This window comes from Paenibacillus sp. EZ-K15 (assembly GCF_002573715.1).
Taxonomy (GTDB): domain Bacteria; phylum Bacillota; class Bacilli; order Paenibacillales; family Paenibacillaceae; genus Paenibacillus_AQ.
In genome coordinates this window covers 1-230686 of sequence record NZ_PDHM01000020.1, presented here as the reverse complement: position 1 = coordinate 230686, position 230686 = coordinate 1, and the positions used below count along the sequence as shown (strand labels likewise).

Sequence of the window (230686 nt, the reverse complement as noted above, 5' to 3'; positions counted from 1 at the left end):
GGACAACGGCGCATTTTATATCCCAGATTCCTTGAAGCTGACGCTCGGCACCGATATGCAGGAGGTGCTGGGACAATCAGAGCCTCTGGAGGCCGTTTTAGACGTGGATCCCGACAAGGACGTGTTTCCCGGCATGTTTATTAAATACTCCACCATGGACAATAACGCCATGAGCCTGAACAACACCAACGTGATGAATCTGGCGGAATCCAGCTTTGCCAAATGGGTGACCAAGGGCGGCGTGGAATCCGAATGGGACACGTACATCAAGGAAAGCGAGAAAGCAGGCCTGAAGCAGAACTTGGAGATTATGCAAAAATATTATGACGACTACATGAATCAAAACTAGGAGGGAGGATATGGAATCCGGCAAAAGACAGAACACCTTCAGACGAGATTATCAGCTGTGGATTATGATTTTTCCGGCTATTATCGTCATCCTGTTGTTTAACTATATCCCGATGTACGGCATCCAGCTTGCTTTTCGGGATTACGATTTCAGCAAAGGTTTGACTGGTGGCGAGTGGCGCGGGCTCGCCTACTTTCAGCAATTCATCGACAGTTATCTGTTCACGGATTTGATGCGTAACACGTTTCTGATCAGTTTGGCCACAATCGTGCTCGGCTTTCCCGCTCCGATCATATTGGCTCTCATCCTTAATCAGATCCGCAGAAAAAGAATGAAGCAGCTGATGCAGACCACCGTATACCTGCCCCATTTCATATCCATTATCGTGCTGGTCGGCATGCTGAATGTGCTGCTATCCTCCGAAACCGGAGTTGTCGGTCACTTCATGAAGGCGGTGGGGCTGGGACATATCAATCTGTTAGCCTCCACCTCGACCTTTATCCCGGTGTATGTGCTTTCCGACATATGGCAGCACTGCGGCTGGAACAGCATTATCTATCTTGCAGCCTTGTCCACCGTGGATCCCCAGCTGTATGATGCCGCGAAAATTGATGGAGCCAGCCGATGGCAGACGATCCGGTATGTCGATATTCCAGCCCTTATTCCAACGATCATCATCCTGTTTATTCTCAGTATGGGGAATATCCTCGGGACCGGCTTCGAGAAAATATTCCTGATGCAGAATTCGCTGAACCTTCCCGTCTCGGAGGTCATTGCCACCTACGTCTATAAAATCGGGATCATCTCCAATCAATTCAGCTTGGCTTCGGCCATCGGTTTGTTTAACACGCTCATCAATTTCGTATTCTTGTATGCGATGAACACGATATCGAAGAGAATGTCGGAAACGAGCCTATTCTAATGATCGGGGAAGGAGAAACGGTTGTGGAACATGAACATACGAGAACGCGTTTCAACGGCAAGGAGATAGCGTTTAAAATCACATTGGGTTTTCTGTGCGGTTTGATTTTTCTGCTGATCGCCTATCCGCTATACTTTATCATCATTGCTTCGTTCAGCGACTCAACGCTCGTATCGACGGGGAAGGTTATGTTTATCCCCAAAAATATCAGCTTTTTCGGTTACCAGGAGATTTTCAAGGATATGCGGATTTGGACCGGGTACCGAAATACGCTGTTTTACACGGTGTTCGGAACCTTGGTTAACATGCTGTTCACGCTTCCGGCGGCTTACGTGCTGTCCAGAAAGGAATTTCGCGCCAGAAGGATCATCATGTTCATTTTCGTGATCACGATGTTTTTCAACGGGGGGCTGATTCCCACCTATTTGTTGATGAAGGGGCTTGGCCTGACCAACACGATCTGGGTGTTCATTCTCCCGTTCTCCGTGAATGTGTTCTATTTGATCATTGCGCGGACGTTTTTTGAAAACTCGCTGCCGCAGGAGCTGCATGAGGCGGCCGTCATGGACGGCTGCTCCCACTTCACCTTTTTCTTCAAAGTGGCCTTGCCGCTGTCCAAAGCCTTGGTATCCGTCATCGGACTTTATTATTTGGTGGGGCATTGGAATGATTTCTTCACCGCGCTGATCTATATCCGGGACACGAAGCTCCAGCCGCTGCAAATCGTTCTGCGGGATATTCTGCTGTCGAACCAGGTGTTCTCAAGCGGTGCCGGAACAGGTGGGGATGCAGGGGGATATGCCCAGCGGTATGCCGATCAGATCAAGTACGGGGTCATTATCGTATCAACGCTTCCGATTCTGCTCATTTATCCGTTTATGCAAAAATATTTCGAGAAAGGCGTCATGATCGGCTCTATTAAAGGTTAACGCGTTCGGCGAATTTAATAATCAAGCTTCAGAAGAGTAGACAAAAAAAGGGGCTCCCCCAAAAGATCCTGGATCTGGCGGGACGCCCCATTGCTGTCGGAGCCCGATCCCCGTAAAGGAGAGAATCCCGTTGCTCGTTATCTCGGTGAGCTGGCCATAGCATCAGGAGAAGAGGCTGGCGAAGAATTGGGCGTCATTTTAGCGGAGGCATTACGTGCCGCATTTGCCCAGGTTGTGGAACAGAATGGCGGCGAGGCTACCATGAGAGCGGTGTTGAATCGATTATTAACCTCATGAATGGAATGTTTTGATTCTCCTTCACATTAATATGGTAATGATGCATATCATGATCAATTTGAAGGAGGATGGCATGTTTAATGAGGAATACGGGAATGAACCGCGGCCTGATCAAACCGATATTAGTCATTTTGACGCTGCTGTTATTGACGTCTACATGGGTTAGATTGGACTACGCTAATGCCGTGTCGCGAGTGGTATCTGGTGGAAAGGATACATTAAGCAGAAAGGGTACGGCTCTTGCCGAATGCACGACTATGCCCTGGAATATTGGTAGCGCTTACAATAGCGGAGCTGAAGTATCGCATCTCGGGAAACGGTGGAAGGCGAAATGGTGGACGACTGGCGAAGAGCCGGGAACCACTGGCCTTTGGGGCGTGTGGCAGGATAAAGGACCATGCAATTCCGAAAACGGCGGCGGGGGCACGCCGAACCCTGATCCGTCGGATCTTATCGCTTGTTCCACAACGTCATGCTTGCAGAGCGCATTGAAGAACGTGGTACCCGGGAAGCGAATTGTCCTGGCACCCGGGACATACACGGGAAGTTTCTCCACGGATGTCGAGGGAACTGCCCTGCAGCCTATCGTCATCGAGAGTCAGAACCCGGCTGAACCAGCCATTATTTCCGGGTATTCCGCAGGTTCTGGTTACAGTTTACGCGTTCGGGGCGACTACTGGATCATACGCAATTTAAAGTTTACCAATGCGCAAAAGGGAATCATCCTGGACAATTCCAACTTTACCCGCATCACGGATGTGGAGGTTTACCATATCGGTTACGAAGCCGTGCATTTCCGGGACGGGACTTCCTACAGCTCCATTGAGAACTCCCGTATTCATAATACCGGCAAAACGGGAGCTGGCTTTGGGGAAGGGGTCTACGTAGGTTCTGCAGAAGGAGTGAGCTACAACCAGAATACCCACTACAATACGATACGTAACGTTGTTTTTGGCCCGAATATAACGGCAGAGCACATTGATATCAAGGAACGGTCGATGGGAACGCTCGTTGAGAACTGTATCTTTTATGGCGAGGGAATTAGCGGTGCGAATTATGCTGACAGCTTTATCGATGTGAAAGGCAATGGGGCTATCATACGGAATAATACGGCTTATCAGAACGGGAACAGCATCATTGTGGATGCGTTTCAGCTCCACGAGATCGTGCCGGGGTGGGGAATCGATAACGAGATCTCCAACAATACGCTTTACCTGACAGACCCTTCCGCGTATGTGATCGGGGCTTATAACAATGCATCAGGAGCGGCACATCAGAATACGAGAAGCCCGGCAGGCAATATGTATAGGGGAAATGTAACGGTAACTTACTGATTCCGGATCATATCCACGAAGTTCATGGCGGCAGCGGATAACGGTTCATGCTTGCGGGTGCAGACTGCTATGATATTTTGCAGCTCGATTCCATCAACATAGACCCGGCTCAGCTCGCCGCGTTCCACATACTCCCGCACGACGAGTGAAGACACAAAGTTTGCGCCGTATCCGGCAATGACGGCTGTGATCGCTTCGTGCAGACCATTGAATTGCAGCGCGATCCGCGGGGAAGGCGCGCTATGGGTACGACATAAGGCCAATAACCGTTCCCGAGTTGAGCTGCCTTCCTCCCGCATAACAAAAGGCTCTCTCATCATCTCTTCCAGGGTGATACGCTGATTGGCATAACGGTGATCGGGGGATACGACAAACCATAACTCATCCCGGAACAGCTCCTCGGTCTGTATCGTATTCGGAGATTCCTCTGGCAGGCCGCCATATATCGCAAGGTCGACATCCATATTTAACAGCTGCTTAAGCGCATCGCTTGAATTCGTGGTAGTTATGCTCATTTCTACTTCTTCGTACCGCTGCTTGTATTTCGCAAGCCAGGCTGGCAGGAGAAAATGGGAAGGTAGATAGGTTGCCGCCAAGCGGATCTGTCCCCTCGAACCGCTGCGGTAATCCAGACAGAATTGTTCAATCTGCTGTTCAACCGAGAAGAGTCTTTTGGCAAGCGGGACGAGCTCGGCTCCGGCCTCCGTCAATCCGATGCCCCTGCCTTGTGGCTTGAACAGAGTAAGGGAGAGCTCCTTCTCGAATTTTTTAATCTGGGCTGTTATGGCGGGTTGGCTTATATTTAACAATTCAGCAGCACGGGTAACACTGCCCGTTGTGGCGATGACGTGAAAGAGACGTAATGCGTGTAAATTCATGAGAGCCGCACTCCTATCCAATCATATATTTAAGTTATATAAGTCTTTTAAATATATATTATATCTATAACAATAAATCACATACAATGATTTTGTAAGATCCAGATGGAGAATAAGGGAGGAAACGGACATGGAAAAGAAGGATGCTATAGCTGAAACTTGGGAAAAGGTGGATGATTACATCACAGAACATTTGATTCCTTATGATGAAGTGCTGGAGAAGGCGTTAGCTGCAAATCGGGAGGCCGGATTGCCGGAAATTGATGTATCCAAGGCTCAAGGTAAGCTGCTGAACATTATCGTTCAGATCAAGGGCGCGAAACGAATTTTGGAGATCGGTACGCTGGGAGGTTACAGTACGATCTGGATGGCTAGGGCGATTGGGGCTGAGGGGCAGCTAATTTCACTGGAGCTCGATCCGCATCATGCCGAGGTTGCCAAATCCAATGTGGCATTGGCCGGACTACAGGATAGGGTGGAAATCCGGGTAGGCGATGCTCTGCTGCAGTTGGAGCAGCTGGCCAAGGAGAAGATGAAGCCGTTTGACCTGATCTTTATCGATGCCGATAAACCCAACAATCCGAATTATTTGAAGTGGGCGTTACAGTTCTCACGGCCAGGCACCGTCATTATTAGCGATAATGTGATCCGGGACGGAGAAGTTATCGATCATCACAGCACAGACCCTCGGGTGCACGGTATCCGCAAATTCATGGATATGCTGTCCGCCCACTCCGCCATTTCCGGCACAGCCATTCAAACGGTGGGAAGTAAGGGGTATGACGGGTTTTATATCGGAGTTGTATCGTGAGCTGCTAGACTGGAGCATCTTTTTCGTTTGCGGCGATCCTGATCAAGTTAATGGAAGAAGGAACAAGAACCCGAAGCAATCGGTTCCGTCTATATTTGAAAAAAAGGAGGGTGTCCCAAAGATCTTAGATCGATCTTAGATCTGACGGGACCCCCTCCTTTTTCTGTTAAGAGATGCTATTCCTCCGGATCAGGGATGACAAAAGATACGCTTGTCCCCTCACGGACCTCGCTTTGAATGGAAAGACCGCTCCCATACGTCTGAATCAACCTGCGATTCGTGTTGTACAGGCCGATTCCTCTTTTGTCCTTGCTCGGAGCATCCAGCAACTCCTGTACTTTTTCTCTATTCATTCCCATGCCGTTATCCTTGACCTGAATTAGCGTGGACTGCTCCTGACGGATTATATGGATTTCGACGGTGCCGCCTTTAGCTATTGGGATGATACCGTGCTGTACCGCATTCTCGACCAGAGGCTGAATCGTTAAGGGAGGAAGCAGGAGGTTTGCGTCCTGATCCTGGTTCCATATGACATGGAGCCGGTTACCATGTCGCTCCTTCTCAACATACAAGTAAGCGCGTACGAGTTCGAGTTCTTCCGATAGTGAGACAAATTTGCCGGAGTTTTGATATTGAAAACTGATTTGCAGGTATGAACTAAAAGCCTCATTAAGTTTTCGCATTCTTTCCACATCAATTTCACTCAAAGCGTGGATGGAATTCAAGGTGTTAAACAAAAAATGCGGATGGATTTGCGCTTGCAGATAAGCGGCCTCCATACGAAGACGCTCGTTTACGGACTGCTTTAACGTAATTAATGACTGGATACGGTATTTAAGCTCCATTGGGTCCACCGGTTTCGTGACATAATCGTTGGCACCTGCCCGAAATCCCGCATACATGTCGGAGGGCTCGCTGCGCGCCGTCAGCAGAAGCACAGGGAGTTCGGAAGGGGAATAACGCTCTCTTATCAACCGTGTCAGCTCGTAGCCTGAAATCTGCGGCATCATCACGTCTGCGATTACCAAATCCCATGGTTTCGTTCCGAGCAATTCCAGCGCTTCTCCGGCCGAAGTTGCTAATTGCAGGTGGTAAGGTTCAGTCATCAGTATGCTGGCAAGCACTCTTAAATTTACAAGATTATCGTCAACGGCCAGGATATTCATCTGATCTTCCATGGACGGCGCTTCTACGGTTAGGAGCGGCTGGCCGTTGAGGTCGTTCCGGCTTGCTGCCATTTCTTCATAGGCTCCGAGCCGCTCGGTCAATATGCTCGGAGAAATCTCTATACCCGTCGAATCAGCCAAAGGAAGGGTGAAGGTAAACGTTGAACCCTTTCCGACTTCGGAGTGAACCGTCATGCTGCCGCCATGAAGCTCTACCAGCTCTCTGCTGATGCTAAGGCCCAAACCGATGCCGTTGGTGTCGCCGTATCCGGGATCGCCTTGTTCGTATGGTAGAAATACACGCTGCTGTGTTTCCTGATCCATTCCTGTTCCCGTGTCCGTTACCTCGATGATCATTTGCCCGTTCCTGGCGATGGCCGATACGGCAATGATTCCTTCCTCGGTATGTTTGATGGCATTATGCAGTACATTCATGAGGATTTGCACAAGCCTCTTTTCATCGGCCATAACGAGAGGGAGGGCTTCGGATATGTCTAAATTCATTTTCAACTCTACGGCTTTTCCTTCGACCAAATACTTCAAGATATCGATAACGCCATTTACGACAGAGGGCAGGGACAGCGGCTCGGCATGCAGTATGATTCGCTTTTCCCTCAGCCTTACGGCGTCCAGGAGATCATTCAGCAAATGCGACATCTGACGTCCAACCATAATAAGGAGATTCATATCCTCTGCACTTCGACTGTCCATATGATGCTGCTCCCTGTCCGTCACACTCTGGGCGATATTCATGATCCCATGCAGCGGCGTTCTCAGCTCATGTGACGTCTGGGCTAGAAACCGGTCTTTCATTTTGTCCGCTTTCTGCAATTGGCGGTTGAGCTTGCTGATTTTATCGGCATTGCGGAAATAACGCTTAAACCAATAGGCCGAGAAACCGATGATGGCCGCGATGACATCAACGGGGTAGTATACGGTTGGAAGCTCCTGATATTTGTTGAGCGCTCCCCAGATCACGCTGGAGAAAATGCCGCTGGCTGCCAGGAGCAGAAAGATCGCGTCATCCCGGCTTGCAGCCACCATTCTCCCGAACATATAGATAGAGATGACAACCGGCAATATATAATAAATGCTAAAAACTTTATATTCCACCGTCCAGAAAACAAGGGAAGCAGGTGCGATTGCAATAAATCCGGAATATAGAAGCAGGGAAATGCCATAACCGATAAACCATCGGCTGCGAGTCTTTATGGTGAAACTTCTGGTCATTTTCAATATGAAAAAAGATAGCCAAGAATAAGACAAAATGGAGATTTTAAGATCCCAAGTGTAATTGATGGACAGCCATTTCAGCAGTAAATCATCATCTGACACTACAATCGTCACGGATGCGGTGAGAAGCAGCAGGAAAAAATCAAGCAGCGTCCATTCCTTCGGATTGAATAAGAACAGGATGCAGGAATACAGACCGTGAAGGATGAGCACGACGAATGTAATGAGTTGAAGATCGATGGAAAGTCCGCGTTCATCGTGGATGGCTTCGCTGGATCCCAGCTTGATGGAATTTACAATTCCGCCTTTGAGCGGATGCTCATTGTTGGCCACCCGTATAATCAAATCGATTTCTTGCGTGTGGTTAGCGGGAGCGTAATCGACAACGAAGGGACTTCGAGCCGGTGAATAGGTGTCTTTTCCGTCCTCTCCGGTTTTGCCCATCTCCCCTACCTTAAGCCCGTTTATCTCGACGCTCGCCGAAGCCTGAATTTGTTGGATCCAGAAGGAAAGGGGAGCGGTTAAGGGTTGATCGACCAGAATACGAAGTCGATAGGTTCCAGTACCATAGGCGGATTCGGATTCCTTTGTTTGGCTCCCCTGCCAATCTCCCGGAACCTGCACATAGCGATGCTGCGGATGGGTTAGCTCCAGCTCCTGTTTTGTGGCGAGTTTGTCAGGATAGAATGCCCATTCCCCGTCCAATGTTATGGATTTGGAATGAATGAGGTCCCAGCTGCGTAAGTCGAGCACCCCTTGGGAGGCTTTCGGGTGGTGGGGAGGAACGAAGGCCTCGATCCAATACCAGCGAATGCTGAGGAGCACGGACAGAAAAACAGTAATTGCCAATATATACTGAACAATCTTTTTACTTCCAATGTGATATGTATTTTTTGCAGATCGAGTCGGCACGGTTCACGTTCCTTCTAGGTTTTGTATGGGGTGTTGTGAAATTCGAGATTCTTCTTCTTAATATACGAGAAAATGTGACGGTCGTATAGTTATTCCCCTGCAAAAAGCATTTGTTCAGTTCTTTGGAGGCAGTTCCAAGTACGAACAAGGTTTCCGTTCATTTTTAATGATATGGCGTATAAAAAACCGCCTTTTTACCTGTCATCAATCAGGAAAAAGGCGGTTATTGTGAATATTGTTAGGTTTGGGTCATCTTTATAATGGTTACATTCCTACGTCATGTCCGGACGGGCTGCTCTTTGTGTCCTGCTCCTTGGGGGTGAACGGCCACCAGTTAGCCCGGCCAAAGATACGGACCATTACCGGTACGAAGAATGGCAGGAACAGGAGTGCATAGAGCACAAGTCCAACCAGGACAACCGTTGCGATCTGCATCATGGACAGTACGCCGGATGGATACATCGCCGCAAAGGTACCGCCAAGAATGACCACCGCGGACAGGATCACGGTTCCCATGTTGCGCATGGCATGCAGAATGGCATCCTGAACATTCCAGGACTTGTTCTCGTTGAAGCGCGCCATGAGGAAAATGCTGTAATCCACCCCAAGCGCGATCAGCATGACAAAGCTGAAGAACGGCGTAGCCCAGGTAATGCCGGAATACCCGAAGCCGTGAACGAAGATCATCTCGGTTACGCCGACAGCCGTAAAGTATGTGATGACCAGTGAGACAATCAGATAGATCGGCATCACGATGGAGCGCAGCAGCACGACCAGGATAATGAAGATTCCGCTCAGCATAAGAATGACGGTACGCGCGTAGTCTTCATTCGATATGTTTTGCAAATCGTTATTCGTGCTGGTAATGCCGCTGATGGCAGCTTCGGCGTTCTCCAATTTCGTGTCTTTTACTGCACGGTCTACCGCAGCTTGAATTTGTTCAACGCTGCCCAGAGCTTCTTCGCTGTACGGATTGGTTGCCAGAACCACATCCAGCGTCATCACTTTGCGGTCCTTGCTGAGATAGGTATCGAATACCGTCTGGAATTCTTTATTCTCCAGGGCTTCCTGTGGAATGAAGAACCCGCTGAGCTCTTCATCCTGAACGTCCTGGATCTGCTGCAGATAATCCTGAGCGGAATGCAGTCCGTCCGAAATTTGCTTCAATCCGTCCGCGCTGGAGTTCAGTCCTGCCGTCAGCTCTCCGATCTGGCCGGTTAGATCGCCAAAGCCGTCGGCAAGCTGCTTCTGCCCGCCCTGCAGCTGGTCCAGACCGCCCGTAATGGAAGGAATTCGGTTCACGATCTGTCCTTGCCCGTTAGCTGCCTGCGAAAGGCCGGATTGCAGCTCGGCGATACCGGTCACGAGCTGCTGAAGACCGTCGGCAAGCGCCGTTTGCCCGGCGGCTGCCTTAGCGTAGCCGGCGTTTGCTTCCGATAAGCCGGCAGACGCACCTTTAAGCTGCTCGGAGATTTGTCCTAACCCTGCTGCCAGTTCGGCTGTGCCTGCAGCTGTTTGCGTAACGGTACCCTTAATGGTTTGGTAGTCGGTATCTTGAATGAGTTCCGGGTAATTGCTCTCCAATCCCGTGAAGGAGCCTTCAAGTCCACTCAGTGCGGTCGCCACGCCGCCCAGTTGCTCTTTAAGTTCGGCAACGCCGCCGTCAAGAGCTGCTAATCCGGTATCAAGCTGTTTATAACCTTGAAGAAGCTGGGCATGGGCTGCAGCTAACTCTTTCGCGCTTTTCGCAGCTTGGGCAAGCCCGGTTTTGAGTTCGCCTGCGCCTGCGCTTCCGCTTTGGATTCCTTTTTGAATGGCGCTGAGGCCTTGGCCAAGCTCCGTAATGCCGTCCTTGAGGTCGGCGGTTCCCTTGGTCAGCTCTTTGGCTCCCGCTGCGGCTTCATTCAGCTTCGGCGTATTCTCGCTAAGCTGCTTGCCTGCTTCGGATAGTCCATTCTGGATTTGGGTCAGTCCGTCTTTGGACTCTCCCAATCCTTCATTTAACGTTTTCACTTGCGTTGGAATGAGGAAATCGTTGATCTGCTCACCGGTTGGACGGGAGAGCCCGCGTACGCTGGATACGCCATCAACCTTTTCCACTTCCCGGCTGATTTTTTCCGCGAGTCCCATGTATTCTGCCGTATCCATCCGGTCATCGTTCTTGATCACGATGGTGGAAGGCAGCGATTGTCCGGGACCGAAGCTGTCCGAAATAATGTTAAAGCCCTTGACTGAAGCGTAACTTGGCCCGATTTCCTCCAGGCTGTTAAATGACAGTTTGCCGCTGTATGTAGCCAAGAAAGGGGCCACGATCACAGCGACGACAAGCAATGCCGCCCAAGGGCGCTTAAGAGAGAAGGATCCTGCCGCTCCCCAAAGCTTATTCTCGCTATGCTCCAGCTTGCCGCGTGACGGCCAGAAGAGCTTCTTGCCCAGCACCGCCATGAAGAATGGAACGACTGTAACCAATGCTAGAAGCATAACGGCGATGCCAATTGCAACCGCAACCGCGGATTTGTACAGAATAAATTTGGATAACCCGATGGCTGCAAAGCCGACAAATACGGCAAGCCCGGAATAAAGCACGGTGCCGCCGGCTTTTCGGTAAGTCTCGATGATGGCCGATTTGGTATCCTCGGACGTGGTAAGTTCTTCCTTAAACCGACTGATCAACAGGATGCAGTAGTCGGTCCCGATCCCGAACATAACGGCCACCATAAAGATCTGGGTGAAGGACGATATCGGGAAGTTGAACTGGTCCACGAGAAAAGAAACGACTGACTGTGACACGATATAACTGAGACCTACGGTCAACAGCGGTACGAATGGTGCTACGAAGGAACGGAATACAACGAATAGAATGAGGAGAATAAAGACAACCGTAATATATTCCGTTTTCTTCAGGCCTTCCTCCGAGCTGACGATGGTGTCTTCATTGATGAGACCCTCGCTTGTCAGGTAATGATCGGCTTGAACGCCTTCCAGCACCTGATCAACCTTCTGGGGCAGAGCTTTCACGGCTTCCTGGCCACCGCTGACCTGAAGCGCGACCATGATGGTCTTGCCGTCTTTGGCAATCAGCGTGTCTTCCAGCTCCGTTTGCGTGAACGGTTCATTGATGGAATCGATATGGAGGCTTTCTTTATTGTTGTTTAAAGCTTGAACGCCCTCCCGGATACTCTCCTTATCCGATTCGCTTAATCCATCAGGTTTATTGAAGACCAGTGCAACCTGGTGCAGGGTTTCCCCGCCCTCGCCGCCGGAGGCTTCCTTCAGAATTTCAGCGGCGCGCGAAGAGGTATAACCGTCCGGTACGGATAATTGCCCTTTCTCCCGCACCAGGTCCGACATGGATGGCGCGAACCAAAACAGCACAACTGCGGCAGCCAGCCACAGCACGATAATGGCCCATCTTGCTTTCAGTATGGCTTTCAATTCTTTCTCCCCCCTGATTCAAGCATCAATTGCCCCAGCTTCTCGAACATCGAGATAAACATTTCGATATCTTTTTCTTCAAAATGCTCCAGGTAAGGGGAAACGATTTCCCTCATCTGTTCCTGGGCAGATTCAAAAATCGTACGTCCGTATTCCGTTAAAGTCAGATAAACTAGTCTGCGATCTGCTTTGTCCCGGGTTCTGTCGATAAAACCGGCATCCACGAGGCGATTGACGATAGCCGTAACCGAGCTTTTGCCAACCGCGAGAGCTTCTGCGAGATAGGATGAAGTACAGTGATCCGTGCCGTTGATCAAGCGCACCACTTGAAACTGGTCACTTGTCAGATCCTCGCCGAGCTGCTCTCGAATCTGGGCATTGATCCGCCGGGATACCAGCAGATAGACATCGACATACCGGTCGATCCACTGCTTTGCCTTGTCGTTCAATGGTAGTTCTCCTCTCAAATAGTTCACGTGTGAAATAGTTTTATTACTGAACTATATGGCAGAAGGAAAGAAAAGTCAAATGTCACAAAGCGCGTATGTATGGAGGTAATATTTATGAAACTACAAATTGAAAAATAGGTAGAGGAAACGAAGCCTTTTAAGGAATCAGACTCAGCCAATGAATTTTTTGAGGAATCTGTGCGTTGCTACAAAATTGGAGCATATAAACGGAGAGATTGAGGCATACAGTTTAGCTGACAAGCAAGACACTTCGTTCGTACTGGATACATTTCAGGTCTATCAAGAAGCTGTAAACGGAAAAGGCATTACCATGAGTATGTCCCGCAAGGGTAACAAAACTAAACAACCAGTCGCCGGTTCATTTCCGGCAACTGGTTGTTTAAACTTGAAGGGTGTTTTGATCCCTGTCTCACAAACGGCGATCAGTTTCTCTTTTCCCAGAAAACTTTTTTGTTACAAGTAAAACCCCATAACCACCCTTATAGGATGATGATCACCATCCGCCTTCACCATGTTGAGGGCTTGCAGCAGTATAAGGCTTCTTTATTATCAAACTTGCTTCATTCGCTGAACTTATACCGCTTGGTAATACAAAAATCACTAGACTAGCAATTAAAGATAGCAACACCATTGTTTTCTTCATCTTGATCGTAAACCTCCTTCATAATTGCAGCGTATTTTTGGAGATCTGAATGATCTATTTTAGATCGAATTTTCTCGATCGTGCTGCAGCACCTCACGATATTCGCGGCATTATTGATTTTATATGAAACTGCCAAACTATCCAATATATATCGAACGCCATTATGGATATTATTTCTGCTTAAATAATATAAACCTACATCGGTCAAAAAATTTGCAAAACGATCATCAAAGAAATGAGCCGTATAGCTACCAACGGTTTCACTTCGTTCCAGTTGATCTGATATAAAATCCTTAAAGCGCTCGAGATAATTATCGATATCATACCTATAGAAATTTGCGGCTTGAACGATCTTAAATAGCGCCATCAACACCTCATTTTTACGAACAGAAACATAATCTACGTACTCTTCCAATACATCAGTATTCCCGGACATTAACCGGTAGAGATACTTGTTTCCTATTGCCCACTCCTGGAATTGTTTTTTGGTTTGCTCCGATACCTCATCTGTTTCTATAACCCAGCTAAGATCTTCATAACAGGAAACGTAATATAGGGCTTGATCATAATCAGCGTTTTCAGCAGCGATTGCGCCCAACATTAAGTTGGAATATAAAATATAACCAAACAGTGGTTTTGCCGGCACTACAGATTTTTTTCCCTGTTTATTTCGATTTATTTTTCGATCGTAAAGATTTTTAGAGATGCGACCCATCAATTGTGCATAGTATTTTGCTTTAGTCCATTTTCGTAAGGATAAAAAAATATTCGAGAGATCCTTTAATGCGTCTAATTGCTCAGATTCACCAAGACGTGATACATACGATTCAAGTTGTAAAGCACACTCCAAATTGTGCTCTTGATTCTTATTTAGAGAGCAAGTAAATATTCTGTATTGGCATAAGGCTAACCTCTCTGCATGCTGATATCTTTCACTTTCAGCCACTTTTTTGTATATAATCACTGCGGCATCTTTATAACCTGCTATATATAAATTTTCCGCACATTCAAAAAGCACAGCTGCATAGCTGAGACTATCCATCATCAAACTAACTACTTGATCAATAATTTGTAATTTCTTGAGTTCAGCACACCGTTTGATGAAAGGTCCAAGCCGTCTCCAATCGAGAGAAGATAACATACAAGTTTCATTAGCGTATAAAGAATATAAAGATCCTTCCTCAAGATTCATCGCCTTGGTTACTAAATCAAGACTAGATACGGAAATAGATTGTTGCCCATTTATGATTCTGCTAAGAGTCCCCGAGTTGATCCCCGATTTATCTGCAAAGAATGAGATCGTAACATTCTCTTGCCTTAAATATCGTAACAATTCTGAACTAATTGTTCTGTCTGTAGGTTCCAATGAGACCCCCCCAGATCCAAATCCAGTATTTTCTAAATGATTTATTTATACTAAGTAATTTAATGTATAAATATACCAGTGGTCAATATTTTTTGAATATTTATCTATAAAATCAGAAAACGATGCCCTATATGTCCATGTCGTGGCGGAAGGGGGCAATCCGTTTTCCTAGCGTCAGACCGGTCCATACCAGCAGCAGGGTGATCGGCAGGGCGATGATGGTTCCGAGGGCGAATGAAGCTATATTTATGATGTCTGCGTGAAAGAGGCGATAGAGCGCATAAATCCCGTAAGGAATTTCAAGGATGGCGGCTGTAATGACACCCGGGGTGTATGCCCACAGAGCGATCGAGACTCCCACATGTTTCACGCCATCCAGCAGGAACACCGTGACAAAGCCCGCGAACAGCGCGTTGAATGGGCTGCCGATCTCGAAGTTAAGAGCCGTAAGGGCCGTTACGCTGGTGAGAATGAAGCCGATCAGCAGGACGGCAAATGTAAATTGCAGGGTGATATTTTTATCCCACGGAGTGGAGACAGGCGAGATTTTGGATAGCACAGGGTTATTCTTGTACTTCCTGAGCCACCATTCCATCGTGGCAATCTCTTCTCCATCGTGAATGAAAAATACAACCGGCAGCAGCCACAACATCATGACGAAGCTCCAATCTGACATGAATGACAGCATGATCCTCATTTCTCCCTTCAATATGATATATTGAGTGACACTTCAAAATTGAGTAAACACTCAAATTTAGCGGATAAAAGAAGCTGATGCAGTGTAGGGTGCTTCTGTTCTGCTATCAGCTTTTCTTTTCTATCCTTACTGGGATGGACATCGTCGACTTAGGATTCTTCATTAAAACCACGCATCAGCAGCCGGACGAGCTCGCGAATATAGGATTCGTCTCCGAGTGGGAGCGCTTCCTGTTCGAAACGGGAATGGAGCATGCAATAGACCAGAATGGAGGAGGTCATCATCATCATCGCAACCTGAACCGTATGTTCTGATGGATGCTTTGGTCTCGCCGCCTGTTTGAGTATGCTGCTGCCTGCTGTCCCAAAACCTTCGATCAGCCGCGACACCTCACTCGATACCTCGGCATCCCTTATGAGTTCTGGTGACCAAATGAGCATTAGATAATCCATGTTCGTCCTGAGGAACCCAAGATACGCCAACCCGTATTGAAACAGGGCCTCCTCGGCAGGAAGCTTCGACAGTTCACCGGCTTCCTCTTGAAGCTGCGTAACAAAGGAAAAATTGTTCACAAGGTAGAGCAGCAGCTTCCGCTTATCTCCGAAGTGGTAGAAGATCAGCCCTTCGGCAACGCCGCTTTCGGCGGCAATCTCTTTGGTTGTCGTCGCATGAAATCCCTGCTGCGAGAACAGCTTCAGAGCGGCGTTCAATATCCGTTCCTTTTTGGCATTTCGATTGTTTGTTGAAGGCATAGGCAGATGGCTTCCTTTTTTGATTGAATGACGAACCTCATATACTGAGTGTTTACTCAAGAGTATAGTCATTTCCAGGTATTGTCAAGCCTCGAAATATCAAGACATGGAATGTTCTAAATTTTCAATGTTATTGATAATTATGAAGGGAGGATTGTTTAGAGCATGCTGCATATGTGATGGAGAAGAGGAGAATCACATAAATTGCTTGTCTGTTTTTCGGCATGCAGTTTATGTGTTTTTTTGTTCTCTTTTTTTACCGATCCTTGCGTCTTTTCGAATGGCAGAGAGAAATTTTCGAAGAAAGGGGAATGTCGGTTGTCTAGTAATGAAAGCGTTTTACACGGCAAGAAACCTAAAAGTGCAGCGATAAGAAAAAGGCTCTGGGGTGAGCATGCTTTAGCCTATGGATTTCTGGCACCCTCCATCATCTTGTTTATGATGTTCTTGTTCTACCCGATGCTGAAATCGGTTTATCTCAGCATGACGATAACGGATCCGCGGGGTCAGGTTGTTGAATTTGTATGGTTGGAGAATTTTATTCGGCTTTTATCATCAGGATCATTCTATAAGAATCTTGGCGTAACGCTGATGTTTATTTCGTTTACCGTGCCCACCTCCTTGATATGGTCGCTGTTTCTTGCCGCCATTACCCACAACAAGCTGCGAGGGATGAAGGTGTTTCAGTTTGTTTTCTCATTGCCGATTGTCATTTCCGTCGGGACCGGTTCGATTATATGGTTTTTGTTGTTTCATCCTACGGCGGGCATGCTGAACTATTTTCTAAGCTTCGTTCATCTCGGGCCGATCCCTTGGTTAACCGATCCTTCCTGGGCTCTGATCTCGATCTCGATCATGACGATCTGGATGAACATGGGGTTTCTGTTTATTGTGCTGTCCAGCGGTTTGCAGGGAGTTCCGGAAGAAATATACGAGAGCGCCAAAATGGACGGTTCCGGGCCGATCCGGACCTTTATCCAAATCGTACTGCCACTGCTGTCACCTACGATTTTCTTTGCTTTGATTGTATCGGTTATCGGTGCATTTCAAGCATTCGGGCAAATCCACATTCTGACCAAGGGAGGTCCGATCAACTCCACCAATGTCATGGTTTACTCCATTTATCAGGATGCCTTCGTCAATTTCCGGTTTGGCATCGGCAGTGCACAGGCTCTGATCCTGTTTGCGATTATTCTGCTCCTTACGCTGCTGCAGTTTAAAGTTCTGGAAAAGAAGGTGCATTACCAATGACCTTGCGCGGATTCACGTCCTTGTTTACCTATCTGCTGCTCATCCTCCTGTCTTTGATTGTGTTATATCCGCTCATCTTTACGGTGTTCTCAGCCTTTATGACCGAGAAGGAGGTAGCTAATTTCCCACCACCGCTGTTCCCGTCGAGCTTCTATCTGGGCAATTTTACGGAGGCCATCTCCGGCTTCCCGATTATTCGCTTTATTCTGAACAGCATTATTGTCTCGTCGGCCATCATGATCAGTCAGGTCATTACATCAAGTCTCGCCGCATACGCGTTTGCATTTCTGAATTTTAAGGGCAAGGCACTGCTGTTCGGACTCTTCTTGTCAACGATGATGATTCCTTGGGAAGTCACGATTATTCCGAATTATCTGACCATTAAGGATTGGGGCTGGATGGACAGCTACCAGGGATTGATCGTGCCGTTTATGGCAGGGGCCTTTGGCGTGTTTCTGCTGCGCCAGTTTTTTCTGCAGCTTCCGCGTGAACTGTTTGATGCGGCCAAAATCGACGGGTGCGGTCATATCCGGAGTTTTCTGTCCATGGTGCTGCCGTTGTCCCGGTCTTCCATTGCTACCTTGGCGGTGTATACCTTCCTCACGCACTGGAATCACTTCTTGTGGCCGCTTTTGATCACGAACCAGGCCTCGATGCGAACCGTACAGATCGGGGTGGCAATGCTGCAGCATGCTGAGGTGATGTCATGGAACCTGATTCTGGCCGGCGTGACCATCGTGCTGATCCCTTCCTTTGTGCTGCTGGCTTTTGGCGTCAAACAATTGGTGCGCGGAATTACCGCTGGTGCGTTGAAAGGTTAGTGCGGTGGTTGGCCTGTCATATGCAGGTTTATCATAGGAAGCATTTTACGAACGAAGGGGGAGAATTGCGGATGAAAAGAAGAACGAGGTTGGTAAGTATCGTGTTAGCTGCGATCATGCTGCTGCTTAGCGCGTGTAACATTAACATGGGTGAGGAGCCTGATAAGGGGACGGATTCCGTACCAAAGACCGATGTTGGTGTTCAAAAAGTGGTGTTCTGGCATGCGATGGGAGGAGCTAATACCAAGGTGGTTGATCAATTAGTCGCCAACTTTAACGCTTCACAGGACAAGGTGCAGGTAGAGGCGGTGTATCAGGGAACCTATGATGACCTGTTAAGTAAACTGAAGGCGTCGATGGGCACAAACGAGGGACCATCCGTGGTCCAGATGTACGAGATCGGCAGCCGGTTTATGATCGATTCCAAACTAATTACACCCATGCAGGAGTTCATTGATGCGGATCAGTGGGATGTATCGCAGCTAGAGCCTAATATCAGCGGGTATTATACATTTGGGGATAAGCTGTATTCCATGCCTTTCAACTCCTCTAATCCGATACTGTATTACAATAAAGACCTGTTCAAGGATGCAGGGCTCGATCCGGAAAGTCCGCCTAAGACGTTTGAAGAACTGAAAATCGCGGCAGACACGATATCGAAAAAAGGGAAGGCGGTTGGAGCGAATTTTGCTATATACGGCTGGTTTATGGAGCAGTTGTTTGCCAATCAGGGTGCGGAGTATGTGAACAACGGCAATGGCCGAGACGATCTGGCGACCGAGTCACTGGTCAATACCGAGCCTGGCGTAAAGGTGCTGACTTGGTGGAAGGATCTGATCGATTCCAAGGCAGCCAATAACCTGGGACGTAAAACCGATGATTCCAAGAAGGCATTCTCGGCCGGTCAGGTCGCTATGATTCTGGACTCAACCGCAGCTTTAAAGGGACTTGTGGATAGCTCAGAAGGCAAGTTTGAAGTAGGCACGGGCTTCCTTCCGAAGCCGGAAGGAGCGGGAGAAGGCGGTGTTACCGTGGGCGGAGCAAGCCTGTGGATGATGAACAGTCGTCCTGAAGCAGAGCAAAAAGCCGCATGGGAGTTTATTAAATTCCTGACCTCTCCATCGGAGCAGGCATACTGGCATATCAATACCGGGTACTTCCCGATTACGACAAAGGCGTATGAGGAAGAAAGCGTGAAGGAGAACCTGAAGAAATTCCCGCAATTCCAGACGGCCATTGATCAGCTGCACCAGACGAAGCTGGTTAAAGCGACCCAGGGCGCTGTGATGGGCGTATTCCCCGAGGCAAGACAGATTGTGGAAGGGGCGATTGAAGAGGTGCTGAACAATAAAAAGTCACCGCAGCAGGCACTGGACGACGCAGCGAAAGAAATTACGACCAAGATTCAGGATTACAACCGTACCGTGAAGTAACATAGATGGGGAGCTTCAAACTAAAGGAGAGACAGGGAGTAACAAGCCGATCCATCAGGATCGGCTTGTTGGTTCGTGGCATGAATGCTCAGCCAATAAACGATTCACCGGCAGTTTCGCTTAAGCGATACATTCTTAGAAAGAAATCCACCTCAACCGCAAGCGACGGAATCATGAGTACCTGCGTTCTCTTGAGGCTATACTGGTGGTGTTTGAGTTTACAAAAGAAACGCGAAAGCGTATACTCAGACAAAATAATCGTTAATTATAGTACCTCACCGAATAACAGCCACTTCGTGAGAAAATTCCCTTCCTCGTGTTAACATTCACATTTAGGGCGTATATAACGTTATTCGAAGCTGAATGCCCCTATCCCGGCAAGAACGCGATTAATCGCGCTTATCGGATGGAGGGCGTTTTTTCATATCGTGGCGGACATAGACAGGGGATAGACAAGATGAGCAGATTGACGAAGGAATTGGCGCAAGAAATTGTAACGCGGACGATGCAAGTGATTCATTATAATGTGAACGTCATGGATGAACGGGGACGGATTATCGGTTCTGGCGACCGCTCGCGCTTATATCAGAAGCACGAAGGGGCGCTCATTGCGGTTGAGAGGAATGGTCGCTTCGAGATTGACGAGGAAAGCGCGCGCAAGCTGCAAGGGGTGCTGCCCGGAACCAATCTGGCCATTCACTTCCAGGGCGAAGTTGTTGGGGTCATCGGTATTACCGGCGATCCGAACGAGGTGACCAAGTACGGCGAGCTGGTGAAAATGACGGCGGAAATGTACTTGGAGCAAGCAGATCTGCTGGAAAAAGCCCAATGGGATAAGCGGATGAAGGAGGATTTCCTTCAGTCCGTCATTCATGCGGACGGCAAGGATAACGCCATGCTGCGCCTCCAGGCGGAACGGATTGGCTTCCATCCGGATAAGGCGCGGGTTGCATGCATTATGGAGCTGACCGGTGCGCAGGACGCGAATTCATTGTCTACGCTCAAGCAGGTGGTCGAAATATTGGAGGGTCGGCCGGCCATCGACCTGATCGCCATTCACAATACGCGCCAAATCGTGTTGTATAAGCCCCATCTCCATCCGCGGGAGCCGAACGCCGATATATGCGAAGGCATCCGCCACATTCGCAGGCTGCTGGAGGAGAAGCGGATTGCGCCGCTCCGCATTGCGGTTGGCAAGGCGTATTCCGGCATCGACGGCTTAATCGCGTCTTATCGTTCCGCGCAAGATACGATGCGGGCGGGCCAGGCGATATTCCCGGAGCAGACGGTATACTACGGCGAAGATATGCCGAATGAAACCGTGGCAGCGAACGTTACGCCCTCGTGGGTGGCGGAAGAGCTGCAGCGGCTATGGCGGCGGTTCGTGCAGGAGGATAAGAGCGGGGAACTGCAGCAGACGCTGGAGGCCTATTATGATGAGAACGGCGAGCAGCAGCGCATCGCCGAGCGGCTGTCGATTCACCGGAATACGCTTCGCTACCGGCTGCAGCGCATTCATGAGGCGACCGGCAAAGACCCGAGGCATTTTCGCGATTTATATACGCTGATGACGGCCCGCTGGCTAAGCGCGCTTGGAAGAGAGGAAGCCGGAGAGTGACGGCGTCTGGAAGGAACATGCATGATTGTGCATTTGAACAAAAAACATGTTCTATAAAGCGCTTTATTTTATTTTTATGCATGATGAAGCGCTTTCACATTACAGGTACAGTAATAGTATAACGAATTGAGACAACACATTAGGGGGTCTTGACTATGGACGTATCTGTAACTGTACTTGGTGCTTTGACGGCATTGGTTGTGGCGATTGTGCTTATATTGCGTAAAGTCCCTCCCGCCTATGGCATGATGATTGGGGCACTTGCCGGAGGGGTCGTCGGCGGAATCGGGCTGGTTGATTCGGTGAATTTGATGATGGATGGCGCGAAGGGCATGATTCCGGCCGTGCTGCGCATCCTGGCAGCCGGCGTGCTTGCCGGCGTCCTGATTGAATCGGGCGGTGCGAAGACGATTGCCGAAACGTTGGTCCGCAAGGTCGGCGAGACGCGTGCGCTGTTTGCGCTGGCGTTCGCGACGATGGTACTGACGGCGGTCGGCGTATTTATCGACGTCGCGGTCATTACGGTGGCGCCGATTGCGATCGCGATTGCGCAGCGCGCCGACTTGTCCCGCATGGCGATATTGCTTGCCATGATCGGCGGCGGGAAGGCCGGCAACATTATGTCGCCGAATCCGAACGCCATCTCGGCGGCAGAGGCATTCAATATTCCGCTGACATCAATGATGATGGCAGGAATCATACCGGCTGTCCTTGGGCTATTTGCCACTTATCTGATCGCGAAGCGCCTGTCCAAAAAGGGGACGAAGATCACGGGCCAGGAAAGCGTAGACGACGGGGCTCAGCAGCTTCCGAGCTTCCTGGCGGCGATGGCGGCTCCGATCACGGCGATTGTGCTGTTGGCACTGCGCCCGCTGGCCGGCATCGTCATCGATCCGGTTATCGCGCTGCCGGTCGGAGGCCTCGTTGGCGCCTTGTGCATGGGCCGCATCAAGCAGATCAATCAATTTGCGGTATCGGGCTTGGGCAAAATGTCGGGCGTGGCTGTCATGCTGCTCGGCACGGGGACGTTGGCAGGCATTATATCGAATTCGCAATTGAAGGATGTCATCATCGACAGTCTGGCCTCCTCCGGCTTGCCGGCTTACTTGCTTGCGCCGATAAGCGGCGCGTTCATGTCCTTGGCCACCGCTTCGACAACAGCAGGTACCGCGGTCGCCAGCTCGGTGTTCGGCTCGACGATTATGGGGCTTGGCGTTGCTTCCCTGGGCGCTGCGGCGATGATTCACGCCGGGGCGACCGTCTTCGACCATATGCCGCACGGCAGCTTCTTCCACGCAACGGGCGGAAGCGTCAATATGGCGATGAAGGAGCGTCTGCGTCTTATTCCGTATGAGACCGCAATCGGTCTCGTCCTGGCCGTCGTATCGACATTGGTGTTCGGCGTGTTCGGCTGGTTCTTGTAATTTGCGGCAAAATGATGGTTCAGGCAGTTGGTTAAGACTGATGGAGAGGGAGTGGAGAGAATGAAGGTTGTAATTGCTCCAGACTCATTTAAAGAGAGTTTATCCGCATTAGAGGCATGTCATGCCATAGAGAAGGGAATGCGCGCCGTGTATCCCGAAGCGGATATCGTCAATGTGCCGATGGCTGACGGCGGGGAGGGCACGGTGCAGTCTTTGGTGGATGCGACAGGTGGACGATTGGTTCACCGCGAAGTGACGGGACCGCTTGGCACCCCCGTGACCGCGTTCTACGGCATACTTGGTGACGGGAAGACCGCGATTATTGAAATGGCGGCCGCCTCGGGACTAGCGCTTGTGCCGCCGGAGCAGCGCAATCCGCTCGCGACGACGACGCGCGGCACCGGCGAGCTTATTACGTCGGCGCTGAACGAAGGCGTCAGCACGATTATTCTCGGCTTGGGCGGCAGCGCCACGAACGACGGCGGCGCTGGCATGGCGCAGGCGATCGGGGTGCGGCTGCTTGACGCCGATGGCTCGGAAATTGGCCATGGCGGCGGAGAGTTGCATCGCATTGCCCGCATCGATACGGGCGGAGCCGATCCACGGCTGAAGCAGGTTGCCTTCGTGGCCGCGTGCGATGTGGACAACCCGCTGACCGGAGAGCGCGGCGCCTCGGCCGTATTTGGCCCCCAAAAAGGCGCCGATCCGGCCATGGTACAGCAGCTTGACGGCAATCTCGCCCATTATGCGGCGATGATTAAGGCATGCTTGGGCCGCGACGTGGCCCAGATTCCCGGCGCTGGCGCAGCCGGAGGGCTTGGCGCCGGTATGCTCGCTTTTTTGGCCGCTGAGTTGAAGCGGGGCGTGGATATCGTTATCGAAGCGACGGGGCTGGCTTCGCAAGTGAAGGATGCGGATCTCGTCATTACGGGAGAAGGCCGAATCGACGGCCAGACGATTTACGGCAAAACGCCGATGGGCGTGGCCAAGACGGCCAAGCGGTACGGAGTGCCGGTTATCGGCATCGCGGGCTCGCTTGCGGACGGGCATGAAGCGGTGCTTGAGCATGGCATCGATATCGTGTTCACGATCGTGCCCGGCGTATGCAGCCTGGACGATGCGATAAGACAAGCCGCCGCCAATATGGAGCGTACAGCGCGCAATATGGCGATGACGTTAAAATGCGGTAGCAAGTTGGCTTGAATAAGATGACGATTAGAGGCGGGCATGATGGAATTCGAGTATAGGATTTGATTGGCAATCCTGTTGCTTTGGCACTAGAGTATAACGTAACATCTAAGAATTTACGTAGTTTCCGGTACTTAAGGGGCCATCCCATAAGTAAGTCTGCTTACTCGATGAGACGGCTCAATTGATGAAAAAACAGCAAAAAATAAAGGAATGGCGGTTCCAGGGAGGTCAGCCCTGTACCGCCATTTCTGTTTTTGACGTAATTCTAGATCCGTTGTGTGTAAGCGTAGACGATGACTTTGGTGAGCATCTTGGGATGGTAGCTGTCTTTGACCGCCGCCGGGATAGGCACTCGCGATCTTTGCGTCTAAAAAAGTAAGAAATCTGCACGGCGTAGCGGAGAGGACGAAACGATTCCGGACAAGCGTCAGCGCTCGCCTCCCTCCTTATGATTCAATTTTCTTGCGCTAGCTCGCTAATTCGCAGGATTTCATTCGTTATGAAAACAAATGTGACAACGAAGGCGACAAAAGGGGGACCGTATGGCGAATGTGGGCATAACGAAATAAGGGGAAGTGCGAAATTCCCATAATTTTCCTTTATTCGCATGCTCCATCTTCGTCCTTGAGGTTTGCCCTCCCATGTCTCAACGGGTCTATGCCCTTTCATTCCTTCGTTACACCTATCAAGGAGATGGAGTCCGTTACTGCTTTGTCCACGGGTCTGAGCCCTTTAGGCGAGCGTATCGGTTCTTCATGCTTCTTGTGAATCCTGCGAATGAGCCAGTAGGCAAGTGGTCGGTTATTAAGCGGCGACCGTTACTTTGTTGATGTCGTAAACGGAATGCTTCTTCGCCATAGCTACAAGCATACGAGCAAGCTTCCCGCACAGCTTCATGATCGACTTCATACCTTTCATGTTCTTCACTTGTTTGTTGTACTGATGCAGCGCCCGAAATTCTGGATTAATGGAAACCATATGAAAGACCGTCATGAAAAGAAGTTTTCGCAGTCCAGGTCGCCCTCGCTTCGTGATTTTCACTTCGCCCTTGTAGGTACCTGAGCTGTTTTCGGACAGATGTAAGCCAGCTAACCGAAGGACTTGGTTACCATGAGTAAAGCCGCCCAAATCACCCGCTTCACTGTATAACGTAGCCAGCGTAATATCATTCATGCCTTTAATGGTACGAAGGAGCTTTGCTGTGGGAATGCTTCGAAGGAGTTGACTCATCTTTTCTTCCAGTTGATTCAATTGGTCGTTATACATCTGCAGTTGTTGCAGCAGTAACGATATACTAAGTTTTGCTTCCTCTACACAATTCGGAATGGCAGCTGTCCGTTGCGCCGCATGGATGAGGGCAGCGGATACCTTACGGCTGCCTGCGCGCTTCAGTCGTTTTCTCCACCCGGCGATAACGTCTTCAACCGTTAAGTGGCGAAGATCGGATGGATGCGCAAATTCGGCCAACGTTGCGAGTGCCGTCTTCGAGGTGATGTCCTTAAATACCTGCTGAAACTCAGGGAAGTACATGTCAGTCCACCGATACATCTGGTTGACGACACTGGAGACTTGCTTGGTCACAAAGTCTCTGGTGCCCACAAGCTGCCTAAGCGCCCGATACGGCTCGGCGTGAATATGAGTTTCAGAATAGTATCCATTCTTCACCATGTCGGCAATGACCAAGGCATCTTTGACATCGTTTTTAGTTGGAGAGTTGTCCCGGTTTTCTTTGTTACGCTTCACTTGAAACGGGTTAACGAGAACGAGCTCGAGCAGCCTCTCTTTAAGCCAGAACGCTAGGTTGAACCAGTAGTGACCGGTTGGCTCAACGCCGAAGATGACATCGGTCTTGTTAAACTGAAGCATTAGAGCTTGCATCCACTGATATAACTTTTCATATCCTTCGAGATCGTTAGAGAACACAAGGTAGGAACCTCGTTCAATGCCACGATAGTCTGTCGCACGTGCGACATGTTTAAATTTTGCAATGTCGATGCCAATGATGAGATGATGGTTGGTTATACGTTCAATTCGTTGATTTTGTTTAACTGATTGTTTAAACTTCATAATAAGAGCACCTTCCTTATGATGTTGTGGTTGTCGTAGTGGACACCTTTCATCATAAGGAGGTGCTCGTTCAATTTCAAAGCCGAAATTTAAGAGCATACAGGAATGCTTTGCCCACACATTTCGTCCTTGCCCAGAACCATTCCAAGAAATGTGGGGGCAACAGCGATGGTAGGAACGATTCGTACACGGAGCGTCTTCTAACAGCAAGAAGGGGGTCTCCCGCAAGATCTAAGATCCTTTGGGACAGCCCCCTTGTGGTCGTCTTACCGTGACTCCGTGTAATATTCCACGAGGAAATCACGGAAAGAAATCGCAGCCTTGGACAAGTACCTGGATTCCAGCCATGCCATTTGGAATATGCGGCGGGCGAGGGGTTCTTGAATGCTTAGCTTCGTCAGCTTTAATTCCTCGCTGCTTCTGCATTCACCGATTAAAGCTACGCCAAACCCGGAACGGACCAGATCGGATATGGTTCCGGGGTCCTCCACCTCGCAGACGACCTTCGGGTGAAAACCAGCTTGTTTGCAAAATTCATTATTCATCTTCTGATATGGGTGACCTTCTTTATAACCGACAAACGATTCTCCTGCAGCCTCGCTTAAGTGAATTTGATTTTTTTCGGCTAAGCGATGGGTGGGGGGAACGGCCAAGAACACCTCTTCTACGAGCAAAGGCAAGCTGCGAATATCCGGGTGCCGGATAGGCATAGAGGTGAGAAAGAAATCAACCTCATTATGTTCAATGGTCTGAACCATATCCTCCATCGAAGACTGAATGATATGAAAGTTAACTTTCGGATGTTTGTTTAGAAACAATCTTAAAGGCTCGCGGAGCTGCTCCATGTTGGATAAGGCCAAATGAATACGCCCATGCTCCAGCCCCGCCAAATCCTCGACTTCACGCCGTCCCTCCTCCAGCAGCTGCAGAGCTGCTTTGGCTTTTACCAAAAATGCTTTACCATACGGATTGAGACGAATCTGCCGGCCTTGGCGTTCAAATAACGGAGCGCCGAGATCCTCCTCGAGTCTGGAAATGGTCTTGCTGAGCGCCGGCTGAGCAATATGGAGCTCCTCTGCGGCTTTGGTCATATGTTCAAGTCTTGCTACGGTTACAAAATACTTCAGCTGTAACATTTCCACTAACGGTTCACCCCCCTTGCTTATATACTCCAGTATATATACACATAGACATTTTTGTATTTTTTATTATCTATCGATGATTATAGAATGATCTCAGAAACAAGATCAAGGGATTCATGAAAGGATGATCGATATGAAAGCCGTAGCGTTTAGTACGATTGGACCGCCGGATGTCCTGCGTGTTTTGGAATTTGAAGATCCTCAGGCCGGTAACGGTCAGATAAGAGTTAAAGTCAAGGCAGCCGGGGTACAGCCTGCCGACTGCGGGATAAGGGGAAGCGGCTGGGCTCCGCCTAATGTGACATTGCGGATGCCGCAAATTCTTGGCAATGAGTTCGCTGGGACGATAGATCAGGTAGGTGAGGGGGTCACCGACTTTGAGGTTGGAGAGAACGTCATTGGCTGGTCTTTACTCGCCTGCTACGCGGAGTATGTGGTAGTCAGGACAGATCAAGTTGTACGCAAGCCGGATTCCATGCCGTGGGAAGAAGCGGGCGTGCTGACTGCATCTGGGCAAACTGCCCATACGGCTCTTCAGGCGTTAGGAATAGGTGAAGGCGATACCGTTCTGATTCATGCAGCAGCAGGTGGCGTCGGTTCTTTCGCCGTCCAAATCGCTCGTGCCTGGGGAGCCCGGGTCATCGGAACGGCAAGCGAGCGAAATCATGATTATCTTCGTTCACTGGGTGCAGTTCCTGTTGTTTATGGCCCGGGTCTTGTAGACCGGGTTAAGCCGGCAGCCCCCGAGGGAGTGAGTGCTGCGCTGGATGCAGCTGGCGAAGAAGCGCTGCTGGCCTCGTTGGAGCTTGTCGGCGACCGGAGTCGCATCGGCACGATTGTAGCTTTTGATCGGGTAGAAGAACTGGGCGTTCGCGCGATCCGCAGTCAGCGATCCAAGGATCGATTGGCCGAACTGGTTCAATTATATGAACAAGGGAATCTGCAGATCCATGTGTCCCGGACGTTTTCGCTGAGCGAAGCGGCAGAAGCGCATCGCACCGTGGAGTCCGGCCATGTTCGGGGGAAGGTCGTGCTGCGGATAGACCAGCCATGAGATGGAAGCGGTCGCCTTTGTCCCCGAATTTCTACCGTTACCAAACAATGATTGAAATTTGGGGGCGACAGCGATTGGAGGCATGATTCGTACACGCGGCGTCATACAAAAGACGGAGGAGGGGTCCCAGACTAAGGTCCAGGAAGAAACTGGTCCGTGGCAGCGTGTTAACTTTTTCCTTCACGATATAATGGAAATATACATAAAGAGAAATGACGTGGAGGATTTTATGAGAAAACAGAGTATGATGGCAGTAAAGATCTCATCGTTGTTGATATTTGCTGTCCTGGTAGGATGCGATGCCGCTAATAATGCGGAGGAAGCAGTAAAGCGGGAGCTTGATCAATTGGCACAAGTCGGGAATATGGCCGGCGATTCAGCGCTTGCTATTAGTGATCATGTAAAGCGGGAAGGGAAAGAGTTCGAGTTGACGACGGCTCAGGAAGTCGGCACAGCCGAGGGACTGGCCATCGACCATGCTGTAGGCAATGTTGAGCTCATCGCTGTACCCGGTGATGAGATCAAAGTGAAAACGACGGTGTGGTTTAACGAAGGCTTCTTCAAGAATGACAACATTCGTACCCAGGTTACGGAGCAGGCCGCTACTTCCTTTACGCTCAAGGACGACATCCTGGAATTAAGAACGCACCCTATGGAGGACTCCAGCAAGAGTTTATGGGATTGGTCGCAGAAGCAATTTGGCGACTCCGGATTCATGATAGATTATGTAATCGAAGTACCGGAAGACCTGCAGCATATCCGCATAAAGAATGATGTTGGGAAGATTCGGGTGAACGAATTGAAGGGGGATTTTGAACTTCAGTTGGGAGCCGGGGAAATTCAGCTCGCCAAAACGGAAATCACGGGCAATTCCAAGATCGTATCCGAAGCGGGCAGCGTGAAGCTGGACCTTGAGCAGATCGATAAGGACAGCACGCTGACAGCCAACACATCGGCAGGCAGTATCACAGCCATGTTTGCGCCGTCCATGAAATACACGCTGGATACCGAAACCGAGCTTGGACAGATTACTGGAGCAAGCCGGGGTCAGAGTGACATAAACGGCGGCGGAGCGAAAATATCCCTGACGACCGCCCTTGGTTCCATCAAAGTTAATCCATAAGCGGCACATGATAGCTAAGAGCACTTGCCAAATTCCATAACGAGATAACCTCTTGGATAATCGGTGAAACTCTTTGAGTCTCCCTAATATATAGTGATCAAGGATCAAAAAAACAATCACGGATGTAGATCATCCGCGATTGTTTTTTTTGTATGTTAAACCACAGAGTGAATGGGGAATGGGCCTTACATTAATTTCAGAACTTGGCACAGCTGATATAGATAGTGCACGCCGCGTATTTGGTTATGGTTGCGGTAGTTGAGGTATACCAGCGTGTCCTTGAGCACCCGTCTGGCGTTATCGACTTGATGATGCTCGAGTTCATGCAGTACATCCTTGATGACCTCCAGCGGGTAATTCGCTGAGCGGAGAATCCGAATGATCATGATCTGCCGGATCTGGGCGCCATCGAACTTCCGATAGCCGTTTTCCCGATCCCGAGGCAGATGAAGTACGCCTTCCTTCTCCCAGTGGCGGATGGCCGAGGTGGGAACGCCGGTCTCGGCCGCAACCTCCCCGATGGTCAGCTCTCTTTTTCGGCCACGGGTATCGACAACGTCAAGCTGCTCGGTTTCCAGAATGCGGATGGTCCGCTCCGTTAGGATTTTATCCTGCTGGAGATTGGCTTGGACCTCATTTACGATCCAGAGCGCTTCATCCAGCTCGCTCTCCTGCAGCTTGACCATCACTTGCTTCGTAACGTCTACGCCGAAACCGGGAAACATGGCCCTTATGCATTCAAAGTAAGCGGCATGCTCCTCGGTATATATCCGGTATCCGTTCGGAGCACGCTTCGCGGGAGGAACAATCCCCCATTGCTCGTAGTGCTTGAGCGCACTTGTGGTAATCCCCAATTTCTTGGCGATATCAATTGGTCTGATACCCATGACGTTCCCCCTTACCTCATACGGATCTGCCTGCATCCTTTTTCCTGGGGGATTGTATCATGAAGAACGGTCAATGGAAAGCCTGCTGGGAAAATAACGAAACGATCGTCTGGATCCATATCATGATGATTGACGTTCCAAAAATGCGCGGATATATCCGATGATTTCCGGTCCATGTGATTCCAACGCAAAATGCCCGGCATCCTTCAGGATGTGAAGCTCGGCATCGGGCAGATCCCGCAGATACGGATGGGCCCCATTCTCAGGGAAGATGTGGTCGCCTTGCCCCCACACGATAAGGGTCGGTGGCTGCGCATCGCGGAAATATTGCTGCCAGGCCGGATATAAAGGAGGATTCGATCCGTAATCCAGGAACAAATCCAGCTGAATTTCCTGGTTACCGGGGCGGTCAAGCAGCGCTTGATCCAGCGTGTAGGTGTCCGGGCTAATGAAGGAGGTATCATGGACGCCATGCGTATACTGCCACTTCGTTGCCTCGATGCTGGTTAACCAGCGCAGAGCCTCGCGTTTATCCGAATTCGCGGGATCTTCCCAGTACGCTTTAATGGGATTCCAGAATTCTTCGAGCCCCTCCTCGTAGGCATTTCCATTCTGGATGATCAGCCCCCGAACCTGCTCGGGATGGCGTGCTGCAATCCGGAACCCCACGGGTGCACCGTAATCCATAAGGTAGACGTAGAAGCTCTGGATATTTAATTGGGCGAGCAATTCCTCGATGAGCTGACTGAAATGGTCAAAGCTATACTGGAATTGATCATGGTCAGGTGCGCTGCTGTATCCAAATCCGGGATAATCAGGTGCAATCACATGATACTGTTCGGCAAGAGCCGGCATCAATTGACGATACATTTGACTGGAAGTCGGGAAACCATGCAGAAGTAATACAACAGGCGAGCCGGGGGTCCCTGCTTCACGGTAAAAAATGTCCAAGCCTTCGATTTGGGCCGTGTGATACTGGATTTTATGATTCATCTGATAAATACCTCCTTGAATTTACCTGCGTTTTTTTATGATGCGATTGTTATGTAGATCCTTTTGACTGGTCGTCATGAGAAGAAGAAAACACCACCTCCTTTATTTTATTAACCATCATTAATGATTTAAGGGTATTATATAATTCGTTTTTTAACCTGTAAAGTATAATTTTGGGTATTAAAAAAAGGAATCTTAGAGGGTTTATCTAAGATTCCTTCATTTGCTGCTGTTTCTGACGCTCCAGATAGGCAGCGACCTTCATGCGGTTTCCGCATGTTTTGGGGCTGCACCAGCGCCTTGTGCCGTTTTTGCTATTGTCGTAAAAGCGAAGCACGCACGCCGGATTTTCGCATTTTTTCACCAGTTTCAGGTCATAGGTAGTTAAAAAATCAACGGCAGAGGCGGCGACCGGGGTCAACAGATCCAGCGGCTTGCGAAACAGCATCCGGCTTTTGCGGCTGTACATGTTGCCTTCTGCCACAAGCGTTGTGCGAATGATTTGCTCCTGCAGCAGCCCATTGACAAACTGTAGGCTTGCCTCCGTTGAGGTTTCGTTCACACTGCCCGGCTGAATCAGATTAAAGAGGTGGTCACGGAGCAATCTGGCGGCCTCCACGATTCCGGCTTCCTCCTCGGAGCCAATCCATACCGCCTTGCGCAAGTTACGCTCTACCTCGGACAGCAGGTTAGCCTTAACCATCCAATCCAATAAAGAGTCGAATGTATCAAGCAAATCCAGCGGCTGACCGTTGACAGCGATCTTGGTATTGACGAAATCCAGTATAGGATGGTTGCCAATAAAATAAAATTCGGGTGCGATTTTTTTCGGCATAGGTAATGCTCTCCTCAGAACATACGATAAGTACTTATTTGTAGCCCATTATATAGTCAATGCTGTGTTTACACAAATGAAACGGCATCAAACATTATACATAAACCTTCAAGCTCCGTGACGGCTTTTGATTTCGAAAACGGCGATAGATCAACCTTTTTTGGTTTGGAATTTTGTACTTGCATCAATGTTGTAAGATGGGTTTGTAAAATGAGGTATGGAGCTAGCTTCCACAATGAAAGAGTATGTTTTCGAAGCGAGTTTGATTGCGAAGATTCTCATGGAAGCTAAGCCAGACAAAACGAAGAGTATGCTTTTGAGGCGAGTTTTATTGCGAAGTGTTCCAATGAAGTTATGCTCCATAAAACTTTTAGGAGGTTCGAAAATGGAAGGAACGATTAAAATTCGCGGTGCCCGGGAGAACAACCTGAAGAATGTTTCGCTTGAAATCCCGAAGTACAAATTGGTTGTTATGACAGGGCCGTCCGGCTCGGGTAAGTCCACGCTTGCGATGGATACGCTGCAGCGGGAGTGCCAGCGGCAGTACATGGAATCCATGGGCATGGTGTCGGACTCGGTCAGCAAGCCGAAGGTGGATTCGATTGAAGGTCTCTCCCCGTCGATCAGCGTGGGACAGCACATTACGAACCGGAACCCAAGATCCACCATCGGAACGGTGACGGATATCTACACGCTGCTGCGAATTCTGTTTGCCAAGCTTGGTGAACGTACATGTCCGTCGTGTGGCGATACGGTGATGCCTCATGTGGACGGAGAAGCCTATCACGGGCTAGCGGATGAGGAAGAGATCAGTGATTCCCACGAGACGGTTCATTGTAGGCGATGCGGCTATGGTCTCGAAAAATTGACGATGTCGCATTTTTCCTTTAACAAGCCGGAAGGCGCATGCGAAACATGCAGCGGACTCGGTCAAACGGTGAGTCTGAACATGGATGCCGTGTTCCGTCCGGAATTAAGCTTAAGAGACGGCGGGGTGGCAATGTGGTACAGCGCTCTTACCAATTATAACACCAGCATTCTGAAAGCGGCAGCCAAGTATTATGGATTCGCATTCGATGAGTTCATGCCGCTTCGGGACTATGACGAGGTTCAGCGTGATCTCCTGTATTACGGCGTAGAGAGCGAGCAGTTCAGCCGGCATTTTCCTGAGATAAAGCCGCCGAAGTCCGTAGGGCAAGGCAAGTATGAGGGCGTCGTCACCGGGATATGGAGAAGGTACCGGGAGAAGGGGAGCGAATCCGGCGAAGCGTCCCTGTTTCATGAGCATGTCTGTCCGGATTGTCAGGGTACGAAGCTGAAGGAGGACAGCCGCCGCGTCCGGGTAGATGGAGTCTCTATTAACGAAGTCAACGCCTGGTCGATCGGGGAGGCCTTGAATTGGATGGAGGCGCTGCTGAAGAAGCTGACGGAGGATCAATTAACGATTGTGGAACCGCTCATTCATGATTCCGTCGTGAGACTAAAACGCATTATGGATGTCGGGCTGGGTTACATGTCCATGGAAAGGCAGGTCGTGACGATGTCAGGCGGGGAAGCTCAGAGGCTTCGGCTCGCATCGATTTTGGGATCAGGCCTCACGGGGGTGCTGTACATTTTGGACGAACCGACAACGGGGCTGCATCCCAAAGATACCAGGGGACTTATCCAGGTTCTGAAACAACTGAGGGATCTGGGTAACACCGTGCTCGTCATCGAGCATGACGAGGAAGTGATGCGGGCCGCTGACCATATCATTGATATCGGACCGGGCGCGGGAACGATGGGCGGCACGGTCGTCGGTCAAGGAACGCTGGAGGAATTAATCCAAAATCCCACGTCCGTGACCGGATCCTACTTCAGGGAAAACACGATGCTTAACGCACCGAGTCAGCGCAGGGCTGGAAATGGAAGCCTGCTGACGATCGAGGATGCACATTTGAGAAATCTGAAACATATCACGACCTCTTTCCCGCTCGGCTGTCTCATATCGGTGACAGGTGTATCGGGATCTGGTAAATCCACGCTATTGTTTGATCTTCTGGCGGAATCCGGAAGCGATCAATCAACTCCAATCGGCTGCAAGGCCATCACGGGTTGGGAATCGGTAGGGCAGCTGATTACGGTTGACCAATCGCCGGTATCCCGAATGCAGCGCTCCAACATTGCTACGTATACCGATGTTTACACCCATATCAGAAACTGGTACGCCAGCTTGCCTGAAGCTAAGGAGAGTCATTTGACGGCCAAGCACTTTTCCTTTAACACGCAAGGAGGGCGATGCGAGACTTGCCAAGGCCTTGGCGTCGTGTCCGTGCATATGCACTTCCTTCCGGAGCTGGAAGTTCGTTGCCCGGATTGCAAAGGCAAGCGGTTTAAGGATGAGGTTTTGCGCGTGACCTATAACGGTTACACCATCTCCGACATTTTGGATATGACGATTGAGGAAAGTCTGTCGATTCTGGAGGATCGGCCGAAAATAATGGAATTGACCCAGCTGCTCTGCGATGTCGGACTTGGGTATTTGAAGTGGGGGCAATCGGTGAGTACCTTATCCGGCGGTGAAGGGCAGCGGATTAAATTGGCCAAGGAATTGAGCAAGAAGACCAAAAACCACACGCTGTATTTGCTGGATGAACCTTCAACCGGGCTTCACCCTGGAGATGTCCAGCAGCTGCTCGTTCTGCTCAACCGCTTGGTAGATGCGGGGAACACCGTCATTTTGGTTGAGCACAATCTGGACCTGATCTGGCATTCGGATTGGATCATCGATATCGGGCCTGGCGGAGGAGATGCCGGCGGGTCTGTCGTGGCAACAGGAACGCCTGAGGAAGTGGCGGCTGTGGAAGCCTCGTTTACCGGCCGTTTTATCAATGAAATCTATATGTGACGGCTGGATGAGAAAAGGGAGGAATTCCATATGGAGCAAACCGTAGAAGAGAAGGGTAAGGTTACAAAAACCACGATTCGATATTTTATTAAGCTGCTGCGTTCTTCGGGTATCCCGAAGCTGGTGCTCTTTCTGGCCATCGTGCTCAGTTTGGTTGGTGCGGTGACGGGACTGGTCGTCCCGCTCATCACCGGCCAATTCATCGATAATTTTGCGGCAGATTCGTTCAATATTCGCATGGTCGGCTTTTTGGCCGTTCTGTTCCTGCTGGAAGCCGTGGCGAGCGGACTTTCCTATTATATGCTTGCCTATGTCGGGAACCAGACGGTGAACAAAATTCGGAAACGGCTCTGGACCAAGGTGCTGGCCTTGCCGGTTCGGTTCTTTGACAAGCATCGCTCGGCAGAAACGATGAGCCGGGTGACCAACGATACAAACGAAGTGAAGACGCTGATCACGGATCATTTGATTGCTTTTTGCTCGAATCTATTGACCGTTTTGGGGGCCGTTGCAATCTTGTTTTACTTGGATTGGCGGATGACCCTCATCATCCTGATTGCCGTTCCGGTAGGGTTCGGCATATTAATGCCCATTGGCGGGAAGATGTACAAAATCTCCATCAGTATGTATGGACAGCTGGCACAGCTGTCCGCCATGCTGACCCAGGTGATCGGCGAGATCCGCCTGGTGAAAGCCTCCAATGCAGAACGGAGGGAGGAGAAAAGCGGGTATGACGATATGGACAGCCTGTACCGATTCGGCATGAAGGAAGCCAAGATCAATTCGGTCCTGATTCCGTTGATGTCGATGGTCATGGTCGTGCTGCTGGTGGTCATCATCGGATACGGCGGCGTTCGCGTCTCTTCAGGGGCACTCAGTGCAGGCGAACTGGTATCGTTTATTCTGCTGCTGTTCCAGATCATGTTTCCTTTCAGCCAGTTTGCCACTTTCTATTCCCAGCTCCAAAAAGTGATGGCGGCGACCGAGAGATTGCGACTTATCCTCGAATATGAGCCGGAGAGCGACGATCGTGCGGTGCGCATGGCACCGGAAGGGCATCGGGATGTTGAATTTAAAGAGGTGACGTTTGCTTATCATGAAGGCGAGACTATTCTGTCCAGGGTATCCTTTTCGATTCCTGCCAAGAAGGTTACCGCTCTGGTAGGACCCAGCGGCAGCGGCAAAACCACGGTGTTCTCCTTGATTGAGCGGTTCTACGCGGCATCCGGCGGGGAAATCTATTTTGGCTCGGAAGCGATCCGCGATTATACTTTGGAGTCCTGGCGGCGGAAGCTCGGGTATGTGTCCCAGGACAGCCCGCTGATGACCGGAACGATTCGGGACAATATCATCTATGGACGTGAGGAGCCGGTCTCCGACGGGGAAATTGCCGAAGCGGCGAGGCTTGCCTATGCAGAGGGATTTATCGAGGCACTGCCGAGAGGATATGACACGGAGGTTGGGGAGCGAGGCATCCAGTTATCCGGAGGTCAGCGTCAACGCGTGGCGATTGCAAGGGCGCTGCTGCGAAAGCCGGATATCCTGCTTCTAGATGAAGCGACGGCAAGCCTGGACAGCGACTCCGAGCATGAAGTGCAGAAGGCGCTGAACAATCTGATGGTCGAGCGTACGACCGTGGTCATTGCCCACCGTTTATCGACTGTCGTCGAGGCGGACCAGATTATTGTTCTGGAGAAGGGTCATATTACGGGAAGCGGGACGCATGAGGAATTGATCCGAAACCATCCTTCCTATGTGGAGTGGGCCAAGAAACAGTTCCAGACTGGGGAATAGGGACGGGGCGAGAAGGTATTTTACTATTCGAATCGAATGAAATTATATAGGTAACATAGCTTGAGCTTAGATGAGAATAGAGGAGTTGAGCAGAGCATGGCGCAGATCAAAATTTATGGTGTACGGGAGCGGCTGAACCCGGTCAAGGAGCCATTATCGGAAGTGATACACGCATGTGTGGTCGAAGCTTTTGAACTTCCGGCGGATAAGAAATTCCATCGGTTTTTCCCCATGAACCGGGAGGACTTTCACTTCCCTGACGGGAGAACGGATCGCTACACCGTGATCGAGATTAGCATATTTGAAGGCCGTACTGTGGAGGCCAAGAAACATCTGATTCGATTGTTATTCGAACGGATTCTGAATACGCTGCATATCGCTCCGCAGGATGTGGAGATTACGATATTTGAAACGCCGCAGCACAACTGGGGAATCCGGGGTCTTCCGGGGGATGAATTGGCACTGGGTTATAAGGTAAATATTTAGAACATCAAGGAAGCGCGAAGTGCTTAAGGGACAGTCCAAGCGACTGTTCCTGTTTATTTGTGTTGGAGAATGCAGGACTTCCCACATTCACTCCTTCAAACGCTCTATAATAAGATTTAAATCGGCAACCAGCTTGGTCATGATGTCGGCTGCATCCGAAACTTGCTTAATGGATTCAAAATGTTGCTTCCAAGCGTAAGGATGAGCGTATGTAAGTACGGAATGATCGGATGATCCGAGCGCCTTGCATAGATGGCAAAGGTTACTGCCAGTAGAACAACAGGAAGAGCAAGCAGCATATACAATGTGGGGCCGTACTGACTTTCCATCTCGGAAGATGTTAGCATGCCATGTGCATGCATGGTATGATCAAACACATGAAATTTCCGGGCGAGCAAATGTACGATGCCGGCAATTACGATGACGGCCAGTGAGACTGAATTCATAAGCTTGTTCTTTTGTTTCAGCATAGAAAGTTCATCGCGCTCCTTATCTTTCGACATAATGACATCAAAACCTGGATATATCCTACCTTATTTGACAGGACTGGTGTTTTCCTTCAAATAGAGATATATAATTTTTAAATATAAAAAATGATTCTATACGAGTTATTTATCGGTATCTCAATTCAAAATTAAAGAGGGGGATATTCCTTGACCTTACAGCAGCTGAAATACGCCATTGAGGTAGCCAATCGAGGCTCGATGAATGAGGCGGCCAAACGCTTGTTCATTTCCCAGCCCAGTCTGTCCAACGCGATTAAGGATCTGGAAGATGAGCTTCGTATTACGATATTCGAGCGGACCAACAAAGGCATATCATTGTCCAAAGAGGGCGCGGAGTTTCTAGGATATGCACGACAGGTGGTAGAGCAGGCCGAGCTACTGGAGGGACGTTATCTGAATGCGAAGCCTTCTCCGCAGCATTTTTCGGTATCCACTCAGCACTATGCTTTTGCGGTCAATGCCTTCGTGAATCTGGTTCAGGAATACGGACAGGATGAATATGAGTTGGCACTGCGGGAGACGAAGACTTATGAAATTATTCAGGATGTTAAAACCCTGCGCAGCGAAATCGGCATTCTGTACCTCAATGAATTCAATGCCAAGGTGATCAACAAGCTGTTGAAGGATGCAGGACTGCAGTTTACCAGCTTGTTTACGGCGAGGCCGCATATTTTTATCAGCATCAAAAATCCGCTGGCGAAGCAGTCCATCGTGACCATTGACGAGCTTCAGAATTATCCGTATTTATCCTTTGAGCAGGGGGAATACAATTCGTTTCACTTCTCTGAGGAAATTCTCAGCACGTTATCCCATAAAAAGAGCATCCGGGTCAATGACCGCGCGACCCTGTTCAATCTCCTGATTGGTCTGAACGGCTATACCATTTCGACCGGAGTGCTGAGCGCTGACCTGAATGGGAACGAGATTATTCCGGTTCCGCTCGCATGTGATGAGACGATCAACGTCGGATGGATCAGTCATAAGAATGCGACCCTGTCCAAGCTTGCTGCCGCTTATGTCGAGGCGCTGCATGAAGCGATATCCACCTGATTTTGTTGGGTATAGCTTCCGGCTATAGCTCATTACAGCAGCACGGAAGAACTGGTGAGCGATATCGTGAAGGCAATCGGGGCGCCATTCAGGCATTCTATGACGCGGGATGCCGCAGCTTGCAGCTGGACGATTGCACGTGGGGGAGGCTGTGCGACAAGAATTACTGGGAAGCCCGTCAGCAGGAGGGCGTTGACGTTCAGGAAATTGCCAAGCTGTACGCCCATGTCAACCAGGAAGCGGTGAAGGGATTCCTGGAGGATCTGATTATCACGACTCACGTATGCCGCGGCAACTATCATTCATTAAGGAGATTGCGGACGAGATTTGGAATTCGTAATCAAATAGTCGACCATCATATCCCCCTTGGGAGGTATCGGAAAAGGATTCCGATAACCCTCTCAGGGGGATTTTTATTAGCGGTTGGACATGATCTGGTTACGGAATTCCCCCGGCGACATGTTGGTGAACTGCTTGAATACCCGGCATAAATAATGGACCTCCATTCCCACCTTCCTCCCGATTTCCTCCAGCGTCAAATCCGTGGTCATCAATAGACCCCTTGTTTTCTCGATCCTGACTTTAATAATATACTGTACAGGTGTCATCTTCATTTTGGATTTGAAGAAGCGGATAAAATAGTTGGGATTATAATGGATAAGTCCCGCCAATTGTTCCACGCTTACGTTTTCGCTGATATGCTCCTCGATATACTGGAATACCGTGTTGAGCTTCTGCATATCAGGCAGCATGGACAGCGAGATTTGGCGATCGGGAACGATGTCAAGATAATGTCGGACAAGCTTCATCAGTATTTCGTTCCTTTGCAGTGGGGCGGTCCAAGCGCTGCTCCCATATGCATCGATCAATTCCTTGAATAACTGCTCCATATATGACTCGTCCGGCACATCCAGCACGTGGGGAAGATGAATCAGCTGAAACAAGTTCAGCGTGTCTACCTTGGCGGTAAAATGGCACCAGAACTTCCTGTAGGTGTTGTCGTTAACGACAGAGATGGAATGAAGCGATCCGGCTGGCATGAGAACGATTTGTCCGGGGGAGGGATGATATTCTTGTTCGTCGATCTTAATCCAGCCTTCCCCTTCCCTTATAAAATAAAGGGCGTTATAGGACGGCCTCATATTAAAGAAGCGCCAGTTCTGGGACACTTTATCAACCTTGGCAATGGATAAGCGAAGGTTCGCGTTAGCGAGGTAATTCTGAATCAACTTCAGGTGATTAATATCCAATGGCTGCCCCCTACCGGTTGTGTATTTTGGATACATTGATGTGTTTTTTATGCATTACAAATCCGAGCGGCATTCATTAAGCTAAATGAGGAATCCCATTCAATGACATATCAAGGGGGAGGTAATGACTTCAAAGCTTTGGGCTGATTTGCCATTCCATCAGGATATCAAAGGAAATCGAGGAGGAATCGTTAAGGAATGAAGATGATGAAACGGATTAAGAAATTCGCAGTAATCGGGTCAGCGATATTATTAATGACCGCATCCATTGCAGCTGCCGAACCTGGGGAGATCAGTAAACGGACAGTGACAGATCCTGCAATGGCAAATGCCACCGGGCCGACCGAACTTCAATCATCCGGATTGGCCGATGCTCCCTGGTCGGCCAGAACGCCTTTGGACGTGCTTAAGAACGATTTCAGCATATTTTATAAGGATTTGCAAGCGATTCCATATTTCGCTGGCGGCGGCGTTGCTGCAGTAGGGGACGCTGCATTCAATATCAACGTGCCCGATTATTATATTCCAGCCATCTCGGCAGCCCGTTACGGCAAAGGGCGTATCGTTGTCGCCGGGAGCAAGGAGTATTTCAATCTGTCCGGGTCGGCGGGTGATCCCGCGGGTAAGCTTGCCCGGAATATTTTATGGTGGCTGACGGACGATGCCTCTACGAATCAAGGTCAAGGAAATGATCATACGAACCGCTATGAGGATGCATTAAGGAAGCCGGGAAAGAAAATTCGATTAATAACTACCTCTGCCGCTCTCACGGTAAATTCGGATTTACCCATTGAATTGGTGAAAATCGACAGTTGGGCTTCCGTAAACCTGAATCCGCAAAAATATGCGGTAGCCTATGTAGACCATACGATGAAGGATAAGGATCTGGAAGCGCTGGGCCAATATCTACGGTTAGGCGGCGGCATCGTCGTGGCGGATAACCTGAGCGGCATCGAGGGAATAACACGTGATACCCCTGAGGAAATCGTGCTTCAGGTCGGCAATCTGAGGGGAGCCAGACTCAGCCGTGATTTTGCGATTCAAAAGCTGCTTAACCGGGCTGGACTGACGCTGATGAATAGAGGCTCAGAGTCCAATGTGGGCGAATCGGCATTGACCTATGAGCAAGCCAACGATCATCATATCAAGACACGGCTTGCTCAAGGCAAGGAAGTGGAAGAGGGAACGATCACTTACGATCAAATCAATATCGGTCCGCCGGGCACACCCACGAACAAAAAACAGGAGCGGCTCTACAATATACTAAACGAGACGCTCGAAACGTTATCCAGCGAATCCCCGCTGTACGCTTGGGCAGATACAGAGGCCGACAGCCTGCCGCCCGCCGAGTTCCCGATCCAAAAATTTCAGCAGCCCTATACGAATGCGCTGCATAACTTCCGTTTCAGTCATTTTACCTTGGATAAGGCCAACGAGAAATCTCCGTATGCCGACGCATTTCCGGGAGTAGTTTCGGAGGAAGCGGCCATCGTTAACGACCGTGAAGTCGAGGTCGACTTTGATTTCCCCAATACGATGTACACGCACGCCCTTCCGTCGAAAAATTGGATCAGTACCGGATTGTATGCACCCCCCGGTAAAGTCATTACGCTTGAAGTACCGCAAGGCGTGGAGCATTTAACGGTTCAAATCGTTCGCATGATGACGATTTGAGAGGATCCGGCAAGTGGGGACGAGTTCCGCTTATCGTAAACCACCAGAAGCTGACCCCGGGCATCCATCAAGTCAACAGCCCATATGGTGGCTTCATATATCTCATTCCCCTAAAGGCGAAGGATGATTTTCGGGCAACCGTCAAGATCAGCGGGGCGGCGGAAGCACCGCATTACGTGCTCGGCAAGACTACGCTTGAGGAATGGGATAGAATTCGCACGGGGCCGGTTGCCGTCCCTTTTGCGGAGCTTCAAGGCGAAAGAATTATCCTGACGGTCCCCTCGGATTTGATTCACCAAGTAACCGACCCGGAGGAGTTGATGCGGACCTGGGACGAAATTTACGACAGTTATGATGAACTGGTAGGCCTTGATCCGGACAGGGCGATGCCTCATACCGCCCATCAATTGAACCGCCGTTACGTCGCCGACGGACAGATCTCTTCCGGGGCGATGCATGCGGGATATCCGATCATGATGCCGTTCAGTTATGCGGCCAACCTGCTGGATGTCCATTATGTAAAAACAAGCGCTTGGGGATTCTGGCATGAACTTGGGCATGAATACCAGCAGCGGACATGGACCTGGAGCGATGTAGGGGAAGTGACCGTTAACCTATTCTCACTGTACACCCAAGAGAAGTATGGGAATGCCTCCGAACTATTGAAAATCGGGAATGACGGCAAGAATTACTATGACCGGGGAATCGAATTTGTAGAAAACCATGATCCGGCAAAAAAATACGGCCAAATCGGCAATTATGAAAGACTGGTGATGTTCAAGCAGCTTCAGCTTGCTTACGGCTGGGAATTCTATACCCGGATATTCGAGAAATACCGCGAATTATCTCGCGACGAAATTCAAGGTACGGTGGATACTTTTGCCGTCATAGCTTCTCAAACGGCTGGGGAGGACCTGACTGAATTTTTCGACAAATGGGCAATAGGTCTGACGGAAGACGGAAGAGGAAGGATTGCCTCATTGAATTTGCCTAAGCCGCATACCGATATTTGGACGTTAAGAGAATAACCATGAAGAAGTCATGCTTTCTCAGTTGAGGAAGCATGGCTTTTTTCATTTATGCAATATAGCATATTTTTGTGCGGGATATTGCATACGTGTGACTTTTTGCATACAATGGAATGGTAAATGATATGTACGTTAAGATACTTCGGATCCACGGGAGGAATTTAATATGTCCAGTCAATCGTTAAGCGCTTTCTTACAGGATAATCTAACGGAACTCAAGGAGCAAGGACTCTATAATACGATCCAGCCTCTTGAAAGTCCGAATGGTCCGCTCATTACCATTCAGGGTCGTGAATTCGTGAATTTATCTTCCAACAACTATCTCGGACTGGCGAATGATGATCGATTGAAACAAGCGGCAATCCGGGCTACGACCGATTTCGGGACTGGAAGCGGCGCTGTTCGCTCCATTAACGGAACGCTTGCACTTCATGTAGAGCTTGAGGAGAAGCTTGCCCAGTTCAAGGGAACCGAGGCGGTGCTGACGTATCAATCCGGTTTCAATTGCAATATGGCGGCAATCTCGGCGGTGATGGGTGCCGGGGATGCGATTTTGTCGGATGAGCTCAACCATGCGTCCATTATTGACGGCTGCCGATTGACCAAGGCGAAGGTTATTCGTTTTAACCATTCGGACATGGACGATTTGCGTTCGAAAGCACAAGAAGCGAGAGAATCCGGTTTATATAACAAAATTATGGTCATTACCGATGGCGTGTTCTCGATGGATGGCGATATTGCGAAGCTCCCCGAAATCGTGGAGATCGCCGAAACCTATGATCTGATTACTTATGTGGATGACGCTCATGGATCTGGCGTTCTTGGGGGCGGTGCAGGTACGGTGAAGCATTTCGGGTTGTCGGAGCGGGTAGATATTCAGATCGGCACGCTGTCCAAGGCGGTTGGCGTTGTCGGCGGGTATGTTGCTGGATCACGGGATCTGGTGGATTGGCTCAAGGTCCGCAGCCGGCCGTTCCTGTTCTCCACGGCGCTGCCTCCAGGCACCGTAGCCGCTTGTATTACCGCTATCGATATCCTGCAGAACAGCAAAGATCTGCAAATGAAGCTGTGGGAGAACACCCGTTATCTGCAGGAAGGACTTAAGCGTCTTGGCTATTCTGTCGGTCGTACCGAAACTCCGATTACCCCCTGCATTATTGGAGATGAGGCAACCACCCAGAAATTCAGCACCAGATTGTACGAAGAAGGCGTGTATGTCAAATCGATCGTGTTCCCGACGGTGCCAAAAGGCACGGGAAGAGTTCGGAATATGCCAACCGCCATCCATACGAAGGAGATGCTGGATCGCGCACTTTCCGCATATGAAACCATCGGACGCGAGCTGGGTCTGATCTAATAAGGGGGCACAAGTGATGAAACGAATTATGGTAACCGGTGCGCTCGGTCAGATTGGCTCAGACCTGGTGGCGAAATTGCGGCAAGTTTACGGTGAAGAAGCTGTTCTCGCAACGGACATTCGCCAAATCCATCATGAAACGGTCCAATCAGGACCATTCAGAATACTGGATGTAACCGACCACCACGCATTCCACGAAGCGGCTAAAGAACACCGGGCGGATGCGATTATCCACCTTGCAGCCCTGTTGTCCGCCAAGGCGGAATCCAATCCGGCACTGGCGTGGAACCTGAACATGGGCGGTTTGTTAAGTGCCCTCGAGACGGCACGGGCATTATCCTGCCAGTTCTTTACGCCGAGCTCCATCGCGGCATTCGGGGCGGATACCCCGAAAAAAGCAACGCCGCAAGACACGGTGCAGCGCCCGTTAACGATGTATGGAGTCAGCAAGGTCTCGGGCGAGCTGTTGTGTGACTACTATTACCATAAATTCGGAGTGGATACCCGCGGATTGCGCTTTCCAGGGCTGATCTCCCACTCCGCGCCTCCGGGCGGGGGAACGACGGATTATGCGGTTGAGATGTATGTAGAGGCCATCCGCAATGGAAGCTACACTTCCTATATTGATAAAGGGACCTACCTTGACATGATGTACATGCCGGATGCGATTTCCGCCATCATGACATTGATGGAAGCTGATCCGTCCAAGCTGAAGCACCGTAACGCCTTTAATGTCACGGCGATGAGCATCGATCCTGAGGGGATTGCGGCCAGCATCCGCCGGCATATACCGGATTTCAGCCTCGACTATGACGTGGATCCTGTCCGTCAGGCGATTGCGAACGAATGGCCGGATTCCATCGATGCAACTGCAGCACGCGAAGAATGGGGATTTGATGTACAATATGATTTGAACCATATGACCGATGATATGGTGTCAAAGCTTATGGAGAAGCCGCAAGCGGATCAGAGCAAGATCAGTTAACGGCTTAGTTTCAGAAGGAGGATATGGTTACACTTGGAACCCATTCATAAAAAAGTAGGGAGAAATCTGCAAGCCATTCGCAAATCACGGGGCCTCAGCCTCGATAACGTAGCCGAGTTGACCGGTGTAAGCAAAGCCATGCTGGGACAGATCGAGCGGGGGGATTCCAATCCGACGATCTCCGTATTGTGGCGCATCGTTAGCGGCCTCGGCATTTCATTTACCACGCTCATCGAAGAGGCGGAAACCGAAGTAACCGTGGTATCACCTGAGGACGTGGAGCCTTTTCACGAGGCAGAAGGCGCGTACCGGGTATACCCTTTGTTCTCCTACAACCTGCGCACCAAATTTGAGTCCTATATGGTTATAATGGATCCGGGATGCGATCACGGATCTGAAGCTCATAATGATGGCGTGGAGGAGTATATTTTTGTGCACCAGGGGGAGCTGGAGCTCTGGCGCGAAGACGAGAGCTACACCGTCCCTGCCGGAAGCTCTGTGCATTTTTCAGCTAACCGGCCCCATCGGTACGTGAATCCTGGTAATGAAACAACGAAATTTTACACGATTATCTTCTATGCGGATGCCGCAGCCAGGGGCTGATCATTAGAAACAGGCACACCGCTTGATTACCGTCAACCGAATATTAAAAAAAGGCAGAGCCGTCCGGAAAAAATACAGTCCGATCTTAAAAATCGACTGTATGGTGTTCCGGGCGGCCGTTTTATATTTAGGACGTGGGGAGAAAGGGATCGCAGGGGAGGTGGAATCGAAGTTATTCGTTTCTCATTGCTAATTACGAAATCATCGACAAAGGAGTTGAACGGTTGACTATGGGTTTCCACACCAAAAAGTGGTTGAAGCTGTTATTGGCAGTTGCGTGCGCGCTTGTGGCCGTTCCGCCAGCAGGAAAGACACTGATGGCGGCCGATGGTATGACAGAGCAGGCTGATGTTCATGTATTAGACTCGAACACCGCCGCGAATATGGCGACTCAACAGGATCTTGATGTTATTTACAAGGGTTTGTCCGGTTATCCGACGGTATCGGCCACGTATAACGGGGGAGTAGCTGCCATCGGAGATCAAGCCTTCGTCCTGGCGGTGAACCCCGATACGACGCCGATTCTCGCGGCTGCCCGTTACGGAAAAGGCAAAGTCGTTGTTGCAGGTGACGATTCCTATTTCAAGTTTACCTCCGATATTACCGATGAGCGGAAGACGGTGGCCCGTAACATCCTCCTGTGGCTGACCGAGGATTCCGAGACGTTGACCTATCAGGAGGCATTGGAAGGCAAGGGCCGATTGCCCATGTTGTCGGCAACGTGGAAGAATTATACCATCGAAACCGATGTGCCGATCGATCTGGTCCGGTTGGAGCAATTCACGCCTGAGCACTTGGATCCGTCCCGCTACCCCGTAGCTTATGTTGACGGCACCTTGAAGGATAGTGAGGTCGACGTCCTCGAGGACTACGTCGCGCAAGGCGGTCATGTCGTTGTTCCCTTAAAGGGCTGGGTGATGGAGCAGTATCCGCATGTCTTTCTCGGGAATGCATATGAAGGCCGGTCGGGTAGGCTCAGTGAGGATTTCCCGGTACAGCGTCTTTTGAACCGGATGGGCCTAGGCTTAATGAACAATACGGCATCGACTCGAACGGAAACCCTGCCTAAACTGACGACGGAGCAATCCGCCAATTATCATTCGCTAAAGCTGCTGGAGCAGGCCGAAGCGATTGAGGCAGGAACGCTGTCACCGGATCAGGTGAACGTCGGGCGGCCTGGCGCCGGCGCGGATAAGAAGCTGCAGGTCATCGCTTCGGTGACAGGTGGAACCGTCAGCAGCATCACCCCTCAAAGTCCGCTGTATGCCGTGATCGAGCAGGATGCCAGCGATTTGGAGTCCCAGCTTACGTTTCCGCTGGACCGTTCCAAAGCGCCCTATACCAGTGCATTGTTAGCATTTCAATTGGGGCGGATCGGCAATGATCTGACGGCCCCCAAATCCCCTTATGCCGATCAATTTCCTGGAGCTGTTCCGGCGGACGCCCCGCGAGTGACGGGACAATCCGTTCACGTGAATTTTGATTATTCAACCTTTGACTATTTACGTCAAGGGACGGTTCCGAAGAATTGGATCAGCACGGGGCTGTACGCGCCGGCCGGAGATTGGGTAACGGTTCAGGTCCCTGAAGGCACGCAGCATCTGGATGTGCAGGTTGGGGCACACACGGACAATTTGACAAGTAAAACGGAATGGGAACGACCTCCGGTCATAACGCAGCGAAAGCCGCTCCTTCCGGGTGAAAATCGGATTCGCAGCCCTTATGGCGGTCTGATTTACCTGATTCCGACCAAGCTGCAGCCTGGCGTTGAGAAGAATATTGAAATCAGCGGGGGAGTTCGTGCTCCGTATTATATCCTTGGTGAGACCTCTTCTGACGAATGGGAAGATGCGATTCGATATTATCCTTCTCCATGGTCAGAACTTCAAGGACGCAGAGTGATCTTGACGCTTCCGTCCGAGTATATCAGGCAGCTTGGAGATCCGCAGCAATTATTGGAGAAGTGGGACGCGATCGTGGACTACACAGAGGAAGTCGCAGGACTCTCCCCAAATCAACCGCTTCCCCATAAGAGTATAGACCTTCCGTTCCGTTACGTTGCGGATCGTCAAATTAGTGCGGGTTATATGCATGCCGGCTATCCGATCATGTTCCACATCGATCCTTCAGCGGGCCATGCCGTGGACATATCCCGAGTTACTCAGGGAGGATGGGGCTTCTGGCACGAGACCGGCCACGAATATCAGCAAGGAGCCTGGAACTGGAACGTAACGGGTGAAATCACGGTAAATATTTACTCCTTATACGTCCAAGAGAAATTCGGCAACAGCAGCAACTTATTGATTCGCAATGCCGATGGGAAAGATTTCTATGACTTAGCGTTTGAATATATCGAAAGCGATCTTCCGGGCAGGTCGTTCGGCGCCTCGGGCCAGTTGGATCTCTTCGGCTATCTCGTGATGTTCCGCCAGCTTTCCCTGGCTTATGGATGGGATTTTTACGCCGAGCTTCACAAGGCCTACCGGGAGCTGCCGGCGTCGGAGCTGCCTGCGACGAACCAAGAGGAGATCGATACGTTTGTGGTCATGGCATCCACAATCGCAGGCGAGAATCTGACGGAATTCTTTGACAAATGGGCCCTGCCGTATTCCAAAGATGAGGTTCGTTCCCGCGTTGACGCCCTGAATCTGCCGATGCCTTCGCAGGAAGTATGGCGGCTACGGGAGACGAATATGCTGAACGCTCCTCCCGAGATTAAGGCCGACATGGACACCGAGTGGAACCGTGAATCGGTGAAGGTCACCGTTGCCATGACAGCGGAAGCTGAAGCGGCGGGCATGCGAAGCCAGTACAAGATCGGATCCGAAGGCAAATGGACGGATTACACGGCTCCCATACTTGTAGAAGCGGAAGGCCAGACAACGTTACATGCCCGAGCGGCCGCTATGTCGGGCGTGACAAGCGACGAAGCTTCCAAGACGGTGAAGATCGACCGGACCGGGCCGGAAATCACGGCAAACGTGACCCAATCCGTATACCAAACTGAGCATATCACCATTTCGCCTCAAATCTCGGACACATTAAGCGGTGTATCCAATATCGCCTTGGAGCTGGATGGTAAGGAAGCTCCTGATACGCTGGTTGTAGAAGCGTTAACGCTAACGGCCGGACCGCACACTCTTCGGATATCGGCAGAAGATGCAGCAGGGAATATCACGGTTCGCGAATACCCATTCGAAGTCGTTGTCGACCAGGAACAGCTCGACGATATCGTGAGAGCAGGGGAAGAGAAGGGATGGATCGATAATCGTGGTATCTCCCAAAGCTTATTGGCCAAAATCTCGGATCTCCAGCAGCATCCGGCCGGAAGCGAAGCTGCCGAAGAAGCGCTGACTTCACTGGAGAATGCCATCAAAGCGCAGCAAGGCAAGCATATCGATTTCGGCTTCGCGGAGCTTCTTCTTGGAGACATAGACTACATCCGAAGCCGCAGTTCGGCTTCGCTTCCTAGCAGCTTATATTGATGAAAAGGGCGGCCGTTTCGGCCGCCCTTCATTTCTGTAGTGGCCATCCATCATTAAATAAATCAGTCCAAGATTAAATTTAGACAATGTACCACCTTAAAAATATATTGCACAATTAGAAAACACGGCAGTGTTCAATCACCAAAATGTTCAGTAAGGTGGTGCTTAACAAACCAGAAGTGCACACAACATGCAAATGAAAAGGGAGGCAAATGATAATGAAGGTCAACAGGTTTAAAGTATTCTGGATGGTTTTGCTTGCCGCCACCATGGCCATTACAGCGGCAGGCTGCGGCGGCTCTGCCAAGGAACAACCGGAGGCAGCGTTGGACCCGGAATCCCCTCCGGTTCTATCGGAACTGACGTATTGGGTGCAAATCGTTAGCCAAGTGTCCGCTACGATGAAGAGTTATAACGAAATCGAGGCTTATAAGGAACTGGAGAGGATAACCGGGGTGAAAGTGGATTTTCAGCATCCTCCGCAGGGCCAGCAGGCTACGGAGCAGTTCAACCTCATGATGACCTCGGATAAGCTCCCGGACGTGATCGAATATTCATGGGCCGGTTACCCGGGGGGACCGGAGAAGGCGATCAAGGACGGCAAAATCATCAAACTCAATGATTTGATCGACCAATACGCCCCGAACTTTAAAAAAGTGCTTGAGGAGCATCCGGAGTGGAAGAAGGAAATTACGACCGATGACGGCAGCATATATGTGTTCCCGTTCCTGCGCACCGACGACAAGCTTAAGGTATTTCTCGGACCGACGGTCCGGCAGGATTGGTTAGATAAGCTGGGGCTTTCGATGCCGACAACGATTGATGAATGGTACAACGTGTTGAAGGCTTTTAAGGAACAAGATCCGAACGGCAATGGCAAGGCGGATGAGATTCCCTTGTATCTGACGAAAGGAGATGTCGATACAACGACCGCTTTTCTCGGGGCATGGGGAATTAATGCCGGATTTTACCAAGAGGAAGGACAGGTTAAATACGGCCCGACGGACCCGAGGTTCAAGGAATTCCTGACGCTCATGAACCAGTGGTACAAGGAAGGCTTACTTGATCAGGACTTTGCGACGACCGATGAGAAAATGCTGGAGGCCAAGATTACGGGCGGGCAGATCGGATCAGCGATTCTATACACCGGCAGCGGGATTGGCAAGTATGGAACGCTGATGAAGGATAAAGATCCGAACTTCAGATTGGTGGCAGCCCCATATCCTGTGATGAACCAAGGCGATAAGCAGATTTGGGGATATAAGGATTATGCATTTAACGGAATCGGGGCAGCCGTTACCACCAGCAACAAAAACCCGATTGAAACGGTGAAGTGGCTGGATTACGGCTATTCCGAGGAAGGCACCCTGTTGTTTAATTTCGGAAAAGAGGGCGTCAGCTACGCGATGGAGGACGGCAAGCCGATATTTAAGCCCGAAGTATTGAAAGATCCTTCCGGACTGCCATTGATCCAGTCCATGTCCAAGCATAACCGCGCAACCTTCAGCGGACCGTTCATGCTTGATATACGATTCGATCAACAATACACGACCGAGCCGGATCAGCTGGAGTCCAAGATCATCTGGGCAGAGCCGACCATGGAAAAGAAAATGCCGCGCACAACGCCGACCCAATCCGAGAGCAGCCGCTATGCTTCAATCATGACGGACATCAACACATACAAGGACGAGATGTACTTGAAGTTCGTCATGGGCGCCGAGCCTTTGGATCAGTTTGACAAGTATGTGAAAACCATTGAATCCATGGGTCTTGCCGAAGCTCTGGAAATACAGCAAAAAGCCTTGGAGCGTTACGGTAAACGGTAAACGGTTAAACGTCCTGAAGCGGCGGAAATCTGCAGTCTCCGCCGCTCTTGGCGCTGTAATATCAATCATTTTGGAGGGAGGGATTCGATTGTCTACAACCCAGGATAATCCCTTCGAGTATCGCAAAGGGAAATGGACAACGATTGCGAACGATTTGAGAAGGAATAAATTCGTTTATATACTGGCGCTTCCCGTCATTCTATACTATGCCGTCTTCCACTACGGACCCATGTACGGTCTCTTGATGGCTTTCAAAGATTTCAGCATTGCCGATGGCATCTGGGGAAGCGAGTGGATCGGATTTGAGCATTTCCGCAATTTCTTTAACAGCTATTATTTCGAACGCCTTCTGCGCAATACGGTGCTGATCAATGTCTATGAGCTTATCTTCGCGTTTCCGGCACCGATTATTCTTGCCCTGCTGCTGAACGAAATCCGCAGCCGGCTTTTTAAGCGTACGGTTCAGACGATATCATATTTGCCGCATTTCGTATCCATCGTCGTGGTGACAGGGATCATGTTCGATTTTCTTGCAAGAGATGGCTTGGTGAATCAGATTCTGGGCTTTTTCGGCATCGAATCGATTCCGTTCATGAGCGAGGCCAGCTGGTTCCGTACGATATATGTCGGCTCCGGCATTTGGCAAGGCGTAGGCTGGGGTTCGATCATTTATCTTGCCGCCATCGCCACCATTGACCCGACCCTTTACGAAGCTGCCAAGATGGACGGGGCAGGCCGGTGGAAACAAATGCTGCACATCACGCTGCCGGGCATGCTGCCAACGATCATCATCATTTTCATTCTCAATATGGGCTCCATGCTTAGTGTTGGCAGCGAAAAAGTATTGCTGATGTACAGCCCGCTTACTTATGAAACGGCAGACGTGATCTCGACCTTTGTCTACCGGAGAGGGGTTCTGGAGACGGATTACGGTTTCACGACCGCCGTTGGATTATTTAATTCGGTTGTCAGCTTCATCCTGCTTGTACTCGCGAACTCGATCAGCAAGCGGGTCAGCGAACATAAACTGTGGTAGAGAGGAGGGCGTTCATGGCTAACAAACGATCCGCAGGAGAGTTAACCTTCGTCTGTTTGAACGCGTTGATCCTGACGGGCCTCTGCTTCGTCACCTTATATCCGTTCGTGTATGTTGCCTTCGCTTCGTTCAGCGATCCCGCTTCATTGGCCCAACACCGGGGGCTGCTGTTCGCTCCGCTTGATATTAACTTCGAAGCCTATAAGGCGGTGTTTAACAATCCGATGATTACGACGGGATATCGGAACACGCTGATCTACGTCGCGGCGGGTACAGCCATCAATCTGGTGGCCACGGCGATCGGTGCTTACGTGCTGTCCCGCAGAAACCTGTACTTCAAAAATCTCTTGATGATGCTGATCGTCATCACCATGTTTTTCGGCGGCGGCCTAATTCCGACTTATCTGCTGATCAATAACCTGGGGATGCTGAACACGATCTGGGCGATGCTGATCCCCGGGATGATTGGCACGTTCAATATGATCATTATGCGGACCGCCTTTCAGTCCGTCCCGATTAGTCTTGAGGAGTCGGCGAAAATCGACGGTGCGAACGATCTGATCATTCTGTTCCGGATCATTATTCCGCTGTCCATGCCCGTTATCGCCGTCATGATTCTATGGTATGCCGTAGGGCACTGGAATTCATATTTCGGGGCGCTCATCTATCTAAGGGACCGGGAGCTATTCCCGCTCCAGCTCGTGCTACGGGAAATTCTCATAACCAATACAACGGACAGCATGATGACGGAAGCCTCGGGAGACCGGATGGCGATCGCGGACACCATTAAATATGCAACGATTATCGTATCCACATTGCCGATCCTGCTTCTGTATCCGTTTTTGCAAAAATATTTCGTCAAAGGCGTTTTGATCGGCGCCATTAAGGAATAGGAGGAGAACGATGGCTGACTCATTAGAGATCGTAACGGAAAGGAAGAACCGGATGCAGTGGTGGAAGGATGCCAAATTCGGCATGTTCATCCACTGGGGGGTATATTCGCTGCTTGGCAAAGGGGAGTGGGTCATGTATGCCAACAAAATACCGGTAAAGGAATATGAGAAACTTGCCGAGGAATTCAATCCGACACAGTTTGATGCCAAAGCTTGGGTGAATTGCGCCAAAAGGGCAGGCATGAAATATATCGTCATTACAGCCAAACATCACGATGGCTTCGCCATGTACCATTCACGGACGGACCCGTTCAATATCGTGGATGCTTCTCCATTCGGCCGGGATGCGTTGAAGGAATTATCCGAGGCCTGCAGGGAGGAAGGAATCCGCCTCTGCTTTTACTATTCGCATGTCATTGATTGGCACCATCCGCATGCGCTCCATGATACGTTTAACAATCTGTGGGACTACGAGCTGGAGAAGAAAGCGTTCTTCAGTTACTGGAACCATAAAGCGAAGGGACAAGTACGCGAGCTGCTGACGGAATACGGTCCGGTCGGCCTGCTCTGGTTCGACACATCCGGCGGATTGTCGAAGAAGGAGAGCGAAGCGATGGTGAACATGATCCGCGAGCTTCAGCCCGAATGCCTGATTAACAGCAGGGTAAGCCATTGGCCTGATTTCGGAGACTACCAATCCAAGGGTGATAACGAAATCCCGATGCATGGCGAGGAAACAAGGGAATGGGAGACGCCGATGACCCTAAATCAATCGTGGGGGTACAGCACGAAGGATCAAGTATGGAAATCGACGGATGCTTTGGTCCGAAAATTGGTGCACATCGTAAGCAAGGGAGGAAATCTGCTGCTCAATGTCGGCCCTACGGAAACAGGAATAATTCCGGAAAAATCCGCTCTACGCCTGGAGAAAGTTGGCGGTTGGCTGGCGCGAAATGGAGAGGCGGTCTACGGCACAAGCGCAAGCCCGTTCCCTTACGAGCTGGAATGGGGGGCGATTACGGTGAAAGGAAATACGATCTTCCTCCATGTGTACAATCGCCATTGGCCAACGGAAGATCTGGTATTGAACGGGGTGAGAAATACGGTTGAAAAAGCTTATCTGCTCACGGACCCGAGCACAGGCAGTCTTCCCGTGCAACAGAGCTATCGGCCGGAAACGGACCATCACGCGATGCGGATCCGATTGCCGGAGCTTCCTCCGGAAGATCACGTATCAGTTATTGCATTGGAAGTCGAGGGCAGGATCGATGTAGATCGGAGTTTTATCCAACAGGCGGAGGGCGCAATTCATTTGGATCTTGTACTGTCGGACATAACGACAGGCAACGGGATGAACGAGGCCCGGTGGACCTTTAAGGCGTCGTCGTCCGGCATATATGAAGTCAAACTCGTCAACTTTAAAAGATCCGATGCCGTTTGGGAAAAGGAATATGATCATGAAGTCACCGTACGGGCAGCAGAGCAGACGATTGCGTGTGTTCCTCAAGAGGATAAGGTCGTCAGCGACTCCATATCCTGCCAGCATCCGTATACCGAGGTTCAGTCATCGATCGGGCGAATCGTCATTGACAATCCAGGTACGTATGCATTGACCTTATCGACCAAGCTTGCGAAGCCGAAACCTTTCGGACCGGAAATTTGGCAGGCGGCTGCCGTGAAGCTTCGTTCGGTGCGATTAGTTCAGGTGTTTTAATACCCCGATATACCCAAAATTTAAGCATCCCTTTTAACGGGGGGTGGCGTCTCTCTTGGGGTGACCGAATTTATTAAAGGGTTTGCTAGTCCGTTTGGCGAAGGATTCAAGAAATAGGTTTTTCCATACATTTTCTTGGAGGAATGCGTCATGATCTCGATACCCGGCCTTCTTCCCGGCAAGCGAAAGAGCAGCCGGGGACGCGTCTTGAAAACCATGATCGTTTCGTATTTGCTCATCCTTTTATTGCCTATGACCGTGGGGCTTTTTCTATATGGACGGGTGGAAAACGTGATGGAAAACAATGCGGAGCGTTCAAATTCGGCGATGCTGGAGCAGCTGCGGCTTTCCATGGACAGCAAGCTTAAAGAAGTGGATATATTGGCCAAGCAAATTATGTTTAACCCCAAACTGGCTTATTTGCTGAATCTTAATCGGCATGATCAAGGGGGGGCGTACCGCCAGGTAGAATTCGTCCGCGATTACTTAAATCGTTATCAATCTTTTGTAAGCGGATTCGTGAAGGACTACTATGTTCATCTGCAGGCCGGAGACGTCATTTTGAAGCCTGGATTGCGGACGGATGCAAGAACCTTTTACGACAAGTATTACCGGTTTGGGCATATGGACTTTGATACATGGAAGCGGACGTTGCTTGGCAGCTATCATAACAAGGCATTTCTGCCCTCCGATGTGCTGCTTCAGGACCCGAACCAAGGAAATGGCAACCCGGCGAATGTGATCACTTATGCGCAATCCCTTCCGCTTCATGAAGTGTCTAATATCCGCGGAACGCTGGTTATCATGATCGATGGGCAGCAGCTTCAAGAAATGTTCCGGCAAATCGAGTCCGCCAACGACAGCGAGATTTATATCCTCGATAAGGAACGGGGCGTGATCGCAAGTTCCTCGGACTCGGAGCTGTCCGTGCAGGTGACGGAAAGACTAGCCGGTCCATCGGGATTGTTCAAGACAGCATTAAATGGCACGGACAGCATGATCACTTTTACGGAATCCAAGGAGGCCGGCTGGCAGTATGTATCCGTCATGCCGATGGACAGTGTCATGGAACGAGTAGCACAACTGAAGAGAATGGCGCTGACGGTGTTTGTCGTTTCGCTTGTCGCAGGAGCAGCCGTTGCTTGTTGGTTTGCATACCGACAATACAGTCCCGTCAAACGGGTGGTTGATGCCATTCTTCAAGGAAAGCCGATTCAGGATAAGCCGGCCGCGAACGAATATGATTTCATTTTGCAAACGATCGAAGGCTCGCTCGTTGAGCAGCGGCATCTGAGAGAGCGACTGTTCAGGCAAACGCCCGTCATCCGCGCTGATTTTCTGTCAAGGCTCATTCGGGGGTACATCGATCCGGATCATGCGGGGGATCAAGGAGGGCCGTCATTAGTGGCCATGGGCATACACTTCGGGTCTGATATGTTTGCAGTAATCATCGTTCAAGCTGTGGATATTTCAAGACTGTCACCGGAACCATCCGAGCAAGATTGGACGCAAATCCGCTTTATTGTCTCCAATATCGGCACGGACATTGCGAATTCGGGTCACCAGGGATTCGCCGTCGATATGGAACGAGACCGGGTAGCGTTCCTGGTCAATTTCCATCCGGTTGAGGAGGCGGATGCCGAGCTCTTCCTTCATGAGATTGCAGAGCGATTGCTCCGTATACTGGAGGACCGTTTCCACATTTCCGTGACGATTGCCGTCAGCAGCGTACACACAGGAAACGGAACCATCGGCAGCGCTTATCTCGAAGCCATGGCCGCCCTGGATTACCGCATGTTCAGCGGTAGAAATTCCATCATTCACTTCGGATATGTACGGGACATTAAGCATCATTATTACTATCCGATCGAGTTCGAGTCGCAGCTTGTTAATCATGTCAGAAGCGGCGATACGGAAAACGTTGCCAAGCTGCTGGACAATATTTACACGATGAATTTTAATTCGGCGGGCATGACCCCTGAACTGGGCAGATGCCTGTTCTTCAATATCATAAGCACCTTTCTGAAAATACTGAATTTGACGAACACGAATCATGAAACCCTGCTGGGACCGAGCTTTGATCCCGTAAAACACATATTCGGTTGTGCCACAAGTGATGAAATGCAGGCTGAGACCAAGCGGTTGTATGAAAAGCTGACCCGTCTCTTTCATACGGAGCACAGCGATCACAGCATCCAGCTGCAGCAGGATATGATGGCATTCATTGACCGGAATTTAACCGATTATAATTTAGGACTCGGTATGATCGCCGATCATTTCGGCATGACGCCGCAATATATTTCGAGTTTCTTTAAGAAGATGAATCGATGCAATATCACCGACTATATTACCCGAGCGAGAATTGAGAAAGCGAAGACATTGATGGAGCAATCGGAGCTGACCAATGCGCAGCTGGCCCAACTGGTCGGCTATACCAATGATGTCGTGTTCATCCGGGCATTCAAGAAATTGGAGGGGGTCACCCCCGGCAAATATCGGGTGAGCGCAAGCGGGCAATAACGTTAAACGCGGAGAGGAGTGGCCAATTAGAAATGGAAGCGATCCAGGAACCTTTAAAATACGGCGAGATAACGACATGGACGCAGCAAAGGACCAAAGCCACCATCGAATTCGTGCTGCATAAGATCGATGAGAATTTAGACACATTTTCAGGCCATTTTCCATCCCCTGCAAGCCGCAATCATATCTACGAGCCAATCGGCAATACGGAATGGACCTCGTCATTCTGGACCGGGATGCTGTGGCTTGCTTATGAGGTCACGGGGGATGCCAAGTACCGGTCGACTGCGGAGCTTCAGCTCCACAGCTACAAGGAGCGCGTGGAGCAGCGCATCGCCACGGAGACGCATGATCTGGGATTTTTGTATTCCTTGTCCTGCGTTGCCGCTTATAAGCTGACCGGGAATGAGGAAGCGAGACGGATTGCCTTGGCCGCAGCAGACCTGTTGATGGAGCGGTATTTCGAGAAAGCCGGGATCATTCAAGCTTGGGGCAAGCTGGACCAACCGTCACAGCGCGGCCGAATGATCATCGACTGCTGCATGAATTTGCCTTTGCTCTATTGGGCGGCAGAGGAAACCCGCAAACCGGAGTATCGGCGCGCCGCCATAAGCCATGCGCAGCAATCCTCCCGTTATTTGATCCGCGAGGATTCCTCAACGTATCACACGTATTATATGGATGTCGAGAGCGGAGAACCAAGGTTTGGGCAAACGTCCCAAGGATATGCGGATCATTCATGCTGGTCCCGCGGTCAGGCCTGGGCCATTTACGGTATGCCGCTCAGTTACGCATATACGAAGGATGAATCGCTGCTGCATGATGCCGAGCGAGTCACGAATTACTTTTTGAATCGGCTGCCAGAGGATTATGTGTGCTATTGGGATTTGATATTCACCAAAGGGCAGGAAGAGAGGGACAGCTCGGCAGCCGCTATTTCGGTATGCGGAATGCTGGAACTGGCAAAGCACTTGCCGCTCTCGTATCCGCAGCGTCGTACGTACGAGAACGCGGCACTGCGTGTGCTTGAGTCTTTAAGCGATCGATATACTACGGTATCGCTCCCAGGATCCAACGGTATTCTGCAGCATGCGGTGTACGGAAAGCCGCTCGGCAACGGAATCGACGAATGCTGCATCTGGGGGGACTATTTCTATTTCGAAGCTTTAGTGAGGGTCTTTAAAGATTGGGATATGTACTGGTAAAGGAAGAGAGCCCATATGCAAAAGACAGAGTGAAAGTATCCCGTACCCCTAACATCAGCGTGCCTGATGTTAGGGGTGTTTTGTCTGCCTATTTGATTTGGTTGTGTTGACAAAATAAATTAACTCGTGTTAATTTATTTATATGAGTTAACTTTAAGGGGTGCTAATCACAATGGAACTGGATATCCCATTAAGGGAATTAAAGAAAGCCAAGAACAAAATCGCGCTGTATGAAGCGGCATTATCCTTGATGAGCGATCGGATGTTTAGCCAGGTTATGGTGGAGGACATCTGCAGGCGAGCCGAAATCTCAAAGGTCACTTTTTTTAAGTTCTATCAACGTAAAGAAGATCTGCTGATTTATTTTATGCGGGTATGGCTGACCGAGCGGGTTATCGAGATCGATACGGAAGGGAAAAAAGGGTTTCAGGCGTTCCGGCATCTGTTGTCCCAAGTGGCTAATGAGCATCAATTGAGGCCAGGCATGATGCCGAGCCTGATCTCCTTTCTCGCGGAGCAGAACATGCAGCCCTGCATGCCGGAGCTTAGCTCTGCGGAAGTATCGCTGCTCTTTCCCGGTCACGAAGAAGCTGGGAGTAAGTCACCCAACATGTACGATTTGTTCCAGCAGTTCATGAAGGAAGAGGAGCAAGCCGGAAGGCTGAACAAAGCTTTTACCTTGGAGCAAGCCGTGCAGATCTGTTTCACCATTTTTTATGGCGCGTTTCTGACGGCGCAATTGTACAATTCAACCGAAATTGGTCGCTTTTACGAAACGCATCTTGGTCTGCTGGAAATTAAGGATGAGGAGTGAGCAAGTATGAGCAAAGTCATTCCAGGTCGATATACCGCACACATGGAAGGATCCTTTGTTGTATTCGTGATCGGGTTTCGGATTAACAAATGGTGGGCGGTGCATAAGTGGCTGCCTGTCATGAACGCCATGACCCCGATGATTCAGGAGCTGTACCGGAACAAGGAGGAGCTCGGCTTCATGGACGGTACCTATCATTTTTCCGGCCGGGGACTTACCCTCATTCAATATTGGAGGAGCTTCGAACACCTGGAGCATTATGCCCGTCACGGAGCCAATCACCTGAAGGCATGGCGGGATTTCAACCGCAAGGTCGGAACGGGAGGGGACGTAGGGATATTCCACGAAACCTATCTGGTTCCGGAAGGACAATATGAATGTCTGTACAACAATATGCCGAGGTTCGGTTTGGCCAAAGCGGGAGCTCATGTCCCCGCGACGGGACGCAGGGAAACGGCAAGCCGGAGGCTTGGCCGCGAGGGAGAACCGGCTGTGCCCACTCCTCCAAATCCGTAGTTCCGGCCTATCAGCGGCTGATCTCCCTCCGGTTGCCGCAGCTTATTAAGACAAGGATAATTACCATAGCTTAAGGGCTGTGTAAATGCTATGGAAGTCGTGATGCTTTAGACTTGTTTTTCTTCCGTGCTCCAAAAAAGTGTTGGTAATCCCCGTCCATTCTTCTATGATGAAATTACTTTCAATCGACGATGAGATAAGGATTCGCTTAGGGGGATGCCTATGGGAAGAAAAGCGTGGTTTTACCGTCAGCTTTTGTCGTATATGCCGGTCTTCTTTATCGTAATTTCCTTTGTGTTTTTTGTCTTTTTTCAAATGCTCGGCGAACAGTCGCGGCAGGGTGCGATTCAGGCGAATGAGACGATGATTCAGCAGGCGATGCGATCGGTGGATAATTCGCTGAAGGCCATCGATCAGATGCTGGTGCAGGAATTGCTGTTCAACCCCGATATGTCGGGATTTTTCAGCGGTGATTGAGTTGGACTTCGGGTGAGTGATCGATTTTGATCATATCGTATTGGCTGAATACCGGTACGGGCAGCGGATCGAGCGCTTCGAGCTTGAATATGAACTGGCATGCGATCCAATCCGGGACGGTGATCGGGCGCAAACGCATTTGCCGCTTTCCCGCTGTACGGGCTCAATATATCAGGCTTACCATTTTGGAATCGAGATGGTGTCCGCGTCTGTCCGGCTTTGAAGTATACCGTAGCTCGCAGGATTGATGGGAGAATTCTAGCATCTTCGCGGAATTCCGGTATGGAGCCATAATAAGGCGGCCACCGCAAAGGAGCGGTGGCTCCTTTTTTTTCGAAAACGCAAAATTCACCTTCCGTTTCATCCAGATTAGTGTAAGATGTACGTGAAAGTATCCCATTTCATTGTAGAGAGGTGTAACCTGCATGAGTCATTCCGTATCATTTGAGACCCGGCTGTTGAGCTCTTTGTCCAAAGTATTTGCCGATGAAGAACTATCCCAAGCCTCGTATGACAGAGGGTCGGCGTTTGGCAATGAGACGTACTCGTTTCAAGTTGCTTACCGTTCCAATCGCTTGTTGAAAAACATCCGGGTTCATCTGCAATCTGAGTTGAGCGAGCGGATTACCGTCCGTTCTGTAGGCCTGGTTCCATCGGAGATGCCTACGTATCATGATCATGACGAGTTTATCTTAAGAGCTACGCCCGGGCTGTATCCGGACCCGCTGCTGCCTCTGACATCAGAGCCTGTAATAACCGGATGCCCGAACCAGTGGAGAAGTCTATGGATTACGGTACAGCCTGAGGGTGAGATCAAGGGCGGTACATATGAAATCCGGGTCCGTTTTGAAGAAGAGTCAGGGGAGTCGCTTGGAGAAGAGGTGTTCACGCTCGAAGTGATTCCGGCAATCTTGCCGGACCAGACGCTGATTCATACGGAATGGTTCCATGCCGATTGCTTGGCGAACTACTACGAGGTGGAGATATTTAGTGAACGGCACTGGACGTTGATCGGTCAGTTTATGCGGACCGCCGCTCAGCATGGCATCAATATGATCCTGACGCCATTGTTTACGCCTCCGCTGGATACGGAAGTGGGCGGAGAACGGCCAACGGTGCAGCTGGTTGACGTTGTTGTAAACCAGGATGGAACATATGCATTTGGGTTTGATAAGCTGGACCACTGGGCAGACCTGTGTGATTCTAATGGGATTCAGTATCTGGAATTCTCGCATCTTTTCACCCAGTGGGGAGCCGGGCATGCGCCGAAGATTATGGCTAACGTGAAGGGAAAGCCTGAGAAGCTGTTCGGATGGGAGACGGATGCAACCGGAGAAGAGTATCATGCCTTCATCAGACAATTCATACCGGCCCTCACCGGTTGGATTAAAAGCCGGGGACTTGAGCAGCGCTGTTATTTCCATGTATCCGATGAGCCATCCGAGTCCCATCTGGAGGCCTACGGTCATGCAAGCCGGTTGATGAACGAGCTGCTGCCGGATTACCCGATCATTGACGCGCTCTCCGATATTTCGTTCTATGAGCAGGGGCTGGTGAAGCGTCCGATTCCGGCCAGCAATCACATTGAGCCTTTTCTGGATCAACAGGTAACGCCACTGTGGACCTATTATTGCTGTTCCCAGTACAAGGAAGTGTCCAACCGTTTCTTCAATTTGCCTTCGGCAAGAAACCGGATCATCGGGATTCAGCTGTATAAGTTTAATATCGAGGGATTTCTCCATTGGGGATATAACTTTTGGAATTCGCAATACTCGAAACGCGCCATTGATCCGTTCAAGGTGACGGATGCGGATTGCGGTTTTCCTTCCGGGGATGCTTTTGTGGTATACCCTGGTGAAGGAGGACCGATCGAATCCATTCGGTTGAAGGTATTCCAGGAAGCGCTTCAAGATTTGAGAGCGCTTCAGCTGCTGGAGACGCAGATCGGCAGAGAGGCTGTGCTGCAGGCGCTGGAGGAAGGGCTCGAAGAGCCAATCACCTTTAAGACGTATCCGAGGGAGCAGGAATGGCTGCTGTCGAAGCGGCAGTGGATCAACGATAAGATCAAGGAAAGTTTGGTTGTGAAGTAAGCGGGCTGGTGAGTACAAACTAAATCTTGGCGGCATTGAACTCTGTATAAGAAGGTCTCGCATTCCCGTTATAGGAATGTGAGACCTTTATTTTATTTACATAATACGCGCTTGAAGAAACGAATGGTTTCTTTCCATGATTCTACGCTTGCTTGTGCAAGAGCCTGTTGGTTTCCCTGATCGGAGGACACCGCTCGCAGATAAGGTATACCAATGTAATGTCCTGCCCCATCATAGATCAGATGCTTGGATACATCTTTGTGGATGGATGTCTTTCGTTTGAAACCTTGCTCCGAGAGATAAGCGGAATTCCAGCTCTCATCAGCCAATCCCGATATCATAAGGAGCTCACCGTGCATCCTTTCTAGAGGAATGGTTGCAGCTTCAACCCAATCCGTGTTTTTCGAAAGTCCGTCATGCCAGGTTCTGAAGGGGTTTCCATTCCGGTTGGTCCACATATCCTTACAATCACGCGCTAATTCGATTGGATTATCAGGCTGAAGGTAAGGAAGCGGCTGTCCTTGGTAGGTCCATGCAGGTGGAAGTGTCGGCTGATCAGTCCACGGAATAATGCCACAGAATGATACGGCCGAGCCGCTTAATGAAACCGCTGCATGAATGTCAGGAAACAAGGTCGCTGACCACAAAGCCAATTCACTGCCTCTGGAGGTACCATGAATGCCGATTCCACCTGCCGAAACTTCAGGTCTGTTGTGGAACCACGTTAAAGCCGTCTGTATGGTTTCAAGCGGAATATCTCTAAGTTGTTTTGGTAGACTCTCCAAGCCGAAGTAGGCCAGGGATAACACCGTGAATCCGTGTGAGGCTAAAAGAGCGGCGGTTTTCTCATTTATGCCTCCCTCGGATCCACCAACAACCATAATGGCAGGTCTAGGGTTCATATCCTGGCAATAGAAAAAACTACCAGTTAAACCGGCTTCCCGAATGTTAAGTTTCCTTATGTCATCGCTCATCCAATGGCGGGTGATCACTTGATGTGCAACCACCTTGTCGTTCATTTCCAGCAGGACAAGTAAAGCTTGCGGAGATAGCTCATCACGATGGTCGGCCTGAATCGATGTGTTGTCAAAATACTGCGTTATTGCATTTTTGGTGACCGGCTTCATGGACCAAAACAGAGCCATACCGTCAATGCCGCGGTACGTGCCGTGATCAGGAGCTAAATCATCCAGAACAACCTTGCCGTCTTGATCTGCCCTAAAGCTTGCCCATGAAGCTAAATAACGTGCTTCGTTTATTTTTTTGATGAGGTGGAACGTCACGGCTTCCCGTGGCTGCATACCCATGGCAGATATCTTTATAGGCTCGTCTATCATGGAATTAAGATTGCTGATTACAATTCTTGGAAGGTTCACCATCATAATCTCCTTTGCATTCGTGTCAAGATGGTATAGTTCTGTTAATGGACACTTAAATCCTGTTAAATCCAAAGAATTGGCCAAGGTTGTTTGATATAAAAAGCCGGACTGTCATCGGCAAACCACGCCCGAGGCGAAAGAGACCTGCTGTGGTTCTAGTGGTACCACCTGATTTATGCCATCATAAGAGCAAGGGGGTAAGAACGATGTATTTGGATTTCAAGTTGGCGGATGATCGTCCGGCGTACATTCAAGTTAAAGATTACATGAAGCGCTTGATGACGACCGGGGCGCTGCAAGCCGATCAGAAGCTCCCCTCCACGCGCGAGCTAAGCGCATTGTTTCGGGTGGGCCGTAATACGGTGCTGAGCGCTTACTCGGATTTGGAGGATGAAGGTTATATCTACGCGGTTAAAGGGCAAGGGCACTTTGTTGTCCCTTCGATCAGCGGGGCATCCATGCAGCCCGAAGGCAAACGGCTGGACTGGGGTCCTCGTCTGAACGAATACGCCAGGCTTGCGGAAGAGAATGATCTGATGAAGCACGGCATCCGCGCTGAGAAGGGCTCCATATCTTTTACAAGCATCGCTCCCGATGAGAAGCTGTTCGATCTGCAAAATGTCAAACGTGCATTCCTGGACCGGATGTCGCTTGAAGGTGATGTACTTCTAAACTATGGTTACGCCAAGGGCTATAAACCGCTTATTGATTACCTCCTCCGTTATATGGAGAACAAGGGCGTGAATATCCAGGGTAAGGATATGCTGATCACCAGCGGTTTTACGGAAGGATTAAGTCTGGTGCTATCCTCCTTGAACAAAGGGCATGGCCGCATTTTGTGCGAGAATCCTACCCATCATACAGCTATTAAAAATTTTAAAATGCACGGGTACGCCATTACCGGCGTTGAGATGGAGCAAGACGGCATCAGCCTGACGGGGCTTGCACGCGAGCTGTCGGAGCGGACGTACGACATGGCGTACCTTGTGCCTTCCTATCATAATCCTACAGGAATCGTAATGTCTCACCAGAAGAGGCTGGAAGCGCTCCGGCTGCTGAATGAGTACGAAATTCCCGTTATCGAAGACGGTTTCAACGAAGAGCTGCGCTATTCGGGCTCGCACATCGCACCTCTCGTTGCATGTGCAGGCGGCGAGAACAACAGCGTGATCTATTTGGGCAGCTTCTCCAAAATCCTATTTCCTGGCCTGCGAGTCGGTTGGGTGCTTGCCGACAAGACGCTGATTCATTATCTGGAGAGCGTGAAGCGCGCCCGCAGCATTCATACGTCGACCCTGGATCAATCCCTGCTCTTTCAATATTTGTACAATGGCAACTTCGAGAAATATTTAAAGAGGGCGAAGGCCGAGTACAAGCGAAAATATGAGCTGGCGATCCGCTGCTGCGAGGAGTGGATTCCGATGGAGCGGTTGTCCGGCGACGGCGGGCTTCACCTGTTCGTTGAATTCGGTCCCGAATTCCGGACCCGGGAACTGCTGGAAGCCTGCTCGACCCAGGGTGTGGTGTTCACGCCGGGCGATATTTTCTATACCGATGGCGGTGGCCATCACACCATGCGTCTCGGATTCTCCCGCGTTTCCGACGAGAACATCGAGAAGGGAATCCGCATCATCGGCGAGGCGGCGAGGAAGCTGGTGTAATTTGACTGCAACGGAGAAGGCGGAATGATTCTGGAGAAGCGTAGCGTTCTCCTTTGCCGTCGGATTTCAACAAATGAATATTCAAATCAGTAGAAATCTGAGGGCAACAGAGATCGGAAGAATAATCCGCATGCGGAGTGATGATTCAACATCCAAGGAAAGAAATTTTGAGGAGGTCTACATCATGAAGGTTGGCGTCATCATGGGAGGCGTATCATCCGAGCGGGAAGTTTCGCTAATGACTGGCAAAGAGATGATCGCTCATCTGGATAAAAGCCGCTACGAGGTTTATCCGATCGAGATTAACGATAAACGCGAGCTGATCAGCAAAACCGAAGGCATCGATATTGCTTTGCTCGCCTTGCACGGGCAATACGGGGAAGACGGGACGGTGCAAGGCACACTCGACTCTCTCGGCATTCCGTATACCGGCAGCGGCGTTCTCTCCAGCAGTGTTTGCATGGATAAAGACCTGAGCAAGAAGCTGCTGCGGTACGAGGGATTGATTGCAGCCGATTGGATCATGGTCAGCAGTATGGAGGAGTTGGCCGCCGCTGACGTGGAGGGACTCGGATTTCCTGTCGTGGTGAAGCCGAATGCAGGCGGGTCCAGCGTGGGCACTCGGATCGTGCGTGATATGGCAGCCCTTGCTTCTGCCGTCGAAGAGGCATTGCGGTGGGACCGCTCCGTGATGATCGAGCAACTGATCGAGGGAGAAGAGATTACATGCCCGGTCTTGAACGGCGAGATGCTCCCGATTGTGTCCATCAAGCCGAACTCCGAGTTTTTCGATTATACATCCAAATACGAAGAAGGCGAAGCGGATGAGCAAGTGATTGAGCTTCCTGCCGAACTTCAGCAGCGGGTGCGCGCAGCAGCGCTTCAATGCTATAAGGCGCTGAAGTGCAGTGTGTATGCCCGAATCGATATCATCCTGAAGGAAGAGACTCCTTATATTTTGGAGGTCAATACGCTTCCGGGTTTAACGAAGAACAGTTTGCTGCCAAGAAGCGCGGAAGCGGCGGGCTATTCGTTCAGCGGACTTCTGGATGCCATCATTGAAACTTCATTATCGGAACGAAAAAGCGAAGGCAAGGAGTAGAGGGATATGAATACAACGAGCAGCTTTCTAACATCAACGGTGCAAGTCATGCCGCCTTCCGGCATCCGGCAATTTTTTAATGCGGCGGAAGCGGACGATGATGTCATTTCTCTCGGCGTGGGGGAACCGGATTTTGTGACGCCTTCATGTGCGATTGAGGCCTGTAAACGAGCTCTGGAACATGGCCGCACGATGTATACGCCGAATGAAGGGCTAATGGAGCTAAGGGAAGGGATTGCGGAATATCTGGATACCGGATTCCAGCTGCAATACGAGCCGTCCAGAGAGATACTGGTCACGGTTGGCGGCAGCGAAGCGATTGATCTTACGCTGCGGGCGCTCATTTCGCCGGGAGATGAAATTATTATTCCCGTGCCGGGATATGTCGCTTATGCCCCTCTTGTGCAATTGAACGGAGGAACTGTCGTCGAACTGGAGCTCTCCGCAGAGCATAACTTCAAATTGACTGCGGATGCGCTGCAGAAGGCGATTACCCCTCGGACGAAAGCGATCGTTGTTAACTTTCCAAGCAATCCGACAGGCGCCGTGATGACCTATGAGGATTGGCTTCCGATTGCGCACCTTGCGGTTACGCACAATTTGGTGGTGATTTCAGACGAGATGTATGCCGAACTTACCTATGGCCGCACGCATACCAGTATTGCTTCGCTGCCTCGGATGCGGGAGCGCACCATCGTCATCGGTGGATTTTCCAAAGCCTTTGCCATGACGGGCTGGCGGGTCGGTTACCTCTGCGGCGAGTCCCACTTGGTGAGCGCTATGGTCAAGATTCATCAGTATACTGCGCTATGTGCACCCATCATGGGGCAGATTGCGGCTCTCGAATGTTTAAGGAATGGACTCGGGGATCGGGACGTGATGAAGCAGGCTTATGATGAACGCAGAAAGATGTTTGTGCAAGGTCTGACCGATATCGGTCTAAGCTGCCGCGATCCTCAGGGTGCTTTCTATGCATTCCCCAGCATAAGCGGCACCGGCCTAGGCTCGCAGCAGTTTGCGGAACGATTGCTTCGGGAGGCAAAAGTCGCCGTTGTACCCGGTTATGTGTTCGGTGCCGGGGGCGAAGGCTTTATTCGCTGCTCGTATGCCGCTTCGTCCGATCAATTGAGCGAAGCGCTCGATCGAATGGAGCGCTGGCTTCGAAAGCATGCAAGTGCTGACCGTGGTCTGCCCACCTTACAGAATTCTTGAGAGTTTACGGTAATCGGTAGCGGTAATCCCCTCCAGCCTGCGGAAGATCCGGCTGAAATAATGAATGTCCGGGTATCCGACCCCTTCGCCAACCATCTCGATCGAGATGTCGGATTCCCGGAGAAGCCGGCGCGCTTCGCGATGACGAACGGTTTGCACGAATTCACTTGGCGGCATTCCGGCAAAGCGTTTAAACAATTTAGCAGTATGATCCGGGCTTAACATCAAATGCTCCGCAATCACTTTGTTGCTCCAGTCTTTGGCTGGAGTTTTTTCGATTTGAGACATCAGTTCAATCAGTTTGGCATCATGCGGTGACGTTTCCGTCAAGGCTTGGGAAGGATGCGTCCGAAGCAGCTGAACCAGCACATCCAGCATCAGCCCTTTGCAGGCAAGCTCATAGCCGGCTGGACGCAGGGTGAATTCCTCTACGATTCGTTCCATCATCTGAACGCAAGGCAATGGGGGCGTGTAGATGACACGGGAAGACAGTGGGGGAAAAGCCGAGGACACCGCTTCATGCGCGAATTTATCCGTATCCAGCACGGCTTCATTCACGATCATATCCGCTTCGGTGTGTATGTCCAGCTCATCAAAGAAATCAAAATGAATCCCCAGAAACCGCGCGTCAGGATGGGAAACTACCTCATTCTGGTGGTAAACACCGGACGGCAGAAAGATCAGCTGACCCGCTTCGATGCGATAGCGGTTCCCGTACATCGTGGTAGCAGCTTCCCCTTGGTATACATAGAGGAGCTCAAAATCGTATAATCTGCGCTGCGGGAGTGATCCTGTCGCCATGCGTTGAAACTGCGCATAGTGAATGCAGGGTGACCATTCCCTAAAGGGCGCTTCGCGTTTTATCGGAAAATTGAGATCCATATCGGTCATTGTATGCTCACTCCAAAATGTTATTAAGAGATGATAAATAGAACGGAATTGTCCAAATAATCACTTTTCTATCTAAATCATTTGACGGAATATTTATTTATTATATAAGTATTATTACATCCGAATGGTTTATTTACAACTTGACGGAAAAAGTCAAATGATGTGTTTCAGAAAACGAGTGTTACAACATCAACCTATTGATTTTAGGAGGGATTCACGATGAAGAAAGGGATTAATATCTGGTCGTTCCCGGGAGATGCTTCCATCTCCGACTGCATCCGATTGGGAAAAGAAGCTGGGTTTGAAGGAATCGAATTGTCATTAAACCAAACAGGGGAGCTCGGACTTCAGGCTGGCGACAAGGAAGTACAGGCCATAGCGGCACAGCTGAAAGAAGCGGACCTGGAAATCGCGGGTTTGGCGACAGGTTTGTATTGGGAATACCCGATGACAAGTGATGACCCGGCTGTCCGTGAGAAGGCCATGGATATTTGCAAGAAGCAGCTGGAACTCGCGTCCGCTTTCGGAGTGGATGCCATACTTGTGATCCCAGGGGCAGTCGGGGTCGATTTTGTTCCTGGTTCAGCAGTTATCGATTACGAATATGCCTACGAACGGGCTCAAGAATCCATTCGTAAGCTGGTTCCTTACGCGGAAAGCGCCGGTGTTGCCATCGCGCTCGAGAATGTATGGAATAAATTCCTGCTGTCGCCGCTGGAATTGCGGACCTTCATTGATGAGATCGGTTCCGAATATGTCGGCTCCTATTTCGATGTAGGCAATGTTGTGCATAACGGTTATCCGGAGCACTGGATTCGGATTTTGGGTGAGCGGATCAAAAAAGTCCATTTCAAAGATTACCGCAGACAGGCAGGCGGATTGCACGGTTTTGTTGACCTGTTGGCAGGGGACGTTAATTATCCGGCCGTTGTTGAAGCGCTGCGCTTGATTGGCTATGACAACTATGTCACGGCAGAGATGATCCCGGCGTATACCCACTATTCGGAGCAGATCATATTTAATACATCCAATGCAATGGATGCGATTCTTGGACGTACGCCATCTTTGCGCAAGCCGGATGCACGCCAGCATCAAGGCCAATCATAATAAGGGATACGGAGGGAAAGAGAATGCTGAAAATCGGAATATTGGGATTTGGTTTCATGGGCCGCATGCATTTCGACAATTATCTTCGACTAGCCGAAGAGGGTGCGGACATCCAGCTAGTGGCGATTTGCGATCTGCGTATTGATGAGCTTAAGGACAGCAAAGCCAACGGCAATATGGCCACTGAGCGGGATGTATACGACCTGGAGCCCTATCATCTTTATGACCATGTGGACAAAATGCTGGAGAATGAAGAGCTGGATATAGTGGATGTATGCTTGCCGACATATTTGCATGCGGACATGTCCTGCATGCTGCTGGAGAAGGGCATTCACGTCATGTGCGAGAAACCTGTCGCAGGCAGTTCGGAGGAAGCCTGGCGCATGGTGAAAACAGCGGAGCGCACAGGAAAAACGCTCATGATCGGACAATGCCTGCGTTTCTGGCCAGCCTATGAATATTTGAAAGAATGTGTGGAGGACGGCCGTTATGGAAGCATCGTTGCAGGCGAATTCTTCCGGGGATCGGAGCCGCCTCAAGGCTGGTTCCTGGAAGGAGACAAGAGTGGTGGCTGTATCACGGACATGCATGTGCATGACGTGGATATGATCCACTATCTTATGGGCAAACCGGAGCGGGTATCGACATTTGCCAAAACGATTATTAAAGGAAGCTCGTACGATATCGTATCGACCCACTACAGTTTCCCGGATGGCAAAGTGATTAACGCACATGCGGATTGGACATTGCACGGCGAACACGGTTTCTATATGGGATATCGGGTGAATCTGGAAGAGGCTACGCTGGTGTTCGAGAATAATGAACTGACGGTGTACCCTGAAGACGCTCCAGGCTTTACGGCTGAGCTGTCCGAGGATTCCGGCTATTACCGTGAACTCCGGTATTTCATTGAGCATGTTGCGCAAGGAAAGCCGGTAACGGTATGTACACCAGAAAGCGCTGCCGGATCGCTAGAAATTATTGAAGCCGAGATTCGTTCGGCGAGAGCGAACGGCGCTTTGGAGACGGTATCGGGGAAACAGGTAGTATCTTAATTTTACTTACTATAGGGTAGAACAATATAAACAAGGCCAATCAGGTTATTCCCTGATTGGCCTTGTTTGGTTAATGATCTCATTGCAGACGATCAAAGCAAGAGCGCCTGACATCCCTCAGCAAGAACACTAAATAATCGTGTAAATGTTAAGCTCTGAATGTTTTCAAGAAGTCCACGGCGAGCTTGATATCCGCTTCCGGATTGGCTTTCACTTCACGTTCGATTGTCAGATACCCCGTATAGCCAATATCCTTGAGAGCTTGCAAGTAAGCATTCCAGTTAACGCCACCTTCTCCAAGAGGTACCTCACGGAACTTCTCGCCGGATTCGGCCATATCGGCAATTTTGTCATGGTCAAGCGCAGGTGCTTCGTATCCGAAATCACCGTATACATCGCGAGGATCGATATAGTCAGCCAGCTTGATTCCGTCCTTCGCGTGTGTATGAACGATATAATCCTTCAGATTGTACACACCCTGTACCGGATCGTCTCCAGTGACCATGACCATATTGGCAGGATCAAAGTTAACGGACACACCGTTGGAACCGAGACCATCCAGGAATGATTTCAAATGAGCCGAAGGCTCCGGACCTGTCTCGATGGCAAAGAAGGCGTCCATCGACTTCGCGAATGTGCTAAGCTCCAGACAAGCTTTATGCATCGTTTCATATACGCGGCTGTTATGGTCTTGCGGCACGATACCGATATGCGTGGTGATGATATTGGTTCCCAGCTCCAAGCCGAGCTCCATGATTCGTTTGGATTTCTCGATTTTAGCTGCATTTTCGGCAGGGTCCTGGAAACCGTGTCCGCCAAGGTCACCAACGAGAGCGGAGATTTCAAGTCCCAGTGAATCGATGTAATCCTTCAATTCTTTACGGGCCGAAGCAGAGAGGTTGGCCGGATCCATTTCGCCATGAACGGCATAGATCTGAACGCCGTCTGCTCCGACATCCCGGGCTTTAAGAAGGCCGTCTCTTACTCCAACTCGAAAGCTGTCAACAATAACGCCAATTTTGTTAGGCATGATAGGCTTCGACATCCTAATATCCCCCTTGTATCATCCTTGTGTTCATCCATCGACCGTCTAACTTAAACTTCATTCCAGGCTTTACGGACATATTCCAATCCAAACTTAGCTCCCGTGCGGCAATCTTCCAGCCCCTCGAATTCAATCGAGATGTAGCCGTCATAACCGGATTCCTTCACGATGCGAACGACTTCGGGCATATCGATATCGCCTTGGCCGACAATCGCGCCACGCAGCCAGTTGCCGCTGGAGGTATTAAACCAACCGGATCCAGGTGCGCGGTGAGCCGGGCGATAATAGAAGTCCTTAAAGTGAACCATCGAGGCCAAGCCGATGTTGTTCGCCACAGCCACAGTGGATACCTCATCAGCACAGAGGAAGTTTCCGATATCCAGGGTTGTTTTGAAGTTAGGGTGATTCACGGTCTGAACCAGCGCTTTTACACGGTCGCTATGTTGAATGAAATAGCCATGGTTCTCCACGCTTGTCGTAATGCCACGTTCAGCCGCATAATCGGCAATGATCCGGCATGCATTGGCGAGGCGGGGAAGCTCCTCCAGGAAATGCGTGATGGACAAGTCTTTGGAAGAGGCTACGTCATGACGCATCAGCTTAACGCCAAGTGCGGCTGCAATGTCCACTTCACCTTTAACTCGTTCAATCTCCGCTTCATATGCAGCGTCATCCAATTCCGCAAAATTGGCGCCGATGGCATAGTTGGAAATTTCAAGCCCTTTGGAAGCGGCATGGGATTTAATTGTATCGATCAACTCCGGTGTTTCCTTCAGGTTAAAGCCGAGCGGAACGATCTCGATATGCTCTCCACCAATTTCTGCAACGTAGTCGATGACATCGGTAATGGTCATTTCGCCTTTGTTCATGGCCTGGTACAGGCTGTACGAGCTTATTCCAAGTTTCATAGTAAAACTTCAACCCCTTTTTCGGCGGATTCATAGATCCCGCACAGAATCTTCATGATCTCAACGCCGTCTTCTACTGGGCTGAGAGGTGACGTGCCGTTCTCGATGCTGGAAATGAAATGATCGACTTCGCTTTGGAAAGCCGCGTCGAAAGCGAATCCTGTGCTGTCTGTCTGAGGCTGAATGTTGATGATGGTATCGTGTTTCTCCGTGACGATGACCACTTCAGGATCAATCTCAAAGCCGCCCTTGTCTCCATATAATTTAACGGATTGCAGATTTTCCTTAGCGTGCAGCGTGAAGCTGACGTCCACCAGTATAGAGGCGCCGTTTTCAAAACGGATCATCGCATTCGCCATATCCTCAACCGTGTTCTTCTCCGCGTCATAGTCAGCCGCTTTGTAGAAGGAGAGGTTGCGAACGTTAGAGCGATTGCCCAGCTTCCGGTATGTATTGGCGCTTACAGAAACTGGTTTAGGGCGACCCATCATGTACCAGCACAGATCAATGACATGCACGCCGATATCGATGAGAGGTCCGCCGCCGGAACGCTCAATGTCAGAGAACCAGCCGCCTGGATTGCCGAGACGGCGAACGGAGGAAGCCTTCGCGAAATAGATTTCCCCGAATTCACCCTTGTCTGCAAACTCGCGGAGCATTTGAGCGTTAGGATCGTAACGTCTTACGAAGCCGACCTGAAGCAGCTTGCCGGAAGATTTAACGGCTTCCTGTACTTGAAGCGCTTCCTCAACGGTACGGCAGAGAGGTTTCTCAACCAGAACGTGTTTGCCCGCATTCAGTGCCGCAATACTGATTTCGGCATGCGTATTGTTCCAGGTACAGATGCTTACAGCATCGATTTCCGGATCAGCCAGAAGTTCGTTATAATCGGTGTAGACTTTGGTAGCACCGTATTTTTCAGCTGCACGCTGTGCTCTTTCTTCATTTAAATCGCACACGGCGAGCAAATTCGCGTTCGCATGTTTTTGATAAGATTGCAAATGCATAGCAGAGATCGATCCCGTGCCAATGACGCCAATATTAATAGATTTCATGAGTTCACTCCTCTGAATTTACTGCATTACACTTTCGTATTATAATGCTTTTAGAGGAAGACACCATGATAAACCGTGCTGTTTGTTTGTACAATTGTGCTGTCTTACTGGAAGGAGATCAGAACATTGGACAAAACACTTCAAGAACCGATGACAATGCCGGATCCTCAGTTTCCGATTAAGGTCCATCGTTGCGAGTTTGACGGCCGGGGACAGGTTTTGTTTAACCATCATTGGCATGAACATCTTGAAATTCTATATATTATATCTGGGGAAGCGAGTCTGGAGTGCGGCTCGTCCACCTTCACGGTCAAGGAAGGCGATATGATCGTCATTAACCGGAATGAGCTGCATTACGGCCTTAGCCTATCGGATCATTTGTTTTATTATGCGTTAATCGCGGACTTTTCGCTGCTTCAGAGCCATTCGCTGGATGCAACCGAGATGAAATTCATCACACCCATCACCCAGAACCGGCTAATCTTCGAGAATCGAATTAGCGGGGATGATGCGCTAGCCTCCATGTTGTCCATCATTCATGAGCTGGAACAGCGGGAATTCGGTTATGAGCTGGCGGTCAAATCAGAGCTGTATCGGCTGCTTACGCTGCTTGTACGAGGTTATGTAGCGACGGTCCTTACACTGGATGAATACGTCGAGCGGATGAAGAATGTAGAGCGCTTTGCCCCGATATTCAAGTATATCGAGGAGCATTACCGGGAGGATTTGTCAGTGGAGCTCCTATCAAGCATGGCTGGTCTCAGCCGTTTTCATTTCAGCCGTTTGTTCAAGGAGATCAGCGGTCGGACCGTGACAGAGTATGTGAATGAGACGAGGCTCAACCGGGCGGATTATCTCCTTCGTGAAAGTCCGCTTACGGTATCCGAAATCGCGGCTGCAACCGGATTTAATGATATTTATTATTTCAGTCGAACCTTCAAAAAATATAAAAGTATGGCTCCATCGGCTTTACGAAAAAAGTGAGAATCGGCTTTAACGGTTCTGAATGGGCTCCATGTAGACATAAGTATAAAAGCAACCTATAATGAATAATCATATTTATTGCATAAAGTGGCGGAGATAATGGAGAACCCTTTTGCTTAAATGCGTACTGTATTCGGTATGTATTCTTAGCAGAAGCGGTTCTTTTTTTGAATTTTAAATTCAGAGAGGAGAATGTCAGGTGTACACAAGCTTATCCGCCAAGATGCGGACCCAATATTTGCAGGACATGTCGGCCAAAAAGCTGGATGTGCTGGTGATTGGCGGCGGTATCACGGGTGCGGGAATTGCTTGGGACGCCAGCTGTAGAGGGATGAGCGTCGGATTGGTGGAAATGAATGATTTTGCTTCGGGAACGAGTTGCAGATCAACGAAGCTGATTCATGGCGGTCTTCGGTATTTGAAGCAAGGAGAGATCGCCTTGGTACGCGAGGTAGGTTCTGAACGGGCACTGCTTCACCGGAGCGCTCCGCATCTGGTGGAGCCCATTCCCATGCTGCTCCCTATTTATAAAAAGGGTACTTATGGTTATCTTGCCAGCGCGATCGGGTTGTATCTGTACGACTGGTTGGCAAGGGTCAAACGAAGTGAACGGCGAAAGATGTTCCGGCGCGAGAGTACCCTGACCCTTGAACCGCTCTTTCGAAAGGAGGGATTGAAAGGTTCCGGTTATTATTATGAATACCGAACCGATGATGCGCGATTAACGGTTGAAGTGATGAAGTCTGCAAGGGCCAAGGGAGCTCTCATCGCGAATTATGCCAAAGTCCAGGAATTCATGTATCGAGGAGGAAAAGTAGTAGGAGTTCACGTAGAAGACCAAGTGAGTGGTAAGACCTATACGATATGCGCCAAAAAAATCATCAATGCGGCCGGGCCATGGGTGGATCAGGTCAGGCTCAAGGATAATTCGCTCAAGGGAAAGCGGCTGCTCTTAACGAAAGGCGTTCACCTGGTGGTGGATCATGCCAAGCTTCCCATACGCCAGGCTGCTTATTTCGATGTGCCGGGTGGAAGAATGATTTTTGTCATTCCAAGAGAGGGCAAGACCTACATCGGAACGACCGATACCCTTTATGAGGGTGCGATTGAGACGCCCGGTATTACCGAGGAGGATCGGCGGTATCTTATCGATGCGGTGAATCATGCTTTCCCGGAATCAAGGCTGAAGCTGAACGATATTGAATCCGGATGGTCGGGGTTACGGCCACTCGTCCGCGAGGAAGGAAAGGATCCTTCGGAAATATCAAGGAAAGATGAGATGTTTATATCCGATTCCGGATTGATCACCATTGCAGGCGGAAAGCTGACCGGATTTCGGAAAATGGCTGAAAAGGTCGTGAATCTTGCAGCCAGACAGCTTCAAGACGGCGATGGCACCATCTATCCTCCTTGTACGACGGATCGTGTTCCCATCAGCGGTGGCGAACTGAATGGCCTCACCTATGAGGAGGTTCAGAAGAAGTTAATCAAGAAGGGTGAATCCCTCGGCATCAGACCCGAAGACATTGTGAGCCTCATGAACAGGTACGGCTCCAATACGATGGAACTGATGAACCGGATCGGTGCTTCTTCGCAGGAAGCAGACACGGTCGAGCTTCGATTGTTACGCGCGGAAATCGAGTATTCCATCGAATATGAGATGACGATGACCGCAGTGGATTTTCTATTAAGAAGAACAGGCTGGATATTATTCGACCGGCAAAAAACCGAGCGAACCCTTGCTTCCGTGATGAGAATAATGCGTGAATATTTAGAATGGAATCATGTGGAAGTCAACAGGCAATGGGAGCTGCTGCAGGATCAATTGCAATTGGCATGGGGAATGGTGGAAGACAGCAGGATGGAACGGTTTACGGATCTGCCGGATCGGGAAGATGTCACAGGACCGCGCTCCGACGAGGAAGCCGAGCATTCCTCCGCCGTTTCAGCGATGAATCGATAGGAATCTTATTTATCAGGAGCATCTTGTCAAATGTAAAATGTGGATGTAGTATAACCATATAAAGTTATAGAGCTGGGCAGAGATGATGAGAAGCCCTTTGCATAACGAGAATCTTTCATTTGTCATGAATGAAGGCTTTTTCAATGCAAAGTGCTTCTCATTTTTTTGTATCCGCGTGGAACCGCTTGTCCAAGGACTAAAGGGCATGACGTTGTCATATGTATACTTTACGGATGGGAACTGTGGGTCCATAACAGAACTGATCTGGCCAGAACATGTCCAATTTACGTTTACGGGCGAAATTACAGATTGAACATGCAGAGGAGAACGAAATTATGGATCATTATTCAGGGTATATTTTTGATTTGGACGGCACGATTTATCTTGGGGCTGAGGCCATTGATGGTGCGGTGGAGACCATTCATTATTTGCAGGGACTAGGTAAGAGGCTATTATTTTTGACCAACAAAACGATAGATTCCAGGGAAAACTATTTGAAGAAATTAAGGAAGCTTGGCATTCAAGTTGAACTGAATAATATATTGAATCCTGCACTCGTTACGATTCATTATCTTCAAAAACATCATCCGGGCGCAAACGTGTATGTCATTGGCGAAGATATATTGAAGAATGAGCTGCTGGACAATGGAATACGATTCGCCTCATCGCCGGAGGAAACCGATGTTGTGGTTGTATCTTGGGATCGGGATTTTCACTACCGTCATCTGGATTTTGCATATCAGGCGATTAAACGGGGCGCTGAAGTGATTGCCACCCACCCGGATCGAACATGTCCAATGCCTGGCGGTGATGTGCCGGATTGCGGCGGTATGATCGGTGCCATCGAAGGCACTGCCGGTATAACAATCACGACCGTCATGGGCAAACCCTCCGTCTTGACGGCATTGACGGCTCTTGATATTTTGGGAGTGCAGGCTGAAGATTGTCTGATGTCAGGGGATCGGCTGGAGACGGATATCAAGATGGGAAATCAGGCAGGGATGAGTACGGCAATGGTGCTGACAGGCGTATCAACCAGGGACGATCTGATGAACAGCAGCGTGAAGCCCACCTATGTACTGAATTCGGTCTACGATATTTATCTCAGCGGTACTGCCGTGAAGCAGGCAGACGAAGCCGAGTCATGAGTATTTACAAAAATAAGCCGGGGCAACGGGAGAATTGGAGATGCTGCTGCGGCAACGAGGTGAAGACATGAAAACCAGTGTTGAAGGTGCACAACGAATTTCGTATTGCTTGAAGCGTAAGCCCATTATTACTTCATTAATGAATGCCGATGAACTCCCCAATGTACTAGCAACTGAGTCGAATATCGTGTTTATTCTTAAGACCGATATTTTTATCATCGAATCGATTGTTGAGCAGATTCGGGAGGCGGGCAAGCTCTCGTTTGTGCATTTTGATCTGATTGAAGGGATCGGCAAAGACAAGACGGGGGTTAAGTATTTAGCAGAAAAGGTTGGCATCGATGGTATTGTTACGACAAAAAACACCGCGATTGTTGAAGCGAAGAAACTGGGCTTGTTAACGGTTCAGCGACTGTTTGTATTCGATTCTGTTTCCCTGGACAACGGGATCAAGATGATTAAGGCCTCCAATCCGGATGCCATTGAAGTGCTGCCGGGCATGGTGTGTCAGCGGATTATGGAACGGATTCGTGCAGAGGTGGACGTGCCCGTCATCGCAGGAGGACTCATGATCGATCTGGAGGATTTTGATACAGCTTTGAAGAGCGGTGTAATTGGCATATCCACCTCCAGCAAAGAGCTATGGCGCTGGCAGGATGAACATATGGTATAGCGAAAGAGCCTCCGTAAATGACAAAGATGGGTGGAGATTAGGGAATGGATGTGTTTCAACTGGATACGGAGACCATGCTGATGCGGCTGCTATTGGCTGCATTGCTTGGCGGTTTAATCGGTTGGGAGCGGGAACGCAGAAACAAGCAGGCCGGTTTAAAAACCCATCTCTTGGTGGCTGTCGGATCAACACTGATTATGCTGACTTCCATTTACGGTTTTGATTCTGCACTGATCAATCATCCTAATGCGAGGGTTGATCCTGCCCGGCTGGCGGCACAAGTTGTAAGCGGTATCGGTTTCCTTGGTGCCGGGGCAATATTGCGGCGTTCCAATCATATCATTTCAGGTCTTACCACGGCGGCAACCCTATGGGTAGCAGCGGCTATCGGTTTAAGTGTCGGTTCCGGATTTTACTGGCCCGCGATCATAACGACGGCGATCGTTCTGGTCAGCACGCTGGTGTTGAATAAATTGGAATCAAAATTTCTCTTTATCAAAAAGTCAGGCAGTTTGAAGATCATCATTGAGGCTGGAGATCGTCCAGTTCATGTAAGTACCATTACGGAATTGCTGCAAAAGGCAAATATGACGGTGGAAGGCATGATCGTGAATAATGACACGACGGAAGACGACTCGACCAAGGTGACGATGGAATTCCGGGTGTATTCTTTTAACAGCAAGGGAATTAACGGATTGTTTGAGCAATTGTGGCAGGTAGAGGGGATTAAGCAGGTTCGCATGAACTGGCGGGATTAAGCGTTTATCGGATTTGCTTGATGCCCGAATGGTTATAAGGCCAGATCCTATGATTGGGCTAAATATGCTGTACAGGGCTGAGCCCGGGTGGATCCCTGGCTCAGCTTTTTTGCCTTCTATGGGGCTGCAGATGTATTCAAGGACGAGCTTCCTAAAGCCTGTACTTGAGGTCTATCAAAAGCCGAGATGCTTCTGGCAATCAGAAATTGGGCGGCATAATAAGTAGTCATGATCCATATGTCCGAATAGAGGATATCGGCAACAAACATGTTCCAGGACAAGATCGAGTCAGAGATGACAAAGAGCAGGCTTCCAACCATCGCATATCGATTTCCGGTCATGATGGCTGTCCAGAGCATGAACGAAATGACAGCAATATAGGCGATGACAGGAATAATCAAAGCCTGTTCTCCGTTTGATTTGAGAGAAGACACCAATTGGATACCCATCCATACCGAATAAGCTGCAATCGGAACGATGCTGAGGAGGCGGGGAGCTGAATAATGCCACTGTCCCAAGAAGCCGGCCGTATAGAACAGATGCCCGATCAGAAAAGCAGAGAGACCGACAACAAACCAGATGAGCGTCCCGTCACCGATCATAGAGAAGAATAGTCCTGCTAACAGTAGATAGTGAATCCTGGATCTATGGGGCGGGAATTGCCGATAGGCAAACAGGATGATGAGCCACATCGGAATGAGCTTGAACAGCAGTTTGACGACCAAGGGTTCGGATGGAATGAAGAAAATATAAAGCAGACTCATCATCAGGATGATCAATGGCAACATGTATCGTTTCAAATACAGTCCTCCTATGCGCATGTAATCTTAATGTTAGATTATTCTTCTTATAGCATCCCTATCCCTCTTTCCTGTCTTCGCATGAAATAGGAATGTAAAGCATTATTAGAAATAAATTAAATCTGCTGAAATTGCTTGGAAAATATATTCCGCGATTTTATATTTTAATTGCCTTAGTATAAGGGGGAACATATCATGGAGGATGAGTATTCGGAGCCCGTGAGCATGAATCGAGGTTTAAAGCGGAATCGCATCGTCATGGAAGTGTAAGAATAGATAAAATAACGTTTCGCGCTTGGAATTAAGGGTATAGACCATTTATCAGCGAAAATGGACAGAGAACATAAGAAGGGGTGACAGCTGTTGATGAAGAAGCGCAAAGGGGTTCGAGTGCTGCTGGCAGGGATTACTGCGGCGGTTATAGCCTTAACCGGAAACTTACAGTATGGAGGGGGAGTAGTGGCAGCGGAGGCATCCTCGAACAAACAGATTGAGATTAGAGTGAATGGAGGGAAGCTGATGCTCGATTCTCCGGCAATTATTCAGCATGGCCTAGTCATGGTTCCTTTTCGCGATATTTCGACTGCGATGGGGGCGGAGGTTCACTGGAATCAAGCCAAGCAGACCGCGGTTGTGAGCAACGGTAAACATACGACAAGTTATACAGTGGGAAAGCCCAATGCGATACAAGACGGTAAATGGGTGACGCTGGATGCTTCGCCTAAGCTTAAGGAAGGACGGGTCTATATTCCACTGCGGTTCTCGGCTGAAGGTCTCGGAGGCAAGGTAACCTGGAATAACGCTTCAAAACAAGCCATGATCTTTCCTGTGCTCACACCTAAAGAGGCTGAAACTGCCTTGTCCAAGAGCGCGGATCAAGTGATGACGCTATTGAAAAACAAAGATTTTGAGAAGCTTGCAGAATTCGCTCATTCAAAAGGAGTCACCTTCTCCCCATACGCTTATGTGGACCGTCAGAAGGATATCACGTTAAGCAAACAACAGCTGCGCGATGGGTTTAAAGATGATACCTTATACCGTTGGGGCGAGTTTGATGGCAGCGGTAAACCGATTTCCATGAATTTCGAAAAGTATTATAAGACGTTTATTTATACAAGCGATTTTGCCGCTGCGCCTTGGGTGGGTTACAACCAATCCAAAAGCGAAGGAAATACGTTGAACAATGCGACCAGCCAGTATAAAGGGGCAGTCATCGTTGAGTATTACTTCGATGGGGTTCATCCTGATTATGCTGGCATGGACTGGGAAAGCCTGCGTCTTGTGTTTCAGCAGGAAGGGAATACATGGGTCTTATCCGGAATTATTCATGATCAGTGGACGATCTGATGTTGCCATGAATGGTCGAAATCACGCGGAATATATGGTTTCGACCATTTTTTTAAAAAAATGCTTGCTTTTTAACTATGGGCGTAATATACTCTTAATTACGGTGATCAACACGATACCGACTTTACATAATATGCGGTCGTGGCGGAATTGGCAGACGCGCACGGTTCAGGTCCGTGTGGGCTAACCCCCGTGGAGGTTCGAGTCCTCTCGACCGCACCACTTCAATTATAATAGGTTTCTGATCTGCTTTTTTTGGCAGAGCAGGAACTTTTTTTATTTAAAATATTGAGGCTAGTGCTCATTACTTTCAGTAATTTGTAAGCTGTTTTTTTGGTGCTGATGCCGCCAAGCATTTCACACATTTGCTCCACCGTAACGACATCTGGGTAATTCAGAAGCAGAAGGGTATAAGGGTCAGGAATAATAGTCGGCTCTGAGCCGGCTTCTGACATGTTTTATCTCCTCGTAGCCTGGAAGAAACGAAAAAACCCGCGAAAAACCTTGATTTTACAAGGTTTTTCCGGGTTTTATGTTCCTCTTCTTGGACAATAACATGTACGACTCAAAATCGAGTGGGAAACCGTGGAGGTTCGAGTCCTCTCGCCGGTATTACTTTACTAAGAGCAGTTCATTAGATTAAAAATCTAGTGGACTGTTTTTATTTTTATTACTTCATTCATTCGGTTTGCGGAAGTGACCTTGGAACTGAATTCCAAGTGAGTATAGATGTTGGCTGTGGTGGAATAGACACTGTGACCCAGCCATTCTTGTACTTCTTTCATGCTAACGCCAATTGCTATGGCACGAACCCTACTGGTCATAGCCTATAGCATGCTGAAAAACAAAGAAGCTTACCTAGAAGGCCGACCCCAAAAACGAGCAAGTTAACGGGAGAATTGTCATGATTCTCCCTTTCTTCACACCATAGACCGGACAGCTTGGCCGTCACCAGCAGGACAACTTACGCCGTCAACCGCCGGTCATTATGTATTAGCAGTAACACTCCCAAACAGTAGCCGATTAGCTGAAATTGACGATGTCCGGTATCCAGAAGACGGGCCGCATAGTCGTCAGCCAGTCGTTCGATCAGTCCGTCAATGCTCCTGGTCTCAATAGCGCTCTACATCCGCAATCGTAATGCCAACAACTGGTCCCAGCCCTTGTTCATCCAGGTGTCGAAGCAGCAAATGGAAGCAGTTTATTGTTCCCAGACCTATACATGGAATACCACATGAAGCGGACCAGATTCCCCGCCGCCATAATAAGTGAACACTGCGTTGCTGCCAGTATTCAGTTGGGGCAGGACTTCGCTCAACGTTCCCCCCATCTCTGTTTCATGCTTCATAGAATCGCCCTTGAAACCGTCAGTTTGGCTAATTGTATTATTTTTTACGTATGAGGCAACAAAATCAGTGAGCTCTGCTACTGTTGGATCGTTCAACATTTGCCGCAGAAAGGCATCAAACGGAATGGACTGACCGTCACAAGCATAATTACTCAATCGCGCAGCTTCCCGTCAACCTGAGCCATGATTAGTGAATTCGCACCATGTTATGCGGAGGGCCCCCTGCCTATTGATAATAAGGGACGGAATCCGCTAAATAATCATGCCCTGTCTTGACGCCGGGCCGGAGCAGCCGTATGGTACAAGTGACAAGAACTGACAATCGTAGGGAGATACATGCTCAAGAAGGGGGAAATATGAATACATTCACAGCCTATGGCCGGCAGCTCCGGCGGCAGATCGCCGGCAGGTATTACCGGATATCCATCAAACAGAGGATTCTGTTCTCGTTCATCGTGCTGATTACGCTGTCCATCAGTGCAATGGGCACCTTCTCGTATTGGATTGCCGCGCAGGAGATCGAGGATAATGTTTACGCCGGCAGCCGGGAGACCGTAAGCAAGACGGCACAGCTTCTGGATTCCCGCCTGAATGATGTAGCGCTGTCCGTGCAGTCCCTGATGCTGAGCGATGCGTACCGCAAGATGATGATGGATGTGCTGAGCCATGAGGTCTCTAATTATTATGTACATCTGTCTGATCTGCAATATGTACTCTCGCAGGCAACGTTCAATCAGCCGATCATTGAGAATGTGCTGATCGTTACCCCGATTGGCGATTTCTATTCCACTACGCAGATCCGGGCGCAGGACAACTCGTTCTACGGCTCGGAATTATATGATCTGAGCAAGGAGCAGCCGGGCGGCTACTGGGCCAAAGGACATTATGACCGGTTATTCACGGGCAGCCAGCGGGTGGTCTCCTTCATAGTCCGGGGAATCTATGAATACCCTTACACGCCGATCAGCAATGTATTTATTGTGGTCAATATCAGGGAGAGCCGGATAGATGAGCTGCTGAATAAAGGCGGTGAACAAGCAGGATGGAATTATTACCTGGTGAGCGGGGAAGGAGAGGCGGTAGTGGAGTCCCGCTGGCCGTTCCGGGGCAGATTCCCTTGGAAGCCGGTGCTTGCTGAAGCCGGAAAAGCAGCCGATCCGCAGGATCACAACTACAGCTATGGCGGCAAGGAGTATCTGGTAAATTATACAAGCTCAGCGGCATCACCCGACTGGATTATCTCCGGGATGCAGTCGCGGGACCAGTTGCTGGGTAAGCTGCAGCGGGTGCAGCGCATTACCCTCTATGTCATCGTTGTCTTCCTGCTGGCGACCTGGCTGATCTCCAATCAGCTGACATCTGTGCTGCTGAAGCCCCTGTTCAAGCTGCGGCGGCTGATGCGCAGAGTCGAAGAGAACCAGCTCAGTGTGGTGTATGAGAGCCGTTATGAGGACGAGGTTGCCCAGGTTGGCTTTCAGTTCAACCGGATGATGTCGGAGATTAAGACGTTGATCGAGGATGTGAAGACCAAGGAGGAGGGCAAGCGTCATGCAGAGATCCGTGCCCTTACGGCGCAGATGGAGCCGCACTTTCTGTACAATACGTTGAACACCATTTATTGCAAATCGGTAATGGGCGAGAATGACGATGTGAATGAGATGATCCTGTCTTTGTCGCAGATGTTCCAGATCGGGCTCAGCGGCGGCAAGGATCTGATTACCCTTGCGGATGAGCTGTCCCACATGCGGCAGTATTTCGCCATTCAGCAGAAATGCTATGAAGGACTGTTTGAATACACGGTGACGGTAGAGGACGAGGCCCTGCTGTCCTGCCTGCTGCCGAAGATTATCCTGCAGCCGGTGGTGGAGAACAGCATTCAGCATGGATTCAGCGACCGGACAAAAGGAGGCAGGATAGACATCACGGTCAGCCGGGAGCAGGGGCTCCTGCATATTTGCATTACCGACAACGGACGGGGGCTTGATGCTGAACGGGTCAAGCAGGGGCTGGTCAGGGCTCCGCAGTCGAGGAAAGGTTATGCCCTGTTCAACATCAGGCACCGGCTGGCCCTGTATTACGGGGACGAAGCCCGTATGGACGTTGGCGGCGAACCATGTAAGGGATCGCGGACGGATCTGTGGATTCCCGCAGAGGAGGAGAGTTGAAGGATGGACCAAAAGCTGGAGCCGGAAAGGTTCAAATTATGTGTAATCGACGATATCAAAAGTGTGGTGGAGATGGTCTCGCGCAAGCCGCCGTGGCAGGAGCACGGTATTGAGGTCACAGGTACGGCGCTTAACGGCGAAGCGGGCCTGCAGATCATCCGCGAGACCCGGCCGGACATTGTGCTGACGGATATCCGGATGCCAAGAATGGATGGCCTGCAGATGACCCGGGCGATACTGGAGGTGCTGCCGGACTGTAAGATTATTATCCTCAGCGCTTACTCGGAGTTCTCTTATGCCCAGGAAGCCATCCGGCTGGGGGCGCTTGATTTCGTGAAGAAGCCCTTTTCCCTGGAGGAGATTGTGAATGCAGTGCTGAAGGCCAGGGAGCTGTGCCGGGAGGAGCGTCAGGAGACCGCCAGACTTGCTGTAATGGAGGCGAGAATCAGGGAAAGTCTGCCTATTCTCCGCCAGGAATATCTCACCTTCCTGCTGCACCACCAGACGACAGAAGCGGATGCCCGTTCCCGCTGGGCCTATCTCGATATCCCGCTGGACCAGCATGATTTCTTCGTGTTTGTCGCCGAGATCGATCATTTCGCGGAGAAGCTGAGCGGCCAGCCTGTGCAGGAGGTCGAGCTGCTAAGATTCAGCCTGCACAATATTCTCGAAGAGACGATTTCCGCCCTGACCCGCGGCGTTATTATCCGGGAGGCGACAGACCGGTACGTCTGTATCATGAACGGCTCAGACCCGGAGACCGCCGCGCTGATTACGGAGGCCTGCTGCATGAATGTAAGCCGCTTCTCGCGTCATACCATTTCTATTGGCGTGGGCCTGGGCACAGCGGCGATTCAGGAGCTGGGCACGGCGTACAGGCAGGCGCTTAGCGCGCTGGGGTATCATTTCTATACCGGGGGCAACGGGGTATATCATTATAGCAATATCGAGAATAAACCTCTCTCGCTCCACAGCTATTCCGCCGCCGCCGAGCAGGAGCTGCTGTTCGCCCTGCGTTCCGGCAATTCCGCCAAAAGCCTGCAGGTGCTGGACCAGCTGTTCGCGGAGCTGCTGGACAGCGGGCTTTTGCCTGAGCCGCGTTATGTTGAAAGTGTCGGCTATGAGCTGAGCTCCAGGATCTGCCGGGTCCTGCTGGAGCAGTTCCCTTATGGGCAGGTGGAGCCGCTGGAACTCAGAATTGCTGCCATGAAGAACCAGGTGCATCCTTCCCTTCAAGATATACGGGACCTGCTGTCCTGGCTCTGCCGGGAGGCCTGTGCGCTGGTGGAGCAAGCCCGTTCTCTGGAGTCCACGCGGATTATCCGTCAGGCCGTCGAATATATCCATAGTCATCTGGACACGGGGCTGTCGCTGGAGCAGATGGCGAAGCAGATTAACCTTAGCCAGGGGTATTTCTCCAATCTGTTCAAGAAGGTGCAGGGAATTTCGTTTCAGCAGTATGTGATGCATGAGAAGATGGAGAAGGCCAAGGCGATGCTGATCAGCGGCCGGCAGGTTCAGGAGATCGCCCAGGATCTCGGGTATGAGCACAGGCGCTATTTCAGCGAGGTGTTCAAGAAATATACCGGCATGACCCCGTCCGAGTTCAAATTGTATTATCTTGGAAAAGAATAGGAATCAGCAGGGGAGGGATTTCCGCAGGGCGGAGATTACCTCCCTTGTCTGTATAGAACTCCTGCAGAAATCTGCCCTTAATGTGGGCTTACCCGCCTTATCTGGATGCGCCTATCGAACTATAATCAGGTTGTAAGCGAATACAGCAGGGATATATAAGGGGGCACTACCAATGATGAAGCGTATGCTAATGACATCTCTGAGCCTGGTCCTGGCACTTGGCTTGGCAGCCTGCGGCAACGGTAACAGCAACGGCGGCAATGCTGCTGAAGGCACGGGAAACGGGGCGACAGCCGGCTCGGGGGGGGAAACTAAAATCAGCTACTGGACAGGCGACCGCCACGATGCGGATTTCGTGAAGGAGAAGGTAGCCGAGTTCAACGCAACCAATACTGACGGGATTGAGGTGGAGCTGGTCGTCAAGGGCGACGACTTCGATACCGCGCTCGATCTGTCCTTCCAGACCTCCGATGCACCGGATGTGATCCGGGTGAAGGAGAATACCATCCAGACCTTCTACAAAAAAGGCTTTCTCGCTCCTATTGACGAGTTCCTGAACGATGAGCTGAAGGCGAAATTCCCGGCCATGCCGGATCTGAATGAATTCGACGGCAAGCGTTACAGTCTGCCGAACTATGGAACGACCATGCGTCTGGTGTACAACAAGGATCTGTTCGCCAAAGCGGGCATTGAACATCCGCCGACTACCCTGCAGGAGCTGGTGGATACAGCCAAGAAATTGACAGAAGCCGGCAAAGCGGACGGCGCTTACGGCTTCGCCCTTAACTTCAAGAGCCCCGGCAGTGCGTTCGCACGTTCGGCACGGGTGGTTGCGGAGATGAGCGGCTATGGCGGCTTCGGGTATGATTTCAAGACAGCCCGCTACGACTTCAGCGGCTTCGAGCCGATCATCAATGCCTTTAAGCAGATCAGGGACGACGGCAGCATGCTGCCGGGTGTAGAATCGCTGGATATTGATCCGCTGCGGGCGCAGTTTGCGGAAGGCAAGATCGGAATGTATATGTCCTACTCCTCAGAGCCTGGCGTCTACAAGAATCAGTTCCCGGCCAAGATTGACTGGGCGGCCGCTCCGGTTCCTACCATCGACGGCACCGTGAAGGGGGCTTCCGGCTTCCTCGGGGGCCAATGGCTGGCGCTGAGCTCGAAATCAGAGCATAAAGAAGCAGCCTGGAAGTTCATGGAGTTCATGTACGGCGATCAGGTGCTGACGGATTATCAGGAAAAAGGCTTCGGCATCTCCATGGTTCCATCCATTAGCGCAGCAGCCAAGACACCGGATGTGAACGGCATTGAAGGCTTCCTGCCGAACAAGCACGATGGGGTGTGGCCGGTCTATCCGTCTGTAGCACCGGAAGGAATGAAATCGGATGACGCCTTCTTCAAATATATGCTGAACGGCGGCGACCTGAAGGCGGTTATCGCTGATCTGAACAAACGCTATAACGCTGCACTGGACAGTGTGATTGCGAATGACGGCATAAAGGCTGAGCCGGATACCGGCTTTGATCCCGCCGCTCTGGGCGGCAAGTTCGCCAAGTAGACAGAAGGTTAGGGATAGAGATATAGGCCGGGATAGTGGGGGATGAGGGAGCAACTCCCTCATCCCTCTGCTCTGGTCGTAAAGGAAAGGAGCCGGAAGAAACCAGATGAACAAAACGAAACATGCCTTATTTTCATACAGTTTTATCTTTCCAAGTGCCTTGCTCACGTTGGTTCTCGGGATTTACCCGATTGCCTGGGCGTTCCGCTATATGTTCTATGATTACAAAGGGTTCGGAACGGCGCGGTTTACCGGTCTGGCCAATTTCAGCCGCATTCTGAAGGACACCCAGTTCTGGGATTCGGTGGTGAATACATTTGTCTATGCTGGCGGCAAGCTGCTGATCACCATTCCGCTGGCCTTGCTGCTGGCAGTCATATTGAACCGGGGGCTGCGGGGCAGACAACTGCTGCGGGGGATTTTCTTCATGCCGACCGTCATCAGTACCGCTGTAATGGCCGTAGTCTTCTTCACGATTTTCAACTCATATAACGGGATTCTCAACCAGTTTCTGATCCGCCTGGGCCTCTCCGATTCCGGTGTGGACTGGCTGGGGCCGAAATATGCCATGCTCACCGTCATTCTGGTTGCGGCCTGGGGGGCGGTCGGCAATTATATGCTGCTCTTCCTCGCCGGTCTGCAGAATATTCCGGAGGATGTGTATGAGGCGTCTTCCCTGGACGGGGCAGGCAGAATCCAGCAGTTCCGCTATGTCACCCTGCCGATGCTCGGACCTGTGATGCAGATGGTTATTATGCTGGCGATCATTACAGCCCTGAAGGGTTACGAGAGCATCATGGTTCTGACTGAAGGAGGTCCTGTAGGCAAGACAGAGGTCATGTTCCTGTATTTGTACAAATTATTTTTCCCTGTCGGCGGGAGCAGCGCGGCGGTTCAGGTCCAGGAGTTCGGATACGGCAGTGCGGTCGCCTTTGTGTCTGCGGTCATTGTAGGGATGATATCACTCATTTATTTCTACGCATCCAGACGCATGAATCAGACCGATTGAGGAGAGAGGCTATTATGAGACTAAGAACCATACTGGGCAATATCATCCTGTGGATTTTTTTGCTGGCTGTTGCTTTTATTACGCTGATTCCGGTCGTTTTCACCATCCTGGGCTCCTTCAAGACTAATGCTGAGCTTACTGCGGGAGCGACCTTCCTGCCGGCGAGCTGGCACTTCTCGAACTATGCCGAAGCCTGGGCGCAGGCCAATTTCTCCAGGTATACCCTGAACAGCCTGATTGTCTCCCTGGCGGCGGTGGTCGGCACGCTGCTGGTATCATCCATGGCGGCTTATGTGGTGGACCGGATGGATTTTGCCGGCAAAAAATTGTATATCGGACTGCAATCCTTCACCATGTTCGTGGTTGTAGGGGCGGTCGTGCTGCGTCCGCAGTTCGATCTGATGGTTAAGCTTCATCTGCACAGCAGCCTGTGGGGCGTTATATTGATTCTGATCTCCGCCCATGCTTCGATCTTCTTCATTCTCTCCAGCTTCATGAAGGGGATTCCCCGCGAGCTGGACGAGGCGGCGCTGATGGACGGCAGCTCTCCCGGCCGGACCTTCTGGCGGATAATTCTGCCGCTGCTCGGACCCGGACTTGGCGTAGGTGCCCTGTTCACCTTCCGCGGCGCGTGGAATGAATATCTGCTGCCGCTCGTGTTCACGATGACGAAGCCGGAGCTGCAGACGCTGACCGTCGGGCTGGCGAACCTGAAATACGGGATTTCGGCCGCTTCTCAGACCCACTATATGATGGCGGGCGCCTGCTTGTCCATTCTGCCGATTCTCGTGGCCTATCTGTTCGCCAACAAATCCTTCATGCAGATGACGGCCGGTTCCCTCAAAGGGTAGCGGTCCGGCCCTGCGCAACCCATATTCCATATTTAACATTCAAGGAGGTACACCCCATGACTCAACACGCTCCGGCAATTCTGCAATCTGCCCCGTTCATCCGGCGGTATCCGGGCAATCCGGTGCTGGATGCAACGAAGGTTCCTTACCCCACCGCACTGGTATTCAATGCCGGTGTAACGAAATTTAACGGCAAGTATGTGATGATCTTCCGTAATGATTACGGCTCACTGGTCGATCAGACGCTTGAGCCGCACCACACCACGGATCTCGGCATTGCTTACAGTGACGACGGGCTGAGCTGGACCGCCGGCCCGAAGCCAGTGTTCAAAATGCATGACGAGGAAATTATCCGCGCCTACGACCCGCGCCTGACCGTGATCGGCGGCCGTTGTTATATGTGTTTTGCCGTGGATACGCACCATGGCATCCGCGGCGGAATTGCCGTTACCGATGATCTGGAACACTTCGAGGTGCTCAGCCTGTCTACACCGGACCTGCGCAATATGGTACTGTTTCCCGAGTTGATCGGCGGCAAGTATGTCCGGCTGGAGCGTCCCTTCACGGTATACAGCCGCGGCGGCCGGGACCGCTTCGATGCCTGGATCTCCGAGTCGCCGGACCTGAAGCATTGGGGCAACTCCAGCCTACTGCTCGCCGTTGAGCAGGTGCCGTTTGCCAATGACAAGGTCGGCCCGGCCGCACCTCCGGTCCGGACGGATAAGGGCTGGCTGACCACCTTCCATGCGGTGGATGTGGACCCGGCCAGAGGCAAGCACGGTTGGGAGGACACCTGGAAGAAGCGCTATACCGCCGGAATTATGCTGCTGGATCTGGAGGACCCCCGCAAGGTGATCGGCATGAGCAGGCAGCCGCTGCTGGCACCGGAGACAGACTATGAGATTGGCGGGGGCTTCCGCAATCATGTGATTTTTCCGGGAGGGATGATTCTGGAGGATGACGGCGAGGTCAAGATCTATTACGGCTCTGCGGATACGGTGGAATGTCTGGCAACGGCCCATGTGGACGATATGCTCCGGCTCTGTCTGGAGCCGGAGCATAGATAAGATTGGAAGCAGGCTGAGGGCGGAAATGCGGAGTAACAGTGGGGCCATGTGCCATGATTGGAGCGGCTTGCGCGGAGATTGTGCATGAAGTGCAACAATGCTAGATCAATAGCAGCGACCGTGGGGAGATTGTGCATAAAATGCAACAATACAGCTCAGTAGTAGCGACCAACGCAGAAATCCTGCACAAGGTGCAACAAAACCGGGGCTGTACTTTAAAAGGAAACTTTGCTGATGCAGAAAAGGTTAGTATTACTCTGCCACTTCCGAAGCTGAACAGGAATATGTCGACTTTATGAAAAGAGTAATAGAGCATCACTGGTGAAATCATTATTCACTGATGACAGAGTATTTTCTGAAAATATGAAAGAGGTGTTTATTTATGTTAAAAAAGTTAAAATTATTAAGTTTAATTGTTTGTATGCTCGCCAGTCTGTTAGCTGTCGTTCCTTTGACAGCAAGAGCGGCGGCTACAATTGTAAGCTATCCATTACCGCCGATCTATACCACGACCAGTCAATACACGGTAACAGCAGACTCTACAAATATACCGGTAATCGACACTTCGGCGGTATTTGTAAACTATAATTATTGTAATTTCTCTTTTTCAGGTACTACTACAATCACAATAACAGCAAGCGAGCCAATCAATACCTATAATATTTCTCCCAAAGCTTTGGGAATCACTGCAACAAAGAGCGGAAATACACTTACATTTACACTTTCATCACCAACCTATCTTATAGTTAAAATCAATAACCTGAAAGATCTGGTTATTGCGGCAGATGCTCTTGAAACCAATGTTCCGGCTTCATCCGGTACAGGTATATACAATGTTAAAACTCAATACGGTGCCGACAGTACCGGTGCCGCTATGGCTACAACTGCAATACAAAACGCCATAAATGCGGCTAACGCAGCAGGTGGCGGTATCGTATACGTTCCAGCCGGAGTTTACAAGAGCGGAAACCTTGTTCTAAAAAGCAATGTTTCGGTTTATCTGGAGGGTGGTTCTGTTATAAGGGGTTCAGGAAATCCAAGCGATTACACTACTCATTTTCATAAGAATTCTCTGAATAAGGATGGAACATGGTTTATTTATACCGAAACAAATGCAAACAATATTAAGATATACGGCAGGGGGACTATTGACGGCAATGGCCATTATATGAGAAATACAAACAATTATTTGAACAATATTCTTGTACCCTTGCAGTGCAGCAACTTCACGGTTGACGGCATAACCATAAGAGACAGCGGTGGCTGGGCTACAATCGTTACAAGATCTAATAACGTAACATTCCAGAATACAAAGCACTTCAACAACAATGAACTTGATTATGAAAATGATGCAATAGACATTCAAGAGAGCCAGAATGTACTCATAAAGCACACGGTAGCAGTATCGGAGGATGACACATACTCATTTAAGACATGGGATGTAGCAACTACGGATATAGCTGCAAACTGGCCGGGAAGTCCTGAAAACCAGTCAAATGTAGTTGTGGATGATGCTTTGGCTTGGAGCAGATGTGGAGCATTCAAGGTTGGAGATGGAGTGAAACAGCTTCAGGATGGCATAGTTGTTAAAAACTCTTATGTATACAGATGCTGGCGCGCTTTAGCGGTAGGTCATCTTTATGGGACTCCAGCAGCACAAAACATCATATTTGACAATATAGATGTAGAAGGCTTCTGGCCAAGATCCGGTGTTCACTCCAGGTGGTTTGATCTTTCTGCAAAAACCGGTCCGATAAAAAATGTGGTCTATAATAATATCAATTTACGCGCTTTAGGTGAAGTTTCAATAATGAAGGGTTGGAGTGACACATCTACTGTCTCCGGAGTTACATTAAACAATGTTCGCGTCGGTGGAGTTGCGGCAACTACACTCGCAGAATTGAAAATAACAGATACTAACAGCTATGCTGCAGCTCCCAAATTCAACACATTGAAATTTGAAGCGGAAGGTTATAACCTTAGTTCAGGTGTTATATCCTATGAGGCAAGCACTGATGGTGGGCTGGATGTTGGTGGAGGGAGTAATGGCGACTATATAGCATTTAAAAATGTAGACTTTGGTAGTACAGCTAAAACAAGTATTGATTTGAAGGTTGCATCCGCTAATTCCGGCGGAAGGATAGAATTCCACTTGGACAGTCCTACAGGCACTATGCTGGGTTATTGGACGGCAGAAAGCACAGGCGGATGGCAGACATGGTCAGTCAAGAATATCCCGCTTAATGCCGGGACAGCTGTAGGAACCCATACGGTATATGTTACTTTTGTTAAGTCAGATTCAACCACAGTTGCAAATTTAACTTGGTTCCAGTTCAAATAGAATGGAAATTGTTTGATTTAATTGCAATAAGATGGATAAAGGGGTATATCAAATGATATGCCTCTTCATTCAGCTAAAGTTTTTTTCTACGACTGACCAACTAACACAAAAAAACAGCAAGTCTCCTAAGTGAAATAGGGACTTGCTGTTTGAGGTTTCAATTAATTCTTAAAGCTATGAATTGGAGCTGAGATTCGTCCGCCATGATTAACGAAGTTCGCGCAGTTGAAGCCGTTTACTGCTATAACTGGTGCATATCCGAGCAGGCCGCCAAATTCGACCAAAGGTCATAGCTTCCAGCTTCTCTAGTGTAAGGGTACCCCGCTGAACTGCTTGAATCATGCCGTGATCTTCATTGACCGGAATAAAGGCTCTACTATTAAGCCCACCTACATAGGAGGAGGCCATTACGCCACTTTTTTTAACATTGTCATTTAGGGCGTGTCTGAAAACTATCATTGAGTCAATTTAAAAATGGAAGCTATGTATATAAACGCGAGGAATGACTTAGCCAACTTATCGTAACGAGTGACCACACGGCGAAAGTGTTTGATTTTATTGAAAAAGCATTCAACCAAGTGGCGTTCTTTGTACCGATACCAATCGACCTTCCATGGATGTTGACTATTCGTTTTAGGCGGAATGGTGTAAGTGGCCTGTTTAGTCGTAATCCAGTTCCGAATCGCTTCTGAGCCATAGGCTTTGTCGCCAAGAATGTGGCTTCCCGTAATATCCAACTCCTGAAGCAATTCGATCGCTGGAACAGAATCATAAACTTGACCACCCGTCAGTAGAAAAGCTAGAGGGTTGCCTAATCCATCGACTACGGCATGAAGTTTGGTCGTCTTGCCGCCACGACTGACGCCGATGTGTTGGTTTACTTCGTGTCCATCTGCGATTTTTTTGCACCGGCACTGTGTTGGTGGGCTTTGACCGATGTAGAATCGATGCTCAAGTTTTCAAAATCGGGTTCGATGTGAAGGGCTTGGAAGATGGCGATAAGGAGTCCGGAGTCTCTCCATTTGCAGAAACGACTGTAGGCCGTTTTCCATGAACCATAACGTTCTTCCGGCAAGTCTCGCCATGCCTCACCACTTCGGGCAATCCAAAGAAAGGCGTTAAACATCGTACGATTGCTTAATTTCGACGGTCTTCCTGTTTGATAGGGCGGGAACATGTCCTTTATTTGTTCCCACTGTTCATCGGTTATTTCGTACCGTCTTGGAATCATGCTTGTTTCTCCATTCGTTTTTCTCATATCATACCATAGGATTCTTTAGTTTTCAGACACGACCTAGATAAAGCGTAAGCAAGATTGTATGCAGTGGTCGTTTTGCCTGTACCGCCTTTCTGATTGGCAATGGTAATAACCGTCGTTTTGGACATTTCAATTACCCTCCCTGAAGCAGATGCTTCATTATTTTGTCAATGGTAGGGAGCGGGCCGTTCTGTTGTTGTTCTTTCTGAGTTCTTCCCGAGTTCTCTCCAACATCCCCAAAAGGCTTCATTTTGCCCAGATGCCGGGAACCCTTACGGGGCTTGGAAAAGACCAGAAAAACCGCTGAAAACCTTGATTCTACAAGGCTTTTAGCGGTTTTTAAATTCCTCTTCTTGGACTTAACTTCTGCTATCTTCTCAATAGCAGTCGCGACTCAAAATCGTGAGGGAAACCGTGGAGGTTCGAGTCCTCTCACCGGCACCAAATGCATTTATCAGTAGTTCATTAGATCAATAGATCATGTGTCTAATTCGGCGTTTTTAGCGTTTGAGTGAGCTACCAGGTAATATGTTCGATACTGTAATTACATCCTACACTTTCCGTCCTAAGGTCTTGTAAAATAGATCTAGCCAATGGCTCTTGGGAACAGCAATCTCCTGAGAACTATCATGCATCCTTAAAGTAAGAGGCAGCAAGCCGGGTGGCATTCAGGTTTTTATTCCTGATTGTCCCCCAGGCATTTTTTTATTTACATTATCAATGCGCATTTTGAAGCAAATTGCGTAAACGTTTTAACAAGGAATTGATTGGAAAAAAGGAGTCTTAAATTAGGAAACAATGGGTTAAATCACTTCTGGTTTTTAGAGGAGTGGCTGACAGGTTAGATTCTAATAAAAATTGTATGATTTTTCCTGATATTTACTCGATACCAATGAAAGACTTGATTTCATGTTATAATATATGCCGCGAATACAAAGTTATATTAAAATTTAAGTTAAATACCAAACAAATACCTAACACATTAATGTTAGATATTAAAAATGTAACCGTTTTATTTTTCGATTTTTCGAAAAAAACCTATTGTAATCTGATTGATCATGAACTACAATAAAATCAGAAATTGCGTAAACGTTTACATTTTTAGAGTGGGAAATGAACTCATTTCGTTTATTATCAAAGGGAAATATTGAGAAAACGTTATGACTTTAAACTAAAGGAAGGGGGGTGGCTATGACGAACAAGGAAATTACAATTAAGGACGTAGCCAAGCAAGCAAATGTATCTGTAGCTACGGTATCCCGAGTGATGAATGGACGAGATCGCGTAAGTGAAGCCACTCGCAAGAAAATACTCAAAATAATCGAAGAGATGAACTTCGTTCCGAATACGATGGCTGCATCGATGGTCAATAAAAAAACCAACATGCTGTCCGTCGTGGTGCCGGAGATTCAGAATCCCTTCTACACCGCAGTCATTGGCGGTATGGTAGAGGTGGCCAAGAAGGAAGGCTTCTTTACTCTAGTAGTCGCCACGAATAGCGATGAGGCAGAGGAGGAAGAATTTTTTGAAAGCTTCCTAGGGAAAAATGTGGATGGAATCATCTTAATCGGTACGCATAAGGATGCAGAGTTTTACCGGAACATTCGCAAGCCTACCATCCTTGTCGACCGTTATATCAACGATTGCGGCCACGATGGTGTCTTAATCGACAACTTCCGCGGCGCGTACGAAGCGACCAAACATTTCGTGGACTATGGTCATGAACGCATTGCCATTATAGATGGGGCGCATGATTTTAACGATGGCAAGGACCGTTATTGGGGATATCGTCAAGCTATGCATGAGAGCGGCCTGACACCCGATCCTGCCTATCACAAGCAGGGGAAATGGCTGGAAGAGGACGGCTACCGATTTACGACGGAGCTTATGCAATCCGAGCAGCCACCGACAGCTATATTTGCGGCTAACAACGTCATCTGTACGGGTGCGATTAAAGCGATACGCGATTTGAATCTCCGAATCGGAGAGGATATTTCTTTAATTGGCTTTGATGATAACGAGCTTGCCCAGTTCGTGCAGCCAAGAGTGACTGTGGTCAGCAGACCGACAAGAGAGATGGGAATTCAAGCGGCGGAAATGCTCATTCAAAAAATCAAGAGAGAGCCTAAAGAGCGGACGAAGCTGAAAAAAATGATATTGGATGTTGAATTGAAGAAATTCGGCTCAGTCAAAAGACTGAAGGAGTAATATTGGGGGGAGAGCGCTATGGCGAAAATCTTGGTAGTGGGCAGCATGAATATGGACATTGTCACACAGGTTGAGCGTCACCCCATTCCCGGCGAAACGATACAGGGCAACGAGACCCGTTTCTTTATTGGGGGCAAGGGGGCTAACCAGGCTGTTGCCGCGTCTCGCTCCGGAGCTTCGGTCGCTATGGCGGGTGCACTGGGCTCGGATTCCTTTGGGATCGACATACGCAGGGAATTGGCGGAGGCTAGAATTGATCTTGATCATGTTATCGAGAAGCCGTGTATGACGGGGCTTGCTTTGATTACAATCGATGGAGCAGGCGAGAACAACATTATTTTATCCTCAGGCGCTAATGGAAGGTATGGTGCAGACGAGGTAGATAAATTGGACCTCTCTGGTTTCGACGTCATTTTGCTGCAAAATGAAATATCATCGGCAGCCAATCAAAGGGTGCTGGATAAAGCGGCAGAGCAACGTATTCCGGTATTTATGAATCCAGCTCCAATTGACGGGTTTGACCAGAGCCAACTGAGCAAGGTCACTTTCCTCATTCTGAATGAGGTCGAGGCGGAGGAGCTGAGCGGCATCCGTATTGAAGGAAGCAGCCAGGCTCTGGAGGCCGGAAAGAAACTGCTTAATGACGGCATTCCTCATCTCATTATTACTTTGGGAAGCAAAGGCTCTATCTATATGGACCAATCCGGAAGGCAAATCACATTAACCGCATTTTCGGTTGACGTAGTGGATACGACAGCGGCCGGAGACACCTTCATCGGAGCGTTCGCAGCCAAATATGTAACGGGAGCGGAGCTGCGCGATTGTCTGTGCTACGCGACAGCGGCATCGGCGCTGGCTGTATCTGAACCAGGTGCCCAAAGCTCGATTCCGACAGAAGAACAGGTACAATCGTTTCTTACGGTGTAGAACAATAGGTTAATAAGACCGTTATAAAAAAGGGTAATATACGGGGTTTTTTTCCTGGAAAGGGACACCTGTATTCTCAGACTTTGGCGATTTAACGCTTAGTCTTGTTAAAGTTATCCAAAAAGCAGCTCAGTAAGGTGAATAGGAGGTCGAACGATGAGGCATCCGGTTTTGAAAATGGAAGGCATCAGCAAGGAATTCCCAGGGGTCAAAGCGTTATCCGATGTTAGCTTTGAGCTCTATCCGGGCGAAGTCCATGCGCTTATGGGGGAGAACGGAGCAGGGAAATCCACGCTGATGAAAATTTTGTCCGGCGTATATTCACCGACGCAAGGAACGATCAGATTGAAGGGCAAAGAAGTGACATTCGGCAACCCGCTTGACGCCCAGCGGCAAGGAGTGTCCATTATCCATCAGGAATTCAATTTGTTTTCTAATTTGACAGCCGCGGAAAATATATTTATCGACCGTCCGGAAATGGTGGGCAAATTCGGCCGGATACAGTGGTCCAAAATGTATGACGAGGCGCAGCGTTTGGTTGATTCCATAGGGGGAGGTGAAATTGATGTCCGCCAGGAGGTCCGGCATCTTGGCGTTCACAGCCAGCAAGTAATCGAAATTGCGAAAGCGCTATCTTTTCAGGCGGATGTGCTCATTATGGATGAACCGTCAGCGGCGCTTCCGGAAAACGAAGTGAAAAAAATGTTTGATGTGGTCAACCGGCTCCGGGCGCAGGGCGTAGCCATCGTGTATGTCTCTCACCGCATGAAGGAAATATTTGAAATTGCGGATAAGGTAACGGTGCTGCGGGATGGAGCCAAGATTGATACCCGTGGAATCGAAGAGGTTACCGAACAGAGCTTGATTCAAATGATGGTGGGCAAAGAGGTTGGCCAGCTATATCCGGTCAGGGAACAGAAGCACGATCAAGAGGTTGTGCTGAAGGTCGAGCAGTTGTCGCTCGATTCCGCACACTGTGTATCTTTTGAGCTGCGAAAAGGAGAGATATTAGGGCTGTTCGGCGTTCCGGGTTCGGGCACGCACACGATTGCCGAGCGTTTATTCGGTCTAAAGCGGGGAACGGGTGAAATCACTATTCGTGGCGCAGCGGTGAAAATCAATAATCCGAGCCAGGCCAAAGCAAAGAAGATTGCTTATGTTCCGCCGGATCGTCACCGTCAAGGCATCATTAAACCGATGTCAATTCGGCAAAATCTGTCCATTCCGATGCTGCCGCAGCTTTCAAAGTATACGGTGCTGGACGAGGCGCGGATTAAAGAGATGAGCAAGGAGTATATGGAGAAGCTTCGAATAAAAGCGCCCAACGATGGCCAAAGCGTAGACTTTCTGAGTGGCGGCAACCAGCAAAAGGTTGTGATTGGCAAATGGCTTGCAGCGAATCCCGATATTCTTATTCTGGAGGAGCCGACCCGGGGAGTTGACGTCGGAGCGAAGGCGGAGATCTACAATATTATTCATCAACTGGCCCAGGAAGGCTTGAGCATCCTGCTGATTTCGTCCGAAATGCCGGAGGTGATTGGACTCTGTGATCGGATCCTGGTGCTATACAAAGGCACGATCGTGCATGAATTTGCACATGGCGAGGCTGATCAGGAACAATTGCTGCAGCGTGCTTCACATCCGCTTTCAGAAGGAGGCCGCATATGAAACGCCTACTAAATGTGCATGAAGCGCCTATTATTTTATTTACCATTCTCGTTACGCTGTTGTTTTCCATTATATCTCCTGACTTCTTGCAATTCGAAAATATAAGGCTGATTCTGGATCAGAACATCTCCATGTTCATCGTGGCGATCGGGATGACGATGGTCATTCTGCTGGGGGGCATGGATTTATCCGTCGGCTCCGTGCTGGCAGTGACAGCGACTTCTGTCGGATTGTTTCTCAGCCATGGCATCCATCCATGGATTGCAGCCGCTATGGGGATATGCATCGGGGTTCTATGCGGCATGGTCAATGGTTATTTCATTGCGGTTAGGAAAATACCGGACATCATCGTCACCTTGGCCACCATGTATATCTTCCGGGGCATTGCGGTAGGGATCAGCGGAGGAACCTGGATGACGAACTTTCCGGGAGGATTTCGATTCTTCGGACAAGGGTATTTGCTCGGCATTTCCTTCCCGCTGCTAATAGCCGTCATTCTTATCGCGGTCTTCATTTATTTAATGAAATTCGCCCGTGAGGGCCGAAGAATCTACTCCATTGGCGGGAATGGACCAGCAGCCAAGCTGGCGGGAATCAGCGTAGCCCGAACCAAGTTTAAGGTCTATGTATTAACCGGCTTGCTAGTCGGGATCGCCTCGGTTATTTTCGCAGCAAAGGTAGGCAGTGTGCAAGCCTCGACAGCAGGCAGCGGTTTAGCGTTTGAAGTCATGGCAGCCGTTCTTATCGGCGGGGGAAGCATCTTTGGAGGAGTCGGCACCATAGCCGGAACGATGCTGGGTGTGCTCTTTATGGGCATTGTCAAAAACGGGCTCATTATATCCAAGGTTTCTCCGTTCTGGGTTGATGCTGCAACCGGTTTTCTGATTATTCTGGCAATTGTCATTAATACGCTGCAGCGTATAAGGCAAAACAAAGGAAAAGAGGGGGATTTGGTATGAGTACATGGACAAGCCGGTTCCCGCTTAGGGGAAATAAGCTGATCGTTCAAATGCTGCTGCTGCTCGTCATTATCGTGCTGTTCAGCTTCTTGTCTCCCTATTTCCTGACCGTCACTAACTTTATGAATGTGCTGAACCAGATGGTTGAAGTAGGGCTGATCGCCATACCGATGACCATGATCATCATATCCGGTGCCATGGATCTTTCGGTAGGCTCAATTCTCGCTTTCTCCGCTGTAAGTATGGGAGTTGCCTTTGAGCGGGGCCTCGATATATGGATCAGCGTGATCATTGGGCTGCTGGCTGGCTTGCTGTGCGGGGCGGTTAACGGCTATCTGATCGCAAGGCACCGAATGCAGGCGATCGTTGTCACCATTGGCATGCTCGTGATGCTGCGGGGTCTGGTCTACGTAATCAATCAGGGCAGACCCATTAGCGGCTTTCCGGATGCATTCTACTTTATGGGCCAGCAGTATGTCGGCGGCATTCCGGTTAATGCGATTTTCCTAGTGGTGATGTTCCTTCTGGCCAGCTTTGTCATGAAGAAAACAAGATTCAGCACTTATGTGTACGGCATTGGCAACAATGAAGAGGTTGTCCGCTACTCAGGTATCTCGGTCGTACGCATCCGGTTTATCCTCTTTATGCTTAGCGGATTGTTTTCGGCCTTGGCGGGTATATTTCTGGTGTCGCGTCTGGCAAGCGCAGAGGCGACATCGGGTACCAATATAGAGCTCGATGTCATTACAGCGACTCTGATAGGGGGCACACATATTTTTGGAGGAAGGGGGAGTCTTTCAGGCACATTTGTCGGGCTGCTAATCATCGTGTTTTTGCGTAATGGATTGAATCTGTTAGGTGTATCCGTGCTTTACCAGGCAGTCATATTAGGGGCATTGCTTCTGCTTGCTGTAGGAAACAAAAAATTCAATGGAGAGTGAAACCTATGAAAAAGCTGGCATTGACGTTACTGACGGGCGTATTGGCTTTGAATTTGGCAGCATGCGGAAGTACAGGCGGGAATCAAACGGATAACGGAGGCAAAACGAATCAGGGAGCTTCGGGATCCAGAACTTACTTTATGAATCCAAAGTCCATCGGCCCTGCTTATTGGGCGGCGGCTGAGAAGGGCGCGAAGAAGGCGGAGGCCGATTTGAAGGTAAAGGTTCTGTTCAATGCGCCGACAGAGGCGGATTCCTCCAAGCAAATTAATATGATTCAGGATATGCTGACCCGCAAAGTAAGCGGCATCGGCGTATCGCCCAATGATGCGAAAGCGGTAGGCCCTGTGTTCAAGAAGGCGGCAGGCCAAGGCGTCAATATTGTGACCTGGGACAGTGACGCCCCGGACACAGACCGCCAATATTATGTAGCTCCGGCTACAGACCAAGAAATCGGGGAGCTTCTGGCCAAAACGATCGGAGAGGAAATCGGCGGCAAAGGACAGGTAGCGTTCATGGTAGCCGGTCTTGGCTCACAAAACCAGATTGCCAAATCCAATGCGGCTAAAGCCTATTTTGCAGCCAACTATCCGGATATTGAGGTCGTAACGACCGTTGCAAGCGACGACGATCAACAGAAGGCGTATGCCAATGCGCAAAACCTGCTTCAAACCTATCCTGATCTGAAAGGCATTATCGGATTTGCAGGCGGCGAACCTCCTGCAGCCGCGGAGGTCGTGGAGCAAGCTGTAAAGGCAGGCACTTTGGAGAAGAACCAAGTGGCCATTACAGGCATTGCCGTGCCGAGCGTCGTGAAAAATTACATCAAGAACGGCACGATCAAAACAGATATTATTTGGGATCCGGGCAAGCTGGCTTACGTAACGGTCTATATTATGGATCAACTGGCTCAAGGCAAGGAAATCAAAGACGGCATGGAGATTCCGACGATTGGAACAGTGAAGGTAGACGGACAAAGCGTCTTTATTGGCACGCTTGAAGTCACGAACGATAATGTGGACAGTTTTGATTTCTAATAACACCCTTAGGAGGCGGCCTTAATGGAGTATAAGGTGCAGATAGAAGATTTAACGGAGGAGGCTTTTGCTCCCTATGGCAAAGTGGTGGATGTGCCGGCGATTGACCCTTCCAAATCCGGTGACGGGTGGGATTGCTGGAGCTATGTTCAAATGCTGGACGTATGGGAGCCCATCGGATTTGGACTTGTCGACACCAAGCGGCGCGAATTTGTCGTCACAGCCATGGAGAGGCATGTCAGCCGCGAAGAGCTTCTGCTTACCTTTGATCGTGAGATTGTGCAGCCTGTAGCATTGTGCATGGATATTGACAATCCGGATGAAAGCCCTGATGCTTCCACCGTCAAGTGCTTCCGAATCAAGCCCGGACAAGCTATCGTCATCCATCGGGGGGTCTGGCATAGCCCGGCCTACCCGGCTGCGGACGACGCCCGTTATATGTTCGGCATCGAGAAGAAAAAGGATAAATTCGGGGATGAGATGATCAATCCCTGGGTTGATTTTATGAACGGAAGCACTGTTCGATTCGAATAAGGGAGCAGGCACGGCTCCTGATACTCTTGCTTACGGCAGCTGCGGATTCATGCGGTATCAGGAGAGTGCTGCCACAAAGGAGAGAGAGAGATGAACCAAGAACAAAGAGTGATGGATTGGATCGAGAATCATCAAGATGAAATTATTCAATTTTTACAACAGCTTATTCAAATTCCGAGCGTGAACCCCTGGTTCTTCGAGGAGCCAGGGCCATCGAAAGAGAAGGACCTGCAACAATTTATTGCCGGCAAGCTGGAGAAACTGGGTGCGGACATCGAGATTTGGGAGCCCGTCGCTGATGAACTGAAGCAATATGAAGGCATGGCGGGTTATTATCCGGGAAGAGATTTTACGGGCAGACCCAATCTGGCGGCTACGTTTGGCAAAGGAACGGAAGGCAAGTCCCTGCTCTTGTTTGGCCATATTGACGTCGTCATGGCAGGCTCCAAATGGACAGTCGATCCGTTCGAGGGCAAAGTGATCGACGGGAAGATGTATGGTCGCGGCACTGTTGACATGAAGGGCGGAGTTGCAGCCATGATTATGGCCGTCGAAGCTATTCTTCGCAGCGGGTTTAAGCTTAAAGGGCCGGTTGTTGTCGGCACGGTCGTCGATGAGGAAGCGGGAGGCATGGGAGCGCTTGATTTCATCCACCATGGCTATCGAGCAGATGCATGCATTTTGACAGAACCGACCTCGCTAACGATCGCCCCGCTGTGCCGTGGGATTTTATGGGGGAAAATCAAAATCCAAGGCCGCAGCGGCCATATTGAGATGCCGCAAGCGGATTGGCAGGACGGCGGCGCGGTGGATGCGATTAAGAAAGCGAGATATATTCTAGAGCATTTGGACCGCTTGAATGAGCAATGGGCTGTCAGCAAGACTCATCCCTACTTGGCGATCCCTTGTCAGGTGCATGTCGCGCAATTAAACGCTGGGGAATATCCGACCTCCTTCGCGAATGAGGCGGAAATCGTATTCAACGCGCAATACTTGCCTTCGGAGCGAGACGAGAAGCTTGTAGGCGGCAACGTAAAGAAGGAATTGACGGACTTTCTGCGCGAGGTATCGGAATCAGATCCTTGGCTGCGTGAGCATATGCCGGAAATCGAATGGCTGGTGGATGCCGATTGTGCAGAAACGAATGTGTCTCATCCCTTTGTTCAGACTTGTGTACAATCCTTGAAGGCTATTGGAGAGGAAGGGAAGATCGAAGGACTGGGCTTCCATACCGATATGGGCTGGCCGGTGAACGTCGGCATTCCGACCGTTAACTTTGGACCAGGCGACCCAAGTCTTGCCCATCATAGCGACGAATTTACACCTGTCGATGAAGTGATTCAGGCGGTCAAGATGATTGCCAAAACGATTGTGGACTGGTGTGAAATCACGGAGGCGTAAAAACGGGATCAAGACGGCCTGTAGGTATAGGGCCTGGTGATATACAATACGGAGGTGCTTGAACTGATGAAAATCTTATTTGTTGGCGAATCTTGGGTTGTGCATATGATTCATACGAAAGGTTATGACAGCTTTACCTCGACCAAGTACGAGGAGGGAGCAACCTATTTGCTCTCCTGTCTGCGTCAGGAGGGAATTGACGTCACCTATATGCCTGCGCATGAAGTACAGGTGCGCTTCCCTCAATCGTTGGAAGAACTAAAGGCCTATGATGCGATTGTACTTAGTGACGTAGGGGCCAACACATTCCTGCTCCAAAATCCAACCTTCTATCAAATGCAAATTATTCCGAACGCCCTTGAGCTAATGAAGCAGTATGTCGCTGAAGGGGGCGGCCTGCTGATGGTTGGCGGTTACCTGACCTTCATGGGAATCGAAGGAAAAGCCAATTATAGAAATACGATATTGGCCGATGTGCTGCCGGTAGTCATGATGGACAAAGATGATCGGGTAGAGATGCCGAGCGGCTTCTCGCCTGTCGTATCGCAGCCGCATCCACTGGTAAATGATTTGGGAGAATGGCCTAGGCTGCTGGGTTATAATAAACTGTCGGCCAAGCCGGGGGCAGAGGAATTGCTAAGCCATGAAGGCGATGCCATTCTGACGGTTGGAACCTACGGAGCCGGCAAGACGGCAGCCTTTGCAAGCGATTGTTCGCCGCACTGGGGATCGTTGGAGTTTATGAACTGGGAGCACTATTCAGCCTTTTGGTCCAAGCTTATCAAGTATTTGAACTAATGGAGCATTAAACATTCTCAAATGCCAAAACAGGCGTCTGCTGGCTCGATGCCAGCAGGCTAACTCCCGTGGAGGTTCGAATCCTCTCGACCGCATCGATGAAGCAAAGCTGTTTTTCAAGTGGGAATTTAACTTGAAGAACAGCCTTTTTTCGTTCCTCTTCATGCAGAACTCGCGTTATACTAAACAGGAGGAACCGTGCAGCTTTAAGGTGAATTCAATGGAGTTGGGTTTATAATAAAAGGCCTGTAAGCGGAAGTTAAGGGCTTGTAATTTTGAATACAAGGGGTGTGATTCTGTGATAAAACCTCGAATAAGGTTCAGCTTTATGTTGTCGATGCTCGTTGTTGTAAGTTTGTCTGTTGGATGCCAACCAACGGATGGGGGGAATGTGGCTGAGCATCCGGTACCTGAGCAACCGGTGATTTCTTCGAGTGAGGATACTCCGGAGACAGAGCCCCCTTCCGGCTCAGCTTCAGGTGGGGGTGATGACACCGCGGGAAGCAGTGCCGTTCCAGTACAGGATACGGGCGTATCGCCCGATCATCAGGCTGCTGAACTCGATGTCGATTTAGCGGATGTGACGGCGGTTCGGCTCATTAATCATAGCTCGGGCTGGATTGGCGGAGAAGGCTGGATTGCTTTTAGTGATAACGGTGGTACGGAATGGGAGGTTCAGGCTCAGCCGAAAGGCACGGTACGCCAAATCTTTGCGCTGAATGGCAAGCAGGCCTGGACCGTGATGGAGAACAACGATCTGTATCGCACCACGGATGGCGGGGAGACGTGGATTCGGATTGGAAGCACGCCGAATGCCGGATTTCTCCACTTTATCTCGCCTGAAACGGGATTCAGCGGTCAAGCCAAAACCGAAGACGGAGGTAAAACCTGGAGCGACCAGGATATACCGGATACGACCATTGGCAGCCCTGCCACGGGAGCTATCACCGATGAAGCTGTTGAAGCTCCAAAGAACGTAGGCGCTGTGTCTGGACCATTGTATGTTGTTAATACAAGGGCCCATAACAATGCATAACAAAGAAGCCCGGAACCTTCCGGTCTTCTTTGGTTATGTCTCCATTCCAGCGAGGAACAGGCAGAACGATGAATATCATATCGTTCATTAAGGGAGCTCTTTGAATATCATTCGGGAGCCTAGCCAAAGACCAGCCGCAACTCCGAATAAGCCGAAGAGGGCCACCAAGACGATCAGATTAAAGGAGTGCCAGCCGAGCAGGAATCCAATACCGCTTCCCATGGTTGTTCCGGTTAGCAATCCCAGTGCAGCGCCAATTTGTTTATGACGTAACGTCATATGTCTGGTCACCTCAATGTTGAATGTTGCAATCTTGAATGTTACTTGTATTCCCTGATCGTCTCGAAATATGCCATAACAGAAAATAAGCCCGGCTTAGCCGGACCGATCCGGCAAGCTGGGCATGGGTTGAAATATAAGTATGGTTATGATATTACGGCAACTTTAATTAGGAATTTTGCTTTAATGCGCAATCTGCGAATAGAACAGATTTAGGGATACGGAAGAACTGTTCCGCTTTTTCTTGGAACGCTGCGGATGGTACGGTCCCCTGGTGCAGCCATTTGCGGAATGTACCGGGGTGCACGCCGATCCAGCGGCTGACATCACTAACCGACAAATCATGAACCATGCACAGACCTGTCAAAATCCGGTTGCTAACGGGTGAACGTGTCAGGGTGCGTTTCATGAAGCGGGAAGGTGCCGGCTGACAGATTAAAGGAGACTTGTCCAGCAGTTCCTCTCTGAAGAGTATGTGGCGGGGATAACCCAAGTAGTCACAGGCCTTCTCCAGGTTGTTTTTTCCGGGAACGCGTCCCTCATATACCCAGGCGCTGACACTACGGGAGGATACTCCCAGTTCCTCGGCCAATTGCGACAATTTGATATCGTTGGCCATAAGTACGGCTAGTAGGACGCGGTTGCGAATTTGGCAGCGGGTCGGCCGGCGAAAGCGCTTGACTCGCACACCTTTCCCCAAATATTTACGATTGATCAGGGACCACGCCTCAATGGAGTGTTTTTCTTGCTGCAGTTGTGTAGGCATAATTCCTCCGATTTTTTTAACACAATACTACAATATTCGACACTCACTTTTCAATAGCCAAACATAAAACAATTGTTTCCATTTCGTTGTTACCTGATTTATAAGTCGGATGTAATGGTTCGATAGACCCGCTCATTTGATTAATCATTATAATGTAACGTTCGCCTTTTGTTGTTAAAACTCGGGTAATTGCGTTTTAATCCAGAATATAAAAGGTTATATACGAACAATAAACATAAATGAAATTGACTCATTCGTAAATTCGCTTTATATTAACTATGGTTGATAAAGAATAAGATGCTTATTTGTATATCCCTGAAAATAAGGTTCAGGGGTTTCTACAAGGGACCTTAAATTCCTGACTACGAATAGGATGCGCAAGCATACCTATTCGGAGCAGGGTTTTTTTTGTGCCCGAAGCGGTGTGTGCAAAGCGACAGTCAAACACACAGGGGGATATGATGAGCAAATATGATGTTATCGTTGTTGGTGCCGGTCCGGCTGGCATTTTCGCTTGTTATGAACTGACATTGAAGTCACCAGGAAGCAAGGTACTGCTGGTTGATAAGGGACATGATATTTACCGGAGAAGCTGTCCGATCCTGGAGGAGAAGATTAAGCTCTGTCCACCGGCAGTAGGACGTAAGGAATTTGCTGGTTGTTTGCCGGCTTGTTCGATTACAGTGATTGCCGACTGAAAGCCCACGGTTTTAATCGTGGGATGAAAGACGGCTTTGCCAGAACATCCCTTCATGGGATGGGAAGGGCAAACACATAGCACGTGTGCGTGTATGCTTTTCTTTTTGTTTAATCGTTGCAGTTGTGTGGTTAAACTGATACAATTGTTTTATGGGACAAGAATATAGACGTACAGCTACAACAGTATCTCTCATTAACTATCATTTTGTTTTCTGCCCTCGTTATCGAAGAAAAGTGTTAGTAAAACAAGTGGAAATTCGATTCAAGGAGCTATTAGCTGAAATATGCCATCAGAATAACTGGATTATTGTGGCGATGGAAGTTATGCCCGATCATGTCCATCTGTTCCTGAACTGTCTTCCCACCGATTCTCCATCAGACGTTATGGCAAAAGTGAAAGGAGTAACCTCTCGAATATTAAGGCAGGAGTTTGAGCATCTTGCTCATTTGCCTAGTCTGTGGACACGTTCTTTTTTCGTTAGTACAGCTGGAAACGTATCAAGCGAAACCGTAAAGCGTTATGTTGAAGAACAAAAGAAAAGGGGGTGAACACATGCAAGTTTTAACCGTTAAGATACGCATATTTCCTGATCAACCAGCCATTCTAGATCAATTGGGAAATGAGTACATTCGGGTAGTCAATCAACTAACCGAACGGGCTGAACAACTGGGGGCATTTCCGAAAATGACTACAAAAGATGTAGAAACAATTCTTCCGTCTGCCGTTTGTAATCAAGCGATTCGTGATGCCAAAAGTGTTTTCAGTAAAATCAAGAAACTTGGTGTTCGTCCAATTCTTAAAAAACCTGTATATTTCGTTAACAATCAAAACTACACGGTATCCGAAAATACAGTTGCTTTCCCTATCGTTGTAGATGAAAAGACGAAGAAAACAACGTTTCGTGCTACAGCGACTAGTAGAGATATGGAGCTGTTAAGAAAAGCCAAACTTGGATTGATGCGTATCATTGAAAAGTCAGGGAAATGGTACGCTCAAATTTCGGTAGAAGTGCCAACAAGTGTAACAAGCAACGAAAACATCATGGGAATTGATCTTGGTTTAAAAGTTCCTGCTGTTTCTGTAACTTCTACAGGTAAAACCCGATTCTTTGGAAACGGCAGACAAAACAAGTACATACGAAGAAAGCACCAACAACGTAGGCGTAAATTAGGAAAACTCAAAAAATTGTCTGCCATTCGTAAGCTAGGTAATAAAGAGCAACGTTGGATGAAAGATCAAAACCATAAGATTAGTCGGCAAATTGTCGATACAGCCATTGAGGAAGGTGTGTCAATCATCAAGCTTGAACGACTAGAGAATATTCGCAAGACGGCAAGAACAAGCCGCAAAAACGCAAAGAATCTGCATAGCTGGACATTCTATCAGCTTCAACAATTCATCTCCTACAAAGCAAAGCTTGTCGGCATTAAGGTTGTGGAGGTAGATCCTGCCTACACTTCGCAATCTTGTCCTGCCTGTGGGGAGAAGAACAAAGCAAAAGACAGAAGGTACGAATGCTCATGCGGATTCCACGCTCATCGTGATCGGGTTGGAGCGATCAATATTATGAATCAACCTGTGGCAGATGGTAACAGTCTGTCAGCCTAAGATGCTATATGCACTGTCTTAGGACGGGCTGATGAGACAGCCCTGAACTTGGGGGAACTACGGTTAGCAGAAATGCACGACCGACTACCACCCAAGAATCCCAATGATACCGAAGGTGTCAGCTTGCGGCTTTAGCCGTGGGAGTCTCAACGGTATCACAATGAAAGGCGGGGAGGTCCATGAGGCGAATTTAGTGATGGTTGCCCCTGGGCGTGACGGCTCTGCCTGGTTGACCGGTATATTAAAAAAACGCAGATTGAAAATGCATAATAACCAAGTGGACGTGGGCGTTCGGGTGGAAACCTCGGATGTGGTCATGCGCGAGATCAACGAGCATTTGTATGAAGGCAAATTCATCTTTAACACCTCGGTTGGACCCGGGTGCGTACGTTCTGCAGCAATCCTTCCGGTCATGTTGTGGTTGAGAACCATAGTGGAGTTATGGCGGCCAATGGCCATTCCTACAAAGATCCGGCTTTGGGATCAGCCAATACGAACTTTGCGCTGCTCGTATCCCATAAGTTTACGGAGCCGTTTGACAAGCCTAACGAATATGCGCGTGAAATATGCAAGCGGGCTAACGATCTATCCAGCGGCGGGGTCATTGTGCAGAAATACGGTGACGTGCTCCGCGGCCGGAGATCCACCGAAGGCCGAATTCGTGAAGGGTTTCTGGAGCCGACGCTGAAGGAAGCGGTTCCTGGAGATCTTGGCTTGGTGCTGCCGTACAACACTATGAAAAGCCTGATCGAGATGGTCGAAGCGCTTGATAAAGTCACGCCGGGGATTGCATCGGAGCACACGCTGTTCTACGGGGTGGAGGCCAAGTTCTACTCCGCAAGACCGAAGCTGTCGGAGTCCTTCGAGACGGAAATCAAGGGTCTTTATTGTGGCGGGGATGGTGCCGGAATTACCAGGGGACTTGCTCAGGCAGGAGCCGCCGGCGTCTGGGTTGCCTAGAACATGCTGAACCAATTAAGTTCGTGATTGTAGCGGTCGTTCCCTTAAATAGAATGTCGATTTCAGGAGCGCGTTCTGGCGTAAGTCAGAACGTGCTCCTATTTGGCTAGATCTGGCGCAGCTGATATGTCCGATATGTTAGTGGGAGCGATTTCTTTTTCCGGACGAACGGGGTATGATAGATACGAAAGATTTACATACATGCTAGAGATGGAGGAACGGACGATGATTAAACATATTGTTTTTTTCAAATTGAAGGATTCATCCGCCGAGAATATTGAGAAGACGGTGCAGGTGCTGCGTGATATGGATGGCAAGATTCCGATGCTAAGATCCCTTGAGGCAGGTGCCGATGTTATTCGCTCCGAGCGCTCTTATGATTTGGCTTTGATCGTTGAAGTGGACAATCTTGAAGATTTGCAAGCATATGCCGTTCATCCTGTTCACCAGGAAGTGATCCAATACATCAATACGGTGAAAGATCATACGCTTAGCGTTGATTTTGAAGTGTAGGCAATGATATAGACTTTACAACAAACAGGCTGGAGGAGATTTACGGTGTATTATGTGAATCAAGAACAAATTGAACGGCGTCTGAGCGCGATTCCTGAAATTGCGGAAGGATTGCGTGCCGCGGCACAATCATGGGACGGAGGCCTGGTGCTGGGCTTGGTTCAGGAGCGAGCGCTTCATCTGGCGATCGAAGTCGTAACGGATGTCGGTAGCTACTTGATTGACGGATTTATTATGCGGGATGCCAGCAGTTATGAAGATATCATGGATATTAATCATGAGGAGAAGGTGTTCCCCGAAGAGGTTCATAAGGTGCTGCTGGAGCTGGTTCGATTGCGTAAACCGCTCGTGCAGGACTACTATGATTGGGACAGGCATACGCTTCATTCTTTAACCCCGATTCTGCCTGATGTGCTGGAGCAGTTTGCGGGAAATGTCCGTGAGTATTTAAAGAACGAGATGTACTGAGGCTTGTATAGTTTTAAAAAAGAGATATCCGTGATGCGCCATGGGCTCTTCCATACGATTCATCCAAAACAGACCGTTCAGGGAATCCCTGAACGGTCTGTTTTTTTGTTGACTTTATCTCAAGCGGCTGGGATGTTCCGAAGTTGCGGGGATACTCGTGGTTTTTCTCTGCTGGAATAAAAAAATCGCCGATGTTGTGTCAAGACAAGCCCATGCTGCTTATAATGCATCAAGCGACTAGGCATTCGCCCGGTCGGACGAAAGGAGGAGTTCCCGATGACAGAATGGAGTGCGCTGGCCGCTGCTATCGGCATCGTTCTGATCGCGGTTGCGGCGGTGATCATGATGGTGTCGGTTAAAAAGCTGATCAGGCGGGCCGAGACCATGCTGGGCCGGCTTGAGGAAGACAGTAGCCGATTGAGTCAAGAAGCCTCGCAAGTGCTGGAGCAGGCATCGGTCTCGTTAGAGATGATTCAGCGTCAGCTGGCGGCCAGCGAAGCTATTGCCGCTTCCATGTCCGATGCTGCGTCAGCGGTAGCCAAGACGGCCGATGCGGTTCATGCTGTAGGGAAAAAAGCTTCCATAACCGCCATTGAGCATCTGGAACGTGCTCGCCTCGATAATGAACGGCAGATCGGGGAGATGTTCCGGTGGGTTGATGCCGGAATGACGCTTTGGCATTCATGGAACAAATACACCTCCAAATCCGACGAAGGGCAAGCCAAATAGAAGGAGAGATGGAATAATGAAAGAGAAGAGCAAAGGACTCCTCTGGGGAGTATTGATCGGCAGTGTTGCAGGTTCTGTTACCGCACTTCTTCTGGCTCCAAAATCCGGCAAAGAGCTTCGGAATGACATTGCCGACGGCGCCCGCGGCATCGGCACCAAGGTGCAGGAGGCAGCAGAGAAGGTAGGAGAGCAGGGCGTTAACCTGATCGGCATTATGACGGATCGGGCAGAGAATGTGATCTCCGACATTCAGTCCTGGCGCAACCGGCAAGAAAGCTGGCTGGCGGATGAGGAAATTGCAGAAGTCTCCGCGTTTGACGAGGATTTTGAAGATGAGGCTTATGTGTCCACTGCTGCCGAAGTGAAGGTCAACGATTAATCCGGGATCAGATGACCGCTTCAGCACTCATTTACGAGGATAAGGATCACGCCAAAATACATGAAGGCCGGGGCGGCACAGAGCCCCGGCTTTGCTGTGTATAAACGATGCGAAATAAAGCCCCGATTACTGCCCTTTGCTCCTGTAATGGAAATTCGGCGAACGGATGTCGTTATGATAAGAGGTGTGGAAAATATGGGTTGTAGCCGGCGAGACCGGAGGAATCAACCAACTCCAATCCCCTGTGAGCTCCCGCCCGGCTTGCTGTTCGCGCTGTTCAAACAAACCAAATTGGGCTGCTGCCGAATGATGGTCCACGATGCTGACGCCTGCTTTTTTGTAGGAATAAAGCACGGCAGCATTGAGTTCAACCAATGCGCGATCCCTCCATAAGGTAGTTTCGCTGGAAGTATTCTGCCCCATCAGCTTGGCAATAAGCGGAAGCTTGTTGTAGCGCCCTTCGTCTGCAAGGTTACGGGCCCCGATTTCGGTTCCCATATACCAGCCGTTGAACGGTGCGGCCGTATACATAATGCCGCCGATTTCAAGCAGCATGTCTGAGATGAGAGGCACCCCATACCATTTTATCCCTTCCGCTTTAAGAGCAGGAAGTTCGGGATGCTCCAAAGGGACTTCCAGCACGTAGGATTTCGGTATCGCGAGCCACTCCGGCGGCTCATTCCCCTGCTGCACAACCAGCGGCAGCACATCATAGTCGGTCAAGTCTCCCTGCCACCCCAGCTCCATGCATTCCTTCGTGAAGGATAGAGAAGCCGGATCGCCAATCGTCCCGTCCGCCGTTTCGTAACCGGCATACCGAATCAACTGGTGGTTTTTGATAATAAGCGGGGCCTCCCTTGGACGTGCAGCCTTGAAAATCGTAATCGTAGGCATGATTTTTCCGCCATTGGTGGCACTCTCGATATGGTGAAGGAGTGCCGAGAAAATGTCAGAGGTCTCCGTTAAGTGCCTAGCATCGAATACCTTGAGGCGATCCCAAAACAGTCTGCCGATACAGCGGTTGCTGTTTCGCCAAGCCATTTTGGCTCCATGCGTCAGTTCCTCAAGCGTATGCTCATATGTACCTGTCAGCTCGATCTGTGAGCAGATGTTCATGAGCCGGTCCTCGGCTTCTTCCGGGCTGCGGTTTAATTCTGCATAACAAAGCTCGATAAACGGCTTCGCAGCTTCCATAAGGTCGGTATGATGTATGTTGTCATTCACGTAGAATTCTCCTTTACTATACGCGCGCTTACTATAGTATAAACTACCTACGGTCAGCGACCGGAGCAAGAGTCCTACAATTACTTGAACAATTAACCAACGGTCTTTTGGGAGCGGCGCCCTTGTTGAAGATAGGGGGGAATTAGGGTAAGATTTAAGGTACATTTCGATCCGAAATGACATATGGTATCACTGTAAACCATGAATTTGACAAGAAGGAAGCGGTGGGTTCGTGCAGCAAGCAATCGCAATACTAGACTCGGGTGTCGGCGGGCTGACTGTCGCTAAAGAAGTGATGAGACAGCTCCCGAGAGAGAAAATTATTTACTTCGGAGATACAGCCCGCGCACCCTACGGACCCCGTACGCCGGAAGAAGTCCGTTTATTTACGGAGCAAATTGTAGATTATTTAATTCAGTATGATCCTAAAATGATTGTAATCGCCTGTAATACGGCTACGGCGGCGGCGCTTGATTATATTTCGTCCAAAGTGCCTGTACCGGTCATCGGTGTCATTCACCCAGGGGCGCGTGCCGCCATAAGCGCAACAAAGACCGGTAACGTCGGCGTGATCGGTACTGTCGGAACCATTGGCAGCGGAGCATATACAGCGGCTCTGAAACAGCTCTCGCCTTACGTCGAGGTGGAAAGTCAAGCCTGTCCCGAACTGGTACCGCTCGTCGAACACGGATTGTTCCGATCCAAGGATGCCTTGCAGGTGGTGCAAGAATCCTTGAGAGGCATCAAGGATACCTCCATTGATTGCCTGATCCTGGGCTGTACTCACTATCCGTTCCTGATGAATACGATCCAGACGGTCATGGGGTCGTCCGTGAAACTGATCAGCTCCGCCGATGAGACGGCTCGCGAGGTCAGCACGATTCTGTACGATAAAGGTCAGCTTGCGAGCAGCATGGAGAGCCCGGTGCATCAATTTTTCTGTACAGGAGATCCGGTCATTTTTCAGAGCATTGCGACCGAATGGCTCGGAGATCATATCAAGCGGACACCTGTTGTCTGGCAAATTACGAAGCTATAATTCACGTTCATACCTTAGAGCTTATCTGGAATGAATAAGAGCAAGAAAACGCAGGCAGGACAAGGGATAACACCTTGTTCTGCCTTCATTATTTCCAGTGCCATGTTTCCAAAAGGATAGGGATATCGGAGCCTTTTTCGATCTTTTGCATCATACATGTTGGACAACCGGCCGCTCATATACATGGAATGGACGCTAATTGAAGCGGCTTTGCCGCGGAAAGGAATCCATTATGCAGCAATATGTCGTACAGAAAGGCGACACGCTAAGACGCGTGGCTGCCAGATATAGTCTGGCGTATGAACAGCTGATTACGGCGAATCCATGGGCGGCGCAGCAGCCGTATCTCCAGCAGGGGCAAATGCTCTATCTTCCTGCATCGTTGCGCCGAAGGTATGTCATTCAGGAACATGATACCTTTGATAGTATTGCGAGTACGTTCCGGTTTCGGAAGGAAGCCTTGGAAGAACTGAATCCCGGATTATCAGCTCATCATCTGCCACAGGGAAAAACGATCGTTCTGCCGGGTACCACGCATAGGCGCATGATACGATTAACCGGCGAATACGGACCGGGGGATCTGGAACGTGATATACAAGAGATGCAGCTTCGCTACCCTGTTATCGAGTGGAGTGTCATCGGCCGAAGTGTGCTCGGCAAACCGCTATATGCGGCCAAGATCGGTAAAGGCCCTAAGAACCTTCACATCAATGCAGCACTGCATGCCAATGAGTGGATCACAACCCCTTGTCTGATGCGATTCATGGAGGAATACGGCAGGGCATTATCGCAAGAGTCACCGGTTTATTTTCAGGAGCCGAATGCCTGGTACCGGAACTATACGTTATGGGTTGTGCCGATGGCAAACCCGGATGGGGTAGAGCTTGTACAGGAAGGCGTTACACCTTCTCATCCATATTATGAACGTCTGCTCGAGTGGAATGGCGGACGCGAGGATTTCCGGCGCTGGAAGGCGAATATGAACGGCGTGGATTTGGGTGACCAGTTCCCTGCGCATTGGCATGAGGAAGTCGAGCGAAGGGGAAAAATCCGTCCATCGCCTCAGGATTATGCGGGGACCAAGCCGCTGTGCGAGCCGGAAGCCGAAGCCGTCTATCAGCATACGTTATCGATATCTCCGGAACGGGCCATTTCCCTGCACAGCCAAGGCAGGGAAATCTATTGGAATTACAGGGACTACGAACCTCCGGAGAGTGAGGACATGGCCCGAAGATTAGGTCAGGCCGGCGGTTACAGGCCGGTGAAGCTGCAGGGCAGCGATGCAGGATACAAGGATTGGTTCATTCAGCATTACCGGAGGCCGGGCTTTACCGTGGAGATTGGTTATGGGATGAATCCGCTGCCGCTTGAGGATTTCGAGGATCTGTGCGTCGAGGTGGGTTCTATTCTAGCTGCGTTTATGTCTTTGGAATAGGATCGTTTGAAACGAATAGGTCTTATTCAACGTATAAAATATAGAAGAATACGGCCGCTGCTTTAATGGATCACAAGGCAGTGGCCTATTTTCGCCTTTTTTTGCTGCAGCCACCGGAATACTGTGTTGCCGGGATTTCTTAGAGATTTGCTAATTGGGTAATGATATAGACATGCTGCCTGGAATGGAGGGAACAATATGAAGTGGAGAAGATTATGGTCGCTTCGGCGCTGGTCGCATGTATTCCAGCGGATATTCGGGTATTTAGCCTCTTCCCGGGTTGCACTCGGGGACAAGCTGTTATTTCTGGTCCCCGTTGTGCTGTACTGGGTGCTGCCAGACTTTATGCCTTTGCTGCCGATCGACGATATCGGAGTCACGATGCTGCTGATGAACTGGTTCGTATCCCGTGTCGAACGGAAATATCCAGGTCTGCTCAGTGAGGACCAGGGTCCCGCCAAGCGCGTACGGTAAATGAGCTTCGGTGGCTGTAACAATACGGACAGGACCCTTGCGAAAAAGCCGGCAGGGGTCTACAATAACATATTGAATGAAACATCCGCGAGGAGATGAATATACGTGAAATGTAAAATTACCCGTAATGCCGCCAAGGTGTTAAAGCGAGAGCTGGACAAGGAAGAGAACAAGGATAAGAAACTTCGCGTGCTGGTTACCCATGCGCATGGCGATCATGCCCACTACGGCCTGGATCTGGACACGCCTAAGGAAAATGATGTCATCGTATCCACAGATAAAGAGATCGACGTCATTTTGGAGGCGGGACAACCTTTCCTGGACGGCGTTAAAATCGACTATCTTTATTTTCCTGAGGAAGGCTTTGTAATTACGAATCCGTCCCAGGGCAATCACGGCGACCACTAGGTTACTTCAGAATAAAGAAGGTAATGTTCAATGGCTAATGATATTCGCGTCTGCGAGAAGTGCAGACATACGAAGTTGAAGACAATGATCCCGAAAATTAAGAAAATGGTACCGGATGCCGACATTAAGATCGGCTGTAAATCCTATTGCGGTCCTTGCGGCAAACGAGCATTTATGTATATCAATGGCCGTTATGTCAGCGCGCCTACAGAGGATGAAGTGCTGGCAAAGGCGCTGCCGTTTGTGAAATAACAAACAAACAGGCTGTTTAACACACCTGCATTGAAGTTAAAGTGGAATTCCCATTCTACGGGTATAGTTCCTGGCTCAGCCATCCATGCTAAGAGGGCAACGGGAACAACAACTTTAGAAGGGAGCATCCGTCATGAACAGTCACGATTCCAGTCTACACTCCAACAGTCCCAGCAACAGCGCGCTAGATTCCGTGGAGAAGCTGCACCGTGCCGTATCCTCGGCAATGTCCCATCCGACGGAACAGCTGATTCAGCAAGCGGAGAATTCGTTATCCCATACGGAGCAAGCGGTTTCCCAGGTGATTGAGCAGGGAAATCGAAACGCGGTGGAATTGGCGGAAGAGTTGTTAGGCGATGAGAAGGAACGTCTGTCCAAGCTTCGTTCAGCTAAAAAGTAGTTTATGATCCTGTGCAGTCCGTTCAATAGCTTTCGAGCTAATGAACGGGCTTTTTTTAACCGTTCTGGCGTTCATGCTTCCGACATGGGGGAACGTTGTCGAAGCGGATGAAGGAATGACCGATAAGGTTGACCTCAACATGAAAGCGATGATGGAGGAATATCAAACTCCGGGCCTTTCCGTTGCCATCGTACAGGATGGGGACACGCTGTTTACAAACAGTTATGGCGTTACAGCAGAAGGCAGCACGGTCAGCTCCAATACTCCATTTTTCCTCGGATCCATCTCCAAATCCATGACGGCGTTAGGGATTGTCCAGCTTGCGGAGTCGGGCCAGGTCGACTTGGATGAGTCCATTGGAACCTATCTGCCATGGTTTGCGGCCGAAGCGTCTTCCGAGGCGTCGTCAATAACGATAAGGCAATTGCTTGCTCAGACGAGCGGATATAGTACATATACGGGCATGGAGTATTCCGATGTGGGTGCGAAGGATGCTTCTGCCCTGAAAGATAATGTGCGCAATCTCTCCCACGCGAAGCTTAGCAGAGCACCAGGGGAACAACATCAATACAGTAACGCCAATTATATGATCCTGGGTGCAGTTCTGGAGGAGGTGTCGGGTCAATCCTATGCCGATTATATGGAGCAGCATGTGTTTGGCCCGCTGGGCATGAGTACGGCTGCAGCCGATGAGGAGCGGGCGGTTCGATCCGGATTTGAACAAGGGTATCAATCCTGGTTCGGCTATCCGCGAGTGAGCAGCGTTCCCTATGACAATAGCGGTGCTTCTTATGGTTATATCACGGCGAGTATCGACGATATGGCACGGTATCTCCAATTTTTGCTCCAAGATAACGACATGTTGGTTCGTCGAGAATATAAGGAGCTGCTCCTGTCGCCTTTAGTTCAGCATCGACCGGATCGCGCCTATGGTTTTGGCTGGAGAATAAGCGAGACGGACCAAGGCGAGACTCTGGTATGGCATTCCGGATCAACGCCGGAGGCACGGGCGGAAATCTTCTTCATCCCGGATCGGGGCGTAGGGGCCGTTATTTTAACCAACAAGGATCACATTTTGGAGGAAGCCAGATTGTCTCAGGTCTCCAAGGATCTGAGGGGAATACTAGACGGACAAGACCCGAAACCGCCTTCCGCTGGAGTCCATCCGGTGATTTGGGGATTGGCGGGAACTTTGATCATCCTGCTCGCTATTCTGCTATGGTTGCTGCTAAGAATGAAGAAACGCAACTTGAAGTTATATCTCACGCTTCCGCTGAGTTTGGTTCTATTTGCGATGTCAGCTGGCATCATTCCGCTCTTCACGCGTCTGACAAGCTCCCCTTGGAATTCCATACGACTCTTCGCACCTGACATAGCCTATATGACGCTGGGGATTGTAGCCAGCCTGGCATGGATGGGGCTTGTGCTGATGTACGGAACGCTTGTCAATCGGAGAAAACATCTTGAGTCGGTTACCCGCCGGGCTTGATATAAGAAATGTTACCAGTAAAAAGATGATCCCTTCATAAATGCAGCTTGGAGTGCCTATTCGGACACGGCCTAGCCCAAAAAAACCAACCAGGCTGATGGATAAGATCAGCCTAGTTGGTTTGGTTTAAAGCAGCCTCAGTCAACAGCGATTAGAGGCTGAATAAAATTTGAAATTTGCTAATGTTAGGCCCGGTTATCGGGCATTCGCTTGGCCCTGTGATTTAAATAACTTCAGCAGGTCATACGTGATCACTTGATCGGAAATACGCAGCTGCTCCTGTGTCTCATCATAACCTTCACGGCAGGCCTGAATATCGGTCGGCTGACGCGTCGAAAGATCGTAGCAGGTTCCCCCTTCAAGTCCGGCCGTTTCGGTTGGCAGGTAGAACACCTTCTCATCGGAGAATGCGCCGCTGCGCAGCGGAATCAGACGCGGCTTGTCAGTAAACAGATGGCCTCCGATCCAGTAATACGGTTCCTTTGGCACGCCGAGAAGATGAAGAATACTTGGTGTCACGTTCATCATGCCGGAGGCTTCCGGATATACTCCGGCTTGCTTCCCATCAGGCAGGCGGATGAGCAGGGGAACCTGATTCATGATTTGCTCCATGTCGAGTGCATTCAGTTCTCGTCCCAGGAATTTCTCATAGTCCGCTTTTTCTTTGATCGAATTGTCGTGATCCCCATAGATGATCAATATGGTGTTATCCCACACTCCTTGCTGTTTCATCTGCTCGACGAACTGGCCGAATGCTTCGTCAACATAGTGGATCGACTGCAAATAGTTCCCGAATATCGATCCTTCAAAAGCCCCTGTATCCAGCTTCACACCATCCTTGGGGACATAATACGGATGATGGCTCGTTAACGTAATCAGGAAGGAATAGAAGGGCTGCTTGATACCTTTCATTGCATCCAGCGATTGCGCGAAGAACGCTTTGTCGCTCAATGACCATCCCTGCACATCGTTTATTTCAAAATCTTTCTTGCTGTAAAACCGGTCGTAATTCATTTCTCGGTACATTGTGGTACGGTTCCAGAAGCTGCTGTCATAGGCATGGAACACGTTTGCGCCATAGCCCTGTTCTTTCAGAATCTCCGGAAGGGTATCGTACTCGCGATCAGCATATCGCGTAAATACGGAACCTGTGGGCAGCGGAAGCAAGGAGCTGTGCGTGACAAAGTCCGCGTCGGACGTTCGCCCTTGACCGGTTTGATGATAAAAATTGCTGAAATACATACTGTCCTTCATCAAACGGTTGAAGTTAGGGGTGATTTCCTGCCCCCCGATCGACTGGCCGATGACAAAATTCATGAAGGCCTCCGTCTGAATCATGATGACATTGCTGCCTTTATACTTGCCGAACAAGGCGTCCGTATCGGACGGCTCCATACGTTTAGCATCAAACCATGCCTTGATCTGATTGATTTCCTCTTGCGGAAGCTTGGGCTGCCCCACGAGATGATCTCGTCCATAACGGTAGATATCATAACCGTGAAAGCCGATCAGTCCCGTCACATTATACAGCGTAATATTCCACCAATTGCCTTCAAAGAGGCCAACGGCCCATGTATTGGACGCTTTCTTGATCGGAATGAAAGTCATGACCATGCCCAGGATGAACACAAGTGTGCCTGTTACCAAACGGCGAATGATCCGGTTCCGCCGATGCTGGCGGTATTCACCCGGGAGTGTGTAGGTTCCAAAGGTGGATCTCCGTTTGCGGAACACCATCACGGCGGTAAATGGGACGATCATAAGCCAATCGATAAAAAAGAACAGATCGGACGCATGAATCAGGGAACGAATGCTATCCCCGAGGGAACCGACTTGTCCGGCCTGCATAAGCACCGGCACTGTAATGAAATCATCGAAGTAGCGATAATAGATCAAATCGGCGTACAGAATCCCCGTCCATAAGAGATTTAATAAAGTTAAGGCCGCAAGCCGGCTTCTTGCCGGAAGCCACAAGGTCCAGAAGGAGATCAGCAGGAGCGAGCCGACAGCGATCACATAGTCTGCCTGATCCAGCTTCATGTTGGTAATATGGAGATGATGATCAAGCATGATCAGCTTGTACATCATAAGGATAAGGAATATTAAATATGCGGTGTATCGGTAATGCAGCCCTTTGGAGACCCGGCTTCGGATATCGCTCCATGATGGGGATGAGAGCACGTGGGTATCCTCCTTTTTTCAAAAACATCCTTTTATTATAGCTTGGCCTGGATGACCGAGCAAAAAAGCCGCCCAAGGGCGGCGATTGCAGGAAGCGTCATTTCGTTATTCCGCCGATTTGTTACGCGGCGGCAAGGGGCCCAGGTATTGATAATACTGGCATTCGATCCGGCCATTGAACAGCTTGCGGCGCTTGTCCGCCTTGCGGCCGAAGTAATGCTCGAATTGCTTGGTCGGGCTAAGCGCGAAGAAGGACCAGGTCGGGAGTGAATGCGTTACGGATCCGAGCTGGCGAATGAGACGTTCAACTTCCTCTTTCTCGCTTAACCGCTCGCCATAGGGTGGATTGGTGATAATACAACCATATTCACCTTCAGGTATGGCTTTGGCTGCAGGGAGGACTCTAAAGTCGATTTCACCGGCAAGTCCCGCACTTTTGGCGGCGGCTTTGGCTACTTCGATCGCTTTCGGGTCGATATCGCTTCCGGCGATATGCAGCGGAATATCGTCCTTCACAGCGTCAAAAGCTTCCTCGCGTGCATCTTCCCAGAGGTTGTCTCCAATGATATCCCAATGCTCGGACGGAAACGAGCGGCGCAGGCCGGGCGCAATATTCCAAGCCATCATCGCGGCTTCGATCAGAATGGTGCCTGAACCGCAGCACGGGTCATACAGCGGACGATGTGGGCCCCAGCGGCTTAATTGCAGAAGAGCGGAAGCCATGGTTTCCTTCAGCGGAGCTTCCGTAACCAGCTTGCGGTAGCCACGTTTATGCAGGGCTGGTCCTGTAGTATCAAGGGTCAGTATGGCTCGATCCTTCAAGAGAGAAACCTCGACTACATAACGAGGGCCGTCCTCGGGGAACCATTCCGTATGGTGTGAGAGCTTCAGCTTCTCCACGATTGCTTTCTTCACCATGCCCTGACAGGCAGGAACGCTGCTAAGCTGAGATTTATGGGAGCGTCCTTCCACAGGAAATTCACCATCCGCCGGAATCCACTCTTCCCATGGAAGAGCTTTTGTTCCTTCAAAGAGTTCGTCGAAGGTAAAGGCTTTAAACTCACCCATCTTGACGAGAATACGGTCCGACGTCCGGAGCCACAGATTGCAGCGGCAAATATCAATCAGGTCACCTGAAAAGGTAACTCTACCATTCTCTACTTCCATGTCGGTGTACCCGAGCTCTTTCAACTCGCGGGCAACGACGGCTTCCAGCCCCATCGGGGCCGTCGCGATCAATTGTAATCGAGGCATTAACGATGTCAACTCCATTTAACATGTGTACGGCGATAGTCGCCGCCGGTTCAATCTATATAGTATAGGCGATTGCATTGACTAAGACAATTATCATATGATAGTTCTCGTTAGGTTTAACGGGAAACAACGCATCTTATTAAGACAAAGGAGGCGGCTTCATTGCTTACGACCCCTGATGATTATGTTAACCAATTATACCCTGAAGATGAAGAGCTTCAGTTCGTCATAGAGGCCATCCGCGAGCATGGGATGCCGGAGGTTTCGGTGGCACCGGCATATGGCCGACTGCTGACCATGCTGGTACAGACAGCCGGCGCTAGGAATATTCTCGAAATCGGCGCCCTTGGCGGCTATAGCGGCATCTGTCTGTGCCGAGGGCTTTCTGCGTACGGCAAACTCACCTCACTCGAGCTGAAGGAAGAATACGCGCAACTTGCAGGCAGACATCTGGAGAAGGCCGGATTCAAGGATCAGGTGGAGTACCGCATCGGTCCGGCGGCGGATAGTCTGGAAGCTTTGAAGCAGGAAGGGCGGACATTCGATTTTTTCTTTATTGATGCGGATAAGGAGAACTATCCCCTATACTTGGAATATGCCCTGGAGCTTGCGAATCCGGGTGCGCTTATAGCCGGGGATAACTGCTTTTTGCGCGGCAGAACACTTAACTCGGAGAAGAACGGTCCTTCGGTTCAAGCGGTACGCCGGTTTAATGAAATCATAGCGACGGACAAGAGGCTGGTCAGCACGCTGCTGCCCGCTTATGACGGGCTGATCCTTGCACGCGTTAAAGGATGAAACAATCAATAGCGAGATGTGCTGGACGATAAGATAACCATTGGAAGGAGTGCATCGGATCATTTTGTTGCTTGCCACCAGGTATAATCCGATGTAGGTGATTTGACGGGTACATGAATATAGTAAAGGGCTGTCCTCGGGTCGATGTAGACCACGGGACAGCCCTTTGTTGTTTGGTTTGGGAGACTAGCCCCATCTAGATGACAGACCCCGGGGGATCAACGATATTTGGGCGAGGGCTTTTGCGAGAACAGCTTTCGTCTCACCCACATCATATTGATGATCAACAAGCAGCCGGAAGTAATAAACAATCCTTCGATTCCGATGAAACCGGATAAGAATCCGCCGATCACCGCGCCCAGCATGTTGCCAAGCGCAAGCGAGCTTGTGTTGAAACCAAAGGAGCGGCTTTCCATGCCGTCCGGCGTGTAAGAGCGAATCAGCGCGTTGACACTCGGCAGCAGCCCGCCCATAAAGACGCCCATCATGAACCGTACAATAATCAATTGCCACACCGATTGAACGAAGGCTTGCGGGATCAGCGTAAGTCCCGTACCGATCAAGGCGTAGGTCAAGATGCGGTGCGCACCGACCTTGTCGCTGAGCTTACCGAGAATCGGGGAGGCGATCATGTTTGACAGCCCCGTTACGGCTACAACAAACCCGGCCCATATCGCAATATCCACCGCGGTTCCATGCAGCTTCTGAACGTACAGCGGGAGCAGTGCCATGGGACTAATCATGGCGAATTGCAGCAGGAACGTGACGGCGAATAACGCCGGCAGCTGCGGAATGTGGCTCAGCTCTTTAAGCCCGGCAATAACCGAAGGCTGCGGCGCCTTGGCTGCCTGCTCGCGGTTGAAGTTTTCTTTAACCAGGAACAAGGCAAGCATCGAAGCGGCGAAGATCAGTCCGCCGGTGATATAGAAAATTGGACGGAATCCGACCCAGCTGGCCATGAGTCCGCCGATCAACGGGCCGAGAATGGTGCCTGCAACTTGTCCAGATTGCATGATGCCCATCGCAAATCCCATTCGATTCTTGGGCGTCGTGCCCGATACGAGTGATATCGCCGCAGGGTTAAATCCCGATATGGTACCGTTCAGCAAACGCAGAACCAGCAGATGCCATGGATGGGTAGCAAAGCCCATGCAGGCAATGACCAGCGCCATGCCGAAGCCGGAGCGCAGCAGCATGATTTTGCGTCCGTATTTATCGGCGACTTTTCCCCAGATCGGTTGAAAAATGAATGATGTCAGGAAGTTGGCGGCGAATATCAATCCTGCCCATAGTCCTATTTCCCGGTCTCCAACAACATTCAGGTCTTGCGCCAGATATAATGTCAGGAACGGGGTGATCATGGTCATCCCGGAGTTGACCAAAAACTGTCCGAACCAAAGCACAATGAGATTGATTTTCCAATTGGTCAATGTGCCCTTCACTTCCTTTCTAAGCTGTCGAGCCCGGAATGACCGGGCGAATTGTGGGAGTACCCTAAAAATGCCATTCTTTCAGTATAACATATTTAAAAAGTGCCAAAAGCTAACAATGTCATAAGATTGTCATGTGATTTTCATAGGATGTCCATGTAAGACGGTTGTTACTTACTTTTAAAAAGGGCATAATGAAATTTAGGAAACTTTATACACATTGATGGGGGCCTAATCATGACCTATAACGATCAATTCATTCGCGCTTGCCGTAAGCAGGAAGTGAATCGCGTTCCTGTATGGTACATGCGTCAAGCGGGACGCTACGACCCGGAGTATCGAAAGATCAAAGAAAAGTACTCCTTACTGGAAATATGCAGTCAACCGGAGCTGGCGGCAGAGGTAACCTTGATGCCCGTACGGAAGCTTGGTGTAGATGCGGCTATTTTATATTCCGATATTATGAATCCCGTTGCCTCAATCGGCGTAGACTTCGATATTGTGAAAAATATCGGCCCGGTGATTGATAATCCGATCCGATCTGCGGCGGATGTAGAGAAACTACGCCCGATTGATGTCGAGGGGGATCTTGGACATGTCCTGGAGACGATCCGTATCCTGGATAAGGAGCTGGAAGTGCCGCTTATCACGTTTGCCGGCGCTCCGTTCACGATTGCCAGCTATCTGATCGAAGGCAGACCATCCAAAAATTATCTTCGTACGAAAGAGCTCATGTACAGTGAGCCGAAGGTATGGTTCTCGCTGATGGACAAACTTGGGGATATGGTGATCGCTTATTTGCGTGCCCACGTCGCTAACGGCGGGAAAGCGTTTCAATTGTTTGATAGCTGGGTGGGGGCATTGTCTCCACAGGATTTCCAAACGTTTGTCCTACCAACCATTAAGCGTATTTTTGCGGAGCTTCAGGACCTGAGTGTTCCGAAAATTTATTTTCCAGGCGTGAGCTCAGGTGAGCTGCTGCCTACGCTTACGGATCTCAGCACGGATGTCATCGGTCTCGACTGGCGTGTGTCCATTGCAGAAGGACGCCGCCGCTTAGAGCATAAGTATGCTGTTCAGGGCAATCTGGACCCGACCGTTCTGACCGGACCGATGCCGGTCATCCAGCAGTATGCGAAGGAGATTATCGATCAGGGGATTCAGGAGCCCGGCTTTGTGTTTAATCTAGGGCACGGTTTATTCCCGGAGGCTTCGTTAGAGAAACTGCGTGAGTTGACATCGTATATTCACGAATACTCCGCTCAGGCACTGCAGGCAGGTGCACAACGCTCTTAAATGTTGAATATTTTATTAGTCAGAGGTGAGATGGTATGAAGAACAAGATTGGCGTGTTGGTTATGTCCTACGGTACTCCGGAGAACATGGAAGGAATCGAGAGTTATTATACCCACATCCGCCGCGGGAATAAGCCGTCGGAGGAGCAGCTCAAGGAGCTTACTGACCGCTATGAGGCGATTGTTGGGGGTGTCTTTCCACTCCGGGAGAATACGGACCGACAGGTACGCACGCTGCAGGATACATTAAATGCGGATCCTCGCGCAATCGATCTTGAGTTTGTATGCTATCAGGGACTGAAGCACGCAGCTCCGTACATTGAAGATGGTGTTGAGCAAATGGTGCGGGACGGCATTATGGAAGCCGTCGGCATTGTGCTGGCTCCTCATTACTCCACGATGAGCATCGGATCCTACGTGAAGCGCGCTCAAGCCAAAGCGGATGAGTTGGGACTTGAGATCTCGTTTGTGGAGAGCTATCACATGCATCCGAAGCTGATCGAAGCCTTTGCAGACCGGGTGTCCGCCAAGCTGAACCAGTTCGAGGAAGCAGGGGCTGCCCGCGACAGCGTGAGAGTGCTGTTCAGTGCTCACAGCCTCCCGGAACGCATTTTGTCCATCGGAGATCCCTATCAGGAGCAGTTGCTTGAGACATCCAAAGCCGTAGCCGAACAGGCCGGCGTCAAGAAGTGGCAGTTCACATGGCAAAGTGCTGGCCGGACGGCGGAGCCTTGGCTCGGTCCTGACATTCTGGATACGCTGCAAACGCTGAATAAAGAAGAGCAGGTCGAGGATGTGCTGGTTGCGCCGGTCGGTTTCGTCTCGGATCATCTTGAGGTCCTGTACGACCTGGATATTGAAGCCAAAAGCATTGCCAAGGAAATGGATATGCGGCTTGAGCGCATCGACTCCTTGAACAGTGACCCGCTTTACATGGAAGCGCTCAGCGATTCCGTGATCACCTTGATAGGTCTGTAAATCCGTCATTACCGGAAATTCGAATAGAATGCTTAGATATGGAACTCCCCGGTGACGGGGGGTTCTATTCTTTATAAGGAAGCTGGTATAATGGGGGGAAGCGACTTATAACGCGAGCTCATAAGTGAATAAAGGAGTGACCTATGCATCTGTCACGATCAGAGAAAAGCAAGGCCGAGAAGAAGGCCCGTAAGCAGCGAACCGGACGGGTTTGGATCATACTTAACTTATGTTTGATTTTTATGATCGCTGCTTTGCTTGTCTATCATTTTAAATTTAAGGAAGATCCTGTTCAGCAAACGGCTTATCCGCCTGGTATGCCGGACTTTGGCATGGAAGGGGATCAGGCGGATAGCCCGGGCTCCGGACAACAAGCTGACGGGGAGGGGGCGGATTCGAAGCCTCCGAAGACGACGGAGACTGGCGAACCCCCAGGTTCCGATATAACCGAGCCAGAAGGCAGCGCAACAGATGATCCTTCCGATTCCACGATGGCAAAGCGGGTGGTTATGCATTTTGCAGGGGATACTTTGTTCTCAGGCAAGGTGGAGGCTGAGCTGAAGAAGCACGGATATGATTATCCCTACAAGCATCTGGGCACCGCATTCTTGGAGGACGATCTAACCGTGCTTAATCTGGAAACGCCGGTTACGACCGGAGGCGTTGGCGCCGCCAATAAAAAATTCGTATTCAAGTCCTCACCAGAAGTATTGCCGGCTCTCCGAGATGCGGGAGTTGAGGCCGTTAATCTGGCTAACAATCACATCCTGGATCAAGGCCAAGAAGGACTTTTGGATACCTTGAAGCATTTGAAGGACCAGGATATCCGTTATGTGGGAGCAGGACGGAATGAGGAGGAAGCCTTCGCGGCCCAGTATTTCGAGCTTCAGGGCATGAAGGTTGCATTGCTTGGATTCAGCCGTGTGCTACCGGAAACGACCTGGTACGCGCTGGAGAACAGGCCGGGGGTGGCTGGGGCGTATGATCATGTGCTGCCCAAGGCGGTTGAAGCGATCCAGACGGCGCGTTCCAAGGCCGATCTGGTGGTCGTGATTGCCCATTGGGGCGAGGAGCTCCATAAGACGCCGAATGTTCACCAGATTAATCTGTCACGCGCGTTCATAGACGGTGGGGCTGACCTGATTATCGGCGGACACCCCCATGTGCTGCAGGGATTGGAGCAGTACAAAGGCAAGTGGATTGCCTATAGTACCGGCAATTTTATATTTACTAAATCTTCGAATGAAGATACGTGGAAAACAGCCGTATTCCAGGCGTCATGCAGCAAGCAAGGAGACTGTGACTTGAAGCTGACGCCTTATCGTACGGAGATCGGACAGGTCATCCCGCTTGAAGGCAAAGAAGCTGAAGCCTTGCTGAAAGAGGTGGAGAAGCGATCCGTTGGCGGCGTCAAAATAGCGCTTGATGGTGAAGTAATTGCAGGCAAGGCTGTGGAATAATTCGTTAAACGTTACAGCAAGGAGGTCCCACCATGAACAATTTATGTGTGGCTCACCGGGGATTTTCCGGTAAAGCACCTGAGAATACGCGCGCAGCCATCCAGATGGCGATGGATGAGCCCTTCGTGCATTGGATGGAAATTGATGTGCAATTGACTCAGGACGGGGTCCCTGTAGTGATACATGACTTCAGCGTGGATCGTACGACGACCGGGAAGGGCAAGGTGAAGGATCTGACCTGGCAGCAAATCCGGAGGATGGACGCCGGAGAATGGAAGGGACGCCAATTCAGGGGAGAGCAGGTTCCATCGCTCGATGAAGTCCTGCAGCTTGTCAAAGGCCGATTGAAACTTAATATCGAACTTAAAACGAGCGGAGATATGTATCCCGGCCTTGAGAAGGCCGTTCTGGAACGGATTCATGCCCACCGGATGCTTCCGGATGTAGTGCTCACTTCCTTTGAGCCGAAAGCCTTGATGAAAGCGAAGGAATTGGAACCTGATGTGAGAACCGGACTTATTATTGATGCGCATCCTCGCAATTTGGTAGCACGCCTGAAGCAAATGAAATGTTCCTTTTTATCCATCGGCTACTCCCATCTGGATGCGGCCTTTGCGTCGGATTTGGTGAAGAATGGTATTACGCCGATGGCCTGGACGGTGGATGATGCGAAGAGCATGAGATCGCTGGCCAGAATGAATCCTGCCATCATGATCTGTACGAACCGCCCCGATACATGGGGGCAGATTTTTATCCATAAAATTGCACCCAAAGTTCCATTCTGGCGAAGAAAATGGAGGTTTTAATGTATGTGTGCCCTAGTGAACAACGTTTACTGTGTAGGTCGTAATTATCAATTGCATGCGGCGGAGCTCGGCAATGCCGTACCGGAAGAGCCGATGATTTTTCTTAAACCCTCGCATGCCGTCGTTCCGCTGGACGGCAGCGTGTTGAAACTGCCGATGGACCGCGGCAGTCTTCATTTTGAAGGTGAGCTTGTTATACAGCTTGCGGAGGATTATGCGCCAGGCAAAAGTGTTGACGAGCTTGTAAAAACGATGGCTCTTGGCATCGACTTCACGCTGCGTGACGTACAGTCGGTCATTAAGGAGAAGGGACATCCTTGGACAGCGGCAAAAGCGTTTAAATCTTCTGCACCGCTTACGCCATCCATAGCGTTTCCCGGAACCGCGAAGCTGACGGATATTGATTTTATCGTAAGGAAGAACGGCGAAGAGGTACAGCGCGGGAATGTGAAGGATATGATCTTCTCCCTTCAGCGCATCATCGATTACATCGGCGAACATTATGGCCTTGGTCAAGGTGATTTAATCTTCACGGGTACACCGGCTGGCGTAGGACCGACGGAATCCGGTGACGTATTCGAGTTGTTCTGGGGAGATGTCCGTCTGGGCCGCTGCGAAATCGGGTAATCTGATATGCTTTATCATGGGAGGGATCACAGATGGATTGGCTGATCGGAGCGGCAGGTGCCCTTATCGTGGCAGGAGCCGCATACAGGAAACGATCGCTATCGGAATCCGGAGCCGCAGCCGCTATTCTGATGGGTACCATATATTACGGAGCAGGGAACGTGTTTTGGTTCGGAACCCTGCTTCTTTTTTTCATAACGTCCACACTGCTCTCCCGGTACGGGAAACAGCGGAAGGCCGACCTGGAGAAATCCTATGCCAAGACAGGCCGGCGGGATGCGGGCCAGGTATTCGCTAATGGCGGCATCGGTATGGTGCTGTGTCTGTTAAACGCATGGTTCCCGTCCGATCAGTGGGTATTCCTGTTTATAGGTGTTATGGCTACCGTAACGGCGGATACCTGGGCCACGGAGTTAGGCAGCCTTAGCCGGAAGCCTCCGCGTTCCGTGCTGAACGGCAAGGTGCTGACCGCCGGCGAATCCGGCGGCGTCTCCTGGGTCGGCTCCACGGCTGCAGCGGTAGGGAGCATACTGATTGGGGCAGGCGGATGGTTACTTGCTGGATGGAGCGGCATGGATGCAGAGATATGGCCGTATGTCCTGGCAGCCCTTGCGGGCGGATTGGTTGGAGCTTTTGCCGATTCGTACCTCGGAGCGACTTTACAAGTGATGTATCGCTGCCGTGCGTGCGGCAAATCAGTGGAAGTATCTCAACACTGCGGCCAAGATACGGTGCGCATGCGCGGATATGCTTGGATGTCCAATGATGCAGTTAATCTGGTCAGTTCACTTCTCGGCGGCGCGGCAGCTTATGGGATTGCAGTGCTGATAGCGTTATAATGTATCCATCTTACCGATGAAACAACGCTCAACGAAATCTATAGATGTAAGTAGGGATCATAACAATGAATATTTTGACCGTCGAACAGGTAACAAAAAGCTATGGGGATAAAATTCTGTTTCAAGATGCGTCCTTCGGAATGGAGGATCAGGATAAAGTCGGCATTATCGGCGTTAACGGCACGGGGAAATCCACGTTTATGCGCGTCATCGCAGGGCTCGAGCCGCCCGACTCCGGTAAAATATCGATGGGAAATCGCATCCGGGTGCGTTACCTGGCACAGAACCCGGAGTTTGATCCGGACAAAACCGTCCTGCAGCAGGTGTTTGAGGGCGATCTTCCGGAGATGAAGGCGGTGCGGGATTACACCGAAACGATGGAGCTGCTGGAGCTGCATCCGAGTCATGAGGAGCTGCAGCAGAAACTGCTGAAGCTCAATCAGACGCTGGATACGCTGCAGGCGTGGCAGCTTGAAAGCGATGCGAAGACCATCCTGTCCAAGCTGGGGATTCGGAATTATGAAGCGAAGATGGGTACGCTGTCGGGTGGCCAGCGTAAGCGAGTGGCATTAGCCGCCGCTTTGATTCAGCCTTCCGATTTGCTCATTTTGGACGAGCCGACAAACCATATTGATAATGAATCCGTCGCCTGGCTGGAGCAGTATTTGCAGAAGCGCCGCGGTGCGCTGCTCATGATTACGCATGACCGGTATTTTCTGGACCGGGTGGCGAATGTCATGCTGGAGCTGGATCACGGACGGTTGTTCCGATATGAGGCGAATTACAGCCGTTTTCTGGAGCTGAAGGCAGAACGCGAGGAGCGCGAGGCTGCTTCCGAGCAAAAGCGTCAGAATTTGCTGCGGAGCGAGCTTGCCTGGATTCGTAGAGGTGCCAAGGCCCGTACGACCAAGCAGAAGGCGAGAATTGAGCGCTTCGAGAAACTCAAGGATCAGGAGATGGTGCACAGCTCTGGTGAACTTGACGTATCGGTCGCTTCCACCCGCTTGGGACGCAAAATTCTGGAGATCGAAGGACTCCGGAAGAAGATCGACGACAAAACGTTAATTCAGGACTTTTCCTACATCGCGGTTCCCGAAGATCGAATTGGCATCGTAGGCCCCAACGGCAGCGGCAAATCCACGCTGCTCAATCTGATTGCCGGGCGGATTCAGCCAGATGGCGGGGAAGTCGTGCTGGGACCGACGGTCAAGCTCGGTTATTTCACGCAGGAGCATCAGGAGATGGATGGCAGTCAGCGCGTGATTGAGTATATCAAGGATGAAGCAGAGGTTATCCGCACGGCGGACGGCTCGGCGATTACCGCGGCCCAGATGCTGGAGCGATTCCTGTTCCCGCCCGCGCTGCAGTGGACGCCGATTGCGAAGCTGTCCGGAGGCGAGAAGCGACGGTTGTATCTGTTGCGGGTGCTGATGAGCGCTCCGAATGTGCTGCTGCTGGATGAACCGACGAATGATTTGGACATCCAGACATTGTCCGTCTTGGAGCAGTATTTGGATGAGTTCCCGGGCGTCTGTATCGTGGTATCCCATGATCGCTTTTTCCTGGATCGAACGGTAGACAAGATTATGGCGTTTGAGGGCAACGGAGAGATCCGTGTCCATGTCGGCTCCTACAGCGAATATGCGGAATGGATGCAGCGCCATGGTGGTGCAGCTGCCGGGAATAAGGCGGAAGCATCCAGTTCCAAGTCTGCTTCGGGGAGCAATGATGGCACGGATAGCGATTCAGCTAAAGAAACACCGCGAGAGCGCTTGAAATTCAGTTACAAAGAACAGCGGGAGTATGAGCAGATTGACAGTCTCATTGAAGCAGCAGAGAGCAAGCTGGCATCCATTCAATCGGAAATGGAGACCGCCGGCAGCGATGCAGCCAGGCTTCAGGAGTTGATGAAGGCTCAAGAGGAAACGGAACGTGAGCTGGAGCATCTGATGGAACGCTGGACCTATTTGAACGAGCTCGCGGAGAAGATTGAACAGAGCAAGAAATCGTGATGATTCTAAGCGATCCATATCACTAACAAAGGGGCGTCCCCAGGCATAATGCCTTGGCTGGACGCCCCTTTGTTAGAGGTTTCAGCTTCGCTGAAACCTTGTGATATTCGTAAAGAACAACATTCTCTATACGTGGACGCTCCTCTATGAAAGTCCGTAAATAGACGTTGTTTATGAATGATTTACCTTACGTAGGCTGCCAGCAGCTTAACGGTGTTAAGAACGGCTTGTTTATGCGTTCTTTCCATGGCATGGGATGCATGAACGCCGGGACCGATCAACGCGGCCTTGATGTTGCTGCCTGCGGAAAGCGCCGCAGAGGCGTCAGAGCCGTAATGAGGGTAGACATCCACCGCATAAGCGATGCCTTCGCTCTCGGCCAGCTGGATCAAACGGCTGGTCATGTCATAGTCATAGGGACCGGATGAATCCTTCGCGCAGATGGATACATCGGTTTCCTTGCAGCTCAGGTCATCGCCGATGCAGCCCATATCAACCGCAATCATTTCATTGATGTCGGCAGGAATGTAGGCTGCGCCATGTCCCACTTCTTCATAGTTCGAGATGAGAAGCTTCACATTGTGTTTAGGTTTCCAGTTATCCCGCTTCATGCTTTCGAGCAAGCCGAAGAGGGCGGCAACGCTGGCTTTGTCATCCAGATGGCGCGATTTGATGTACCCGCTTGGCGTAATGACCGGACGAGCATCAAAGGAAACAAAATCGCCAACCCCAATGCCGAGTTTCTTCACATCATCGGCCGACTCCACCAGCTCGTCGATCCGGACCTCCATATGGGCTTCCTGGCGCTTGAAATCACGTGCATCGCTGTACACGTGAACGGAAGGATGCGTGGACAGGATGGTGCCTGTATATTTCTTGCCGCTGCGCGTGTGGATGATGCAGTATTCATTCTCAATGCTGTTCATCATGTATCCGCCAACGGAGGTAAGCCGGAGCGTGCCCTCTGATTTCACGGCACGAACCATCGCGCCAAGCGTGTCCACATGGGCGCTCAGTCCAACTGTACGGCTGCCGTCTTGTCCAGGAACGGACAGGATGGCACCGCCTTTTTCATTCCATTCCAGCGAGACATTCAGCGAAGCGGCTTCCTGTTCGATCCGCTTCATAATGTCTTGGGTATATCCGGTAGGGCTCGGTGTATCGAGCAGTTCTTTTAGCAGGTCCAGCACATAAGTTTCATTCGGTTGTATCGACACGAATTGTTAAGCCTCCTTGTTTGAAACGAACAGCCCTCCCTATTCAGCGGCGGGGGCGTCCTTCTCTTCTTTCTTGCTTTCCTCTTCGGCAGCTTGTACTTCAGGGGTGTATCCCGTTACTTCACGGATATGTATAAGTTGCTCCGCTAACGAACGGATTTCCTTCTGCATTTGATATTGACGGTAAATGCCGAACGTGCCGACAATCAGTCCCCCGATCAGTGAGCACCCGATAATCAGCAGAATCAGCGGTACATTGACTGTGCCGAATAACAGATTCACTTCGACCGGATTAACGTTGATGACGGCGAATACAGCCGTAATCAGGGCAAACAATAAGGCTGCGATTAGCGACCATTGAATTTTCATGGGGAACACCTCCTTCCTCCAAACAGTATAAAATCCCTTGCCTGTAAAGGGCAAGGGATTTTATTCCACTGGTCAATTTAAGAATCGCTCATCCTGCTATAGAGGCTGTTTATTTCGTCAATTGCTCCATTTGGCTGATGATGTCTTCAAACACGCTCATCGCCTCACGAATCGGCTCTGGTGAGGACATATCCACGCCGGCCTTCTTGAGAATGTTAATGGAGTAATCGCTGCCGCCGCTCTTCAGGAAGCCGAGGTAGCGGTCAACGGCAGGCTGGCCTTCTTCAAGGATCTGCTTGGAGAAGCTGGTCGCAGCCGAGAAGCCAGTCGCGTATTTGTACACATAGAAGCTGTTGTAGAAATGAGGAATCCGTGCCCATTCCATGCCGATCTCCTTATCCACCTGCATGCCTTTGCCGTGATATTTCACGTTCAGCTCATAGTAGATGTCGGATAGGTCTTGAGGAGTCAGGGATTCGCCGCTCTCCGCGCGTTCGTGCACAATCTTCTCGAACTCGGCGAACATCGTTTGACGGAATACCGTGGTCCGGAATTGATCGGCATAGTAAGTGAGCAGGTACATTTTTTGCTTCGGATCCTTGGCGTTTTTCAGCAAGTAATCCATCAACAACGCTTCGTTCGTGGTGGATGCCACTTCAGCCAGGAAGATGGTGTACTGCGCATCACGGTATTTCAGGGCGTTGTCGGAATAGTAAGAGTGAAGCGCATGACCCATCTCATGAGCAAGGGTAAACATGCTGTTCAGGTTATCTTTATGATTCAGCAGCACATAAGGATGGGTGCCGTAAGCGCCCCAGCTGTATGCGCCGGTCCGTTTGTTCTCATTCTCATATACATCGATCCAGCCGTTGTCATATCCGGCTTGCAGGCTGCTGAGATAATCTTCACCAAGCGGCGTGAGGCCTTCCTTGGTCATTTGTTTTGCTTCTTCGTAAGTGATGTCCCACTTGTACTCTTCTACGAGCGGTGCGAACAAATCGTACATGTGAAGCTCATCCACGCCCAGCAGCTTCTTGCGGAGCTCCATGTACCGGTGGAGGAGCGGCAGGCTCTCGTGAATGGTGTCGATCAGGTTGGTGTAGACTTCCTTCGGAATGTTATCGCCATAGAGCGCCATTTCCAGAACGGAAGGGTACTTGCGTACGCGGGAATAGAACATATTTTTGTTTACATTGGCATTCAGCGTAGCCGCAATCGTGTTTTTCTGCTTGCCATAGGTTTCGTATACGGCTTTGAAAGCACGCTCGCGAACTTCGCGGTTCGGGCTCTCCAAGAATTGAATATAGTTGCCGTGCGTGAGCTCGACTTCCTTGCCGTCCTCGTTTTTGATTTTCGGGAATTTCATATCCGCATTGTTAAGCATGCCGAAAATGGTCTGCGGCGCAGAGGAGAGGTTGCCGACTTGAGCCAGCAGCGCTTCTTCGGTCTTGGACAGAACATGCGCTTTCTCCCGTTTCATCTCGGACAGCGTAAATTTGAATTCCTTGAGGGAAGGGTCTTCAATGAGTTTGTCAAGCTCCGCTTCGGACAAGGACAGAATTTCCGGCGTGATGAAAGAGAGGGCTTCTCCGGCTTCGACATTCAATTTTTTGGCTTTGGCAGATAGCGCCTGATATGTAGGGTTTGCCGTATCCTCATCATGATGCATATGAGCATATACATATAAACGTTCGGCATGATATGAGATTTCGTCTTCAAGCTCGAAGCATTCCTTGATGGAAGCCGCGTTGGTTAACTTGCCTTGATAATCGGCTGTGCGTTTCAGAAGATTCTTCAGCTCCGCAAAGCTCGCATCCCATGCCTTCTGGTCAGCGAATAAATCTTCAAGCTTCCATTGATGCTCTTTAGGGACATCAGCGCGTTTTAACAATTGTTCCATGGAAATCCTCCTTGAATGATATGTATTAGTTGGAGTCCGGGTTCCTTCAGATAAGACTTCGTTGCGGGTAGTTAGAGCGATCAGGCAGATTGCAATTGTCATGCTGAGCACCTTGGCGCCTCCCATGGCATAATACCTCCTCGAATTGAAGCATCCGAGCGATAGTATGCCGCGTACCCGCCAATTTCATCCTATAAATTTACGAGGAACCTGGATTCAAGAAACTGTATACAATAAGGTAAAAGGCAAACAAGATGAAGGCGACGGCAATCAGGGCCATCCCCTTCCTCAGTCTTGGCGGTATCTTATCCCGGTACATGATCATGACGGCACCGAGACTGAACGCGAGAATAATGAAGATGACAATATTTGTATAATCCATGCTCTACACCTGCTTAAAAGCAGCCATCATTTCTCTCCACTCATCTTCCCGGCCTTCAAAATCTGCTTTGGGGAAACGGTTTTGAGCCCAGTGCATCAAGGCTGGCCGACTCATAAAGGTATGGGTCTCTTCGCCCCACTGGTCAGAAATCTCGCGTAGAACGATGTACCGGCCCTGAACTTCAACCGTCATCATGTTCCACTTGTCTTTTTTGTATATTTCATGTTTTTTGATCATATGCATTCTCCGTTTGCTACTTAGGCTTTTGGGTAAATGATAACGCACTCGTGGGCGTAAAAGCAAATAATCTTCTGTTAAATAGTGGTTCAAAAAAAGCCCCTTAGGGCGAATTGACGGATTGCATTGTCAGAAAACATGGGATATAATATGGATATTCGCCATAGATGGCGGTATTTTTAGGAGGTTGTTCATTTGAAAGGTACAGTTAAATGGTTTAACGCAGAAAAAGGTTACGGCTTCATTTCCGTTGAAGGTGGCGAGGATGTATTCGTACACTTCTCCGCAATTCAAGAAGAAGGCTTCAAGAGTTTGGAAGAAGGTCAAGCGGTTGAGTTCGACATCACTGAAGGTAACCGTGGTCCTCAAGCAGCCAACGTAACAAAACTGTAAGTTAGCTCCCAATACGGAGATCTTATAGAATTACCAAGGCAGGAAGCACAGTTCTCGGTTTTGAGAACTGTGCTTTTTTGTATTCTAATGGGTCAAGCTATTGCATCAGCAACAAAGGCAAGTACGGATGATTTTTGGTCCGTACTTGCCTTTATTGTTTTGGAGCTAGCGAGGGAAATCCAAGCGGATTCTCTAAGCGCTGATTCCGCCGACATTCATATCCTCCGGCTTGGCAAAGAGGTGTCGGTAAAGAAACCCGAGACCAGCGATAAAGGCCAGGAGGGCTGCAAGCTGGTAGAAGGCCGGTCTTCCTGCCGCTTCGAACAGCAAACCGCCGAAGGCTCCGCTGAGAAGTCCTGAAACGCTTGACCAGAAGATAATGAATAGAGCCATGCCGGTCGCGCGGTACTGCCAAGGAATGATCCTTGTAATATAACGCACGGCGGTTACATAGAACACGCCGAAGGTAATGCTGTGAAGCGACTGAACCGCGAGAACGGACAACGGGTCAGCTGCCAGTGCCATGAGCAGGAAACGGAGCGCAAACATTAGGCTTGCAAAGGTTAGCAGCGGCAGCTCCTTCATCTTGTCGCCATACTTGCTCAGCAGGAAGAAAATCGGGATCTCGCTGCCAGCCGAGACCATTAAGGACCAGCCGATGAGTCCTTCGCCCGCACCGAGCTCGGATAAGGTAAGCGTAAGAAAGGCTTCATTCATACGGTGGGCGATGGCAAGGCAGAACGTGCAGCCGAAGAACCACAATATTTCTTTGGAACGCAATATTTTGAGGAGGGCTCCCAGCTCAACAGGCTCTGACTTGACAGCAACTCCGTCGCGGAGAAGAAACGAGCAGAGCAGCGTGAACACGCCGATTCCGATGCCGATCGCCAGTGTGGCCGATGCGCCTGCAGCACCGATGGCATATCCAATGGCAAGCGCGAAGAACGCATAGCCGAGTGAGCCGAATACGCGAATGACGGTAAAGCTGCGTCCGTACCTCTGTGCCGTTTGGATGGCCATCGTATCCGCCAGGGGATAGACCGGATAGTAGAAAAAATAAAACAGACTGATCGTAAACAATACAACGCCGAAGCTTGCAACCTGCCACAACACAAGCATCGTGACAAGCTGTCCGATAATCAGAATGTTCATGATACGTTTGATGGTCCGGTATTTGTCGCTGGTGTAACTCCAAATCATATTGGAGAACATGGATATAAGCGGGCCGATGGCATACAGATAACCGATCTGCGCGCTGCTGAAGCCGATTTCTTTGAAATATAGCGGGAAATAGGAAATGACGAGGGCTGTCGTGCCAAAAATCGTAAACATAAAGGCGCGCAGCCAATTCTGATCCGGTCTGGGCGTAGCGGGAAGTTTCATGCTGGGGATCTCCGTTCTTTTCATGAGCCCGTATATAACGCTATTTGTGAGGTTCATGGGTCTGTTATTCAGCTCCGACTAGTATATAACATATCGCAGGATGGAGATAGATGGATTATAGGATGCGTCCAACTACCATACGCCGTCAATGATTTGTGTTATTTGTGCAAAATGAACGATCATATTATAATAGGTTTGATTTGGATAGGTATAAAAAGACAACCATGTGGAGGCAGAGTTCATTGAATAATCAAGAGCTAAGCCGTAAAGTTCCGCGCAGTCCGGTCGGGCTGATGAGCCGGGTGTATAAATTCATACTTCCGGAAGTGCGGATCGAATTGGAGAAGTGGCGCCGGGAGGCTGAGCAAATTCCGGATGAGGAGCTACGAAAGCAGGCACTGGCCAGTATAGATAACAAAAGATTTCACTGCCAGGGCGGAGCGGTGTATGCCGCAGCCAATCTGCCGGAGAAGCATATTCTCATTCCATTGATTGTAGCTTACCAGACAATTAGCGATTATCTCGATAATTTATGTGACCGTAGTACTTCGCTGGATCCAGCGGATTTCAGACAGCTCCATCAGTCGATGCTGGATGCCGTTACGCCTGAGATTGAGCCGGCCGATTATTACGCTCTCCGGACCGAAAGGGAGGATGGAGGTTACCTTCTCCGTCTTGTGCAGAAATGCCGGGATTGCATCGGTCAATTATCAGGATATGAAGCGGCAAAGCCCTACATAAGGGATTTGGCTGGGCTGTATACCGATTTGCAGGTACACAAGCACATCCATCCGGATAAGAGAGAAGCGGCATTGCTTGAATGGTGGTCCCAGCATGCTCATCGGACACCGCATCTGCGGTGGAACGAGTTTGCGGCTGCAACGGGATCAACCTTGGGTGTGTTCATGCTATTCTTGGCTGCAACCGATCCGTTTCTGGATGACGAGGATGCATCGTCCATTCATGCGTCTTATTTTCCGAATGTATGCAGTCTCCACATTATGCTGGATTATCTTATTGATCAAGACGAAGACAGGCTGGGTGGCGATCTGAACTTTTGTAATTATTACGAAGATGCCGATACGATGCTGAACCGTATAGCTTCCATAGTTGAGTGGGCCCGGAAGGATGTCAGAACAATTCCCTCGACCCCTTTTCATCGTATGATCATTGAGGGGTTACTGGCGTTATATTTATCCGATCCAAAAGTCAGCGAGCAGCAGCTGGTTCGCTCCGTATCCAAACGTTTGATGAAGAAGAGTCCGATGACCCGGATCTTTTTCTACGTCAACAGCCGATGGATTCGTAAGCATAAAGCATGAGTGACATTGAAGGAGGAAACGAAACATGGCAGAGGTTAAAAAAATTGCAGTTCTTACAAGTGGTGGCGATTCCCAAGGGATGAACGCAGCGCTTCGCGCCGTTGTACGCAGCGGTATGTATTATGGGCTTGAAGTATATGGGATTCAGCGCGGTTACCAAGGACTTCTGGAGAACGATATTATTAAAATGGATCTTCGCAGCGTAGGGGATATCATCCAGCGCGGAGGCACAATCCTTCGTTCCGCCCGCTGTGAAGAATTCAAGACGGCGGAAGGGCAGCAGAAAGGTGCCGACATTCTGAATCAGCATGGCATCGACGGACTGGTCGTTATCGGAGGAGACGGCTCTTACCATGGGGCGAACAAGCTCAGTAAACTCGGAATCAAAACGATGGGCCTTCCCGGAACGATTGATAACGATATTTCCTTTACCGATTATACGATCGGCTTTGATACAGCCGTTAGCGTCGTTGTAGACGCCGTTAATAAACTGCGCGACACAATGTCTTCTCATGCACGCTCGTCCGTTGTAGAGGTTATGGGACGCCACTGCGGCGACATTGCGCTCCATGCGGGTCTTGCATCAGGCGCAGAGACCATACTGGTGCCGGAAGTAGAGTACAACCTTGATGAAGTGGCAGCCCGCTTGCGCGAGAATTTTGCAAAAGGCAAACGTCACAGTATTATCATTGTGGCGGAAGGCGTCGGACGCGGCGAGGACATCGTATGTGATCTTAAAGAGTGCCATGCCTCAATCGATGCACGGGTAACGGTGCTTGGACATATCCAGCGCGGTGGAGCTCCGACTCCGTTTGACCGCAACCTGGCGAGCCGTCTTGGCGATTTTGCGGTTCGCAGTCTGATTGACGGCCAATCCGATAAAGGATGCGGCATCATCAAGGGCGAACTGGTCCTCACGGATATTGACAAGGTCGTTAACACGAAGAAAGAGTTTAACCGTGAGCTTTACGATTTGGCATTGCGATTGTCCCAATAAATTTGGCCGCTGCCTAATTTTTGATGATAAGCAAAAAGACCGTCTCTCATTGCAGAACGCATTCTGCATGGAGGCGGTCTTTTTGCTAAGAAGGTACGTCGATAGACGTTTAGGATACGGATCGGGATGAAGCATCTACCTGGCGTGTGTACTTGCGTTGAACTTTGACCAGACGCATAAGCATCAGGGCAGCGCCGACGGCAAGGCCTGTGATTAGCCCGATCCAGTAGCCGAAGGCTTGCCAATCGGTGTAGTTGGCGAGCACATATCCTACAGGCAGGCCAATCACCCAGAACGACAGAAAAGCAAGCATGAAAGCGACATTCACGTCTTTATAGCCTCGCAGCGCCCCTTGAGTCGGCGTGGCGATAGCGTCCGAGATCTGGAAGAAAATCGCGAACAGCAGGAACTGCTGGATCAGCGCCACGACGGCAGGCTCGTTAGAATATAATCCGGCGACCTGTCTGCCGGCCATAAACAGGATGACCGCCGTGATCAGCGATAGGATAACGGCTGTGCTAATGCCGAGTTTAGCGTACTTCCAGGCATCCTTCATGCGTCCAGAGCCGGCCTCGAAGCCTACAAGGATCGTCAGACTCATGCATATGCTTAACGGAAGCATGTACAGTGTCGTAGCGAAATTCAGGGCGGCTTGGTGTGCGGCAATGGTCGCCGTATCAAAGCTGCTCATAAGCAGCGTCACCGCTGCGAAGACGGCGGTCTCGAGGAAGATGGAGAACCCGATCGGTACGCCGATTTTTAACAGGCTTTTCCACGCGCTCAAGGAAACACCTTGGAGCTGCCTGAAGATGCCGAATGAAGAGAAGGGCTGATTTTTATGGATGATCACGATCGCGATGATGAGAACGGTCCAGTATGTAATCGCGGAAGCGATGCCGGCACCTACGCCTCCCATTCTTGGAAAGCCCCAGAATCCATAAATGAAGAGAGCGTTCAAGCCTACGTTCACCGGCAGGGTAATCAGCGTGATCACCATGGAAATTTTAGTTTGCCCAAGGGCATCGATAAAGCTGCGGAGCACGGTGTAGGCGAACAGCGGGATGATGCCGATCGATATGGCGGCGAGAAACTGGGAAGCAATCCGCCGAACTTCCGGCTCCAGGCTCATGGCTCCGAGAATGCCCGGTACAACGGCATACCCGATCGCAAGTACGACGATGGCGAGTAAGATGGACAGCCAGAGCGCCTGGTTCACTTGGTAAGCGACTTTATTTTCCTGTCGTCCGCCAACGAGCTGCGAAACGATGGGGGTTATTCCCATCAGAATTCCGCTAAGGCCGGTTTGGACCGGGATCCAGATGCTTGTAGCGATGGCTACGCCTGCCAAGTCGGCCGAGCTGAATTTTCCGGACATGTTGGTGTCAAAAAAAGTAATGGCCGATAAGGCTAGCTGCGTAATCAGAATGGGGATCAGAATGATCGCGAATTGCATCAGCTTCCCCCGTGTTGTTGTGGTCGGTTGCATGTGCGTTTGTGCCTTTCTTATTATAGTTTTTATGACGCTGCCCCCATATTGTAGGGTCCTGCTATGGATGGGAACAATAACTGGCTTATTGAGCGGCGAGCCAGAACTCAACCGGCGGTTGAATTGAAGCGCGTCAATTTCAAAGATTGAGGGGTGAAACCAGCCCTATCCATCATCATAGCATCTGCTGTCAAGAGAGTTCACCGAACGGTTTGAACGCAGAAAGGGCCGGCCCTGTTGTTGGCCGACCCTTTGCGACTGATAATTGAATTATTTATGAGTGACGCCTTCCGTATAACGGTTGGAAGCATTCCAGAGTAAATACTCATCGACGTTTGTATCTTTGAGGGCGCGAATCTGCTCCTCGATTTCCTTTTTGCCATACTTTGCATAATTTCCGCTTCCGAGCCAACTCGCGGTAAAGTCCTGAATCCAAGGTCGAATGATCGGTTTTTGATCTCCCAGCTCATCCAGCTTTTTGTGGGTAGCTTCCATGGAGCCTTTGATGGTCTGGTAAGGAGCTTTATCCGGTACAGGGGAGCCGAACCAGCCTGCCGTGTAATGGCTAGGGTATACCATCGGACTGATGATGTCGACGTTCTTGGAAATTTTGACGAAGTCTTGGCCGATCCCTTCTGCCGCGGGTACCGAAGCAGCATACCCGAAGATGTCAACGGATACGCGTATGCCGAGCGGTGCTAGTTCTTCCCGGGCATATTGTACAAAGTCGGATACCACGTCCACGCGCGATTGATCCGTCTTGGTATATTTCAGGGAATCGGCGCGTTTTTCGAAGCCCTCCGGAAAACGGACATAATCAAACTGGATTTCCTTGAATCCAAGTTTTGCAGCTTCCTTGGCGATTTCGATGTTGTAATCCCAAACCTCTTTACTGTACGGGTTCACGAAGCTGTCGCCCCCGCCATTGGTCCAGACGCTGCCGTCTCCTTTTCGGAAGGAAAGCTCCGGGTTTTTCTTGGCAAGAATCGTATCCTTGAACACGACAATTCTGGCGATCGGATAAATATCGTGTTTCTCCAGCCGCTTCATCAATTGCTTGATGTCTTTGATAAAAGGCTGAGATTTACCGAGTTCCTTCAGCTTCGGATTCTCGGTTTTGTACGTTATGTATCCTTCATCGTCCTTGATGTCAATGACCATGGCATTGAGATCGGTCTTGTCCATAAGATCCACGAGTTGATTCATTCTGGAGCCGCCTGCGCTATAAGCCGTTACATAAATGCCTTTGACTTTAGGCGCTTCAATCTGCGGATCGATCTCTGTTGTGTTTGATTTGATGCCGCTGTGGCCCTGACCTTGGTTGTTGTTTTGGTGCATACCCTGAATCATAGCGGTATTTAATGAAGCCTGAAGTTTGGCGGTAAGGCTGTTATCTTGCGGACTGGAACCGCCGAAGCCCGCGGACGCTAAGATGAATAAAGCCAAGATGATATTCATAATTACTCTCTCCCTTGTGTACATTCACATCATGATTATAAAGGAACGGATGCCTTCAAAAAGAACAGGATTGTTACAATCGACAATAAATTGGAAACGGGGGTGAGCGTACCTAGTTCATTAAACGGGTCAAGGGCGTTTTAAACGCTAAATATCGACATTTCTCGGCGCTGGCCGTGAACAACTTGTGAACATGGGGAGTGACTAGCATCGGAAATAATGAACATAAGAAGGTGGATAGCGTTTACTTGCAGCTTTATCTGCATGGTGGGGAAAGACGTGCTTATAGAATTTACATTTCTCCATAAAAAAATGCCGTTACTCACCGGTGAATTTTACCGGAGAATAACGGCACTTATTGTGCGATATTCACGTGTTGCATTAAAATTAATGAAGCGGCGTTTGATTCTGATGCTCGCAAATGCTGAACTGAATGATTTCAAGAGCGTCCTCCTGCTCCAGAATACTCAGCCCGTCCCTTAGAACGATCATGGAATTTAGTTCCTTCTGTCTAAAGAACGGTATCATTTCCGGGAACCACTTCATGACGATTTGTGACAATTTTACCGTTTCCATTTCCATAAAAATCACCCTTTCCTTCCAAATTGGTTAGGCAGGACGTTCTTTTGTAAAACGGAAAAACAATTAAAATTGGGCCAAAGCGATGCCCGGGAAACAGAACTCATGAATATTGTAGGAACCGCGCACAAATATTATACCACATATTTACCAACCCCTCACAGGTGGTAAATATTTAGTTCTTGCGGAATTGACCCATGACAGCCGTGGTTTCCACGATATTTACAAAGGCCAGGGGGTCTGTTTCTGTAATAATTTGTTTTAGCTCAGCCAGCTCATATCGCGTCGTGACGGTCATAAGCATATCCTTTTCTTTATGGCTGAAGGCTCCCTCGGTTTTGATCTTGGTTATGCCGCGGGGGCGCTTGAGCAGCTTCTCCAGCAGGGCCTCCGTCTGGTTCGTGACAATAAAGACGGTAACCTTGATATGACTGACGTGGAGCATATCCACCATTTTTCCGGCAACATAGATGGAAGCCATCGAGGCGAGGGCCAGATTCCAGTCGTCCTCCAAATAGGCAACCGTCATAATGACGATGGCGTTCAGCGTCACGAGTACACTTCCAACGGGGAAGTCTCGATATTTCGTAACGAGGGAGCCGATGATATCAAAACCCCCGGTGGAACCGCCAACCCGAAAGGAGAGGCCGGTGCCGAATCCGACAAGCACGCCGCCGAAAACGGAGGAGAGCAGCATATCGGTTGCAACCGGAGTAACCGGAATGAGCTCAAGGAACAGGGTAGTAACGATAACCGAGATAACGCTGAGACCAACAAACCTTTTGCCGAGCTTGAACCAACCGGTTATAAGAATCGGGATATTGAGCACAAAATACATGATGCTGATATTTAGCGGCGTGAAATAGCCAATAATCAGGGCCACGCCGGATACGCCGCCGCTGAGCAGATGATGGGGAATCAGGAACAGATTGAATCCAGCGGCAATGATGATACCGCCGAATATAATGGAGAAATAGGTCCATAGACGCTTCAACATAGGAATCACCTCCCGGTTATTATGACTTCTTTAAGCTTGCTGGTATTCCAGAATTGTTTTGTGATATAATGTATTGGATATTCTTGAGTAGTCCGTTACATTGATAACTTTGCAAGCTTATCAGGATGATTATACATTAGCCAGTCAACTACTGGTGATAGAGAAATATACCGGTTCACCTCGTGCAGAAAATCCTGCTGGCCGGGAAAGCCTATAAACGTTACCACTACTTAAGAATACAGAGAAGAAAGTGGAAGTCCACGATAGAAGGAGTATGAACCTATTGAAAAATTTTGCAGATTTTGGCTTGGAGCCGCGCGTGCTGCAAGCAATTACTGAACTTGGCTTTGAGGAAGCCACACCGATTCAATCCCAATCGATTCCGATTGCTCTTACCGGCAGGGATATGATTGGACAAGCACAGACAGGTACGGGTAAAACAGCAGCATTCGGCCTTCCTCTTATCCACAAAATCGCCAAAGAAGAGGAACGTATCGTCGCTCTCATTATGACACCGACCCGTGAACTTGCCATCCAGGTTGCTGAAGAAATCGGCAAACTGTCCCGCTTTAAAGGAATCCGTTCCTTGGCTATTTATGGTGGACAAGATATCGGTCGTCAGATCCGCGCTTTGAAAAAGAAGCCTCAAATTATTATCGGCACACCAGGTCGATTACTTGACCACATCAACAGAAAAACCATTCGTCTTGATGATGTACAAACCGTTGTACTCGATGAAGCGGATGAAATGCTGGATATGGGCTTCATGGAAGACATCCAGTCGATCCTTAAGCTTGTTCCTGAAGAACGTCAAACCTTGCTGTTCTCCGCAACTATGCCGGCTAACATTCAGAAACTGGCTTCTCAGTTCCTGAAAGACCCTGAGCATGTATCCGTTATTCCTAAGCACGTTAGTGCACCTCTGATTGATCAAGCGTACATTGAAGTTCCTGAGCGTCAAAAATTCGAAGCCTTGAGCCGCCTTCTGGATATGGAATCGCCTGAGCTTGCGATTGTATTCGGACGCACGAAGCGCCGGGTAGACGAACTGGCAGAAGCCCTGCAAAAACGCGGCTACTCTGCAGACGGTCTCCATGGTGACCTTTCTCAGCATCAACGTGATACCGTTATGCGTAAATTCCGTGACGGCAGCATTGATGTTCTCGTAGCGACAGATGTGGCTGCACGTGGTCTCGACGTATCGGGCGTTACTCATGTTGTGAACTTTGACTTGCCGCAAGATCCGGAAAGTTATGTACACCGTATTGGACGTACAGGCCGTGCTGGTAAAGAAGGTACGGCTTGGTCCTTCGTAACTCCTCGTGAGATGGATCATCTGTACTTTATCGAGCGTGTGACTCGTCACCGTATTCCACGTAAACCTTTGCCTACGATCGCTGAAGCTATTGAAGGTAAACAGCGCATTATCGCTGAGCGTGTGCTTGAAATTATTGAGCAAGGTGAATTGACCGAGTATAAAGGTCTTGCCATTCAATTGCTGGAACAATACGATTCCGTACAATTGCTGGCAGCTGCAATGAAAATCCTGACTGGAGACAAGAAGGAAGGATCCGATATTCACTTGACTCCGGAAGATCCGATCCGTGCAAAACGCCGGAAGCCGGACATCCGCAATGGCCGCAAGCCAAGCGGCGGCTATGGTGGCCGCAGCAGCGGCGGCGGATATCGCCGTGATGGTGGAGGCGGAAGCGGAAGTGGCAGCGGTGGTAACCGTGGCGGCTACTCCAAAGGCGGATACAACCGTGATGGCGGCGGCAGCAGTTATGGCAACCGCGATGGCGGTGGCTACAACCGTGACCGCAACAATAGCGGTGACCGTAAACCGCGTTCCTACAGCGGCGGCGAGCGTCGCCCTAACCGGAGCGGAGACGAATAATATTAACGGCTAACTTCCTTTGACAGAAGTAACCGAACACAAAAGACGAAGCAGCTGCCCACGCTAAGTGGAGCCGCGCTTCGTCTTTTGTTCATGTTTAAAGAAGATGCACCCAGGGTGCATCCCCTTTAAACTCGCAGTTTTAGAGCAATAACAGCTGATCTGTTTCACTCAATGATTCAAGGAGTCATTAGATATAGAATGTGCTGAGGATAATGACAAGGAGAATGAACAGAACCAGGACAATACCGACATTTGATCCGTAGCCGTAACCGCCACCTTCACAAGACATACATAATCCCTCCTCTTTTAATTTGGAAATTCAAGTTTGTTGAACGGATTACGAGATATCGTATGGAAAAACGATGGCGCTGGATTGGACATTCACCCAGGGGCGTATAAATTAGGCTCTGGCAATGCATGTACAAAATAAGGTATATTAATAGATACATGCATGATTTGAGTGAGGAGGAAACGGATTTGGAAATGAAAGGAGCCATGGGTGGCTTATACAAGCTCACCGAGTGGATTACCCGTATTGCTTTTTCGAACATCTTGTGGGTTATTTGTACATCGCCTTTCCTGTTTATTGTTCTAACCAAATTCCTGATGGCCGTTCAGACACCGGATGCGCATAATGAGCAGCTGCTGTCTAACTGGGTTCTCGGAATATTATCACCGTTTGTTCTGTTTCCGGCTACGGCGGCTTTATTTACCGTTGTACGTAAGTGGGTCATGGGCAATCCGGACGTGTCCGTATTCAAAACGTTCTTCAAGGGTTATAAGGAAAATTACAAGCAGAGCATGATCGGCGGCATTTTTTATACGCTGTTGTTCGTGATTATGTACGTGGATTACACGGTTTATATGACGCAGCTTGATGGTTTCCAGCTTGTCGGCATTGTGATGCTCGTGCTGCTTATCGTGCTGTTTGTCTCCCTGTTTAATTTCTTCTCCATGACTGTTCATTATGAGATGAAAACGTTGCAGCTGTTGAAAAATGCGGTGCTGCTGACATTGATTCGCCCGTTCCGGGTATTTTCGACTTTGATCGGAAGCGCTGTCTTGGCATATATCGGCACGCAGATGCCGGTGCTGTTCGTGTTCTTCCTGTTCTGCTTGATGGCATTGTTCGCGTTCTTTAACTTCTATGCTACCTTCACCAAAATGCAGGAACAGCAGGAGAAGATGAAGAAAGCCGAGGAAGAGGAGTCTGAAACCGAACAAGCTCTTCTGGAAAGCATGGATGCTGCCCAAAAGGGAGATAATGGATCGAAACCTTAATAATGCGAGGTTTACTTTTCCGGCAAAACCCCCTATAATAAGACTACATCCTGCGATGTTCGTTTCGGTTTTCCGTTGTTTTGAACCAATGACGATGTCTAGGGAGATCTATACGTAATCGTGGCTGAAATGCCCTGTCTATATGACAAGGGGAATTCATAAGCGGTTCTGCGGTCACCCACCTGCTAATGCAGGTTCGAAGACAATGTTTACCGGACGGCATAGGCGGGTTTCGTTAAACCAATGAATGGGCACCTCTTTCATTTCGAATTCGAAGTGAAAGAGGTGCCTTTTTGCTATATATAAAGGTTTGCTGAAAGCATAAACAATGTTAAACTAGAGTATGGATGGAACGGTCATTTATAAAGGAGGAACGGTCTTTGTCATTAAAACGAGTTCTAATTGGTATCGTGCGCAGCTATGACGGCACAAGCGACCGTGCTAAAGATCCCAAGCTGAAGACGCGTTATTACAATCTTTCAAAAGAAAAGTGTTTTGAAGAGGTTTCCTCGACACTAAAAAAAATTCCGGGTTACAAAGTTCTGCATGAGGTTAAATCCGTGGGAGAAATCACGCTCGAGAAAAGAACCTCGTTTGGACGTACACTGGACATTACCGTATCCGTGCTTGGCATCAGTCCGGTTCGCAGCGCAGTTGATATGTATTCGGCGTCCCGCGGTTCTCTAGGGGATCTGGGAGCGAACTACCGGGTTATCTTGAACCTGTACGCTGTTCTGGATAAAAAACTGAGCAAGTATAAAGTGGATGCTTAGTAGAATAAGAAAAAGCGGGAGAGCTGCTCTCCCGCTTTTTAAAAGTGTGCAGTGTATGTACCCTTTGGCGTGTTACCGCAAAGATTTTACTGCATCGATCGCGGCTTCGTAATTCGGGTGCTCCGACATTTCACCAAGGTATTCTACATAGGTGATGGTATCGTTAGTATCCACGACGAAGATCGAACGCATGTCGAGCTGGAATTCCTTGATGAGCACGCCATACGCTTCACCGAAAGAACGCGATTTATAGTCGGACAGCGTAATGACCCGGTCAACGCCTGCAGCTCCGCACCAGCGAGCTTGGGCGAAAGGAAGGTCGGCACTGATCGTAAGGATCACCACATCATCGCCTAGACCAGCGGCTTCTTCATTGAAACGGCGAGTCTGTGCGTCGCATACTCCGGTGTCGAGGGAAGGAACGACACTGATTAGCTTGATTTTACCAGCATAATCCTTAAGAGATGCGTCTTCGAGCAGGTTTTTGCTCACTGTAAAATCCGGCGCGGCATCACCAGCCTTGAGCTGTGGTCCGATGAGTGTAATAGGATTGCCTTTGAAAGTGGCAGCTCCTGAACGTTCTTGAGCCATGAGAAATCTCCTCCTTGGATATCAAAGTTTGGTGATCAGGTTCATGGTACATTATAATCTTTTTAAAAAGGGAATGTCCACTAAGGGGCATCCCTGGCCTGATTTAGGATGAGGAGGATGCTATGATATTCGTACGTTATGAAAATTGGAAAAGTTACTTGCGTTATTATCCCGTTACATCGCTGCTGCTCGTGATCAACCTGGTGATGTTTGCGATCACTTCCTTTGACGGCGGTTCCAGAAATCCGGTGACGCTGCTGAAATATGGAGCTTTATCGGATTTGCCGCAATTCGTTGACCAGGCATGGAGATACTTTACGGCGATGTTCCTGCATAACGGATTTGATCATTTATTATTCAACAGCTTTGCACTGCTGGTATTTGTTCCCCCGCTGGAGAGAATCATGGGGAGCTGGAAGTTTGCCATCCTGTATCTGCTCAGCGGTGTTCTCGGTAATGTAATCGGTTTGGCTTATTATGAGCGCATGGAGAGCTATACCTTCCTTGTAGGCGCGTCAGGAGCCATTTACGGAGCTTATGGCGCTTATCTGTACATCGCCCTGTTCCAGCGGCATGTCATTGATGAGTCGTCCCGCAAGACGCTGTTCACCCTGCTTATATTGGGGATTCTGTTCTCGTTTACCCCAGGGGTCAGCCTTGTAGCACATGTCGGCGGATTGGTAGGCGGATTTTTCCTCTACGGTCTCATGATTCGATTATTTAAACGTCGAACATAATCGGACCTTAGAGGGGTCTGTTATAATAGAATTGGATGATTTGATAAAGTCTTCAAGTCTTCTAGGGAATAAGAATGGAGCGATAAAAGGCGTGGAATTACGACAGTTGCAATACTTTGTAAAGGTTGCGCAAAAGGAACACGTTACCCAAGCGGCAGAAGAACTTCATGTGGCTCAGTCAGCCGTCAGCCGTCAAATACATCAGTTGGAAGAAGAGCTTGGTGTTAATTTGTTCATGCAAAAAGGACGGAATCTGCAGTTAACCCCGGTAGGTCAGCTTTTTTGCAAACGGGTTGAGAGCATTATGAAGGACCTGGACCGTGCGGTCGTCGAGATACATGAATTTCTGGACCCGGAGCAGGGGGAGATTCGCATCGGATTCCCGCACAGCCTGGGCATCCATTTAATTCCGTCCATTGTGGCTGAATTCCGGAAGAAATACCCGAACGTGAAGTTCCGGTTCAAGCAGGGGATGTTCCCGACTTTGATCCGGGACGTGGTTGGGGCTGAAGTGGATTTGGCATTTGTGTCGCCGTTTCCGGATCGTCATGATCAAGTGGATGGGGATATCGTCTTGACAGAGGAGTTGTTTGCGATCCTGCCGCCGAATCACCCGCTTGCGGGGGAGCAGTCCATCAAGCTGGAGCAATTGAAAGAGGAGCGCTTTGTGCTGTTCAGCAAAGGCTACTCCTTGCGTCCGATTGTGTGGCATGCCTGCCTGGAAGCCGGGTTCACGCCGAAAATTGCTTTTGAAGGCGAGGAAACGGATACGATCCGCGGGCTGGTTGCCGCCGGTATGGGGGTCAGCTTGCTTCCTGAAATGGCGCTATTCCAGACGAATCCGCTGCAGCCGGCACGCGTCCGGATCTCGGAGCCGAAGGTAACGCGTTCCATCGGTCTGATTCACCGCGCGGACGAGAAGCTGCCACCGGTTGCGCAAGCCTTCCGTGCGTTTCTGCTTCAATATTTTGGTATTGATCCGTCACCGAAAAAGGAAGGGAAAGCGGATTCCACATCAACTCCCTAACCTGGCTTCATTTATCAAGAATAATCTAATTAAAAAGAGGGCTTTCCTTCTCCACCAAACCATGGTAGAGAGGAAAGCCCTTTGTTGTTACGCTTTATTAAATTATTCCCGGTTGCTTGTAAAGATCATGATATAACGGATCAGCTCAAGCAGAGAGATCAAGGCGGCAGCGACATAGGTCAGAGCTGCGGCGTTCAATACTTTAGCGACTCCGCGTTCTTCGTCATTGGCGATATAGCCTTCTTGAACCATCAGCTGACGGGCACGGTTACTTGCGTTAAACTCGACCGGCAAGGTGACAAGCTGGAAGGCAACGGCGCAAGAGAAGAAGATAATGCCGAGACCGACCAGATTCATGGCTTGGAACAGGAATCCCGCAATCAAGAGAAACGGAGCGATACCCGATGCGAAATTTACGACCGGGAACATTTTGTGACGGGCGACAAGCATCGGATAGTGTTCCGCATGCTGGATCGCATGGCCGACCTCGTGACAAGCAACAGAGACAGCCGAGATGGAACGTTCATAATAAACGGGCTCGGACAAACGCACAACGCGTTTGGTCGGATCATAGTGGTCGGAGAGTGTGCCTGGCACCGGTTCAATTGGCACATCGTGGAGTCCGTTGGCATCCAGCATGTGCCGGGCAGCATCGTATCCGGTCATGCCGGTGCTGTTCTCGACCTTGGTCCATTTGTTAAAGGTGCCTTTGACCCGGAACTGAGCCCAGAGCGAGAATATAAAAGCGATAATAATGAGAATAAACATCCAGTCAGAATACATATATCATACCCCCATACAAAGTTGTCATTTGGTTCTTCACCATTACATCGAAGTGAACTGGTTCAACAAAATTTGAATCGACTCGATACAGGCAGCTCCTTTAGGAAGGATGTTAGCAAGTACTTCCCGGGCTTGACTTGGTTTTAATTCACGCAGAAGCGGGTTGAGTTCCTTCACATCCCGTTCCAGCTGTTTCATCTGTATTTCGAGCTTGGTTAGCTTCTCCGTCATTTCGGAATCATCAGGTACCGACTTCCAGCGATCCAGTCTCTCCTTAATCTCATCGAGAGTATATTTCTCTTGCTTTAACTGATTAATACGTTCGAGAGTGCTTAAGGTTTCAGAACTGTACAACCGGTAATTTTTTAACGTCCGTTTCTCAGGGGAGATCAAACCCAGCTTCGTATAATAGTCAATGGTTCTTTCGCTGATTCCGGCAACCTTGGCCAGCTCACCGATTCGGAAAAGGTTTCCTCTCGTGATCCCCATCATTCATCACCTCACAAGCTTTCATTGAATTGGACATTAATGAATGCATTTATATTTTCATTTTAATAGAAATATGATACATGATCATGAACCATACAGTCAAACGTCATAGTTGTGACAAAAAAACATGGATGTTTAGTCGTCTTTTTTAACTCTACATGATGTTAGACGATTTGCACTGAATGCACTTAATGTTAGATTATATTACATAAATGGTGTTTAACATGAAAAAAACCGTTGCAGATATTCATTCACCCCCCTATAATGACAATATGAATTCAAGTTGATGTTATATTATCTTACATTAAGGGGAGTGTGAAACATGAACAAAAGATGGCTAGGTTTAATGGCGGGAGCAATCGCATTGCTTGCATTCCCGGCGAGCGCGTTCGCCGCTGATGGGGGAGCCACAAATGTTGAATTAACGGCTGGTTTGAACTCCGTGTTCGTATTCTTGGCAGCATTGCTCGTATTCTTCATGCAAGCAGGGTTCGCACTGCTGGAAGCCGGATCGGTTCGTATGAAGAATGCAGGCCACGTTGCCGGTAAAACATTCCTGACCTTCGGCATTTCGATCGTCGCCTTCTGGGCGCTAGGATTTGGCCTGGCATTCGGTAACGGGAACAGCTTTTTCGGATTTGAAGGTTTTTTCTTAAGTGGTGACAATGCATCAGGCTCATTTGATTCCTTGTCCGCTTACGATGTGCCAACGACCATTATGTTTCTGTTCCATTTATCCTTTGCAGCCGTCTCCTTGGCTATCGCTTGCGGTGGTATGGCCGAACGTGCGAAGCTTAGCGTTTATATCGTGTTCGGATTGCTGTTCACCATCGTGATTTACCCGATTGTTGCTCACTGGGTGTGGGGCGGCGGCTGGCTTGGGGCTCTGGGTATGCAGGACTTTGCCGGATCGACGGTCGTTCACTTGACAGGTGCTACAGCGGCGCTGGTGGCTACCGTTCTTCTGAAACCCCGACTTGGCAAATATAATAAGGACGGGAAGCCTAACAGCATCCCAGGTCACAACCAGGTATTATCGGTACTCGGCGTGTTCATCATCTGGATTGGTTGGTTCGGATTTAATCCGGGGAGCACCATCTCCGCACTCACGGACGGCTTCTTCGGGTTTGTGGCTTTAAATACGAATATCGCAGCAGCGGCAGGTGCGCTTGCAGCGTTGCTGATCTCTTGGGCGGTTCTGGGCAAAGCGGATATACCCAGCATGCTGAACGGTATCCTCGCTGCATTTGTTGCCATCACAGGGGCTTGCGCATTCGTGGAACCTTGGGCGGCTGTCGTTATCGGTGCAGTAGCCGGTACGATTACCTTCTTTACGGCTCAGTGGTTTGACCGCAAAGGCATTGATGATCCTGTATATGCATTCTCCGTACATGGTATTGCCGGTATGTGGGGTGCCGTATCCACCGGTTTGTTCGCAGCACCGAGACTTGTTGAAATTACAGGCGTAGGCAAAGAAGGTTTGTTCTACGGCGGGGGCTTCGGTCAGCTTGGCGTTCAGCTTCTGGGTCTGGTCGGAACGTTTGCATTCGTACTCGTGATCTCATTCATCATTCTGTATATCATGAAAGTCACGATGGGTATTCGCGTAACGGAGGAAGAAGAATTGATGGGCCTTGATATCAGTGAACACGGAACTTACGGATATCCGGAGCAAATGAAACTTCTGGCGGAAGCGGAAGGGAAGTCCCCTGAGTTTCGTTCCGGAGGCAAAGCGTTACCTGGAAGCGACACCGCATTATAAATACTAAACTCGAAATGGTTAATGAATATGCAATAAGGAGGCCGCGGCATGAAACCTCTGAAATCCGTCAATCTGTTTCCGGTATTCTCGGAAATTCAGACAGCAACAACTGCTCAGGAAATACGAGATGAACGGATCGCTTGTCAGAACCATCTGATCGAGATGCGTCATGACATGGACCTGAGAGAGTGGATCGCATCCGTCAATACGATGCACGACCTGATTGGACAGCGTGCCGCGGCAATCTGTGAGCAGGACATGTGGGAGGCTGGCTTGGGCCGGCCTCCTGCGCGTTATGCGTTTGTTGCTTTTGGCAGCAGCGGAAGGCAGGAAGCTACGCTGTGGAGTGATCAGGACAATGGTCTGATCATTGGTGATGAGCTGGAGGAGGATCAGCTCCCTTTTTTTCGGGAATTTGGCCTTCGGCTGGCGAATCTGCTGGAGGTTGCAGGCTATCCCAAATGTTCGGGAAAGGTAATGTGTTCGGAACCATTATGGAGCAAAAAGCTTGGCGATTGGAAAAATCAGATTAGCGACTGGTGTGAAGACCAGCAGTGGGAGCCGATTCGCAATTTCATCATCGCCTCGGATCTCCGTCATGTAGCGGGAGATGGCAAACTATCGGAGGAATGGGTTGACCATTTCCGAAGCTCTGTCGAGCTGCACCCGAGCATCGGCAATGCCGTACTGCGAAACACGGTCAAGCACAAGGCAACGCTTAATGTCATGGGGCGAATTGTGACGGAGCGGTTTGGTGAGCATGCCGGTGAATTTGACGTAAAGTATGGCGTCTATATTCCGCTAGTGAACAGCATTCGCACGATGGCGCTGCAAAGAGGCATCATCGAAACCTCAACGCGAAAGCGCATGGAGAAGGTGATGCTGCTTGAGGGCGGCAACTTGCTGCTGGAAAGCGTGCAGCGTGCTTTCTTGACGGCGCTTCGGCTGAGAAATAACACGCCCCATCGGCTGGAGAACGGGCTGATCACGAGCAGCGGGTATATCCCGCAGGAGCAGCTCAAGAACAAAACCATGCAGTACGAGCTTCGCGATACGCTTGGTGTGGTCAGACGGATACACCGGTCATTGCAGCGAGAGCACCGTTTTGCGGAGAGGAGGAACCCATGACTGAACCGGGACCATCGAACGGTGGGTTCTGGAGATCACTCCGTTCGGGTAACTTTAATTCCGCCATCGCTTCCATGCGCGGCGCGCAGACGGCGCAGCAGTTGGCCTTTATCCGATCCCGGATGAAGGATAACCGGAGGCCGGAGGTTCTGGGTACCCCGCTGGACGAGCTGGAGGTTGTCGTATTTGATCTGGAGTCGACGGGGTTCAATCACCAGCACGGTGATGAAATTTTGTCATTCGGTGCAATTAAGGTCCTCGGCGAGCAAGTGATCGAGAACGAAACCTTTCATATGATCGTTAATAGCGGTGCTCCTGTTCCTCCATTCATTGCTGAGCTGACGGGAATTACGCAGCATATGGTTGATGCAGCCCCGCCTTTAATGGAGGGGCTGCATGATTTCATGGCTTTTATAGGCGGCAGGGTGCTTGTTGCCCATGCCGCTGCCCATGACCGCGGATTCCTGAACGCAGCCTTGTGGAAGACATCGAAGGTCCGATTAACCCATCGGCTCCTCGATACGATGATGCTCGCACAGAGATTATATCCTGAGCAGAAGGACTACAGTCTGGATGAGCTGCTTCGGAGCAGCGGCATCCCGGTGGAGGGCCGGCATCATGCTCTGTCCGACGCGCGCATGACTGCTCGGCTGTGGGCGGATTATATGAAAGAAATTCAGGCGCGCGGCCATGCAACCACGCTGGGAGATTTGTATGTCTATCTAAGCGAGGCATAACCTCGAACATGATGGATGCAGCAATAGCCTATTACCCTATTTGATCTGGCAAGGAATCGGGGTGAGGGAATAGAACTCTGCTGCCGGACGAACCCAGGAATTTGACGGTAGATGGCTGTCTAATTCGGCGGTTTCTTTTTCCCGCATAATTTTGTAGGCATGAAGCTGTAATGGTTTCATGCCGGGAGCGTTTGGAGCTGCAGGAGATCCGATGGCATATACCTGAAGCAATCCGCCGAAGGATGGAAGCTGCAGCAGATCCTCGCCGGACGGCTCAGGGGATGTGTGCGGGTGACTGTGAAACAAACCGACGATTCTTTTTTCAGTTAACACCAAGCGGGTCCATTGAACAGGGTCCAGATGAAAAGAATGCAGCGGAAACTCCGCTGTATTTTTTATGGGGATAAATTGCGTAACGGTTAACGATCGGCTTGTTGCGCTAGAGTGCCCGATAAGGACGCCACAGGCTTCCTCTGGCAGACAATCATACGTATAGTCCGATATATGCTGTTGTACTGCCGCGTGCAGCAGAAGCTGTTCCAGGGCCATGTCAGACGGGTTCATCTTTTTCCCTCCCGGGCTATAATTGAAGTTGATCGCGTGTTTGAAAGATCAGGGTTTCAGGGTACAATAGGGACTATAACTAAGTTTAGCAAAGGAACCTATACCTATGAAACGAAATATCATCATTCTCGTCCTGCTTGTAATTGCGGCAGGCGCTGTAATCTATAACCAAGCCGGTGACAATATCCAGGCCGTCTTCACGCAAGAGAAGCAGCTCCCGACGGAGACAGGCGCCAAGGCTGGACTGCTTGCCCCCACCTTCACCTTGAAGGGGATGGACGATAAGACCTATGCCGGCGGCGGAGCGCGCGATAAAGCAATGGTCGTCAATTTTTGGGCATCATGGTGTGAACCGTGCAAGCAAGAAGCCCCGGAGCTCGATAAGTTGGCGGCGGAATATGCAGATGAGCTGGAAATCTACGGCGTGAACGTGTCCAAGTATGACAATGAGAAGAAAGCGCGTCAATTCGTTAAGGATTTTGAACTCCGGTATCCGATCCTTCTCGATCCCAAAGGAGAAGTGTTCGAGGCGTTGTATAAAGGCCAGGTCTTCCCGACGAATGTGCTGATTGATCGAAACGGCGTGATCCAGGAAATCATTCTTGGCGCTCCGGATCCCAAGGATCTTCGCAAAAAGGTAACCAAGCTGTTGAATTAGTTAGTTGTGAAGCGAAAAGCGGCGGAAACACCAAAAAAAGCGCGGCCACCATGTTCATGACATGGCGGATACGCGCTTTTTATATTGGATACAGCCTTAGTGATTAACCAACCCTTGTCTAGTCGCGGACTCATGCACTTGTTCCGGTGAGATTTGGCCGAGCAGCGCATAGCGCATACTGTCCACCAGCGCTTCCCAGCTCGCCTCAATGACGTTGCTGGAGACACCGACGGTGTTCCAGGAATTCTCAAAGTTCTTGGACTCGATCAGCACCCGTACTTTGGCTGCCGTCGCATCCTTGTCATCCAGCACCCGTACCTTATAGTCAGCGAGATGCATTTCCTTGAGTGTCGGGAAGTATTGGACCAGCGCTTTACGCAGCGCATTGTCAAGCGCATTGACCGGACCGTTGCCTTCTGCCGCAGTGTAGATGCTCTCACCGGCAACGTTGACTTTAACGAAGGCTTCGGAGACAACCGGTTGCCCGGCTGATTTCTCTACCAGCATTTTGAAGGATTCGAAGGTAAACAGCTCCTTGAGCTCTCCGTTCGCTTCCCGAAGAAGCAGCTCCAGGGAGGCGTCTGCGCCTTCGAATTGATACCCTTCATGCTCAAGATCCTTGATTTTTCCGATAATATGCTTGGATTGTTCACTAGCCGGATCAAAGTCAAGACCCATGTCTTGCGCCTTCGATACGATGTTGCTCTGTCCTGCAAGCTCGGATACAAGCACGCGCTGCTTGTTTCCGACTTTCTCCGGTTCGATATGCTCGTACGTTCTAGAATCGCGCAGGATCGCCGAAACATGGATGCCTCCCTTATGGGCAAAGGCAGCGTTACCCACATACGGCTGGTTGACCGGCATATTGACGTTGGCGATTTCACTGATATACCGTGCGGTATTTGTCAGCGTGCGTAGGTTGTCGTCTCCGATGCATTCATAACCCAGCTTCAACTGCAGATTCGGGATGATGGAGCACAGGTTGGCATTCCCGCAACGTTCCCCATAACCGTTCATCGTTCCCTGCACATGCTGGACACCAGCCTGTACGGCACTCAGGGTGTTGGCAACGGCAAGCTCGCAATCGTTGTGGGTGTGAATGCCGAGTGGAGCGCCGGGCAATGGACCCGCTAAAGATGTCACAATGTTCGAGATCTCGTGCGGGAGACTGCCGCCGTTCGTATCGCACATGACAAGCCAATCAGCGCCTGCCTCTCGTGCTTTGGACAATACGGCAACAGCATATTCGGGATTGTTCTTATAGCCGTCAAAAAAGTGCTCGGCATCAAAAATCACTTCGAGGCCTTTTTGCTTCAGGAAAGCGATGGAATCATAGATCATCGCCAGATTCTCTTCGAGTGTCGTCTGAAGCGCGGTATGGACGTGGAAATCCCATGACTTCCCGACCAAAGTGGCCGCAGAAACGCCGGATTCCAAAATCCGAAGCAGATTGGCATCCTGGTCGGCGATGGAGCCTTTGCGGCGAGTGCTGCCAAACGCGGTTACTTTTGAGGTTAAGCCGAGATCCTGGACTCTTTTGAAAAATTCGATGTCCTTGCTGTTGCTTCCCGGGATACCGCCTTCAATATAATGAACACCAAGAGCATCGAGTTTCTTGGCGATTTTGACCTTGTCGTCCGCCGACAAGCTGATTCCTTCGCCTTGGGTTCCGTCGCGAAGTGTCGTATCAAAGATGGAAATGGACTTAGACATGATGTCCTCCTTTGGGTGTCCGGGATTGGACCGTATTGTTTATAATTTTGTATTATAACATTTCTTTGCGGGAAAGTAACAGAGTAAAAAACAAACCTTACCTATAGAGGCTTATTCTTGACCCGCGTTAAGGGTAACGATATGCTGGAGGCGTTGGTGAAGCCTTCATGATTCCTCATGGATAATGACATGAAGACACTTCATTGACTAAAGAGGATATAATGGAATGGAGTTTATGACATGATTCAATATTCTAATGATCAGGTGACGATTTTTCAAAGTGCGTTATTTCAGACCACTTCAACGGTAATCCAGCTGGATGAGAGTATCATTATCATCGATCCGAACTGGCTGCCGCACGAAATCGATGAGATTCGAGAACATGTTAACGCGGTTCGGGGAAACAGGGAATGTTATCTCATCTTTACGCATGGGGACTACGACCACATTATCGGATATAAGGCTTTCCCGGACGCCAAGACGATTGGGAGTGCCGGACTCAGAGATGACCCGGAAAAAGAGGATAAACTGAAATCAATTCGTGATTTTGATGCTTCCCACTATATTACTCGCGATTATCCCATAGAATTCCCAGTACTTGATATGGTTATCGAGGAAGATGGACAACAGCTCGCAATGGGCTCCACAACGCTTACGTTCTATAGAGCACCGGGACATACGGCCGACGGCTTGTTTACCGTGATTGATTCCGTGGGCGTATTTGCAGCCGGTGACTACTTATCCGATTTTGAGCTTCCATTTATCTTCCAAAGTGCGAGGGACTATGAAGGAACGATTCGCCAAGCTGCAAGGATCCTGAAGGAGCATCCGGTTGCTTTGCTCATCCCTGGGCATGGCCGGCATACGACAAGCCGATCTGAGATGAATCGAAGAGTGGAGGCAGCCCGAAGCTATCTGGAACGACTGCGTCAGGCTGTTATGGATGGCGATGATACGGCTCTTGACCAGCTGCGGCAGGAGCACGGATTTGTCTCCGAATTCACGGCGAAGTGCCATAAGGAAAACGTGAGAATCATTCAAAATGAACTCCAAGATGAGGGCAGCAATAAGACTTAAGTAGAACCGTGCCGAAGAAAGAAGGAATTCTGCGTGGGACATATCGACAATTATTATCCGGCCAGCGGCCGCGTTATACTTCATGTGGATATGAATGCTTTTTACTGTTCTGTACACGAAGCTGAGGAGCCGGAGCTCTATCGGGGCAAACCCACGGCTGTCGCGGGCAGCATCGAGCTGCGAAAAGGCGTCATCGTCACCTGCTCCTATGCGGCACGGTCACTTGGGATCCGCACAGGAATGAACGTGAGACAGGCGCTGCGGATCTACCCCGACCTGATGATCATCCAGCCGGATTTTCATCTGTACCGCAAGTATTCCAATGCATTTATGAATATAGCTTACGCCTATACGCCGCTGTTGGAAGCGACTTCGATTGACGAATGTTACCTGGATATAACGGGATCAAAGCAGTTCGGTACCCCCCTGGATATCGCCCGGGAGATCCAGCAGCGCATTCGCGAGGAGTTGTCGCTGCCTTGCTCCGTCGGCATTGCTCCGAATAAATTGCTGGCCAAGATGGCCTCGGACATGAAAAAGCCCAACGGGCTATCCGTGCTGCGGATACGGGATGTCCCGCAGGTACTCTGGAACAGACCCTGTGCAGAGCTGTTTGGCATCGGGAGCAAGACAGCCGACAAGCTGCGTAAGTTGAACATCCAGACCATCGGACAGCTGGCCGCTGCCGATGAAGGCCTGCTGACCTCAACTTTTGGCGTAATGGGGTCATGGATGAAAAGGGCAGCCAGCGGCATCGACCATGCTCCTGTCGTTGCGGAGCGGGAACAGAGCAAATCGATCGGACACACGACCACGCTCCCGCAGGATGTTACTTCGGCGGAGGAGGCGCGAAGGGTGCTGCTGAATCTGAGCGATCAGGTAGCGCGCCGGCTCCGCAGGCAGGGTCTAATGACCAGCGGCATACAGATCACGCTGCGTACACCGGATATGAAGACGATCACCCGGTCGAGGCATCTGGCCATACCGACGGAAAATACCGAGGATATCTACCGGGAAGCGTGCGAGCTGTATCACCGGCACTGGAAGCAGGACAAGCCGCTTCGTCTGCTTGGCGTTACGCTGCAGCAGCTTATCGCGAAGGAGGAATCCGCCATTCAGCTGGATTTGTTCGATTATGAGAAACAGCCAAAGAAAGAATCGCTGACCCGGGTCATGGACGAGCTGCGCAATAAATTCGGCGAGAGTGCGGTGCTGACCGCTGGCATGTTGGGAGATGATCCGTCGTCCTTAATCCGCAATCATAAGCGGAGAGGTACATCTTTACAGATGGATTTTGTAAGGGATCTGGGGAACGATAATAAAAATGCCGTTCAGCCGCCCGCGAAGGACCCGGACCGCGATTAGCCGTTTTTTTGATAGTTGAAGCTCCTTCATTTCCTTTGAAAATAACAAATTATTGTCGGAAAATGTTAGGAAATATATTTGTATTCCTAAAAAAATTGTATTAATATATGTAGATGGTGGCGGGAGACCGTCAGCTTATACTATGTTTATAGAGATGTTTATAGATATACAGGAGGAAGAGAGACTATGGCGAAGTTTACTTGGGTAGATAAAGATACCTGCATTGCTTGCGGCGCATGCGGAGCAACGGCACCCGATATTTACGATTACGACGACGAAGGCCTGGCAGAAGTTATTTTTGACGGAGACAACAACCGCGGGGTAACTGAAATTCCGGAAGATATGCATGATGATATGCTGGATGCTTGCGATGGCTGCCCAACAGATTCAATTCGGATTGCTGACGAGCCGTTTAACGCAGAATAACCAATACCGCTTTAAGCCCTGATATTCCATCTTGAACTTATACCGACGCCCTCTGCCCGACAAAGGCAGGGGGCGTTTTTTCGTATCCGACGATTCATACATAATTAGAGCGTTTATTCCGATATACAGGATAATAGAGGTAAAAATGTCATAAAAGGAGGCTCCCGAATGAACAATTCGCTGTACCTCAAAAGGTATGTGGAGACGCATCCTGATAATAAAATGGCCTGGTACCTGCTGGGGAAGGAATATGAACAGGCCGGCGAACAGGGCAAGGCAAATTACTGCTACAACAAGGCAGAAGGGGTCTATGAAGCCTTTGAGCTTAGTCAGGTCCCGTCCGATATATGGAAAAATTACGAACAGCGTTTATTGGAAATGGAGAGGGACAAGGATCGAAAGCGAAAAAGAACCCGGCGTTTGCTTGCTGCGCTGGTGTTATTGCTGCTGGTATTCCTTCCTCCAGCCCAGGCGCCGGGCTCCGTTCCGGGGGATTTTGCATCAGATGTATTCCCGCCGAATGAGCCGGTATCCGCCTCGGTCGTTAACAAAGAGAAGCGGGATTCGCGTAAAGAACCGCTGTACACCGCCGTTGCTTCCGGCCAGGGGAAGGATTCCGCCGGAGCCCTGTCCTCATTGCTTCGGCATCCGCAGGCATTGCCGAATTGGTCGGTTGCGCTTGGGATGAAGCAATCGGGCAAGTGGCAGTTATGGAGCAAGGACATGGAACGTTTATATGGATTGCATCGGGATGCTAAAGGCGCCATTGCGATCCAGCCATATGAAGGAGCGGCATTGGAGTGTGATTGCGAGCCTGCGGATAGTTCGCAGCTTAAGCGGAGCGCGGGGCAATGGGCGGATCTGCAAGTCGAGACGGCCGTGCTGCAGGAAGCGGCCAACCAGTATAAGGCTCGGCATGGACGCCTGCCTAAAGGCTTGAATGAACTGACGCAGCCGTATCCGAATAATTGGTTGTCCGGCCGTTCCAAAGCAATGGAGGCGATGTTCGGAGCATTAATGAAGCATAAGTCCCAAGGAACTGGCGGCCATGAGGACCAGCCGGGGCAGCAGCCTGGGAACGACCCGGAGGAGATTGGATATTGGGGGACTTCGCCGAACGGGGATCCTTTTTTTGAGCAGCCGCTTCAGGTCATCATTGACCGGAAACATCATCGGCTTGCCGTTGTCAGCGGCACCGTCATGCTGCGCAATTATGCGGTCGGGCTTGGAGGAGCGAAAACGCCGCTGGGTGATTTTCATATTAATGACAAGGTTGTTAATCCGAACGGGACCACGAAGGGCCCTTATGGGACGCGGGGAATGCAGCTGTCCGATACGCAATACGCGATACACGGTACGCTAGACGTGGACAGTATCGGAGCGAATGAATCTGAGGGCTGCATCCGTATGCTTAAAGAGGATGTGGAGGAGCTGTTTGATCTGGTTCCGATGGGAACCGTCGTGAAAATTCGGGAAGGGGTTCTGCCCGAGGACCTGTGGACGCCGAAAGAGCGTTTTAAGCTCAAGCTTGCCCAGGGGCAGACCAACCCCAACAAGGTGTATCACTGGCTGGATTAAGGCTGGGCGATCACAATTAAAACGATAATCAGGATAATAAGAAGAGCGATGCCGGAGCTGATCCATAGTATGGCCTTCTTATTAACCTCTTCTTTTTTCTGCTGCAAGGTCGGAGGCTTACGTTTGGCTGACATGTCTTTCCCCTCTTTCTCTCATGATCATGAAAATGATTTGTACAATCCTTCTTTATTGTAAGGGGTTTGTCCCGAAATTGCCATATCGCTTTCTCGTCAGGACGATCGCCCGGTTTATGCTGAAGAACTTTCTTTTTGAGGCAGAAACGGATAAACTGAAGGATAGAGAAATAACTGGATGAGAGGAAGAGTGGATGTGCTGTACCGCAACATAGGCAAACCTATATTTTTTAAACTCGATCCCGAGAAAGCTCACCACCTTGTGGTTGGCGGCCTTGGACGTGCCTCCGGCGTGGTTGGCGCAGACGCTGTCATGCGAGGGATGTACGGTGTTAGCGAAACACCGGATTTGGCAGTGGACCTGTTCGGGCTTCATTTCCCGACACCGGTCGGACTTGCCGCCGGGTTAGATAAAAATGCTCAGGCCGTCAAAGGTTTCTCCTCCATCGGCTTCGGATTTATGGAAGTAGGCACGGTGACCCCGAAGGGACAACCGGGCAACGAACAGCCGCGATTGTTCCGGCTTCCTCCGGATGAGGCACTCATCAACCGGATGGGCTTCAACAACGAAGGGGCCGAGGCGATGGCAAAAAGGCTGTCCGCACTCAAGGAACGCCGTATTCCGGTTGCCGTCAACATCGGAAAGAACAAGGCGACTCCGAACGAGAAAGCCAACGGTGATTACGAAGCTTGCATCCAAGCTTTATTTCCGTATGGCGACTTTTTTGTTGTCAACATCAGTTCCCCGAACACGCCGGACTTGCGCAGCCTTCAGCATGGGAGCGAATTGTCATCCTTGCTGGAAGACGTGAAGAACGAAATGTCCCGCCAAGCGAAGATCCATGGAGGCGAGAAGGCCGTCCTGGTGAAGATTGCGCCGGATGTGAGTGATGAGGAACTGGAATTCATGGTGGATACGATTAGCGCAAGCGGCGTTTCCGGCATTATCGCCACGAATACGACGCTTTCGCGGGATGGCCTGACGCACGGTAACGCCAAAGAAACCGGCGGCCTTAGCGGGAAACCGCTGCGTAACCGATCAACGGAGATCGTATCCCGGATTTACAAGCAGACCGGCGGTGCGCTTCCGATTATCGGGTCTGGCGGAATTTTTACGGCAAGTGATGCTTATGACAAAATACGCGCGGGCGCAAGCCTGGTGGAAATTTATACAGCACTTATCTATGAAGGGCCTGAGGTGAACCGCAAGCTTCATTCCGGTCTCCGGGAGCTGCTTGCACGGGATGGCTTCAGCCATATTTCCGAAGCCGTCGGGGCTAATCATCGGTAAAGGGTAAAGACAGGAGGCAAGGCGATGGACGTTAGAGACTGGGGGACATTTTTGCTTCCGTATGAGCAGACCGTTGAGGAATTGAAGGTTAAATTCAAGACGATGCGTTCCGAACTGAAAAAACGGGAGGAATACGCACCTATCGAATTCGTAACGGGTCGGGTCAAACGGATCTCGAGCATACTGGACAAGGCGAAACGCCTCGATGTGCCGATGGACGAGTTGGAAACCGGGATTGAGGATATCGCAGGCATTCGGATTATGTGTCAGTTCGTGGAGGATATCCGGCGGGTAGCCGAATATATCCGGGCACGGAAAGACCTGACTGTATTATACGAGAAGGATTACATTACCAATTTCAAAGAGAGCGGCTATCGGAGCTTTCATATGATTATCGAATATCCGGTGCAAACGGCTTTGGGGCAAAAGAAGGTGCTTGCCGAAATTCAGATCCGCACGCTGGCCATGAATTTCTGGGCTACGATTGAGCATTCCCTTAGCTACAAGTACCGGGAAAGCCTCCCGGATGACATTCGGGCACGGCTGAAGAAGGCCGGAGAAGCGGCGAATACGCTGGATACGGAAATGTCGAGCATCCGGGAGGATATATTGGAGGCGCAGCGGCAGTTCGAGGACGATTCCAATATTACGACACAGGTGCTGAACGCGATTCACAAGTTGTATTTCTTCCATCTGGTCAATGAGGCGATTGCTTTTCAGAGCCGATTTAACGCGATATTTCAGGATCATGACATGGATGCGATGAAGGTGCTTCTGGATGAGGTGAAGGAGCTGCTGGCCGAAGCTAAGAAGAAAGTAAACGAGCATGAGCTATGAACCGCTGTATGTCGCTTACCTCGTTTACTTTAACCGTGATCGGGACTACTTCGAATGTCATGAAGTGTTAGAGGAACTGTGGCTCGCGCGGGATCGTGATCCAAGGTATAAGGGACTTCTGCAAGTGGCTGTCGGGCTTTTTCATTTCCGGAACAACAACGTAAGAGGAGCATATAAAATGTTCACAAGCGCTGTATCCCGCCTCGGGAGTTGTCCCGGCGATGAACTGGGGATCTCGATGGGGAAGCTGGTGAGCGAGGTCCGGGACTACGCCAAGCAGCTGGCGTCGTATGACGTTCGTCCATTTCCCTATAGGGATTTGACGATCGAAATTGGGGATACTGAGCTTAAGCAGGCAGTTCAGTTGGCATCGGAGCGCATCATGCCGAACATTCCGCAGCGGCGAAAGCCGGAGCGGGCACATTCCAAGTAACTTTAGGAACAAGTGAAAAAAGAGCTGCCCGTCTGTAGAGGGATCTACTTTTGGGCAGCTCTTTTTTATGATTATTCAGAAATTCAGAATCAAGATTCGGTACCTTTGTATTTATCATCGATGAACTGTTTGATTTCCTCGACGGATTTTCCTTCGTCATGAAGCCGTTTGGCATCCTGCAGCTCGGTCAGGCAGATGCCGCATTGAGCGCCATGGTCCGTCCATTTGACTTCGCCGTCCTTGTTCTCGGCAATGAAGCAGCGATGAAGGGAATCGTGATAGCCGTTCTCCTCGTCCATGCAGCCGCAATAACATTTGATTTCCTTTATGATGTCCTCTAATTCTCCGACCGTAGCATAGGTTGCTTGCGTATTGTCGGTATAGCTCGACAAGAACTTCGGCATAACCGTCATGCTGGCTGTTGTCTCATATCGTTCAGAATCGGCGCCGTGCTGATGCCCGGCAGCGGATTCTTTACCGCCGCATGCGGTCAGCAGCATGCCTGAAATGACGAAGGTAAAGAGGATGGCGCGAGTGCGGTTCATTTCGTCACGCTCCCTTTATATTTATCCAGGATTTGCTTTAAGTCATCGATGGAGTAGCCTTCACTGGAACCTTCCGGTTTCAATCCGCCGACCATGCGTTCTTTCTCTACACCGTTCTCGAAGTAGACCAGCGTCGGGGTGAACTCAATGTTGTACTCTCTCCAGCCTTCCTGATACTCGCGAAGGTTGTACTGGTGCATGGTAATTCCAGCATCATCCGCCAAAGGCATCAGTTCCGGGGTTGTCGCACGGCAGTGCGGACAGTCGGATGCAAAGAAGTACACGAAGAAGTTCTCTTTGTTGTCGACCTTGCTCTTCAGCTGATCCGGCAAAATGATTTGCTGGTAGTTCGGATCATTAAGGAGTTCTTGCGTAGCCGGGTTCAGGCTGGAGACCTTCTTCCCTCCGTACAATTCGCTTGCTTCTCCTTGACCGTTCAAGAAAATGAGTGCAGCAATCAATAAGACGAAGACTCCGCCGAAGGCGTATAATGCGGTGTATTTATTCTTTTTTTTGTGGTTCATGGATCCACCCCCTAATGATTAATAATAAATAAGGACTTGTCCTTTTTAATGTAGTTTATTATACAATATTAAAAGTCGGAGCGGAACATGCGAATGTTTGCTTCAGCACGGTGAAAACATACTTTCAAACGATACGATACAGAACAGGTAGGTACCATGTATGGCATTACGACTGCCCTCGCCGTTTCTGGCGAAGATGAAATCGCTGCTTGGTGAAAACTATGACAATTTTATGAAGTCTTATGAACAAGCCCCGAATGCCGGCATTCGGGTGAATACGCTGAAGATCAGCAGAGAGGAATTCATGAAGTTGTCCCCCTTTGACCTTGCGCCCATCCCCTGGTGTTCCACCGGTTATTATACTCAGGCTGGAGAGCGTCCCGGACGGCATCCTTACTATCATGCGGGGTTATATTATATTCAGGAACCAAGCGCGATGGCTCCGGTTGAACTGCTCGGCGTAACGCCGGGGGATCTGGTGCTGGACCTGTGCGCGGCTCCCGGCGGCAAATCTACGCAGATTGCAGCAAAGCTGAGTGGGCAGGGGGTGCTGGTTAGCAATGATCTTCATCCGGACCGCACCAAAGCGCTTGCCAAAAACTTGGAGATGTACGGCGTGCGGAACGCCGTGGTGCTCAATGAGGATCCGGAGCGGATCGCGGGTGCTTTCCCCGGATTTTTCTCCAAAATATTGATCGATGCCCCCTGCTCCGGCGAAGGGATGTTCCGCAAAGACGAATCCATGCTGAAGTACTGGGACGAATCGTCTCCGCTCAAGTTTGCGGAGATGCAGCGGGATATTTTGAAATCGGCAGCAGCCATGCTCCGTCCGGGAGGTCGGCTGGTGTATTCTACCTGTACCTTCTCTCCGGAGGAGAACGAAGGGATGATTGCGGAGTTTCTGAATGAGCATCCGGATTTTTGCGTGGTCCCGGTGGATCATTCGGAATTTTTTTCTCCGGGGGAAACGGCCTGGATGTCGGGACAGGAAAAGGTGAAGGACGATGTGCTGAAGCAGCTTTCCGGGACCGCCAGACTGTGGCCGCATAAGGTCAGAGGCGAAGGACATTTCATGGCCGTGCTTCAGCGGGAGGGCGAGCTGGACATGCGTGAGGCTGAACGGGAACAAGCTCCATTATTCAAGCCAGGCGGCTTGATCAACGAGTCGCTTGCTATATCCTCCCGGACAGAGCAATCCCGTGAACGTAAAGGTAAAACTGCTCTTCGGGAGGAGCGATCAGGTAAACCAGGGAAATACGGTAAAGGTGCAACGCGCCAGCAGGCATCCCGCCGGAGCGTTACAGATTCTCAATCGGGTTCGATTCATCTATTCCAAGCCTTTATTCGCGAGCAGCTGGATATGGAGCTGACGGGATATCCCGTAATCTACGGGAACCATGTCTATGTATCGCTCCTGCCAGAAGAGCAGCTGAAGCAGCTCAAAGTGATTCGTCCCGGATGGTATATGGGACAGTTGAAGAATGAATGGTTTGTACCTGGACATCCCTTGGCTACAGCTCTTCGAGCGGATGAGGCTGTTAGATATGTCAGCCTGTCCTCCGAGGACGGGGAAGCGGTCCGGTATTTGAAAGGGGAAACCTTATCGATTCCGGAAGAGCGCGTGATCTGTCGATCGGGTGCTGAAGCGAAGGGTTATGTGTTAGTGTGTATAGACGGATACTCAGCCGGTTGGGGCAAATGGCAGGCAGGAATATTGAAGAATGAGTATCCGGCAGGGTGGAGGTGGACATCGATATGAGTGCTAAAGGCAGAACAACGCAAAGATTGGACAAGGTGTTATCCAATCTGGGATTCGGCTCGCGGGCCGAATTGAAGAAAAAGGCCAAACAAGGGAGCATTGTGGTCAACGGAACAGTGATGAAGGACTCTGGCAAACATGTTGATCCTTATACGGATATCATTGAGTTTGAGGGAGAGACCGTTCAATACCGGGAATTTGTGTATCTCATGCTGCACAAACCTCCGGGCGTCATTTCGGCGACCGAGGATCTTCGTGACCGTACGGTGCTGGATCTCCTGGATGAGGAATATCTGATCTTCGAGCCGTTTCCGGTGGGCCGATTAGATAAGGACACGGAAGGACTGCTGCTGCTTACAAATGACGGTAAATTGGCCCATGAGCTGCTGTCGCCCCGGAAGCATATCCCGAAAACCTATGAAGCGATTGTAGAGGGCAGGGTGGACGATGAGGATGTACGGTTGTTTGCTGCGGGAGTTACCTTAGATGACGGATACGTAACGTTGCCCGGAGAGCTGGTGATCCATTCCCATGAGGAACGAGGCGACGGGGCCCAGCTGTCCCGCATCTCGCTGACGATCCATGAAGGTAAATTTCATCAGGTCAAGCGGATGTTTGAGGCGGTAGGCAAAAAAGTCATTTATCTCAAAAGAGTCAGCATGGGCGAACTTCGATTGGATGAAAAGCTCGAGATCGGGGCGTACCGGGAGCTTACCGAGCAAGAATTGTCTTTGATCGGAAGGGCATAATCACGATAGAGAAATAGAGACTAAAGGATGGATGGAGAATGGCATACAAATTGGTAGCACTTGATGTTGATGGAACGCTGCTGAATGATGATCATGAAATCACGGAGAAAACGAGGAACACCGTAATGGAAGCCGCAAAACAAGGGGTGGAAATTGTACTGTGCACAGGCAGAGGACCGCTGAATTCGATTCCTTTTATGAAAAGCATGGGTCTTGGCGGTTATGTCATCAGTCATAATGGTGCGGCAACGGTAGAAGTGGAGACCCAAAAAATTGTGCATCAGTTCGGCATGGACCCGCTTCAGCTTGAGCCTTTCATGAAATACTGCCGTGAGCACGGGGTGCATTTTGACGTGAATACCGCCTTTGAGATGTATGTGGACCAAGTGGAGGAGCTTGCCGGTCCGGTGCGTTCGATGTACGAGAACTATTTAATGCTGCCAAGCAATCTGCCGTCATGGGAGGAACTGTCAGACCCGGTCGTCAAATTCACAACCTTTGGCGAATCCGCTGATATCGACCGCGTCTACGCAGATTGGAGCCAGTGGACCCTTCCTTTTAACATGCTGCGAAGCGGAGAGTACTTCATCGATCTTATGCATAGTGAGGCATCCAAGGGAAGCGCGCTTCAGCAGCTGGCAGCAAGAAGAGGTTATGAGCCGGACGAGGTGCTGGCCATCGGCAATTACTTCAACGATATTACGATGCTGACCTATGCAGGGATGGGGATTGCGATGGATAACTCTCCGGTCGAGGTCAAGGCTGCAGCCAATGCGGTGACAACTTCGAATAATGAGGACGGCGTACACGAGGCATTGGTGAAATACTGTTTGTCGTAAATCGACTATTTTATAAAAGAGAACCCGCCACAGGACACTTGGTAAAAGTGCCTAATGGCGGGTTTTTTGCGTAGTTTGGAACCTGTTAACAGGTTTCATTCAGAGTATAGGGACAAGAATTTCCTTCCAAATTTGGATTGACACGTTGCTAATGGCATGCTATTTTTATCAATGAAAATGATAATCATTATCAATTATTAAGGCTGATAAACATGCCTGCATAGCCTGCATCTCGTTTTATCGGAAAAAGGAGGCAACTCATGCGTACGGAAGAAGAGCTGAAAATAGATAGCCTATCGGATTCGGATCGTAGCGGGAGAACCAGTCTGGTTGAAATTAAGGAGTTTATCGATTGCCATTATAAAGAGGCGTTATCCATTGGCCAATTGGCCAGGATGGCTAATATTTGTCCTAAGTATTTTGTGGATTTATTTAAAAAGACATTCGGCCAAACCACGATCGATTACCTGACCCATGTTCGTATGAATCATGCCAAGCGTTATTTGGCCGAATCGGACGATCGGCTTCGGGACATTGCACAGCGAGTTGGCTATAAGGATGAGTTTTACTTCAGCCGCATCTTTAAAAAGAAGGTGGGCATGTCGCCATCCGAATATGCCCGAAATTCAAGGCAGCTTATTGCGGCCTGCTCTTCCTCTATCATCGGACAGCTGGTGGCATTGAATGTCGTCCCTGCCGCTGCGCCTCTTGACGCCAAGTGGACCCCGTATTACTACAATGCCTATCACTCGGAGATCAAATCGCGCTTGAAGCTAACGTCCCCTTATCCGGACAGCCGTTTCGAGGAGAATATCGAGCAGCTGTTCCGCGCCAAACCTGACGTTATTATCGGCATGGACCATCTCGGTCCAGAGGAAGTCACCAAGCTGGAGCATATTGCCCCTACCTTGATTGTTCCATCCCATGCAGGGTGGAGGAAGCAGCTGGAGAGTATCGCAACGTTTTTGAATAAAGAAGAGCAGGCACAATCCTGGATAGAACAGTATGAACGAAGAGTGCAGTACGCGCGCTCACGAATGCGGCAAGTAGTGGGAAGCGAGAGTGTCGTTGCGCTGCGAATATATGGACAGAGCCTCTATGCATACGGTAACCGGGGACTTAAGGAAGTGCTATATCAGGATTTACAGCTCAAGGAAGCTTGCGGTCTGGATACCATGCGTAATCAACAGATCACGCTGGATGATTTGCAACGGATCAATCCGGACCGGATCCTGATCGCGGTATGCCCTGAAGCCACATCACGCCGCTATTGGCTTGCACTTCAGCATTCTGCGATATGGCAGACACTCCGAGCTGTCGCTCGCGGTAGCGTCTATATGATCTCGTCCGATCCGTGGTTCGAATATTCCGCTCTTGCCGTGACGAGAATGCTGGACGAGGCATTGCTGCTGTTTACAGGAGATAGTCCAAACGGAGTTCTGGATAAAAGCCATGGTGAATCGTTTGCTACGTAATATATACTCGACTTAATTGAGAATCATTATCACAGGAGGAGATATATTGTGGCAGAACGTTTTAACCGTGGAGTAAGAAGTTGGAGGATTAAAATATCAGCACTTGCGTGCTGTGTTATCGTCATAGGCTTGTTGTCAGGCTGTGGGGACAAGGTGGATTCCGAAGCAGCGGGCGGCGATCAGCAGGCAGCGAAGAACATAGCAGTCGAGACGACCGGCACCGTTGAGGACGGTCAAGAATCGACGGAGGAAACAGGGACGAACAGTGAGGGGACATCGACGAAGGAGGAGCGAACGGTAACGGATGAGCTTGGGCATGAAGTGAAGATTCCGGCTGACGTGAAAAACGTGTTCGCACCGAACATGGAGGATTCTTTGCTGAAGCTCGGCGTGAAGCCTGTTGCACAATGGGCCAACGGCAAGATGGGACATACCTACTTGCAGAAGGAGCTGGACGGCGTCCCCCTGATTGATTTTTCAGGAGGCTTACCTTCACCGGAAGCCCTGATGTCCTATGAACCGGATCTCATCGTGCTCCATACCGAAACCTATGCCGCGGACGGTACATATGAGAAATATGCCAAAATCGCGCCAACATACGTGTTCAAAAATGCTTCCGGCAATGTTGAGAAATCGCTGACCACCTTGGGGGATCTGCTTGGGAAAGCAACGGAGGCCGAGACCGCTCTGAAGGATTACGAGCAAAAAGCAAGCGAAGCGAAGGCTAAGCTGAGTTCCGTGGTGGGGGACAAGAACGTTGCCATCATTCGTTTTGCACCTAGAGGCGTCAGTTTGATGGGCGGAAATTATCTCTGCGGCTTTGTGCTCCATCAAGACCTGGGACTGGGCAAGTCCAAGCTGGTCGAGAACGAGAATGCAGCTAACATCTCGCTGGAGATACTACCGCAGCTGGATGCGGACTATATTTTTGTCATTAACGCCTATGATCAGGGAACCGAGCGTTTGAAGGAAATCACGGAAAGCCCGATTTGGAAGGGCATGCCGGCCGTCAAGAACGGGCAGGTCTATGAAGCGAATAACGAATACTGGCTGGGAAGCGGCCTGATCGCCTACGAGAAAATCGTGGATGATGTCGTTCGCTCCATTACGGGTCAATAGGGAGGCACGACATGAGCAATCATACGCCTTCCGTTGATATGATGCGGCGCAGCGTGGAGCTGCCCCATGCGGAGCATTGGGTGATGCGCTCGAGGGCAGGACAGCGCCGCTACCGAATCATTGCCGCACAGCCGACGGGGCAGGCTCCGCCGTCAGGATATCCGGTCATCTATCTGTTAGACGGCAACAGCGTATTTCATACGATGGTCGAAACGCTGCGCCTGCAGTGCCACAGGCCGGATAAAACAGGGATATTGCCGGCGGTCATAGTCGGTATCGGTTACGAGACGGAGGGGCAGTATGCCCCGGACCGATTCTATGATTACACGCCCTACCCCAATACGAACTTCAAGAACAAGTGGGATAGCACCTCCGTCCCGGAACAGGGGGGAGCGGCTGAATTCCTGCAATTCATCGAGGAGGAACTGAAACCGCAGATCGAGAGCGAATTTAACATCGACCGCCGTCGTCAGACGATCTTCGGTCATTCCCTTGGCGGGCTGTTCACGCTCTATGCCATGTTCAGCAAACCGCAGGCATTCTCGTGTTATATCGCGGGCAGCCCATCTATTCACTGGAATCAGGAATATTTACATGAGCTGGAGCAGTGCTTTGTCGAACGTATCAAGGAAGAGCCTTGCCATGTTCGGCTGCTGCTTGGTGCAGGAGAGCGCGAGAGGTCCCATGTCACCGGCAATTGCATCAGCGCATCCCAACTCGCCGAGCGTCTGGCTGCTGTGTCTATGTATGGCATCTCAGCCGAATTCAAAGAGTTTGAGGACGAGGGGCATCTTTCCGTGCTGCCTGTCCTCATCAGCAGAGCATTACGGCATGCACTTTATCCTCACGACTAAGGAGGTGATCGCCTTGGAGATTACAGGTATTAACGGGAAAGTAGCCCTCGTGACCGGTGCCGCCCAAGGGATAGGCGAAGCGGTGGCAAGAGCCCTCGCCCGGGAAGGAGCTGTCGTCGCGGCTTGCGATCAGAAGGAGGCCGAGCTGATCAGCCTTACGGCCGATCTATGCGGCTCAGGTGTACAGGCTGCGGCTTACAAGACGGATGTCAGCTGCAGTGCCGAGGTTGAAGCGATGATCGAGCGGATTGAAGAGGAACTCGGTCCGATCGAGATTCTCGTTAACGTTGCCGGAGTGCTGCGAATCGGAGGGGTTGAGTCGCTTGGCGACGAGGATTGGCAGGCGCATTTCAACGTCAACACCAACGGCGTATTCTACACGTCACGCTCCGTCGTAAGACGGATGGCGAGCCGTAAATCCGGGGCTATCGTGACAGTGAGTTCGAATGCATCCAGAGTTCCACGGGCCCAGATGTCGGCTTATGCTGCTTCCAAGGCAGCGTCTACGATGTTCACGAAGTGTTTGGGGCTGGAATATGCCCGTCATCACATCCGCTGTAATGTGGTTTCCCCCGGTTCTACGGATACCGGTATGCAGCGTTTGCTCTGGAAGGATGATCAAGGCGCAGGGCCCATCATTGAGGGGGCGCTGGACTCTTACCGTGTCGGCATACCGCTTGGTCGAATCGCGCTCCCTTCCGATATTGCGGATGCCGTCATTTTTCTCGTATCCGATCGGGCCCGGCACATGACTATGCAGGATGTATGCGTGGATGGCGGTGCGACGTTGGGCTGCTGAGGATTCCCGTGTTTTATTCTTTTTACAAATTCGATAAATGGTAGGCTCATAAGCAGAGAGGAGACTGAAATGTTACAGTATGATGCTCCAACCGCAGCCGAGGCTGCGCAACTTATTGAACAATACCGGGTCGGTTCGTCCTTCTTCTTCTCATCTCCGCGCAAGACGTTGTTAACGCATGGAGAGTATTCAAGACTTTCAATTCCTTCAGGGAACGATCATAGTTCACTGCCGGAACGCGCCTGGGAACTGCTTGACCTCGCCAAGCAAGGGGGACGGTCGGATGCCGTTGTTGTAGGCGCCATCCCTTTTGACATATTGAAACCGGCGAACCTGTTTATTCCGCTTACGGCTCAGTGGTATGATTCCCTTTTATTCTCTTCAGGTGAAGCCCCGGAAAGGTCCCGGATTTCCAGTTACAACGTGCTGTCCGTTCCCGAACCGGCGACGTTCAAGGAAGGCGTGAACCGGTTGCTGGATCTGATTCGTCAAAAGAAACTCCATAAAGCGGTGCTATCTCGAACACTGGATATCACGCTTCCTCATGCCTTGTCCATTCCTCATATATTGAATCACTTAGCCTATCATCACTCCCATGGCTATACGTTTGCCGTTCCGTTGGCACCCGAGTTATCCCACGCTTCCAGTCCGGATGCCGTCGCATCCACAAGGACTCTGTTTGGCGCAAGTCCAGAGCTGCTCGTAACGAAGAAGGGGCTTCGGATCAAGGGGAATCCTTTGGCAGGTTCTGCCGCGCGGAGTGCCAATCCCATTGAAGATAAGCGGCGGGCGGCAGCGCTGCTGTCATCCGCCAAGGACCGATATGAGCATGCCATCGTGATTGATGCTGTGGCGTCGGCCTTGCAGCCTTTTTGCAGCAAGCTGGAGATTCCCGCCGAGCCTTCCCTCATCCACACGAATGCCATGTGGCATCTGTCTACCGAAATCAACGGCGTCCTGAAGGATGATTCCGTAACATCGTTGGATCTTGCTCTGGCGATGCACCCGACACCGGCGATCTGCGGTACGCCGACCGATGCGGCCAGGGATGTCATACGAGCGATCGAGCCATTTGATCGCGGCTTCTATTCGGGGACCGTTGGTTGGTCGGATGCTAAAGGAGACGGCGAGTGGGCCGTAACGATTCGCTGCGCGGAAACGGAAGGAACCTTATTGCGGGTGTTTGCGGGAGCCGGAATCGTATCAGGCTCCAATGCGGAAGCCGAGCTGGCCGAGACGTCAGCCAAATTCCGGACGATCCTTGCAGCCATGGGCTTGAATGAACAACAGACAACGCTTTTGGAGGAGGAATGAGGATGTTGGAATTGGCAGGTTGTAAGGCTTGGCCGGAGGAGTTTGCAACCCGTTATCGGGAGGAAGGATGCTGGCAGGGCGAAACGTTTGGAGCGCTGCTGCGGAAGCGTGCGGCAGCGCATGGGGAGCGGACTGCGATCGTGTGCGGCGATCAGCGTACAAGTTATGCCGAGCTGGACAGCCGGGTGGACCGCCTAGCAGCGGGATTTCTTAAGCTCGGAATTAAAGCGCAGGAACGGGTTATCGTTCAGCTGCCGAATATCGCGCCATTTTTCGATACGATATTTGCGCTGTTCCGCATCGGGGCAATTCCTGTCTTCGCCCTGCCCGTCCACCGGCGGAGCGAAATCGTATATCTATGCGGATTCAGCGAAGCTGCCGCTTATATTATTCCGGATCAGGATTCGGGATATGATTACCGGGACTTGGCAGCTCAAGTTCAGGCATCGGTTCCTTCGCTGCGAAATGTCATCGTTGCAGGCGACCCGGGCTCGGGTTCATTTCTATCCCTGGATGACCTGTATCTCGATGATTCGGGCAGTCCTTCAAGCGAATTAGACGAGGAAGGCCCCGATCCCGGCGATGTTGCGTTCCTGCAGCTGTCCGGCGGGACGACCGGACTGCCGAAGCTCATTCCGCGCACGCATGACGACTATATTTACAGCTTGCGCATGAGCGCCGAAATCTGCTCGCTGGATAAGGATAGCGTTTATTTGGCGGTACTTCCCGCTGCCCATAACTTCCCGCTTAGCTCGCCGGGCGTACTGGGGACGCTGTATGCGGGAGGGAGAGTCGTCCTTGCCCGGTCCGCGAGTCCGGAGGTGGCGTTTCCGCTGATCGCCTCCGAGGCCGTAACAATAACGGCGGTCGTCCCGCCTCTTGCCTTAATCTGGCTTGAGGCGGCACAATCCCGCTCGCATGACCTGTCTCACCTGCAGGTGCTGCAGGTGGGCGGGGCCAAGTTCAGCGCAGAGGCAGCCAAGCGGGTAAGAACTGTGCTGGGATGCACGCTGCAGCAAGTGTACGGTATGGCGGAAGGCTTGGTGAACTATACCAGACTGGATGATCCGGAAGAGATAACGGTGAATACGCAGGGGCGTCCGATGTCCCTGTATGACGAAGTGCGGCTGGTTGATGAGGATGACGTGGAGGTAGCTCCCGGTGAAGTGGGGGAATTGCTGACACGGGGACCTTACACGATTCGCGGCTACTATAAAGCGGACAAGTTTAACGAAAAGGCTTTTACCACAGACGGTTTCTATCGAACGGGTGATCTGGCGAGCATGACGCCCTCAGGATACCTGGTGATCGAAGGCCGTTCCAAGGATCAGATTAACCGCGGGGGCGACAAAATCGCGGCCGAGGAGGTCGAGAATCATTTGCTTGCCCATCCGAGCGTGCACGATGCAGCCGTGGTCGCCATGCCGGACGAGTATCTGGGCGAGCGGACCTGTGCCTTCGTTATCGTGCATGATGCTGCGGTTAGCGGCAATGAGCTGAGGACTTTTCTCAGAAATAGGGGGCTCGCTGCATACAAAATCCCGGATCGGGTGGAGTTTATGGATTCCTTCCCGCACACGGGTGTCGGTAAAGTAAGCAAAAAGAGTCTGCGCGAACTAGCGATACAGAATCATGGCGCTCGGGTGAATATATCAAATTAATTTAGAAATGAGGAGATATGATGGCACTTCCTAAGATTTTACCTTATCCCATGCCTGGGGAGGCGGATCTGCCCAAGAATAAGGTGGCATGGATGGCAGATCCCAGCCGTGCCGTGCTGCTCATCCACGATATGCAGCAATATTTCATCGACGCGTTCACTCCGGATCAATCGCCTGTCGTGGAGCTGATCGCCCATATTCAGAACCTTCGCTCCTGTTGTGCTGAGCTTGGCATTCCCGTGATCTATTCGGCACAACCTGGCGGACAAGCACCGGAGCAGCGTGGTCTGCTGCAGGATTTCTGGGGGTCCGGCATCAACGACGGTCCTTACCAGAAAAGGTTCGTGGATGCGGTGGCGCCGACGGAACGGGATCTGCTGTTAACCAAATGGAGATACAGCGCCTTCCAGAAAACCAATTTGCATGAAATGATGCGCGAGCAAGGCCGCGACCAGCTGATGATCTGCGGGATTTACGCTCATATCGGTTGTTTGCTGACCGCAACCGAAGCTTTTATGAAAGACATACAGCCTTTCTTCATTGCGGATGCCCTTGCCGATTTCTCGGAAGAGAAGCATCGTCTGGCACTGACTTATGCTGCCGAACGCTGCGCTGTTACGCTGACCACGGAACGTTTGGTTGCTTCGTTAACTCAAGGGCAGCATACGGTCTCGGAGCATTCTGTAGCTCCAAGCGGAGAGGGGGATTCGGAGAGTTCTACGGACGCACTACCGCTGCTGACACTGCAAACGTTGCGAGAGAACGTAGCAGATTTGCTGCAGGAGCAGTCGTCTAATATTGGCGAAGATGACCATCTGATTGAGTACTGGGGGCTGGATTCCATTCGGATCATGAGTTTGGCCGAGCGTATGCGGCGTGAAGGCATCGATATCAGCTTTGTGGAATTGGCCGAGCAGCCGACACTGGCGGGCTGGTGGGAATTGTTGTCGGATAAGCTGAGCTTGTGGCGGCCTAATTATGATTATTATACGGTGTAAGGAGGGATGGATATGCTTGAGCGGGAGAAGGAGCGCTGGTCTCTGTCCGGAGCGCAGCTGGGGATTTGGTACGCCCAGCAGCTTGATCCGGTCAATCCGATATTCAACACGGCGGAATGCATTGAAATACGAGGACCTATAGACCCGGTTCTGTTCGAGAGGGCTTTACGGCAGGTGGTCGTGGAGGCGGAAGCATTGCATGTTCGCTTCGGCGAAGATACGGACGGTCCTTGGCAGTCGATCGATCCATCTCCGGACTGGCCCCTTCATGTGCTGGATGTCAGCGGGGAGGAGAATCCTCATCATGCTGCCCAAAGCTGGATGGAACATGATCTTGCCCAAGCAGTCGATCTGAGCCGAGGGCCGCTATTTACGGAGGCGCTGTTCAAGATCGCTGCTGATCGCTACTATTGGTACCAACGCATTCATCATATCGTAATCGATGGGTTCGGCGTATCGCTTCTGCTGCAAAAAGTTTCCCAAGTCTACACGGAATTGGCGGGCAGAGTATCTTCCGGCATAGGAGCGTTCGGCAGGTTCCGTACGATCCTGGAAGAAGATGCGTCATACCGCATGTCGCAGCAGCTCGAGACGGATCGTGTATTCTGGCAGCGGCGCTTTGCCGATGAGCCGGAGGTCGTCAGCTTAGGCGGTCAGGCACAGCGTTCGGCACGGAGCTTCCTGCGCCGTTCGGTGCAGCTTCCCGAATCTTCGATCCATCGCTTACAGGAGGTCGCACAAGCATCAGGGACAAGCTGGCCGGATGTAATTGCGGGTGCAACGGCTCTATATATACACCGTATCACAGGCGCTGAGGATGTTGTGCTTGGACTGCCGGTGATGTGCCGCCTAGGTTCGGCCTCCATCCGTATTCCAGGCATGGTCATGAATGTGCTGCCGCTCCGGGTGCACATAAGGCCCGATATGAGTCTGATCAACCTGCTGCAGCAGGTCGCACGGGAGGTTCGCGAGATCAAGCGGCATCAGCGCTACAGGCATCAGGACATCCGGCGCGATCTCAAGCTGCTCGCCGATAACCGTAGGTTATTTGGACCGCTCGTCAATGTGATGCCCTTTACAACGGAATTGAACTTTGGAGGTTTCGGCGGCAGCGTCCGTAACCTGGCTTCCGGTCCGGTGGATGATCTGACCTTGAACGTGTATGGAAGTTCGGATGGGAACGGGCTAAGAGTCGATATGGATGCCAATCCATTGATCTATAACCTGGAGGAGTTAGGGTCCCATTTACATCGCTATTTGTATTTGCTGGACAGCCTGGCCGAAGCGGAGCCGGCCCATTCTGTAGGAAGCGTGGCCTTCATTTTGCCGGAAGAACGCGACAAGGTGCTTTTGCAATGGAATGTTACGGCTCGTCCCTTACCGCAGTTAAGCATACCGGAATTATTCGAGGAGCAGGTGACACGTACCCCTCAGGCGGAGGCGGTGGTATGCGAAGGGCTAACCCTTCGTTACGATGAGTTAAACAGGCGAGCGAACCGCTTGGCCAGCTTACTTATTGCCCGTGAAGTAGGTCCTGAACGAATCGTTGCCCTTTCCCTGCCCCGTTCGGCGGACATGATCGTTGGGATCCTGGCCGTGCATAAGGCTGGAGCGGCTTACTTGCCGTTAGATCCGGATTATCCGGACGAACGGATCGCCTATATGCTTGCAGATGCGAAGCCGGCGTGTTTGATAACAACACAGGAGCTGGCTGGAAATTTCGCAGCTGTCATAAAAGACAAGGACGTGATCGTGCTGGATGCGCCGGCTACCCACCAGCGATTGGAGCAGCAGGCGTTTCATAATCCTGTCGATGCTGATCGCATACGTCCGCTGCTGCCGCTTCACCCGTCCTACGTTATCTATACTTCCGGATCAACGGGACGACCTAAGGGCGTCCTGCTCACGTTCGAAGGGCTTGCCAATCTGCTGTCGGATATGCGCGAGCGATTGGAGATTGGGGAGCGGGATCGCTGGCTGTCGGTTACGACGATGTCATTCGACATCTCGGTCATGGAGGTGCTGCTGCCGTTGATCTCCGGTTCGACGCTCGACATCGTGATGCGGGATACCATTCTCGATGCAGAGGCGCTCATAGATAGAATTCGGGAAACGGGGGCGACCATCATGCAGGCGACCCCGACGTTATGGCAGTCCATTGTCGCTTGCCGTCCAGAAAAGTTTGAGCGTCTGAAAGTCATTACCGGGGGCGAGGCGCTGCCGGTCGGTCTTAAGCTTGCGCTGCAAGATCTAAACTGTGAAGTGAATAATCAATATGGACCGACGGAGACAACGATTTATTCGACGGCGGCGAAGCTCGATCATGAACGGGACAAGCCATCCATTGGGGGGCCCGTCTGGAATACGAGGCTATATGTGCTTGATTCGTCACTGTCCCCGGTTCCGCCAGGAGTAACGGGCGAGCTGTACATTGCAGGCTTGGGGCTTGGCCGGGGGTATCTGGGAAGACCCGATTTGACGGCGGAACGATTTGTAGCGGATCCCTTTGGTCCGCCCGGATCCCGGATGTACCGAACAGGCGACCTGGCCCGCTGGCTGGAGAATGGTTGGATTGATTATTTGGGGCGTGCCGATCATCAGATCAAGCTGCGCGGCTTCCGTATCGAGACGGGAGAGATTGAGTCCGTGCTTGTGGCTCATCACCAGGTGGAGCAGGCCTGTGTCATCATCCGTGAGGATCGGGCCGGTGATCGACGCCTCGTTGCTTATATCGTACCGTCTCCATCTGCTTCAAACCTCATCAATATGGCAGAATTACGGGATTATGCCGCAGAGAAACTGGCCGAGTACATGGTGCCGTCTGTTATCGTGGAACTCGACGCGCTGCCGTTAACGCCGAACAAGAAGGTGGATCGCAAGGCGCTGCCTGCGCCGGATCATCCGTTGATGGTCGGCCGTATGCCGCGGACACCGCAGGAGGAAATGCTCTGCACCATTTTTGCCGAGGTGCTCGGCTTTCCGCGGGTTACCATTGATGATGATTTCTTCGCCCTCGGCGGCCATTCTCTGCTTGCCGGCAGGGTGATGGTACGTGTCAGGGAGGCCTTCGGCGTGGAGCTTAGCATAGGAAGTCTATTTGAAGCAGCGACGGTCGCGAGTCTCGTCAAGCGGCTTGATTATGCGCAAGCGGCCAGACAGGTAGTACGTCCCGCGATGAGGACCGAGCATCCGCCGTTATCTTTTGCCCAGCAGCGGTTATGGTTTTTATATCGCCTGGAGGGTCCGAGCCCGACTTATAATATTCCGCTTGTGGCCCGCTTGTCAGGTGAGCTTGATCTGGACGCATTGCAAATGGCGCTGGGGGATGTGGCGGCTCGTCATGAATCGCTGCGCACGGTTTACCCGGATCAAGATGGGACTTCTTATCAACGCATCCTGGATGCCGAGGAGGCACGACCGGAACTGATGGTGACCGAAATCAGCGAGTCGGAGCTGCCTGATCGATTGGCCGAAGCTGTTAGGCACCCATTCGAGCTTGCCACCGTAACCCCGCTGCGGGTAGAGTTGTTCAAGCTGGGTAATGAAAAGTTTGTTCTGCTGTTACTGCTGCATCATATAGCGGGAGACGGCTGGTCGCTTACCCCCCTGACACGAGATCTATCGGATGCCTATACGGCACGGCGCCTGGGGAGTGAGCCGGAATGGTCTCCGTTACCGGTCCAATATGCAGATTATGCCGTTTGGCAGGAGAAGCTTCTTGGCAGCTCAGGCGATAAGAGCAGTTTGATCGCCCGCCAGCTGGACTATTGGACCGAGGCGCTTTGCGATTTACCGGAGCAATTGGAGCTGCCCACCGATTATCCGAGGTCAGCTGTCGCCAGCTATCAGGGCGGAAGCGTGTCGTTTCCGATTTCGCGTGAACTGCATCGGCAGTTGAATACGCTTGCGCAGAGCAATCGAGCGACTTTATTTATGGTGTTTCAGTCTGCGATGGCGGCGATGTTTACGAATCTGGGTGCAGGTACGGACATTCCGATCGGCAGTCCGGTTTCGGGCCGGAACGACGACAGTCTGGATCAATTGATTGGTTTCTTCATCAATACGCTTGTGTTTCGTGTCGACACGTCGGATGACCCACCATTTGACGAGCTGCTGCAACGGGTGCGGGAGAGGAGCCTGGCCGCCTTCGAGCATCAGGATGTGCCGTTCGAGCGGCTTGTCGAGACATTGAACCCGCCGCGTTCCCGGGCGAGACATCCGCTCTTCCAAGTGATGCTCGTGCTGCAAAATACGCCGGAAACTTCGCTTGAGCTGCCGGGAGTCAGCTCGAAGCTGCAGCTGCAAAGCGTAGGTACGGCGAAGTTTGACTTAACCTTCGAGCTGACAGAGCGGCGGGATATGAACGGCGAACCTGACGGAGTGGATGGTTTAATCGAATTCAGTACAGATTTGTTCGAGCGCAGAACGGCAGAAGCGATGGCGGAGCGATATGTGCGCGTGTTGGAGAGTGCTGCCATTGAACCAAGTAAAACCATCAGTCAACTTGATATATTAACCGTTCATGAGCGTGAGGAAATCCGTCGACAGTGGAGCGCTCCGCTGCCTGTCACTAAGCAGGCAACCTTGCCCCAGCAGTTTGAGGAGCAGGTCAGCCGCTCGCCTCAATCGGTCGCGATTGTCCATGATGGATTGTCTCTGAGTTATGAGGAGCTGAACGAGCGTGCCAATCGGCTTGCTCACTGGTTGATAACAACAGGCGTCGGTACGGGTCAGATCGTAGCGCTTGCCTTACCGCGTTCGATGGACATGGTCATCGGCATATTGGCTGTACTTAAGGCGGGGGCCGCTTACCTGCCGCTGGATCCGGAGTACCCGGAGGATCGACTGGCTTACATGATGGAGAACGCTTGTCCGGTATGTCTCATTACGAGTGCTCATGTGCTGGATCGGCTGCCGGGATCGGCAAACATCAGATGCCTTGTGATCGATGAGTCCGAGCAAGCTTTACGGTTGCAGCGTTATTCTAAAGAAAATCCAAGCGACCATGAGCGTCACAGGCCGCTTACGCCGCAGAATGCTGCTTATATCATTTATACCTCTGGGTCTACCGGCAAACCGAAGGGTGTGCTTGTACCGCACCAGAATGTCATCCGGTTGTTTGATTCTACCGCGAATTGGTTTCAATTTGATGAGACCGATGTATGGACATTATTCCACTCGTATGCCTTTGATTTCTCGGTATGGGAATTATGGGGACCGCTCTTGTACGGTGGCCGACTCGTCGTTGTTCCGCATACGATCAGCAGATCGCCGGACGACATGTTGAGCTTGCTGGTCCGGGAAGGCGTGACGGTGCTGAATCAGACGCCTTCGGCGTTCTATCCGTTGATTCAGGCGGATCGAGAGCAGACGGAGATGGGGCAGAAACTGTCGCTCAGGTACGTTGTGTTCGGCGGTGAAGCCTTGGAGCTCGGACGGCTTGCGGATTGGTATGAGCGTCATGCCGACGATGCCCCGCGTCTGATCAACATGTACGGCATTACGGAGACAACCGTGCATGTCAGCTATATGGAATTGAACCGGAACCTTGCGCTGCCGGGAGCCGGCAGCATGATCGGAGAAGCCATACCAGATCTCAGAGTATATGTCCTGGATGCCAAGCTTCGGCCCGTTCCGTATGGCGTAACCGGAGAGATGTATGTCGCCGGCGCAGGACTTGCGCGGGGGTATTGGAGACGACCCGACCTGACGGCCGACCGGTTTGTGGCAGATCCGTATGGTCCGCCTGGGACAAGAATGTACCGAACCGGCGATTTGGCGAAGCGGCTGGCTGACGGCACGCTGGATTATTTGGGACGGTCCGATCATCAGGTGAAAATACGGGGTTTCCGGATCGAGCTTGGTGAAATCGAATCGGTCCTCATACGCCATGAGGCACTCGCGCAGGCGGCTGTCATTGTGCGTGAGGATCAGCCAGGAGATCGGCGGATTGCGGCTTATGTCGTGAGCAAGCCCGGCGGCGAGCTGTCTTCAGGTGCAGAGCTGCGCCATTATGCCGCTTCGATGCTTCCTGATTACATGGTTCCGTGGGCTTTCGTCTTTATGGACAAGCTACCGCTTACGCCTAACGGAAAGCTTGACCGCAAAACGCTGCCGGCTCCCGACATGTCGCCGGATGCGGATGGACGCAATCCACGAACTCCGCAGGAGGAAGTGTTATGCGAGCTGTTTGCCGAAATACTCGGCGCCAAGCGGGTCGGCATTGATGACAGCTTCTTCGAGCTCGGCGGTCACTCTTTGTTGGCGGTCCGGCTCATCAGCCGGGTTCGCGAAGCGCTCGGCAAAGAATTAAGCATAGCAGCTTTATTCGAAGCACCTACGGTAGCAGGGCTTATCGACAAGCTTGAGATGGGCGGCGGAAACAGCGCGCTCCAGGTCGTGCTCCCGCTTCGGTCGCATGGAGATCAAATCCCGCTGTTCTGCGTGCACCCGGCAGGAGGATTAAGCTGGTGCTACGCCGGTTTAATGAAGCACCTCGGCATGGACTATCCGATTTATGGCTTGCAGGCGAGGGGAATTGCCCAAGCGGAGGAGCTGCCGGGAACGCTGGAAGAGATGACGGCCGACTACATCGGCCATATCCGTTCTCTTCAGCCAACGGGGCCATATCGGCTGCTTGGATGGTCCTTGGGCGGCAATGTCGCTCAGTCGATTGCGGTACAGCTGCAGGAAGCGGGTGAAGACATTGAATTGCTCGCCATACTGGATGCATATCCAAGCCACTATTTGCCGATTAAGGAAAATCCAGACGAAGACGAGGCTTTGACCGCGCTGCTGGCGCTTGGCGGCTTTGACAGGGAGAGCATTGAAGAGGGGCTTGGAGACACGCCGCTAACCATTGCGACGGCGCTAGAATTGCTGCGTAATGAGAGCAGTGCGCTGGCGTCCCTTGAGGAAGAAACGATGATGAATCTGAAGGCGACTTATGAGAACTCGGTTCAGCTGTTGAAGGCGTTCGTTCCGAAGAAGTTTGAGGGGGATATACTATTCTTCCACTCAACCATCATCCCCGATTGGTTTGAGCCCATCGAACCGGAGATGTGGAGCCCTTATGTTGGAGGGCGAATCGAACGGCATGATATCGAATGCCGACATAAGGATTTATGCCAGCCGGGTCCTCTGGACTATATCGGCAAGTGTATTCTAAGCAAGCTGGGGGCAGCTGCACCCCAAGGGCAGACCACATCGGATAGGAGGGAACTGATCTATGACCAATCCATTTGAGCAAGCCGACGGCAAGTTTCTTGTACTGATGAACCATGAGGGTCAATATTCGCTCTGGCCGGCTTTCGCGGCTATTCCGGCCGGCTGGCATCAGGTTCTGGGACTTAGCACACGGGAGGAATGCGTCGCCTATATCAACCAGAACTGGGTCGATTTACGACCGCGGAGCTTGTATGACATTGCCGGGTCATTACCGGAACACAGGCCATGAGCGATTGGCTGAATCCGAAAAGGGTAATATGCATCGTCTATGTGGCCGCGATGTTTGTGGTTGCCATGGACGCAACCGTGCTGAACGTGGCACTTCAGACGATCAGCCGGGAGCTTGAAGTGCCGCCTGCGGCCTCTGGTATTCTGAATGTCGGTTACCTGGTCAGCCTCGCCATCGTTCTGCCGATGGCGGGCTGGTTAGGCGACAAATGGGGGACCAAGCGAACGTTTCTGCTGGCACTGGCCATTTTCACGGGAGCGTCGGCACTATGCAGCTTTGCCGACAGTTTAGCTGCGCTGACGCTGTTTCGCGTGATCCAAGGCATTGGCGGCGGCTTGCTGACCCCGGTCGGCATGGCGATGTTGTTCCGCATGTTCCCGCCGCAGGAGCGCGCGAAAATCTCCCGGGCTCTCATCCTGCCCATTGCGATTGCGCCTGCAGTCGGTCCGATTGTGAGCGGTCTGCTGGTTGAGTATTTGACATGGCGGTGGATCTTCTATGTGAGTTTGCCGATTGGTATTCCTGCGCTAGTGTTCGGTCTGTTCTGGCTGAAGGAACATCGAGAGCCGGATGCCGGCAAACTGGACGTGCCAGGTCTGCTTCTGTCCGCGCCGGGTCTTGCACTGGTGATGTACGCCCTGAGCCAGGGACCGCTGCTTGGGTGGAACACCCCGCAGATATGGAGCGCCGGCTTGGCAGGCATGCTCCTACTCGCTGCACTGGTCAAGGTAGAGCTGAGCGCACAGAAACCGCTGCTGGATCTGCGGCTGTTAGGCAATCGCTTGTTTCGAACGACGGGTTTCATCGCGATGTGTGCTTCTGCGGGGTTGCTGGGAATGCTGTACGTATTCCCTTTGATGTATCAGAACGCCCTGCATGTTTCCGCGCTGGATACGGGGCTGACTACGTTTCCCGAAGCCATCGGACTTATGGTTGCCTCGCAGCTCGTACCCTGGACGTATCCAAGGCTCGGTCCAAGACGGGTGATCATGATGGGATTTGGGGCAACCGCGCTGATCTTTATTATGCTCAGCATGGTGGACGCAAGTACCAATCCGTGGTTCATACGGTCCCTGCTGTTTGGCGTGGGCATTTTCCTCGGGCAGACCGTTGGATCCGTTCAGATCGCGGCCTTCGCCACCATCCCGCCTGCTTCAATGGGGCGCGCTTCGACTTGGTTTACGGTTCAGAACAGGCTTGGTCCTGCCATAGGACTGGCCATTCTATCGGGCATATTGGCTGCCGTTGGTACGGGGACCGTGAACGCGGCAGGGGAGATGGAGCCGAATCTGATGGCATACCGCGCGGCATTGCTGGGGGCTGCAGGCTTCCTGCTCATCGGTACAGGAGCGGCGATATGGATTCGGGACGCCGATGCGGCGTCTACGATTCGCAAACCTGCCGCCAAGATTCCGGCGAAGGAACAGGCCGCTCCGGCCGAGAGTTAAATCAAGCTGCAAGGGAAGAAAAGAACGAGGAGTTTGGGGAGAAAACGCGGATCGGTTTTAAATCATGCAAGTGTTCTATACGATGGGGCTGTCTTGGCAAGTTTGGCGAGGCAGCCATTGTCGGTTTCTTACCTGTGGGTAAGGAGGAAATCAAATGGCAATATAAAATCTTTAAATCAAGATTCTCTATCTTGACAGTTTATCAATTAACTGATAAATTGATATCGAGGTAATGCATTATAAACTTCAAGGAGGGATGGGACGATATGATGATGAACACGGTATCTTCTTGGTTCGCATTCGATTGTTTGTATCTGTACCGCCCCAGCTCCGGGAAGTAGCTAACAGAAGCGGTAACCGTTACCCGACGTAGGAGGCTTTCAAATATAACCTCAGATGATAGATGAAACAAACAATAGCATAGCCGTAATCGTAAATCATTGATTATTGCAACAAGCTAGCGAAGAGCCTTTATATATCAATCACAAGCACAGATGTCATAAAACGGCTTATTTTTTTAATCATCACTTAATTAGTAAACTGAAAGAGGTGGAGATGCTATGAATCATATACCAGGGCATCATCATATATCCATGCTTACGAAGAATGCTCCATTAAATCATGAGTTTTATCAAAAGAAATTGGGCTTGCGCAGAGTGAAGAAGACGGTCAATCAGGACAATCCTTCCATGTACCATTTGTTTTATGGGGATTTAACGGGAAGCGCCGGTACGGAATTATCCTTTTTCGAAATGCCGGCTGCAGGGAGAACCGTGCGCGGAACCAACGCCATTACACAAATCGGGCTGCTTGTTCCGTCATTCGATAGTCTGAAGTATTGGAAAAAGCGCTTTGAACAACTTAGAGTTACGCACAGTGATATCACCATGTATGCAGGCAGAGAGGCATTGCCGTTTGAAGATCCGGAAGGGCTGCGCCTCATTCTGATTAACCATAACGGTGCAGAAGTGCCGGCAGACTGGGCAGCGTGGGAGGGGTCGCCCGTGGATCAGGCGCACCGCATCCTGGGGATGGGAACGGTAGAGATTACCGTACGCCATCTAGATAAAATGGCAGCCACGCTCACGAAAGTACTCGGGTATGTCGAGGTTTTCCGTTCGGAGCACGAAGCGATATATCAGTCCGTCGAAGGGCAAGCACTCGGCGAAATCGTGGTAAAAGAGCAGGATGGACCCAACGAAAGACCGGGACGCGGCAGTGTGCACCATCTGGCGATCCGCGTCAATGACGAGGAGGAATTGGCTTATTGGAACGAGGCGGTATCCCAACATGGCTTTCAATCAACCGGAATCATTGACCGATTTTATTTCAAAAGTTTGTATTTCCGTGAAACGAACGGCATCTTATTCGAAATGGCGACGGATGGACCCGGCTTTACAGCAGATTCCACCGTGGAAGAGCTGGGCAGGCAGCTGGATCTGCCGCCGTTCCTGGAGGCCAAGCGTGCTGAAATTGAAGCAGGATTAACACCAATAGACGAATAAAGGAGACATCAACCCATGAAAGAATATCGAATTCATCCAGACAAAGGAATGGAGATCGGGATTTACTCTATCGGTGAGCACATGATCAATCCGATGACTGGGAATCGCATAAGCGCGGAACAACGAATACATGAAATCATTGAGGCCGCCAAGCTGGCGGATGAGGCCGGGTTGGATGTGGTTGCGGTAGGGGAGAGCCACCAGACGTATTTTACCACCCAAGCGCATACGGTCATCCTTGGCGCGATTGCCCAAGCGACCCGAAACATAAAAATCGCAAGCTCGGCTACGGTGTTAAGCACGTCGGATCCTGTGCGCGTGTATGAGGATTTCGCGACACTCGACTTGATATCGGGAGGTCGTGCCGAAATTGTAGCCGGCCGCGGCTCTCGCGTCGGCGCGTACAGCTTGCTTGGTTATGACGTGCGTGATTACGAGGAATTATTCGAGGAGAAGATGGAGCTTCTGCTCAAAATCAACGCGGAAGAATCCGTAACCTGGGAGGGACAGTTCCGAGCACCGCTGAATCAAGCGACCATTCTTCCGCAGCCTCAATCCGGGAAATTGCCGATCTGGCGTGCAGTTGGCGGCCCGCCGGCTAGTGCAATTAAGGCAGGCTACGCCGGCGTTCCGATGATGCTGACCACGCTTGGCGGCCCGGCCATTAATTTCAAGCTAGCCGTGGAGGCCTACCGGGAATCGTTGCAGCGGAGCGGCTATGATCCTTCTCAGTTTCCGATCGCGACGACCAGTTTGTTATATACGGCGGAGAACTCGCAGGATGCGCTTCGAGAGTACTACCCGCACATCAATTCCGGCATGATGGCATTGAAAGGCAGTGGTTATCCGAAGCAGCAATTCGCGCAGTCGACGGATCACCGGGATGCTCTGATGGTCGGCAGTCCGCAGCAGATTATCGAGAAGATGCTGTATCAATATGAGCTGTACGGACAACAGCGCTTCCTGGCACAGATCGACTTTGGTGGATTGGCGTTTGACAAAATCGCCAAAAACATTGAACTGATCGCTACGGTAATCGCGCCGGAGATCAGAAAACATACTGCAAAAAGCAAGGAGGAAATCGGATGAACATCGTAGGAATCGCCGGCTCGAACGTCGGCACCAAGACCAAAACGGCGATGAATTATACGCTCAAGGCTGCCCGCGATAAGTATCCGGATGCCGAGATGATCTTGCTGGATTTAGCTGAATACAACCTTGTTTTCGGCGATGGCCGGGATTATCGGGAATATGAGGGGGATACCCGCTATGTAGCCGAAACGATTATGGCGGCAGATGCCCTCATCATCGGTACGCCTACCTTCCAGGCTTCCATCCCGGCGACGCTCAAGAACGTTTTCGATTTATTGCCGGTGAACGCTTTTCGGGGCAAGGTCGTCAGTATGCTGGCAACGGCAGGGTCTGCGAAACATTTTCTAATGATCGAGCAGCAGTTAAAGCCGATTCTGTCCTATATGAAGGCGCATATCGTTCCAACGTACGTGTTTATTGAAGAAAAGGACTTTCACCGCAATGAAATCGTGAATGACGATATCCTCTTACGCATTGAGCGTCTGGTCGAGGACACGGTGATGCATCTGAATGTGGTGTCCGCTATTCAGGAGGCCAAAGACGCAGCCTATGATTTTTGATCAGATTAGATGGCCAGATAAAGTTTTATAAATAAAGGGGCTATACTCCCTGCATGTAGTTGCAGAGAGATGGCCCCTTTGTACATATTTAATCAGACTGCTGAGTTCGGAAGCTTATCCGTTTTAACGATGGTTTCGATCTATACGGTTCTGTATGGGTTTTAGAAATGGGCGTTACTTGGGATTACGCAAGCCTTTGGGCAGGTGATTCTTGAGCTGTCCACCGCTGGCTTTGCCCCAACCCAGAGGTAATCCATCCGTGGTTACCAACGTCCATCCCCGGTATTCGGAAGGAATGGAGAGCACCTCTCCCCGTAAATAAGCAGCTGCCTCGGCTGAATCTGAAGGCAGATCCCAGCTGCGGGCAGCTTGGCCAGGATGCAAGGACATAGCAAGGGCATGCGCCGGTTCGATGCGGTTTTTCTTCAGATGAGCCAGATGCAGACCTGCGCGCGGCATCTTCAATCCCTTTAGCTGCTTGTCATTCCATGCCAAGCTCTCGCTGACCGGAAGCCAGTACAGCTCTTCACCGAACAATATCGGAGTACCGCCGTTAAGCTCAAATCCTGGGATGTCCTGCTTCGCCCAAGCCTGATATTCAGCCAAAGCGGAAGGCGCAGGCGTTTGTTTGCTGCCCCGATTTGATTTTGCCGGGGATTTACTTCTGACCGCAGAGTAATCGAGGTCTTCATGTAAAGCTTCGGCAGCCGCCGATTTGACCAAGATAGCAACAAAATGCCCCTCCCCCCGTTCCAAGTGGGGCCACAAGCGCTTCATTTCACGCAGCTCCATATCGGGATACTGCGAAAGAATGTGCTCAATCATCTCTTCATTCTCGGCCGTGTTGAATGTACAGGTGGAATAAGCCAGAGTTCCTCCCGGTTTGAGCATCCGGTAAGCCTCTTGGACAATGTCCCACTGCCGGGCGACGCATAGATCCACATGTTCAGGTGACCATTCCTCAATCGCTGTGGCATCCTTTCGAAACATGCCTTCACCGGAGCATGGCGCATCGAGCATGATCCGGTCAAAGCAGGCAACGAAACGGCGGGATAGCTGATCCGGTGCCGCACTCGTAACGACTGTATTCATGATTCCCATACGTTCCACGTTCTCGGCCAGAATCCGCGCCCGTTCGGGATGGATTTCATTGGAGACGAGCAGTCCCCGTCCCATCATCTTGGAGGCAATATGGCTGGTCTTGCCGCCGGGAGCTGCCGCAAGATCCAGGATGGTCTCTCCGGGCTGAGGATTCAACAGCTCGACTGCGGACATTGCCGAGGGCTCCTGAATATAATATAGTCCAGCGGCATGATAGGGGTGTTTGCCTGGACGCAGGATTTCATCATAATAGTATCCGGTATCACACCAGGGCACTGGCGTCAGCTCGAATTGCCGGATGAGTTTTTTTACGCTGTCTGCGGCATGAACCGCTTTTAGCCGGTTAAGACGCAGCCCGTGGGTGCGGGGGAAATCATAGCTGTCCCAAAAATCGCACGAGGCATCCCCAAGAATATCATTCATGCTGGCGACAAAGCCAACAGGCAATAGTTCCTTTCTCATTCGTTATATTGCTCCTTCTTTAGAATAAGGTACATGCTGCAGTGTAAGGCAAAAAAATCCCGGTTCAGAGTTCATTTCTTCTCTGGCTTTAAGGAATCGGTCATTAGTTTATCATGTTGCCAAGGGCGTAGTAAAGAAATGTCAAGCAAAAAAAAGACCGCCCACTTCATATAGTGGGCAGCCTGCGTCAGTGTTATCCGGCGGATTCCGTTGATTCGGTAGATGAGGTTTTTAAGGACCGGTAATCGGATACCTTGTTTTTGCCGGTCGTTTTGGAATGATACATCGCTTTATCGGCTTGTTTCATGAGTTCATCGCCGCGAACGCCTTTGCGCAGTACGCTGTAGCCGATACTGATGGTGACGATGCTCTCGCTTGCCACTCTGGCTCGGATGTTCTCGGCGACCTGCGCGGGTTTGACTTTGCGATCAACCACCAGGGCGACCAATTCCTCACCGCCATACCTGCCGGTAATCCCGATACCATCAAGCTCTTCCTCCATAATGGCGGCGACCTGCTTCAGCACTTCATCGGCTCTGGCATGGCCCTGGGTATCATTCAGCTTCTTGAAATTGTCGATGTCGCAGAAGATAGCGGATATCTTCAATTCCTGAGACGCGTAATGGTCCAGATACTTCATAAAATGCCTGCGGTTGTAGAGCCCGGTTAATCCGTCCGTAATGGCGGACCGGTAGATGGACTGCATCAGCTCGACAATGCGTCTGAACAGGATGAAGAACACGATGCTATAGAAAAGCACCGGCAGGGCGAGTGCGAGTCCCTGAAGCGCAGGCGACAGACTGCCGGAATAGGTATGTATGGATTGCAGGATAGCCGAGATGGCGTAGACGGCAAGTCCAATCGCATATTTGATCGGTTGTCCGATCCGCGGGGTGACTTTGGTATAAGCCAAATAGAGTGCAACGAGCTGAAAACCATCAAAATATATGCTTTGCCATATCGGGTCCAGGGTGTAAGGAAGAAATGAGGGAAGAATGAGCGGAAGCATAAGCAGTGCGGCTGACAACAAGGGAAGCCAATAATGCATGGTCTTGACTCTACGGTACAGCATGACAATCGAGACGTTCAGCAGGACAAACGAAAAAAGCTGAATGAAACGAAGGACGTCCGATTCCGGTGGAAAAACAGATTTTCCACTCCAAGCCGAATGGATGTTCAGACCCTCGTATGTCATAATGAAGAAGAAGGCTGCCGCCATATATATGTAAGCATTCTTGCGTTGCTTGCTGTACATAAAGAGACACATGATCAGCATCATAAGCGCGATATAAGCTCCGCATACAGCAAATATGGTAGGTAGTGGAGAAGTGGACCAGTAACTCAATTCATAGGACAAATCGATTCACTCCTGAGTAGGGATAGGTTTCCTTTGTATGAAACATATGTTCTAATATATCATATCGAAAAACAATGAATCTGAAAAGAGATTTAGAGAAAGGGGGATCCCCATGAAACTTCTTCAAGCATTATTCTTCCCTCCTGAACAGCCGGGTGGCGTCTCGTCCATGATTCCTTATTTGCAGGAGCGTTTTCATTCCTCCCGTTGGGAGATGGAGATGTTCTGGTTGCCCAAGCGGATCCGCAACAAAGGCCAGGAGGATCCGGTATTCCATACCTTTGATTGGAAAGAGTTCGAAGGGAGTGCGATTGTAGCCAAATACCTTCAAACCTACCGGGATTACCTGTGGTGGACACGTCTGCGTCTTCAAAAGCCTTATGATCTTATCCACAGTCATCATCCGATTGCAGGCATGTCGATGAAAGCCGTATTCCCTGAGGCTCCGCTCATCCAAACCGTGCATTCCAGTTACGAGCGCGAGCTCATCCTGAACGGAAGAATCAAAGAAGGAGGACTGGAGCACAGATTCCTGGTCTCTTTATATAAGGAGCTTGAGTACATCAGCGACCGTCTGTTGACGGTGTCGAACTCCTTCAAGGATTACATGGCTCCGTACGTGAATACCCCCGAATCAATCGGGGTTATTCATAACGGATTTGATGATAAAAGATTTAAACCAGTGCCTCATGAAAATGCGGTGCCGCAGTTGATTACGGTATGCCGTCTGGTACCTGCAAAAGGATTGGACATTCTGCTCCAAGCCTGCGCGGAACTGAAACGCAAAGGATATGATTACGTCCTTCATATTATCGGCGACGGACCTTCCCGACAGGAGCTCGAGGAGATGGCCAAAACACTCGGCATCTACCAGGAGACGATTTTTTACGGATATACGCTGCATCCCGAGGAGTTTATGCCGTTCTTTGATATCTTTGTCCTGCCTTCGAGAGCGGAGGCGTTCGGCTCGGTGTTCGCGGAAGCGGCGCTTAGTTGCCTTGCGCTGGTAGGCACCGATGTCGGCGGCATCGCTGAGCAGATCGAGGATGGGGTAAACGGCTTGCTTGTACCGCCGGAGGATCCGATAGCACTCAGCGTGGCGCTCGAGAAGGTCATCAGTGATCCGCTCTATCGTTATGAGCTTGCCCGGACCGCTTCGGATAAGGCGAAGAGTCAATACTCCCTGTCCAGATCCGTAAATGAACTGAAAAAAATGTATTTGAAATTTCAACCTATGATAGAGAGTTAGGGATCGGTTATGGCTTCTTTTCGATTTATGCATGCTGCGGATTTACATCTGGACAGTCCGTTTATCGGGATCAGCGGGCTCGATGACAACCTGCGGTCTTTCGTTCAGGAATCGACCTTCCGTGCGCTGGAGCGGCTCGTGCAGCTCGCCATCGACCAGCATGTTGATTTTATCGTCATCAGCGGGGATATATATGATAGCTCCAACATCTCGCTGCGCGCACAGCTTCGCTTCCTGGAGTCCCTTAACCGTCTGGGAATGGAAGGGATTGCGGTATATGTAATCCATGGAAATCATGATCCGCTGGACAGCACCAAGCTTACTATGACGCTGCCTCCCCATGTCCATGTGTTTGGGGCGGAGCCTGCAAGCGTAACGGCGGTTCGCCGCTCGGATCATCAAGAAGTGGCGGTCATTACCGGGATGTCGTATCCGACCTCGAAGGTAACCGATAATATTGCGATACGTTATCCTGCTCCGTCATCCGTTCTCTACCATATCGGACTTCTGCACGCGAACGTGGATGGGGATCCCCAGCACGAAACCTATGCACCCTGTACAAAAAGGGATCTAATCCAGGCCGGATTTCATTACTGGGCGCTCGGGCATATTCACTCCCGTCGAACCTTGCAGGAATCTCCTTATATTGTGTATCCGGGAAATATCCAGGGACGTCATGTCCGGGAGACAGGACCCAAGGGATGTTATATCGTCGATGTGGATGGGAGCTTGAACTCGAAGCTGAGCTTCCATGAACTTGATTCCATGCGCTGGCACATCGTTGAAGCGCCACTTGATTCTTATCAGGATGTCGATGAATGGAGACGCGCTTTGGAATCCATTCTCACCAAAATAACCACAGCGTACGCGAATGGGCTTAGCATGATCCGCGTTCGGATTACGGGAAGAGGTCCGGTTCATCGTCAGCTTGAAGGCGGATATGTGCTTGATGAGCTGCTGACCGATCTGCGGAGAAGAGAAGCCGCGAAGGGACAGACATGCGGCTATCGGGGATGCGTCTGGATCGAGAGTTTCTCCCTTCAATCCGGGGACGCGATCGATACAGAGAGGCTGCTTGCGGAAGACAGCTTTGCAGGGGACTTGCTTCGTCTTGTTCGAGGGGAACAGGGACGGGTTCAAGATCCTGACGGGGTTGTTGCGAAGAGCTTGGAGCCTCTGCTGGAGCATGCGGAGCTCCGCTCCTTGCTGGACGAGATCAGTCCGGAGGAAATGCTGGAATGGGTTCGCAGAGCGGAGGAACTGACCTTAGGGTTATTGCTGCGCGACCGTTCGCAAGGGGAAGGTGTCGGAACATGAGACTAGAGCGGATGAACATTCAAGGTTTCGGAGCCGTCCGGGACATGAGCCTTGCGATAGATGCACCTGTGACCGTGCTGTATGGGCCGAATGAAGCTGGAAAGAGCAGTGTCCTGTATTTTATCCGAGCCATGCTGTACGGATTCCCGGGGAAGGGCTCGCCGGCAGAACGCGGCGAGCCTTCGGGGGAAGGCGTACACGGCGGCGAGCTGCGTTTTCTGGATAAGGAGGGAGTACCTTGGGTGGTCCGGCGCTACAACCGGCCCAGAGAAGGAAATTCAGCCACCAGCAGGGGTGAGCGCGTACATATTCATAAACTAGCGGATAACGGGATCGTGATCGAGCTTGGACAGCAGGAGCTGGAGCAATATGCCTTGGGCGGTGTGTCCAGAGATATGTTTCGTCAGCTGTTTGCTATCTCGTTAAGCGAGCTGCAGGAAATCCGCAGCCTGCAATCTGCCGAGATGAGCGGTTACCTGTTCCATGCCGGAATCGGCGGCGGGGCCAATATACTGGAAGCCGAACGCAAGTTGTCTCAGGAGATGGACAAGCTGTATAAGCCGCGCGGAAAGGTTCAGCATACCGCCAAGCTGCTGCAATCCATCGAGCATTTAAGAACCCAGGTTTCCGAGAGCAAGACGTACGTTTCCCGATATAACGAGACCCTTACATCCATTCTGGAAATACAGGAACAGTTGAATCTTCTGGAAAAGGATCGTACCAGGGACGCTGAGGATTTGTCGCTTCTTCGAAAAGCCCAGGATATTCGTCCGGCCTGGCTGGAATGGCGTGAGGCCAGGTTGGAACTGAAGGATCTGATGGACAGTGGCAACTTTCCTCCGGATGGAATCCCCCGTTACGAAAAGATGCAGGAAGAAGAGCGTCTCCTTCTCGCCCAGTCCATCCGCGTCGAGCGGGCGATCGAGGACGTGGAGGATAAGCTGAGAGCCCTCCCCCTTAATGCGTTCATGGAACAGTATGGCGAACGGATTGAGGAGCTGTGGGCGAAACGAAGCCTGCACGAAGCCGTAAACCGGGAGCTTGCCGATCTTACGGCCGAATACAAGTCTCAGGAGATCCGGCTGGAACAGCTGCTCCGAGATATCGATCCGGCATGGACCCGGCAAGAGATGCTAACTCTATCAGTATCCGCTTCGGAGCGCGAGGAGGTACGACGAATCAGTACGGCCTTTGCCGGATATGATCGCCGGATGGAGGCGCTGTTCATTGAACAGCGCGGAGCCCAGCGTTCTGCAGCGGCAGCTGAATCGGCGCAGCGGGAAGCCAGGCGGCAGCTGCGCGAGGAAATGGATCGGGGACAAGAGGCATTTGCCATGATTCAGCCGGCAGCGCCCCAGGAGACCGCTGCACTGTGGAATCAGCTGCAGCTGGAGATCGAGCGTTGGCGCGAACGGAGATTGACCCGGACACAGCCTGAGCCTTCTTCCGCGCGCCAATCGGGGAGGGGCCGATTACCTCGGATGTACAAGGGTCTGCTGGCGGGAATGGCTGTTATGACATTCCTGTTGGTAGCTGTATTGCTATGGACATCAACCACGGAAGCTGCCGTGGTCTCAGGCATCGTGATGCTGCTCGGCATGAGTTATGTATTCTGGAGCGGTCTACATGGCCGGGAAGTTCATGGTACGGTTTCGAATGAGATCCATAATCTAGACGGGCAGGGAACGGAACATATAGATCATCTCTATTCCAGGCTGGTCTCTGCCCCTTACGCGGCAGCAGCAGTGAGTACGATCCCGGGCAGTCGAAGGGACAAAAACGTTGTCCTGGCTCGCGACCCCTTCATGGTGGAGGCGCAGATGCGCGAGCTTCGATCCGTGATGGAGGGCTGGCAAGCATGGCGGCAGCGGCTCGATCGATTGACGTCCGATTGTGCGGCGGCTGAGGAGAAGGCTGCGCTGCAACAGGTTGAATTACAAACGGTTCAGGGCGCCATCGATCAGGAAGAGAAGCGATATTTGGAGCTGGAGCGGCAGTGGGAGGCTTGGCTTATGTCCATATCACTCCCGCAGAGTCTGTCGCCTGACGTGATGCTGGACGTATTCGTAAAAGTTGAGCAGGGGCAGGAGCTGATCCGGCAGCAGAAATCGCTTGGCCTGAAAATGGATGTGCTGTTAAAAGAGGCGGAGGATTATATCATCCAATGCCATGAGATCTTTGCGGCGGATCCCCGAGGAGACGCTAACGGCAGCCGAATCCCAGCCGTCGCTGAGCTCGGCAACGTCCATTCCAGATGGAAGAGCTATCAAGAGGATTCGAGACAGAAGAAGGTCCTTGCAGAGCGTATTCAAGAGCTTCGCAAAGAGTGGGCTGCGATAGAAGAGGAGCGGGAAGGGCTGCAGCTGCGTAAAGCGGCTCTGATTGCATCGTCTCAATCGGCAGACGAAGAAACCTTTCTTCGTATGGGAGCTGCTGCGAAACGCCGGGAGGAACTTGTTCGCACGATCCGCCATCACGAAATTACCATGTTCAGCGGCTGGGATGCTGCGGGTCGCCGACAGCTTGAACAGCTGCTGGAGCTAACGGATGCTGCGGAACTTGAAGCTCAATGTTTCAAGAAGGAGGAAGCCGTATCCGCCGCGCTCCACCTGCGGGACGAGCTTCAGGAACGGCGGGGGCGGCTGCTTCAGGAGAGAGAGTCACTGGAAGCAGCGGGAAACCAGGATTCCGCCCTGCAGCAGCTGGAGGAGCAACGATCCGCCCTGCGGGAATTAGTCTCGCAATATGCGGTACGTTCGATGGCCTCCGAATTTATCAAACGTACGCGCCGCATGTACGAGGAAGAGAAACAGCCGCAGGTGCTGCAGCTGGCTTCCCGCTACTTCTCCATGCTGACCGGCGGCATGTACAGCCGGATGGTCATGCGGATGGGAGATCAGAGCCTGCTGGCAGAGCGCCCGACTGGTGAATTGGTGGAGAGCAGCAGGCTTAGCCGCGGCACGGCGGAACAGTTATATTTGGCGATGCGGCTCGGTCTGATTCAATCGATGCCACATGCAATGGGTTTGCCGCTATTGCTTGATGATCTGTTTGTTAATTTTGACGGTGAACGGCTCGGACATGCGCTCGAGCTTCTCGCGGAATTGTCGCAAGACCGGCAAGTCGTGATGATGACGTGTCATCGACATGTAGCGGAGCAAACCATGAAACGCATACCCAATGCACAATTTATCACGATGTAGCCATAAGAAGGGGCTTCCCAAGGGCAGGTTTATCATATCTTTGGGAAAGCCCCTTTATTTTCCCCTGATATCGGGGGTTCCGAACAAAGTTAGTCGGAGCACCCAGAGCAGACACAGTCCCCCGAACATCGGATAGAGGAGAGAGAGCAAGGAACTGAACCCGAACTGGCTGAAGAAATAACAGAACACCATGATGCCAAGGGTAATCACTCTGGGCGAGAGCGAGGTTCGCTGCTGAACCTGCAGGGTAATCCCGTAGATATTGGCCACGAAGGTGCTGAAAATTTCAAGGAAGATCAGAATGAGATAGATGATCTGCACCAGCCAGCCCAGCTGGTTGGCGATGCTGCCCATCGGGATTTCGAATTGGGCGATGCCGGGCATATGGGCGGACATCGCAAAATGCGCTGCCATCAGCATAAACCCTACCCCCGTACCTCCAATAATGCCTCCCCAGGTTACGGTGCGCGCACTTTCGGTCTGGCTGCCGAGCGGGACCAGCACCGGCATTGCCATGACCAGGTTAAAGGCGGTGTAGAGCAGGGGCGCCAGCCAAACCGCAGGCAGGCTATGGTCCGTTGTCAAGGTTAAGAAACGGGTGGCACCCGGCGCTTGAATCGTCTGAGAAATAATCGCAAGCGATAAGGTCAGCATCATGGGAACAACGAGACTGTTCATCGTCATGATGGACTGGATGCCTTTTCTGAGAATGAAATAGGTTCCGATCATCGTGACAAACAACCCGGTCTGATAGCTTAAATTCAGATGCTCCACAAAAACAGATCCGGCGCCTGCAAGCATGATGCTGTTCACCCCGAGCAGAATGACAAACATAAAGAGGCTGATCCAGACGCCGACTTTTTCTCCAAACAGAAATTTGTTCAAGTCCTCAAAGGATTTGGCCCCGATCCGCCTGGATATCGTCAAGATTTTCGTGCCGAGCCAAATGAATAGTCCTGTCGTAAGCAGAATGGTCAGTGTGGCCCATTGTCCATATTGGGTAAAGAATTGAAGGATTTCCCGTCCGGTCGCAAAGCCAGCGCCAACGATGGTTCCGATATATGTAAAGGCGATCTGTAAAACACGAATAGAATTACGCAAGCCCCGCATCCCCCTTGAAAGTTAATCGTTCTGCATAGTACAAGGTATGCTTGGCTCAGCTGGGACATGACTCCTACCTGTCCAGGTCCTTTGCCGGAGGTATGACAAGGATGAGCGCCCGGCAACGGAGATCAATGTCAGGAATGATGACGGAAACCGTACAGTTAAATGACGGAGTCTCCGTTTGTACTTGCCGTACAGGGAGGAATATGTTACTTTTACGACAAAGGAATCGTGGGAGGTCTTTTGGATGGATTGGTTGAAGGAGCGGATCATCAAAGAAGGTGTCGTGTTGTCGGATCAGGTGCTGAAGCTGGATGCTCTGCTGACGCATCAAGTAGATCCGGCTTTAATTATGGATATGGGTCGGGAATTCGCGGCGAGATTTAAAGAAAGCGGTGTGACCAAGGTCGTAACGCTGGAATCCTCCGGCATTTCTGTTGCTTTTGCCGCGGCGCTGGAATTGGGAGTTCCGATGGTATTCGCCCGGCGCAAAAAAACGCTGCTCGCCGATCCAGACGCCTTGTGTGAGCGGGTTCCGTCTTTCACCAAGGGCATTGTCACGGACATTATGGTATCGCGCCAGTTTATCGGTGAAGAGGATAAGTTACTCTTCATTGATGACATTATCGCGAACGGGGACGCTGCAAGAGGCCTGATCAAGATTATTGAACGAGCAGGGGCGGAATTAATCGGGCTTGGCGTTGTGATTGAAAAGAGCTTCCAGGCCGGAGCGCGAACGCTGCGCGAACAGAATGTTCATGTGGAATCGCTTGTCGCCATATCGTCGCTTGAGGACGGCAAGATTACGTTCAGCTAGGATTAGGAATTTACCAAACGCTAATGATATGTCAGGAGTAGAGCCGAAAGGCAGGACTTAAGTCATGAACGTTTGTACCCTAGCCTCTGGAGTGCGTAATAGTGTAAATTCGAAGTCGATTTTAAATGGATTTCAGCCTAAAATCACAACAAAATCTTTTCGCCTCCGTGATTTTCGCTTATAATAAAGAGGTAGGCAAGAGAGAGGAGGCAGCACCATGGGGAAACAACCTGTAACCGAGCCGTTTTTGATTGAGAAGCTGAATGAAGCAAAGGTACATTTTGAACGTGCTTTGGATTGTAAACATACGGAGTTTGATGATCTATATCCCTATATGATTGAACATCCTCAGTTTTTCTGGTACAAACGCTATGTTGCCTGGTCAGAACTGCTGACGATTGCCGGATTGTGTGAGGAGGTTTCCTTCGAATGGAAGGAACAGTTTACGCCTCAGCAGGTAGAATATATCGAGAAGCGCGTCATGTCTTCAACCGTTCTGGATTTTTGGTACGAGAAGAATGACAGCATTGAGCCGGCACAGCGTTAATAGGTATATAGAACATCTCTTAGTCGGGATGTTTGTCGATATCGCAACGCATTCAAAAGACCTAAATGATCTCATTTAGGTCTTTTTTTGCAGAGTTCGTTTATGAAGGAGGTATGGTGATGATTAGCGATGAAAGACTCGATGAGCTGCGGCTCTCCGGCGAATTGGTCCGGGTTGTGCGGGATGGCTTGGAGACCAATGATATTATAGGCTTTGTTGTAGCCTGGGACCCGGAGCAGGTCATTATACGCCGCAGAAACCGGCGGGTCGTTAAACTGGATCGACGCTACAGCTACCAGCTTAAAAATGATCCAAGAATAAGCCCGATCGAAGAGTAGGCATAGATCTCGAACTTGTCGGACAACTTAACCTCGCATCAAATTTTTGTGGAAGAGGTGCTTTGGGTTATGGAAATGTCCAATGACAAGGTCTCGGCTTATAAGAATGAAATTCTGAATTTGAAGCAGAGCATGCCGGAGATGGCAGAGGCGTATCATCAGTTCACCGGCGTTTGCTTTCAGGATGGCGAGCTGGATGAGCGGACGAAGCAGCTGATCGCGCTCGGGATCGGACTGTTTGCCAATAATGAGCTGTGTACCTTCTACCATATGGAGGAAGCCCGTGCGAAGGGAGCCTCGGATGCTCAGATTATGGAGGCTGTAGCCGTGGCGTCTGCCGCCAGTGCGGGACATGCTCTCTCGCAGGGACTGACCCGCGTGCAGCATAATCTTCATTGATTCACGTGTTACCAATAACCGTCTCAACCGGAGCATTCTTGTTCAGTGGGGGGAGACGGTTATTCTCTGTTTAAAGGGCGGCGATTTAGCGGGCGGAAACAGCGGCAGGAGGATGGGCTTGCTCGGAGGACTCGGTCTCGGGCGAAACCAGCCCCAGATAGGCTCGCATGCGGTCCATCATCTCTTCACGGAAGGATGGCCATAGAATGTTCATCGAACCAATGTAACCCCGGCATGCATATCGCGCCTGGATTCCATCCTGGTTTTGCCCAATATCATACACCTTGATCGCCCGCTTGGTGAATTCCTGCTTCACCTCACGAAGAAGCACAGCAGCACGCTTGGCTCCGTTCCCCACAACTTCTACATACAATTGAGGGCTCTTGAAGACACCGCTCTCCTGAATGATTCGGCAATCCCTTTCAAACACTTTATGAATGAACATCAGCAGCAGGTAACTCTTGATCAATGCTCGTTCTTCTGTCGTAACAGCCGGTATGGCCATCAACATCACCGCCTTTATATAGAAAATGGTTATTGAATGAGAACTTATGTTCTTATTTTAACCGAAAAACAGGTTTTTAATCAAGCTCAAAAAAAGTGTTGACTCGATTTACCTGGCGTGATATTATATATCTTGTCGCCGCTGATAAGAGCTTGTCTCCTAAAAGCGATGAACATGATACGCGGTCGTGGCGGAATTGGCAGACGCGCACGGTTCAGGTCCGTGTGGGCTAACCCCCGTGGAGGTTCGAGTCCTCTCGACCGCATCCTTATGAAGAAGCTCGTAAACTTGCTTTTTAGCAGTTTACGAGCTTTTTTGTGTTGAGATTTGGATGGGCGGGATGAGGATTTAACGCAAATAAAATGATGCGCGTATTCATAGTAAACACTGATATGGTTAGTTGAAAGATGGGATTGCCCTGCCAGCCAAGTCATTGCCTGAAACGAGGCGCTTCCCGTGTATGGGAAGCGCCTTGTTGTTATCCCTTGTGCAAGGAATTTTCTTATGCCCAGCGCTTTGCTAATCGGCAACATTTACTTTCTGACTTACATATTTGATTAACTTTTCTCAAACAATACGGTTAGGTATGTATGAATAGGAGTGGGAAGGGGCGTCAAGATGCGGAAGGTATATAAAAATTTGGTGATCCTGCTGTGTATGGCATGGGGGATCGTGAACGGACCACAGATCGGCTATGGGGCAGGGGTGGTTGCTTCGGCTGATCTGTCACGTCAGGAACCAAACCAAGTGCACGAAGAATCCGGACTCAACAAGCCAGGTCAGGAAGCGAAAGTCAATAAGCTAGCCGTCATCATCGATGATTTTGGCAATGATCAGAAAGGGACTCAGGAAATGCTCAATCTGCCAATCAAGATCACGGTGGCCGTGATGCCTTTTTTGCCGACAAGCGTGAAGGACGCCGAAGCCGCGCATCGGCAAGGCCATGACGTCATTATCCATATGCCCATGGAGCCTAAGCAAGGACGAACTTCCTGGCTTGGACCGGGTGCCATTCTTAGTTCGCTCACCGATGAGGAAATTCGTAAACGCATGGAAGAGGCCATCGATTCGGTTCCTTACGCCGTTGGGATTAATAATCATATGGGCTCCAAGGTTACCGGGGATGCGCGGGTTATGTCCATTGTACTCGACGTATGCAGGGAGAGAGGGCTGTTCTTTATCGACAGCAAGACGAATTACCACAGCGTGGTTGGCAAACTGGCAGCGGAGAAGGGGATGCCGTCCATCGCCAACGATATCTTCCTGGATGACGTTCATACCGTTCAGCACGTGAGCAAGCAGCTCCTGACCGCGGCGCAGCATGCGGAAGAGAGAACATCCTGCATTGCAATAGGTCATGTTGGCGTGTATGGAATCCGCACGGCAGAAGCGCTGAAAGGAACCATTCCGAAACTGCAGACAAAGGTTGAGTTTGTGGGTATCAGTGATCTGGTTAGGGAGCAGTCAAGCTGGCGGCCGAATCCGCTGCCTGCGTATTAATGTTAGCAGTAGAGCCGAAGTCGGTTTCGACATGCTGTGAGTAACTGACGGTATAAGGTTATCCGACAAAGGTCAGCCCATATCTTGCATAGCGATAAAAAATCAATAGCCTTCCAGACAAGGAGCCGGTGATTCCGATCCCTGTATGGGAGGCTGTACATATGTTGAGGCGCTGGCTGCGCATGCTGTGAATTATCTCGCTAATGTTGCCGCTGACCCGCTGTACGGAAGTGTGGTGCTGTGAAGTCGATCAGCAATACGCCCGATTTCTTTGCGGCCTCGGTCAGGGAAGAGGCACATCATTCCCCAAACATTCGGACAATGGGACAAGTGGAACGTACATCTTTGCCAATCACAGAAATGTGGCGGTGGTAATCGGAATATCCCAGAAAGGCCACGAACAGATGATTTCCGTTCCGAATCGTGTTGGCTACTGAGCCGGGTAGGATGAAACCAAAAAAAGCCCCAAACTACAGGGCCGTTAAATAACTGACAATCCCGTCGGCAATGGCCTCGGCGATCTGCATTTGACCGTTTCGGCCGGTTAATAATTTCCGGTCCTCCATGTTGCTGAGGAAACCCGTTTCAACGATGACGGCGGGTACTTGGGTTTGATTGAGCAGATAATACGGCTTGCCTATCATGATGCCATTGTTGCTGCGATAAACCAGATTTAATTGTTCTTGAATGGTTTCCGCAAGCAAGGTGCTGCGACCCTCGGATTGGTGGAGCACGATTCCCCCACGTCGGGAGGAATTCTTTCCCCAATTCACATGAACACTGACCACCAGCTTGGTCGGAATTTCGCTGCTGAGCTGTTTACGCTGCGACAAATCCCGGCGATGTCTGGAGGAGCTTCGATGCCAGCGGTTGTCGTCGCTAAGGGCGTAATCAGCATCGCGATTCAGCACGGCATGATATCCCTCCCTGCGAAGCAGCATGAACAGTCTGCGTGAAATGGCCAGGTTGATATCTTTTTCGAGAATGTCCCCATACGATGTACCGCCGTCAATACCGCCATGACCCACATCGATCAGGATGACATCATGAGCAAAAGGGTGCAGGTGCCGGAGCTTGGACTGGTCGATTTCCTGACCCGAAGAGTGGGTGGATTCCGGCGTTTTGGACGTAAGCCCAGCTGTCTGTATCGATGTCTGATGAACGGTTCTTGCGGGATGCGTCATGGCATGCTTCTTCACTGGACAGGCTTCAATGACAGAACCCGGGAATGCCAGCGTAAAGAGAAGCATCAACACCCCTGCTGCCTTAACCATGATGGATTCCTTCTTTCGCGTAAAATTTCGGCTTTATTAGAATGTGCATTTAGCGGAAAAATCATGCCGTTCAAATGCGTGCGTCTAGAATCGATCGAAATGGAGCAAACTGATACTGGGATGTGGATAAACCATAAGGAGTTGATTCATATGGCTAGCGGCGATGATTTGATCAAGTACATTACCGAGCGCGTGGTTCATTATATAGATACGCCCAAGGACGTTCGGCGCAAGGCGAAGGTGAAGGAATCCTGGACCACAAGGTGGTTCGGCATGATTCCGTTCTCCATGTCGCTATGGAAAGAGGATGTAACCACCAAGCGCAAAAAAAGGACAAAGTAGCAGCTACTGCATGTTCCTTCATGAAGTCGCATTTTGTACATCGTGCGAATTGCTCCCTGTGGCACGATGTCAGGCTCGGAACATGCTTTTGGATGGCTATCGACCCTTGTGAGTGCTGAGTACACACTTATAAACCGCCTTGAAATATAAAGGACGCTGCCCATAAAAGGGTCGCGTCCTTTTGTCAGTTATGGCATATTGCATGGTGAGGGCTGTTTGCTATAACCCGTATTATTCCGGCTGGGCATAAAATTGACCTTGTCCAATTAACCGGGATGCCGGCAGGAAACGGAGGGTGTCTGTATTCCGCAAGGGAACCGAAACATAAAGCGCAGCCGGGTTCTCCTGATTCCCCGAGGACCAGCGATGCCAGCCGGTTAAGTTAAAAGGTGTGCCGTAAGCGGCATTTCCTTTTTTGGACTTGAAAATCAGGATGGAGTGCTCCTGCAGTAAATTCCGCAGATCGGCGCTGCTTCGGGTCGTTAGATCGCTTGAGGTCAGCCACAGCAGATTATCGTAAGGATCAATGGAGTCGCCGGTTGCGATGAAGGGCGTTCCGGCATACCAATGATTAGATGTGGATGAAGCTACGAGTCCTTTGGATGCGTCAGGCAGAGATACGGATACCGGCTTAGTCGTTGAATGCGTCTGCTGGGGCTCATCCGGGAGAGCTTCACTATTCAATGCACTAAAATAGATCGGCTTCTTGCCGGGCAGCTGAACCTGCCAGACGGGGGACACGTCATACAGCTTGCGCAAGATGCTTCCTTGAGGCAACGATCCTTCGGCCTTCACAAGTCCTTCCGCAGCGAGCCGCTCTTTCAGCGGCGCTTGGCTATAGGGAAGGGTCGAGCCGATCCCGTATTCACTCAGGATATATCCACCGTCTTCTCCTGCACTGATAATCATGTATCCTTGCGGCAGTCCTTCAGCGGAAATCGTGACCAACCAGCCGTGCGTGCCCGGACCGAGCGGGGTGAATTCGAGCTTGGCTTCATCCCAGGTCGTAAATGGCGCATGGGCCGATAATTGAGCGACAGTCTCCTCAGCAAAGCCCATCAAACTCCCGGGCACCTGAGCCACGGCGTTGTTCTGATTAACACCTGAAACGCCTAATATATGATGATCCGCTGTAAGCTGAGTGCCTGTCAGATTAAGGCTGTTCGCAGAAATGGAAACGTCGGCTTGGCTAGCGGCAGCCATGCTTGCCTGCGGCTGGACCGTGCTGAACCACAGGATAGTTGTTACGATCATTGAGACAGACAGCATTCGATATCGGCTGGTCTGCTTGTTATCGGGTGATTTTGGCTGGGAATTCTTGCAATCCTTGTCATCATGGTTATGAAGTTTCATGTTCCACTGTTTCAAATCATTAACCGCCTTTCCTTGGCCCTACGCGCCGTGGATGTGTTGGAATCATCATATCGGACAAGCTCTGCAAAGGCTGTTGCAAGCTGTCGCGGTAGGAGAAGGGAGAATGGTTCTTTTTTTGCCTGCTTTTGTAGAGGGGCGTCATGATGACGCACCCACAGGTGAACACAGATGAAATAGACCGCAGGTTATGACGGACAAGCTCACTTTTGGCTCGTACTGCCACTGCATTTCGGACCGGCGGTTCTTATATTGCTCCTCGATGAGCGCTTTTTTCTCTTCGTCTTGCTCCTTGAGCAGGTCCTCGTAATAGCTGTCGATCACCAACAGTTCTTCTTCAAGACGTTCTCTTGCTTTGGTTGCCCAGTCATAGTCCAGCTTGCTTATCTTGTCGATAAGATGGTTCTCCAGCGCATCTACGGCCTGCTCGAGCGTCAGAGCCGCCGGTCTGACGTGAACGCTCTCCGGCAAGCGAGGCGTCAGTTCGCGTCCATTCAGGATCGCCGGGAAGTCTTGGGCGATCGCACGGCTAGATAGTGAGATTCCGAGAAAAAACAATTCCTCCCGCTTCAGATCACAGCTGAACTCCACCTTGAAGCATACGCCCAGCCACTGCTCATACGGAGTGGAACGGGCTCTCGGACGCGGCTCGGTATCGCGCTGCTGGAACAGATAGACGCATTTGCCTTCCTCCCGGGAAGCATTCCAGATTTGGGCGAGCCGGCTGCTGCCGTAGCCAATATTCTCCCGCTGAATGCGGCCGGGACCGAGGATAGGCAGAACCGGGGCATTCCCGTAAAAGCGGGCCAGGAGCGGATCCTGTGAGGGTGCGGCGAGCTGCGCTTTGGCCTCGGCTTCTTGGGTCTTTGCAAGCCGTTCGTCGTATTTCTCGGGATCAAACACGAAATTGAATGACAACGTTTCGGCGGGAGCGCCGGTACGTTCCACGAAGCCCCAGTAATACGGGCGGTTGGTGAGCATTTTGTCGGCTTGCGGTGACAGTTTCACGGTGACATGCTCAGGCGATTTTTCAATGACGGTGCATTCGGTGGCTTCCAAATAGGCCATGAAGTGCTGCTGCACCTCCTGCGGCGTCATGGTCATATTAGGCTTCTTCCTCTCTTAGATTTTCTTCGACGGTGCTTCCCTGCTCGATATCCTGTTTAATATGGTGAATCGAGTCGCCCAATGTGCTGATGCGCTGGCGGAGCTCATCGTCGTTGCCGGACTCCAGCATGATTTTGTACAGACTCTTCTCGATGGATTCCTTCTTCTCGAACCGCTCCAGAATGACATCCAGTCCTCCGATGACCATCTCGAACATGTTGATCTTCTCGTGCAGCAGGTTCAGGATGTGCTCTTCAATGGTTCCCGAAGTGGACAGGTTGTAGATCTTCACGTCATTGGTCTGGCCGAGACGATGAACGCGCCCGATTCGCTGCTCAACCCGCATGGGATTCCAGGGCAGATCAAAGTTGATCATATGGTGGCAGAATTGCAGATTGATGCCTTCGCCGCCAGCTTCCGTCGCGATCATGACCTGTGCCTTGCCGCGGAAGAGATCCATCATCCAGTCCTTCTTGCCGCGGTTCATTCCGCCCCGGTACGGTACGGAGATCAGTCCGTGATCGCGGAAGTAATTCAGCAAGTATTCCTGTGTGGCGCGGTATTCCGTAAATACGATGACCTTCTCGTTCATTTGCTGGATCAGCTCAATGGCTTTTTCCGCCTTGGTGTTGGCTTTGATGGCCTTGATGAGATAGACCAGCTCCCAGATTTTATCACGCAGCGGAGAGTCCTCCGGCAGTTTCTTGGACAGATTAACAAGAGTCACGAAGACGGCATCGCGGCTGCTGCACACTTCACGCTGGAGGGTAACGAGGGACAGCATACTGCTTAAATTTCCCCCTGCTGCCTGATACTGATCTTTGACGAAGGACGTGACGCCGTCGTATAATGACTGTTCTTCGGGCGAGAGGCTAAGCCCCACATTGCGGACGGATCGCTTGGTGAATTTCACTTCGCCTTCGCCGCGGCGGTTACGGATCATGACCTTGGACAGCTCATCCTTGAGCTGATCCTGGTTCTTGGGTCTTCGTTTATCGACAACAAAATTAGCGGCAAACTGTCCTTGGCCTCCGAGCTGGCCCGGCTTCAGCAGGGTGATCAGATTGAAGAGCTCGCTGAGATCGTTCTGCACCGGTGTGGCCGTCAGCAAGAGGCAGTATTTTTTACGCAACTTTTGAATGAATTGATAATTGGATGTTTTCTTGTTCTTGAGCTTGTGCGCCTCATCGATGATGAGCATATCGTATTCCTCATTCAGCAGAATCTCCTGATGCGGATCGCGTTTGGCCGTGTCCATGGATGCGACAACGATGTCATTGCCCCAGGAGTACGCTTTTTTCTGCGCAATCGCAGGTATGCCGAACTTGGAGTTCAGCTCGCGAACCCATTGCAGCACAAGGGAAGCCGGAACGAGAATCAACACTTTGGATACCAGGCCGCGCACAATGTATTCTTTTAAAATAAGGCCGGCTTCAATCGTCTTTCCAAGTCCCACCTCATCGGCCAGAATCGCTCTGCCCGACATCTCGAACAATACGCGTCTTGCGGTATCGGTCTGATGGGGGAGCGGGGATAAGCCGCCAAGGTGCTTGAGGCATTGCAGTTCTTCAAAGCTTGTAACCAAGCGGGATTTCTCGCCCTCCACGGCAAGCTGGGCCAGACGATAGTCACCCCAAGGGCCACCCTTGTCCAGTCGACTGGCGAGATCGTCAAACCAGGAACGGTCGATCTGCAATGGAACGGGAAGACGCGGGTCGATGATCATGCCTGAGTTGGCAGATGGCTGATGGTTCATGTCGATCTCCTCCTGTTGTGAAAGATTCCGGGCCAGCGGTGTATATGTAGTATGGACGAAAAAAGAAGTCTTCATAACCTTGCACGGATTCGGGAGGCGAGGAATATCCTATAGGGCGTGCGGCTGCGGGAATTGGATATTTTCATACTTTTTTTCATAGGGAACAGCGAAAAAGAGAGCGAGAGGAAGAAAGCGGAAGCTTGCGAGCGGGAGCTTGGATCTGTTGGCTTAATTTTCACATTATCGGCATAGTTAACCTATATATAGTGTAGTATAATGGATAAATAGCACTATATGTGGTGTATATAGTGGTTTTGGATGTTTGACCGGCTACATAACAGGTTATGTTGTTGGTGAGCGCATATACTTGGGAATCTTTTTAAATTTTATATCTTATATAGGAGGTAGTTGCTCTTGAGTACGATGCAGAATCAGCGGCTGGAGGGTTTAAGCGAGAAGATCTTTTTGGACCGGTATGCCTGGAAGGATGCGGACACCAACAACGCTAGAGTAGGCGATGTGGTGCTCGTTTTGACGAAGGATGATCCTAAATTTCCGACCAAGGAAGTTGGCGAAATCGTGAAGCGCGAAGGCCGCAAGGTCACGGTGAAGACACGGAAGGGCGAGCTTGTGGAATCGGATGTAGAGAAGCTGACGTTAACCATCGAGAAAACGCCGGAAGAAATGTGGGATCGACTCGCGGCTGCCATGTCATCGGTTGAGGCAACGCCGGAACTGCAGGAAGAGTGGCGCGGAAAGTTCCGCGAGATTCTGGATGATTGGAAGCTGGTGCCGGGCGGACGGATTGCGGCTGGAGCGGGCGCAAGCGATGAATTGACACTGTTCAACTGCTACGTGATTCCTTCACCGAAGGACAGCCGGGGCGGTATTATGGAAACCCTGAGCGAGATGACCGAGATTATGGCACGCGGCGGCGGTGTCGGCATTAACTTGTCTTCCCTGCGTCCTCGGCGCGCGATCGTAAGGGGCGTGAACGGTTCTTCCAGCGGTGCGGTATCGTGGGGCGGATTGTTCAGTTATACGACGGGATTGATCGAGCAGGGCGGAAGCCGCCGGGGTGCGCTCATGCTGATGATTAACGATTGGCATCCGGACGTGGAGGACTTCATTACCGTGAAGCAGACGATGGGACAAGTTACGAATGCGAACCTGTCGGTATGCGTCAGCAATGACTTCATGAAGGCTGTGAAGGAAGATCTGGACTGGGAGCTGGTGTTCCCGGATACTACTGATCCTGACTATGATGAGCTGTGGGACGGGGATCTGGATAAATGGAAGAAAGCCGGACACAGTATCATTCCATATAAAACCGTAAAAGCACGCGAGGTCTGGCACACGATTATCGAATCCGCATGGAAATCGGCAGAGCCGGGCGTCGTATTCATGGAATACTATAACCAGATGTCCAACAGCTGGTATTTCAATCCAATTATCTGTACGAACCCTTGCGGTGAGCAAGGACTTCCGGGCTGGGGCGTATGTAATCTGTCCGCGATGAACCTGTCGAAGTTCTATGATGAAGCGAATCATGACGTTGCCTGGGATGAGCTGGCGACAACGACGCGTTACTCCGTGCGTTTCCTGGATAATGTCATTGACCGGACGCCGTACCATTTTGAAGAAAACGAATTGAACCAGAAAAAAGAGCGCCGCGTGGGTCTCGGAACGATGGGTCTGGCCGAGCTGATGATCAAGCTGAACATCCGTTACGGCAGCCCGGAATCGCTGGAGTTCCTGGATAAGCTGTATGGCTTCATCGCGCGCGAAGCGTATCTTGCTTCTGCCGATATTGCCGAGGAGAAAGGTTCGTTCCAAGCATTCGATGCCGAACTGTACCTGCAAAGCGGATTCATGAAAAATATGGCCGAGGTGTATCCTGAAGTTGCCGAAGCGGTGCGTAAAAAAGGTGCGCGCAACGTTACCGTCATTACCCAAGCGCCAACGGGCAGCACGGGAACGATGGTCGGAACGTCGACAGGCATCGAGCCGTACTTCGCCTTCAAATACTTCCGTCAAAGCCGTCTAGGCTTCGATGAACAGTTTGTGCCGATTGCCCAGGATTGGCTGGACAGCCATCCGGGCGAAGAGCTTCCGGATTATTATGTCACGGCTATGAGTCTCTCCGCCGAGGATCATATCCGCGTGCAGGCAGCGATTCAGCGCTGGGTGGACAGTTCGATCTCGAAGACGGCCAACTGTCCGTCGGACTTCACGGTTGAAGATACGAAGCGCCTGTATGAACTGGCATTCGACTTGGGCTGCAAAGGCGTAACGATCTACCGCGACGGCAGCCGCGACGTGCAGGTGCTGCAAACGGAGAAAAAAGAGGATAAAGCCACCGAAGCGACGACAGCTTCTACTGCGGAAACGGCAGGCCAAGCTGCAGAGGACGCGGCAAGCGTGGAGCCGGCGGCTGCAAGCGTGGCAGTGACAGCCTCAGCAAGCAAGAGCGGGCTGGATAAACAATACAAGAAGCGCCCGCAAGTGCTGCGCGGCGCAACCTATAAAATGAACACGCCGTTCGGCATGGCGTATATTACGATCAACGATCTGGACGGCATTCCAAGCGAAATCTTCCTGAACGTCGGCAAGGCCGGATCGGATGTGTTCGCGATGGCGGAAGCCTTGGGACGCGTCTGCTCCCTGTTCCTCCGATACGGGGACCACGGTAATAAGGTAGAGCTGCTGATCAAGCACCTCAAAGGCATCGGCGGCACCGGTGCGATCGGCTTCGGCGCAAACCGCGTGGAGTCCATCGCCGACGCGGTGGCAAAGGCGCTCGAAACGCACGTGGCGAACAACGCCGAGGCGGATCATGACCATGATCCGGCACCGGTCGCAGCTACGATGGCGCCTGCTGATGCAGATGCCGGGAGTGAGTCCGTAGCCGCGGGATATGGTGGACATGGTTCGCACGCAGGCGGCAATTCCATGTCGCTGGATCTGTGCCCATCTTGTGGCGGGGCGTCTCTGATTAACATCGAGGGATGCAAGACTTGCGGGAACTGTGGGTATAGTAAGTGTTCTTAAGGAAGTTGAACTCTTCGTTTAGAAAACAACATTATATTAAATAATGAATGATCATTTTAAAGGCATTGGAGATTTCCGCGAAGGTGGGGATCTCTTTTTTTATGGTTCCGGCAGAGCATGAGACGATGGCGATAGTATGTAGTTCTTTAGAAAGCATTCCAGTGAAAATGGCAGAACGGTCATTTGTCTAGACTTGGAACATATGTCATATCAATTTAAAAATAGTGAATGACATAGCATTCATTAAAAAAGTCAGCCAATACAGGCTGACTTCTATGTCTTTCAATTAATTAAAATGCTGTATCCCTAGCTTTCGCTTACTACTCTATTCGAATGAGTTTAACCTGCTCTTTCTTTTGCTTTGTTTTTTCTGATGTAGCTGTAGCAGCTATATCTAAGATAGCTTCCATTCTCTCAACATACTGCTCAGGGATTTCATCTAGCAGGGAAAAGATTTTCTTGAAGGATTTTTCGTAAGCGTAATGTACGTATTGATCATATACTTCTTTGCCTGTTTGGGTAGCCTTAATAATAATGTTTTTCTTATTGTCAGAGGTATGGTATTTTTCGAGAAACCCTTTCTCTACCATTTTTGCGACATTTTTCGAGAATGCACTTTTAGATATTCCCAACCGATTAGAAATTTCAAGCATGTTTTGGTTTTTATCTTCATTCTCCAATATATATTCTAGTACTTGAATTTGAGCAGCAGAAAATAAAAAAGGAGTATTATACGGATACTCTTTTTTGTAGGAGTCCGCATAAGCATTACCGAATTTTACAAGCCTCTCAACAAATATTCTATTTTTCCCCATCCATTCTAGTGACATCGACATCACTCTTTTCCTGTTCATTTAGCTCTTAAAATTATATCAAAAAAAATAACTTCAACAAAGGGATATATTCTATATTGCTTTCACTTATAATGTATAGTATAAAAACAATATGGTTTACAGTGGAAACTATATTGTTTTTATACTTCGAGGAGGCATTTTATGGATAAGAAGAGCATACGAAGGTTATTTGTCGTATCTGTTGTCATGATTATTGTAAGCGTTTGTTTATCCGGTTTTTTGCAAACTTCCTTTGGAAAGACGGAAATCATTAATTTTAAGGTTCCAACTGAAAATGGACAGTGGTTGTCTGGACAACTATATAAACCCAAACGATCGAGCGCAGAGAACAAGGTTCCTTTGGTTATAACCGAGCATGGTTATCTAAACAATAAACATATGCAGAATGTAAATGCCATTGAATTATCGCGAAGAGGGATTGCTGTCATGACATTCGATGCATACTATCATGGAAAATCAAGCTCGGCGAGTGAACCGGTAATGGAGGCCGTTGTTGCAAATGGGGAGGGAATGATACCTCTAGTGGAATTTGCCTACCATAATCTAGATTACATCGATAACCATCGGATCGGTGTTATGGGACATTCCATGGGGGGGATGTCAACATGGATGACGTTAATGCATTATGGTTCACAGTATTATACTGCAATAGAAAAAGCGAAAACTCCGGATTCGGAAGGCGGAGAAGACATTACGGATCGTGAACTGGAATATGCAAATTCTTTGAATAAAGTATCAGCAGGACTGCCAATAGGAAATATTCGTTTATCAAGTGAAGAGGTTTTTAGCCAAATTCACGCTAACTTAGGAATTATTTATGGTCAATTGGATGAGGGGAATTATGATTTGTCCCAAGGAAATGGTGATCTATCCAACAATGCCCTTGAGGGCCTGGTCGCAATTAACTCGATTTTTCCAGAAGATGAACAGCAGTCAAGCTTTGCGGTAGGTCAATATTATGGAGATGCAGAAAGCCAAACGTTGAGAGTAGTTCACAATCCAAAGCAAACGCATGAATGGGCGCATTTTTCCCAAAAGACAGTTGCCGAAACGGTCGATTTTTTTAACCATTCGTTCGGGCTCTCACCAAAAATAAAAAATACCGATCAGCTTTGGATCTGGAAAGAGCTTTTTAGTTTTATCGGATTATTGGGCATCTTTCTATTGATTTATCCGGCATCCTATTACTTATTAAAAATTCCGTACTTCCGGCAGTTAAAATTAACAAAAGAACAAAAGAATTCGTTAACCAGTACGATGCCAACGGGAAAAAGTAATAAGAAAACCAGATTTTTTTGGATAAGCTGGCTGCTTAGTTGGCTGTTTTCTGCAGTTGGAGTCATTGTAGCCTTAAAACTAGACCGGTTTATTTTTAAGAGCACGTCCAGTTTCTTGTCTGTAAAATGGTTTCCGCAGCCGATTACAAACTATATTATGATATGGGCGATCTTTAATAGTCTTGTTGGATTAGCCCTGTTTATATGGAAATACAGACTGGAGAAAAGAAATAACGCTGAGTTTTCTATTCAACATCTAGGATTAAAAATCGGTCTGAACAATTGGATGAAGACCTTTATACTTGCTCTATGTATCTTTGGAGTCTTTTTTACGGTTGTATTTTTGGCAGAATACTTCTTAAATGCTAATTTTAAATTATGGATACTGGGGGTATTTACATTCCATTCAGATAAGTTCTTGGTATGGATGAACTACCTGCCATTCTTCTTCATTTTCTATCTGACGAACGCGTTATTTATAAACAAATTGAGTTTTAGCAATATCAAGTCTGAAAAAGTAAACATGATTGTCGCTGGATTCGGAAATGTGCTTGGAATCATGTTGATCAATGGAATCCAGTATGCGGTTTTATTTATGACGGGCAACTCCTTCTGGCAAGAGACGAGACTTTATCCCATGGTTTTGCTTCCCTTTATTTTCTTATTATTTGCAGCAGCCATGATTAGTCGGAGCCTATACAAATTGACAGGAAACATTTGGCTCGGTGCAATGGTGAATACATTGATCATAACGATGATTGGAGTTGCGAACACGGCTACCTTGGTTCCTTTTCAGACCTAAAATCTAGAAGTACCAGTTCCTCTGCACTGTAGATGGAATTGGTGCTTTTTTTCTAATAGATTAACCGTACCATCAACACCAAACACTTTTTTAATCAGAATTTTAATATATATGCATATAATATTTATTTTGATATAATAGTTAAAATATTACTTTTGATCTAACGATTACATATATTTTCTCTACTGACGTTCTAAATCAAGAAGGAAAGAAGGGAGGTGAAGGAATGAAAAAAGTAGTATTGATTCTATTATTAGCATGCTTCTCTTTTTCTACCAGCGCATTTGCAGCTTACACTGCAACATCCCATGATTTGACAGTTTTCCAACCAGCTCAACATAAATTAAGCGTAGGCCTATGGAGCTCTACGAATGAAACCGTTGATCTAACGCTTTATTCCAAAGGACCATCTGGCCAACTTAGTACAGTCTTCTCGACTACCGTCAATATTGGGCCAACTTCTTCAAGCCCTGTCGAGTATTCAGTAGGTTATCTTAGCCCTGGAACTTATGTCCTCAAAGGACAATTCCAAGGGTCTTATGGTAGTTTAGGACCTGTTAGTTTGAATCAAGCCAATTAATAAAAGGCATAGAGATCAAAACGGCCAAGCCCAATCGTTTGGCCGTTTTATTTTTTGGAAGTGAAAAATGCAGGGGCATGGAGAAGCAAATCGTTACTTTTCACAACGTGTTGGTCCACCAGAGGTAATTTAAAGAAGTGGAATCAGGAGGACACCCTGCGAACCTAACCGCGTCGCGTTCTCCCCGTTGGAGCTTAAGATTTTCGGGTTCATGAATACGAGAACGTTATCGGAAATAAATGCAAATACATCGGATGAAATAATTGAAATTATTTCACCTTTTATGATTCGGATGGGCATTATTTTCGGTTGGTAGAAGAAAGGATAGTGGGATTTAGTTTTTAGTAGTAAGCAAGACAGAAACGAGAATTACTGGATACCGAGAAAGACTGCGTTGAAGAAACTTATTGGTTACAAAAAAATGCTGACTGTACGGACTGCCCAGTCTTAATCAAGTAATCCCTTTACTTATTTTCTTAATGAAATACCTGCTTATTTCTACCCAAAGCCAGCTGTAGAAAAGCGAGAACACATAAACGATGGCGATCGTACTTAGGCTAAATGAAGATGAAACTGCCGGGCCCAGAACAGGAAATCGAAAAACGTATAGCAACAAAAGGATTCCTGCCCACAAAGAAAAAGATCCGGCAACCACGGCCGGCAAGCGTATTTTCAAATATAACAGCGAACCGCCAATCCCAAGCCCCAATAAGCCTGTCGTGAAAGGAAAAACGATCAGTTCGCTTGGTTGGATAAAAAAGAGAAGCACAATCGTGAGCGAATAGGCGGTCAGACCGGAACCGACGGAAAGGATCGTACATAACACAATGGGGGCTGTAGCGAGGGGACTAATCAAGTAGCCTATCCCTGGCAGTAACCCTCCCATGGATTGAAAAATGGCGGATAGCGCGGCAAGAAAAGCGACCGTAATCATTTTTCTTGTGGCATATTCGACTGCTCCAAAACGGGTGTTAATCTCTGAAACTTCTGCACAAACAGAATTTAACCAGTAATTTTTCATGGGATTCATCGTTCAAAAACTTCTCCTTTCAACAGCACATGGATCAGAAGCAGAGCCAGCGCAGAAATGATCGTCAACCAATCGCGCCAACTAAACTGTAAACGGCGTGCCCGGATTTTATTTCCCGGTAAGTAACAACGAGCGTCCATCGCGAGAGCCAGTTGGTTCGCACGGCGAAGCACGGCAACGAACAGAGCAACGAGAAGCTGAAGAAGAGATTGTAAAGTGGTTCGAAAGCCTTCGCCTTTATAACGCGCGTGTTTCACTTTTTGCGATTTCAACATGGAGTCGGCTTCATCGATAAAGAGAGGAATAAACCGGAAGGCAATTGAGATCATAAATACGAAATTCTGAACCGGAAATCGAATGCGAGTAAGCGGGTGTAGTATGGCTTCTAGACCGTCTGCCAGTTTGGTCGGGGGGGTCGTTGCACTGAGCGCTATAGCCGTTGTGATAAAAAAAATGAGCTTGCAAGGCAGAAGAATTGCATTTTTAAGATCGCCTAACACCATGTGGAAACAAAACAGCGTGATCTGAAGGGGGAGCAAACCCTGCAGGCCGTTCCATAAATAAGCTAGCGGTAATCGGGCGGCGAGAACCAACAACAATCCAACGATTGCATAGAAAACCACGCTGACTAGATCATTTGAAATGGTAACCAAAGATAAATATGTCGCTGTAAAGATAAGTTTTGAACGAGGATCCAAGTCCTGCAAAAAAGAGCGCGTGTTCATAGACGGCCCGAAGGACAGCAACTTCAACCATTGCACGTCACAGTTCCTCCCTAGAGAGATTCGTGATGAATGACATCAATTGCTCCTCTTTATATACACTATCGAGCAGATTTTTGGCGGACCGTTCTTCGAGTGAATCTATAAAACGGAGCAGGGGCGTTTTCACAAAACCGATTCGCTCCAACCGCTGCCAGTGATCCCGAATGTTACAAGGGTGGAAATCCGCGTATAATTGACCATGGTTTAACACGAGAATCCGATCAGCGTTTTCGAGGGCCTCTTCAAGCCGATGAGTCATGTAGAGAACCGTCATTTTTTTCTCATCATGAATTAGCTTTATATACGACAACACTCTGCTCCGTTCCCAGCTATCCAGGCCCGCTGTCGGTTCGTCCAGAATGAGAATTTTCGGTTCCGTAACGAGCACCCCTGCTAGTGCGATCCGCCGCAATTCACCGCCGCTGATTTGAAATGGTGACCGGTCTTTGAACTGCGAAAAGCACAAACCTACGGCTTCCATCGTTTGTTTCACTTGCTCGGCAACCCATTCCCGCCTCGTACCTAGTCGATTTAGTCCGGCTCCGATATGGTTGAAAACCGTATCCTCCATTACTTGGTGCTCGGGGAATTGGAACAAAAAACCGATTGCTTTCCAAAGACGGAGGCGGTCGGACTTTTTATTGACTTGGTAAGGTCCGATCCGTATTACCCCTGATTGAGGGAGGATCAGTCCTCCAATCAACTGTCCCAATGTGGTTTTTCCACTCCCGGTCGGCCCCATAATCGCCACGAACTGTCCTGCAGGAACGTGCAGCGAGATTCGATCAATGGCTTTTTTATTAAAAGGGGTTCTGGCGGCAAGCATGCAATTGACGTTCTCTAAAATAATATCCATCACTGATCCCCGAATTTAAATTCATTCGTAGTAGGTAAATTCAGTCCTTTTTGTTTGGCAAGATCACGCATTCGAACAGAAAACGGAGGGAGAAGGCCGGAGTCTGTAAAAACGCATGAATTTGAAGCCGCTTCTTGGGGCGTTCCATCGAACCGGATCTTGCCTTTATGCATGACGGCAAGACGATCGGCAGTGAAAATCTCTTCGACCTCATGGGTCACCTGAATAAGCGTGAATCGGTTACGATGCAGTTCGGACATGATCTCATGAATTTGTCGGGCGCTTTCGGTATCAAGCATGGAAGTGGACTCGTCAACAATGATCACTTTGGGCTCCATGGCCAGAACTCCGGCAATCGCCAACTTTTGTTTTTCCCCGCCGGATAGAAAATACGGAGGACGATCTTTCAGTTCATAGAGCCCAAGCAATTGCAAGACGGATCGGCAACGGGATTCTGCTTCATCCGGGGAAACGCCGATATTATACAAACCAAAAGTCGTATCCTCCTGAACGGTCATGCCAACAATTTGATTCTCCGCGTTGGGGAACACCATACCCACATTTTGGCGAACATTCCATAAGTTTCGATGATCGCATGTATTCTTTCCGTAAACGGTGACTTCTCCCAATGTAGGTTGGAGCAGGCCGTTAATCAATCGAACTAACGTTGATTTTCCGGAACCGTTACCACCCACGATCGTAAGCCATTCTCCTTCATAAAGGGTTAGATTGATCTCCCGAAGTGTCCAATCCTGGCGCGCATCGTACCGGAACCATACGTTTTTGAACGATATAACGTTGTCCATCTTTCCCTCCGGCTTTGGTTCGTTATGAATCATGGAACAATTTCAAAAACGGTTCCTTGGTTAGCATCAGCCACTTTCATCGAGCCATAAACCCCTAAATAGAGTCTGGTTTGATTCAGATTCGTTCCCAAACTAACATAATACGAAGATTGAGACCCAAACTGATAATCGGTTTCAATAACATTAAAATCATTTAGCGTACAATCCGTTCTTACCCTGGTATAAGCTAAGACTCCTCTAACGGGAAGTTGAGATTCATTCCCTCGAGCTAGATCGGTAAACACAACGTTTCCTGATAAAGAGGGGATTTCATTTCCCATATAGGGCTGTACTCCTGTAAGTGCAGTTGCTCTAAACTTATCGGTTCGGGAATCTTCATGAAAATAACTTGTCAGAGGGTGAAGACGCCGTACGGAAGTTTTTACTGCTTCATCGTAATAAGCAATTGTTTTCTCGTTCAATGCCGGATTTGCAGAGCAGCCGGTTATGATCGAGGTCGGAAAAGCACCTTCCCACCCGCGCCAGCCCAAGTTAATAAATCCCTCTTGGTCAGGTTCCGTTTTCATTAAAGAAGCTTGAATAAGCTGAGTAACCGGTATCGGTTTATAATGAACGAACGAAAAAATCGACTCTACGAGATCCTGTCCGACATTTCCTACGTATTTGATAAACTGATTATAAAACTTTTGAAATGAAATGCCGGGTATATTGCGAACGCCTTTGGCCATTACCGTAAGCGTTTCCTGAATGGGTACGGGCAGTTCATTAAAGCGCGTAACTACGGGCGGATTATCGATAAACGTATTCTTAACGACATCAATTTCGATGATTTTACCTGCGATCTCCATATCGTCTTGGCTTAAATTAAACGGATCATAGCCTGATCCGCCATCACCGGTTGTCAAAACAAGCTTTCCTGTTTCAGGGGAAAAGTTTAAGCTATTGACACCGTTATGGTTTAAAAATGGCCTTCTGATGTTAAGTAATGTCCGCCTTTTTTGCGGTTGGCCATTCGATTGCAGAATCCATTCTTCGACTGTATCGATATGATCGTATTGATGTTCTCTGTTTACCCACTTTAGGTTTAAGGTGCTAGCATCGCACGGGTTAGGCTTAAAAGATTCAAGAGGAGCACCTGGAAGAGCGCCTGGACCTTGGGTTCCAGCTACTGAATAGTGGAGATAAAATAGACGATTATAATAAAATTGGGGATGAAATGCTAGCCCTAGCAATCCCCGTTCATCATATCCGCCGCTAGAACCACCTAGTTTCAGGATTCGCGGGCGAATATCTAAGAAAGTCTCTATAACTCCGTTTCCTATGTAAAAGATCTCTCCTACTTGGGTTGCAATAAATAATCTTTCGATGGAGTCGCCCGGAAGAATCGTAGTTTTCAACACCGTGGGTAAATTCAGCTTGCTAACAATGGGCCGCAAACTAACGTTAACTTTCGTCAATTCACTTAACCCTCCTTTTATGGCTTTCTTGTATAAGCTTATGATTAGAACCGGTTATTATTCCGGAGGAGCGGCTAGTAGAGTCCATATAATTGTGCACTATGGTCCATGGAAAAAAAGACGAGCAATGATAAAAATCCTCGGAGAAAGATGAGCGCAAAACTATTAGCAGCACATCCTTTCTTTTAATGAGAGGTGTGCTGCCAATGTAGAATAATGCAGTAAGAATTCCTATTCACTTAATCCAGCACATTTCGTCATACTCTCTCTATATTTACCGGGAGTAATGCCTTCGACCTTCTTAAAAACCCGAATGAAAACCGTATCGCTTGTATAACCGACCATCTTGGCAATCTGTGCGTTGGTCAGTCCAGGATCCGACATCAGTTTCTTAGCGTGATCCATGCGTACGACAGTCAGGTAGTCGTTGAAGTTCTGTCCACTCACTCTTTTAAAAAATTGTGAAATATATTGCGGCGTGATCTGCAAATGCTCAGACACTAAATTCAAGCTCATATTGGGATCGGCGTAATTCGCTTGAATGCAGGTTTGAATTTGCAGCAGGAGCTGTTCATTGTGATCGCTTCGTTCCAGTTTGAACGATTCGGCGGCCGATACATACAGGTCCTTCGCTTTTTCAAACATTTCGTCGGTTGTTTTACAGGAAAGCAGGAAACGCACAGGGTGGATGTCACCTTCTGTAAGCTTCCGGTAGGCCAGCGTATCCGAATCCGATGCCATGATACGCAGCAGGGTACCGGCAAGACTGAATAATAGGCATCTCCCGAGCTCCGGAGTGATGGATTCGTCGCGAAAATTTCGATCGAACAGCTGTGTAAGCAGTTGGACCACTTGCTCTGTATCGCCGCTTCGAATACAGTTGATTAACTGCAGCTCGGTTTCGACAGGGTAATAATACTGCAGCTTTTTCTGGCGAATATCATGATAGTAAAAGGTCGACAGCTGCCCATTGACCATCCTGTACTCCAAGGCGGCAGCCGCTTCCAAATAGGCTTCTCCAATCTGATGCTGGCCCTTATGAACGCCGCTTATGGCTATGCTGATAGCCAGCTTGAACCTAGTCTCCAGCATGCGATGCAATCCGGATACGATGTCCTTCACCCGGCAAGTCGGATGATCCATCTGATCCGGCATTAGATTAACGAGCAGGGCTAGCCGGTCTTTCTCCAAGTCGATCGTATGTATCGTATGCCCTTCATAGACTGTATCTTCAGCCAGATTGGAGATGATAAATCGCACCAATGCCCATTGTTTTTCACTTTGGTTCGGTGCGAACCGGGTCATGTCGTCCACTTGAACGAGAATGACAATAAAATGAGAAAACGGAAAATGGATGCCCATAAATTCCAGCGATTGTTTCATTTGCTCTGGAGGCTCAAAGTAGCCTTGAAGCACACGATGTAAATAGTTAGAACGCAGAATGGGCAGTTGTTGAGTCAGTTTGTTTTTAATATGCCTTTCCTCGTCCCAGGAAATTTTCATCATTTCCAGGATGTAGTCCAATTCATTCACTGCAGGTTTGCGTGGATGAGACTTTCCGGCCTGAATGGCCTCTACCATTCTTTTGATCGGAAAATAGTTTCGATAAGCGATTCCATATGCAGCCGCACTCCCCGCAAGGATACATAGCAAGAGAAGCCACAGCGCAAGATGCTCCATTTGTTTCACTTTCTGCAAATATACATTCAAGGGCATCACAGCAATATAGTACCATCCGACTTGTCCCGAGGTTGTGAATGATACCGTTACATCTTGACCGTTCAGATTGGAATTGCGTAAACCGGATTTCGACTTCAGTTCATTCAATATCGAGTTTGATAACGGACTTGCACCAGGGGTACTGCTGATGAGTTCATGATTTTGGTTCACGATATAAACGGAACTCCCGTTTGCGGACTCGATTTGTCGTGTCATTTCGTGAATCTTGGTTTCATCAATCAGAACCGTAAGATTCCCTTTCATATTGGATGTTTCTTCGACCGGCAACGATTGCATAAAGGTAATCACTTGCATGGGGTCATCCTTCAGGTAGCCGTTTCGTTGTAAGGTGGAGGACGGCAGGTATGTTTGACTATGATAGCTAGTCATCTGCTTACGCCATTCTTCATAGTTCAGATGTTCAAAGCGATAATATTTATCATAAAAATTGTGAGAATCGGTTACGAGATTCGGTTTGATCACAGAATCGCTTCGGTCCAAAAAAATATAGAAATCGTACACAAAATCCTTGGTCATTCTCGAATGCATTGTTAAATAATCTCTTGTAAACTGGACCAAATGATACCGCTCTGACAAGTCTTTGATTTCCGTATCCAATAAATAACGCAGCTTCGGATTGAGTATAATCTGATGGGATAACTGTTCAATTTCTTTGAAGTGGCTGTCTATATTGAGACGCATCTGCTCCAGCATGCCGAGATTGGACCGTTCCGCATTGGATTTCATGATATGTTCAATATTGGTATAGAACACAAACCAAATCAGGATGGGAAGCAGGAGCAGAAGACAATTGGATACGAGCATCCTGATGAACAGGCTTCTTCTTCGGCTCCCGGCATTCTTTCTTCGAATGATTGAAAACATGGCGATCACTCCTAATATAGAAAAGCTTGCTCAGTCCCATATACTTCGGGAAGAGCAAGCTTGCTCCCTTCATTGGATGACCGATTCGTGTGATGATCATTCTTTTAACGCACCGATCAGGACACCGTGCACAAAATACTTTTGCAGAAACGGATACAGGCATAATATCGGAAGTGTAGAGATGATAATCGTCGCATATTTGATCGTGATCCCGATGTCCAGCCGATCTGTGGCTGCTGCGCCGGTCGTCATGCTGTCCGTACTGTTCGAGATCAGAATTTCACGGAGCACTAACTGCAAGGGAAATAACTCCCGATCACGCAAATAAATCAATGCGCTAAAGTATGAATTCCAATGTCCCACTGCATACCACAAAACCATGACGGCAATAACGGGCATCGAAAGAGGAACAATGATTCTGCTCATAATGATCCAATCATTGGCCCCGTCGATCCGCGCGGATTCCTCCAAACTAACGGGTACCGCTTGAAAGGCGGTTCGCATAATGATCAAGTTAAATGAACTGATAGCCCCCGGCAAGAGAAGAGCCCAAGGCGTATCCAGCATGCCGAGACTGTTCACCAGCAGAAACGTTGGAATGAGCCCCCCATTGAACACCATCGTGATCACGATGATGAGCATGATGGAATTGTTGAAATAGACGTTGCGGCGAGAAAGGGCATAGGCACCGAGCGTTGTCATGAATAGGTTGATGATTGTGCCGCCAGCGACATAGAAGAGGGTGTTCCGGTAACCGGTCAGAATCATGGGATTATCCATGACGGCTTTATACGCATCCAGATTAAACCCGGTAGGGAAAAACAGCATGCCGCGAAATCGGGCGATTTCTGCAGGATCGCTTAAAGATGCGAATAATACGTAAAGGAACGGATAAAGCGTGACGAAGCAAAGTAGGAGCATGAAGCACGTATTGACGACGGAAAATATCGATTCACCCAGGCTGCGTTTGTGAAACATACCGTTCCTCCCTTACCACAATTTATGTTCACTCACTCGTTTGCTAATGGAATTGGCGAGTACAATCAGAATGAAGCTGATGACCGAATTGAATAGTCCAACGGCAGCGGTATAACCGAAATCGGCTCCCAGGATACCTTTCCTGAATACATAGGTAGAGATGACATCGGCCGTCTCATAGGTCATCGGATTGTACATTAAAATAATTTTCTCGCTCCCGACGGAAAGCATGGATCCCATGTTGAGAATGAGCAATATCACAATGGTCGGCATGATCCCGGGCAGGGTAATATGCAAGGTCTGTTTCCATCGTCCCGCTCCGTCAATCCGGGCCGCATCATAGAGCGTCGGATCAATGTTGGCTATGGCGGCGAGATAGATAATAGAGCCCCATCCGATTCCCTGCCAGACGCCGGAAGAGACGTACATGAACCGAAACCACCCCGGCTCCTGCATGAATGCAATCGGTTCAAGTCCGATCATGCCAAGAAGTTGATTCACTAGACCGTCGCGGGCAAAGAAGTCGATCATCATCCCGACCACAACGACGATGGAGATAAAGTGCGGGAGATAGCTTATCGTCTGGACGATCCGTTTAAAAAAACTCCTGCGAATCTCATTAAGCAATAAGGCAAGTATGATCGAAGCGGGGAACGCAAACAGCAATTCATAGATATTGATCAGCAAGGTGTTCCGAATCAGTCTCCAAAAATAGTAGTTTCCAAAAAAACTTTCAAAATGATCGAAACCCATCCATGGACTTCCCCAAATTCCGTCGGCAAGTCCGTAATCTTTAAAAGCGATTTGCAGACCATACATGGGTCCGTAATGAAAAACGATGTAGTAGGCAACGACGGGCAGCAGGATAAGATAAATGTAGCGGTTCCGAATTATGTCCTTTTTTATCATGCTCCATTTCTTCTCTGCCCGGTTCCCCGTTGCCGTCTTCACAATGTTTCTCTGTACATTAGGCATGGTTTACTCCTTCTTTGAATACTGGAGAACGGCAAGCTGCAAGCTTTCCGTCTCCAGTGTAGTAGACGTTTTATCGGTCGTTGTAGCGTTCCAATCCGGATTGCTGCATTTGAATTGCCTCGTCGATACCCATGCTTTTCATGGTAGCGACATACTCATCGAACTTATCCAGCGATTCTGCACCCATAATGAATTTAACGATCATTTCATTTTTATACGTATCGATATCGTTCATGATCGAGGCATATCGGCTATTGTTTTCCCGGGCGATGGTGATCGGAGGCATTCTTTTTTCATTCGAAGGTTCTGCCCAGACGGTTAAAGCTTCTTGCTGCTCCGGTCTGGCCGCATATTGCTCCATATAGCGTACATCCTGCAAGAAAGGACCGGCATCAGCGGACAAGACATGCTTTTTAACGGATTGGGCAAGCGGCAATCCATCCAGATTGTTCATGACGGAGTCCGTATACTTCGGATAACCGTTATCCATCGTATAGGATACGCCTTCTTTACCGAAGTTCATGATCATTCGTCCTTCTTCACTATAGAAGTAATCGAAGAATTTTACAGTTTCAGCAACGTGCTTGTTGCTTCCGGTTATAGCAGTGAATATGCCTACAATTTGATTGTCCATTTGACCGAATATCGGTTTATCGCCAGATTGCAATGTCGGATAGGGTGTGGCAACAAGCTTGAATTGCGGTTCCTTGGACTCCATTAAATCCATAAACCTGCCCATGCCTCCGCCTACAGCCATAACAGCCGCACCGACCTGATTGCCGGTTATTTTGGCATCGTACATTTTGCTGTCATTGGCTGCAAAGTCTTTGTCCAGCAAGCCCTCATTGTACCAACGGTTCATGGTTGTAAGGTATTGCTTATATTCGGGTTGAACGGGGCCATATTTAACCGTATTTCCTTCGTGATAGAAGCCGTTCGGGATGCCAAAAGCGCCAGTAAAAGCAAGCTCGCCTGCTCCCATCATGATCGGAATTTCATCCGCCTTTCCGTTTCCGTTGGGATCTTGTTCCTTAAACGCTTTCAAAACGGTATACCATTCGTCGATGGTTCTAGGAGTAGGCAAATCCAACTTGTCCAACCAATCTTTACGTACAACCGGGCCGGAGTGGGTTTGCAGTTTTCTCACGGGGCGGATGAATGGGAAACCGATAAGATCGCCATCGTCCGTCGAAGCCTGTCTTCTCCATTCCGGGTTTTCGTCCAGCAGCTTTTTGAAGTTAGGCGCATCGTCCAAATAGTCGTTTAATGGAATGATTTTACCATCCTTAATCGCTTTTTGAGCGCCTCCCGGATAATTATTCCACGTATACTCAACGACATCGGGCAGCGATTTCGAGGCCATCATCAAGTTGAATTGTTCGCCAGCTTGGCCTTGGGCCGGGTGTTGGTAATCGATTTTGACACCGGTTTTATTTTCGATTTCTTTAATAGCGGTAATCTCTCCATAGCTTTTCATAATGGCGGCTGCGTCGTGATGCATCTGTTTCCAATACGATAAGTTGCTCAAAGGTTGGGTTGACTCTGTGGATTCCGTTCTCCCCTTTGGCATCTCCTTACTGCTGCAGCCGGCCATTGCTGTGGCAGCCAGTCCCAGACATGTTATAACAGGTATAAGCTTATTGATGATTTTCCTGCTCATCTGCATAAACCGTAGTTCCTCCTCCATATTTGATGTGTTTTTGACATATTCAGCATAAAGGATGGTTGTTTTTTCCGGAATCATATAAAATCAGGAAAGGGTTGCCATTATTAAGATCAAGCACTGGCGAATATAAAACTGAATCGACCAAATTAAAGATTGGCCCTTATACAGTGGGGAGAGATTGCAAATCATTGGGGCTAAGCAGGGAGCCGCGAGCCGCAAGCTGCGAAAAAATCTTCGCATAGTTTCAACAAGTTAACGTCGGAGATGTGCATGAACCACAACTTTGAAACAAACAAAAAACGGACGCAAGTAGGTGGACGCTTGATTGTGATTACCCGTGTTTGATACTCCACGCGATCTCGTGTTGGATGTTTGGACGGAAGAGGAGAATCTGTCGAAGTGGGGAAGTGAATGGGGATAGATAAGAATAATCCTAAAGAATTGATTGCAAAAAATAGATTTTTAGACATTAATAATAACAACAAGAAAAAGTAAAAACCCACCCCAAGGTTGCAGCCAAAGGTGGGTTTATCTCCGTATTGACTCAGAAGGGGCTACCCATCCAAGCCAATTGTATGGACCAAGTGTTGACGCACTTGGTCTTTATTAAGTATATAATACCATAATTGAAAAGATGTATCAAAGAATTTAAAATGAATTCAAATGAATACGAAAGTTATTTGAAGAGGGCATCCCCCTCAAATAACAACAACATATCTACGCTACGGGCTACGGACTCTTGGTCTGCAGATTGTTTCGTTGAAGCAATTCAGCAGACAACCCTGCGAGGCTGAGTCCGTCGGACTTGGTCGCGTACGCTCCCCTAAGCCTCTTGATTTCGTAGGTACAACTATGTTAAGTGAAAATTACTACAGACAGTACATATTAGATATTAAATAAACAAACAAAACCTATACAAGCGTTAATATAACGGAATTAGATGTAGTTACAAGAGCAGAGGAAACCATGTGTCATTAATTGAAGAAAGACAAGCTGAGGATTTAATTGAAGCAACAGACATTGCAAATTCTGACCCATTAATTGCATCGGGGTGCAAATCATATGAAATAAGGACGCTAAAGTTGGCCAATGAAGAAAATAATTATTTACTAGCAAAATGAGGAAGATTTAAACAATAATAGAATTATTATAGTTTGGACTTTCAGGTTCTCGGGTTCATGAATACAAGAACGTTAGACGAAATCATTTGAAACAGGGAAGGATGGGAGATAATGAAATTAGAGATTTTAAATGTTCCCTCGTATTGGAAAACTGAAATGAAACAAAAATATATTCAACTGTATGAGGAAAACAGCAAGTTGGTTGTTCTGTTTCCCGGAAAAAACTATCCTTGTGATAAACCAATTCTACATTTTGCTGGAACCTCCGCACTTCAAAGTGGTTTTGACTTATTGGTACTGGAATATGGATATCAAGCTGCGAGAACGAATTTGGATGTTAATGAACTGCAAAGAGTCATAGAAGATAGCCACGAATCGGTTCAACGAATCATTGGCAAGTACAATCAAGTTGTTTTTATTAGTAAGAGCATAGGGACAATAGTTGCTGGTGAAGTTCATGGGATACTTGAAATTCCAATCAAAGAGTCTGTAAAATAAATTGTGTAAACTCCCAAATCTATTAAAATGGAAGTAATAGAAAGGTTGGGGAG

The 230686-nt window shown here is 50.0% G+C and carries 201 protein-coding genes, 2 tRNA genes, 1 other RNA gene, 3 pseudogenes and 1 riboswitch (1 of these 208 cut by a window edge); of the genes and pseudogenes, 138 read left to right on the top strand and 69 right to left on the bottom strand.

Annotated elements, in window-relative coordinates; all coding sequences use genetic code 11:
* The 5 genes from CRG97_RS24060 to CRG97_RS24040 form a co-directional block, all read left to right on the top strand.
* Nucleotides 1-349, top strand: the 3' end of a protein-coding gene (locus tag CRG97_RS24060) for an ABC transporter substrate-binding protein (protein ID WP_098748234.1). The gene continues 1268 nt to the left of window position 1, outside the view; 349 of the gene's 1617 nt are visible here — the last part of the coding sequence; its start codon lies off the left edge, out of view; its stop codon occupies nucleotides 347-349.
* 10 nt (nucleotides 350-359) lie between these two features.
* Nucleotides 360-1271 (top strand): ABC transporter permease, encoded by a 912-nt coding sequence (locus CRG97_RS24055; protein WP_098748233.1) that lies wholly within the window; start codon nucleotides 360-362, stop codon nucleotides 1269-1271.
* Complete coding sequence (locus CRG97_RS24050) at nucleotides 1271-2200, top strand: carbohydrate ABC transporter permease (RefSeq protein WP_098748232.1); 930 nt, start codon at nucleotides 1271-1273, stop codon at nucleotides 2198-2200. The genes CRG97_RS24055 and CRG97_RS24050 overlap by 1 nt, the downstream gene beginning before the upstream one ends.
* Before the next feature lie 90 nt (nucleotides 2201-2290).
* Nucleotides 2291-2497, top strand: a complete 207-nt coding sequence (locus tag CRG97_RS24045; protein ID WP_098748231.1) for a hypothetical protein — start codon at nucleotides 2291-2293, stop codon at nucleotides 2495-2497.
* 80 nt (nucleotides 2498-2577) lie between these two features.
* Nucleotides 2578-3831, top strand: coding sequence for a carbohydrate-binding protein (locus CRG97_RS24040; protein WP_237566566.1), 1254 nt, complete (start codon nucleotides 2578-2580; stop codon nucleotides 3829-3831).
* Here CRG97_RS24040 and CRG97_RS24035 read toward each other — a convergent pair.
* Nucleotides 3825-4709 carry a LysR family transcriptional regulator gene (locus CRG97_RS24035; RefSeq protein WP_098748230.1) on the bottom strand — a complete coding sequence of 295 codons (885 nt, stop codon included), beginning with the start codon at nucleotides 4707-4709 and terminating at the stop codon, nucleotides 3825-3827. The two genes, CRG97_RS24040 and CRG97_RS24035, sit on opposite strands and share 7 nt — an antisense overlap.
* Before the next feature lie 130 nt (nucleotides 4710-4839).
* Between CRG97_RS24035 and CRG97_RS24030 the strand changes: the two genes are divergently transcribed.
* On the top strand, nucleotides 4840-5520 hold the full coding sequence (locus CRG97_RS24030) for an O-methyltransferase (RefSeq protein WP_098748229.1): 681 nt from the start codon (nucleotides 4840-4842) through the stop codon (nucleotides 5518-5520).
* Between the two features lie 176 nt (nucleotides 5521-5696).
* Here the strand turns inward: CRG97_RS24030 and CRG97_RS24025 are convergent, their stop codons facing one another.
* The 6 genes from CRG97_RS24025 to CRG97_RS23995 form a co-directional block, all read right to left on the bottom strand.
* Nucleotides 5697-8768: a hybrid sensor histidine kinase/response regulator gene (locus CRG97_RS24025; protein ID WP_237566565.1), complete on the bottom strand. Its 3072-nt coding sequence runs from the start codon at nucleotides 8766-8768 to the stop codon at nucleotides 5697-5699.
* 327 nt (nucleotides 8769-9095) lie between these two features.
* On the bottom strand, nucleotides 9096-12266 hold the full coding sequence (locus tag CRG97_RS24020) for an MMPL family transporter (protein WP_098748228.1): 3171 nt from the start codon (nucleotides 12264-12266) through the stop codon (nucleotides 9096-9098).
* Nucleotides 12263-12715, bottom strand: coding sequence for a MarR family winged helix-turn-helix transcriptional regulator (locus CRG97_RS24015; protein WP_098748227.1), 453 nt, complete (start codon nucleotides 12713-12715; stop codon nucleotides 12263-12265). Before CRG97_RS24015 ends, CRG97_RS24020 begins: the two co-directional genes overlap by 4 nt.
* Nucleotides 12716-13341: 626 nt before the next feature.
* The gene (locus tag CRG97_RS24005; protein ID WP_098748225.1) at nucleotides 13342-14745 is read right to left on the bottom strand and encodes a helix-turn-helix domain-containing protein; all 1404 of its coding nucleotides are present in this window, start codon (nucleotides 14743-14745) and stop codon (nucleotides 13342-13344) included.
* Nucleotides 14746-14872: 127 nt separating this feature from the next.
* Nucleotides 14873-15433: an HXXEE domain-containing protein gene (locus CRG97_RS24000; protein WP_098748224.1), complete on the bottom strand. Its 561-nt coding sequence runs from the start codon at nucleotides 15431-15433 to the stop codon at nucleotides 14873-14875.
* A gap of 158 nt (nucleotides 15434-15591) precedes the next feature.
* Nucleotides 15592-16194 carry a TetR/AcrR family transcriptional regulator gene (locus CRG97_RS23995; RefSeq protein ID WP_098748223.1) on the bottom strand — a complete coding sequence of 201 codons (603 nt, stop codon included), beginning with the start codon at nucleotides 16192-16194 and terminating at the stop codon, nucleotides 15592-15594.
* A gap of 318 nt (nucleotides 16195-16512) precedes the next feature.
* On the opposite strand from CRG97_RS23995, the gene CRG97_RS23990 reads away from it, so the two are divergent.
* The 6 genes from CRG97_RS23990 (at nucleotide 16513) to CRG97_RS23965 (ending at nucleotide 23944) form a co-directional block, all read left to right on the top strand.
* A complete protein-coding gene (locus tag CRG97_RS23990; RefSeq protein ID WP_202618993.1) occupies nucleotides 16513-17445 on the top strand; it encodes a carbohydrate ABC transporter permease in 933 nt (310 codons plus the stop codon).
* Nucleotides 17442-18266 carry a carbohydrate ABC transporter permease gene (locus CRG97_RS23985; protein ID WP_098748221.1) on the top strand — a complete coding sequence of 275 codons (825 nt, stop codon included), beginning with the start codon at nucleotides 17442-17444 and terminating at the stop codon, nucleotides 18264-18266. The genes CRG97_RS23990 and CRG97_RS23985 overlap by 4 nt, the downstream gene beginning before the upstream one ends.
* 71 nt (nucleotides 18267-18337) lie before the next feature.
* Nucleotides 18338-19699 (top strand): ABC transporter substrate-binding protein, encoded by a 1362-nt coding sequence (locus CRG97_RS23980; protein ID WP_098748218.1) that lies wholly within the window; start codon nucleotides 18338-18340, stop codon nucleotides 19697-19699.
* 457 nt (nucleotides 19700-20156) lie between these two features.
* Nucleotides 20157-21317, top strand: coding sequence for a sugar diacid recognition domain-containing protein (locus tag CRG97_RS23975; protein ID WP_098748216.1), 1161 nt, complete (start codon nucleotides 20157-20159; stop codon nucleotides 21315-21317).
* Nucleotides 21318-21472: 155 nt separating this feature from the next.
* The gene (locus tag CRG97_RS23970) at nucleotides 21473-22741 is read left to right on the top strand and encodes a GntP family permease (protein ID WP_098748214.1); all 1269 of its coding nucleotides are present in this window, start codon (nucleotides 21473-21475) and stop codon (nucleotides 22739-22741) included.
* 60 nt (nucleotides 22742-22801) lie between these two features.
* Nucleotides 22802-23944 carry a glycerate kinase gene (locus CRG97_RS23965; protein ID WP_098748212.1) on the top strand — a complete coding sequence of 381 codons (1143 nt, stop codon included), beginning with the start codon at nucleotides 22802-22804 and terminating at the stop codon, nucleotides 23942-23944.
* Nucleotides 23945-24736: 792 nt separating this feature from the next.
* On the opposite strand, the gene CRG97_RS23955 is transcribed toward CRG97_RS23965, so the two are convergent.
* Together CRG97_RS23955 and CRG97_RS23950 are read right to left on the bottom strand one after the other, a co-directional pair.
* Nucleotides 24737-25999 (bottom strand): IS110 family RNA-guided transposase, encoded by a 1263-nt coding sequence (locus tag CRG97_RS23955; protein ID WP_098748207.1) that lies wholly within the window; start codon nucleotides 25997-25999, stop codon nucleotides 24737-24739.
* 266 nt (nucleotides 26000-26265) lie between these two features.
* A complete protein-coding gene (locus CRG97_RS23950; protein ID WP_098748205.1) occupies nucleotides 26266-27141 on the bottom strand; it encodes a LysR family transcriptional regulator in 876 nt (291 codons plus the stop codon).
* A gap of 133 nt (nucleotides 27142-27274) precedes the next feature.
* Between CRG97_RS23950 and CRG97_RS23945 the strand changes: the two genes are divergently transcribed.
* Nucleotides 27275-28195 carry an NADP-dependent oxidoreductase gene (locus CRG97_RS23945; RefSeq protein ID WP_098748202.1) on the top strand — a complete coding sequence of 307 codons (921 nt, stop codon included), beginning with the start codon at nucleotides 27275-27277 and terminating at the stop codon, nucleotides 28193-28195.
* Between the two features lie 229 nt (nucleotides 28196-28424).
* Nucleotides 28425-29318, top strand: a complete 894-nt coding sequence (locus tag CRG97_RS23940; RefSeq protein WP_098748243.1) for a DUF4097 family beta strand repeat-containing protein — start codon at nucleotides 28425-28427, stop codon at nucleotides 29316-29318.
* A gap of 185 nt (nucleotides 29319-29503) precedes the next feature.
* Here the strand turns inward: CRG97_RS23940 and CRG97_RS23935 are convergent, their stop codons facing one another.
* The 3 genes from CRG97_RS23935 to CRG97_RS23925 all read right to left on the bottom strand — a co-directional run bounded on the left by CRG97_RS23935 (nucleotide 29504) and on the right by CRG97_RS23925 (nucleotide 32033).
* Nucleotides 29504-30205 (bottom strand): MerR family transcriptional regulator, encoded by a 702-nt coding sequence (locus CRG97_RS23935; protein WP_098748199.1) that lies wholly within the window; start codon nucleotides 30203-30205, stop codon nucleotides 29504-29506.
* 120 nt (nucleotides 30206-30325) lie between these two features.
* The gene (locus CRG97_RS23930) at nucleotides 30326-31198 is read right to left on the bottom strand and encodes an alpha/beta fold hydrolase (protein ID WP_098748197.1); all 873 of its coding nucleotides are present in this window, start codon (nucleotides 31196-31198) and stop codon (nucleotides 30326-30328) included.
* A 208-nt stretch (nucleotides 31199-31406) separates the two neighbouring features.
* A complete protein-coding gene (locus tag CRG97_RS23925) occupies nucleotides 31407-32033 on the bottom strand; it encodes a CGNR zinc finger domain-containing protein (protein WP_098748194.1) in 627 nt (208 codons plus the stop codon).
* Nucleotides 32034-32418: 385 nt separating this feature from the next.
* Between CRG97_RS23925 and uvrA the strand changes: the two genes are divergently transcribed.
* The 3 genes from uvrA to CRG97_RS23910 all read left to right on the top strand — a co-directional run bounded on the left by uvrA (nucleotide 32419) and on the right by CRG97_RS23910 (nucleotide 37200).
* Entirely contained in the window at nucleotides 32419-34920 is a 2502-nt protein-coding gene (gene uvrA, locus CRG97_RS23920; protein ID WP_098748192.1) for an excinuclease ABC subunit UvrA, read from the top strand.
* Between the two features lie 30 nt (nucleotides 34921-34950).
* Nucleotides 34951-36714, top strand: a complete 1764-nt coding sequence (locus tag CRG97_RS23915; RefSeq protein ID WP_098748189.1) for an ABC transporter ATP-binding protein — start codon at nucleotides 34951-34953, stop codon at nucleotides 36712-36714.
* A gap of 96 nt (nucleotides 36715-36810) precedes the next feature.
* Entirely contained in the window at nucleotides 36811-37200 is a 390-nt protein-coding gene (locus CRG97_RS23910) for a tautomerase family protein (RefSeq protein ID WP_098748186.1), read from the top strand.
* A gap of 137 nt (nucleotides 37201-37337) precedes the next feature.
* Here CRG97_RS23910 and CRG97_RS23905 read toward each other — a convergent pair whose 3' ends face one another.
* Nucleotides 37338-37670, bottom strand: coding sequence for a hypothetical protein (locus tag CRG97_RS23905; RefSeq protein WP_098748184.1), 333 nt, complete (start codon nucleotides 37668-37670; stop codon nucleotides 37338-37340).
* A gap of 183 nt (nucleotides 37671-37853) precedes the next feature.
* Here CRG97_RS23905 and CRG97_RS23900 point away from each other — a divergent pair, with 183 nt between their 5' ends.
* Complete coding sequence (locus CRG97_RS23900; RefSeq protein ID WP_098748181.1) at nucleotides 37854-38756, top strand: LysR family transcriptional regulator; 903 nt, start codon at nucleotides 37854-37856, stop codon at nucleotides 38754-38756.
* Between the two features lie 32 nt (nucleotides 38757-38788).
* Here the strand turns inward: CRG97_RS23900 and CRG97_RS33370 are convergent, their stop codons facing one another.
* Entirely contained in the window at nucleotides 38789-39037 is a 249-nt protein-coding gene (locus CRG97_RS33370) for a hypothetical protein (RefSeq protein WP_202618992.1), read from the bottom strand.
* 135 nt (nucleotides 39038-39172) lie between these two features.
* Nucleotides 39173-40006, bottom strand: a complete 834-nt coding sequence (locus CRG97_RS23890) for an AraC family transcriptional regulator (protein ID WP_161952967.1) — start codon at nucleotides 40004-40006, stop codon at nucleotides 39173-39175.
* Between the two features lie 198 nt (nucleotides 40007-40204).
* Here CRG97_RS23890 and CRG97_RS33885 point away from each other — a divergent pair, with 198 nt between their 5' ends.
* The 17 genes from CRG97_RS33885 to CRG97_RS23810 all read left to right on the top strand — a co-directional run bounded on the left by CRG97_RS33885 (nucleotide 40205) and on the right by CRG97_RS23810 (nucleotide 62229).
* Nucleotides 40205-41680, top strand: a complete 1476-nt coding sequence (locus CRG97_RS33885; protein WP_237566564.1) for a M60 family peptidase N-terminal accessory domain-containing protein — start codon at nucleotides 40205-40207, stop codon at nucleotides 41678-41680.
* Nucleotides 41677-42708, top strand: a complete 1032-nt coding sequence (locus CRG97_RS33880; protein ID WP_237566563.1) for a M60 family metallopeptidase — start codon at nucleotides 41677-41679, stop codon at nucleotides 42706-42708. The genes CRG97_RS33885 and CRG97_RS33880 overlap by 4 nt, the downstream gene beginning before the upstream one ends.
* 166 nt (nucleotides 42709-42874) lie before the next feature.
* The gene (locus CRG97_RS23880; RefSeq protein WP_098748178.1) at nucleotides 42875-44065 is read left to right on the top strand and encodes a glycine C-acetyltransferase; all 1191 of its coding nucleotides are present in this window, start codon (nucleotides 42875-42877) and stop codon (nucleotides 44063-44065) included.
* A 16-nt stretch (nucleotides 44066-44081) separates the two neighbouring features.
* Nucleotides 44082-45050, top strand: a complete 969-nt coding sequence (locus CRG97_RS23875; RefSeq protein ID WP_098748176.1) for an NAD-dependent epimerase/dehydratase family protein — start codon at nucleotides 44082-44084, stop codon at nucleotides 45048-45050.
* A gap of 33 nt (nucleotides 45051-45083) precedes the next feature.
* Complete coding sequence (locus tag CRG97_RS23870; protein ID WP_036660138.1) at nucleotides 45084-45653, top strand: helix-turn-helix domain-containing protein; 570 nt, start codon at nucleotides 45084-45086, stop codon at nucleotides 45651-45653.
* A gap of 230 nt (nucleotides 45654-45883) precedes the next feature.
* Nucleotides 45884-49138 (top strand): M60 family metallopeptidase, encoded by a 3255-nt coding sequence (locus tag CRG97_RS23865; protein ID WP_098748174.1) that lies wholly within the window; start codon nucleotides 45884-45886, stop codon nucleotides 49136-49138.
* Between the two features lie 218 nt (nucleotides 49139-49356).
* On the top strand, nucleotides 49357-50964 hold the full coding sequence (locus CRG97_RS23860) for a type 2 periplasmic-binding domain-containing protein (RefSeq protein ID WP_098748171.1): 1608 nt from the start codon (nucleotides 49357-49359) through the stop codon (nucleotides 50962-50964).
* Between the two features lie 88 nt (nucleotides 50965-51052).
* Entirely contained in the window at nucleotides 51053-52000 is a 948-nt protein-coding gene (locus tag CRG97_RS23855; RefSeq protein WP_098748169.1) for an ABC transporter permease, read from the top strand.
* Nucleotides 52001-52014: 14 nt separating this feature from the next.
* Nucleotides 52015-52893: a carbohydrate ABC transporter permease gene (locus CRG97_RS23850; protein ID WP_076324101.1), complete on the top strand. Its 879-nt coding sequence runs from the start codon at nucleotides 52015-52017 to the stop codon at nucleotides 52891-52893.
* Nucleotides 52894-52903: 10 nt separating this feature from the next.
* Nucleotides 52904-54607, top strand: coding sequence for an alpha-L-fucosidase (locus CRG97_RS23845; RefSeq protein WP_098748167.1), 1704 nt, complete (start codon nucleotides 52904-52906; stop codon nucleotides 54605-54607).
* A 150-nt stretch (nucleotides 54608-54757) separates the two neighbouring features.
* Complete coding sequence (locus CRG97_RS23840; RefSeq protein WP_098748164.1) at nucleotides 54758-57127, top strand: helix-turn-helix domain-containing protein; 2370 nt, start codon at nucleotides 54758-54760, stop codon at nucleotides 57125-57127.
* A gap of 32 nt (nucleotides 57128-57159) precedes the next feature.
* Nucleotides 57160-58332 (top strand): glycoside hydrolase family 88 protein, encoded by a 1173-nt coding sequence (locus CRG97_RS23835; protein WP_098748162.1) that lies wholly within the window; start codon nucleotides 57160-57162, stop codon nucleotides 58330-58332.
* A 172-nt stretch (nucleotides 58333-58504) separates the two neighbouring features.
* A complete protein-coding gene (locus CRG97_RS23830) occupies nucleotides 58505-59146 on the top strand; it encodes a TetR/AcrR family transcriptional regulator (RefSeq protein ID WP_098748159.1) in 642 nt (213 codons plus the stop codon).
* A 6-nt stretch (nucleotides 59147-59152) separates the two neighbouring features.
* Nucleotides 59153-59662, top strand: a complete 510-nt coding sequence (locus CRG97_RS23825; RefSeq protein WP_098748156.1) for a DUF4188 domain-containing protein — start codon at nucleotides 59153-59155, stop codon at nucleotides 59660-59662.
* A 222-nt stretch (nucleotides 59663-59884) separates the two neighbouring features.
* Nucleotides 59885-60139, top strand: coding sequence for a hypothetical protein (locus CRG97_RS23820; RefSeq protein WP_237566562.1), 255 nt, complete (start codon nucleotides 59885-59887; stop codon nucleotides 60137-60139).
* Between the two features lie 16 nt (nucleotides 60140-60155).
* On the top strand, nucleotides 60156-60362 hold the full coding sequence (locus tag CRG97_RS23815; protein WP_237566561.1) for a hypothetical protein: 207 nt from the start codon (nucleotides 60156-60158) through the stop codon (nucleotides 60360-60362).
* A gap of 202 nt (nucleotides 60363-60564) precedes the next feature.
* Nucleotides 60565-62229, top strand: coding sequence for a DUF4091 domain-containing protein (locus CRG97_RS23810; protein ID WP_098748154.1), 1665 nt, complete (start codon nucleotides 60565-60567; stop codon nucleotides 62227-62229).
* A gap of 92 nt (nucleotides 62230-62321) precedes the next feature.
* Here CRG97_RS23810 and CRG97_RS23805 read toward each other — a convergent pair whose 3' ends face one another.
* A complete protein-coding gene (locus tag CRG97_RS23805) occupies nucleotides 62322-63611 on the bottom strand; it encodes an acyl-CoA thioesterase/bile acid-CoA:amino acid N-acyltransferase family protein (RefSeq protein ID WP_098748151.1) in 1290 nt (429 codons plus the stop codon).
* A gap of 203 nt (nucleotides 63612-63814) precedes the next feature.
* Here CRG97_RS23805 and CRG97_RS23800 point away from each other — a divergent pair, with 203 nt between their 5' ends.
* From CRG97_RS23800 to CRG97_RS23790, 3 genes are all read left to right on the top strand, one after another.
* Nucleotides 63815-65269 (top strand): aminotransferase-like domain-containing protein, encoded by a 1455-nt coding sequence (locus tag CRG97_RS23800; RefSeq protein WP_098748149.1) that lies wholly within the window; start codon nucleotides 63815-63817, stop codon nucleotides 65267-65269.
* A gap of 184 nt (nucleotides 65270-65453) precedes the next feature.
* Entirely contained in the window at nucleotides 65454-66371 is a 918-nt protein-coding gene (locus CRG97_RS23795; RefSeq protein ID WP_098748146.1) for a D-alanine--D-alanine ligase, read from the top strand.
* A gap of 6 nt (nucleotides 66372-66377) precedes the next feature.
* The gene (locus CRG97_RS23790) at nucleotides 66378-67583 is read left to right on the top strand and encodes an aminotransferase class I/II-fold pyridoxal phosphate-dependent enzyme (protein WP_098748143.1); all 1206 of its coding nucleotides are present in this window, start codon (nucleotides 66378-66380) and stop codon (nucleotides 67581-67583) included.
* Here the strand turns inward: CRG97_RS23790 and CRG97_RS23785 are convergent.
* Entirely contained in the window at nucleotides 67569-68474 is a 906-nt protein-coding gene (locus CRG97_RS23785; RefSeq protein ID WP_098748141.1) for a helix-turn-helix transcriptional regulator, read from the bottom strand. The genes CRG97_RS23790 and CRG97_RS23785 overlap by 15 nt on opposite strands.
* Nucleotides 68475-68693: 219 nt before the next feature.
* Between CRG97_RS23785 and CRG97_RS23780 the strand changes: the two genes are divergently transcribed.
* Both CRG97_RS23780 and CRG97_RS23775 read left to right on the top strand, forming a co-directional pair.
* A complete protein-coding gene (locus CRG97_RS23780; RefSeq protein WP_098748138.1) occupies nucleotides 68694-69581 on the top strand; it encodes a sugar phosphate isomerase/epimerase family protein in 888 nt (295 codons plus the stop codon).
* Between the two features lie 23 nt (nucleotides 69582-69604).
* Nucleotides 69605-70636, top strand: coding sequence for a Gfo/Idh/MocA family protein (locus tag CRG97_RS23775; RefSeq protein WP_098748136.1), 1032 nt, complete (start codon nucleotides 69605-69607; stop codon nucleotides 70634-70636).
* Between the two features lie 148 nt (nucleotides 70637-70784).
* On the opposite strand, the gene CRG97_RS23770 is transcribed toward CRG97_RS23775, so the two are convergent.
* From CRG97_RS23770 to CRG97_RS23760, 3 genes are read right to left on the bottom strand one after another with little or no spacing between them, the layout of a single operon-like run.
* Nucleotides 70785-71681, bottom strand: a complete 897-nt coding sequence (locus CRG97_RS23770) for a sugar phosphate isomerase/epimerase family protein (RefSeq protein ID WP_076325663.1) — start codon at nucleotides 71679-71681, stop codon at nucleotides 70785-70787.
* 50 nt (nucleotides 71682-71731) lie between these two features.
* A complete protein-coding gene (locus CRG97_RS23765) occupies nucleotides 71732-72589 on the bottom strand; it encodes a sugar phosphate isomerase/epimerase family protein (protein ID WP_098748133.1) in 858 nt (285 codons plus the stop codon).
* On the bottom strand, nucleotides 72586-73644 hold the full coding sequence (locus tag CRG97_RS23760) for a Gfo/Idh/MocA family protein (protein ID WP_076325665.1): 1059 nt from the start codon (nucleotides 73642-73644) through the stop codon (nucleotides 72586-72588). Before CRG97_RS23760 ends, CRG97_RS23765 begins: the two co-directional genes overlap by 4 nt.
* A gap of 126 nt (nucleotides 73645-73770) precedes the next feature.
* Between CRG97_RS23760 and CRG97_RS23755 the strand changes: the two genes are divergently transcribed.
* From CRG97_RS23755 to CRG97_RS23735, 5 genes are all read left to right on the top strand, one after another.
* Nucleotides 73771-74628 (top strand): AraC family transcriptional regulator, encoded by an 858-nt coding sequence (locus tag CRG97_RS23755; protein ID WP_076325666.1) that lies wholly within the window; start codon nucleotides 73771-73773, stop codon nucleotides 74626-74628.
* Between the two features lie 199 nt (nucleotides 74629-74827).
* Nucleotides 74828-76591: a glycerol-3-phosphate dehydrogenase/oxidase gene (locus CRG97_RS23750; protein WP_098748130.1), complete on the top strand. Its 1764-nt coding sequence runs from the start codon at nucleotides 74828-74830 to the stop codon at nucleotides 76589-76591.
* A gap of 335 nt (nucleotides 76592-76926) precedes the next feature.
* Complete coding sequence (locus CRG97_RS23745; RefSeq protein WP_098748127.1) at nucleotides 76927-77739, top strand: HAD-IIA family hydrolase; 813 nt, start codon at nucleotides 76927-76929, stop codon at nucleotides 77737-77739.
* 67 nt (nucleotides 77740-77806) lie between these two features.
* The gene (locus CRG97_RS23740; RefSeq protein WP_076325856.1) at nucleotides 77807-78412 is read left to right on the top strand and encodes a glycerol-3-phosphate responsive antiterminator; all 606 of its coding nucleotides are present in this window, start codon (nucleotides 77807-77809) and stop codon (nucleotides 78410-78412) included.
* Nucleotides 78413-78456: 44 nt separating this feature from the next.
* The gene (locus tag CRG97_RS23735) at nucleotides 78457-79170 is read left to right on the top strand and encodes an MgtC/SapB family protein (protein WP_098748124.1); all 714 of its coding nucleotides are present in this window, start codon (nucleotides 78457-78459) and stop codon (nucleotides 79168-79170) included.
* A 116-nt stretch (nucleotides 79171-79286) separates the two neighbouring features.
* Here the strand turns inward: CRG97_RS23735 and CRG97_RS23730 are convergent, their stop codons facing one another.
* On the bottom strand, nucleotides 79287-79970 hold the full coding sequence (locus tag CRG97_RS23730; protein ID WP_098748121.1) for a lysoplasmalogenase: 684 nt from the start codon (nucleotides 79968-79970) through the stop codon (nucleotides 79287-79289).
* 366 nt (nucleotides 79971-80336) lie between these two features.
* Between CRG97_RS23730 and CRG97_RS23725 the strand changes: the two genes are divergently transcribed.
* A complete protein-coding gene (locus CRG97_RS23725) occupies nucleotides 80337-81317 on the top strand; it encodes a copper amine oxidase N-terminal domain-containing protein (RefSeq protein WP_076325671.1) in 981 nt (326 codons plus the stop codon).
* A 135-nt stretch (nucleotides 81318-81452) separates the two neighbouring features.
* Nucleotides 81453-81539 (top strand) — tRNA-Leu (locus CRG97_RS23720).
* 2 nt (nucleotides 81540-81541) lie between these two features.
* Here CRG97_RS23720 and CRG97_RS33365 read toward each other — a convergent pair.
* Both CRG97_RS33365 and CRG97_RS23705 read right to left on the bottom strand, forming a co-directional pair.
* Nucleotides 81542-81772 carry a hypothetical protein gene (locus CRG97_RS33365; protein WP_098748118.1) on the bottom strand — a complete coding sequence of 77 codons (231 nt, stop codon included), beginning with the start codon at nucleotides 81770-81772 and terminating at the stop codon, nucleotides 81542-81544.
* Nucleotides 81773-82533: 761 nt separating this feature from the next.
* The gene (locus tag CRG97_RS23705) at nucleotides 82534-82821 is read right to left on the bottom strand and encodes a hypothetical protein (RefSeq protein ID WP_076325676.1); all 288 of its coding nucleotides are present in this window, start codon (nucleotides 82819-82821) and stop codon (nucleotides 82534-82536) included.
* Nucleotides 82822-83021: 200 nt separating this feature from the next.
* On the opposite strand from CRG97_RS23705, the gene CRG97_RS23700 reads away from it, so the two are divergent.
* The 7 genes from CRG97_RS23700 to CRG97_RS23670 all read left to right on the top strand — a co-directional run bounded on the left by CRG97_RS23700 (nucleotide 83022) and on the right by CRG97_RS23670 (nucleotide 93294).
* Nucleotides 83022-84830, top strand: coding sequence for a cache domain-containing sensor histidine kinase (locus tag CRG97_RS23700; protein ID WP_098748115.1), 1809 nt, complete (start codon nucleotides 83022-83024; stop codon nucleotides 84828-84830).
* A gap of 3 nt (nucleotides 84831-84833) precedes the next feature.
* Complete coding sequence (locus tag CRG97_RS23695) at nucleotides 84834-86465, top strand: response regulator (RefSeq protein WP_098748112.1); 1632 nt, start codon at nucleotides 84834-84836, stop codon at nucleotides 86463-86465.
* Between the two features lie 172 nt (nucleotides 86466-86637).
* Nucleotides 86638-88026 carry an ABC transporter substrate-binding protein gene (locus CRG97_RS23690; protein WP_098748109.1) on the top strand — a complete coding sequence of 463 codons (1389 nt, stop codon included), beginning with the start codon at nucleotides 86638-86640 and terminating at the stop codon, nucleotides 88024-88026.
* Nucleotides 88027-88132: 106 nt separating this feature from the next.
* The gene (locus CRG97_RS23685; protein ID WP_018751892.1) at nucleotides 88133-89035 is read left to right on the top strand and encodes a carbohydrate ABC transporter permease; all 903 of its coding nucleotides are present in this window, start codon (nucleotides 88133-88135) and stop codon (nucleotides 89033-89035) included.
* Nucleotides 89036-89049: 14 nt separating this feature from the next.
* The gene (locus CRG97_RS23680) at nucleotides 89050-89886 is read left to right on the top strand and encodes a carbohydrate ABC transporter permease (RefSeq protein ID WP_098748107.1); all 837 of its coding nucleotides are present in this window, start codon (nucleotides 89050-89052) and stop codon (nucleotides 89884-89886) included.
* Between the two features lie 56 nt (nucleotides 89887-89942).
* Nucleotides 89943-90953 (top strand): glycoside hydrolase family 130 protein, encoded by a 1011-nt coding sequence (locus CRG97_RS23675; RefSeq protein ID WP_098748104.1) that lies wholly within the window; start codon nucleotides 89943-89945, stop codon nucleotides 90951-90953.
* A gap of 382 nt (nucleotides 90954-91335) precedes the next feature.
* A complete protein-coding gene (locus CRG97_RS23670) occupies nucleotides 91336-93294 on the top strand; it encodes a carbohydrate-binding protein (protein WP_098748102.1) in 1959 nt (652 codons plus the stop codon).
* A 161-nt stretch (nucleotides 93295-93455) separates the two neighbouring features.
* On the opposite strand, the pseudogene CRG97_RS23665 reads toward CRG97_RS23670, so the two are convergent.
* From CRG97_RS23665 to CRG97_RS23655, 3 genes and pseudogenes are all read right to left on the bottom strand, one after another.
* A pseudogene (locus tag CRG97_RS23665) lies at nucleotides 93456-93732 on the bottom strand (DUF711 family protein); the annotation flags it as partial.
* Nucleotides 93733-93749: 17 nt separating this feature from the next.
* Nucleotides 93750-94525, bottom strand: a protein-coding gene (locus CRG97_RS23660) for an IS5 family transposase (RefSeq protein ID WP_202618990.1) whose coding sequence is annotated in 2 segments (ribosomal slippage) — nucleotides 93750-94192 and nucleotides 94192-94525 — 777 coding nt in all. Because the reading frame shifts where the segments join, the coding sequence is not laid out codon by codon here.
* Between the two features lie 23 nt (nucleotides 94526-94548).
* Nucleotides 94549-94680, bottom strand: a complete 132-nt coding sequence (locus tag CRG97_RS23655) for a ParA family protein (protein ID WP_080742533.1) — start codon at nucleotides 94678-94680, stop codon at nucleotides 94549-94551.
* A 1063-nt stretch (nucleotides 94681-95743) separates the two neighbouring features.
* Here CRG97_RS23655 and CRG97_RS23650 point away from each other — a divergent pair.
* The 10 genes from CRG97_RS23650 (at nucleotide 95744) to CRG97_RS23605 (ending at nucleotide 106061) form a co-directional block, all read left to right on the top strand.
* Nucleotides 95744-96760, top strand: coding sequence for a LacI family DNA-binding transcriptional regulator (locus tag CRG97_RS23650; protein WP_237566560.1), 1017 nt, complete (start codon nucleotides 95744-95746; stop codon nucleotides 96758-96760).
* 18 nt (nucleotides 96761-96778) lie between these two features.
* Nucleotides 96779-97687 (top strand): ribokinase, encoded by a 909-nt coding sequence (locus CRG97_RS23645; protein WP_098748096.1) that lies wholly within the window; start codon nucleotides 96779-96781, stop codon nucleotides 97685-97687.
* A gap of 156 nt (nucleotides 97688-97843) precedes the next feature.
* A complete protein-coding gene (locus CRG97_RS23640) occupies nucleotides 97844-99355 on the top strand; it encodes a sugar ABC transporter ATP-binding protein (protein WP_098748093.1) in 1512 nt (503 codons plus the stop codon).
* Nucleotides 99352-100314 carry an ABC transporter permease gene (locus CRG97_RS23635; protein WP_098748090.1) on the top strand — a complete coding sequence of 321 codons (963 nt, stop codon included), beginning with the start codon at nucleotides 99352-99354 and terminating at the stop codon, nucleotides 100312-100314. The genes CRG97_RS23640 and CRG97_RS23635 overlap by 4 nt, the downstream gene beginning before the upstream one ends.
* A complete protein-coding gene (locus CRG97_RS23630) occupies nucleotides 100311-101255 on the top strand; it encodes an ABC transporter permease (RefSeq protein ID WP_076325688.1) in 945 nt (314 codons plus the stop codon). Before CRG97_RS23635 ends, CRG97_RS23630 begins: the two co-directional genes overlap by 4 nt.
* A 5-nt stretch (nucleotides 101256-101260) precedes the next feature.
* Nucleotides 101261-102292 carry an autoinducer 2 ABC transporter substrate-binding protein gene (locus CRG97_RS23625; RefSeq protein ID WP_098748088.1) on the top strand — a complete coding sequence of 344 codons (1032 nt, stop codon included), beginning with the start codon at nucleotides 101261-101263 and terminating at the stop codon, nucleotides 102290-102292.
* 24 nt (nucleotides 102293-102316) lie between these two features.
* A complete protein-coding gene (locus CRG97_RS23620; RefSeq protein WP_098748085.1) occupies nucleotides 102317-102826 on the top strand; it encodes an ureidoglycolate lyase in 510 nt (169 codons plus the stop codon).
* Nucleotides 102827-102916: 90 nt separating this feature from the next.
* Nucleotides 102917-104227 carry an ArgE/DapE family deacylase gene (locus CRG97_RS23615; protein WP_098748083.1) on the top strand — a complete coding sequence of 437 codons (1311 nt, stop codon included), beginning with the start codon at nucleotides 102917-102919 and terminating at the stop codon, nucleotides 104225-104227.
* 66 nt (nucleotides 104228-104293) lie between these two features.
* The gene (locus tag CRG97_RS23610; RefSeq protein WP_098748081.1) at nucleotides 104294-105025 is read left to right on the top strand and encodes a glutamine amidotransferase; all 732 of its coding nucleotides are present in this window, start codon (nucleotides 104294-104296) and stop codon (nucleotides 105023-105025) included.
* Between the two features lie 298 nt (nucleotides 105026-105323).
* Complete coding sequence (locus CRG97_RS23605; RefSeq protein ID WP_237566559.1) at nucleotides 105324-106061, top strand: WD40/YVTN/BNR-like repeat-containing protein; 738 nt, start codon at nucleotides 105324-105326, stop codon at nucleotides 106059-106061.
* Nucleotides 106062-106148: 87 nt separating this feature from the next.
* Here the strand turns inward: CRG97_RS23605 and CRG97_RS23600 are convergent, their stop codons facing one another.
* Nucleotides 106149-106340, bottom strand: a complete 192-nt coding sequence (locus CRG97_RS23600) for a hypothetical protein (protein ID WP_098748076.1) — start codon at nucleotides 106338-106340, stop codon at nucleotides 106149-106151.
* 169 nt (nucleotides 106341-106509) lie between these two features.
* The gene (locus CRG97_RS23595) at nucleotides 106510-107106 is read right to left on the bottom strand and encodes a helix-turn-helix domain-containing protein (RefSeq protein WP_071223142.1); all 597 of its coding nucleotides are present in this window, start codon (nucleotides 107104-107106) and stop codon (nucleotides 106510-106512) included.
* A 285-nt stretch (nucleotides 107107-107391) separates the two neighbouring features.
* Nucleotides 107392-107491: riboswitch (purine riboswitch) on the top strand.
* Between the two features lie 76 nt (nucleotides 107492-107567).
* Here CRG97_RS23595 and CRG97_RS23590 point away from each other — a divergent pair.
* The 8 genes and pseudogenes from CRG97_RS23590 to CRG97_RS23555 form a co-directional block, all read left to right on the top strand.
* Nucleotides 107568-107789: pseudogene (locus CRG97_RS23590) on the top strand (NAD(P)-binding protein); the annotation flags it as partial.
* 166 nt (nucleotides 107790-107955) lie between these two features.
* Entirely contained in the window at nucleotides 107956-108354 is a 399-nt protein-coding gene (gene tnpA / locus CRG97_RS23585; protein WP_098748073.1) for an IS200/IS605 family transposase, read from the top strand.
* 4 nt (nucleotides 108355-108358) lie between these two features.
* Nucleotides 108359-109414, top strand: a complete 1056-nt coding sequence (locus CRG97_RS23580) for an RNA-guided endonuclease InsQ/TnpB family protein (protein ID WP_098748070.1) — start codon at nucleotides 108359-108361, stop codon at nucleotides 109412-109414.
* Nucleotides 109415-109607: 193 nt separating this feature from the next.
* Nucleotides 109608-110374: pseudogene (locus tag CRG97_RS23575) on the top strand (NAD(P)/FAD-dependent oxidoreductase); the annotation flags it as partial.
* 225 nt (nucleotides 110375-110599) lie between these two features.
* Nucleotides 110600-110887 carry a Dabb family protein gene (locus tag CRG97_RS23570; protein WP_076325696.1) on the top strand — a complete coding sequence of 96 codons (288 nt, stop codon included), beginning with the start codon at nucleotides 110600-110602 and terminating at the stop codon, nucleotides 110885-110887.
* Between the two features lie 45 nt (nucleotides 110888-110932).
* Nucleotides 110933-111355: a DUF86 domain-containing protein gene (locus CRG97_RS23565; protein ID WP_076325697.1), complete on the top strand. Its 423-nt coding sequence runs from the start codon at nucleotides 110933-110935 to the stop codon at nucleotides 111353-111355.
* Nucleotides 111356-111631: 276 nt separating this feature from the next.
* Nucleotides 111632-112084 carry a DUF948 domain-containing protein gene (locus CRG97_RS23560; protein WP_098748068.1) on the top strand — a complete coding sequence of 151 codons (453 nt, stop codon included), beginning with the start codon at nucleotides 111632-111634 and terminating at the stop codon, nucleotides 112082-112084.
* A 16-nt stretch (nucleotides 112085-112100) separates the two neighbouring features.
* Nucleotides 112101-112463: a YtxH domain-containing protein gene (locus CRG97_RS23555; protein WP_098748065.1), complete on the top strand. Its 363-nt coding sequence runs from the start codon at nucleotides 112101-112103 to the stop codon at nucleotides 112461-112463.
* A 126-nt stretch (nucleotides 112464-112589) separates the two neighbouring features.
* Here CRG97_RS23555 and CRG97_RS23550 read toward each other — a convergent pair whose 3' ends face one another.
* Nucleotides 112590-113657 carry a nitric oxide synthase oxygenase gene (locus tag CRG97_RS23550; RefSeq protein ID WP_098748242.1) on the bottom strand — a complete coding sequence of 356 codons (1068 nt, stop codon included), beginning with the start codon at nucleotides 113655-113657 and terminating at the stop codon, nucleotides 112590-112592.
* Nucleotides 113658-113919: 262 nt separating this feature from the next.
* Here CRG97_RS23550 and racE point away from each other — a divergent pair, with 262 nt between their 5' ends.
* The 7 genes from racE (at nucleotide 113920) to CRG97_RS23515 (ending at nucleotide 119184) form a co-directional block, all read left to right on the top strand.
* Nucleotides 113920-114726, top strand: a complete 807-nt coding sequence (gene racE / locus CRG97_RS23545) for a glutamate racemase (RefSeq protein ID WP_098748063.1) — start codon at nucleotides 113920-113922, stop codon at nucleotides 114724-114726.
* A 232-nt stretch (nucleotides 114727-114958) separates the two neighbouring features.
* Entirely contained in the window at nucleotides 114959-116161 is a 1203-nt protein-coding gene (locus CRG97_RS23540) for a M14 family metallopeptidase (protein WP_098748241.1), read from the top strand.
* Between the two features lie 198 nt (nucleotides 116162-116359).
* Nucleotides 116360-116635, top strand: a complete 276-nt coding sequence (locus tag CRG97_RS23535) for a hypothetical protein (protein ID WP_098748060.1) — start codon at nucleotides 116360-116362, stop codon at nucleotides 116633-116635.
* A gap of 105 nt (nucleotides 116636-116740) precedes the next feature.
* Nucleotides 116741-117043, top strand: coding sequence for a heme biosynthesis protein HemY (locus CRG97_RS23530; RefSeq protein WP_076325703.1), 303 nt, complete (start codon nucleotides 116741-116743; stop codon nucleotides 117041-117043).
* Between the two features lie 30 nt (nucleotides 117044-117073).
* Complete coding sequence (locus CRG97_RS23525; RefSeq protein WP_076325704.1) at nucleotides 117074-117295, top strand: YuzB family protein; 222 nt, start codon at nucleotides 117074-117076, stop codon at nucleotides 117293-117295.
* A 133-nt stretch (nucleotides 117296-117428) separates the two neighbouring features.
* Nucleotides 117429-117695 carry a hypothetical protein gene (locus CRG97_RS23520; RefSeq protein WP_076325705.1) on the top strand — a complete coding sequence of 89 codons (267 nt, stop codon included), beginning with the start codon at nucleotides 117429-117431 and terminating at the stop codon, nucleotides 117693-117695.
* Between the two features lie 40 nt (nucleotides 117696-117735).
* Entirely contained in the window at nucleotides 117736-119184 is a 1449-nt protein-coding gene (locus tag CRG97_RS23515; protein ID WP_098748057.1) for a serine hydrolase domain-containing protein, read from the top strand.
* A 195-nt stretch (nucleotides 119185-119379) separates the two neighbouring features.
* Here CRG97_RS23515 and CRG97_RS23510 read toward each other — a convergent pair whose 3' ends face one another.
* The gene (locus CRG97_RS23510) at nucleotides 119380-121365 is read right to left on the bottom strand and encodes an LTA synthase family protein (protein WP_098748055.1); all 1986 of its coding nucleotides are present in this window, start codon (nucleotides 121363-121365) and stop codon (nucleotides 119380-119382) included.
* A 105-nt stretch (nucleotides 121366-121470) separates the two neighbouring features.
* Nucleotides 121471-122619, bottom strand: coding sequence for a THUMP domain-containing class I SAM-dependent RNA methyltransferase (locus tag CRG97_RS23505; RefSeq protein WP_098748052.1), 1149 nt, complete (start codon nucleotides 122617-122619; stop codon nucleotides 121471-121473).
* A gap of 162 nt (nucleotides 122620-122781) precedes the next feature.
* On the opposite strand from CRG97_RS23505, the gene CRG97_RS23500 reads away from it, so the two are divergent.
* A complete protein-coding gene (locus CRG97_RS23500) occupies nucleotides 122782-123417 on the top strand; it encodes an O-methyltransferase (protein WP_098748049.1) in 636 nt (211 codons plus the stop codon).
* A 218-nt stretch (nucleotides 123418-123635) separates the two neighbouring features.
* Here the strand turns inward: CRG97_RS23500 and CRG97_RS23495 are convergent, their stop codons facing one another.
* Nucleotides 123636-124847: an MFS transporter gene (locus CRG97_RS23495; RefSeq protein WP_098748046.1), complete on the bottom strand. Its 1212-nt coding sequence runs from the start codon at nucleotides 124845-124847 to the stop codon at nucleotides 123636-123638.
* 237 nt (nucleotides 124848-125084) lie between these two features.
* On the opposite strand from CRG97_RS23495, the gene hemE reads away from it, so the two are divergent.
* From hemE to taeA, 7 genes are all read left to right on the top strand, one after another.
* On the top strand, nucleotides 125085-126143 hold the full coding sequence (hemE, locus tag CRG97_RS23490) for a uroporphyrinogen decarboxylase (protein WP_098748043.1): 1059 nt from the start codon (nucleotides 125085-125087) through the stop codon (nucleotides 126141-126143).
* A 35-nt stretch (nucleotides 126144-126178) separates the two neighbouring features.
* Nucleotides 126179-127120 (top strand): ferrochelatase, encoded by a 942-nt coding sequence (gene hemH / locus CRG97_RS23485; RefSeq protein WP_098748041.1) that lies wholly within the window; start codon nucleotides 126179-126181, stop codon nucleotides 127118-127120.
* Nucleotides 127121-127263: 143 nt separating this feature from the next.
* A complete protein-coding gene (locus CRG97_RS23480; protein ID WP_098748038.1) occupies nucleotides 127264-128580 on the top strand; it encodes a CapA family protein in 1317 nt (438 codons plus the stop codon).
* Nucleotides 128581-128612: 32 nt separating this feature from the next.
* The gene (locus CRG97_RS23475; protein WP_098748036.1) at nucleotides 128613-129386 is read left to right on the top strand and encodes a glycerophosphodiester phosphodiesterase; all 774 of its coding nucleotides are present in this window, start codon (nucleotides 128613-128615) and stop codon (nucleotides 129384-129386) included.
* 3 nt (nucleotides 129387-129389) lie between these two features.
* A complete protein-coding gene (locus tag CRG97_RS23470; RefSeq protein WP_098748033.1) occupies nucleotides 129390-130013 on the top strand; it encodes a fumarylacetoacetate hydrolase family protein in 624 nt (207 codons plus the stop codon).
* Between the two features lie 32 nt (nucleotides 130014-130045).
* Nucleotides 130046-130852 (top strand): DUF92 domain-containing protein, encoded by an 807-nt coding sequence (locus tag CRG97_RS23465; protein WP_098748030.1) that lies wholly within the window; start codon nucleotides 130046-130048, stop codon nucleotides 130850-130852.
* A gap of 65 nt (nucleotides 130853-130917) precedes the next feature.
* A complete protein-coding gene (gene taeA / locus CRG97_RS23460; protein WP_098748027.1) occupies nucleotides 130918-132864 on the top strand; it encodes an ABC-F type ribosomal protection protein TaeA in 1947 nt (648 codons plus the stop codon).
* Nucleotides 132865-133046: 182 nt separating this feature from the next.
* Here the strand turns inward: taeA and CRG97_RS23455 are convergent, their stop codons facing one another.
* From CRG97_RS23455 to CRG97_RS23435, 5 genes are all read right to left on the bottom strand, one after another.
* The gene (locus CRG97_RS23455) at nucleotides 133047-134081 is read right to left on the bottom strand and encodes a M42 family metallopeptidase (RefSeq protein WP_076325720.1); all 1035 of its coding nucleotides are present in this window, start codon (nucleotides 134079-134081) and stop codon (nucleotides 133047-133049) included.
* A 39-nt stretch (nucleotides 134082-134120) separates the two neighbouring features.
* The gene (locus tag CRG97_RS23450; protein ID WP_076325721.1) at nucleotides 134121-134450 is read right to left on the bottom strand and encodes a LapA family protein; all 330 of its coding nucleotides are present in this window, start codon (nucleotides 134448-134450) and stop codon (nucleotides 134121-134123) included.
* Nucleotides 134451-134559: 109 nt separating this feature from the next.
* Complete coding sequence (pepF, locus tag CRG97_RS23445) at nucleotides 134560-136350, bottom strand: oligoendopeptidase F (RefSeq protein WP_076325722.1); 1791 nt, start codon at nucleotides 136348-136350, stop codon at nucleotides 134560-134562.
* Nucleotides 136351-136549: 199 nt separating this feature from the next.
* Nucleotides 136550-136732: a hypothetical protein gene (locus tag CRG97_RS23440; RefSeq protein ID WP_076325723.1), complete on the bottom strand. Its 183-nt coding sequence runs from the start codon at nucleotides 136730-136732 to the stop codon at nucleotides 136550-136552.
* Nucleotides 136733-136735: 3 nt separating this feature from the next.
* Complete coding sequence (locus CRG97_RS23435; RefSeq protein WP_076325724.1) at nucleotides 136736-136969, bottom strand: hypothetical protein; 234 nt, start codon at nucleotides 136967-136969, stop codon at nucleotides 136736-136738.
* 195 nt (nucleotides 136970-137164) lie between these two features.
* Between CRG97_RS23435 and CRG97_RS23430 the strand changes: the two genes are divergently transcribed.
* A complete protein-coding gene (locus tag CRG97_RS23430) occupies nucleotides 137165-137362 on the top strand; it encodes a cold shock domain-containing protein (RefSeq protein WP_006211711.1) in 198 nt (65 codons plus the stop codon).
* A 192-nt stretch (nucleotides 137363-137554) separates the two neighbouring features.
* On the opposite strand, the gene CRG97_RS23425 is transcribed toward CRG97_RS23430, so the two are convergent.
* Entirely contained in the window at nucleotides 137555-138745 is a 1191-nt protein-coding gene (locus tag CRG97_RS23425) for an MFS transporter (protein ID WP_098748024.1), read from the bottom strand.
* 242 nt (nucleotides 138746-138987) lie between these two features.
* Here CRG97_RS23425 and CRG97_RS23420 point away from each other — a divergent pair, with 242 nt between their 5' ends.
* Together CRG97_RS23420 and pfkA are read left to right on the top strand one after the other, a co-directional pair.
* On the top strand, nucleotides 138988-140067 hold the full coding sequence (locus CRG97_RS23420) for a tetraprenyl-beta-curcumene synthase family protein (protein ID WP_098748021.1): 1080 nt from the start codon (nucleotides 138988-138990) through the stop codon (nucleotides 140065-140067).
* Nucleotides 140068-140092: 25 nt separating this feature from the next.
* On the top strand, nucleotides 140093-141064 hold the full coding sequence (pfkA, locus tag CRG97_RS23415) for a 6-phosphofructokinase (RefSeq protein ID WP_098748019.1): 972 nt from the start codon (nucleotides 140093-140095) through the stop codon (nucleotides 141062-141064).
* Between the two features lie 109 nt (nucleotides 141065-141173).
* Here pfkA and CRG97_RS23410 read toward each other — a convergent pair whose 3' ends face one another.
* The 4 genes from CRG97_RS23410 to CRG97_RS23395 all read right to left on the bottom strand — a co-directional run bounded on the left by CRG97_RS23410 (nucleotide 141174) and on the right by CRG97_RS23395 (nucleotide 145584).
* The gene (locus CRG97_RS23410; RefSeq protein WP_098748016.1) at nucleotides 141174-142550 is read right to left on the bottom strand and encodes an MATE family efflux transporter; all 1377 of its coding nucleotides are present in this window, start codon (nucleotides 142548-142550) and stop codon (nucleotides 141174-141176) included.
* A gap of 270 nt (nucleotides 142551-142820) precedes the next feature.
* Nucleotides 142821-144008, bottom strand: a complete 1188-nt coding sequence (locus CRG97_RS23405; protein WP_076325729.1) for a putative glycoside hydrolase — start codon at nucleotides 144006-144008, stop codon at nucleotides 142821-142823.
* 387 nt (nucleotides 144009-144395) lie between these two features.
* Nucleotides 144396-144590 carry a hypothetical protein gene (locus CRG97_RS23400; protein WP_076325730.1) on the bottom strand — a complete coding sequence of 65 codons (195 nt, stop codon included), beginning with the start codon at nucleotides 144588-144590 and terminating at the stop codon, nucleotides 144396-144398.
* 172 nt (nucleotides 144591-144762) lie between these two features.
* Nucleotides 144763-145584 carry a YitT family protein gene (locus CRG97_RS23395; protein ID WP_098748014.1) on the bottom strand — a complete coding sequence of 274 codons (822 nt, stop codon included), beginning with the start codon at nucleotides 145582-145584 and terminating at the stop codon, nucleotides 144763-144765.
* 283 nt (nucleotides 145585-145867) lie between these two features.
* On the opposite strand from CRG97_RS23395, the gene cshA reads away from it, so the two are divergent.
* Nucleotides 145868-147481, top strand: a complete 1614-nt coding sequence (gene cshA, locus CRG97_RS23390; RefSeq protein WP_098748012.1) for a degradosome RNA helicase CshA — start codon at nucleotides 145868-145870, stop codon at nucleotides 147479-147481.
* 190 nt (nucleotides 147482-147671) lie between these two features.
* Here the strand turns inward: cshA and CRG97_RS33360 are convergent, their stop codons facing one another.
* On the bottom strand, nucleotides 147672-147773 hold the full coding sequence (locus CRG97_RS33360; RefSeq protein ID WP_194543886.1) for a sporulation protein YjcZ: 102 nt from the start codon (nucleotides 147771-147773) through the stop codon (nucleotides 147672-147674).
* Between the two features lie 188 nt (nucleotides 147774-147961).
* Between CRG97_RS33360 and CRG97_RS23385 the strand changes: the two genes are divergently transcribed.
* The 3 genes from CRG97_RS23385 to CRG97_RS23375 all read left to right on the top strand — a co-directional run bounded on the left by CRG97_RS23385 (nucleotide 147962) and on the right by CRG97_RS23375 (nucleotide 149538).
* Complete coding sequence (locus CRG97_RS23385; protein ID WP_098748009.1) at nucleotides 147962-148765, top strand: YesL family protein; 804 nt, start codon at nucleotides 147962-147964, stop codon at nucleotides 148763-148765.
* A 44-nt stretch (nucleotides 148766-148809) separates the two neighbouring features.
* Nucleotides 148810-149001: non-coding RNA, 6S RNA (gene ssrS, locus CRG97_RS23380), on the top strand.
* Between the two features lie 144 nt (nucleotides 149002-149145).
* Nucleotides 149146-149538 carry a DUF1499 domain-containing protein gene (locus CRG97_RS23375; protein ID WP_006211699.1) on the top strand — a complete coding sequence of 131 codons (393 nt, stop codon included), beginning with the start codon at nucleotides 149146-149148 and terminating at the stop codon, nucleotides 149536-149538.
* Nucleotides 149539-149610: 72 nt separating this feature from the next.
* On the opposite strand, the gene tpx is transcribed toward CRG97_RS23375, so the two are convergent.
* Nucleotides 149611-150129: a thiol peroxidase gene (gene tpx, locus CRG97_RS23370; protein ID WP_098748007.1), complete on the bottom strand. Its 519-nt coding sequence runs from the start codon at nucleotides 150127-150129 to the stop codon at nucleotides 149611-149613.
* Nucleotides 150130-150251: 122 nt separating this feature from the next.
* Between tpx and CRG97_RS23365 the strand changes: the two genes are divergently transcribed.
* Both CRG97_RS23365 and gltC read left to right on the top strand, forming a co-directional pair.
* Entirely contained in the window at nucleotides 150252-150866 is a 615-nt protein-coding gene (locus CRG97_RS23365) for a rhomboid family intramembrane serine protease (protein WP_098748005.1), read from the top strand.
* Between the two features lie 91 nt (nucleotides 150867-150957).
* On the top strand, nucleotides 150958-151893 hold the full coding sequence (gene gltC, locus CRG97_RS23360; RefSeq protein ID WP_098748002.1) for a glutamate biosynthesis transcriptional regulator GltC: 936 nt from the start codon (nucleotides 150958-150960) through the stop codon (nucleotides 151891-151893).
* A gap of 102 nt (nucleotides 151894-151995) precedes the next feature.
* Here the strand turns inward: gltC and CRG97_RS23355 are convergent, their stop codons facing one another.
* Both CRG97_RS23355 and CRG97_RS23350 read right to left on the bottom strand, forming a co-directional pair.
* Nucleotides 151996-152676, bottom strand: a complete 681-nt coding sequence (locus CRG97_RS23355) for a zinc metallopeptidase (RefSeq protein ID WP_098748000.1) — start codon at nucleotides 152674-152676, stop codon at nucleotides 151996-151998.
* Between the two features lie 42 nt (nucleotides 152677-152718).
* Nucleotides 152719-153168, bottom strand: coding sequence for a MerR family transcriptional regulator (locus CRG97_RS23350; protein ID WP_098747997.1), 450 nt, complete (start codon nucleotides 153166-153168; stop codon nucleotides 152719-152721).
* Between the two features lie 319 nt (nucleotides 153169-153487).
* On the opposite strand from CRG97_RS23350, the gene CRG97_RS23345 reads away from it, so the two are divergent.
* From CRG97_RS23345 to CRG97_RS23335, 3 genes are read left to right on the top strand one after another with little or no spacing between them, the layout of a single operon-like run.
* Nucleotides 153488-154927, top strand: coding sequence for an ammonium transporter (locus tag CRG97_RS23345; protein ID WP_098747994.1), 1440 nt, complete (start codon nucleotides 153488-153490; stop codon nucleotides 154925-154927).
* Nucleotides 154928-154975: 48 nt separating this feature from the next.
* A complete protein-coding gene (locus CRG97_RS23340; RefSeq protein ID WP_098747992.1) occupies nucleotides 154976-156055 on the top strand; it encodes a DUF294 nucleotidyltransferase-like domain-containing protein in 1080 nt (359 codons plus the stop codon).
* Nucleotides 156052-156792 (top strand): 3'-5' exonuclease, encoded by a 741-nt coding sequence (locus CRG97_RS23335; RefSeq protein ID WP_098747989.1) that lies wholly within the window; start codon nucleotides 156052-156054, stop codon nucleotides 156790-156792. Before CRG97_RS23340 ends, CRG97_RS23335 begins: the two co-directional genes overlap by 4 nt.
* A gap of 36 nt (nucleotides 156793-156828) precedes the next feature.
* On the opposite strand, the gene CRG97_RS23330 is transcribed toward CRG97_RS23335, so the two are convergent.
* Complete coding sequence (locus CRG97_RS23330) at nucleotides 156829-157356, bottom strand: M67 family metallopeptidase (RefSeq protein ID WP_098747987.1); 528 nt, start codon at nucleotides 157354-157356, stop codon at nucleotides 156829-156831.
* A gap of 106 nt (nucleotides 157357-157462) precedes the next feature.
* On the opposite strand from CRG97_RS23330, the gene CRG97_RS23325 reads away from it, so the two are divergent.
* Nucleotides 157463-158014: a TlpA family protein disulfide reductase gene (locus tag CRG97_RS23325; RefSeq protein WP_098747984.1), complete on the top strand. Its 552-nt coding sequence runs from the start codon at nucleotides 157463-157465 to the stop codon at nucleotides 158012-158014.
* Nucleotides 158015-158110: 96 nt separating this feature from the next.
* On the opposite strand, the gene cimA is transcribed toward CRG97_RS23325, so the two are convergent.
* Entirely contained in the window at nucleotides 158111-159727 is a 1617-nt protein-coding gene (gene cimA, locus CRG97_RS23320) for a citramalate synthase (protein ID WP_098747981.1), read from the bottom strand.
* Between the two features lie 240 nt (nucleotides 159728-159967).
* Here cimA and CRG97_RS23315 point away from each other — a divergent pair, with 240 nt between their 5' ends.
* From CRG97_RS23315 to CRG97_RS23300, 4 genes are all read left to right on the top strand, one after another.
* Nucleotides 159968-160804, top strand: coding sequence for an MBL fold metallo-hydrolase (locus tag CRG97_RS23315; RefSeq protein WP_098747979.1), 837 nt, complete (start codon nucleotides 159968-159970; stop codon nucleotides 160802-160804).
* A gap of 33 nt (nucleotides 160805-160837) precedes the next feature.
* Nucleotides 160838-162169 carry a DNA polymerase IV gene (locus tag CRG97_RS23310; RefSeq protein ID WP_098747976.1) on the top strand — a complete coding sequence of 444 codons (1332 nt, stop codon included), beginning with the start codon at nucleotides 160838-160840 and terminating at the stop codon, nucleotides 162167-162169.
* 186 nt (nucleotides 162170-162355) lie between these two features.
* Nucleotides 162356-162595 (top strand): ferredoxin, encoded by a 240-nt coding sequence (locus CRG97_RS23305; protein WP_009594795.1) that lies wholly within the window; start codon nucleotides 162356-162358, stop codon nucleotides 162593-162595.
* A 168-nt stretch (nucleotides 162596-162763) separates the two neighbouring features.
* A complete protein-coding gene (locus CRG97_RS23300; protein ID WP_098747974.1) occupies nucleotides 162764-164173 on the top strand; it encodes a L,D-transpeptidase in 1410 nt (469 codons plus the stop codon).
* On the opposite strand, the gene CRG97_RS33355 is transcribed toward CRG97_RS23300, so the two are convergent.
* Entirely contained in the window at nucleotides 164170-164307 is a 138-nt protein-coding gene (locus CRG97_RS33355; RefSeq protein ID WP_015736685.1) for a hypothetical protein, read from the bottom strand. The genes CRG97_RS23300 and CRG97_RS33355 overlap by 4 nt on opposite strands.
* 196 nt (nucleotides 164308-164503) lie before the next feature.
* Between CRG97_RS33355 and CRG97_RS23295 the strand changes: the two genes are divergently transcribed.
* Genes CRG97_RS23295 through CRG97_RS23285 form a run of 3 tightly spaced genes read left to right on the top strand, consistent with a single transcriptional unit; the run spans nucleotide 164504 to nucleotide 166868 of the window.
* Complete coding sequence (locus CRG97_RS23295) at nucleotides 164504-165598, top strand: quinone-dependent dihydroorotate dehydrogenase (protein ID WP_202618995.1); 1095 nt, start codon at nucleotides 164504-164506, stop codon at nucleotides 165596-165598.
* Nucleotides 165599-165622: 24 nt separating this feature from the next.
* Nucleotides 165623-166435: a GTP diphosphokinase gene (gene yjbM, locus CRG97_RS23290; RefSeq protein ID WP_076325749.1), complete on the top strand. Its 813-nt coding sequence runs from the start codon at nucleotides 165623-165625 to the stop codon at nucleotides 166433-166435.
* A complete protein-coding gene (locus CRG97_RS23285; protein ID WP_098747969.1) occupies nucleotides 166425-166868 on the top strand; it encodes a DUF309 domain-containing protein in 444 nt (147 codons plus the stop codon). Before yjbM ends, CRG97_RS23285 begins: the two co-directional genes overlap by 11 nt.
* A gap of 89 nt (nucleotides 166869-166957) precedes the next feature.
* Here the strand turns inward: CRG97_RS23285 and CRG97_RS23280 are convergent, their stop codons facing one another.
* Nucleotides 166958-167413 carry a PCYCGC motif-containing (lipo)protein gene (locus CRG97_RS23280; RefSeq protein WP_098747967.1) on the bottom strand — a complete coding sequence of 152 codons (456 nt, stop codon included), beginning with the start codon at nucleotides 167411-167413 and terminating at the stop codon, nucleotides 166958-166960.
* Complete coding sequence (locus CRG97_RS23275; protein ID WP_098747964.1) at nucleotides 167410-167937, bottom strand: thioredoxin family protein; 528 nt, start codon at nucleotides 167935-167937, stop codon at nucleotides 167410-167412. Before CRG97_RS23275 ends, CRG97_RS23280 begins: the two co-directional genes overlap by 4 nt.
* 160 nt (nucleotides 167938-168097) lie before the next feature.
* On the opposite strand from CRG97_RS23275, the gene CRG97_RS23270 reads away from it, so the two are divergent.
* From CRG97_RS23270 to CRG97_RS23195, 16 genes are all read left to right on the top strand, one after another.
* Nucleotides 168098-169696 (top strand): RsmB/NOP family class I SAM-dependent RNA methyltransferase, encoded by a 1599-nt coding sequence (locus CRG97_RS23270; RefSeq protein WP_098747962.1) that lies wholly within the window; start codon nucleotides 168098-168100, stop codon nucleotides 169694-169696.
* Nucleotides 169693-170445 carry a pseudouridine synthase gene (locus CRG97_RS23265; protein ID WP_098747960.1) on the top strand — a complete coding sequence of 251 codons (753 nt, stop codon included), beginning with the start codon at nucleotides 169693-169695 and terminating at the stop codon, nucleotides 170443-170445. The genes CRG97_RS23270 and CRG97_RS23265 overlap by 4 nt, the downstream gene beginning before the upstream one ends.
* Nucleotides 170446-170483: 38 nt before the next feature.
* Nucleotides 170484-171284: a Cof-type HAD-IIB family hydrolase gene (locus CRG97_RS23260; RefSeq protein ID WP_098747957.1), complete on the top strand. Its 801-nt coding sequence runs from the start codon at nucleotides 170484-170486 to the stop codon at nucleotides 171282-171284.
* Nucleotides 171285-171544: 260 nt separating this feature from the next.
* Nucleotides 171545-172759: a helix-turn-helix domain-containing protein gene (locus tag CRG97_RS23255; protein WP_098747954.1), complete on the top strand. Its 1215-nt coding sequence runs from the start codon at nucleotides 171545-171547 to the stop codon at nucleotides 172757-172759.
* 48 nt (nucleotides 172760-172807) lie between these two features.
* Nucleotides 172808-173878 carry an ABC transporter substrate-binding protein gene (locus tag CRG97_RS23250; protein ID WP_098747951.1) on the top strand — a complete coding sequence of 357 codons (1071 nt, stop codon included), beginning with the start codon at nucleotides 172808-172810 and terminating at the stop codon, nucleotides 173876-173878.
* 11 nt (nucleotides 173879-173889) lie between these two features.
* Nucleotides 173890-174732, top strand: coding sequence for an alpha/beta hydrolase (locus CRG97_RS23245; protein ID WP_098747948.1), 843 nt, complete (start codon nucleotides 173890-173892; stop codon nucleotides 174730-174732).
* Nucleotides 174733-174745: 13 nt separating this feature from the next.
* Entirely contained in the window at nucleotides 174746-175531 is a 786-nt protein-coding gene (locus CRG97_RS23240; protein ID WP_098747945.1) for a 2,3-dihydro-2,3-dihydroxybenzoate dehydrogenase, read from the top strand.
* A gap of 69 nt (nucleotides 175532-175600) precedes the next feature.
* Nucleotides 175601-176845 carry an isochorismate synthase DhbC gene (gene dhbC, locus CRG97_RS23235; RefSeq protein WP_098747943.1) on the top strand — a complete coding sequence of 415 codons (1245 nt, stop codon included), beginning with the start codon at nucleotides 175601-175603 and terminating at the stop codon, nucleotides 176843-176845.
* A complete protein-coding gene (locus tag CRG97_RS23230) occupies nucleotides 176842-178506 on the top strand; it encodes a (2,3-dihydroxybenzoyl)adenylate synthase (protein WP_098747941.1) in 1665 nt (554 codons plus the stop codon). The genes dhbC and CRG97_RS23230 overlap by 4 nt, the downstream gene beginning before the upstream one ends.
* A gap of 20 nt (nucleotides 178507-178526) precedes the next feature.
* A complete protein-coding gene (locus tag CRG97_RS23225) occupies nucleotides 178527-179504 on the top strand; it encodes an isochorismatase family protein (RefSeq protein ID WP_098747938.1) in 978 nt (325 codons plus the stop codon).
* Between the two features lie 12 nt (nucleotides 179505-179516).
* Entirely contained in the window at nucleotides 179517-186749 is a 7233-nt protein-coding gene (locus tag CRG97_RS23220) for an amino acid adenylation domain-containing protein (protein WP_098747935.1), read from the top strand.
* Complete coding sequence (locus CRG97_RS23215) at nucleotides 186733-186960, top strand: MbtH family protein (protein ID WP_098747932.1); 228 nt, start codon at nucleotides 186733-186735, stop codon at nucleotides 186958-186960. The genes CRG97_RS23220 and CRG97_RS23215 overlap by 17 nt, the downstream gene beginning before the upstream one ends.
* On the top strand, nucleotides 186957-188408 hold the full coding sequence (locus CRG97_RS23210) for an MDR family MFS transporter (protein ID WP_098747930.1): 1452 nt from the start codon (nucleotides 186957-186959) through the stop codon (nucleotides 188406-188408). Before CRG97_RS23215 ends, CRG97_RS23210 begins: the two co-directional genes overlap by 4 nt.
* A gap of 560 nt (nucleotides 188409-188968) precedes the next feature.
* Nucleotides 188969-189913 (top strand): ring-cleaving dioxygenase, encoded by a 945-nt coding sequence (locus tag CRG97_RS23205; protein WP_098747927.1) that lies wholly within the window; start codon nucleotides 188969-188971, stop codon nucleotides 189911-189913.
* Between the two features lie 15 nt (nucleotides 189914-189928).
* Nucleotides 189929-191002: an LLM class flavin-dependent oxidoreductase gene (locus CRG97_RS23200; RefSeq protein WP_098747925.1), complete on the top strand. Its 1074-nt coding sequence runs from the start codon at nucleotides 189929-189931 to the stop codon at nucleotides 191000-191002.
* Complete coding sequence (locus CRG97_RS23195) at nucleotides 190999-191565, top strand: NADPH-dependent FMN reductase (protein ID WP_098747922.1); 567 nt, start codon at nucleotides 190999-191001, stop codon at nucleotides 191563-191565. Before CRG97_RS23200 ends, CRG97_RS23195 begins: the two co-directional genes overlap by 4 nt.
* Nucleotides 191566-191739: 174 nt before the next feature.
* Here CRG97_RS23195 and CRG97_RS23190 read toward each other — a convergent pair whose 3' ends face one another.
* Both CRG97_RS23190 and CRG97_RS23185 read right to left on the bottom strand, forming a co-directional pair.
* Entirely contained in the window at nucleotides 191740-193128 is a 1389-nt protein-coding gene (locus tag CRG97_RS23190; protein ID WP_098747920.1) for an RsmF rRNA methyltransferase first C-terminal domain-containing protein, read from the bottom strand.
* A 193-nt stretch (nucleotides 193129-193321) separates the two neighbouring features.
* Entirely contained in the window at nucleotides 193322-194485 is a 1164-nt protein-coding gene (locus CRG97_RS23185; protein WP_098747917.1) for a GGDEF domain-containing protein, read from the bottom strand.
* Nucleotides 194486-194597: 112 nt separating this feature from the next.
* Here CRG97_RS23185 and CRG97_RS23180 point away from each other — a divergent pair, with 112 nt between their 5' ends.
* From CRG97_RS23180 to CRG97_RS23170, 3 genes are read left to right on the top strand one after another with little or no spacing between them, the layout of a single operon-like run.
* Nucleotides 194598-195734, top strand: coding sequence for a glycosyltransferase family 4 protein (locus CRG97_RS23180; protein ID WP_098747915.1), 1137 nt, complete (start codon nucleotides 194598-194600; stop codon nucleotides 195732-195734).
* A gap of 9 nt (nucleotides 195735-195743) precedes the next feature.
* The gene (locus CRG97_RS23175) at nucleotides 195744-197051 is read left to right on the top strand and encodes a metallophosphoesterase family protein (protein WP_098747913.1); all 1308 of its coding nucleotides are present in this window, start codon (nucleotides 195744-195746) and stop codon (nucleotides 197049-197051) included.
* Nucleotides 197048-200254, top strand: coding sequence for an AAA family ATPase (locus tag CRG97_RS23170; RefSeq protein WP_098747910.1), 3207 nt, complete (start codon nucleotides 197048-197050; stop codon nucleotides 200252-200254). The genes CRG97_RS23175 and CRG97_RS23170 overlap by 4 nt, the downstream gene beginning before the upstream one ends.
* Nucleotides 200255-200308: 54 nt before the next feature.
* Here CRG97_RS23170 and CRG97_RS23165 read toward each other — a convergent pair whose 3' ends face one another.
* Nucleotides 200309-201355: a YkvI family membrane protein gene (locus tag CRG97_RS23165; protein ID WP_098747908.1), complete on the bottom strand. Its 1047-nt coding sequence runs from the start codon at nucleotides 201353-201355 to the stop codon at nucleotides 200309-200311.
* Between the two features lie 250 nt (nucleotides 201356-201605).
* Between CRG97_RS23165 and CRG97_RS23160 the strand changes: the two genes are divergently transcribed.
* The 4 genes from CRG97_RS23160 to CRG97_RS23145 all read left to right on the top strand — a co-directional run bounded on the left by CRG97_RS23160 (nucleotide 201606) and on the right by CRG97_RS23145 (nucleotide 203459).
* A complete protein-coding gene (locus tag CRG97_RS23160; RefSeq protein WP_098747905.1) occupies nucleotides 201606-202175 on the top strand; it encodes a xanthine phosphoribosyltransferase in 570 nt (189 codons plus the stop codon).
* Between the two features lie 217 nt (nucleotides 202176-202392).
* Nucleotides 202393-202722, top strand: coding sequence for a hypothetical protein (locus tag CRG97_RS23155; RefSeq protein WP_071221736.1), 330 nt, complete (start codon nucleotides 202393-202395; stop codon nucleotides 202720-202722).
* A gap of 119 nt (nucleotides 202723-202841) precedes the next feature.
* A complete protein-coding gene (locus CRG97_RS23150; protein WP_098747903.1) occupies nucleotides 202842-203060 on the top strand; it encodes a hypothetical protein in 219 nt (72 codons plus the stop codon).
* 69 nt (nucleotides 203061-203129) lie between these two features.
* On the top strand, nucleotides 203130-203459 hold the full coding sequence (locus CRG97_RS23145; RefSeq protein WP_071221734.1) for a carboxymuconolactone decarboxylase family protein: 330 nt from the start codon (nucleotides 203130-203132) through the stop codon (nucleotides 203457-203459).
* Nucleotides 203460-203544: 85 nt separating this feature from the next.
* On the opposite strand, the gene CRG97_RS23140 is transcribed toward CRG97_RS23145, so the two are convergent.
* Complete coding sequence (locus tag CRG97_RS23140; protein WP_098747900.1) at nucleotides 203545-203964, bottom strand: YhjD family protein; 420 nt, start codon at nucleotides 203962-203964, stop codon at nucleotides 203545-203547.
* 181 nt (nucleotides 203965-204145) lie between these two features.
* Here CRG97_RS23140 and CRG97_RS23135 point away from each other — a divergent pair.
* Both CRG97_RS23135 and CRG97_RS23130 read left to right on the top strand, forming a co-directional pair.
* A tRNA-Leu gene (locus tag CRG97_RS23135) sits at nucleotides 204146-204229 on the top strand.
* Nucleotides 204230-204582: 353 nt separating this feature from the next.
* The gene (locus tag CRG97_RS23130) at nucleotides 204583-205464 is read left to right on the top strand and encodes a divergent polysaccharide deacetylase family protein (RefSeq protein WP_098747898.1); all 882 of its coding nucleotides are present in this window, start codon (nucleotides 204583-204585) and stop codon (nucleotides 205462-205464) included.
* Between the two features lie 470 nt (nucleotides 205465-205934).
* On the opposite strand, the gene CRG97_RS23125 is transcribed toward CRG97_RS23130, so the two are convergent.
* On the bottom strand, nucleotides 205935-206738 hold the full coding sequence (locus CRG97_RS23125; protein WP_098747895.1) for an N-acetylmuramoyl-L-alanine amidase: 804 nt from the start codon (nucleotides 206736-206738) through the stop codon (nucleotides 205935-205937).
* A 150-nt stretch (nucleotides 206739-206888) separates the two neighbouring features.
* Between CRG97_RS23125 and CRG97_RS23120 the strand changes: the two genes are divergently transcribed.
* Entirely contained in the window at nucleotides 206889-207080 is a 192-nt protein-coding gene (locus CRG97_RS23120) for a YqzE family protein (RefSeq protein WP_098747894.1), read from the top strand.
* Between the two features lie 231 nt (nucleotides 207081-207311).
* Here the strand turns inward: CRG97_RS23120 and CRG97_RS23115 are convergent, their stop codons facing one another.
* The 3 genes from CRG97_RS23115 to CRG97_RS23105 all read right to left on the bottom strand — a co-directional run bounded on the left by CRG97_RS23115 (nucleotide 207312) and on the right by CRG97_RS23105 (nucleotide 211314).
* Nucleotides 207312-208448 carry a hypothetical protein gene (locus CRG97_RS23115; RefSeq protein WP_237566558.1) on the bottom strand — a complete coding sequence of 379 codons (1137 nt, stop codon included), beginning with the start codon at nucleotides 208446-208448 and terminating at the stop codon, nucleotides 207312-207314.
* Nucleotides 208449-208592: 144 nt separating this feature from the next.
* Entirely contained in the window at nucleotides 208593-209555 is a 963-nt protein-coding gene (locus CRG97_RS23110; RefSeq protein ID WP_098747893.1) for a YqhG family protein, read from the bottom strand.
* Between the two features lies 1 nt (nucleotide 209556).
* Nucleotides 209557-211314: a DEAD/DEAH box helicase gene (locus tag CRG97_RS23105; RefSeq protein ID WP_098747891.1), complete on the bottom strand. Its 1758-nt coding sequence runs from the start codon at nucleotides 211312-211314 to the stop codon at nucleotides 209557-209559.
* A 423-nt stretch (nucleotides 211315-211737) separates the two neighbouring features.
* On the opposite strand from CRG97_RS23105, the gene CRG97_RS23100 reads away from it, so the two are divergent.
* Nucleotides 211738-214365 carry an adenosylcobalamin-dependent ribonucleoside-diphosphate reductase gene (locus tag CRG97_RS23100; RefSeq protein ID WP_481856218.1) on the top strand — a complete coding sequence of 876 codons (2628 nt, stop codon included), beginning with the start codon at nucleotides 211738-211740 and terminating at the stop codon, nucleotides 214363-214365.
* 320 nt (nucleotides 214366-214685) lie between these two features.
* Here CRG97_RS23100 and CRG97_RS23095 read toward each other — a convergent pair whose 3' ends face one another.
* Nucleotides 214686-215195, bottom strand: coding sequence for a MarR family winged helix-turn-helix transcriptional regulator (locus tag CRG97_RS23095; protein WP_161952966.1), 510 nt, complete (start codon nucleotides 215193-215195; stop codon nucleotides 214686-214688).
* A 165-nt stretch (nucleotides 215196-215360) separates the two neighbouring features.
* On the opposite strand from CRG97_RS23095, the gene CRG97_RS23090 reads away from it, so the two are divergent.
* Nucleotides 215361-217298 (top strand): alpha/beta hydrolase family protein, encoded by a 1938-nt coding sequence (locus CRG97_RS23090; protein ID WP_098747883.1) that lies wholly within the window; start codon nucleotides 215361-215363, stop codon nucleotides 217296-217298.
* A gap of 226 nt (nucleotides 217299-217524) precedes the next feature.
* Entirely contained in the window at nucleotides 217525-217878 is a 354-nt protein-coding gene (locus CRG97_RS23085; protein ID WP_098747881.1) for a hypothetical protein, read from the top strand.
* 451 nt (nucleotides 217879-218329) lie between these two features.
* Here CRG97_RS23085 and CRG97_RS23080 read toward each other — a convergent pair whose 3' ends face one another.
* From CRG97_RS23080 to CRG97_RS23040, 9 genes are all read right to left on the bottom strand, one after another.
* Complete coding sequence (locus CRG97_RS23080) at nucleotides 218330-218908, bottom strand: hypothetical protein (protein WP_098747878.1); 579 nt, start codon at nucleotides 218906-218908, stop codon at nucleotides 218330-218332.
* On the bottom strand, nucleotides 218905-219669 hold the full coding sequence (locus CRG97_RS23075; protein ID WP_098747875.1) for an energy-coupling factor transporter transmembrane component T family protein: 765 nt from the start codon (nucleotides 219667-219669) through the stop codon (nucleotides 218905-218907). Before CRG97_RS23075 ends, CRG97_RS23080 begins: the two co-directional genes overlap by 4 nt.
* 1 nt (nucleotide 219670) lies before the next feature.
* Nucleotides 219671-220528: an ATP-binding cassette domain-containing protein gene (locus tag CRG97_RS23070; protein WP_098747872.1), complete on the bottom strand. Its 858-nt coding sequence runs from the start codon at nucleotides 220526-220528 to the stop codon at nucleotides 219671-219673.
* Entirely contained in the window at nucleotides 220528-221334 is an 807-nt protein-coding gene (locus CRG97_RS23065; RefSeq protein WP_237566557.1) for an ATP-binding cassette domain-containing protein, read from the bottom strand. Before CRG97_RS23065 ends, CRG97_RS23070 begins: the two co-directional genes overlap by 1 nt.
* A gap of 29 nt (nucleotides 221335-221363) precedes the next feature.
* Nucleotides 221364-222791, bottom strand: a complete 1428-nt coding sequence (locus CRG97_RS23060) for a PQQ-dependent sugar dehydrogenase (RefSeq protein ID WP_098747867.1) — start codon at nucleotides 222789-222791, stop codon at nucleotides 221364-221366.
* Nucleotides 222792-223022: 231 nt separating this feature from the next.
* The gene (locus tag CRG97_RS23055) at nucleotides 223023-225395 is read right to left on the bottom strand and encodes an AraC family transcriptional regulator (RefSeq protein WP_098747864.1); all 2373 of its coding nucleotides are present in this window, start codon (nucleotides 225393-225395) and stop codon (nucleotides 223023-223025) included.
* A gap of 96 nt (nucleotides 225396-225491) precedes the next feature.
* Nucleotides 225492-226373 (bottom strand): carbohydrate ABC transporter permease, encoded by an 882-nt coding sequence (locus CRG97_RS23050; RefSeq protein ID WP_096776001.1) that lies wholly within the window; start codon nucleotides 226371-226373, stop codon nucleotides 225492-225494.
* A gap of 12 nt (nucleotides 226374-226385) precedes the next feature.
* The gene (locus CRG97_RS23045) at nucleotides 226386-227348 is read right to left on the bottom strand and encodes an ABC transporter permease (protein WP_076325791.1); all 963 of its coding nucleotides are present in this window, start codon (nucleotides 227346-227348) and stop codon (nucleotides 226386-226388) included.
* A 70-nt stretch (nucleotides 227349-227418) separates the two neighbouring features.
* On the bottom strand, nucleotides 227419-229014 hold the full coding sequence (locus CRG97_RS23040; RefSeq protein WP_098747862.1) for an extracellular solute-binding protein: 1596 nt from the start codon (nucleotides 229012-229014) through the stop codon (nucleotides 227419-227421).
* Between the two features lie 968 nt (nucleotides 229015-229982).
* On the opposite strand from CRG97_RS23040, the gene CRG97_RS33350 reads away from it, so the two are divergent.
* Together CRG97_RS33350 and CRG97_RS23030 are read left to right on the top strand one after the other, a co-directional pair.
* Nucleotides 229983-230135, top strand: coding sequence for a hypothetical protein (locus CRG97_RS33350; protein WP_202618997.1), 153 nt, complete (start codon nucleotides 229983-229985; stop codon nucleotides 230133-230135).
* Between the two features lie 111 nt (nucleotides 230136-230246).
* Nucleotides 230247-230633 (top strand): hypothetical protein, encoded by a 387-nt coding sequence (locus CRG97_RS23030; RefSeq protein ID WP_237566556.1) that lies wholly within the window; start codon nucleotides 230247-230249, stop codon nucleotides 230631-230633.
* The last annotated feature ends 53 nt before the right edge of the window (nucleotides 230634-230686 follow it).

What these genes read in the sequence shown, in the direction of transcription:
- CRG97_RS24055 (WP_098748233.1), top strand. Translation starts at nt 360, where the DNA reads ATGGAATCCGGCAAAAGACAGAACACCTTCAGACGAGATTATCAGCTG.
- CRG97_RS24050 (WP_098748232.1), top strand. Translation starts at nt 1,271, where the DNA reads ATGATCGGGGAAGGAGAAACGGTTGTGGAACATGAACATACGAGAACG.
- CRG97_RS24040 (WP_237566566.1), top strand. Translation starts at nt 2,578, where the DNA reads ATGAGGAATACGGGAATGAACCGCGGCCTGATCAAACCGATATTAGTC.
- CRG97_RS24035 (WP_098748230.1), bottom strand. Translation starts at nt 4,709, where the DNA reads ATGAATTTACACGCATTACGTCTCTTTCACGTCATCGCCACAACGGGC.
- CRG97_RS24030 (WP_098748229.1), top strand. Translation starts at nt 4,840, where the DNA reads ATGGAAAAGAAGGATGCTATAGCTGAAACTTGGGAAAAGGTGGATGAT.
- CRG97_RS24000 (WP_098748224.1), bottom strand. Translation starts at nt 15,433, where the DNA reads ATGCTGTCATTCATGTCAGATTGGAGCTTCGTCATGATGTTGTGGCTG.
- CRG97_RS23995 (WP_098748223.1), bottom strand. Translation starts at nt 16,194, where the DNA reads ATGCCTTCAACAAACAATCGAAATGCCAAAAAGGAACGGATATTGAAC.
- CRG97_RS23985 (WP_098748221.1), top strand. Translation starts at nt 17,442, where the DNA reads ATGACCTTGCGCGGATTCACGTCCTTGTTTACCTATCTGCTGCTCATC.
- CRG97_RS23980 (WP_098748218.1), top strand. Translation starts at nt 18,338, where the DNA reads ATGAAAAGAAGAACGAGGTTGGTAAGTATCGTGTTAGCTGCGATCATG.
- CRG97_RS23975 (WP_098748216.1), top strand. Translation starts at nt 20,157, where the DNA reads ATGAGCAGATTGACGAAGGAATTGGCGCAAGAAATTGTAACGCGGACG.
- CRG97_RS23970 (WP_098748214.1), top strand. Translation starts at nt 21,473, where the DNA reads ATGGACGTATCTGTAACTGTACTTGGTGCTTTGACGGCATTGGTTGTG.
- CRG97_RS23965 (WP_098748212.1), top strand. Translation starts at nt 22,802, where the DNA reads ATGAAGGTTGTAATTGCTCCAGACTCATTTAAAGAGAGTTTATCCGCA.
- CRG97_RS23955 (WP_098748207.1), bottom strand. Translation starts at nt 25,999, where the DNA reads ATGAAGTTTAAACAATCAGTTAAACAAAATCAACGAATTGAACGTATA.
- CRG97_RS23945 (WP_098748202.1), top strand. Translation starts at nt 27,275, where the DNA reads ATGAAAGCCGTAGCGTTTAGTACGATTGGACCGCCGGATGTCCTGCGT.
- CRG97_RS23940 (WP_098748243.1), top strand. Translation starts at nt 28,425, where the DNA reads ATGAGAAAACAGAGTATGATGGCAGTAAAGATCTCATCGTTGTTGATA.
- CRG97_RS23935 (WP_098748199.1), bottom strand. Translation starts at nt 30,205, where the DNA reads ATGGGTATCAGACCAATTGATATCGCCAAGAAATTGGGGATTACCACA.
- CRG97_RS23930 (WP_098748197.1), bottom strand. Translation starts at nt 31,198, where the DNA reads ATGAATCATAAAATCCAGTATCACACGGCCCAAATCGAAGGCTTGGAC.
- CRG97_RS23925 (WP_098748194.1), bottom strand. Translation starts at nt 32,033, where the DNA reads ATGCCGAAAAAAATCGCACCCGAATTTTATTTTATTGGCAACCATCCT.
- uvrA (WP_098748192.1), top strand. Translation starts at nt 32,419, where the DNA reads ATGGAAGGAACGATTAAAATTCGCGGTGCCCGGGAGAACAACCTGAAG.
- CRG97_RS23915 (WP_098748189.1), top strand. Translation starts at nt 34,951, where the DNA reads ATGGAGCAAACCGTAGAAGAGAAGGGTAAGGTTACAAAAACCACGATT.
- CRG97_RS23910 (WP_098748186.1), top strand. Translation starts at nt 36,811, where the DNA reads ATGGCGCAGATCAAAATTTATGGTGTACGGGAGCGGCTGAACCCGGTC.
- CRG97_RS23905 (WP_098748184.1), bottom strand. Translation starts at nt 37,670, where the DNA reads ATGCTGAAACAAAAGAACAAGCTTATGAATTCAGTCTCACTGGCCGTC.
- CRG97_RS33885 (WP_237566564.1), top strand. Translation starts at nt 40,205, where the DNA reads ATGAAGATGATGAAACGGATTAAGAAATTCGCAGTAATCGGGTCAGCG.
- CRG97_RS23880 (WP_098748178.1), top strand. Translation starts at nt 42,875, where the DNA reads ATGTCCAGTCAATCGTTAAGCGCTTTCTTACAGGATAATCTAACGGAA.
- CRG97_RS23875 (WP_098748176.1), top strand. Translation starts at nt 44,082, where the DNA reads ATGAAACGAATTATGGTAACCGGTGCGCTCGGTCAGATTGGCTCAGAC.
- CRG97_RS23865 (WP_098748174.1), top strand. Translation starts at nt 45,884, where the DNA reads ATGGGTTTCCACACCAAAAAGTGGTTGAAGCTGTTATTGGCAGTTGCG.
- CRG97_RS23860 (WP_098748171.1), top strand. Translation starts at nt 49,357, where the DNA reads ATGAAGGTCAACAGGTTTAAAGTATTCTGGATGGTTTTGCTTGCCGCC.
- CRG97_RS23850 (WP_076324101.1), top strand. Translation starts at nt 52,015, where the DNA reads ATGGCTAACAAACGATCCGCAGGAGAGTTAACCTTCGTCTGTTTGAAC.
- CRG97_RS23845 (WP_098748167.1), top strand. Translation starts at nt 52,904, where the DNA reads ATGGCTGACTCATTAGAGATCGTAACGGAAAGGAAGAACCGGATGCAG.
- CRG97_RS23840 (WP_098748164.1), top strand. Translation starts at nt 54,758, where the DNA reads ATGATCTCGATACCCGGCCTTCTTCCCGGCAAGCGAAAGAGCAGCCGG.
- CRG97_RS23835 (WP_098748162.1), top strand. Translation starts at nt 57,160, where the DNA reads ATGGAAGCGATCCAGGAACCTTTAAAATACGGCGAGATAACGACATGG.
- CRG97_RS23830 (WP_098748159.1), top strand. Translation starts at nt 58,505, where the DNA reads ATGGAACTGGATATCCCATTAAGGGAATTAAAGAAAGCCAAGAACAAA.
- CRG97_RS23825 (WP_098748156.1), top strand. Translation starts at nt 59,153, where the DNA reads ATGAGCAAAGTCATTCCAGGTCGATATACCGCACACATGGAAGGATCC.
- CRG97_RS23820 (WP_237566562.1), top strand. Translation starts at nt 59,885, where the DNA reads ATGGGAAGAAAAGCGTGGTTTTACCGTCAGCTTTTGTCGTATATGCCG.
- CRG97_RS23810 (WP_098748154.1), top strand. Translation starts at nt 60,565, where the DNA reads ATGAGTCATTCCGTATCATTTGAGACCCGGCTGTTGAGCTCTTTGTCC.
- CRG97_RS23805 (WP_098748151.1), bottom strand. Translation starts at nt 63,611, where the DNA reads ATGATGGTGAACCTTCCAAGAATTGTAATCAGCAATCTTAATTCCATG.
- CRG97_RS23800 (WP_098748149.1), top strand. Translation starts at nt 63,815, where the DNA reads ATGTATTTGGATTTCAAGTTGGCGGATGATCGTCCGGCGTACATTCAA.
- CRG97_RS23795 (WP_098748146.1), top strand. Translation starts at nt 65,454, where the DNA reads ATGAAGGTTGGCGTCATCATGGGAGGCGTATCATCCGAGCGGGAAGTT.
- CRG97_RS23790 (WP_098748143.1), top strand. Translation starts at nt 66,378, where the DNA reads ATGAATACAACGAGCAGCTTTCTAACATCAACGGTGCAAGTCATGCCG.
- CRG97_RS23785 (WP_098748141.1), bottom strand. Translation starts at nt 68,474, where the DNA reads ATGACCGATATGGATCTCAATTTTCCGATAAAACGCGAAGCGCCCTTT.
- CRG97_RS23780 (WP_098748138.1), top strand. Translation starts at nt 68,694, where the DNA reads ATGAAGAAAGGGATTAATATCTGGTCGTTCCCGGGAGATGCTTCCATC.
- CRG97_RS23775 (WP_098748136.1), top strand. Translation starts at nt 69,605, where the DNA reads ATGCTGAAAATCGGAATATTGGGATTTGGTTTCATGGGCCGCATGCAT.
- CRG97_RS23770 (WP_076325663.1), bottom strand. Translation starts at nt 71,681, where the DNA reads ATGTCGAAGCCTATCATGCCTAACAAAATTGGCGTTATTGTTGACAGC.
- CRG97_RS23765 (WP_098748133.1), bottom strand. Translation starts at nt 72,589, where the DNA reads ATGAAACTTGGAATAAGCTCGTACAGCCTGTACCAGGCCATGAACAAA.
- CRG97_RS23760 (WP_076325665.1), bottom strand. Translation starts at nt 73,644, where the DNA reads ATGAAATCTATTAATATTGGCGTCATTGGCACGGGATCGATCTCTGCT.
- CRG97_RS23745 (WP_098748127.1), top strand. Translation starts at nt 76,927, where the DNA reads ATGGATCATTATTCAGGGTATATTTTTGATTTGGACGGCACGATTTAT.
- CRG97_RS23740 (WP_076325856.1), top strand. Translation starts at nt 77,807, where the DNA reads ATGAAAACCAGTGTTGAAGGTGCACAACGAATTTCGTATTGCTTGAAG.
- CRG97_RS23735 (WP_098748124.1), top strand. Translation starts at nt 78,457, where the DNA reads ATGGATGTGTTTCAACTGGATACGGAGACCATGCTGATGCGGCTGCTA.
- CRG97_RS23725 (WP_076325671.1), top strand. Translation starts at nt 80,337, where the DNA reads ATGAAGAAGCGCAAAGGGGTTCGAGTGCTGCTGGCAGGGATTACTGCG.
- CRG97_RS33365 (WP_098748118.1), bottom strand. Translation starts at nt 81,772, where the DNA reads ATGTCAGAAGCCGGCTCAGAGCCGACTATTATTCCTGACCCTTATACC.
- CRG97_RS23700 (WP_098748115.1), top strand. Translation starts at nt 83,022, where the DNA reads ATGAATACATTCACAGCCTATGGCCGGCAGCTCCGGCGGCAGATCGCC.
- CRG97_RS23695 (WP_098748112.1), top strand. Translation starts at nt 84,834, where the DNA reads ATGGACCAAAAGCTGGAGCCGGAAAGGTTCAAATTATGTGTAATCGAC.
- CRG97_RS23690 (WP_098748109.1), top strand. Translation starts at nt 86,638, where the DNA reads ATGATGAAGCGTATGCTAATGACATCTCTGAGCCTGGTCCTGGCACTT.
- CRG97_RS23685 (WP_018751892.1), top strand. Translation starts at nt 88,133, where the DNA reads ATGAACAAAACGAAACATGCCTTATTTTCATACAGTTTTATCTTTCCA.
- CRG97_RS23680 (WP_098748107.1), top strand. Translation starts at nt 89,050, where the DNA reads ATGAGACTAAGAACCATACTGGGCAATATCATCCTGTGGATTTTTTTG.
- CRG97_RS23675 (WP_098748104.1), top strand. Translation starts at nt 89,943, where the DNA reads ATGACTCAACACGCTCCGGCAATTCTGCAATCTGCCCCGTTCATCCGG.
- CRG97_RS23670 (WP_098748102.1), top strand. Translation starts at nt 91,336, where the DNA reads ATGTTAAAAAAGTTAAAATTATTAAGTTTAATTGTTTGTATGCTCGCC.
- CRG97_RS23655 (WP_080742533.1), bottom strand. Translation starts at nt 94,680, where the DNA reads ATGTCCAAAACGACGGTTATTACCATTGCCAATCAGAAAGGCGGTACA.
- CRG97_RS23650 (WP_237566560.1), top strand. Translation starts at nt 95,744, where the DNA reads ATGACGAACAAGGAAATTACAATTAAGGACGTAGCCAAGCAAGCAAAT.
- CRG97_RS23645 (WP_098748096.1), top strand. Translation starts at nt 96,779, where the DNA reads ATGGCGAAAATCTTGGTAGTGGGCAGCATGAATATGGACATTGTCACA.
- CRG97_RS23640 (WP_098748093.1), top strand. Translation starts at nt 97,844, where the DNA reads ATGAGGCATCCGGTTTTGAAAATGGAAGGCATCAGCAAGGAATTCCCA.
- CRG97_RS23635 (WP_098748090.1), top strand. Translation starts at nt 99,352, where the DNA reads ATGAAACGCCTACTAAATGTGCATGAAGCGCCTATTATTTTATTTACC.
- CRG97_RS23630 (WP_076325688.1), top strand. Translation starts at nt 100,311, where the DNA reads ATGAGTACATGGACAAGCCGGTTCCCGCTTAGGGGAAATAAGCTGATC.
- CRG97_RS23625 (WP_098748088.1), top strand. Translation starts at nt 101,261, where the DNA reads ATGAAAAAGCTGGCATTGACGTTACTGACGGGCGTATTGGCTTTGAAT.
- CRG97_RS23620 (WP_098748085.1), top strand. Translation starts at nt 102,317, where the DNA reads ATGGAGTATAAGGTGCAGATAGAAGATTTAACGGAGGAGGCTTTTGCT.
- CRG97_RS23615 (WP_098748083.1), top strand. Translation starts at nt 102,917, where the DNA reads ATGAACCAAGAACAAAGAGTGATGGATTGGATCGAGAATCATCAAGAT.
- CRG97_RS23610 (WP_098748081.1), top strand. Translation starts at nt 104,294, where the DNA reads ATGAAAATCTTATTTGTTGGCGAATCTTGGGTTGTGCATATGATTCAT.
- CRG97_RS23600 (WP_098748076.1), bottom strand. Translation starts at nt 106,340, where the DNA reads ATGACGTTACGTCATAAACAAATTGGCGCTGCACTGGGATTGCTAACC.
- CRG97_RS23595 (WP_071223142.1), bottom strand. Translation starts at nt 107,106, where the DNA reads ATGCCTACACAACTGCAGCAAGAAAAACACTCCATTGAGGCGTGGTCC.
- tnpA (WP_098748073.1), top strand. Translation starts at nt 107,956, where the DNA reads ATGGGACAAGAATATAGACGTACAGCTACAACAGTATCTCTCATTAAC.
- CRG97_RS23580 (WP_098748070.1), top strand. Translation starts at nt 108,359, where the DNA reads ATGCAAGTTTTAACCGTTAAGATACGCATATTTCCTGATCAACCAGCC.
- CRG97_RS23570 (WP_076325696.1), top strand. Translation starts at nt 110,600, where the DNA reads ATGATTAAACATATTGTTTTTTTCAAATTGAAGGATTCATCCGCCGAG.
- CRG97_RS23560 (WP_098748068.1), top strand. Translation starts at nt 111,632, where the DNA reads ATGACAGAATGGAGTGCGCTGGCCGCTGCTATCGGCATCGTTCTGATC.
- CRG97_RS23555 (WP_098748065.1), top strand. Translation starts at nt 112,101, where the DNA reads ATGAAAGAGAAGAGCAAAGGACTCCTCTGGGGAGTATTGATCGGCAGT.
- CRG97_RS23550 (WP_098748242.1), bottom strand. Translation starts at nt 113,657, where the DNA reads ATGGAAGCTGCGAAGCCGTTTATCGAGCTTTGTTATGCAGAATTAAAC.
- CRG97_RS23540 (WP_098748241.1), top strand. Translation starts at nt 114,959, where the DNA reads ATGCAGCAATATGTCGTACAGAAAGGCGACACGCTAAGACGCGTGGCT.
- CRG97_RS23535 (WP_098748060.1), top strand. Translation starts at nt 116,360, where the DNA reads ATGAAGTGGAGAAGATTATGGTCGCTTCGGCGCTGGTCGCATGTATTC.
- CRG97_RS23525 (WP_076325704.1), top strand. Translation starts at nt 117,074, where the DNA reads ATGGCTAATGATATTCGCGTCTGCGAGAAGTGCAGACATACGAAGTTG.
- CRG97_RS23520 (WP_076325705.1), top strand. Translation starts at nt 117,429, where the DNA reads ATGAACAGTCACGATTCCAGTCTACACTCCAACAGTCCCAGCAACAGC.
- CRG97_RS23515 (WP_098748057.1), top strand. Translation starts at nt 117,736, where the DNA reads ATGAACGGGCTTTTTTTAACCGTTCTGGCGTTCATGCTTCCGACATGG.
- CRG97_RS23505 (WP_098748052.1), bottom strand. Translation starts at nt 122,619, where the DNA reads ATGCCTCGATTACAATTGATCGCGACGGCCCCGATGGGGCTGGAAGCC.
- hemE (WP_098748043.1), top strand. Translation starts at nt 125,085, where the DNA reads ATGACCTATAACGATCAATTCATTCGCGCTTGCCGTAAGCAGGAAGTG.
- hemH (WP_098748041.1), top strand. Translation starts at nt 126,179, where the DNA reads ATGAAGAACAAGATTGGCGTGTTGGTTATGTCCTACGGTACTCCGGAG.
- CRG97_RS23480 (WP_098748038.1), top strand. Translation starts at nt 127,264, where the DNA reads ATGCATCTGTCACGATCAGAGAAAAGCAAGGCCGAGAAGAAGGCCCGT.
- CRG97_RS23475 (WP_098748036.1), top strand. Translation starts at nt 128,613, where the DNA reads ATGAACAATTTATGTGTGGCTCACCGGGGATTTTCCGGTAAAGCACCT.
- CRG97_RS23470 (WP_098748033.1), top strand. Translation starts at nt 129,390, where the DNA reads ATGTGTGCCCTAGTGAACAACGTTTACTGTGTAGGTCGTAATTATCAA.
- CRG97_RS23465 (WP_098748030.1), top strand. Translation starts at nt 130,046, where the DNA reads ATGGATTGGCTGATCGGAGCGGCAGGTGCCCTTATCGTGGCAGGAGCC.
- taeA (WP_098748027.1), top strand. Translation starts at nt 130,918, where the DNA reads ATGAATATTTTGACCGTCGAACAGGTAACAAAAAGCTATGGGGATAAA.
- CRG97_RS23450 (WP_076325721.1), bottom strand. Translation starts at nt 134,450, where the DNA reads ATGAAAATTCAATGGTCGCTAATCGCAGCCTTATTGTTTGCCCTGATT.
- pepF (WP_076325722.1), bottom strand. Translation starts at nt 136,350, where the DNA reads ATGGAACAATTGTTAAAACGCGCTGATGTCCCTAAAGAGCATCAATGG.
- CRG97_RS23440 (WP_076325723.1), bottom strand. Translation starts at nt 136,732, where the DNA reads ATGGATTATACAAATATTGTCATCTTCATTATTCTCGCGTTCAGTCTC.
- CRG97_RS23435 (WP_076325724.1), bottom strand. Translation starts at nt 136,969, where the DNA reads ATGATCAAAAAACATGAAATATACAAAAAAGACAAGTGGAACATGATG.
- CRG97_RS23425 (WP_098748024.1), bottom strand. Translation starts at nt 138,745, where the DNA reads ATGAAACTTCCCGCTACGCCCAGACCGGATCAGAATTGGCTGCGCGCC.
- pfkA (WP_098748019.1), top strand. Translation starts at nt 140,093, where the DNA reads ATGGCAGAGGTTAAAAAAATTGCAGTTCTTACAAGTGGTGGCGATTCC.
- CRG97_RS23410 (WP_098748016.1), bottom strand. Translation starts at nt 142,550, where the DNA reads ATGCAACCGACCACAACAACACGGGGGAAGCTGATGCAATTCGCGATC.
- CRG97_RS23405 (WP_076325729.1), bottom strand. Translation starts at nt 144,008, where the DNA reads ATGAATATCATCTTGGCTTTATTCATCTTAGCGTCCGCGGGCTTCGGC.
- CRG97_RS23400 (WP_076325730.1), bottom strand. Translation starts at nt 144,590, where the DNA reads ATGGAAATGGAAACGGTAAAATTGTCACAAATCGTCATGAAGTGGTTC.
- CRG97_RS23395 (WP_098748014.1), bottom strand. Translation starts at nt 145,584, where the DNA reads ATGTTGAAGCGTCTATGGACCTATTTCTCCATTATATTCGGCGGTATC.
- CRG97_RS33360 (WP_194543886.1), bottom strand. Translation starts at nt 147,773, where the DNA reads ATGTCTTGTGAAGGTGGCGGTTACGGCTACGGATCAAATGTCGGTATT.
- tpx (WP_098748007.1), bottom strand. Translation starts at nt 150,129, where the DNA reads ATGGCTCAAGAACGTTCAGGAGCTGCCACTTTCAAAGGCAATCCTATT.
- CRG97_RS23365 (WP_098748005.1), top strand. Translation starts at nt 150,252, where the DNA reads ATGATATTCGTACGTTATGAAAATTGGAAAAGTTACTTGCGTTATTAT.
- CRG97_RS23355 (WP_098748000.1), bottom strand. Translation starts at nt 152,676, where the DNA reads ATGTATTCTGACTGGATGTTTATTCTCATTATTATCGCTTTTATATTC.
- CRG97_RS23350 (WP_098747997.1), bottom strand. Translation starts at nt 153,168, where the DNA reads ATGATGGGGATCACGAGAGGAAACCTTTTCCGAATCGGTGAGCTGGCC.
- CRG97_RS23345 (WP_098747994.1), top strand. Translation starts at nt 153,488, where the DNA reads ATGAACAAAAGATGGCTAGGTTTAATGGCGGGAGCAATCGCATTGCTT.
- CRG97_RS23340 (WP_098747992.1), top strand. Translation starts at nt 154,976, where the DNA reads ATGAAACCTCTGAAATCCGTCAATCTGTTTCCGGTATTCTCGGAAATT.
- CRG97_RS23335 (WP_098747989.1), top strand. Translation starts at nt 156,052, where the DNA reads ATGACTGAACCGGGACCATCGAACGGTGGGTTCTGGAGATCACTCCGT.
- CRG97_RS23330 (WP_098747987.1), bottom strand. Translation starts at nt 157,356, where the DNA reads ATGAACCCGTCTGACATGGCCCTGGAACAGCTTCTGCTGCACGCGGCA.
- CRG97_RS23325 (WP_098747984.1), top strand. Translation starts at nt 157,463, where the DNA reads ATGAAACGAAATATCATCATTCTCGTCCTGCTTGTAATTGCGGCAGGC.
- cimA (WP_098747981.1), bottom strand. Translation starts at nt 159,727, where the DNA reads ATGTCTAAGTCCATTTCCATCTTTGATACGACACTTCGCGACGGAACC.
- CRG97_RS23315 (WP_098747979.1), top strand. Translation starts at nt 159,968, where the DNA reads ATGATTCAATATTCTAATGATCAGGTGACGATTTTTCAAAGTGCGTTA.
- CRG97_RS23305 (WP_009594795.1), top strand. Translation starts at nt 162,356, where the DNA reads ATGGCGAAGTTTACTTGGGTAGATAAAGATACCTGCATTGCTTGCGGC.
- CRG97_RS23300 (WP_098747974.1), top strand. Translation starts at nt 162,764, where the DNA reads ATGAACAATTCGCTGTACCTCAAAAGGTATGTGGAGACGCATCCTGAT.
- CRG97_RS33355 (WP_015736685.1), bottom strand. Translation starts at nt 164,307, where the DNA reads ATGTCAGCCAAACGTAAGCCTCCGACCTTGCAGCAGAAAAAAGAAGAG.
- yjbM (WP_076325749.1), top strand. Translation starts at nt 165,623, where the DNA reads ATGGACGTTAGAGACTGGGGGACATTTTTGCTTCCGTATGAGCAGACC.
- CRG97_RS23285 (WP_098747969.1), top strand. Translation starts at nt 166,425, where the DNA reads ATGAGCTATGAACCGCTGTATGTCGCTTACCTCGTTTACTTTAACCGT.
- CRG97_RS23280 (WP_098747967.1), bottom strand. Translation starts at nt 167,413, where the DNA reads ATGAACCGCACTCGCGCCATCCTCTTTACCTTCGTCATTTCAGGCATG.
- CRG97_RS23275 (WP_098747964.1), bottom strand. Translation starts at nt 167,937, where the DNA reads ATGAACCACAAAAAAAAGAATAAATACACCGCATTATACGCCTTCGGC.
- CRG97_RS23270 (WP_098747962.1), top strand. Translation starts at nt 168,098, where the DNA reads ATGGCATTACGACTGCCCTCGCCGTTTCTGGCGAAGATGAAATCGCTG.
- CRG97_RS23265 (WP_098747960.1), top strand. Translation starts at nt 169,693, where the DNA reads ATGAGTGCTAAAGGCAGAACAACGCAAAGATTGGACAAGGTGTTATCC.
- CRG97_RS23260 (WP_098747957.1), top strand. Translation starts at nt 170,484, where the DNA reads ATGGCATACAAATTGGTAGCACTTGATGTTGATGGAACGCTGCTGAAT.
- CRG97_RS23255 (WP_098747954.1), top strand. Translation starts at nt 171,545, where the DNA reads ATGCGTACGGAAGAAGAGCTGAAAATAGATAGCCTATCGGATTCGGAT.
- CRG97_RS23245 (WP_098747948.1), top strand. Translation starts at nt 173,890, where the DNA reads ATGAGCAATCATACGCCTTCCGTTGATATGATGCGGCGCAGCGTGGAG.
- dhbC (WP_098747943.1), top strand. Translation starts at nt 175,601, where the DNA reads ATGTTACAGTATGATGCTCCAACCGCAGCCGAGGCTGCGCAACTTATT.
- CRG97_RS23230 (WP_098747941.1), top strand. Translation starts at nt 176,842, where the DNA reads ATGAGGATGTTGGAATTGGCAGGTTGTAAGGCTTGGCCGGAGGAGTTT.
- CRG97_RS23225 (WP_098747938.1), top strand. Translation starts at nt 178,527, where the DNA reads ATGGCACTTCCTAAGATTTTACCTTATCCCATGCCTGGGGAGGCGGAT.
- CRG97_RS23220 (WP_098747935.1), top strand. Translation starts at nt 179,517, where the DNA reads ATGCTTGAGCGGGAGAAGGAGCGCTGGTCTCTGTCCGGAGCGCAGCTG.
- CRG97_RS23215 (WP_098747932.1), top strand. Translation starts at nt 186,733, where the DNA reads ATGACCAATCCATTTGAGCAAGCCGACGGCAAGTTTCTTGTACTGATG.
- CRG97_RS23210 (WP_098747930.1), top strand. Translation starts at nt 186,957, where the DNA reads ATGAGCGATTGGCTGAATCCGAAAAGGGTAATATGCATCGTCTATGTG.
- CRG97_RS23205 (WP_098747927.1), top strand. Translation starts at nt 188,969, where the DNA reads ATGAATCATATACCAGGGCATCATCATATATCCATGCTTACGAAGAAT.
- CRG97_RS23200 (WP_098747925.1), top strand. Translation starts at nt 189,929, where the DNA reads ATGAAAGAATATCGAATTCATCCAGACAAAGGAATGGAGATCGGGATT.
- CRG97_RS23195 (WP_098747922.1), top strand. Translation starts at nt 190,999, where the DNA reads ATGAACATCGTAGGAATCGCCGGCTCGAACGTCGGCACCAAGACCAAA.
- CRG97_RS23190 (WP_098747920.1), bottom strand. Translation starts at nt 193,128, where the DNA reads ATGAGAAAGGAACTATTGCCTGTTGGCTTTGTCGCCAGCATGAATGAT.
- CRG97_RS23180 (WP_098747915.1), top strand. Translation starts at nt 194,598, where the DNA reads ATGAAACTTCTTCAAGCATTATTCTTCCCTCCTGAACAGCCGGGTGGC.
- CRG97_RS23175 (WP_098747913.1), top strand. Translation starts at nt 195,744, where the DNA reads ATGGCTTCTTTTCGATTTATGCATGCTGCGGATTTACATCTGGACAGT.
- CRG97_RS23170 (WP_098747910.1), top strand. Translation starts at nt 197,048, where the DNA reads ATGAGACTAGAGCGGATGAACATTCAAGGTTTCGGAGCCGTCCGGGAC.
- CRG97_RS23160 (WP_098747905.1), top strand. Translation starts at nt 201,606, where the DNA reads ATGGATTGGTTGAAGGAGCGGATCATCAAAGAAGGTGTCGTGTTGTCG.
- CRG97_RS23155 (WP_071221736.1), top strand. Translation starts at nt 202,393, where the DNA reads ATGGGGAAACAACCTGTAACCGAGCCGTTTTTGATTGAGAAGCTGAAT.
- CRG97_RS23150 (WP_098747903.1), top strand. Translation starts at nt 202,842, where the DNA reads ATGATTAGCGATGAAAGACTCGATGAGCTGCGGCTCTCCGGCGAATTG.
- CRG97_RS23145 (WP_071221734.1), top strand. Translation starts at nt 203,130, where the DNA reads ATGGAAATGTCCAATGACAAGGTCTCGGCTTATAAGAATGAAATTCTG.
- CRG97_RS23140 (WP_098747900.1), bottom strand. Translation starts at nt 203,964, where the DNA reads ATGGCCATACCGGCTGTTACGACAGAAGAACGAGCATTGATCAAGAGT.
- CRG97_RS23130 (WP_098747898.1), top strand. Translation starts at nt 204,583, where the DNA reads ATGCGGAAGGTATATAAAAATTTGGTGATCCTGCTGTGTATGGCATGG.
- CRG97_RS23125 (WP_098747895.1), bottom strand. Translation starts at nt 206,738, where the DNA reads ATGGTTAAGGCAGCAGGGGTGTTGATGCTTCTCTTTACGCTGGCATTC.
- CRG97_RS23120 (WP_098747894.1), top strand. Translation starts at nt 206,889, where the DNA reads ATGGCTAGCGGCGATGATTTGATCAAGTACATTACCGAGCGCGTGGTT.
- CRG97_RS23110 (WP_098747893.1), bottom strand. Translation starts at nt 209,555, where the DNA reads ATGACCATGACGCCGCAGGAGGTGCAGCAGCACTTCATGGCCTATTTG.
- CRG97_RS23105 (WP_098747891.1), bottom strand. Translation starts at nt 211,314, where the DNA reads ATGAACCATCAGCCATCTGCCAACTCAGGCATGATCATCGACCCGCGT.
- CRG97_RS23100 (WP_481856218.1), top strand. Translation starts at nt 211,738, where the DNA reads ATGCAGAATCAGCGGCTGGAGGGTTTAAGCGAGAAGATCTTTTTGGAC.
- CRG97_RS23095 (WP_161952966.1), bottom strand. Translation starts at nt 215,195, where the DNA reads ATGTCACTAGAATGGATGGGGAAAAATAGAATATTTGTTGAGAGGCTT.
- CRG97_RS23090 (WP_098747883.1), top strand. Translation starts at nt 215,361, where the DNA reads ATGGATAAGAAGAGCATACGAAGGTTATTTGTCGTATCTGTTGTCATG.
- CRG97_RS23085 (WP_098747881.1), top strand. Translation starts at nt 217,525, where the DNA reads ATGAAAAAAGTAGTATTGATTCTATTATTAGCATGCTTCTCTTTTTCT.
- CRG97_RS23080 (WP_098747878.1), bottom strand. Translation starts at nt 218,908, where the DNA reads ATGAATCCCATGAAAAATTACTGGTTAAATTCTGTTTGTGCAGAAGTT.
- CRG97_RS23070 (WP_098747872.1), bottom strand. Translation starts at nt 220,528, where the DNA reads ATGGATATTATTTTAGAGAACGTCAATTGCATGCTTGCCGCCAGAACC.
- CRG97_RS23065 (WP_237566557.1), bottom strand. Translation starts at nt 221,334, where the DNA reads ATGGACAACGTTATATCGTTCAAAAACGTATGGTTCCGGTACGATGCG.
- CRG97_RS23055 (WP_098747864.1), bottom strand. Translation starts at nt 225,395, where the DNA reads ATGTTTTCAATCATTCGAAGAAAGAATGCCGGGAGCCGAAGAAGAAGC.
- CRG97_RS23050 (WP_096776001.1), bottom strand. Translation starts at nt 226,373, where the DNA reads ATGTTTCACAAACGCAGCCTGGGTGAATCGATATTTTCCGTCGTCAAT.
- CRG97_RS23045 (WP_076325791.1), bottom strand. Translation starts at nt 227,348, where the DNA reads ATGCCTAATGTACAGAGAAACATTGTGAAGACGGCAACGGGGAACCGG.
- CRG97_RS23040 (WP_098747862.1), bottom strand. Translation starts at nt 229,014, where the DNA reads ATGCAGATGAGCAGGAAAATCATCAATAAGCTTATACCTGTTATAACA.
- CRG97_RS23030 (WP_237566556.1), top strand. Translation starts at nt 230,247, where the DNA reads ATGAAATTAGAGATTTTAAATGTTCCCTCGTATTGGAAAACTGAAATG.